The 230,686-nt window shown below is 57.5% G+C and carries 170 protein-coding genes, 15 pseudogenes and 1 riboswitch (2 of these 186 only partly in view); of the genes and pseudogenes, 81 read left to right on the top strand and 104 right to left on the bottom strand.

The annotated features are described in order from the left end of the window. The 5 genes from bcsN to EGT36_RS18480 all read left to right on the top strand — a co-directional run. On the top strand, window positions 1-576 hold the 3' portion of the coding sequence (bcsN, locus tag EGT36_RS18500; protein WP_172965669.1) for a cellulose biosynthesis protein BcsN. 414 nt of this gene lie to the left of the window's left edge; the window shows 576 of its 990 coding nt (coding positions 415-990); its start codon lies beyond the left edge, outside the window; its stop codon occupies window positions 574-576. Between the two features lie 67 nt (window positions 577-643). Beyond that, window positions 644-2,833, top strand: a complete 2,190-nt coding sequence (bcsA, locus tag EGT36_RS18495; protein WP_004438642.1) for a UDP-forming cellulose synthase catalytic subunit — start codon at window positions 644-646, stop codon at window positions 2,831-2,833. Further along, window positions 2,830-5,319, top strand: a complete 2,490-nt coding sequence (locus tag EGT36_RS18490; protein WP_125270813.1) for a cellulose biosynthesis cyclic di-GMP-binding regulatory protein BcsB — start codon at window positions 2,830-2,832, stop codon at window positions 5,317-5,319. The genes bcsA and EGT36_RS18490 overlap by 4 nt, the downstream gene beginning before the upstream one ends. After that, window positions 5,316-6,371 (top strand): family 8 glycosyl hydrolase, encoded by a 1,056-nt coding sequence (locus EGT36_RS18485; RefSeq protein WP_125270812.1) that lies wholly within the window; start codon window positions 5,316-5,318, stop codon window positions 6,369-6,371. Before EGT36_RS18490 ends, EGT36_RS18485 begins: the two co-directional genes overlap by 4 nt. Beyond that, entirely contained in the window at window positions 6,362-8,689 is a 2,328-nt protein-coding gene (locus tag EGT36_RS18480) for a tetratricopeptide repeat protein (protein WP_172965668.1), read from the top strand. Before EGT36_RS18485 ends, EGT36_RS18480 begins: the two co-directional genes overlap by 10 nt. Window positions 8,690-8,717: 28 nt before the next feature. Here EGT36_RS18480 and EGT36_RS18475 read toward each other — a convergent pair whose 3' ends face one another. Next, window positions 8,718-9,872 carry an amidohydrolase gene (locus tag EGT36_RS18475; RefSeq protein ID WP_125270811.1) on the bottom strand — a complete coding sequence of 385 codons (1,155 nt, stop codon included), beginning with the start codon at window positions 9,870-9,872 and terminating at the stop codon, window positions 8,718-8,720. 57 nt (window positions 9,873-9,929) lie between these two features. Further along, window positions 9,930-11,576, bottom strand: a complete 1,647-nt coding sequence (locus EGT36_RS18470; RefSeq protein ID WP_125270810.1) for a GNAT family N-acetyltransferase — start codon at window positions 11,574-11,576, stop codon at window positions 9,930-9,932. A 231-nt stretch (window positions 11,577-11,807) separates the two neighbouring features. Here EGT36_RS18470 and EGT36_RS18465 point away from each other — a divergent pair, with 231 nt between their 5' ends. Further along, complete coding sequence (locus EGT36_RS18465; protein ID WP_004438662.1) at window positions 11,808-12,542, top strand: SDR family NAD(P)-dependent oxidoreductase; 735 nt, start codon at window positions 11,808-11,810, stop codon at window positions 12,540-12,542. Between the two features lie 36 nt (window positions 12,543-12,578). Further along, window positions 12,579-13,931, top strand: a complete 1,353-nt coding sequence (locus EGT36_RS18460) for an aspartate aminotransferase family protein (RefSeq protein ID WP_035208105.1) — start codon at window positions 12,579-12,581, stop codon at window positions 13,929-13,931. 39 nt (window positions 13,932-13,970) lie between these two features. On the opposite strand, the gene EGT36_RS18455 is transcribed toward EGT36_RS18460, so the two are convergent. Together EGT36_RS18455 and EGT36_RS18450 are read right to left on the bottom strand one after the other, a co-directional pair. Beyond that, window positions 13,971-14,408, bottom strand: coding sequence for an EamA family transporter (locus EGT36_RS18455; RefSeq protein WP_004438669.1), 438 nt, complete (start codon window positions 14,406-14,408; stop codon window positions 13,971-13,973). Window positions 14,409-14,591: 183 nt separating this feature from the next. Further along, on the bottom strand, window positions 14,592-15,938 hold the full coding sequence (locus tag EGT36_RS18450) for a dicarboxylate/amino acid:cation symporter (protein WP_035208109.1): 1,347 nt from the start codon (window positions 15,936-15,938) through the stop codon (window positions 14,592-14,594). Window positions 15,939-16,174: 236 nt separating this feature from the next. Here EGT36_RS18450 and EGT36_RS18445 point away from each other — a divergent pair, with 236 nt between their 5' ends. Then, window positions 16,175-18,016: a sensor histidine kinase gene (locus EGT36_RS18445; protein ID WP_125270809.1), complete on the top strand. Its 1,842-nt coding sequence runs from the start codon at window positions 16,175-16,177 to the stop codon at window positions 18,014-18,016. Window position 18,017: 1 nt separating this feature from the next. After that, window positions 18,018-19,382: a sigma-54-dependent transcriptional regulator gene (locus EGT36_RS18440; protein WP_034498212.1), complete on the top strand. Its 1,365-nt coding sequence runs from the start codon at window positions 18,018-18,020 to the stop codon at window positions 19,380-19,382. Between the two features lie 126 nt (window positions 19,383-19,508). Here EGT36_RS18440 and EGT36_RS18435 read toward each other — a convergent pair whose 3' ends face one another. Beyond that, entirely contained in the window at window positions 19,509-20,012 is a 504-nt protein-coding gene (locus tag EGT36_RS18435; RefSeq protein WP_004438678.1) for a BA14K family protein, read from the bottom strand. Window positions 20,013-20,191: 179 nt separating this feature from the next. On the opposite strand from EGT36_RS18435, the gene EGT36_RS18430 reads away from it, so the two are divergent. After that, complete coding sequence (locus tag EGT36_RS18430; protein ID WP_004438680.1) at window positions 20,192-20,902, top strand: GntR family transcriptional regulator; 711 nt, start codon at window positions 20,192-20,194, stop codon at window positions 20,900-20,902. Window positions 20,903-20,968: 66 nt separating this feature from the next. Here EGT36_RS18430 and EGT36_RS18425 read toward each other — a convergent pair whose 3' ends face one another. Then, window positions 20,969-22,225: a D-amino acid dehydrogenase gene (locus EGT36_RS18425; RefSeq protein WP_125270808.1), complete on the bottom strand. Its 1,257-nt coding sequence runs from the start codon at window positions 22,223-22,225 to the stop codon at window positions 20,969-20,971. A gap of 7 nt (window positions 22,226-22,232) precedes the next feature. After that, complete coding sequence (gene alr, locus EGT36_RS18420) at window positions 22,233-23,399, bottom strand: alanine racemase (protein ID WP_125270807.1); 1,167 nt, start codon at window positions 23,397-23,399, stop codon at window positions 22,233-22,235. Window positions 23,400-23,526: 127 nt separating this feature from the next. Between alr and EGT36_RS18415 the strand changes: the two genes are divergently transcribed. Continuing rightward, the gene (locus EGT36_RS18415) at window positions 23,527-23,985 is read left to right on the top strand and encodes an Lrp/AsnC family transcriptional regulator (protein ID WP_035208116.1); all 459 of its coding nucleotides are present in this window, start codon (window positions 23,527-23,529) and stop codon (window positions 23,983-23,985) included. Window positions 23,986-24,001: 16 nt separating this feature from the next. On the opposite strand, the gene thiD is transcribed toward EGT36_RS18415, so the two are convergent. From thiD to EGT36_RS18360, 11 genes are all read right to left on the bottom strand, one after another. Further along, the gene (gene thiD / locus EGT36_RS18410) at window positions 24,002-24,799 is read right to left on the bottom strand and encodes a bifunctional hydroxymethylpyrimidine kinase/phosphomethylpyrimidine kinase (protein WP_125270806.1); all 798 of its coding nucleotides are present in this window, start codon (window positions 24,797-24,799) and stop codon (window positions 24,002-24,004) included. Next, window positions 24,796-25,458 (bottom strand): thiamine phosphate synthase, encoded by a 663-nt coding sequence (gene thiE / locus EGT36_RS18405; protein ID WP_125270805.1) that lies wholly within the window; start codon window positions 25,456-25,458, stop codon window positions 24,796-24,798. Before thiE ends, thiD begins: the two co-directional genes overlap by 4 nt. Beyond that, a complete protein-coding gene (locus EGT36_RS18400; protein ID WP_004438701.1) occupies window positions 25,445-26,185 on the bottom strand; it encodes a hydroxyethylthiazole kinase in 741 nt (246 codons plus the stop codon). Before EGT36_RS18400 ends, thiE begins: the two co-directional genes overlap by 14 nt. Then, window positions 26,182-27,132, bottom strand: coding sequence for an ABC transporter substrate-binding protein (locus EGT36_RS18395; RefSeq protein ID WP_125270804.1), 951 nt, complete (start codon window positions 27,130-27,132; stop codon window positions 26,182-26,184). The genes EGT36_RS18400 and EGT36_RS18395 overlap by 4 nt, the downstream gene beginning before the upstream one ends. After that, window positions 27,129-27,914 (bottom strand): ABC transporter permease, encoded by a 786-nt coding sequence (locus EGT36_RS18390; protein WP_125270803.1) that lies wholly within the window; start codon window positions 27,912-27,914, stop codon window positions 27,129-27,131. The genes EGT36_RS18395 and EGT36_RS18390 overlap by 4 nt, the downstream gene beginning before the upstream one ends. Window positions 27,915-28,042: 128 nt before the next feature. Then, window positions 28,043-28,145: riboswitch (TPP riboswitch) on the bottom strand. A 36-nt stretch (window positions 28,146-28,181) separates the two neighbouring features. Further along, window positions 28,182-30,173: an alpha-glucosidase gene (locus tag EGT36_RS18385; RefSeq protein WP_125270802.1), complete on the bottom strand. Its 1,992-nt coding sequence runs from the start codon at window positions 30,171-30,173 to the stop codon at window positions 28,182-28,184. 11 nt (window positions 30,174-30,184) lie between these two features. Further along, window positions 30,185-31,042: a carbohydrate ABC transporter permease gene (locus tag EGT36_RS18380; RefSeq protein ID WP_092771274.1), complete on the bottom strand. Its 858-nt coding sequence runs from the start codon at window positions 31,040-31,042 to the stop codon at window positions 30,185-30,187. Between the two features lie 4 nt (window positions 31,043-31,046). Next, a complete protein-coding gene (locus EGT36_RS18375) occupies window positions 31,047-31,958 on the bottom strand; it encodes a carbohydrate ABC transporter permease (protein WP_035208133.1) in 912 nt (303 codons plus the stop codon). Between the two features lie 172 nt (window positions 31,959-32,130). Continuing rightward, window positions 32,131-33,381, bottom strand: coding sequence for an ABC transporter substrate-binding protein (locus EGT36_RS18370; RefSeq protein WP_125270801.1), 1,251 nt, complete (start codon window positions 33,379-33,381; stop codon window positions 32,131-32,133). 47 nt (window positions 33,382-33,428) lie between these two features. Continuing rightward, window positions 33,429-34,505, bottom strand: coding sequence for an ABC transporter ATP-binding protein (locus EGT36_RS18365; protein ID WP_125270800.1), 1,077 nt, complete (start codon window positions 34,503-34,505; stop codon window positions 33,429-33,431). A gap of 334 nt (window positions 34,506-34,839) precedes the next feature. Then, window positions 34,840-35,544, bottom strand: a complete 705-nt coding sequence (locus tag EGT36_RS18360) for a GntR family transcriptional regulator (protein ID WP_125270799.1) — start codon at window positions 35,542-35,544, stop codon at window positions 34,840-34,842. 101 nt (window positions 35,545-35,645) lie between these two features. Here EGT36_RS18360 and EGT36_RS18355 point away from each other — a divergent pair, with 101 nt between their 5' ends. The 5 genes from EGT36_RS18355 to EGT36_RS18335 all read left to right on the top strand — a co-directional run bounded on the left by EGT36_RS18355 (window position 35,646) and on the right by EGT36_RS18335 (window position 42,979). Further along, the gene (locus EGT36_RS18355) at window positions 35,646-36,803 is read left to right on the top strand and encodes an LLM class flavin-dependent oxidoreductase (protein WP_044459865.1); all 1,158 of its coding nucleotides are present in this window, start codon (window positions 35,646-35,648) and stop codon (window positions 36,801-36,803) included. After that, a complete protein-coding gene (locus EGT36_RS18350; protein WP_125270798.1) occupies window positions 36,803-37,696 on the top strand; it encodes an aldo/keto reductase in 894 nt (297 codons plus the stop codon). Before EGT36_RS18355 ends, EGT36_RS18350 begins: the two co-directional genes overlap by 1 nt. Continuing rightward, window positions 37,696-38,220, top strand: coding sequence for an NADH-dependent FMN reductase SmoA (gene smoA, locus EGT36_RS18345; RefSeq protein ID WP_004438731.1), 525 nt, complete (start codon window positions 37,696-37,698; stop codon window positions 38,218-38,220). The genes EGT36_RS18350 and smoA overlap by 1 nt, the downstream gene beginning before the upstream one ends. Before the next feature lie 206 nt (window positions 38,221-38,426). Then, on the top strand, window positions 38,427-42,398 hold the full coding sequence (locus EGT36_RS18340) for an autotransporter domain-containing protein (protein WP_125270797.1): 3,972 nt from the start codon (window positions 38,427-38,429) through the stop codon (window positions 42,396-42,398). A gap of 32 nt (window positions 42,399-42,430) precedes the next feature. Further along, window positions 42,431-42,979, top strand: coding sequence for an invasion associated locus B family protein (locus tag EGT36_RS18335; RefSeq protein WP_125270796.1), 549 nt, complete (start codon window positions 42,431-42,433; stop codon window positions 42,977-42,979). On the opposite strand, the gene EGT36_RS18330 is transcribed toward EGT36_RS18335, so the two are convergent. The 5 genes and pseudogenes from EGT36_RS18330 to EGT36_RS18310 all read right to left on the bottom strand — a co-directional run bounded on the left by EGT36_RS18330 (window position 42,976) and on the right by EGT36_RS18310 (window position 51,476). Then, window positions 42,976-46,116, bottom strand: a complete 3,141-nt coding sequence (locus EGT36_RS18330; RefSeq protein WP_125270795.1) for an efflux RND transporter permease subunit — start codon at window positions 46,114-46,116, stop codon at window positions 42,976-42,978. The genes EGT36_RS18335 and EGT36_RS18330 overlap by 4 nt on opposite strands. After that, window positions 46,113-47,411, bottom strand: a complete 1,299-nt coding sequence (locus EGT36_RS18325) for an efflux RND transporter periplasmic adaptor subunit (protein WP_125270794.1) — start codon at window positions 47,409-47,411, stop codon at window positions 46,113-46,115. The genes EGT36_RS18330 and EGT36_RS18325 overlap by 4 nt, the downstream gene beginning before the upstream one ends. 283 nt (window positions 47,412-47,694) lie before the next feature. After that, window positions 47,695-48,891: a polysaccharide biosynthesis/export family protein gene (locus EGT36_RS18320; RefSeq protein WP_006698533.1), complete on the bottom strand. Its 1,197-nt coding sequence runs from the start codon at window positions 48,889-48,891 to the stop codon at window positions 47,695-47,697. 377 nt (window positions 48,892-49,268) lie between these two features. After that, entirely contained in the window at window positions 49,269-50,297 is a 1,029-nt protein-coding gene (locus EGT36_RS18315; RefSeq protein ID WP_125270793.1) for an acyltransferase family protein, read from the bottom strand. Between the two features lie 55 nt (window positions 50,298-50,352). Then, window positions 50,353-51,476, bottom strand: a pseudogene (locus tag EGT36_RS18310) (glycosyltransferase family 4 protein). Between the two features lie 427 nt (window positions 51,477-51,903). Between EGT36_RS18310 and EGT36_RS18305 the strand changes: the two are divergent. From EGT36_RS18305 to EGT36_RS18285, 5 genes and pseudogenes are all read left to right on the top strand, one after another. Beyond that, a complete protein-coding gene (locus tag EGT36_RS18305) occupies window positions 51,904-53,430 on the top strand; it encodes an ABC transporter substrate-binding protein (protein WP_006698532.1) in 1,527 nt (508 codons plus the stop codon). Window positions 53,431-53,536: 106 nt separating this feature from the next. Next, window positions 53,537-54,477 (top strand): annotated as a pseudogene (locus tag EGT36_RS18300) (ABC transporter permease). Further along, window positions 54,477-55,352 (top strand): ABC transporter permease, encoded by an 876-nt coding sequence (locus EGT36_RS18295; protein ID WP_004438752.1) that lies wholly within the window; start codon window positions 54,477-54,479, stop codon window positions 55,350-55,352. Before EGT36_RS18300 ends, EGT36_RS18295 begins: the two are co-directional and overlap by 1 nt. Window position 55,353: 1 nt before the next feature. Then, complete coding sequence (locus EGT36_RS18290; RefSeq protein WP_125270792.1) at window positions 55,354-56,577, top strand: amidohydrolase/deacetylase family metallohydrolase; 1,224 nt, start codon at window positions 55,354-55,356, stop codon at window positions 56,575-56,577. Window positions 56,578-56,659: 82 nt separating this feature from the next. Further along, on the top strand, window positions 56,660-57,154 hold the full coding sequence (locus EGT36_RS18285; protein WP_004438756.1) for a RidA family protein: 495 nt from the start codon (window positions 56,660-56,662) through the stop codon (window positions 57,152-57,154). A gap of 6 nt (window positions 57,155-57,160) precedes the next feature. Here the strand turns inward: EGT36_RS18285 and EGT36_RS18280 are convergent, their stop codons facing one another. Next, window positions 57,161-57,997: an IclR family transcriptional regulator gene (locus tag EGT36_RS18280; RefSeq protein WP_035208156.1), complete on the bottom strand. Its 837-nt coding sequence runs from the start codon at window positions 57,995-57,997 to the stop codon at window positions 57,161-57,163. A gap of 88 nt (window positions 57,998-58,085) precedes the next feature. Between EGT36_RS18280 and EGT36_RS18275 the strand changes: the two genes are divergently transcribed. Together EGT36_RS18275 and EGT36_RS18270 are read left to right on the top strand one after the other, a co-directional pair. Beyond that, entirely contained in the window at window positions 58,086-59,282 is a 1,197-nt protein-coding gene (locus EGT36_RS18275; protein ID WP_125270791.1) for an aminotransferase class V-fold PLP-dependent enzyme, read from the top strand. Between the two features lie 211 nt (window positions 59,283-59,493). Further along, window positions 59,494-61,328 (top strand): annotated as a pseudogene (locus EGT36_RS18270) (ABC transporter ATP-binding protein). Between the two features lie 4 nt (window positions 61,329-61,332). Here EGT36_RS18270 and EGT36_RS18265 read toward each other — a convergent pair. Continuing rightward, window positions 61,333-61,962 carry a glutathione S-transferase family protein gene (locus tag EGT36_RS18265; protein WP_125270790.1) on the bottom strand — a complete coding sequence of 210 codons (630 nt, stop codon included), beginning with the start codon at window positions 61,960-61,962 and terminating at the stop codon, window positions 61,333-61,335. 1 nt (window position 61,963) lies between these two features. Then, window positions 61,964-62,329 carry an ArsR/SmtB family transcription factor gene (locus EGT36_RS18260; protein WP_125270789.1) on the bottom strand — a complete coding sequence of 122 codons (366 nt, stop codon included), beginning with the start codon at window positions 62,327-62,329 and terminating at the stop codon, window positions 61,964-61,966. Between the two features lie 213 nt (window positions 62,330-62,542). Here EGT36_RS18260 and EGT36_RS18255 point away from each other — a divergent pair, with 213 nt between their 5' ends. Genes EGT36_RS18255 through EGT36_RS18240 form a run of 4 tightly spaced genes read left to right on the top strand, consistent with a single transcriptional unit; the run spans window position 62,543 to window position 67,409 of the window. Beyond that, window positions 62,543-63,409 carry an ABC transporter substrate-binding protein gene (locus tag EGT36_RS18255; protein ID WP_004438769.1) on the top strand — a complete coding sequence of 289 codons (867 nt, stop codon included), beginning with the start codon at window positions 62,543-62,545 and terminating at the stop codon, window positions 63,407-63,409. After that, a complete protein-coding gene (locus EGT36_RS18250) occupies window positions 63,406-64,533 on the top strand; it encodes an LLM class flavin-dependent oxidoreductase (RefSeq protein ID WP_006698527.1) in 1,128 nt (375 codons plus the stop codon). Before EGT36_RS18255 ends, EGT36_RS18250 begins: the two co-directional genes overlap by 4 nt. Window positions 64,534-64,562: 29 nt before the next feature. Next, window positions 64,563-66,395: a TRAP transporter large permease gene (locus tag EGT36_RS18245; RefSeq protein WP_172965667.1), complete on the top strand. Its 1,833-nt coding sequence runs from the start codon at window positions 64,563-64,565 to the stop codon at window positions 66,393-66,395. A gap of 15 nt (window positions 66,396-66,410) precedes the next feature. After that, a complete protein-coding gene (locus EGT36_RS18240) occupies window positions 66,411-67,409 on the top strand; it encodes a TRAP transporter substrate-binding protein (protein WP_125270788.1) in 999 nt (332 codons plus the stop codon). A gap of 54 nt (window positions 67,410-67,463) precedes the next feature. Here EGT36_RS18240 and EGT36_RS18235 read toward each other — a convergent pair whose 3' ends face one another. After that, on the bottom strand, window positions 67,464-68,975 hold the full coding sequence (locus EGT36_RS18235; RefSeq protein ID WP_125270787.1) for an aldehyde dehydrogenase (NADP(+)): 1,512 nt from the start codon (window positions 68,973-68,975) through the stop codon (window positions 67,464-67,466). A gap of 243 nt (window positions 68,976-69,218) precedes the next feature. Here EGT36_RS18235 and EGT36_RS18230 point away from each other — a divergent pair, with 243 nt between their 5' ends. Beyond that, window positions 69,219-69,572 (top strand): VanZ family protein, encoded by a 354-nt coding sequence (locus EGT36_RS18230; protein ID WP_004438780.1) that lies wholly within the window; start codon window positions 69,219-69,221, stop codon window positions 69,570-69,572. A 26-nt stretch (window positions 69,573-69,598) separates the two neighbouring features. Here the strand turns inward: EGT36_RS18230 and uxuA are convergent, their stop codons facing one another. The 9 genes and pseudogenes from uxuA to EGT36_RS18185 form a co-directional block, all read right to left on the bottom strand. Next, a complete protein-coding gene (gene uxuA / locus EGT36_RS18225) occupies window positions 69,599-70,807 on the bottom strand; it encodes a mannonate dehydratase (RefSeq protein ID WP_125270786.1) in 1,209 nt (402 codons plus the stop codon). Beyond that, window positions 70,804-71,871 carry an L-idonate 5-dehydrogenase gene (locus EGT36_RS18220; RefSeq protein WP_125270785.1) on the bottom strand — a complete coding sequence of 356 codons (1,068 nt, stop codon included), beginning with the start codon at window positions 71,869-71,871 and terminating at the stop codon, window positions 70,804-70,806. Before EGT36_RS18220 ends, uxuA begins: the two co-directional genes overlap by 4 nt. A 69-nt stretch (window positions 71,872-71,940) precedes the next feature. Continuing rightward, window positions 71,941-73,347, bottom strand: coding sequence for a TRAP transporter large permease (locus tag EGT36_RS18215; protein WP_125270784.1), 1,407 nt, complete (start codon window positions 73,345-73,347; stop codon window positions 71,941-71,943). 4 nt (window positions 73,348-73,351) lie between these two features. Continuing rightward, window positions 73,352-73,924 (bottom strand): TRAP transporter small permease, encoded by a 573-nt coding sequence (locus tag EGT36_RS18210; RefSeq protein ID WP_035208172.1) that lies wholly within the window; start codon window positions 73,922-73,924, stop codon window positions 73,352-73,354. A 60-nt stretch (window positions 73,925-73,984) separates the two neighbouring features. Further along, a pseudogene (gene dctP / locus EGT36_RS18205) lies at window positions 73,985-74,638 on the bottom strand (TRAP transporter substrate-binding protein DctP); the annotation flags it as partial. 31 nt (window positions 74,639-74,669) lie between these two features. Continuing rightward, window positions 74,670-75,497, bottom strand: coding sequence for an IS5 family transposase (locus tag EGT36_RS18200; RefSeq protein WP_067489441.1), 828 nt, complete (start codon window positions 75,495-75,497; stop codon window positions 74,670-74,672). 105 nt (window positions 75,498-75,602) lie between these two features. Continuing rightward, a pseudogene (locus EGT36_RS18195) lies at window positions 75,603-75,923 on the bottom strand (ABC transporter substrate-binding protein); the annotation flags it as partial. Window positions 75,924-75,985: 62 nt separating this feature from the next. Then, window positions 75,986-76,702 carry a FadR/GntR family transcriptional regulator gene (locus tag EGT36_RS18190; RefSeq protein WP_004438798.1) on the bottom strand — a complete coding sequence of 239 codons (717 nt, stop codon included), beginning with the start codon at window positions 76,700-76,702 and terminating at the stop codon, window positions 75,986-75,988. A 368-nt stretch (window positions 76,703-77,070) separates the two neighbouring features. Beyond that, window positions 77,071-77,757: an HAD family hydrolase gene (locus EGT36_RS18185; protein WP_125270783.1), complete on the bottom strand. Its 687-nt coding sequence runs from the start codon at window positions 77,755-77,757 to the stop codon at window positions 77,071-77,073. Window positions 77,758-78,162: 405 nt separating this feature from the next. On the opposite strand from EGT36_RS18185, the gene minC reads away from it, so the two are divergent. Genes minC through minE form a run of 3 tightly spaced genes read left to right on the top strand, consistent with a single transcriptional unit; the run spans window position 78,163 to window position 79,999 of the window. Next, complete coding sequence (gene minC, locus EGT36_RS18180) at window positions 78,163-78,891, top strand: septum site-determining protein MinC (protein WP_004438803.1); 729 nt, start codon at window positions 78,163-78,165, stop codon at window positions 78,889-78,891. A 35-nt stretch (window positions 78,892-78,926) separates the two neighbouring features. After that, window positions 78,927-79,742: a septum site-determining protein MinD gene (minD, locus tag EGT36_RS18175; RefSeq protein ID WP_004438810.1), complete on the top strand. Its 816-nt coding sequence runs from the start codon at window positions 78,927-78,929 to the stop codon at window positions 79,740-79,742. After that, entirely contained in the window at window positions 79,739-79,999 is a 261-nt protein-coding gene (gene minE, locus EGT36_RS18170; protein ID WP_125270782.1) for a cell division topological specificity factor MinE, read from the top strand. The genes minD and minE overlap by 4 nt, the downstream gene beginning before the upstream one ends. A 38-nt stretch (window positions 80,000-80,037) precedes the next feature. Here minE and EGT36_RS18165 read toward each other — a convergent pair whose 3' ends face one another. The 3 genes from EGT36_RS18165 to EGT36_RS18155 form a co-directional block, all read right to left on the bottom strand. Next, complete coding sequence (locus EGT36_RS18165; protein ID WP_125270781.1) at window positions 80,038-80,940, bottom strand: amino acid ABC transporter substrate-binding protein; 903 nt, start codon at window positions 80,938-80,940, stop codon at window positions 80,038-80,040. 69 nt (window positions 80,941-81,009) lie between these two features. Next, window positions 81,010-81,903 carry an amino acid ABC transporter substrate-binding protein gene (locus tag EGT36_RS18160; protein WP_125270780.1) on the bottom strand — a complete coding sequence of 298 codons (894 nt, stop codon included), beginning with the start codon at window positions 81,901-81,903 and terminating at the stop codon, window positions 81,010-81,012. Window positions 81,904-81,932: 29 nt separating this feature from the next. After that, complete coding sequence (locus EGT36_RS18155) at window positions 81,933-84,275, bottom strand: EAL domain-containing protein (RefSeq protein WP_125270779.1); 2,343 nt, start codon at window positions 84,273-84,275, stop codon at window positions 81,933-81,935. A gap of 301 nt (window positions 84,276-84,576) precedes the next feature. Between EGT36_RS18155 and EGT36_RS18150 the strand changes: the two genes are divergently transcribed. Then, window positions 84,577-85,935 (top strand): amidase, encoded by a 1,359-nt coding sequence (locus EGT36_RS18150; RefSeq protein WP_125270778.1) that lies wholly within the window; start codon window positions 84,577-84,579, stop codon window positions 85,933-85,935. 133 nt (window positions 85,936-86,068) lie between these two features. Here EGT36_RS18150 and EGT36_RS18145 read toward each other — a convergent pair whose 3' ends face one another. From EGT36_RS18145 to EGT36_RS18135, 3 genes are read right to left on the bottom strand one after another with little or no spacing between them, the layout of a single operon-like run. Continuing rightward, window positions 86,069-86,710 carry a ThuA domain-containing protein gene (locus EGT36_RS18145; protein ID WP_004438834.1) on the bottom strand — a complete coding sequence of 214 codons (642 nt, stop codon included), beginning with the start codon at window positions 86,708-86,710 and terminating at the stop codon, window positions 86,069-86,071. A 17-nt stretch (window positions 86,711-86,727) separates the two neighbouring features. Next, window positions 86,728-87,828, bottom strand: coding sequence for a Gfo/Idh/MocA family protein (locus EGT36_RS18140; protein WP_125270777.1), 1,101 nt, complete (start codon window positions 87,826-87,828; stop codon window positions 86,728-86,730). A 51-nt stretch (window positions 87,829-87,879) separates the two neighbouring features. Then, complete coding sequence (locus EGT36_RS18135; protein ID WP_004438840.1) at window positions 87,880-89,079, bottom strand: ROK family transcriptional regulator; 1,200 nt, start codon at window positions 89,077-89,079, stop codon at window positions 87,880-87,882. Between the two features lie 196 nt (window positions 89,080-89,275). On the opposite strand from EGT36_RS18135, the gene EGT36_RS18130 reads away from it, so the two are divergent. The 6 genes and pseudogenes from EGT36_RS18130 to EGT36_RS18105 all read left to right on the top strand — a co-directional run bounded on the left by EGT36_RS18130 (window position 89,276) and on the right by EGT36_RS18105 (window position 95,923). Beyond that, window positions 89,276-90,577 carry an extracellular solute-binding protein gene (locus EGT36_RS18130; protein WP_034498157.1) on the top strand — a complete coding sequence of 434 codons (1,302 nt, stop codon included), beginning with the start codon at window positions 89,276-89,278 and terminating at the stop codon, window positions 90,575-90,577. A gap of 69 nt (window positions 90,578-90,646) precedes the next feature. Further along, window positions 90,647-91,585 (top strand): carbohydrate ABC transporter permease, encoded by a 939-nt coding sequence (locus EGT36_RS18125; RefSeq protein WP_100911418.1) that lies wholly within the window; start codon window positions 90,647-90,649, stop codon window positions 91,583-91,585. After that, a pseudogene (locus EGT36_RS18120) lies at window positions 91,578-92,426 on the top strand (carbohydrate ABC transporter permease). Before EGT36_RS18125 ends, EGT36_RS18120 begins: the two are co-directional and overlap by 8 nt. 17 nt (window positions 92,427-92,443) lie before the next feature. Continuing rightward, on the top strand, window positions 92,444-93,517 hold the full coding sequence (locus EGT36_RS18115) for an ABC transporter ATP-binding protein (RefSeq protein ID WP_044459892.1): 1,074 nt from the start codon (window positions 92,444-92,446) through the stop codon (window positions 93,515-93,517). A 144-nt stretch (window positions 93,518-93,661) separates the two neighbouring features. Further along, window positions 93,662-94,714 carry a sugar phosphate isomerase/epimerase family protein gene (locus EGT36_RS18110; RefSeq protein ID WP_004438853.1) on the top strand — a complete coding sequence of 351 codons (1,053 nt, stop codon included), beginning with the start codon at window positions 93,662-93,664 and terminating at the stop codon, window positions 94,712-94,714. A 21-nt stretch (window positions 94,715-94,735) separates the two neighbouring features. Further along, window positions 94,736-95,923 (top strand): Gfo/Idh/MocA family protein, encoded by a 1,188-nt coding sequence (locus EGT36_RS18105; protein ID WP_004438856.1) that lies wholly within the window; start codon window positions 94,736-94,738, stop codon window positions 95,921-95,923. Between the two features lie 88 nt (window positions 95,924-96,011). Here the strand turns inward: EGT36_RS18105 and EGT36_RS18100 are convergent, their stop codons facing one another. The 3 genes from EGT36_RS18100 to EGT36_RS18090 form a co-directional block, all read right to left on the bottom strand. After that, complete coding sequence (locus EGT36_RS18100; RefSeq protein WP_125270776.1) at window positions 96,012-96,263, bottom strand: hypothetical protein; 252 nt, start codon at window positions 96,261-96,263, stop codon at window positions 96,012-96,014. A gap of 115 nt (window positions 96,264-96,378) precedes the next feature. Next, complete coding sequence (locus tag EGT36_RS18095; RefSeq protein ID WP_125270775.1) at window positions 96,379-97,650, bottom strand: glycerate kinase type-2 family protein; 1,272 nt, start codon at window positions 97,648-97,650, stop codon at window positions 96,379-96,381. Window positions 97,651-97,654: 4 nt separating this feature from the next. Then, window positions 97,655-98,008, bottom strand: coding sequence for a DUF1304 domain-containing protein (locus EGT36_RS18090; protein ID WP_037093304.1), 354 nt, complete (start codon window positions 98,006-98,008; stop codon window positions 97,655-97,657). Window positions 98,009-98,232: 224 nt separating this feature from the next. On the opposite strand from EGT36_RS18090, the gene EGT36_RS18085 reads away from it, so the two are divergent. The 3 genes from EGT36_RS18085 to EGT36_RS18075 are packed head-to-tail and all read left to right on the top strand — an operon-like array spanning window position 98,233 to window position 103,701. Next, on the top strand, window positions 98,233-98,997 hold the full coding sequence (locus EGT36_RS18085; RefSeq protein ID WP_125270774.1) for an ImuA family protein: 765 nt from the start codon (window positions 98,233-98,235) through the stop codon (window positions 98,995-98,997). Further along, the gene (locus EGT36_RS18080; RefSeq protein WP_172965666.1) at window positions 98,912-100,429 is read left to right on the top strand and encodes a Y-family DNA polymerase; all 1,518 of its coding nucleotides are present in this window, start codon (window positions 98,912-98,914) and stop codon (window positions 100,427-100,429) included. Before EGT36_RS18085 ends, EGT36_RS18080 begins: the two co-directional genes overlap by 86 nt. Continuing rightward, window positions 100,426-103,701, top strand: a complete 3,276-nt coding sequence (locus EGT36_RS18075) for an error-prone DNA polymerase (RefSeq protein WP_125270773.1) — start codon at window positions 100,426-100,428, stop codon at window positions 103,699-103,701. Before EGT36_RS18080 ends, EGT36_RS18075 begins: the two co-directional genes overlap by 4 nt. 29 nt (window positions 103,702-103,730) lie before the next feature. Here EGT36_RS18075 and EGT36_RS18070 read toward each other — a convergent pair whose 3' ends face one another. Further along, the gene (locus EGT36_RS18070) at window positions 103,731-104,669 is read right to left on the bottom strand and encodes an AraC family transcriptional regulator (RefSeq protein ID WP_035208187.1); all 939 of its coding nucleotides are present in this window, start codon (window positions 104,667-104,669) and stop codon (window positions 103,731-103,733) included. Between the two features lie 184 nt (window positions 104,670-104,853). On the opposite strand from EGT36_RS18070, the gene EGT36_RS18065 reads away from it, so the two are divergent. Next, entirely contained in the window at window positions 104,854-106,071 is a 1,218-nt protein-coding gene (locus EGT36_RS18065) for an MFS transporter (RefSeq protein WP_125270772.1), read from the top strand. A gap of 66 nt (window positions 106,072-106,137) precedes the next feature. Here EGT36_RS18065 and EGT36_RS18060 read toward each other — a convergent pair whose 3' ends face one another. The 5 genes from EGT36_RS18060 to ytfQ all read right to left on the bottom strand — a co-directional run bounded on the left by EGT36_RS18060 (window position 106,138) and on the right by ytfQ (window position 111,690). Continuing rightward, window positions 106,138-106,872 (bottom strand): FadR/GntR family transcriptional regulator, encoded by a 735-nt coding sequence (locus EGT36_RS18060; protein ID WP_004438874.1) that lies wholly within the window; start codon window positions 106,870-106,872, stop codon window positions 106,138-106,140. A gap of 17 nt (window positions 106,873-106,889) precedes the next feature. Further along, entirely contained in the window at window positions 106,890-107,870 is a 981-nt protein-coding gene (yjfF, locus tag EGT36_RS18055) for a galactofuranose ABC transporter, permease protein YjfF (RefSeq protein WP_006697252.1), read from the bottom strand. Beyond that, a complete protein-coding gene (locus EGT36_RS18050) occupies window positions 107,867-108,907 on the bottom strand; it encodes an ABC transporter permease (protein ID WP_172965721.1) in 1,041 nt (346 codons plus the stop codon). Before EGT36_RS18050 ends, yjfF begins: the two co-directional genes overlap by 4 nt. Next, entirely contained in the window at window positions 108,907-110,430 is a 1,524-nt protein-coding gene (locus EGT36_RS18045) for a sugar ABC transporter ATP-binding protein (RefSeq protein ID WP_125270770.1), read from the bottom strand. The genes EGT36_RS18050 and EGT36_RS18045 overlap by 1 nt, the downstream gene beginning before the upstream one ends. Window positions 110,431-110,730: 300 nt before the next feature. Then, window positions 110,731-111,690 carry a galactofuranose ABC transporter, galactofuranose-binding protein YtfQ gene (gene ytfQ, locus EGT36_RS18040; RefSeq protein ID WP_004438884.1) on the bottom strand — a complete coding sequence of 320 codons (960 nt, stop codon included), beginning with the start codon at window positions 111,688-111,690 and terminating at the stop codon, window positions 110,731-110,733. A gap of 526 nt (window positions 111,691-112,216) precedes the next feature. On the opposite strand from ytfQ, the gene EGT36_RS18035 reads away from it, so the two are divergent. Then, window positions 112,217-114,028, top strand: coding sequence for an IlvD/Edd family dehydratase (locus EGT36_RS18035; protein ID WP_125270769.1), 1,812 nt, complete (start codon window positions 112,217-112,219; stop codon window positions 114,026-114,028). 179 nt (window positions 114,029-114,207) lie between these two features. Here the strand turns inward: EGT36_RS18035 and EGT36_RS30555 are convergent, their stop codons facing one another. From EGT36_RS30555 to EGT36_RS18000, 7 genes are all read right to left on the bottom strand, one after another. Then, on the bottom strand, window positions 114,208-114,396 hold the full coding sequence (locus tag EGT36_RS30555; RefSeq protein ID WP_003506556.1) for a hypothetical protein: 189 nt from the start codon (window positions 114,394-114,396) through the stop codon (window positions 114,208-114,210). Window positions 114,397-114,560: 164 nt separating this feature from the next. After that, window positions 114,561-115,679, bottom strand: coding sequence for a pyridoxal-phosphate-dependent aminotransferase family protein (locus EGT36_RS18025; protein WP_125270767.1), 1,119 nt, complete (start codon window positions 115,677-115,679; stop codon window positions 114,561-114,563). Window positions 115,680-115,688: 9 nt separating this feature from the next. Beyond that, window positions 115,689-116,468: an ABC transporter ATP-binding protein gene (locus EGT36_RS18020; protein ID WP_125270766.1), complete on the bottom strand. Its 780-nt coding sequence runs from the start codon at window positions 116,466-116,468 to the stop codon at window positions 115,689-115,691. After that, window positions 116,465-117,265, bottom strand: coding sequence for an ABC transporter ATP-binding protein (locus EGT36_RS18015; RefSeq protein WP_022563725.1), 801 nt, complete (start codon window positions 117,263-117,265; stop codon window positions 116,465-116,467). Before EGT36_RS18015 ends, EGT36_RS18020 begins: the two co-directional genes overlap by 4 nt. Continuing rightward, the gene (locus tag EGT36_RS18010) at window positions 117,262-118,092 is read right to left on the bottom strand and encodes an ABC transporter permease (protein ID WP_006697257.1); all 831 of its coding nucleotides are present in this window, start codon (window positions 118,090-118,092) and stop codon (window positions 117,262-117,264) included. The genes EGT36_RS18015 and EGT36_RS18010 overlap by 4 nt, the downstream gene beginning before the upstream one ends. Beyond that, window positions 118,089-119,078, bottom strand: coding sequence for an ABC transporter permease (locus EGT36_RS18005; protein WP_125270765.1), 990 nt, complete (start codon window positions 119,076-119,078; stop codon window positions 118,089-118,091). Before EGT36_RS18005 ends, EGT36_RS18010 begins: the two co-directional genes overlap by 4 nt. Before the next feature lie 9 nt (window positions 119,079-119,087). Further along, entirely contained in the window at window positions 119,088-120,695 is a 1,608-nt protein-coding gene (locus EGT36_RS18000) for an ABC transporter substrate-binding protein (protein ID WP_125270764.1), read from the bottom strand. A 375-nt stretch (window positions 120,696-121,070) separates the two neighbouring features. Here EGT36_RS18000 and EGT36_RS17995 point away from each other — a divergent pair, with 375 nt between their 5' ends. Further along, window positions 121,071-123,770 (top strand): DNA translocase FtsK, encoded by a 2,700-nt coding sequence (locus EGT36_RS17995; protein WP_125270763.1) that lies wholly within the window; start codon window positions 121,071-121,073, stop codon window positions 123,768-123,770. A gap of 91 nt (window positions 123,771-123,861) precedes the next feature. On the opposite strand, the gene EGT36_RS17990 is transcribed toward EGT36_RS17995, so the two are convergent. The 5 genes and pseudogenes from EGT36_RS17990 to EGT36_RS17970 all read right to left on the bottom strand — a co-directional run. Further along, complete coding sequence (locus tag EGT36_RS17990; protein WP_035208204.1) at window positions 123,862-124,911, bottom strand: carbohydrate ABC transporter permease; 1,050 nt, start codon at window positions 124,909-124,911, stop codon at window positions 123,862-123,864. A 2-nt stretch (window positions 124,912-124,913) separates the two neighbouring features. Further along, window positions 124,914-125,909: a carbohydrate ABC transporter permease gene (locus tag EGT36_RS17985; protein ID WP_125270762.1), complete on the bottom strand. Its 996-nt coding sequence runs from the start codon at window positions 125,907-125,909 to the stop codon at window positions 124,914-124,916. A 1-nt stretch (window position 125,910) separates the two neighbouring features. After that, window positions 125,911-127,014 carry an ABC transporter ATP-binding protein gene (locus EGT36_RS17980; protein ID WP_125270761.1) on the bottom strand — a complete coding sequence of 368 codons (1,104 nt, stop codon included), beginning with the start codon at window positions 127,012-127,014 and terminating at the stop codon, window positions 125,911-125,913. Further along, on the bottom strand, window positions 127,014-128,366 hold the full coding sequence (pglB, locus tag EGT36_RS17975) for a polygalacturonase PglB (protein WP_172965665.1): 1,353 nt from the start codon (window positions 128,364-128,366) through the stop codon (window positions 127,014-127,016). Before pglB ends, EGT36_RS17980 begins: the two co-directional genes overlap by 1 nt. A gap of 5 nt (window positions 128,367-128,371) precedes the next feature. Continuing rightward, window positions 128,372-128,989, bottom strand: a pseudogene (locus tag EGT36_RS17970) (glycoside hydrolase family 88/105 protein); the annotation flags it as partial. Between EGT36_RS17970 and EGT36_RS17965 the strand changes: the two are divergent. Then, window positions 128,989-129,657 (top strand): annotated as a pseudogene (locus tag EGT36_RS17965) (bile acid:sodium symporter family protein); the annotation flags it as partial. The pseudogenes EGT36_RS17970 and EGT36_RS17965 overlap by 1 nt on opposite strands. Window positions 129,658-129,706: 49 nt before the next feature. Here EGT36_RS17965 and EGT36_RS17960 read toward each other — a convergent pair. Beyond that, window positions 129,707-130,762, bottom strand: coding sequence for an aldo/keto reductase (locus tag EGT36_RS17960; RefSeq protein WP_125270759.1), 1,056 nt, complete (start codon window positions 130,760-130,762; stop codon window positions 129,707-129,709). A gap of 184 nt (window positions 130,763-130,946) precedes the next feature. Between EGT36_RS17960 and EGT36_RS17955 the strand changes: the two genes are divergently transcribed. Further along, the gene (locus tag EGT36_RS17955; RefSeq protein ID WP_125270758.1) at window positions 130,947-131,852 is read left to right on the top strand and encodes a LysR family transcriptional regulator; all 906 of its coding nucleotides are present in this window, start codon (window positions 130,947-130,949) and stop codon (window positions 131,850-131,852) included. Between the two features lie 80 nt (window positions 131,853-131,932). On the opposite strand, the gene EGT36_RS17950 is transcribed toward EGT36_RS17955, so the two are convergent. Together EGT36_RS17950 and EGT36_RS17945 are read right to left on the bottom strand one after the other, a co-directional pair. Then, entirely contained in the window at window positions 131,933-132,718 is a 786-nt protein-coding gene (locus tag EGT36_RS17950) for a 2-keto-4-pentenoate hydratase (RefSeq protein ID WP_125270757.1), read from the bottom strand. Between the two features lie 331 nt (window positions 132,719-133,049). Then, the gene (locus tag EGT36_RS17945) at window positions 133,050-134,813 is read right to left on the bottom strand and encodes an ABC transporter ATP-binding protein (RefSeq protein ID WP_125270756.1); all 1,764 of its coding nucleotides are present in this window, start codon (window positions 134,811-134,813) and stop codon (window positions 133,050-133,052) included. Between the two features lie 569 nt (window positions 134,814-135,382). Between EGT36_RS17945 and EGT36_RS17940 the strand changes: the two genes are divergently transcribed. The 5 genes from EGT36_RS17940 (at window position 135,383) to EGT36_RS17920 (ending at window position 143,234) form a co-directional block, all read left to right on the top strand. Then, the gene (locus EGT36_RS17940; protein WP_125270755.1) at window positions 135,383-136,666 is read left to right on the top strand and encodes a glycosyltransferase family 4 protein; all 1,284 of its coding nucleotides are present in this window, start codon (window positions 135,383-135,385) and stop codon (window positions 136,664-136,666) included. Between the two features lie 173 nt (window positions 136,667-136,839). Next, on the top strand, window positions 136,840-138,300 hold the full coding sequence (gene rfaE1 / locus EGT36_RS17935) for a D-glycero-beta-D-manno-heptose-7-phosphate kinase (RefSeq protein ID WP_125270754.1): 1,461 nt from the start codon (window positions 136,840-136,842) through the stop codon (window positions 138,298-138,300). Further along, complete coding sequence (gene rfaD, locus EGT36_RS17930) at window positions 138,300-139,286, top strand: ADP-glyceromanno-heptose 6-epimerase (protein ID WP_125270753.1); 987 nt, start codon at window positions 138,300-138,302, stop codon at window positions 139,284-139,286. The genes rfaE1 and rfaD overlap by 1 nt, the downstream gene beginning before the upstream one ends. Window positions 139,287-139,418: 132 nt before the next feature. Next, window positions 139,419-141,110 carry an HAD-IIIA family hydrolase gene (locus EGT36_RS17925; RefSeq protein WP_125270752.1) on the top strand — a complete coding sequence of 564 codons (1,692 nt, stop codon included), beginning with the start codon at window positions 139,419-139,421 and terminating at the stop codon, window positions 141,108-141,110. 3 nt (window positions 141,111-141,113) lie between these two features. Then, window positions 141,114-143,234 (top strand): glycosyltransferase family 9 protein, encoded by a 2,121-nt coding sequence (locus tag EGT36_RS17920; protein ID WP_125270751.1) that lies wholly within the window; start codon window positions 141,114-141,116, stop codon window positions 143,232-143,234. A gap of 420 nt (window positions 143,235-143,654) precedes the next feature. On the opposite strand, the pseudogene EGT36_RS17915 reads toward EGT36_RS17920, so the two are convergent. Continuing rightward, window positions 143,655-144,064 (bottom strand): annotated as a pseudogene (locus tag EGT36_RS17915) (IS66 family transposase); the annotation flags it as partial. Between the two features lie 250 nt (window positions 144,065-144,314). Between EGT36_RS17915 and istA (EGT36_RS17910) the strand changes: the two are divergent. Further along, on the top strand, window positions 144,315-145,814 hold the full coding sequence (gene istA, locus EGT36_RS17910) for an IS21 family transposase (RefSeq protein WP_052821263.1): 1,500 nt from the start codon (window positions 144,315-144,317) through the stop codon (window positions 145,812-145,814). A gap of 1 nt (window position 145,815) precedes the next feature. Next, window positions 145,816-146,550: an IS21-like element helper ATPase IstB gene (gene istB, locus EGT36_RS17905; RefSeq protein WP_003501246.1), complete on the top strand. Its 735-nt coding sequence runs from the start codon at window positions 145,816-145,818 to the stop codon at window positions 146,548-146,550. A gap of 145 nt (window positions 146,551-146,695) precedes the next feature. On the opposite strand, the pseudogene EGT36_RS17900 reads toward istB (EGT36_RS17905), so the two are convergent. Next, window positions 146,696-146,959, bottom strand: a pseudogene (locus tag EGT36_RS17900) (flagellin N-terminal helical domain-containing protein); the annotation flags it as partial. 598 nt (window positions 146,960-147,557) lie between these two features. Next, window positions 147,558-148,736 (bottom strand): polysaccharide biosynthesis/export family protein, encoded by a 1,179-nt coding sequence (locus EGT36_RS17895; protein WP_125270749.1) that lies wholly within the window; start codon window positions 148,734-148,736, stop codon window positions 147,558-147,560. A 285-nt stretch (window positions 148,737-149,021) separates the two neighbouring features. On the opposite strand from EGT36_RS17895, the gene EGT36_RS17890 reads away from it, so the two are divergent. The 5 genes from EGT36_RS17890 to EGT36_RS17870 are packed head-to-tail and all read left to right on the top strand — an operon-like array spanning window position 149,022 to window position 161,542. Next, on the top strand, window positions 149,022-156,461 hold the full coding sequence (locus EGT36_RS17890; RefSeq protein WP_125270748.1) for a type I polyketide synthase: 7,440 nt from the start codon (window positions 149,022-149,024) through the stop codon (window positions 156,459-156,461). After that, a complete protein-coding gene (locus tag EGT36_RS17885) occupies window positions 156,454-157,839 on the top strand; it encodes an aminotransferase class I/II-fold pyridoxal phosphate-dependent enzyme (protein ID WP_286084156.1) in 1,386 nt (461 codons plus the stop codon). Before EGT36_RS17890 ends, EGT36_RS17885 begins: the two co-directional genes overlap by 8 nt. 31 nt (window positions 157,840-157,870) lie before the next feature. Then, on the top strand, window positions 157,871-158,683 hold the full coding sequence (locus EGT36_RS17880; RefSeq protein ID WP_172965664.1) for an SDR family oxidoreductase: 813 nt from the start codon (window positions 157,871-157,873) through the stop codon (window positions 158,681-158,683). Next, entirely contained in the window at window positions 158,676-160,262 is a 1,587-nt protein-coding gene (locus tag EGT36_RS17875) for an LTA synthase family protein (RefSeq protein WP_125270747.1), read from the top strand. Before EGT36_RS17880 ends, EGT36_RS17875 begins: the two co-directional genes overlap by 8 nt. 50 nt (window positions 160,263-160,312) lie before the next feature. Then, entirely contained in the window at window positions 160,313-161,542 is a 1,230-nt protein-coding gene (locus EGT36_RS17870; RefSeq protein WP_286084155.1) for a capsule polysaccharide biogenesis protein, read from the top strand. Between the two features lie 32 nt (window positions 161,543-161,574). Here EGT36_RS17870 and EGT36_RS17865 read toward each other — a convergent pair whose 3' ends face one another. From EGT36_RS17865 to EGT36_RS17830, 8 genes are read right to left on the bottom strand one after another with little or no spacing between them, the layout of a single operon-like run. After that, window positions 161,575-163,902, bottom strand: a complete 2,328-nt coding sequence (locus EGT36_RS17865; protein ID WP_125270745.1) for a glycosyltransferase family 2 protein — start codon at window positions 163,900-163,902, stop codon at window positions 161,575-161,577. A gap of 7 nt (window positions 163,903-163,909) precedes the next feature. Further along, complete coding sequence (locus EGT36_RS17860) at window positions 163,910-164,689, bottom strand: ABC transporter permease (protein ID WP_244455657.1); 780 nt, start codon at window positions 164,687-164,689, stop codon at window positions 163,910-163,912. A 37-nt stretch (window positions 164,690-164,726) separates the two neighbouring features. Further along, entirely contained in the window at window positions 164,727-165,827 is a 1,101-nt protein-coding gene (locus EGT36_RS17855) for a glycosyltransferase family protein (RefSeq protein ID WP_125270744.1), read from the bottom strand. Between the two features lie 7 nt (window positions 165,828-165,834). Beyond that, window positions 165,835-167,091 (bottom strand): KpsE/RkpR family capsule polysaccharide export protein, encoded by a 1,257-nt coding sequence (locus tag EGT36_RS17850; protein WP_125270743.1) that lies wholly within the window; start codon window positions 167,089-167,091, stop codon window positions 165,835-165,837. A 51-nt stretch (window positions 167,092-167,142) separates the two neighbouring features. Further along, window positions 167,143-167,796 carry an ABC transporter ATP-binding protein gene (locus EGT36_RS17845; RefSeq protein ID WP_125270742.1) on the bottom strand — a complete coding sequence of 218 codons (654 nt, stop codon included), beginning with the start codon at window positions 167,794-167,796 and terminating at the stop codon, window positions 167,143-167,145. Window positions 167,797-167,803: 7 nt separating this feature from the next. Continuing rightward, a complete protein-coding gene (locus EGT36_RS17840; RefSeq protein ID WP_125270741.1) occupies window positions 167,804-169,066 on the bottom strand; it encodes a KpsE/RkpR family capsule polysaccharide export protein in 1,263 nt (420 codons plus the stop codon). Between the two features lie 24 nt (window positions 169,067-169,090). Beyond that, window positions 169,091-170,122, bottom strand: a complete 1,032-nt coding sequence (locus EGT36_RS17835; RefSeq protein WP_107341540.1) for a hypothetical protein — start codon at window positions 170,120-170,122, stop codon at window positions 169,091-169,093. Between the two features lie 49 nt (window positions 170,123-170,171). After that, entirely contained in the window at window positions 170,172-171,059 is an 888-nt protein-coding gene (locus EGT36_RS17830; RefSeq protein ID WP_234823822.1) for a class I SAM-dependent methyltransferase, read from the bottom strand. Between the two features lie 702 nt (window positions 171,060-171,761). Here EGT36_RS17830 and EGT36_RS17825 point away from each other — a divergent pair. Continuing rightward, entirely contained in the window at window positions 171,762-173,159 is a 1,398-nt protein-coding gene (locus tag EGT36_RS17825) for a BNR repeat-containing protein (protein WP_125270740.1), read from the top strand. Window positions 173,160-173,187: 28 nt separating this feature from the next. Here EGT36_RS17825 and EGT36_RS17820 read toward each other — a convergent pair whose 3' ends face one another. The 4 genes from EGT36_RS17820 to EGT36_RS17805 are packed head-to-tail and all read right to left on the bottom strand — an operon-like array spanning window position 173,188 to window position 177,418. Continuing rightward, the gene (locus EGT36_RS17820; RefSeq protein WP_125270739.1) at window positions 173,188-174,273 is read right to left on the bottom strand and encodes a glycosyltransferase family 61 protein; all 1,086 of its coding nucleotides are present in this window, start codon (window positions 174,271-174,273) and stop codon (window positions 173,188-173,190) included. Window positions 174,274-174,316: 43 nt separating this feature from the next. Next, on the bottom strand, window positions 174,317-175,186 hold the full coding sequence (locus EGT36_RS17815) for a glycosyltransferase family 2 protein (RefSeq protein ID WP_107341857.1): 870 nt from the start codon (window positions 175,184-175,186) through the stop codon (window positions 174,317-174,319). 1 nt (window position 175,187) lies between these two features. Continuing rightward, a complete protein-coding gene (locus EGT36_RS17810) occupies window positions 175,188-177,071 on the bottom strand; it encodes a rhamnan synthesis F family protein (protein ID WP_125270738.1) in 1,884 nt (627 codons plus the stop codon). Continuing rightward, window positions 177,068-177,418: a hypothetical protein gene (locus EGT36_RS17805; protein ID WP_125270737.1), complete on the bottom strand. Its 351-nt coding sequence runs from the start codon at window positions 177,416-177,418 to the stop codon at window positions 177,068-177,070. The genes EGT36_RS17810 and EGT36_RS17805 overlap by 4 nt, the downstream gene beginning before the upstream one ends. A 712-nt stretch (window positions 177,419-178,130) precedes the next feature. On the opposite strand from EGT36_RS17805, the gene EGT36_RS17800 reads away from it, so the two are divergent. Next, on the top strand, window positions 178,131-180,311 hold the full coding sequence (locus tag EGT36_RS17800) for a class I SAM-dependent methyltransferase (RefSeq protein ID WP_125270736.1): 2,181 nt from the start codon (window positions 178,131-178,133) through the stop codon (window positions 180,309-180,311). Here EGT36_RS17800 and tnpB (EGT36_RS31330) read toward each other — a convergent pair. Beyond that, window positions 180,303-180,506 (bottom strand): IS66 family insertion sequence element accessory protein TnpB, encoded by a 204-nt coding sequence (tnpB, locus tag EGT36_RS31330; RefSeq protein ID WP_157951665.1) that lies wholly within the window; start codon window positions 180,504-180,506, stop codon window positions 180,303-180,305. The two genes, EGT36_RS17800 and tnpB (EGT36_RS31330), sit on opposite strands and share 9 nt — an antisense overlap. A 204-nt stretch (window positions 180,507-180,710) precedes the next feature. Here tnpB (EGT36_RS31330) and EGT36_RS17790 point away from each other — a divergent pair. Then, window positions 180,711-181,281 (top strand): annotated as a pseudogene (locus tag EGT36_RS17790) (transposase); the annotation flags it as partial. Window positions 181,282-181,309: 28 nt separating this feature from the next. Here EGT36_RS17790 and tnpC read toward each other — a convergent pair. Beyond that, a complete protein-coding gene (gene tnpC / locus EGT36_RS17785; RefSeq protein ID WP_502697445.1) occupies window positions 181,310-182,827 on the bottom strand; it encodes an IS66 family transposase in 1,518 nt (505 codons plus the stop codon). 74 nt (window positions 182,828-182,901) lie between these two features. Then, complete coding sequence (locus EGT36_RS17780) at window positions 182,902-184,410, bottom strand: integrase catalytic domain-containing protein (RefSeq protein ID WP_125269942.1); 1,509 nt, start codon at window positions 184,408-184,410, stop codon at window positions 182,902-182,904. A 245-nt stretch (window positions 184,411-184,655) separates the two neighbouring features. Between EGT36_RS17780 and istA (EGT36_RS17775) the strand changes: the two genes are divergently transcribed. Further along, the gene (istA, locus tag EGT36_RS17775) at window positions 184,656-186,161 is read left to right on the top strand and encodes an IS21 family transposase (RefSeq protein WP_125270226.1); all 1,506 of its coding nucleotides are present in this window, start codon (window positions 184,656-184,658) and stop codon (window positions 186,159-186,161) included. Then, window positions 186,158-187,051 (top strand): IS21-like element ISRel5 family helper ATPase IstB, encoded by an 894-nt coding sequence (gene istB, locus EGT36_RS17770; protein ID WP_037095010.1) that lies wholly within the window; start codon window positions 186,158-186,160, stop codon window positions 187,049-187,051. Before istA (EGT36_RS17775) ends, istB (EGT36_RS17770) begins: the two co-directional genes overlap by 4 nt. Window positions 187,052-187,267: 216 nt before the next feature. Here the strand turns inward: istB (EGT36_RS17770) and tnpB (EGT36_RS17765) are convergent, their stop codons facing one another. Beyond that, window positions 187,268-187,612, bottom strand: a complete 345-nt coding sequence (gene tnpB, locus EGT36_RS17765; RefSeq protein ID WP_125270734.1) for an IS66 family insertion sequence element accessory protein TnpB — start codon at window positions 187,610-187,612, stop codon at window positions 187,268-187,270. Beyond that, complete coding sequence (locus EGT36_RS17760; RefSeq protein WP_244455650.1) at window positions 187,609-187,968, bottom strand: transposase; 360 nt, start codon at window positions 187,966-187,968, stop codon at window positions 187,609-187,611. The genes tnpB (EGT36_RS17765) and EGT36_RS17760 overlap by 4 nt, the downstream gene beginning before the upstream one ends. A gap of 113 nt (window positions 187,969-188,081) precedes the next feature. On the opposite strand from EGT36_RS17760, the pseudogene EGT36_RS17755 reads away from it, so the two are divergent. Then, window positions 188,082-188,447, top strand: a pseudogene (locus tag EGT36_RS17755) (DDE-type integrase/transposase/recombinase); the annotation flags it as partial. A gap of 254 nt (window positions 188,448-188,701) precedes the next feature. Here EGT36_RS17755 and EGT36_RS17750 read toward each other — a convergent pair. Beyond that, window positions 188,702-189,850, bottom strand: coding sequence for an IS110 family RNA-guided transposase (locus tag EGT36_RS17750; protein ID WP_125270732.1), 1,149 nt, complete (start codon window positions 189,848-189,850; stop codon window positions 188,702-188,704). A 165-nt stretch (window positions 189,851-190,015) separates the two neighbouring features. Between EGT36_RS17750 and EGT36_RS17745 the strand changes: the two are divergent. Continuing rightward, window positions 190,016-190,210: pseudogene (locus EGT36_RS17745) on the top strand (ATP-binding protein); the annotation flags it as partial. Window positions 190,211-190,433: 223 nt separating this feature from the next. Here the strand turns inward: EGT36_RS17745 and EGT36_RS17740 are convergent. The 6 genes from EGT36_RS17740 to EGT36_RS17715 form a co-directional block, all read right to left on the bottom strand. Then, complete coding sequence (locus EGT36_RS17740; RefSeq protein WP_125271411.1) at window positions 190,434-191,756, bottom strand: UDP-glucose dehydrogenase family protein; 1,323 nt, start codon at window positions 191,754-191,756, stop codon at window positions 190,434-190,436. 261 nt (window positions 191,757-192,017) lie between these two features. After that, window positions 192,018-192,905, bottom strand: a complete 888-nt coding sequence (gene rfbA, locus EGT36_RS17735; protein WP_125270731.1) for a glucose-1-phosphate thymidylyltransferase RfbA — start codon at window positions 192,903-192,905, stop codon at window positions 192,018-192,020. A 19-nt stretch (window positions 192,906-192,924) separates the two neighbouring features. Continuing rightward, window positions 192,925-193,839 (bottom strand): dTDP-4-dehydrorhamnose reductase, encoded by a 915-nt coding sequence (rfbD, locus tag EGT36_RS17730; RefSeq protein ID WP_125270730.1) that lies wholly within the window; start codon window positions 193,837-193,839, stop codon window positions 192,925-192,927. Next, window positions 193,836-194,897, bottom strand: a complete 1,062-nt coding sequence (rfbB, locus tag EGT36_RS17725) for a dTDP-glucose 4,6-dehydratase (RefSeq protein WP_125270729.1) — start codon at window positions 194,895-194,897, stop codon at window positions 193,836-193,838. The genes rfbD and rfbB overlap by 4 nt, the downstream gene beginning before the upstream one ends. Before the next feature lie 10 nt (window positions 194,898-194,907). Then, window positions 194,908-195,471 carry a dTDP-4-dehydrorhamnose 3,5-epimerase gene (gene rfbC, locus EGT36_RS17720; RefSeq protein ID WP_125270728.1) on the bottom strand — a complete coding sequence of 188 codons (564 nt, stop codon included), beginning with the start codon at window positions 195,469-195,471 and terminating at the stop codon, window positions 194,908-194,910. 1,497 nt (window positions 195,472-196,968) lie between these two features. Further along, window positions 196,969-197,736: a DUF6030 family protein gene (locus EGT36_RS17715; RefSeq protein WP_210211234.1), complete on the bottom strand. Its 768-nt coding sequence runs from the start codon at window positions 197,734-197,736 to the stop codon at window positions 196,969-196,971. A gap of 730 nt (window positions 197,737-198,466) precedes the next feature. On the opposite strand from EGT36_RS17715, the pseudogene EGT36_RS17710 reads away from it, so the two are divergent. The 4 genes and pseudogenes from EGT36_RS17710 to EGT36_RS17695 form a co-directional block, all read left to right on the top strand. Next, window positions 198,467-198,699 (top strand): annotated as a pseudogene (locus tag EGT36_RS17710) (transposase); the annotation flags it as partial. Window positions 198,700-198,929: 230 nt separating this feature from the next. Beyond that, the gene (locus EGT36_RS17705) at window positions 198,930-200,291 is read left to right on the top strand and encodes an IS110 family RNA-guided transposase (protein ID WP_125270726.1); all 1,362 of its coding nucleotides are present in this window, start codon (window positions 198,930-198,932) and stop codon (window positions 200,289-200,291) included. A gap of 86 nt (window positions 200,292-200,377) precedes the next feature. Then, a pseudogene (locus EGT36_RS17700) lies at window positions 200,378-201,004 on the top strand (IS3 family transposase); the annotation flags it as partial. Window positions 201,005-201,235: 231 nt separating this feature from the next. Further along, complete coding sequence (locus tag EGT36_RS17695) at window positions 201,236-202,396, top strand: GNAT family N-acetyltransferase (RefSeq protein WP_286084154.1); 1,161 nt, start codon at window positions 201,236-201,238, stop codon at window positions 202,394-202,396. A 488-nt stretch (window positions 202,397-202,884) separates the two neighbouring features. On the opposite strand, the gene EGT36_RS31085 is transcribed toward EGT36_RS17695, so the two are convergent. Further along, complete coding sequence (locus EGT36_RS31085; protein WP_244456426.1) at window positions 202,885-203,367, bottom strand: peptidoglycan-binding protein; 483 nt, start codon at window positions 203,365-203,367, stop codon at window positions 202,885-202,887. A 952-nt stretch (window positions 203,368-204,319) separates the two neighbouring features. On the opposite strand from EGT36_RS31085, the gene EGT36_RS17685 reads away from it, so the two are divergent. Continuing rightward, on the top strand, window positions 204,320-204,640 hold the full coding sequence (locus EGT36_RS17685) for a hypothetical protein (RefSeq protein WP_125270725.1): 321 nt from the start codon (window positions 204,320-204,322) through the stop codon (window positions 204,638-204,640). 315 nt (window positions 204,641-204,955) lie between these two features. Here the strand turns inward: EGT36_RS17685 and EGT36_RS31530 are convergent, their stop codons facing one another. The 5 genes from EGT36_RS31530 to EGT36_RS17660 form a co-directional block, all read right to left on the bottom strand. Then, window positions 204,956-205,210, bottom strand: coding sequence for a transposase (locus tag EGT36_RS31530; protein ID WP_425117344.1), 255 nt, complete (start codon window positions 205,208-205,210; stop codon window positions 204,956-204,958). A 726-nt stretch (window positions 205,211-205,936) separates the two neighbouring features. Beyond that, complete coding sequence (locus EGT36_RS17675; RefSeq protein ID WP_125270724.1) at window positions 205,937-208,222, bottom strand: glycosyltransferase family protein; 2,286 nt, start codon at window positions 208,220-208,222, stop codon at window positions 205,937-205,939. Between the two features lie 169 nt (window positions 208,223-208,391). After that, on the bottom strand, window positions 208,392-209,480 hold the full coding sequence (locus EGT36_RS17670; protein WP_125271409.1) for a DegT/DnrJ/EryC1/StrS family aminotransferase: 1,089 nt from the start codon (window positions 209,478-209,480) through the stop codon (window positions 208,392-208,394). 23 nt (window positions 209,481-209,503) lie between these two features. Further along, window positions 209,504-210,577 carry a GDP-mannose 4,6-dehydratase gene (gene gmd, locus EGT36_RS17665; protein WP_112637202.1) on the bottom strand — a complete coding sequence of 358 codons (1,074 nt, stop codon included), beginning with the start codon at window positions 210,575-210,577 and terminating at the stop codon, window positions 209,504-209,506. 189 nt (window positions 210,578-210,766) lie between these two features. After that, window positions 210,767-211,438, bottom strand: coding sequence for an acetyltransferase (locus EGT36_RS17660; protein WP_125270723.1), 672 nt, complete (start codon window positions 211,436-211,438; stop codon window positions 210,767-210,769). Window positions 211,439-211,690: 252 nt separating this feature from the next. Between EGT36_RS17660 and EGT36_RS17655 the strand changes: the two genes are divergently transcribed. Beyond that, the gene (locus EGT36_RS17655; RefSeq protein WP_172965662.1) at window positions 211,691-212,797 is read left to right on the top strand and encodes an acyltransferase family protein; all 1,107 of its coding nucleotides are present in this window, start codon (window positions 211,691-211,693) and stop codon (window positions 212,795-212,797) included. 827 nt (window positions 212,798-213,624) lie between these two features. Here EGT36_RS17655 and EGT36_RS17645 read toward each other — a convergent pair. Beyond that, window positions 213,625-215,691, bottom strand: coding sequence for an ATP-dependent helicase (locus EGT36_RS17645; protein ID WP_125270721.1), 2,067 nt, complete (start codon window positions 215,689-215,691; stop codon window positions 213,625-213,627). 411 nt (window positions 215,692-216,102) lie between these two features. Here EGT36_RS17645 and EGT36_RS17640 point away from each other — a divergent pair, with 411 nt between their 5' ends. The 7 genes from EGT36_RS17640 (at window position 216,103) to EGT36_RS17610 (ending at window position 223,882) form a co-directional block, all read left to right on the top strand. After that, window positions 216,103-216,840: a carboxylesterase family protein gene (locus EGT36_RS17640; RefSeq protein WP_004444787.1), complete on the top strand. Its 738-nt coding sequence runs from the start codon at window positions 216,103-216,105 to the stop codon at window positions 216,838-216,840. 198 nt (window positions 216,841-217,038) lie between these two features. Next, on the top strand, window positions 217,039-218,109 hold the full coding sequence (locus tag EGT36_RS17635) for a LacI family DNA-binding transcriptional regulator (protein ID WP_125270720.1): 1,071 nt from the start codon (window positions 217,039-217,041) through the stop codon (window positions 218,107-218,109). A 5-nt stretch (window positions 218,110-218,114) separates the two neighbouring features. After that, complete coding sequence (locus EGT36_RS17630) at window positions 218,115-219,716, top strand: FAD-dependent oxidoreductase (protein ID WP_125271408.1); 1,602 nt, start codon at window positions 218,115-218,117, stop codon at window positions 219,714-219,716. 49 nt (window positions 219,717-219,765) lie between these two features. After that, on the top strand, window positions 219,766-221,037 hold the full coding sequence (locus EGT36_RS17625) for an ABC transporter substrate-binding protein (protein ID WP_125270719.1): 1,272 nt from the start codon (window positions 219,766-219,768) through the stop codon (window positions 221,035-221,037). 10 nt (window positions 221,038-221,047) lie between these two features. Continuing rightward, window positions 221,048-221,980, top strand: coding sequence for a carbohydrate ABC transporter permease (locus tag EGT36_RS17620; RefSeq protein WP_125270718.1), 933 nt, complete (start codon window positions 221,048-221,050; stop codon window positions 221,978-221,980). Next, on the top strand, window positions 221,970-222,812 hold the full coding sequence (locus EGT36_RS17615) for a carbohydrate ABC transporter permease (protein WP_125270717.1): 843 nt from the start codon (window positions 221,970-221,972) through the stop codon (window positions 222,810-222,812). Before EGT36_RS17620 ends, EGT36_RS17615 begins: the two co-directional genes overlap by 11 nt. Before the next feature lie 17 nt (window positions 222,813-222,829). Further along, window positions 222,830-223,882 carry an ABC transporter ATP-binding protein gene (locus tag EGT36_RS17610; RefSeq protein ID WP_125270716.1) on the top strand — a complete coding sequence of 351 codons (1,053 nt, stop codon included), beginning with the start codon at window positions 222,830-222,832 and terminating at the stop codon, window positions 223,880-223,882. 59 nt (window positions 223,883-223,941) lie between these two features. Here the strand turns inward: EGT36_RS17610 and EGT36_RS17605 are convergent, their stop codons facing one another. Genes EGT36_RS17605 through EGT36_RS17590 form a run of 4 tightly spaced genes read right to left on the bottom strand, consistent with a single transcriptional unit; the run spans window position 223,942 to window position 227,432 of the window. Beyond that, window positions 223,942-224,679 (bottom strand): ABC transporter ATP-binding protein, encoded by a 738-nt coding sequence (locus tag EGT36_RS17605; protein ID WP_034498002.1) that lies wholly within the window; start codon window positions 224,677-224,679, stop codon window positions 223,942-223,944. Further along, window positions 224,676-225,521 (bottom strand): ABC transporter ATP-binding protein, encoded by an 846-nt coding sequence (locus EGT36_RS17600; protein WP_107341516.1) that lies wholly within the window; start codon window positions 225,519-225,521, stop codon window positions 224,676-224,678. The genes EGT36_RS17605 and EGT36_RS17600 overlap by 4 nt, the downstream gene beginning before the upstream one ends. Then, window positions 225,508-226,407, bottom strand: coding sequence for an ABC transporter permease (locus EGT36_RS17595; protein WP_045533899.1), 900 nt, complete (start codon window positions 226,405-226,407; stop codon window positions 225,508-225,510). The genes EGT36_RS17600 and EGT36_RS17595 overlap by 14 nt, the downstream gene beginning before the upstream one ends. Next, window positions 226,404-227,432, bottom strand: a complete 1,029-nt coding sequence (locus EGT36_RS17590) for an ABC transporter permease (RefSeq protein WP_125270715.1) — start codon at window positions 227,430-227,432, stop codon at window positions 226,404-226,406. Before EGT36_RS17590 ends, EGT36_RS17595 begins: the two co-directional genes overlap by 4 nt. A 206-nt stretch (window positions 227,433-227,638) precedes the next feature. Here EGT36_RS17590 and EGT36_RS17585 point away from each other — a divergent pair, with 206 nt between their 5' ends. From EGT36_RS17585 to EGT36_RS17575, 3 genes are all read left to right on the top strand, one after another. Continuing rightward, window positions 227,639-228,352: a FadR/GntR family transcriptional regulator gene (locus tag EGT36_RS17585; protein WP_004444769.1), complete on the top strand. Its 714-nt coding sequence runs from the start codon at window positions 227,639-227,641 to the stop codon at window positions 228,350-228,352. A gap of 67 nt (window positions 228,353-228,419) precedes the next feature. Continuing rightward, window positions 228,420-229,400 (top strand): mannonate dehydratase, encoded by a 981-nt coding sequence (locus tag EGT36_RS17580; RefSeq protein ID WP_004444768.1) that lies wholly within the window; start codon window positions 228,420-228,422, stop codon window positions 229,398-229,400. Window positions 229,401-229,524: 124 nt separating this feature from the next. Further along, window positions 229,525-230,686: the 5' portion of an ABC transporter substrate-binding protein gene (locus EGT36_RS17575; RefSeq protein WP_286084342.1), read on the top strand. It continues 377 nt past the right edge of the window; 1,162 of the gene's 1,539 nt are visible here — the first part of the coding sequence; it begins with the start codon at window positions 229,525-229,527; its stop codon lies beyond the right edge, outside the window.

Raw genomic sequence — 230,686 nt, 5'->3', positions numbered from 1 at the left:
GCTGGCAAGGGACGTGGTGAGGATACCTGCCTTTATGGTTGGCAGGATATACGTTCCCCCGAAAGCATGCGGCAGGATTTCCGCAATCTGGGGCGCATCAAGGTGCGGCTACGCCTCTGTCAATCCGGCGCAAGCATCGAGCGGCTTCTGGCGGTGATGTATAATTATACCATCACCGGGACTTATGCCTCGCCAAGCTGGAACCCCTATGGCACGCCGCAGGCGGTGGACAAAAATCTCGGCCGTCCCGGCAATCCGGTCTATCCGATAAAGTCGGAAGAGGTGCCGATGCGACCCGGCGGCGAGGTGACCGCCAGCGTGCCGGTCCGGCCGGTTCGTCGTACGGCGGCCACTGCCCCGGTCCAGCCGGAACAACAGCCGCTGCCGCCCGTTGCAGCAGTTAACATTCCTTCGCCGGTATCGGCGGGTACGTCGGGTCAGCCTGCGGTGACGGCCCCGCGCGCCGCCGGCGGTGGGGCAGTCACAGGCCAACAGCAATCATCGCGCGTACCTGAGGTGTCCATTCCCTCGCCATCGTGCCTTTCCGGTTCGGGGGCGGGCCAGGGATGCAGATGATGGCGGGGACGAGAGCGGAGATTCCGGGCCGAAATTCCGGATGGGGACGAGAACGGAAAGTTTCTGGATGAACAAGGCCATCACAATCATTGTCTGGTTGCTTGTGTCGCTTTGCGTTCTGGCCATCATCACGATGCCGGTCAGCTTGCAGACCCACCTGGTCGCAACGGCAATCTCGCTTATTCTCCTCGCAACGATCAAGGGCTTCAACGGGCAGGGGGTCTGGCGGCTGGTGGCGCTCGGTTTCGGTACGGCCATCGTGCTTCGTTACGTCTACTGGCGCACGACAAGCACGTTGCCGCCCGTCAATCAGCTTGAGAACTTCATTCCCGGTTTTCTGCTCTATCTGGCGGAAATGTATAGCGTGGTGATGCTGGCGCTCAGCCTTGTCATCGTGTCCATGCCGCTGCCGTCTCGCAAGACCAGGCCCGGCTCGCCCACATACCGTCCGACAGTGGATGTCTTCGTGCCCAGTTACAACGAGGATGCGGAGCTTCTGGCCAATACGCTGGCGGCGGCCAAGAACATGGATTATCCGGCAGACCGCTTCACGGTCTGGCTGCTGGACGACGGGGGCTCGGTGCAGAAGCGCAATGCCGCCAATATTGTCGAAGCGCAGGCCGCGCAGCGCCGCCATGAAGAGCTGAAGAAGCTCTGCGAAGACCTCGACGTGCGTTATCTGACGCGCGAGCGCAATGTCCACGCCAAGGCCGGAAATCTCAATAACGGCCTTGCCCATTCGACTGGCGAACTCGTCACGGTCTTCGACGCCGACCACGCGCCCGCGCGCGACTTCCTGCTGGAAACCGTTGGTTATTTCGAAGAAGACCCGCGGCTGTTCCTAGTGCAGACGCCGCATTTCTTCGTCAATCCCGATCCGATCGAGCGCAATCTACGAACCTTCGAGACGATGCCGAGCGAAAATGAGATGTTTTACGGCATCATCCAGCGCGGTCTCGACAAGTGGAACGGCGCCTTCTTCTGCGGTTCCGCCGCCGTGCTGCGGCGCGAGGCCCTGCAGGATACCGAAGGTTTCAGCGGTGTCAGCATCACGGAAGATTGTGAAACGGCCCTCGCACTGCATTCCCGCGGCTGGAACAGCATCTATGTGGACAAGCCCCTGATTGCCGGGCTGCAGCCGGCCACTTTCGCAAGCTTCATCGGTCAGCGCAGCCGCTGGGCGCAGGGCATGATGCAGATCCTGATTTTCCGTCAGCCCCTGTTCAAGCGTGGCCTCACATTCACGCAGCGCCTCTGCTACATGTCCTCGACGCTGTTCTGGCTATTTCCGTTTCCGCGCACGATCTTCCTGTTTGCGCCGCTGTTCTATCTTTTCTTCGACCTGCAGATATTTGTGGCCTCGGGCGGCGAGTTTCTGGCCTATACGGCCGCCTACATGCTCGTGAACCTCATGATGCAGAACTATCTCTACGGCAGTTTCCGCTGGCCGTGGATATCGGAACTCTACGAATATGTGCAGACGGTTCACCTCCTGCCCGCCGTCGTTTCAGTGATCTTCAATCCGGGCAAGCCAACCTTCAAGGTCACGGCGAAGGATGAATCCATCGCTGAGGCGCGGCTCTCGGAAATCAGCCGGCCGTTCTTCGTGATTTTCGGATTGCTGGTGGTGGCGATGATCTTTGCCGTCTGGCGTATCTACAGCGAGCCCTACAAGGCGGATGTCACGCTCGTGGTCGGCGGCTGGAACCTGCTGAACCTCATCTTCGCCGGTTGCGCGCTGGGGGTCGTTTCTGAACGCGGCGACAAGTCCGCCTCGCGGCGCATCACCGTGAAGCGGCGCTGCGAGGTCAAGCTTGAGGGCAGCGACACCTGGGTGCCGGCCTCCATCGACAATGTTTCCGTCCACGGTCTGCTCATCAATCTATTCGATAACGCAACCACGGTCGAAAAAGGCGAGACTGCGATCGTCAGGGTCAAACCCCACAGCGAGGGCGTGCCGGAAACGATGCCTCTCAATATTGTGCGGACGGTGCGAGGCGAGGGGTTCATTTCGATCGGCTGCACCTTCTCCCCACAGCGGGCCGTCGATCACCGCCTTATCGCCGACCTGATTTTTGCCAATTCCGAGCAATGGAGCGAGTTTCAGCGTGTGCGACGCAGGAACCCCGGCCTCATTCGCGGTACGGCGACCTTCCTGGCAATATCGCTCTTCCAGACGCAGCGTGGTCTCTTTTATCTGGCGCGCGCGCTGCGGCCGGGTTCCAAGGCCGTCAAACCTGCTGGAGCCGTAAAATGACCGGGCGCGGACCTATCAGGCAGTCGCTGACAGTGATGATCTGGGGTGTAGTCGCGACGAGCGCCATTGCGCAGTCATCCCCCTTCGACATGTCCCCGGAAAGGCCGGCCCAGACCGCGCCAAAGCCCGCGGAGCCGCCCGCCATTTCTCCGGTGGAACCGCGTCGTGAGCAGGAGGTCCGGACGCCAGCGCAGCCACCTGTTCCGCCACCCTTCACGGCTCAGCCTGCGCCTTCCCCCGACGTGACGGCCCAACCGCCGCCGGTTCCACCGGTGACCGTGCCCGCGCGCCGGGAAAGCATCTCACCCGGTTCCATGCGCGCCTCGTCTTCTTCAGCGGATGGCCGTCGCCGCTATATCCTTCCCTATGAAAAGCTCAGCCTTTCGGGGGAAATGGACCGGCGGCAATGGAGTATCTATCTGACGCCAGAGCAGGTGAATGCAGCCGTATCGCTGAATGTCGGTTATCAGAACGCGATCGTTGTTGCTCCGGAAAGCTCGAACTTTCAGGTCAGCGTGAACAATGTCGGGCTTGGTGCAGCGCGTATCGAGGCGCCGGACAGTCAGGGGAATATTTCCCTTAAAATTCCGCCCGGTGTCCTTCAGGTCGGCGCGAATGTCGTGTCGCTCGGGGTGCAGCAGCGCCACAGAACAGATTGCACGATCCAGTCCACTTACGATCTATGGACCGATGTCGATCCGGCAAATACCTTCATAGGCTTTAACGCCGATGTTGCGGGCAGTTTCGCCAACATCGACGACATCCAGGCGACCGGACCGGATGGCAAGGCGACGACGTCGATCGAAATCGTGGCACCGGCGCTCGGCAATCCGGCATTTGCGGATTCTCTCCTGCGTCTTTCGCAGGCGCTGGCGCTCAGAACCCAGATGCCGAACCAGACGGTCCGTTTTGTGACGGCCCCTCCCGTCGAACGGAAAGCGGGAACGCTTTCGGTCCTCGTAGGCACCGCTCGAGAAATCGCCGGCATGGCCGGAACTTTGCCACCTGAAGCATCAGCGGGCGCTTTCGCAGGCTTCGGCAGCGCCGTCGCGGGCGGAGCGTCGCCGCTTCTCGTCACCGGTCCGACCCCCCAGGCGGTGCAAGCGGCGATAGAGACGCTGTTTTCCTCGATCTCGCGAACACCGGGCGCTCAGCGAGCCACTTTTTCGACGCGCAGCTGGCACGCACCCGATGTGCCACTGATCATGTCGGACCGTCGGATCGCGCTTTCGGAACTCGGTATCGAAAGCAGCGAGTTCAGCGGCCGGCGTTTCCGCAATGAATTTTACATCGGCATGCCCGCCGATTTTTATGCGTCGGCCTATGGCGAAGCGTCGCTTCTCCTGGATGCAGCCTATTCCTCGCAGGTGCTGCCCGGCAGCCATGTCGACATCTATGTCAATGACCAGATCGCCTCCACCGTGCCTATCTCCAATAATGGCGGGGGTATTTTCAGACATCTGCCGATCAATGTGACAATGCGGCACTTCAAGCCGGGTCCGAACAAGGTGACCATTGAAGCGGTGTTGATGACGGCGCAGGATCAGGCCTGCGCACCGGGTGCGCCAGCGAGCGCAACGCCCCGTTTTGCATTGTTCGACACATCGGAAATTCATATTCCGGACTATGCGCAGATTGGTCGCAAACCCGATCTCGCTGCTATGGCTGGCGCCGGGCAGCCCTACCGCACTGGGACTACTCCCGTCGCCCTGTCTCTTGATCGTTTTGACACGGACACGATGTCCGCGGCGGCTACGCTCATCAGCCGGCTGGCGAGCGTGGCGGGGCATCCGATCGACATTGAGACCGTCGCGTCGCCACTGGTAATCGGCGACCGGGACGCGTTGTTCGTTGGTACGATCTCACAATTTCCGCAGGCTTTGATCAGCCAGTTCAATCTCGTTCCCTCCAGCCAGATCTCCTGGAAAGTGGGAGCCGGTGTTCAGCAGCCTGCCCAAAACAGTGAAAACCTCTTTAATGACTGGCGTGAACGGGTCGACGGCGGCATCTGGGAAGGACAGGTTTCGTCCTTTGAGGAATGGATGAAGCGCAACTTCGACCTGAGTTCGGATACATTGCGCTTCCTGCCTGCAGCCGAGCAGCCCTATGCGCCGCCTGCCAATGTTTCCTTCATGCTGGCCCAGGGACTGAGCCCCTCAGGTGAAGGGGTTTGGACGCTCGCAACCGCGCCAAGTTCAGGAGAGCTTTTGGGGGGCATGGCGGCGATGACGCGTGAAAACCGGTGGGGTGGCGTCACGGGGCGTGTCGCCGCTTACGACGCAGGTGCTGAAAAAATCGAGACTGTCGAAGTGGAACGGCCATATCTTTATAGCACGCGGCCATTTTCCTTCTCGAACTTCAGGCTGATTGCGGCCAACTGGCTGTCTTCTAACGTTCTCTCCTATTCATTGGCCTTCATTGGGTTCGTGTCGCTCCTCGGTCTCGCGACATTTGCCATGCTGCGCATGATGGGGCGACATCGATGAAGAGCGGAATTTCGAAACTGGCCGGTGTTGTCGTCCTTTCCATCATGACGTTGCTGACAGCCGTTTCAGCGGGCCGCACCGCGTCGATCCCGCCGGAGGCATGGTCGGCCTATAAGAGTGCGTTTCTCGATCCCGGTGGCCGCATCATCGATACGGGCAACGGCAATATCAGCCACAGCGAGGGTCAGGGTTATGGCATGTGGCTTGCCGTGTTGTCCGACAGCCTCGCCGATTTCGAGCTGATCTGGAGTTTCACACGCACCGAACTGCTGGTGCGGGATGACGGACTATCCGCCTGGAAATGGGATCCGCGCACACGTCCGCATGTGACCGATATCAACAACGCTACGGATGGCGATATCCTGATCGCCTATGCGCTGGCGCTGGCTGCCGGGCAATGGAATCGGCAGGATTACGCCGAGGCATCCACAGCCATGGCATCCGCCATCCTCAAAAAAAACGTGGTTGAGCGCGCAGGGCGTACGTTGCTCCTGCCGGCTGCAACCGGTTTTGGCGAGGGAGACCGAGATGACGGTCCGGTGGTTAATCCGTCGTATCTGATATTCGAGGCCTTCCCGGTTCTCAATCTCGTCGCGCCGTCGCCGCTCTGGAAAGCGGTAGCCGATGACGGGGTGACGCAGATTGGTGCCTTTGCCTTTGGCGAGAGGAAACTACCGGCCGACTGGGTATCAGTGCGGACGCGAGCCCAGCCGGCATCGGGTTTCCCGCCGGAGTTCGGTTACAATGCGGTGCGCATTCCGCTTTATCTCTCTCGGGCGAATATGGGCTCGCCCGAGCTGCTCAACCGGCTGAAGAACGGCATGACGCTGGAAAGCGGTGCGGCCGGCACTTTCGATCTGAAGAGCGGAGCGGTCAAGGATGTGCTGTCGGATCCAGGCTATCGCATCATTCCGGCACTTGCGGCCTGTGTCGCAGGCGGGGCCGCCGTTCCGGAAGAACTGAAGAGCTTTCAGCCAACACTTTATTATCCTTCCACATTGCATCTTCTGGCATTGTCGTTTCTGGCAAGAAATAACGGGGAATGCCGATGAACAAGCCTCTATCGACTTCGGCCCTCATCCTGCTTCTAGTCGCGCTTGCCGCCTTCCACTGGCGTGACAGCATTCTCGGTCGCGTGTCGGACGTCCACACCTCCGCGGTGGGGGACAATCGCGCCGCGCAGCGGATATCTCCTGCGGCAAATCCGGCGCAAATCAACGCTTTCGTCAAGAATCGCGAGATGGCGCAGTTAGCGCAGTCCTCGACTCCGCCGGTAACGGTGCCGGCAACCGAGCCGCGACCGTTGCCACAGACCGGCGCCCAGACAATGCAAACACAGACGGCGCAGGCGCCTGCCGCGCGCGTGGCGGAGGCGGCGTCGGGTGATATGCCGGAAGTCGATCTCAGTGCATTGCGCTATTTCGCCGCGAGAGGCGATACGCAACGCCTTCAGGCCGAAATCGCGCGACTTCGCACGCTTTATCCAAACTGGACGCCACCGGCTGATCCGCTTGCTGTTCCGGAAAATGGCGATGCGAAGCTCGATGCCATGTGGCAGCTTTATACCGACGGCCGTTATGCCGAGGTCAGGAAAGCGATTGCCGACCGCCAGCAGACAGAGCCTGGCTGGCAGCCGCCGGACAACCTGACCGGCATGCTGTCTCTGGCCGAGGCGCGTCAGCGCCTCATCAACGCGTCTGACCTTAAGCAATATGCGACGGTGGTGGATACGGCCGCCAATAATTCCGGTCTGCTGACCTGCAGCGAGGTCGACGTTCTGTGGCGGGTTGCCGATGCCTTTGCCAATACGGACAGGATGGCACGGGCGCGCGACGCCTATCTCTACATTCTCAACAATTGCACTGTCGCAAGTGATAGGCTCGCCACCGTGCAAAAGGCATCCGCGCTGCTGCCGGCGGAAATGATGGGTGAGCTTCTGGCCAAGGAAAAGCCCGGCGCCGATGGACAGCTGGAATTCGAGCCGGTCAAGAACGATCTCGCGCGCCAGTTCGTGGCGAAGGCAGGAGAGAAAGAGGGGATCACCGTCCCTTCTGCCTATCTGATGCGGCTTGAACGGCTTGCCGAAACGGAAAAGCGCGCAAGCGACGCGCTGCTGCTCGGCTGGTACAATATTCGCCAGAAAAATATGGCGGAGGCCGAAAAGTGGTTCCGCAAGGCGCGAGAGGAAGAGGACAGCGCGTCGGCCTCGCAAGGGCTGGCGCTGGCGCTGATCGACCGCAACGAGCCGCGTGAAGCCGAGGACGTCATGTACAAATGGCGCGCGACATCCGACGATGCGCTCGCAACCTATCTTGCCGCAACCGCCAATCTTCTCGCGCTGGAGCCGCCCGTGGTGCTGCCGCCGGATGTACTGCAGCGCATTGCAGCGGAAACCGTTGCGCGCAAGGACGCGGCGACGGCACAACAGTTCGGCTGGTATTCGCTTGCGTTCCGTCAGAGCCAGCTCGCCTTGCAATGGTTCAGCACTGCGCTTGGCTGGAAAGCGGATGATGAGCCGTCTGCCTATGGCGTGGCACTGAGCTATCACGACCTGCGCAACCTCGCTGGCCTGCGGGGCATTCAGCAGCAATGGGCGGGTCGCTCGCAGCGTATTGCCGATGTGGGTACCGCACGCATGGTAGACCAGTCCAGCCAGCCGGCAGTGGCGGTAACCGCGCCGCCTCTCGCCACCGCCCCGCAGCAGACAGCGCCCGTGCCTCAGACGGCGCAGGGAGGGACGGTGACCTATGTTCAACCCGTCGTCCAGGCGCCTGAACCGTCACGCAAGCAGGCGAGACTGTCTTCGCCAGCGCAAAGAGCAAACAACACGGCTTCGCGTCCACGCTCTTGTGCCGCCTATCCTGATCCGCAGCGATTGACGCCGCAGCAGGCGCTCGATCTCGGCTGGTGCCTGATGGAGACGAATAGACCGGCCGAGGCGCTGAAAGCTTTTGAAGCCGCCATTGCCGGCGGCCAGTCGAGTGTCAAAAGCGATGCGGCCTATGGTCAGAGCCTCGCCTATCTGCGCATGGGGCTGACGGATCATGCTGCGGTCTCGGCGACGAAATCGCGCATGGATCGTCCGCGAGCCACGGAGCTGCAGGTTTCGATCCTTGCCGATCGCGCGGTTTCCGCCTTCCAGTCGAAACGTTACGCCGAAACGCTTCTGCTCCTCGACCAACGGGCCCGGCTGGCTGACGAGCGTGCTGATCTGATGGTGCTGCGCGGTTACTCCTATCTCGCCATGCGCCGTTATGGGGAAGCCGCCCAGATATTCGAAAGCCTCGCCTCCATCGGCAATCGCGATGGCATCAGGGGGCTCGCGGCAGTGCGCGCCGCCCGGCCGAGCAACGGTCCGCAAGGCGGTTGACAGCGGCCGGCGTGCAGCCAGCCACGGTTTATTTCCCGTCAGTGAGATTACGAATGAGGCGCATGAAGATGCGCGCACCGATACCGACCAGTGCGTCCGGAAAGTCGTAATCGGGGTCGTGCAGATTGGGATAGTCACGGCCTGCGCCGAGAAAGAACATCGCCGACGACGAGACGCCACGGAAACGGCCGAAATCCTCGGAAGCGCGCATGGGCAGACCTTCAGAACCGTGGGAGATTTTCTCGTCGTCCAGCGCCTGCCGGATATGATCGACGGCGTCCGGGGCGTTTTCGCAATGCAGGAAAATATCGTCATAGGTGATATTGAGCGCCAGCCACTCTTCGTCTGCCACCCTTTTTGCGAGCGTCTCCGCGGCGTTGCACAGGTTTTCCATCCGGTCGTCGGTCAGCGTTCTGAGTGTCGCCCAGATTTCCGCGTCAGCCGGGGAAATGCCGAAGGCCGCTTCCCCCATGATCGCGTGGGTGATCGTCACCATCGAAAAATCCGGTGCCGGCGGAAAACCGGAACCGAGATCGCTCAGGGACGGCATCAGCCTGGCAATCGCCCGCATGGGCGAAATGCCGTGTTCCGGTGAGGAGGCATGTGCCGTCTTGCCCGCTAACGTGATTTTGATGCCGCGCGATGCGCAATTGACCGGCCCTTCCACCACGCTGACATGGCCGAAGGGCAGGCCGGGGAGGTTGTGAAGTGAAAATGAATAGTCCGGTTTTATCTCCGCAAAGCGTGGATCGGCAATAACGGCGGCTGCGCCCGCACCGGTTTCCTCCGCCGGCTGAAAGAGAAGAATGACCCGTCCTGTCTCCGGCCGCTGGCGGGCAAGGCCAAGCGCCAGTGCCGTCAGAATGGTGGAGTGGCCGTCGTGACCGCACAGATGGCCTTTTCCATCGACGCTCGAACGATATTCAACTTCACCCTTTTCGTGGATAGGCAGCGCGTCGATTTCCGAGCGGATCAGAACCGAGGGGCCGCTTCTTCCGCTGTCATAGACGGCCGCCACGCCATGGCCGCCGAGGCCGGCAAGAAGCCGGTCAGGTGGTGCCTGCTCAAGAAAGGCACGGACGCGGCGGGCGGTTTCTTTCTCCTCTCCGGAAATTTCCGGATGGCGATGCAAATCGTGGCGAAGCTCGATGAGATCGAGCATGTCCTTATTTGTCAGAAACATCAAAATTCCCTGCAGGTCGGTCGGCTTTTTGCTGCCGCAACTTACAGATCATTGTCTTCAATGCAAAACCTTTGGCGGGTGCCAGCGCTTGCCCGCCGTTTTCGGTTTGACGGTGAGCGGGATGACATCGGCAGGGAGTGGGATCTTTGTTTTCGTCAGCTCCAGCCGCGCAAGCGCGGCCCGCGCCTTCTCCGCATATTCGAGATGTTGGGCCTCGTCCGAATGATAATGCTGCAATCTTTCAAGGATTTCGGCGCCTTCCATCTTTCTTTCGGCGGCGATGAGAGCAACGGCGCATTTGTAGAGCGCTTCGCGGTGGAACGGCGCGCGATTGGTGACCTGGCGGAAGGCCTCGGATGCCTCGTGATAATGCTGCTGCGCCAGCCGTGCCTCACCGATGCGAAGCCAAAGCAGAACCGGGTCCTGGCCGCTGGCGAGAAGCGCCAGGAAGGCGATCTCCGCCTCCCGGAACTCGCCCCGATCAAGAGACAGGTTGGCCAGCCCGAATTGGGCGCCGGAATGACCAGGCGCTGCGGCAAGCACCTGGCTGAAGGCGATGCTTGCGGCAGCCTTCCTGCCCGCCTTGTAAAATTTGAGTCCCTGTTCGTAGACAAATCGGATACTGCGCGGGTGAAGCGTGCCGCCCAGATTATCACCCGAGCGGGTGCGAAACAGCGTGCAGCTCAGCTTCTGCTCCTCCGGCCCGAAAAAATATTTATAGGGCTCGTTGCCACGCAGGAAGTCGTAGGTCTTGAAACCGTGCTCGATTGCCCTCCGGATGCAATGCCCGTGCAGCACGAGGCCGGGGGAAGGCGTCTTCCAGTTCTCGTCGCGGCCGGTGATGTAGAACATTACAGATTTTTTCCGGCGATCGATGATGTTGGCGAGTGCGCCAAGCGGCTGGTCGCCGAACCACAGCACAGGTACCTCTAGATCACCGCGAATATGGACATCCATCAGCATCTGGCGGGTCGCGCCGATCAGGAGCTCGGTGCGTTCCTTGCCCTTATGTGGCGCCCAGCGGATGCGCCAGAAATCGAAGAGGATGTCCATGTCCCGCTTGATGGTGTCTTTCGTCGCGAAGCTGATGCGATATTCGTCCCCGCCCTCGACCTTTCTCATGAAACGCCTGAGCTTTTGCCGGGTCTGGCTGCTCATGTGGCTTTCAAGATACCCCTCAAACGTGTCCGGCAGGGTCACGACCGGGCAGATGCAATTGTTGATGTTGTAGGGGTTGGTCGGCATATTGTCGCGGAACATGACGAGCGGGCCCTGAAGCGCCCTGATCATGGCATCGCGCCGTTCCGGCGGGCCTGAAAGATAATCGAGTTTCAGCTCGGTCCAGTTCTGTTGTCTTATATAGGCGCAGAAACCGGCGACTGCGTGATCTTCATAGTCCGGCAGGGTGATGAAACCAGTATAATCCGCGGCAGCATTGCCGGCCATGACGATGCTGTCGTGAAAGCGGCCGGTTTTCTTATCCGGTTCGGTGACGATGCGCAGCGGAAAAAACGCCACATAGGGCGAGCCTTCCGAACGTTCCCTCAGAGCCAGAACGAACCAGCGCCTGCGGCGCGGCATGTAATCGCGCAGCCAGCCCCAGGAGAGAAAATGCCGGGCATGGGGATCGGCCATGAACACCGATTCCCAGTTTTCCCGAACCGCCTCGAAGCCGGCGTCGGTGTCAATGATGTCGATGCGCATGTGTCCCCCTCCCAATACAGATCACACATTCGGGAGGTTTCATTTTATGGGCAAATGATCCGCTTCAAATATTCCCTTCGGGTGAAACCCCTGCATCAAATGGGATTAGCCCGCGAGCGGCCTTGCTTCGCCCACCGCGACAAAAAAGCCCTTGTCACCCGGCCGAAGCGCTCTAACATGCGTGTTGAATGCGAGGCCGGCTCAACGATCCGCATGGCACAGGAGTTCTCTATGGCTGTTCCTTACATGCTTCTGACCGGTGCCAGCCGGGGAATTGGGCATGCCACCGTCAAGCTGTTTCAGGAAAAGGGCTGGAGGATCCTGACCGTTTCGCGGCAACCCTTTTCCGAGGAATGCCGCTGGCCCTCCGCACGCGAGAGCCATATCCAGGCCGATCTGGAAGACCTGTCGCGCGTAGAAGACCTGGCAGATGAGGTGCGTTCACGCCTCCCGGAAGGAAAGCTTGCGGCACTTGTCAACAATGCCGGAATTTCGCCTAAGGGCGAAGGCGGAAGCCGCCTTGGTGTGATGGATACGACGGCGGATATCTGGACGCGGGTGCTCAATGTCAATCTCGTCTCGACAGCGCTGCTCGCCCGCGCGCTCCTGCCGGAGCTGGAGGCGGCGAAAGGCTCGATCGTCAATGTCACCTCCATCGTCGGTTCGCGGGTTCACCCCTTCGCCGGTGTTGCTTATGCCACGTCGAAGGCGGCACTAGCCGCACTGACGCGCGAACTGGCGCATGAATTCGGTCCGCGGGGCGTTCGCGCCAACGCGATTGCGCCGGGGGAAATCAATACTGCCATTCTGTCTCCGGGTACGGCCGAGCTGGTGGATGCCCAGGTTCCGCTCGGGCGGCTCGGCACCACGGCGGAGGTGGCGCAGACAATCCTTTTTCTCTGCTCGGAACAGTCCAGCTACATCAACGGCGCGGAAATCCACATCAATGGCGGACAGCACGTCTGACGCCTCAGTCAATCAACCGAAACGGAGCCATTATCGATGACCATCCTGCCGAATTCCGTCGAGGCACGCGATATCGCCTATCAGATGCATCCCAATGTCAATCTGCGCAAATTCGAAAAGACCGGTGGCCTGGTGATTGAAAGCGGCGAGGGCATCTATGTCACCGACAGCAGTGGCAAGCGATATATCGAGGCGATGGCGGGACTGTGGTCGGTGGCGCTCGGTTTTGGTGAACAGCGGCTGGTGGAAGCGGCGACAAAGCAGATGCAGAAGCTGCCCTATTACCACACCTTCTCCTACAAGACGCATAGCCCGTCCGTCGATCTCGCCGAACTGCTGATCGAGCTTTCGCCGGTGCCGATGTCGAAAGTTCATTTCACCTCCTCCGGCTCGGAAGCCAACGATCTGGTCGCCAAGATGGTCTGGTATCGTTCGAATGCGCTGGGCAAGAAGGAAAAGAAAAAGATCATAGGCCGCATCAAGGGTTATCATGGCGTGACCATTGCGTCGGCCTCGATCACCGGCTTGCCGCGCAACCATGAGAGTTTCGATCTGCCGCTGGACCGCATGCTGCATACGGCCTGCCCCTCCTATGTGCATTTCGGGAAGGAGGGCGAAAGTGAGGCGGATTTCACCGCGCGTATCCTCGGGGAGTTGGAGGATCTGATCCTTCGCGAAGGTCCCGAAACCATCGCCGCCTTCTGGGGCGAGCCGGTAATGGGCGCCGGTGGCGTTCTCCTGCCACCGGAGGGCTATTGGGAAGGCGTCCAGGCGATCCTGAAGAAATACGACATCCTGCTTGTGGTGGACGAGGTCATCTGCGGTTTTGGCCGCACGGGCAAGATGTTCGCCTGCGAGACCTACGGTATCAAGCCGGACGTGCTTGTGGTCTCAAAGCAGATTTCGTCGTCCTACATGCCGCTTTCGGCGATCATCATGAATGACAATTTCTACCAGCCTATCGCCGATGAGTCCGACCGTATCGGATCGTTCGGCCATGGCTACACCGCCTCCGGCCACCCGGTCGCAACGGCTGTAGGGCTGGAAAACCTGAAGATCATTCAGGAACGCGATCTGGTCGGCAATGTCGCGCGGCTCGAAGGCAGGTTCCTCGATCATCTGAAGGCACTTGCGGATCACCCGCTCATTCATTCCTCGCGCGGTATCGGCCTCATCGGCGCGCTGGAGGTGAAGCCATGGGAAGGCATGAAGCCGGGCGATACGACGTTTGCCCTTGCCGCCGCGATTGAGGAGGAGGGTGTCATAACCCGGCCAATCGGTGAATCCATCTGTTTCTGCCCGCCGCTGATTATTACCGCGGAGCAACTGGATGAGCTGTTTGCTGGCGTGAGGCGCGGTCTCGACAAGGTTGCGGCCGCCCGAGGCTGAAAATTTTGGCAATTGTGCCGGCCGGTTGATCCGGCCGACCTATCCCCGGTAGGCCACAAGCACCGCACCGCAGGCGATCAGCACGACGCCGAGCCAGTTAGGCAGCGAAAGCCTTTCGCCCAAAAACAGCACTGCAAAGACGGCGACAAAGACGACACTGAGCTTGTCGATGGGTGCGACTCGGGCGGCGTCGCCGATTTTCAGCGCCCGGAAATAGCATATCCAGGATGCGCCGGTTGCCAGACCGGAGAGCACGAGGAAGGCCCAGGTTTTCCCCGAGATGGTGGAAGGCTGCTGCCAGTTGCCGGTGATATAAACCATCAGGCCTGCGGCAGCGAGAATAACGATGGTTCGGATGAAAGTGGCGAAATCGGAATTGACGTTTTCGATGCCGATCTTGGCGAAAATGGCAGTCAGAGCCGCGAATGCCGCCGATAACAGGGCCCAGAACTGCCACGCCAGGAAAATGTTTCTCATATGGGCCACTCCATTCATCGCAACGGTTCTTGTTTGATCTGGCCTACAGCATCGCCGGTCCGATAAAAACTGTTTTCCGAGACCTGCTTGAACGACAAAGGCCGACACATCGAGATGACGCGCCGGCCTTCATGCGAGGCCTGTCCGGACGAGGCCGGGCAGGCAGGACCTTGGGAGGTCGTATTACTCTGCCGGCTGCACCGAGGCCGGAAGCTGATCCACATCGCCGATGCCGGTGAATTCTTCCTTGCCGCTGAGCACGCGGGCAAGCTGGTCCTGGTCCAGTTCGCCTTCCCAGCGGGCGACGACGATGGTGGCGACCGCATTGCCGACGAAGTTGGTGAGCGCGCGGCATTCCGACATGAAGCGGTCGATGCCGAGGATCAGCGCCATGCCGGCGACCGGAACCGAAGGCACGACGGAGAGCGTGGCCGCGAGCGTGATGAAGCCTGCACCGGTAATGCCGGCGGCACCCTTGGAGGAGAGCATGGCGACGAGCAGCAGCAGAATCTGTTCGCCGAAGGAGAGGTGAATGCCGGTCGCCTGCGCGATGAAGAGGGCTGCCAGCGTCATGTAGATGTTGGTGCCGTCAAGGTTGAAGGAGTAACCGGTCGGAATGACGAGGCCAACGACGGAGCGCTTGCAGCCGGCCTTTTCCATCTTGCTCATCAGGCCCGGCAGGGCAGCCTCGGAAGACGAGGTACCGAGAACCAGCAGCAGTTCTTCCTTGATATAGCGGATCAGCGCGACGATGGAGAAGCCGTTATAGCGGCAGACGGCGCCGAGGACCACGAACACGAACAGGAAGGACGTGACGTAGAAAGTGCCGATCAGCATCGCAAGATTGGTGACGGACGAGATGCCGTATTTGCCGATGGTGAAGGCCATGGCGCCGAAAGCACCAATCGGGGCGGCCTTCATCAGAATCGCGACCAGCTTGAAAATCGGATACATCAGGGCGTGCATGAAATCGGTGACCGGCTTGCCCTTTTCGCCGACGACGCCGAGCGCGATACCGAAGAGCACCGAGAAGAACAGCACCTGCAGGATATCGCCGCTGGCGAATGCGCCGACGATGGTCGTCGGGATGATGTTCATTAGGAAGCCGGTGATGGTCTGCTCATGGGCCTTGTCGGCGTAGGTCGCGACGGCCTTGGCATCCAGCGTTGCCGGATCGATGTTCATGCCCGCGCCGGGCTGCACGGTGTTGGCGACGATGAGGCCGACGATAAGCGCAAGGGTGGAGAATACGAGGAAGTAGATCATAGCCTTGCCAGCCACGCGGCCAACCTTCTTCATGTCGTTCATGCCGGCAATGCCGGTTGCGACAGTGAGGAAGATGACGGGCGCGATGATCATCTTGACGAGGCGGATGAAGCCGTCGCCGAGCGGCTTCAGTTCTTCACCGAAGGCCGGGTAGAAATGGCCGAGTGCGATACCGGCTATGATGGCCACCAGAACCTGAAAATACAGATGCTTGTAGAATGGCAATTTGGCGTGGCCCGCGGCCACGGCTGTCGTATCGATCATGTTTTTTCCTCCTCGGCCTCACCCTGCCTTGATTGGCCTCCCGGGATCGCCGTGTCGTTGACGGCTTCGCGCCGATTGCGGAGTCATGTGCAATACGCATGCCAGACTTGATTATTTGCCGTAACTGACTGATTCAAAAAGTTCTTTTTTGGAGGGATAGAAGGCACGGCAGTTGACTGTGCGGAATTCCGGACAAAAACTCTTGCGGTCTGTGCGTAAATCCGCACAATTGGCCCATGAACCAGATAGAGAATTCACTCCATTCTCAGGCGAAGCGACGGGCGCAATGGCTGGCGCTCGCGGGGCTTTGGCTGCTTATCGGTTTCGGCATGCTGCTTGTCGCCGATGAATTTGCCCGCCATCAGGCCCTGCGTGCGGCGGGTTCCGAGGCCTCCACCGATGCGGAACTGAAGATCGCCCTTTTGAATGTTGCGCTGGAGCGGCCGCGGGCCATTCCGCTGGTTCTTTCCGGCGATCCCGATCTTGCCGTCGCTCTCGATGGCGGTGGCTCTTCGGCTCTTGATCGGCTTAATCGAAAGCTTGAAGGGCTTATCGAAGGAACCCAGTCCTCTGTTATTTACGTGACCGGGCCGACCGGCCTGACCATCGCGTCGAGCAACTGGCGGCAGGCGGACAGCTTTGTGGGTTCCAACTATGCCTTCCGCGAGTATTTTCAGGCGGCGATGAAGACTGGTATGTCCGAACATTATGCGCTCGGCAATGTCAGTCGCCGGCCAGGTCTCTATATCTCCCGCCGGATCGATGCGGCTGATGGCCGGCCGCTTGGCGTCGTGATTGCCAAGGTCGAGTTCAACCGGCTGGAAGCGGACTGGAATATCGGAGGCAAGCCGGTCTATGTCGTCGACAGAAACGGTGTCGTGCTGATGACGAGCGTGCCGGAGTGGCGCTTCAAGACAGTCGCGGCCATCGACGAGGCGCGACGAAACACCATTTCCGAAAGCCTGCAATTCGGCAATGAGGCGCTGGCGACGCTGCCTTTCCGAACGGCTCGATCACTGGGCGACGGTGTTCCGCTCATCCACGTTGATGAGCCGGGGCGCGAACGCGGCGATTATCTTCGGCTGGAAATACCGGTGCCGACGACATCCTGGACCCTGCATTATCTTCAGCCCGTCGCACCCGCTTTGAATGCCGCCATCCGCGAGGGCAGGGCGGTGGCGCTGGCGACGCTCATGCCGCTGATTGCGCTTTCGGCGCTGTGGCTGTGGCGCAGGCACAAGGCTCTGAAAGAAAAGGAAGAAGAACAAAGGGCCCGCGCCGAGCTTGAACTGAAGGTACAGGAGAGAACCCGCGATCTGACGAAGACGCGCGATCATCTTCAGGCGGAAATCGCCCTGCACGAAAAGACCACCGGGGAGTTGCGCAATGTCCAGCATGAGCTGGTGCAGGCCAACCGCCTTTCCATTCTTGGGCAGGTGGCGGCTGGCGTGGCCCATGAGATAAACCAGCCTGTGGCGACAATCCGCGCCTTTGCCGATAATGCGCGCACTCTGCTGAAGCGTGAACGTCTGGCTGAAGCCAGTGAAAATCTTGAGGACATTGCCGCCCTTACCGAGCGTATCGGCACGATTACCAGCGATCTGAAGATACTCGCGCGCAAGGGCCGAACCGGCGCTGAACCTGTCAGTGTTCGAACCGTCATCGAAGGCGCGGTGATGCTGCTGCGCAGCCGTTTTTCCGGTCAGATGGACGCGCTCGATATTGTCTTGCCCGATCAGGATCTAAAAGTGCTCGGCAGCCGCATCCGGCTGGAGCAAATCCTCATCAATCTTCTGCAAAACGCGCTGGAAGCGACTGAAGCGATTGATACGGCCCGGGTGGAGGTACGTGTTCGCGAAGAGGGCGACGCGGTTGTAATCTCGGTTGGCGACAATGGCGGGGGCATTCCGGAAGACATACGTGCCCAGCTTTTTTCACCCTTCAATACCTCCAAGGAGGGCGGTCTCGGCCTTGGCCTTGTCATCTCAAACGATATCGCTTCGGACTATGGCGGGCGCATTGAGGTGACGAGTGGCGAGGCAGGCACGTGTTTTTCCGTATATCTGAAGCGAGCATGACATGACGGCGGATGGTACTATATTTCTGGTCGATGACGACTCGCAGCTGCGCAAGGCGATGGTGCAGACGCTGGAGCTAGACGGGCTGCCGGTCACTTCCTTTTCCCGAGCCGAGCAGGCGCTTGCAGCTTTGAGTGAAGATTTCGACGGCGTCGTTATCACTGATGTGCGCATGCCAGGCATGACCGGGCTGGAATTTTTCGACCATGTCCGCAAGATCGATGCGGACTTGCCTGTCATCCTCATTACCGGCCATGGCGATGTACCCATGGCCGTTGATGCGCTCCACAACGGCGCCTATGACTTCATAGCCAAGCCGTTTCCCGCCGAACGGATGGTGGAAAGCGCCCGCAGAGCCCTCGAAAAACGCCGCCTCGTGCTGGAAAATCGCGCGCTTCGCCGGGCAGCCGGGCAGGCGGAGGACGACCTGCCGCTGATCGGGCAGACACCCGCCATGGAGCGCTTGCGCATGACGCTCAGGCATATTGCCGATACGGATGTCGATGTGCTGGTGGCCGGCGAAACGGGCAGCGGCAAGGAAGTGGTGGCAACGGCCCTTCATCGCTGGAGCAAGAAGCGCGCCAAGGGCAATTTCGTCGCGCTGAATTGTGGTGCGCTACCGGAAACGGTGATCGAAAGCGAGCTTTTCGGCCATGAGCCGGGGGCATTTACCGGGGCACAGAAAAAACGTGTCGGCCGCATCGAACATTCAAGTGGTGGCACGTTGTTCCTGGACGAGATCGAAAGCATGCCGCTTGCCGTGCAGGTGAAAATGCTGCGTGTGCTGGAAATGCGCGAGGTTTCGCCGCTTGGTTCAAACGAGGAGCGACCTGTCGATATCCGCGTGGTTGCGGCGGCCAAGGTTGACCTTGGCGATCCGGCCGAACGCGGCGCGTTTCGTGAGGACCTTTATTACCGGCTGAATGTCGTCACATTGTCGATACCGCCGCTTCGTGAACGCAGGGCGGATATTCCACTCCTGTTTTCCCACTTCGTCACCAAGGCAGCCAACCGCTTCAACATGCCGGTGCCGCAGATCGGCGCCGGGGTTTCCCGTCGTCTCAACGATCATGATTGGCCTGGCAATGTCCGGGAACTCGGCCATTTTGCCGAGAGGGTGGTTCTGGGGCTTGAGACGGAATTGGCGGCCACATCTGTTCTGCAGTCAGAAATCCCGGCTTCCGGCACCTTGCCGGAGCGTATGGACGAGATCGAGGCGCGCATTATCCGCGAGACACTGGAGCAATCCAATGGCGACGTTGCGGAAACCATCGCCACGCTCGGTATCGCCCGCAAGACCTTTTACGACAAGCTGCAACGCCATGGTATCAACCGGGCGGACTATGTGAAGAACGGCGCGGCCTGAAACTGCGCAGAGGACGACTTATGGCGACAGAGCGAAGTCATCCTGCTCCGACCCCTACTGAAAAGCCGCAGACTTTTCCGTCTGCGGCCTGGCAATAATCGCAGCAATTGCGGCAACGGCCGTCGTTCAGCCTGCTACGCAGAAATGACGCTGACCGTCATAATCCGTGTAGGTGCCGGTGCGGGAATTGAAGCTGCGGTAACGCTGCGAGCAATAATCGTACCAGGCGTTGGTCCACGGCTCGATGGTGCGATAGGTCTGGCGCTGATTATAGACGGGGCGGCTGTCGTAAACCGGCTGGGCGCGATAGACCGGCGCAGGGCGATAAACCGGCTGCGGTGCTGGCCGGTAGTAACGATAGTCCGGCTCTTCATAGACATAGCTCGGCTCATAGGCCTGATAACGGCGCGGTGCCGGATCGATATAGACCCGTTCCTCCTCCACCGGTGCCGGGCGGGAAAGGGCGGAACCAACGGCAACACCGGCGGCAAGGCCAAGCACACCTCCCAGAAGCGCCGCGTCGCGGCGGTCGTGGCGGTCCCAGTCACCGGCGGATGCGCTGTTGAAGGGAGCGATGGTTGCGGCGGCGACGGCGATAGCCATAACGGTTTTAGCTGCAAAGGACGACATGGTGTTTTTCCATCCAGGTGGCAGGGTGCTGCCAGTTGCAAATTCGATGGTTAAGGAAATACAGCCCGCCTGCTGAACGGTCGCTGAATGAATTGTGGCAGACCGGCTGTCTCCCACAATTCCCGTTTGCCTGCGTCCCACGCTTCGCGCTAAAACTCGGGAGCAAACAGGACGCGCCCATGAGCCTTGCCCACATAACCGTATCTCCCGATTCATCGCATGAGGATCGTGCCCAGGCCATTCGAGACACTTTGCGCGACGCCATTGTCGATCGCCGGCTGGCGCCGGGAACGAAATTGTCGGAATCGGAAGTGGGAACGTTGTTCGATGTCAGCCGCACGGTGGTGCGCGCGGCGCTGCAGATGCTTGCCTATGAGGGCCTCGTGAAGGCCGAGCGCAATCGGGGCGCTTTCGTTTCCAATCCGACGCCCGACGAGGCGCGGCAGGTATTTGCGTCCCGCCGGCTGATCGAGCCCGGCGTCGTTGACGCGGCAATTGAAAAAATCACGCCTGCGGCGGTAAAAAAGCTGCGGGAACATCTGTTGGAGGAGAGCAGGCATCAGCAGGAACGCGGGCCGAGCGCACGGCGGGCCGAAATCAAGGCCTCGGGTGATTTTCACCTGATGCTGGCGTCAATTGCCGGCAATGCCATCCTGGAAAAATTCATGGATGAACTGGTTGCGCGCTCATCGCTGGTCATCGCGCTCTATGGGCGCTCCGGCGTATCGAGCTGCGGTCATAACGAACATGCCGATCTTCTGGATGCGCTGGAGGCGAAGGATGCGGCAAGGGCCCGGGCGCTGATGCTGCAACATCTCAATCATATAGAGGCCGATCTTGACCTTCGTACCAAGGAAGGTCTAGCCCTTAGGGACGCTCTTGCGCTTTAGGATATCGGTGTATCGGCCCTCACACGACGTGCGAGGGCGATATCAGCGGAAACCGCGGCGTGCCGGTCATGCCGCGTAGCGGCTGATTGCCAGATCGTGGGTGTCGATCTCGGGCGTCGCACCGCTGATCATGTCCGCAAGGACGCGCGCGGAGCCACAGGACATGGTCCAGCCGAGCGTGCCGTGGCCGGTGTTGAGGTAAAGGTTGCTGTAGCGGGTGGCACCGATGACAGGCGTACCATCCGGCGTCATCGGGCGCAGGCCACACCAGAATTTAGCCTGCGACTGATCGCCCGCGCCGCCGAACAGGTCTTCCACCGAATGGGCAAGCGTTGCCTGCCGCGCTGCGGGCAAGTCCTTGCTGAAGCCGGCGATTTCCGCCATTCCGCCAGCACGGATGCGCGAACCGAGCCGGGTGATCGCGACCTTGAACGTTTCATCCATCACCGTGGAGACGGGTGCCCGTTCCTCTTTCACAATCGGCACCGTGATGGAGTAACCCTTGACCGGGTAGACCGGCAGGGTCAGACCGAGCTGACGCAGGAACTGCGGAGAGTAGCTGCCAAGCGCGGCGACAAAAATATCCGCTTCCACAAGCCCGCGGGTGGTCTCCACCGCCTTGACGCGTCCTGCCTCAACGATGGGGCGCATGATCCCCGTGTCGTACAGGAAGGTAACGCCCGCTTCTTCCGCCATGCGGGCAAGCTCGGTGGTGAACATGTAGCAGTCACCGGTCTCGTCGCCAGGCAGGCGCAGCCCGCCGACGATCTTTTCCTTCGATGGCGAGAGGCCGGGTTCCACGGCGGCGCAGCCGTCGCGGTCGAGAATTTCGAAAGGCACGCCGCCCGCCGTCAGCACGTCCACGTCCTTGCCGATGGCGTCAAACTGCTTTTGTGTGCGGAATACCTCCAGCGTGCCCTGCATGCGCTGGTCATACTGGACGCCTGTCTCTTCCCGCAGTGCCATCAGGCAGTCGCGGCTATATTCCGCGACGCGCACCATGCGGCTCTTGTTGATGGCATAACGCGCCGAGGTGCAGTTGCGCAGCATCTGGCTCATCCAGCGCCAGGCCGCCGGATCGACCGTCGGGCGAATGATCAGCGGTGCATGTTTCATGAACAGCCATTTCATGGCCTTGACCGGAATGCCCGGCGCGGCCCAGGGCGAAGAATAGCCGGGGGAAACCTCACCCGCATTGGCAAAGCTGGTCTCGAGCGCTGCAGCCGGCTGCCGGTCGATCACCGTCACCTTGTGCCCGGCTTTGGCCAGATACCAGGCGGATGTCACGCCGACGACGCCGGCTCCGAGGATAGTGACGTTCATGATCGTCTCACTTGTGATTGACTGATGTTGAAGCAAAGGCCGGGGTTTCGTCCGGCTGAATATAGGTACGGCGATAACGACGGCCGAGGCCGGTCAGGATTTCGTAGGCGATCGTGCCTGCATCGTCCGCGATGTCTTCAAGCGTTTGCTCGGGGCCGATCATCTGCACGAAACTGCCTTGGGTCAATGTTCCCTCGGGCAGGGCGGATATGTCCAGAATGATGCTGTCCATCGAAACGCGCCCCGCAATCGGCAGGCGCACGCCATCATACCATGCCGCGCCGCGATTGCTGAGCGAGCGCGGCAGGCCGTCGGCATAACCGGCGGCGATGGTCGCAAGACGCGTGGAGCCGGACGCTTCGAAGGAACCGCCGTAACCAACCAGCGAACCGGCGGGAACGGTGCGGGTCTGGATCACGGCGAGATCGAGGCGAACGACCGGCTTCATCGGGTTCGGGCGGTCGGCAGAGGGTGCGCCGCCGTAAAGCGCGATGCCGGGGCGCAGCAGGTGGTTGTGGTACTCACGACCCAGAAAAATACCTCCGGAGTTGGAAAAACAGACCGGGACATCAGGAAACGCAATCGTGGCCTGCCGCATCGCCGACAGCTGTGCCGCATTGCATGCATGGCCCGGTTCGTCGGCGCAGGCGAGGTGGCTCATGACAAAGGCGATGTCGATACCATCGAGCAGTTGCGGCTGGGAAGTGAGGGTTTCCAGCTCTTTGGGGGGAAGGCCGAGGCGGCACATGCCGGTATCGATCTGTACGGCGGCTGCAAGTTTCCTGCCGAGCGTCTTGGCATGGGCCGCCCATTGGGCGATCTGCTCCAGCGAATTGAGAACCGGTGTGATCGCCATGGCGGCGCAGGAGGTCTCATTGCCGGGTTGAAGGCCGTTGAGGACGAAGATCCGCGCCTCGGCGGGAAGACGCAGCCGGAGCGCCAGCGCCTCGTCAATATGAGCGACGAAGAAATGGCGACACCCCGCATCGAACAGGGTTTGCGAGACCATATCGGCACCGAGGCCGTATGCATCGGCCTTGACGACCGCCGCCGTCTGGCATGCAGGCGCCATCGCCGCAAGTGCCAGATAATTGTCGCGCAATGCGCCGAGATCGATGGTCAGATGGCCGCTCGCACCACCGGCTGCCTGCTGGCGGCTGATCTGCATGTCCATAGTCGCTCACCCTCATTTTTATCTTATGAGAGTATTGCAACGATTATCGAATTTCTTGGCGATTATTCGAAGGAAATGCGATAGAATTGGCAATCGCGCAATTTTCTTTTGCTAGTTGGAATTTTCTATGTCGTCACTCGATGCAACCGACCGCCATATCATCCGGCTGCTTCGGCTCAACGCCCGCATCAGCAACACAAAGCTTGCTGCAGAGGTCGGGCTTTCGCCATCCGCGTGCTTGCGTCGCGTCGATATTCTCGAACGGGAAGGGATCATCCGCGGTTACACGGCGCTTACCAGCGGCCTCGCTGGCGGTGAGGTGATTTCAGTCATCGTGCAGATCACGCTCGACCGGCAGACGGAGGATTTTCTCAACCGTTTCGAGAATGCGGTGCGGCGATATCCGGAAATCCGCGAATGTTATCTCATGACCGGCGGTTCGGATTATTTCCTGCGTTGCGAGGCAGAAAGTGCGGGGGATTTCGAGCGCATCCATAAGGAGATACTCTCGAAGCTGCCGGGGGTCTCGCGTATTCATTCGAGTTTCGCGATCCGGAATGTGCTGGCGACGCCGAAGGCGAGGTAGTGTCGAGTGTGGGGCTTCATCCCCACCACCGATAAAAATGATGCACCGGCCCCCGCCCATGTCCAACGGCAAGGCTCCGCCCCGCATCGAGCGCCCCATTCAAATAATCCTTCGCCAGCTCCACAGCCTCCAGCAACTCGCTTCCCCTCGCAAGATGAGCCGTGATCGCCGCCGCCAGCGTGCAGCCGGTGCCGTGATCGTTCTTCGTCTCTACGCGTGCAGCGGAAAGCGCCTGCATGGTGCCATCTGCAAACAGATAGTCCGTGCTGTCAGGCCCCCCACCATGACCGCCCTTGATGAGCACCGCTTTCGCGCCCACTTTCAGGATCGCCTCGGCCTGATGATTGATGTCCGTTTTCGTATCCGCTATCGGCGTGCCGGTTAAAAGCGCCGCTTCCGGCAGGTTCGGCGTAACGATGGTCGCGATTGGCAGAAGCTCGCGCCGTAATGTCTCGATGGCGTCCTCTTGCAGCAAACGGTCGCCTGACGTCGCTACCATGACTGGATCCAGCACCACGGGCTGCGATTGCCGCCGGAGCCGCTCCGCTATGGCTGCAATGGTTTCGATACGGGAAACCATGCCGATCTTCACCGCATTGACGGTGAGATCGGAAAACACCGCATCCATCTGCGCGATGATGGTGGTCACCGAAATATCCTCGACCGCAGTTACGCCTCTGGTGTTCTGTGCGGTGATGGCGGTGATGACGCTGGCGCCATAGGCGCCGAGCGCGGAGAATGTCTTGAGGTCGGCCTGTATGCCTGCACCGCCGCCGCTGTCGGATCCGGCAATGGTCAACGCAATTGATGTCATGGCTGTCTCGCTTTCAGGGTGGCATCGATTGCGGAGCGGAACTCCTTGGTCGCGCCGGCAATATCCGCCGCGCGGAAGATGGCGGAAATCACCGCGACTCCATCCGCACCGGCGGCAATGACAGAGGGGACGCGGGAAAGATCGATGCCGGCGATGGCGCCCACCGGCATGTCCGGCCGCCATTCCCCCAGCAGGCCACGGAGTGTCGAAAATCCATCTATACCGACAGGCTTGTCCGGGTTGACCTTTGAAACCGTGTCGAACACACCGCCGATGCAGGCGTAATCGGCGGGCATGGAGGCTGCCCGCTCGGCGTCGGCGCGGTTCTTGACCGTGAGGCCGATGATCGCCTTTTCGCCAAGAATGCGCCGAGCGGTTCTGGCGTCCATATCGTCGGCGCCAAGATGCACTCCATCTGCGCCCGAGGCGAGCGCAACATCCACCCGGTCATTGATGACGAGCGGCACGCCGGTGCCGGCGATGGCCTCGTGGATGGCGCGGGCGTTTTCGATCATCTCCCGTGTCGAGCCGTGCTTGTCGCGATATTGCAGGATGGTCGCGCCATTAAGTGCAGCCGCCAGAGCAAGCTCGGAGAGAGGCGCGACATCACCGAGGCTCGCATCCACAAGCGCGTTGAGGCGGTAATCAACCTTGTTCATTCTCGATCCTCGCATGATTGATGATATCCTCGCCGGTAATCGCCGAAAGCGCGTCCAGGAATGCCGGTTCGAACGTGCCGGGACCTCTGGCACAGGACGCGGCCAGTTCGGCGGAGACGCCGGTGACGGCAAGGGCGGACGCCGCTGCTGCCAAAGCATCCTGTTCCACCGCCATGAAAGCAGCGATGACGCCCCCCGAGAGGCAGCCCGTACCCGTTACCTTAGCCATCCAGGGATGGCCGTTTACGATCCTGACGCGTCGCGTCGCGTCGCTCAGGTGATCTACCGGCCCGGTCTCGATCCTGATTGCATCTGGCACCTCGCCGATCAGGCTCATTTCGGCACGGTTGCCACGCACGATCGCGGGAGAGAGAGTGATGAGCTCACGCGCGAAGGCCAGCCGGGATGGAGAATAGTCACAATGCACGGGGTCGACGATCCAGGGCTTGCCTGAGGCGTTGGCGATCTCCACTGCCAGCAGGATAACCTTGCGCCGCTCCGCATCCAGCGTGCCGAGATTGATGGTCAGCGCATCCGCCTTGGCAACGAAGCTTTCGATTTCCTCCAGCGACGTGGTCATGGAGGGAATGCCGCCGACAACGGTAATCCCGTCGGCGGTGAATTTTTGCACCACGGTATTCATAAGGCAATGTACGCGCGGACGCGCCTGTCTGACTTTTTCAAGGATTTCGGCGGCCTGCGTGGTCGTGGGGAAAGGGATGGTCATGGCTGCTGTAGCTCCACGGCGATTTCGTCCGCCGCCGGCGCCTGCTTGATGAGCTGCATTTCCTGCATGAAGGCGCCAAAACGCGCATAGCGGGCGCGGTCGAGCGCGGCAGGGCGCTTGGCAAAACGCGGCAATGTGTCGAAGAAAGCCTGCTTGTTCAGTGCGTCATCGAGATTGGGATAGGCCTTGATGAAGAGCTGCCAGGATTCCTGCGGGTGATTGGTGATGAAAATAGCGGCCTGTTCCACGGCGGAGAGGAAACGCGGCAGGCGGCTGTCCGTTGCGAGATCGCGATGGGTGACGAAGATCAGTTCGTCATAGGCCGGAACACCATGTTCCTCCGGAAAGAAGGATCGGCCTTCGTGGCCCTCGAGCTTCATCTGCGTCAGTTCGAAATTGCGGAAACCGCCGAGCGTGGCGTCCACCTTGCCGGCGATGAGCGATGGCGACAGGGAGAAATTGACGTTGATGAGTTCCACATCGTCTTTCGTCAGACCGTCCTTTTCCAGCATGCGCTTCAGCATGGCATCCTCGAAGCCGGATACGGAAAAACCGACTTTCTTGCCCTTCAGGTCCTTCAGGCTTTTGATCGGTCCGTCAGCCAGCACGGTGACGGTGTTTAGCGGCGTTTCGACCAGTGTGCCGAAACGAACGAGCGGCAGGCCGGCATCGTGGTCGAGATAGAGGTTGGGCTGGTAGTGCACGCCGATATCGGCCTGTTTTGCCGAAACGAGGCGCGGCACGGCGGAAGGATCTGCCGGCGGAACAAGTTCAACTTCGAGCCCCGCATCCGCAAAAAGGCCCCGCTCTTTCGCTATGACCATCGGCGCATGGTCGGGGTTCACGAACCATTCCAGCAATACCGTAAGGCTGTCGGCCGCCTGTGACGGAACGGGGGCAAATATGCTTGCCGCCGCGACGACGAAAGAAAGAAGAGTTCGCTTCATGATGCTGAAAGTCTCCGTAAATACCCGAAAGGAATGGTGTGTTCTGTTTCCCTGGCCCAGGGCGCCAGATGGGCGGTGGCGCGATCCACCGCCAGTCGCAGCAGCACCGCCATGATGGCGAGTATCGCCATGGCGGCGAACATCGTGTCGGTCTGCATGCGGGCGTTTGACTGGATCATCACGAATCCAAGCCCTGCCGATGCGCCAACCCATTCGCCAATGACAGCGCCCAGCGGTGCGAGGGGTGCGGCCACCCGCAGGCCGGAGATAAGCGAAGGCAGCGCCAGTGGCACGCGCAACCGGGTGAGAACCTGCCAGTGGCTTGCCTGCGTCAGCGAGGCGGCATCGAGAATGGCGCGATCCGTCCTGTTGAGGCCATCGGTGAAGGAGGAGGCGACGGGAAAGAAGATGATGATCGCCGTCATCACCGCTTTCGAGGCCATGCCGAAGCCGAACCAGAGGACGAGGATGGGCGCCAGCACGAAGACCGGAAAGGCCTGCAAAACCAGAACCATCGGCCAGACGAGGCGACCGAGACGGGGGATTGCCGCGATGGTGAAAGCCACGAGAATACCGACCAGGACGCCGGCCGTCAGTCCAACGGCCATTTCGAGAAATGTAACCATGGCCTGCCCCAACATGAAACCGGGCCGGCGCAGGAAGGCCGCGGCGACATCGGCCGGCGCCGGCAGGATATAACGGGGTGGCGAGAACAGCCATGTGCCTGCCTGCCAGAGAGCAAGCAGGAGACCGACACCGTTCAACGCATGGGCGGCACGCATGAGCCGGACCTCAGACGCAGACGCACCGGGCGCGACGGACAAAAACTTTCAGCATCATCATTCGGTCTCCACACGTGACAATCGCGGAGATCAGGACAAAGCGGAGAAGAGAAAGGGCAGCGCCTCAAAGGCGCAACAGTTTCCGTTCCTACGCCGGCATGATCCGGATCAGGTTCAAGGGTCCGGCTCAACGCCATCTCAGCACCGTCTGGTGCTCCCCTCGGAATGGGTCGGAAACTGTCGTTTTTTTAGCTGGCTGTCAACGGCTCAGATGGTGCGGAGCTGTTCAAACAGGGTGACGTTGCCACTATCGGCGCGGTAGAAAACCGCGGGCCGGCCGAGTGGTGCTTCCACGGTAACCTCGTTTCCACCGCGATGATGCACACCGCTCCACAGATGTACCCACTGGCCATCGCCCGGAAGATAGAGAGTGCGTTGCGTTTCTCCCGCTTTCCAGACAGGAGCCACCAGCATGTCGGGGCCATAGAGATAGCTGTCCTGAATGGCGTAAGTCTGCCGGTCATTCTCGAAATGCAGGAAAAGCGGGCGTTGCACCGGAAGCCCCGTTCTGGCCGCTTCGGCGGAGAGCGATTTCAGATAGGGGGCAAGTGTGACATAAACTGTCGTCATACGGGCGAAATGGGCAAGAACCCCTTCATCCTGATCGATCTGCAGATTGTCACGCGGGCGGTTGCCCTCATGGGTGCGCATGACCGGCGTGAAGGCGGCCATCTCCGTCCAGCGCATGATAAGTTCCGCGGTGCGGACATTGCCGAACAGGCTGGTGTAACCGCCGATGTCGGAATGGTGATAGGCATTGCCCATGAGGCCGGAGGAGAGCGCACCGCAAATGACAGTGACAAGTCCATCATGACGGGAGAAGTCGACAGACTGGTCACCGCCCCAGATCAGCGGACAATGGGCCTGCACGCCGGTGAAACCGGCCCGCATGAAGAACAGTGCTTCGCCGGTCTTGTCGCGGCTTTCGACGGCTTTTGCATTGACCTCGGCCCACAGGGTGGGCCATGCATTGTGCATCAGCTTTGCGTCGACACCGTTGGAGAGCGTTATATCGATCGGCAGATATTCGCCGAAATCAGCCATCCACCCGGAAAGGCCGAAATCCAGCATGTTCTTGCCGATGATTTCTTCGGCAAACCAGTCGGCGGCAGCCGGATTGGTGAAATCGACGACGCCGCAATCGAACTCGCCGAAATCCACCAGGGCCGTTTTTCCTTCCGCATCCGTTGCGAAATAACCGGCCTGTTCGGCCACCGGGAAAAGCGGGCCGTCAACGCAGAGATAGGGGTTCACGTAACCCAGGAAGCGTATGCCTTGATCGGCAAGCTCGGCGATCTTCTGGCGCAGATGCGGATAACGGGTTTCGTTCGCCTGCCAGTCCCAGAACAGGCGTGCGCCAAAGGATGTCTGGCGAAGCCCCACCCAGTCCTCACACCACAGGCCCGACACGAGCGTTCCGGCTGCGCGGATTTTCTCCAGCCGCGCAAACGAATTGACGCCATCCTTTAATCCAATGATCGCGCCATTATAGATCCATTCCGGCAATTGCGGCTGCCGTCCAAACCGTAGGGACAGCGCGGAGACGATATCGGTGAAACTGTCGCCGGCGAAAAATTCGATCTTTTCAGGGATGGCCCAGATTTCGATCTCGTGGAAATCGCCATTGCGGAAATCGAAGACCGAATAGGCGCTCGTTTCCACATGCAGCGCGTATCTACGCGACGAGAGATAGGTCGGCTGCGGATAGTTGGTGTTGTAATAATCACCGCCTGCCTTGCCGTTGACGTCAGACTTGAAGGTGATTTCGGTGGTCTTGTCGCGGCCAACGCCGGGCTCGGAGGTCCAGAGCGGAAAGCGCCGTCCGCGCATGTCGAAATAGGACATCTGCTCGCCGCCGCCCCAGACATGCTCGTCCGTTTCCGCAAAGACGCGCAGCCAGAGACGGTTGATGGTCTTGTCCAGCGCCGTCAGCAGGATGGCATTGCTTTCGAGTGTCAGGCGAAGGCGAGGGGTCTGTCCCGGTGCGGAGGAAAGCGTGACGCTATCGCCGCTGATCTCGGCGTGGCGCAGGGCAGTTCGTTCGACGACGTAGTCTTCGATATCGAAATTGCCGCGATACATATCCATCCGTTCCTTGCCGAAACCGGCGAAGAAGGCCGGCTCGTCGGGCGAATGGGAAAGGATGGTGCGGTTGCCGATCGCAAGCGTAAATCCATCGTGGGTCTTTTCGAAATGCATGACTTAACCTTTTAGCCCTTGAGACCGCCGGCGGTGAGGCCAGAGACAACCCGTTCCTGGAAGATGACGATGAGGATCGCGACCGGCACGATGCCAACCACCAACGCTGCCGAAATAACCGGCCAGGGGAAAGCGAACTCCCCCTGATAAAGCTGGATGCCAACGGGCAGCGTGCGCAGCGCAGGGTTGGAATTGAAGGAGAGCGCCAGCAGGAACTCGTCCCAGGCATTCACGAAGGCAAGGATGCCTGCGGTGAAGACGCCCGGCGCGCAAAGCGGCACGACGACCTTGAACAGCGCGCCGATGCGGGTGCAGCCATCGATCATGGCAGCGTTTTCGAGATCGCGCGGAATACTTTCGAAGAAGGAAACCAGCATCAGCGTGCACACCGGCAGTGAAAGCACCGTGTAGGGCAGGATCAGCGCCGTCCAGCTGTTGAGCAGATTGAGCGCCCGCATGATTTCGAACAGCGGCACAAGCAGCGTCACCAGCGGAAAGGTGGAAACGGCGATGATGAGCGACAGGATAAGCGCCCGGTATTTAAGGTTCAGCCGCGCCAGCGCGTAAGCCGCCAACACCGAAATCAGGATGGTCAGTGCCGTGGAAAGCAGCGCCACCATGAAGCTGTTGAACAGGAAGAGGTGCAGCGGCTGATCCGAAAAGGCCTGCATGTAGTTGGCGAGCGTCGGCGCGTGTGGAAACCAGGTGATCGGCTTGACAGTCAGTTCCGCCTCGGTTTTCAGCGAGGTGAAGAGGATCCAGATAGCCGGGAAAAGGCCATTTACGAGAAGAATGGAGGCCGCGATGAAGCGCAGCGGCTTGCCAGAGAAGAAGGACGACAGACCGGAAGAGGTGGCGACGGTGCTCATGGGATCAGTCCTTCGTCCTGATGATACGGAGGTAAACGGCGGTGACGCACATGGAAAGCGCAAACATCATGACCGCTAAGGCCGAACCGTAACCGAGATCGAGGAAGGAGACGGTGTTCTGGTGGATATACATGGCAAGCGTCGTGGTGGATGTGCCGGGGCCGCCGCCGGTCATCATGTAAGGAATATCAAAGGTCTGTAGCGCCGTGATCGTGCGGAAGATGAGGGCGACGATAATCGATGGCTTCAGAAGCGGCAGGGTGATTTCGAAGAACTGCCTGATCTTGCCGGCGCCATCCACATCCGCTGCCTCGTAAAGCGAGCGCGGGATGGTCTGCAACCCGGCGAGGATCATGAGCGCCATGAAGGAGGAGGTCTTCCAGATGATCGTCAGGCAGATCGCGGCAAAGGCCCAGTTCGGTGAGTTGAACCAGATGATGCCTTCAAAGCCCAGCCGGTTCAGCACGTCGTTGACCACACCATATTCATAATGAAAGAACCACGCGAAGATGAGACCTGCAAAGGAGAGCGGCAGCGCCCAGGGGATGAGAAGGGAAAGCCGCATTGGCCACTGCATGGAGAAAGGCAGGTTGGCGAGCAATGCGAGGCCAAGGCCCATGAACAGTGCGCCGGGCACGGTGATCAGCGTAATCAGCACCGTATTCCAGGTCGTTTCCCAGAAAATCGGATCGTCGAACATCGCCGTGTAATTTTCAAAGCCGATGAATTCCGCCGGCAGGCCCGAGGTCAGCGACAGGCTGAAGAAGCTCGTATAGACGAGCCGCGCCACCGGATAAACGATGATGAGCGAAAGCAGGATCGCCGCCGGCGCGAGCAGCAGCACGGCCAGCGACCGGTCGCCGAGATCGAGCCACCGCGTCCAGCGCGGCTGCGGTTTCTCGTCCACCCGAACCATGGTTCTTTCCGGCATTGTCACGTCTGCCACTCCCGCAACTGGATTCACGTCATCGTCTCCCGGTCGGACCGGTTTATGTCCGGCCCGTTTCGCGCCCTTGAGGCGCCTTTCATCCTGTCAGTCGAAACGGCCGGAAGGGGCGCGGTGCACACGCCGCCTTCCGGCCCGAAGCTTATCGCAGAACGCGCCGCAGACGGCTTTCCATCTGCTTTGCGCCATCCTCCGGCGTCATGACACCGGCGAGCACACCGTTGACCGTGGTGCGGATGGTCTCGCTGACCTCGTTGTAACGCGGCGTCACCGGACGGGCCTTTGCTGTTTCGACGACCGGCAGGGCATCCGCGAACCACGGGATTGCCTTGGTCACGTCGGCATCCTTGTAGAGAGCGGCGTAGGTGGGCAGGAGCGCTGCATTGATGGCCATGAACTTCGATACATCCTGACTGGAGAGATATTCGACAAGCTTCTTGGCTTCATCCTGCTGTTTGGAATAGGCGGACACGCCGAATTCCCATCCGCCGAGGCAGGTCGTCTGCTCACCGCCTTTGACGGCGGGAAGGCGGGCGACGCCGACCTTGTCGCTCACCTGCGATTCCTTGCCCTGGAAATGGGTCCAGGCATAGGACCAGTTGACGGCAAAGAGAACCTTGCCGGCCTGGAACTCCTTGCGGGTGTCGTCGGTCGCCACCTCCGAAATGTTCTTCTTGGAAATGCCTTCGTCGACAAAACTCTTCCAGAGCTTCAGCGAATCCACCGCCGCCTTGTTGTCGAAGTTCAGCTTGCCGTTTTCAACCAGCGACTTGCCTTCGCTCCAGTAGGGCAAAAGGAAGGTGCAGACCGCGCCTTCGATCGCCTTGCCCTGGAAGGACAGGCCCTGAAGCTCCGGGTTCTTTTCGCCTTCCATGACCTTCTTGGACGCTTCCTTCAGCTCCTCCCAGGTGGTCGGCGGCTTGATGCCGTATTTATCCAGCAGGTCCTTGCGGTAATAGAGGAACATGGAGTCGGCGAAGGCTGGCAACGCCACGATCTTGCCGTCCACCGTGTTGGCTTCGGCATAGGTCGGCAGGTAGGCGGACATGTCCTTGCCGGCAAAATCGCTGGTCCAGCCGGCTGTTGCAAATTGCGCGGGACGGATGACGTCGAGCATCAATACGTCGAGGCTCGAATCCTTGGCCGACATCACAGTGTTGAGATATTGCGCCTGCATTTCCGAGGTGTTGCCGCCGGTCTCAATGACCACCTTCACGCCCGGCGTCTTCGCCTCATATTGATCGAGCGCCTTGCGCCAGACATCCGGCTGATGCTGGCTGGAAACGAAGATCTTCAGCTCGGCATCGGCAAAGGCCTGACCTGATAAAGCGAGCACCGTTGCGCAGAGCGCTGCGCCCATGAAGGCTTTTCCCCGGATAGTTTTGAATGTCATGTGTTCCTCCCGTTATTCATCCTTGGCCGTAGCATTTTGCCCGGCAATCAGTGGATCGAGCGCTCCGTTGTTGCGTCGAAAAGATGGACCTTGGACGGATCGACCCCGATCCGCAGTTCCTCGTTCGGTGTTGGCCGAAGCTGTGGCGGCATCCGTGCGGTCAGCGCCGCGTCGCCGAGGCTGAAATGGACGAGCGTGTCCGAGCCCAGTGGCTCCACCACCTGCACCTTTACGGCAAGCTGGCTGTCGAGGCTCTCGGCAGTACCAAAATGCTCCGGGCGAATGCCGACGATGACTTCACGACCTTCAAGACCCGTTTCGCGCGATGGCCGAATGGATGCCATCGGCAGGAAATTCCCGTCCGAGAATGTCAGCTGGTCGCCATTCACCTTGGCTCGCGCGAAATTCATGGCGGGCGCACCGACGAAACCGCCGACGAACACGCTTTCCGGGCGGTTATAAACCTCATCCGGCGTGCCGACCTGTTCGATATCACCTCCGCGCAGGATGACGATGCGGTCCGCCAGCGTCATCGCCTCCACCTGGTCATGGGTGACATAGATGATGGTGGTGCCCAGCTGCTGGTGCAGGCGCTTGATTTCCGTGCGTACCTGTCCGCGGAGTTTAGCGTCGAGGTTGGAGAGCGGCTCATCGAACAGGAAGACCTGCGGGCGGCGAACGATGGCGCGCCCCATGGCCACACGCTGACGCTGGCCGCCGGAAAGCTGTCCGGGCCGCCTGTCGAGAAGGTGCTCGATGCCGAGCATCTTTGCCGCCTCATCGATGCTGGCATTGGCCTGCGAAGCGCTGACACCGCGCACCTTAAGGCTGAAGCCCATGTTTTCGCGCACCGTCTTGTGCGGATAAAGCGCATAGTCCTGAAACACCATGGCAATGTCGCGCTCGCGCGGCGGCAGCCGGTTGACGACACGGTCGCCGATCTTCACCTCGCCACCAGTAATGCTCTCCAGCCCTGCGACCATGCGCAACGTCGTTGATTTGCCGCAGCCGGAAGGGCCGACAAATACGACGAATTCGCCATCGTTGATTTCAAGGTCGATGCCCTTGACGATGCGAAGCGCACCGTAACTCTTGTCCAGCTTGCGCAGGCTGACTGAAGCCATATTTTCCTCCTCACGACCGGCACGCCCGAAATTTCAATGGACGCAATAGCCGGTATCAACCTTCAAGTTCCCCGTACTGCATCTTCGAAAATCGAGCCCGATTGTCTGGCAATAACGTGGGGTGGCGAAGCGCCTGTCTCCCTGAGGTCGTGATATTACCTTTCACCAAAAGGAAATCAATAGTGTATCAATTTTATTTCTGACAGAAATCAAAAACTACTAAGTCATTGATTAAAAGAAATATATCCGCAAAATCGCCCGCTGGCGGGCAGTGGTTGGCTTGCCTGCCGTCAAATTCCGTCACTCTTGTAGATCACGCGAATTTTGCGCAGTCTCAACGTATGCGAGAAACGTAGCGCGCCACGGTATGGTCAAACCAGGTCCAGGAAACTTCTGCCACCGCACCATCCTGCGCCTGGCTGAGACGCAGGACGCGGGGCACGGATGCGCCTGCTTTCTGGCCGAACGCTTCGGGCGTCCATTCGGGCACTTCACCGAGATCGACGCGATCCTCCGCCTTCGATATCCAGAGGTTGAGGCGAGTGCGGTAATAGAGGTAGAGAGATTCCGACATGTTTTCGATGGAGATCGTGTCAACATAGGAACCATCAAGCCAGATTTCCTCGATGGCGGCCGGTTTGCCGGCGATGCGCCGCAGACGACGAATCCTGTGTCCTTCGGAGGAAGTGCCAAAAGAGGGCAGATCGGCGGGCTTCGCTAGCCGGGTCACATCCAGAACCTCCGCTGTCGGCAGGCCGCCCCCCTCGATCAGTTCAAGCCGGAAGAAAGCGTAGACGCTTTGCGGATCGCTGACCGCGCGGATGTAGTTGCCGGAACCCTGTACGCGCTCCAGAAGGCCGCGCTCCTGCAATTCGGCGAGCGCCTTGCGTAGCGTACCGACGGCGATGCCGAGATCGGCAGCCATATCGCGCTCCGGCGCAAGCTTCTCGCCGTCGATCAGCCGCCCTGCTGACACCTCGCGCACCAGCATTTCGGCGATCTGCAGATACATGGGCAAACTGCCACCAGTGTGTCTCATATGCCGTTTCCTCCACCCGAAACAAAAATTGATACATCATTGATTTACATATTTCTTGATGTTATGCAAGAACAACGAGAGCGGCCCTGAGGAGGAATTGCATGACCGTCGTACCCGTTACATCCGCTGATCTCGATGCTGCCGAGGTCTCCTGGTTTTCCGCTTTGTGTTCCGATGATTACGCCTATCTCGGCGTGCCGGATGGAAGCCTGCGTTCCAGCTTCGAACATTGCTCGGATATCGTCAAAAAAGCCGAGGAACTTGGTTTCCGCAACATTCTCTGCCCGTCGTCCTATCAGGTGGGGCAGGATACGCTGAGCTTTGTCGCCGGCTGTGCGACGATCAGCGACCGTATCAATTTCCTTGCCGCTATCCGCTGTGGCGAAATGCAGCCGATCATGCTGGCGCGTACGGTTGCCACGCTCGACCACATGCTGAAAGGCCGCCTGACCCTCAATGTCATCAGCTCGGACTTCCCGGGCGAAGTCGCCGACAGCGCCTTTCGTTACAAGCGCAGCCACGAGGTCGTCGAGATTTTGCGGCAGGCCTGGACCCGCGACACCATCGACCACGACGGCGAAATCTACCAGTTCAAGGGCGTATCGACCGAGCCGGCGAGACCCTACCAGCAGAATGGCGGCCCGCTTCTTTATTTCGGCGGTTATTCTCCAGATGCCCTTGAGCTCTGTGGCGCACAATGCGACGTCTATCTGATGTGGCCGGAGACGAAGGACCAGCTGGCGGACCGCATGCGCGCCGCCAACGAGCGCGCTTCCGCCCATGGCCGCACGCTGGATTATGGTCTGCGCGTCCATATGGTGGTGCGCGATACTGAAAAGGAAGCCCGAGAATATGCCGAACATCTGGTATCCAAGCTCGATGATGAATACGGCCAGCTGATCCGCAACCGCGCCCACGATAGCGGTTCACTCGGCGTGTCGCATCAGGCACGGGCCCGTGAACTCGCTGACAAGTTCGGTTATGTCGAACCCAATCTGTGGACCGGCATCGGCCGGGCGCGCTCCGGCTGCGGTGCAGCACTTGTCGGCTCGACGGATCAGGTTCTTTCGGCGCTGGAGGATTACCAGAAGATGGGTATCCGCGCCTTCATCCTGTCCGGTTATCCGCATCTCGACGAGGCGGAACATTTCGGCACCAAGGTGTTGCCGCAGATGAAAACCTGCTCCCTGCCGCATGCCTATGGCCGGGTGCCTTCTGAAACGCCAGCGACGCCGCTCGGCAACGGGGAACGCCACTGATGGAACGTATCGCTCTTTCTGACACACTCGAACTCAGCCGCATTGTTTACGGCAAGTGGCGCATTGGTGACGATGCAGACACCTCGCCGGCGCATGTACAGGCGAAGATCGAGGCCTGCCTCGCACAGGGCATCACAACCATGGATCAGGCCGATATCTATGGCGGATACACGGCAGAAGCCATTCTTGGCGCCGGATTGAAAGCCGCGCCAGGACTGCGCGACAAAATCGAAATCGTCACCAAATGCGGCATCGTCGCCCCGGCCGGCCGTCATGCTGCCGCCCGCGTCAAGCATTACGACACGACCGCGGTCCACATCAACGCGTCGGTGGAAGCGTCGCTGCGCGATATGGGAACGGATCACGTCGATCTGCTGCTCATTCACCGCCCCGACCCGCTGATCGACGCGGAAGAAACCGGCAAGGCACTTGATGCCTTGGTGGCGTCGGGCAAGGTCAAGGCGGTTGGCGTCTCCAATTTCCGCCCGTGGGATTTTTCGCTGCTGCAATCGGCCATGAGCAACCGGCTGGTGACGAACCAGATCGAAATGAGCCTGCTTGCCACCGATTCCTTCACGAATGGCGATCTCGCCTACCTGCAGAAAAAGCGCATTTCGCCCATGGCCTGGTCGCCGCTCGGTGGCGGTTCGCTGTTCTCCGGCGCGCATGGCGGCACCATGGCTGCCCTGCAGCGCGTCGGCAAGGAACAGGGCGTCGACGCGACGGCCGTCGCGATCGCATGGCTGCTGCGCCATCCGGCAAAGATCGTGCCCGTGCTTGGGACCAACAATCTCGAACGCATCAAAACCGCTGCCGATGCGCTTCGCGTAACGATGGACCGCCAGACATGGTTTGAACTCTACACCCTTGCGATTGGAAAAGAGGTGGCGTGATGACAGTTGCAGAGGCGATCAAGATGCCCAATGAACATGTATTCGTTCCCGGCGGCGAAAACAGCCGCAGCTTTCGCAACGCGCTCGGCGCTTTCACCACCGGTGTTACTGTGGTAACAGCCACGACTCCGGAAGGCCCGATTGGCATGACGGTCAACAGCTTCGCATCCGTCTCGCTCGATCCGCCGCTGGTGCTGTGGTCACCTGCGAAAAGCTCGTCGCGTTATCAGGCCTTCAGCGGCGCGACCCATTTCGCCATTCATGTGCTGAGCGCCGATCAGGACGTGCTGAGCGCCCGCTTCACCCGCAACGGCCGTGCTTTCGATGATCTTGACTGGGAATTGAACGATGAAGGTGTACCGGTCATCCCCGGAACGCTGGCCCGTTTTGAGTGCAGGCAGGCGGCGGCGCATGATGCGGGCGATCACACTATCATCGTCGGCGAGGTGTTGCGCGCTGCCCATCGGGATGGTGATCCGCTGTGCTTTTCGGGTGGAGCCTTCGGACGGTTCGCCCGGCAGTAATCCTGCGATGTCATAAGCGCTTAATGCAAGATATCAGCTGCAGCCGCCCACTTTTCACGGCACTCATCCAGCGTTCAAAGTAAACCCCTGTCCTCGTGACGTTATAGCTGGCGCTGACTTTCTAAAATGGCTTAATGCACTTGGTTGGGTGAAGAAATGATTCGCCGAATCATGGATATAGTGCGGCGCTCATTAGGGAAGTTTGAATGTCCGGTTGTTTCTGCCTCTTTTTGGATGGGGAAACCTCTCCGGAAAGTATTGCATGCAGGAAAGCTGCCGGGCGCCTTTCGGTGTTCGGCACAGGCTGGTTTTTGTCGATTCTTCTTTCCGTTAGCCTTGGTCAGAGTGCTTGTGCGGAAAACTTGAACTGGACCGGCGCTGGGGGCGGCAGTTGGTCTGCCTCGACGAACTGGGCGCCGTCAGCCCGCGTGCCCGATGCCGGCGATGACGTGTTGATCAACAGCGATGGCCCGGTTGTCGTGACCAACACATCTGCCACGGCCAATTCCGTCACGGTCGGGCAAGTTTCGTCCGGTACTTTGGTTATCAATGGGAGCCTGTTATCAAATTCGCTCAGCCTTGGCGTCGCCGCGGGAATCGGTGGTACCCTCACGTTCTCGGGCGCGACCCTGCAAAACCAGGGTCTCTTATCGGTCGGCGGTAACGGCATCGGTACCCTCTCCCTGTTACATGGCAGCGCGGTCTCGACCGGGACCGTCTACATCGGCGAAGGGGCAACAGGGAACGGTTTCCTGACACTCGACAATTCGTCCAGTCTCGTTACGGCAGGCACGATCTTTGTGGGATACGGCGGCGGGTCCGCGCCCTCCGGCGGCGGAAACGGCGAGCTTAAAATTCTTGCCGGAAGCACGGTAGACAGCCAAAGGGCCATTCTGGGCGAGGGGGCTGGAACCGAAGGTGCCACGCTTATATCGGGCGCCGGCAGCCGCTGGACGGTTGCAGCCGACACCGTCATCGGCAATGCCGGTGTCAGCACACTCACGGTGACGGGCGGCGGAAAACTCCTCAGCGGAACGACAACCGTCATTGCCAATCTTTATTCCGCATCGGGAAGCGAAGTCACTCTTACCCGGCTCGGCTCTTCACTGGAAACCGGTCAATTGATCGTTGGAAATGAGGGCAGTGCTCGCCTGACTGTCGAGGCGGCGGCATCAGCGACCAGCGACAGCGCCATCATCGGACGCCATTCCACCTCCGTTGCGACGGTGACCGGCGACGGGTCCACCTGGGTCGCGGGCGATCTTCAGATCGGTGGCGATGTCGCCGACCCCGGCGGGGCTTCCGGTAACGGAACCTTGAATGTGACCGCCGGTGGCAAGGTTAATAGCACCGCCGCCCGGCTCGGCACTGTTGCCGGTGCGACCGGGGCAGCCATTATCGATGGCGAGGGATCGGCCTGGACTGTCGGCAGTGGCGGCCTTGCGATCGGCGATGCCGGCACCGGATCGTTGGCCGTAACGGGTGGCGGCATCGTCGGCAGTCAAGCCGTCGTACTCGGCAACAGTGCCGCCAGTACCGGCTCCGCCCGGATTTCCGGCGTTGGCAGCACGTTGCGCAGCGAGGGTGACATCATCGTCGGTCGCGGTGGCAACGCCATGATGTCGGTTGAAGCAGGGGGGGCTGTCGAGAGTAGAAACGGTGTCGTCGCTGCGCTCGGCGGTTCGTCGTCATCGGTCACTGTTACCGGCGGTGGCTCCAGCTGGACGATGACCGGTACCTTGATCGCCGGTTATCAGGACACGGCTTCGGCCGAGGTTACAGCCAGCGCCGGCGGAAATATCCGGGCAGGGGAGGTGGTCCTGGGAGATCTCTCGCGCTCATCGGGAACGATGACCATCACGGGTGCCAGCTCGAATGTAACGGCTTACGTCGATAGCGGGCTTGGGGCTTCCGGCCGCATGACGGTCGGACAATCCGGTTCCGGCGGTTTGACTGTGACGAATGGTGCGTCGCTCAATGCCTATCTGTTTTCCGTGGGTTCTTCGGCGGGGTCTGATGGGGCCGTCCTCGTCAACGGCATCGGCTCCCGCGTCTCCGTTGGCGACACCTTGGTCATCGGCGCTGCGGGGAACGGCAGCGTTGAAGTAACCGGCGGCGCAGCGCTCGCGGCGCCTACCATCCTCATTGCGTCGTCTGCTGGTTCGGCTGGCGTCCTGAATGTCGGCGCAGCTTCCGGACAAACGGCCCGTTCGGCCGGCACCATTGACGCTCAGGCGATCAGCTTTGGAGCCGGCGCTGGCCGGATCGTTTTCAATCACTCGCAGACGGCGTACCTCGTCAAAGCCGATATTTCGGGAGCGGGCAGCGTTGTTGCTGAAAATGGCGTGACGACGCTTGCTGGAAACAACAGCTATTCCGGCGGCACCACGATATCTGGCGGTACGTTGAAGGGAATCGCGGGAAGTTTTGGCTCCGGCGAGATCGCCAATGACGCGGCGCTGGTCGTGGATGGCGCCGGCAGGCTTTCGAATGCGATTCACGGCACGGGCAGTTTCGAAAAGACTGGCGCAGGCAACCTCGAACTCTCGGCCGTCAGCACTTATCTGGGTCCGACGACAGTCTCAGGCGGAAAGCTGAGCGTCAATGGCTCGTTGGCGAGCGCGGTTTCAGTGGTCGACGGCGCGGCGCTCGGCGGTACGGGTACGGTTGCCGGCCTTTCCATCGGTCCGGGCGGGACGCTGGCTCCGGGTAACCCGCTTGGAACGTTGACATCGACAGGCGACGCTACATTCGCTGCGGGCGGCAAATATGCGGTTGATATAGATACCGCCGGGAATTCCGACAGGCTTGCTGTGAACGGTACCGTAACAATCGCCAATGATGTAACCCTCGTCGTCACGCCGCTGACGAACCGATCTGCTTTCAGTCTGAATACGCGCTACCAGATACTCACTGCGACGGGTGGCATAACCGGCGCTTTTTCCCGCATCGATGAGAGCTTTGCCTATCTGACCGCTACCATCGCAAAGAGCGACGACACTGGCACCGCTTATCTGTCGTTCAGCCCGGCATCGTCGGCCCCCGGATTTCTTGCCGCGCAAGCGACCACGGCCAATGCGCGAGCCGCGGCCAACGCCGTTGAGTCCCTCGGAGAAAATGCAGCCCTGTATCAGTCTGCCATTTTCCTTCAGGGCGGTGAAACGCAACTGGCATTTTCGCAGCTTGCCGGAGAAATCCACCCGTCTGTTGCCATGACCTTGATCAATCGCAGCAGCCAAACCCGGGACGTCATTCTAGAACGGCTGCGCCGCGCTTTCGACAGCATCGATGCGCGGCCAATCATGCCCGTCGCTTTTGTGAAGGACGACGGGGGCCTCTTGTTCGAGGAAGAAGGATCGCCGAGCTTCTGGACCAGCGGTTTGGGATCGCGTGGACGTGTTGATGGCGATGGCAATGGCTCATCGGTTGATAGCAAGGGCGGCGGCATTCTGTTCGGACTTGATGGTGAGCTAGGGAAAAGTTGGCGCGCTGGTGTGGCGGGCGGTTACAGTCACGAGAGGATCGAGCAGAAGACATTTGCTGCTTCAGCAGAGGTCGACAGTTATTTTGTGGCTGCTTATGCGGGCACGATGATCGGGCCTGCGTCTCTGCGGTTTGGGGCGATCCATGCTTTTCAGGATATGGATACGCGCCGCTCGGTCTCTTTCTCGACACTGAGCGAAAACCTCTCCGCCAGCTATGGTGGCTCGACGTCGCAGGTCTTTGCCGAAGCAGCCTGGCGTTTCGATTTTGATCTGACCCATGTCGAGCCCTATGCCAACATCGCCTACGTAAACAGCCGCACCGGAGATTTTGGCGAAAAAGGCGGGATCGCCGCAGTATCCTCAGCATCGGCACGCTACGATCAGCTTTACACGACGCTCGGCGCGCGCATCACGAGGGATGTCGCGCTGGAAGGCATGCTTGGCCGCGCAATGTTCGATCTCGCCTGGCGTCACAATTATGGCGACACTGACATGAACGGCAGCCTTTTCTACGAAGGCGGCGAGGCGTTTTCGGTCGTGAGCACGAGAGGTTCGCGAGACGCAGCAACACTTAATCTGGGGCTAAGCTACGATCTCACGCCATCGGCTACGTTGACATTCCGTTATGGTGCAGTTTTCGGCGCTGGGCTGCTAGATCAGTCCGCTGCCGCCGAACTTGGGGTTCGCTTTTGATGCAGTGTAAAAAGACGCGTTGCGCAAGTGCCATGGCTGCCACTCTGCTGTTCGTCGCAAGTTCTCTCGACAGCGCAGCTGCGCAGGAGACGTCGCAAGGCGCGGTATCCTTCCACGAGGCCCACGGAAGCTGGCAGCTTGCCTGCGCTGGACCCGAAAATAACGATGAGCCAGATAGAGCGTCTGGCGCGACGCAGGAAATCAAGCGGACATGCGCGATAGCTCAGGTCCAATTGGAGGAAAAGACCCACAAACTCGCCGTTTCCGTGGAGTTCCGGCTCGCCGGTGAAAAAGCACCGGGGAAACTTGCGGGCACGATGGTTCTGCCCTTCGGTCTAGCCGTGACCAAGCTCTTTTCCGTCAAATCGGGAAATATGCGCTTGCAGGAGGTGCAGGTCAGCACTTGCTTACCGGTTGGCTGCGTTGTTTCCTTCTCGCCCTTTGTCGAGCTGGTCTCGGCGCTGAAGGCGGAACAGACACTGACGATAGAGGCACCCGATCTGCAGGGTCGCATTGTCTCGTTCCAGCTGCAGGGCAAAGGGTTTCCGGAGGCGTTGAAACGCCTTGAGGAAGTGCGTTAGGCCGCTACGGAATCCGGCTCAGGTTTCGCGCCCTGTTCCTGCTTTTGCGCATGGGGCTCGACATTTTTCTTGCGGGAGAGAAGCCCTGTCAGGAAGCGGCCGAGGCGGTCCATTTCCACGAAGATGACAGGCGTGATGAACAATGTCAGCAATTGCGAGACGATGAGACCACCGACCACCGCGATGCCGAGCGGTTGGCGCAGTTCTGAACTGGCGCCCGAGCCGAGGGCGATGGGAAGGGCGCCAAGCAATGCGCAGAATGTTGTCATCATGATCGGGCGGAACCGGCGCACGCAGGCTTCGTGAATGGCGGTTGCGGGTGGTTCCGCTTTTTCGCGCATCAGTTCCACCGCCACGTCGATCATCATGATCGCGTTTTTCTTGACGATGCCGATAAGCATCAATAGCCCGATCAGGGCGATGATGGAGAAATCCATGCCCATAACCTTCAGCGCCACAAGGGCGCCGAAGGCCGCTGCCGGCAGACCGGAAAGAATGGTCAGCGGGTGGATGAAGCTCTCATAGAGAACGCCGAGAACGACATAGATGGTGAGCACCGCCGCCAGAATGAGGATTCCGGTGTTCCCCTGGCTCTGCTGGAAGATTGCCGCCGTGCCGCCATAGCTGGTGAAGACATCCTGCGGCAGGCCTATCGTGGTCTTGAGCTGGTCGATCCGACTTGTGGCGTCGGAGAGTGCCACACCATCCGGCAGGTTGAAGGAGATGGTGGTGGAGACGAGCTGGCCCGTCTGATTGATGGTAACAGGCGCCTGCGTCCGGGTGAGAGCAGCGAAGTTGGAAAGCGGCACCAGTACGCCCGTTTTGGCCGAAAGAATATTGATGTCACTCAGGAAATCGTCATTCCACGGCTTCGAGCTGTCGAACTCGACAATGACGTCGTAGCTGTCGCCGGTCGACTGTATCTGTGCGGCGGTGTAACCGCCGAAGGACATTTCCAGTGTCTTGCGCAGCTGATCATTGGTAATCCCGAAGGCAGCGGCTTTTTCCGAATCGACCGAAATCGTGGCGGCGATGGCGCCGTTTTGGGCATCCGAGGTGACTGACGTGAAGGTATGGTCGCGGCGCATCGCCTCCATCAGCTTATTCGACCATTCATTGGTGATATCAGCGTTCAAGCCCTGCACCACGAGCTGATATTGGCTGGCGGAGCTGCGCCCGCCGAAACGCAGGCTCTGCTGCGGGTTGATATAGGTGCGGATGCCCGCGACTTTCGAGCTGGCCTGGCCCAGTTCCGTCAGAACCTGGCTCAGAGGTGCACGCTCCTCCTTGAGCTTGAGTTCGACAAACATCGAGCCGTTGTTCAGCGGATTGCGCGAATTGCCGCCAACGATGGATGTAACGTGGACCACGGCCGGATTCTTGCGGATCTGATCGGCAACCTGCGCCTGGAGATCGCGCATCGCCGTGTAGGAAATATCCTCTCGCGCCTGCGTCGAAACCGAAAGACGGCCGATGTCTTCCTGGGGGAAGAAGCTGGAGGGCAGCACTTCGAATAGATAAAGAGATGCCGCGACCGAGGCGAGAAATGACGCCAAAACAATACGGCGATGGGAAAGGCACCAGCTCACGGCGTTTCCATAGGCGCGAAGCGTCCGCTCGAAGCCGGCATCGAACCAGCGGATGATCGCCGGTGGCCGGGAGGAGTGGCCGGAAAGGCGCGAGGCGAGCATTGGCGTGACCGTCAGCGATACCAGAGCCGAGGCCATGATGGCGAGCGTGACGACCATGCCGAATTCATTAAAGAGCCTGCCGATCACCCCGCCCATCAACAGAATGGGGATGAAGACGGCGACAAGCGAAATCGACATGGAGAGGATGGTGCTGCTGACTTCCGCTGCACCCTGCAGCGCGGCTTCCCGCATCGGCAGCCCCTCTTCGTGCAGGCGCAATATGTTTTCCAGCATGACGATGGCATCGTCCACCACAAGACCTACTGACAGGGTGAGCCCAAGCAGGGAGATATTGTCGATGCTGTAACCCAGCACATACATCGCGCCGAAAGCCGTGATCAGCGACAACGGCACGGCAAGACCCGGAATGACGGTTGCCGTCAGATGCCCGGTGAAGAGGTAGATTACTGCCACCACCAGCCCGATGGTCAGGAACAGGGTAAACTGAACGTCGGAAATCGCGTCCTTGATCGCGGTCGAGGCGTCGTTCATCACGTTGATGTTGACGGAAGGCGGCAATTGCTGGTGAAGCGCCGGCAGCTTGGCCTTGATGGCGTCCACGACATCGACGGTGTTGGCATCCGGCTGCCGCTGAACGGCGAGAACGATGGCCTGTTCGCCGTCGAACCAGCTGCCCGCATTGGTGTTGTCAATGCTGTCGGTGACGTTAGCGATATCACCGAGGTGAATGGGTGCACCGTTGTTCGTCGATACGACCAGCGAACGGAAGGCGGCTGCGTTCGTGCGCTGGGTATCGGCCTCGATCGTCAGGCGCTGATTATCGTTCTGCAGTGCGCCGACGGGAACCTGATTGTTCGCCTGGGCAATGGCGGTGGTGACCGTATCGACGCCGAGGCCTCTTGCCTGAAGCTGCGCCGGATCCAGCCCAATGCGCACGGCATAGGTCTGCGCACCGTAGATACTCACCTGCGCCACGCCGGAAATGGTGGAAAGGAGCGGTGAGATAATGTTCTCGGCGATTTCATCGACCTTACTGGTGGGCATTTCCTTGCTGTTGACCGCAAGCAAGAGTACCGGGGCGTCGGCCGGGTTCGTTTTGCGATAGCTGGGGGTCGTCGTCATATTGCTCGGCAACTGCCGTTGCGCGCGGGAAATTGCGGCCTGCACGTCGGCAGCGGCCGCGTCGATATCGCGGTTGAGATCGAACTGAAGCACGATCGAGCTGTTGCCAAGCGTATTGGTGGCGCTGATCTCGCTAACGCCGGGAATTGTCTCGAACTGCTTGACCAGTGGCGTGGTGACCGAGGTGGCCATGGTTTGCGGGGAGGCGCCGGAGAGTGATGACGACACGTTGATCGTCGGAAAATCCACCTTCGGCAAGGCCGCGACCGGGAGCAAACGGAAACCGGCAAGGCCTGCCAGAACGAGGCCGATGGCGAGAAGCGTGGTGGCGACGGGCCTGTTGATGCAAAAATTCGGGATCATTGGCGGTCAGCCTTTTCCTGCGGAATATTGGCGGCCAGATTGCCTGCCGCCCCGCCCTTGTCGGAAAATTGCTCGATCACGAGCTGGCCGTCGGCGAGTTCCGACTGGCCCTCGACGATGATATGCTCTCCGCCATTAAGGCCGCGCGCAATGGCGGTGAGGTCGCCGTTCGAACGCGCGACCTCAACTGGCGTCATATGAGCATGATGATCGCCGTCGACCGTGTAGACAAAATTGCCCTTCGGTCCGGGTCTCACAGCGACCGTCGGTACGACGACCATTTCGTCTTCGGAAACAAAATGCGCGGTGACGTTGACGGACTGACCGGGCCACAAAAGGCCGCGGTCGTTCTTGAACTCCGCCTTTGCCAGCACTGTGCCGGAGGTCTGGTCCACAGTGTTGTCGTAAAAACGCAGTATGCCGCGCATCGCCTCGCCGCCGGTCGCCGCAGGGTCGACATCAACTGCCGTGTCTTTCGCTACGCCTTCGCGCAATTGCGGCAGATAGCGTTGAGAGAGCCGGAAACTGACCGAGATGGGGTCGTATTTCGTGATCGTCACGATATTCACGCCGGCACTAAGGTAAGCCCCCGGGCTGACGCTGATATCACCCAGTCTCCCATCGAAGGGAGCACGGATTTCCATATGTTCCAATGCTACCTGATCGGACGCAAGCGTTGCGCGGTCGGCATCGATCTTGGCGCTGGCGCTGTCCCGCGCCGCTCTGGCCTGATCCAGCACCTGCTGTGACTCGGCGCTCTGCTTGACGAGGTTGGCGGCACGCTGAAAAGCGGCTTCAGTCTGTTCAAGTGTCGCCTGGTCGGCGGCGATATTCGCCTTGTCCTTGTCGACCGCCGCACGGGCAATTCGATCGTCCATCTTGAGGATCAGATCGCCCGCCTTGATGTGCTGGCCGTCCTTTGCCTCGATTTCGGTGACGAGGCCGGCCTGGAGCGGTGCGATATTGGTGATGTCGGCTGCTACCGCCCACCCTGTTGCCGCCGCGTCCATTGGCAGCGTCGCCTTACTGACCGAAATGGTGCTGATGGTCGGTGGTCCGCCATTGCGCCGCCCACCGCCCTGCCGTTGCCCCTGTTGTGCGCCTGGCTGGCCATTGCGGGAGGATTGCGGTTTTGCATTTGCAGTCGTCTCTGCGGTTGCGGTCTCTGCCTGCGGTGGAATGCTGGCAAATTGTTTCAGATAGGGAATTTGATCGAGCGGCAGGCGGTCCTTGAAATACCACGCGCCGGCGGCTGCGATGGCAAGAACGCTGAGGGCGGTCCAGAAACGTTTCATCTGACGGTTCCGCGTAATGAAGGCGATACATGTTTCCCGACATGTGCGGCAAGCCTTGGGAGCAGCTTTCCTCCACAAGACACCCAATACGCTGCGAAATCACCTTAAACTTTTGTAATGGCAGTAACCGTGTGCGGGGGGCGTTTGCTCTGCCGTACAGGGGCTGAAGCGGATCGCTCTCGCATGCAACCCCGCCATTGCGTATATTCTTCGCGCCGGTTGGCACGGGAAAAGACCGCCTCGTTTCCGGGGCGGCCTTTTGCGCGATGCGATACGCCGGAGGTCAGAAAGCCCGGATGGCGTTGCGGGTGGCCAGCACATCTTCAGCAACATTGCCTGTGGTGGCGGGCACGGAGCCGACGAGATCCAGGAATTTGTAGAGTTCGGTGGCCTGCGAGTTCGTGACATAGATGATGTCGCGATCCTGCATCGGGAATTTCGTGCTGGCAAAGAAGGTCGAGGGATCGCGCAGATTGGCACGGAAAATGACCGGAACGTCCTGGCCAGCGAATTTGGACGTGTTGATGCCGAGCTTCACGAGAAGATCGCGCTTGACGATGCGGTAGACGTAGACTTGGGCGGGATCTGCACGGGAGTCGAGCAATCCGCCCGCCTTGCCAAGGGCGTCCGAGAGCTTGAGATCGGCGTCCTCGAACTCGAAACGGCCGTTGAGGCCGGAAGCGCCGAAGGCGAGATAAGTGCGGCGCTCCCGCTCCACCATGATGGTGTCGCCCGGCACCACATAGATGTTTTCCGAAGGCGTGCTGACAAGGTGATTATAGTTGACGCGGGCCGTTTTCCCGCGCCGAATGAGCGTGACATAGGACTCTATGTTGGGAGCACTCAGGCCTTTCGCGTACGAGATGACGTCAAGAACGCGATCACCCGCTTCCGACAGCTGCACCTTTGTCGGCTCTTTGACGTCGCCCAGAACCGAGGCCTGTGCAGAGCGGCTGGAAATCTTGGTGATCAGAACCTGCGGCTCGATGGCGCGATTTGCCAGGCGCTCCTCGATTTCACTCTGCACATCCTCGACATTGCGGCCGGTTGCGCGGATCTTGCCGGCATAGGGAACGCTGATATTGCCTTCCCGGTCGACCGTCTGGTTGGGCAGGCTGATGAAGTTACCCGGGCGACTGCCTGCATCGTTTGGAATGAACAGGCCGCCCGCCTGGCTTTCGAAAATCGCAACCTGGACTACGTCGCCGACACCCATCGGCAATGCCGGAACGCCGCCCTTGCCACCACCGAAGCTGCCGAGCAAGGTGGTCGTGGTGGTATCACCGACATAGTTAAGGACGGAGCTGTTGATGTCGATAAGCGCATAATCCACGCCTGCGGTCTTTTTCTTGTCCTTTGATCCGAATTTTACGGAGGCGTTGGATTCGATTGTGGCTGCGTCGGGGCCAGATGCCGCTGTGACAGTGCAGCCTGCCAGAGCCGCAGAGGCGAGCAGAATCGAAACATTCAATAAACGCATTTGGTCCTCAAATGAATATCGTCCGAAAGCGGGAAAAACGGACACGTATAGGTTTTTAAAAAATGATCACTTCGTAAATAACGCCGGCACAGAAAATCTCATCCGGTTTGCATTACCTAAATTGATGTTTCCGTCTCGGACCGCGCCTATTTAGATAACGCGGCAATATTTGACTGGTCGGCATAATTACTTTGATCGCTGCATTCCGCTAGTGCAGTTTTGTCACTATATGTGATTTTTTGCAATTGATCAGGGATTATTACAAGCGGCTGTTTTTAAAGGGCGTTTTCATTTTTTTGATATAGTGTTTTCTCAAAGAAAAAATTTTAGCTGATTATGAAGTCACTTTCATCACCGGACTCGGGATTTTACTTTCATTATCGCGTGGACATCTGTTGCTCTGTAGAGCTGGTGGTACGTCGCTGATGTGCAGAGGCGGGCAGAGCCACCCATTCATGTATGCCGAAACGTATTGTGGCCATTTGAACGAGCGCAGGCAACGCAACGCCCACAATCGTTATGGTTGCTGTCAAGCTTGCCATGTCAGTTACGTGGAGTAACTTGGTCGCGACGGCCCGGCCGAAACCGATAGCAATAATATGCATTACGTAAATTCCGACGGATAATTGGCCGATTGTCTTGAGTGTTGATGCAATTGCGTTTTCGCGAATAACCAGCGCCTGCGAAATAGCAACAGTCATCACTATTCCGAGGATGGCCGACAGGAATGGAAGCCGTTCAGGAACCTCAATTTTCCAGGAGAAATAGGCGGCAATCAAAAAGGCTGCCAAGATCCCCATGAACGAGCGCGTCGTGTATCGCATCTGCTGGAAGTCGTATTGTTTAGCGGCGATGCCGAGTGTGAAATAGAGAAACCCGTAGGCAACGTCCAATTGGACCCACTGGTTCTGGATATAAAACAAACCGAACAGTATGAGTGCGAATGCCACCCGGAGGAAGACGGGTACCCAACTCAATGAATAGGAGGCAAGGTGGCAGAAAAAGAGCGAGTAGAGAAACCAGAAGGGACTTATTGGGCTCCACAGGATTTCCAGGACTCTGTTTAGATCGATGATCGTGTTTGTAAGGCCCAATCGCCCCATCATCACCATCAGACTTCCATGGAGAACTGACCAGAAGAAATAGGGGTAGACGATATTTTTTCCAAGCTTGCCAAAAAAGCGCCCTGGGGCGGTAGCCTGTCCGGAGAAGAATAATCCCGACAAGAAGAAAAAAAACGGCATATGGAAGGTGTAGATAGCATAGTCGCAAAAACCCATAAGGCTGAAGTGCGGCGGTGCTCCGGAGCCGTTAAGACCTCTCTCCGCGTGGCCAAAAACAACGAGAATTATACAGAGACCTTTGGCGACATCATAAATATTATCTCGCGGCTTTTGTGGTTTCATTTATGCGCTCGATAGAGGTTCCCGGGGGTGGATGTTGGTTGAGGGCGTGCCCTAGTCACGCCCGTTCAGCGAGCGCGAAATTGACGGTGTCGGCAAATTCTCTCAGGAAACGTTCGCGGGAGAAACGGGCGGCATTGTCGATGCAGGCGGTCTTGTCGAAGCGGTCGGAATTGTCGACGAACTCCTGCACAGCGCCGCAGATCGCTTCAGGCGTCTGTTCGCGGAAATAAAGGCCCGTGGGCTGGTTGGAGCCGCCGAGCGGTATGACGGTTTCCAGCACGCCGCCCTTGCCATAAGCGATCACTGGTGTGCCCAGAGCCTGGGATTCGACGGGCACGATGCCGAAGTCGTCTTCCGCCGCAAAGATGAATGCCTTGGCTTCCGCCATGTATCTGTGAAGCTCCTCATTGCCGACAAAACCCAGGATTTCGATATTGGGAGTTGCGATATCGCGAATGCGCTTCATGTCCGGGCCGTCTCCGATGACAACGAGGCGCCTGTCGGGCATTTTGGCGAAGGCTTCGACGATCAGATGCACTTTTTTGTAGGGCACCAGCCGTGATGCAGTGACGAAATAATCGCCCTTGCGGTCAGAGGGAGAGAGGTGGGAGGTATCCACCGGGGGATAGATCACCGTGGAATCCCGCCCATAACACTTGCGCACCCGGTTGCGGATGAATTTGGAATTGACGGTCATCAGGTCGACACCGTTGGCGGTGCGGATGTCCCACATGCGGATATAATGAAGGATGGCGCGGGCGATCCACGAGGCGAAGCCGTGCGTCAGCCGCGTTTCCTTGAGGTATTGATGCTGAAGATCCCACGCATAACGGATGGGGCTGTGGATATAGGAAACGTGAAACTGGCCCGGCCCGGTGATGACGCCTTTGGCGACCGCATAGCTTGAGGAAATGACGAGATCATAACCGCTCAGATCGAATTGCTCGATGGCGAGCGGCATCAGCGGCAGGTAAGAGCGATATTTCTTCCGGGCGAAGGGCAGCTTCTGGATGAAGGAGGTATTCACCGGGCGGCCGCCGAGAAAGCCGCGATCACGCTCGCTCATGAAATCGACGAGGCAAAAAAGATCTGCCTGAGGATAGATTTCGAGAAGGTTGTGAAGGACCTTTCAGCCCCACCCCTATCGGTGAGCCAGTCATGGACGATCGCCGTCTTCATAGTTTCCTCAATAATATCAACGTAATGAAAATTTGTAATCCGACCTGGAAATAAGCCGGCAGTAACGAATATCAATCTTGCCTTCACCCGCAAAAGCGCGGCTGCGAAGACGAAACAATGAGAAAATAATATGGACGCAGGGTTATGTCTGTCGGAATCCTGTCCTGCTCCGTCTCTTGAATAGCATCTTGTTCGCAGATGCGAAATATCCCGCTTCCTAATTTCCTGACATCTGCGCCGACCCGGCGTCTGGCTGTGGCTCCCGAAAGCGCCCCGGGCGGGCGGTGCGTGCCAAAATGCGTCCCCTTCGGTCTGGTAATCATTCCTCCTCGCTTCAAGGTTATTGACAAGGCGTCACAGCAAGATATTCTGTTATAAAGATGCATATAACATAATAATGGAACAAAGAAGAGCTGGGAGCTTGACCATGAGACGTAAAATTGCATTTCTCGCCACCGCCGCGTTGTTGCTTGCACCGGGTGTGATGATGGCCCAGGAAAAGGGCGGCGTGATCAATGTCGCCACCATCGGCGAGCCGCCGACATTGGACCCCATGGCGTCTACCGCCGATCTCGTCGGCATCGTCACACAGCATATTTTCGAAACGCTCTATACTTTCGACAAGGGCTGGAAGGTGACGCCGCTGCTGGCGGAAAGCCTGCCCGAGATCAGCGCAGATGGCAAAACCTACACGATCAAGCTCAGACAAGGCATCAAGTTCCATGACGGCAGCGACATGACGTCTGAAGATGTCGTCGCCTCGCTCGGACGCTGGATGAAGATCGCCTCGCGCGGCAAGCAGGCCGCCGGCTTTATCGAGAATATCTCTGCACCCGACGCCGGTACGGTGGCGATCACCCTCAAGCAGCCCTATGCCCCGCTCACCTCGCTGCTCGCGTTCAACAATTCCGCGGCGATCATCCTGCCGGCCGAAAAGCAGGCGGAGCCGATGGCCGAATTCATCGGCACCGGCCCCTATATGCTGAAGGAACGCAAGGCCGACCAGTATATCCAGCTCGTGCGCTTCGATGGCTACAAGTCCCGCGGCGGCGAAAGCGACGGTTACGGCGGTGCGCGCCATCAATATCTCGATGAAATCCGCTTCGTTCCGGTGCCTGATCCGAACACCCGCGTCGAAGCCGCCGTTTCCGGCCAATACGACTATGTCGATTCCATTCCTGTGGAATCCTTCGAGAAGGTGAAGTCGTCCTCCGCCTCGCAGCCGTTGATGCTGAAGCCCTTCGGCTATCCGGTCTTCGTTTTCAACACCAAGGAGGGACTGTCCTCAAAGCTTGAGGTTCGCAAGGCGGTGACGGAAGCGCTGAACATGGAAGACATGCTCGCGGCGGCTTTCGGCAGCACGGATTTCTACGCGCTCGACGGCGCTTATTATCCCGACAACTTCTCCTGGCATTCAGAAGAAGGTGTCGAGGGCAACTATAATGTCGGCAATCCGGAAGCCGCCGCCGAAAAGCTGAAGGCGGCCGGTTACAATGGTGAGCCGCTGCGCATCCTTACCAGCCGCCAGTATGAGTTCCATTACAAGATGGCGCAGGTTGCTGCAGAATATCTAAAACTGGCCGGTTTCAAGGTGGATATGCAGGTGGTGGATTGGGCGACGCTGACACAGCGCCGCGCTGACCCGAAGCTCTGGGATATTTATATCAGCCACAGCCCGTTCCTGCCGGAACCGGCGCTGATGGGCGCGCTTTCCACGAGCTCGCCGGGCTGGTGGGATACGCCGGCACGCAAGGCTGCGGTTGATGCCTTCACTGCCGAAGTCGATCCGGATAAACGCATCGCTCTCTGGGCCGACGTGCAGAAGACGATCTATGCCGAGCTGCCGCTTCTCAAGATCGGTGACTTCAATGCCGTGGCGGCGAAGTCCAACAAGCTGGAAGGCGTCGATCCTGCTCCGTGGCCGTATTTCTGGAATGCCTCGGTCACAAAATAAAGCCAGGACGGCAATCGGGTGCCGGGCTGCCGGCACCCTTCAGCAGCTTCGCTTCAACTATCGCGCATAAGTGGTCCGCCACTTTTGCGATCGGGAGCCCTTATTCGTGATACGGTATATCTTCCAGAGACTTGCGGGAATGATCGTGGTGATGTTCCTCGTCGTCACCATCGTTTTCGTCATCCTGCGCGTCACGCCCGGAGACCCGGCCGCCGTGATGCTGGGGCCGGATGCCTCGGCACAGGACATTGCGGAACTGCGCACCCGCCTCGGCCTCGATCAGTCGCTTGGGGTGCAATATGTCTACTATATCGGCCAATTGCTGAAGGGCGATCTCGGCCAGTCGATCTTTCTCATATGCCTGTCGGATCAGCCCTGCTGGATCGGGCCGAACCGACCTTTTTCCTGACAATCTTTTCACTGCTGATCGCCAGCGTCATCGCTCTCCCGATCGGCATCTATGCTGCCTACCGGCGCGGTTCGTTCGTGGACCAGGCCGCAACGACGGTCGCGATGCTGGCGGCGAGCATTCCGAGCTTCTGGCTCGGTCTCATCCTCATGCAGGTCTTCGCCGTCAGGCTCGATATGTTCCCCGTATCGGGTTATGGCGGGCCGGGGTCGAGTTTCGTCGAGCGCATGTATCATCTGACGTTGCCGGCTATCGCGCTCGGCCTCGTGTCCTCCGCCCTCATTCTGCGCTTCACCCGCGCCTCTATGCTGGATGTCCTCGGTGACGACTATGTCCGCACCGCGCGCGCCAAGGGCGTCAAGGAGCGTCGGGTGGTGATGAAACATGCGCTGAAGAATGCGCTTATACCCATCCTCACCGTGCTTGGCCTCACCGCCGCCGTGCTGATTTCGGGCGCGGTGGTAACGGAGACGGTCTTTGGCTTGCCGGGGGTCGGAAATCTCGTCGTCTCGGCGGTACTCCGGCGTGATTATCCGGTCATCCAAGGCGCGCTTCTCGTTATCGCCGGGCTCTACGTGCTCATCAATTTTGCAATCGACATGCTCTACCTGCTGGTCGATCCGAGGGTTCGCTACTGATGGCCGATATCGTTTCCACCGTTCCCCCGGCACGCAACCCGACCGTCCTGTTCATTCGGCGTCTCCTGAAGCGCAAGACAGTCGCCGCCGGCCTGCTCGTGCTGCTTGTCTTCGTGCTGCTTGCGGTTTTCGCGCCGATGATAGCGCCGTACTCGCCCTCAAAACTGTCGATCGTGAACCGCCTGAAGCCGCCGAGCGAACTCTATTGGTTCGGCACCGATGAGTTTGGTCGCGACGTCTTTTCCCGTACCATATACGCCGGAAGACTGTCTCTTCTGGTCGGGGCCGCCGTGGTGGCGCTTTCGGCGCTGATTGGCATAACGCTCGGCCTGCTTGCCGGTTTCTTCCAGAAACTGGATACGCCGATCGCGCGGCTGATCGATGCGATGATGGCGTTTCCTGATATTCTGCTGGCGATTGCGCTGGTGGCGGCTCTCGGCCCGTCGCTGACGACTGTCATCATCGCGCTCGCCGTCGTTTATTCGCCGCGCCTTGCCCGCATCGTGCGCGCCTCGACGCTGGTAATTCGCGAGTTGCCCTATGTGGAGGCGGCAAAGGCGCTCGGCATTTCCACTTTCCACATCATGACGCGGCATGTCCTGCGCAATCTCGTCTCGCCAATCCTCGTGCAATGCACCTTTCTTTTTGCCAGCGCCATGCTGGCGGAGGCCGGCCTGTCGTTTCTGGGACTTGGTGTCAGCCCCGAAATTCCAACGTGGGGAACCATGATTTCCGCCGGCCGCCAATATATCGGACAGGCCGACTGGATGACCTATTTCCCCGGCTTTGCCATCATTCTTTCCGTACTGTCGCTGCAAATGGTTGGCGATGGACTGCGGGACATGCTCGACCCAAGACTGCGAAGGGATTTGTAATATGACATCAGGTGAACAGGCAAAAACGCCTCTTCAAGCTCCCATTCTTCTCACCAATGTCAAACCTGTCGGTTTCGGAAAAGGTGCGTCTGAGGCTTCAACCGATATTCTGATCGGCGGCGACGGCAAGATTGCCGCGGTAGGCTCTGCCCTGCAGGTGCCTGCGGATGCGCAGCGTATCGACGCCAAGGGTGCCTTCATCTCGCCCGGCTGGGTCGATCTGCACGTGCATATCTGGCACGGCGGCACCGACATCTCTATCCGCCCCTCCGAATGCGGGGCCGAGCGCGGCGTAACCACACTGGTGGATGCCGGTTCGGCGGGCGAGGCGAATTTCCACGGTTTCAGGGAATATATTATCGAACCCTCAAGGGAGCGCATCAAGGCCTTCCTCAACCTCGGCTCCATCGGTCTCGTTGCCTGCAACCGGGTGCCTGAACTGCGCGACATCAAGGATATCGATCTCGACCGTATCCTCGAATGTTACGCGGAAAACAGCGAGCATATCGTCGGCCTGAAGGTGCGGGCGAGCCATGTCATCACCGGCTCCTGGGGTGTGACGCCTGTCAAGCTCGGCAAGAAGATCGCCAAGATCCTGAAAGTGCCGATGATGGTACATGTGGGCGAGCCACCGGCCCTTTACGACGAGGTTCTGGAAATTCTCGGCCCTGGCGATGTCGTGACCCATTGCTTCAACGGCAAATCTGGCTCCAGCATCATGGAAGACGAGGATCTGTTCAACCTTGCCGAACGCTGCGCGGGCGAAGGCATCCGGCTGGATATCGGCCATGGCGGCGCATCCTTTTCCTTCAAGGTTGCGGAAGCCGCGATTGAACGCGGGTTGCTTCCGTTCTCCATCTCTACGGATTTGCATGGCCATTCGATGAATTTCCCGGTCTGGGATCTGGCAACCACCATGTCGAAGCTGCTCTCCGTGAACATGCCCTTCGAAAACGTGGTTGAAGCCGTGACCCGTAACCCCGCCTCCATCATCCGCCTCGATATGGAAAACCGTCTCGGGGTCGGTCAGCGCGCAGATTTCACTGTTTTTGATCTTGTCGATGCCGATCTGGAAGCGACCGATTCCAACGGCGACGTGTCGCGCCTGAAGCGCCTGTTCGAGCCGCGTTACGCGGTTATCGGCGCGGAAGCCATCGCGGCCAGCCGTTATATTCCAAGGGCGCGCAAGCTGGTGCGCCACAGCCATGGTTATTCCTGGCGCTGACCCCGACCGATAGGGCGGAGGTCCTTCCTCCGCCTTTCGCAGCCATTACGGGAAACCGCTCCCGGCATTATGAGGAATTCGCGTGAAACAGTCTTCGCTCGACGCAGAAGGGCACGTCTCGCCCTATGACCGGCTCGCCGCGCTCGGCATCTCCCTGCCACCACCGCCGCCACCGATTGCCAATTTCGTCACGCATGTGGTGGAAGGCAACATGCTTTATCTTTCAGGCCAGGGGCCGCGGGAAGAAAATGGCCACCTCTATGCCGGCAAGGTGGGCGCGGAAATCGGGCTGGAAGAGGCCTATAACCATGCGCGTCTCACCGGCATCAACCTGCTTGCCGTCATGCACGAGGCGCTGGGCGATCTGTCGCGGGTGAAGAAGGTGGTGAAGCTGCTTGGCATGGTCAATGCCGTCAGCGATTTCCGCGATCACCCGAGCGTCATCAACGGCTGTTCCGATCTCTTCATCGATGTGTTCGGCGATGCGGGACAACATGCCCGCTCCGCCGTGGGCTTCGGCTCACTGCCGGGCAATATAACCGTCGAAATCGAAGCCATCGTCGCGCTCAAGGGGTGAGGCCGTTCAATGGTTGCGCCAGCCCATCAGCTTTTCGATCCGTTCCGCCGAGACCCTGACCTGTTCGGTGTAGTGGTTCTCGTCCGCCAGCACCTTCTGCTCGGGCAGCACGATGGAAATCGTCGCAACGCATTCGCCCCTGTTGTCGCAAATCGGCGAAGCGATGCACGCCACGGCGTAATCGGACTCGGCGACCTGGATCGACAGCCTGTCATGGAAGGCCGCCGCCGCAGACTGGGACAGCGTTTCCGGGTTGATTTCGGCGCGTCCGGTCGGCGAGGAACGGGCGCAGCGACGGAAAAGTTCGAGACGTTCCGCTTCCGGCAGATGCCCGACGAGCAGACGTCCGGACGCCGTCCAGTTCAAGGGAACGCGGGTGCCGACACGGGACGCGACCTGAAAATGGCTCGGTCCATCCGCCATGGCCAATACCAGCATATGGTCGCCATCGCGGCCGCAAAGCTGCACCGTCTCGCCCGCATGGCGGCAGAGATCGTGCATTTCGTGGGTGGCGACACCCATGAAATCGAGCGAGCGGGCATAGGCAAGACCGTAGTGGTAAAGCCGCGCGCCGAGCCAGATGTTGCCGTCGGCATTGCGCGCCAGCATGTTCTTTTCGATGAGATCATCGATGATCACATAGACGGTGGACAGCGGGGCCTTGATCGCCTTGGCGATGGCGTAAGCGCCGGCGGGGGATCCGGTTTCGTAAAGATAATCAATAACCTGAAGGGCGCGGTCGATGCCGCTGACGCGAGAGCGCTTGGCCGCCTTCGCGTCCGGGTTTTCCGCCGTATCAGGAAGGGCGGATAAAGGCGTTTCGTCCAGCTTATGGGCGTCCAATTTTGGCTCCTCATCAGTTTTGAGAAGCTATTACATTATTATGGCATATATGTCGATGCCCATCGCATCGCAAAGACAGGAGAAAGACATGACCGAGGATATCAGAAGCAGGATCGGCCTTCGCCCGGTCATCAACGTCTCGGGCACCATGACCTCGCTCGGCGCTTCCATCGTCGTTCCGGAAGCGGTTGAAGCCATGGCGGCCATCCTGCCGCAATTCGTCGAGATCAATGATCTGCAACGCAAGGCAAGCGCGATCATTGCAAGGCTGACGGGCGGCGAGGCCGGTTTCGTCACGGCGTCCTGCTCCTCCGGCATCAGCCTTGCGGTGGCGGGCGCCATTACCGGCAATAATCTGCTGGCCATCGAAAAGCTGCCCGATGTCGCGCCCGAGAAGAACGAAGTGCTGGTGCAGATGGGGCATGTGGTGAGTTATGGCGCGCCGGTGGATCAGGCCATCCGGCTCGGCGGCGGCAAGGTGGTGCTGATCGGGCAGGCAACATCGACCCATCGTTTCCATATGGAAAACGCCATCACCGAAAAGACGGCTGCCGCTGTCTATGTCGTCTCGCATCATGTGGTGGATTACGGTCTGCTGCATCTTTCCGAATTCGTCGAGATCGCCCACGCCAAGGGTGTCCCTGTCATTGTCGATGCCGCTTCCGAATACGACCTGAAGCTGTTTTTGGCCACGGGTGCGGATGTCGTGCTCTATTCCGGCCACAAGTTCCTCGGCGGCCCCACCTCGGGCATCGTCGCGGGTAAGAAGGAACTGGTGCGTCATGCTTTCCTTCAGAATATGGGCATCGGCCGCGGCATGAAAGTCGGCAAGGAAAGTATCTATGGTGTCATGGCGGCGCTTGAGGCCTGGGAAAAGCGGGACCATGCCGGAATTCGCGAACGGGAAACCGGTTATCTCAACCTCTGGAAAAGGACGCTGGATGGACGGCCGGGCGTGACGGCGTTGATCGAGCCCGACCCGACCAACAACCCGCTCGACCGGCTGCGCGTTATCATCAATGCCGAAGATGCGCATATCACGGCATGGGACCTGACGACGGCGCTGGCCAAGGGTAACCCGCCGATCATCACCCGCGATCACGAGGTGGAACATCGCTATTTCTATCTCGACCCCTGCAATCTGCATCCCGGCCAGGAGACTATCGTTGCGTCCCGTCTGGCGGAGGAACTGGACAAGGCACGCGCCTCCAACGAGGTAATTGCGACACCGTTCGAAGACCGCAGCCGCCACCGTTTCGACGGCATGCTGCACTGGCCGGACTAATAACGACTGCATATCGAACGAGCGGGTGCCGCGAGTTTCTTCTCCCCGCCGGGGAGAAGGTCGCGGCAGCGGGATGAGGGGCAGGGGTGCGATCTATCGTGAACGTCGCCCCCTCATCCGACCCTTCGGGCCACCTTCTCCCCGACGGGGAGAAGACACAGGCCGTGACGCCGTGCCTGAATTCAAACGAGAAGAAAAGAAGGGAACGATCATGACCATGCCGCAGGCAGTACCGCTTGGTGCAAAAGATGCCGTGCTTTCCGTCCGCAACCTCACCACGTCCTTTCACGTGGATGGCGGCTGGAAACCGGTGGTGCGCGATATTTCCTTTGATGTCGCGCCAGGCGAGACGGTTGCGATCGTTGGCGAAAGCGGCTCGGGCAAAAGCGTGACATCGCTTTCGATCATGCGGCTGCTGGACCGCGAAAGCAGCAGGGTTCAGGGCGAAATCCTGCTCGGCGGGCGCAACCTCCTGTCACTTTCAGAGGACGCCATGCGGCGGGTGCGGGGCAATGAGGTGGCCATGATCTTTCAGGAGCCTATGACAAGCCTCAACCCGCTCTTCACAATTGGTGACCAGATTTCCGAGGCTCTTCTGTGCCACCAGCCCATGTCGAAAGCGGAAGCGCGAGCGGAGACGATCCGCCTGCTCGAAAAAGTCCGCATACCCTCCGCCGCCTCGCGTTTCGATGAATATCCACATCGGTTTTCCGGCGGCATGCGCCAGCGCGTGATGATCGCGATGGCGCTTGCCTCCAAACCGAAGCTGCTGATCGCGGATGAGCCTACGACGGCGCTTGACGTCACCATTCAGGGCCAGATCCTCGATCTCATCAAGACACTTCAGGAAGAGGAAGGTACCTCCGTCCTGTTCATCACCCATGACATGGGCGTGGTGGCTGAGATCGCCGATCGCACGGTCGTCATGTATCGTGGCGAGCAGGTGGAAGTCGGCGCGACCGCGGATATTTTCCATCGCGGTAAACATCCCTACACGCGTGCACTGTTGTCCGCGGTTCCGGTTCTCGGTTCCATGACGGGCGAGGAAGGCCGCTGCGGTTTCCCATTGTCAACACCACCACGGGAGAAACGCAGGAACCGGCGCGTCCGGCCGATACCGTCAATGCCGCAGCCCAGCCGGTGCTGAAAGTTGAGGGGCTGACCAAGCGCTTCGATATCCACTCCGGTCTCTTGGGGCGGCTCAGCGGCCGCGTGCATGCGGTGGAAAACGTGTCCTTCGATCTGAGGGCCGGGGAGACGTTGTCACTGGTGGGCGAAAGCGGCTGCGGCAAGTCGACCACCGGTCGCGCCATCATGCGGCTCATTGAGCCGGATGCCGGTTCCGTGGTGGTGAACGGCGAGAATATTCTCGCCCTCGACAAGTCTGGCATGCGAGAGATGCGCAAGACGGTGCAGATGATCTTTCAGGATCCCTTTGCCTCACTCAACCCGCGCATGACGGTGGGCGCGGCGATCGCCGAACCTTTTCTGGAACACCGTATGGGCAGCGCCCGCGAGGCGAAGGATGTGGTGGCCGACATGTTGGAAAAGGTCGGGCTCTCGCCCGATATGGCGGCGCGTTACCCGCACGAGTTTTCCGGCGGTCAGCGACAGCGCATCTGCATCGCCCGCGCGCTGGCACTCCAGCCCAAGGTGATCGTCGCTGATGAGAGCGTTTCGGCGCTGGATGTCTCGATCAAGGCGCAGGTCATCAACCTGATGCTGGACTTGCAGCAGAGCCTCGATCTCGCCTTTCTTTTCATCAGCCATGACATGGCGGTGGTGGAGCGCGTCAGCCACCGGGTGGCGGTGATGTATCTCGGCGAGATCGTCGAAATCGGCCCGCGTGCGGCTGTCTTCGACAACCCGCAGCATGACTATACCCGCAAGCTGATGGCGGCCGTGCCGGTGCCGGACCCGGACCGCAGAAACACGCGTCGCGGTGCCGCCAATGACGAGTTGAAAAGTCCGATCCGCTCAGTCGATTATTCCGTGAAGCCGCGGGAATATCGCGAAGTCTCACCCGGCCATCTTGTCGCCAGCTGAGCGATCAAAGCCCCGGAACGTCAGATGTCACAAATGGCACGCGATAACCGCGCTGGAAGGTTTCGCGCTGTCCAAGCTGGCGATACCAGCGGTTTACTGCGGGAAAATCAGCGAGATCGATTTTATGACGGGCGAAACGCGAAACCCATGGCCAGATGGCGATATCGGCTATTGAAAAATCGCCGGCGACGAACCCGCGCTCTGCCAAGCGGTCGTCCAGCGTCCGGTAGAGGCGCTCGGCATCCGAGGCGAAACGGGTTTCGGCGAAGGGTGCCTTTCCTGTATTGTATGTCAGGAAATAATGGGCGTAACCGAGTGTCGGGCCGAAGTTGGCGGCCTGCCACATCAGCCACTCGGTGACTGTCAGGCGTGCCGCGGCAGAGACGGGAATGAGCCGTCCGGCTTTTTCCGCGAGATAGATCAGGATTGCGTTGGACTCTGTTAAAACGGTGCCATCGTCGTGATCGACGATTGCAGGGATTTTGGAGCCAGGGCTGATGCGACTGTACTCGGCCGAGAACTGCTCGCCCTTTTCGATGTCGATGGCATGGCTGCGATAGGGCAAGCCAAGTTCTTCCAGCGCAATCGAGATTTTGAGGCCGTTCGGCGTGATCCAGGTGTAAAGGTCGATCATGTTAGTCGAACATTGCCTCCTCCAGCGGCAAAGCGCGCCTGCCTTTCTTGCCGGTCACATCGGAAAGATCAGCATAGAGGCCGCGTAATGTCAGAACCAACTGGACAATACGCAGATCGGTAACACGATAGATCACCGCCTTGCACTCCCGCGTGCCCTCGATGACCCCCGCATCGCGCAGTTCGGCAAGCTGCTGTGAAAGCGTCGGCTGCTGGATGCCGAGTTCATATTCGAGTGCGGAAACGGAGGCTTCCGTTTCCATGAGGTAACAGACGATGGCCAGACGGTTGGCATTGGCCACAAGCTTCAGGAGCTCGCTTGCTTCAACGACGCTGCGGCAGATGAGATTGGAAACCGGTTTGGTCACGACTGAAGAGGCCCACTTTTCAAACTATAAAAAAGTAAATTGTGTGGCGATAAATTTCAATGGTTTGATAAATATCATGCCAGCTCAATCAGGCATTTTTTAAAATCTACAGGATTAGTAGATTTCTCTTTCGCTTTCCGCCCGGGGGTCGCCAAAACGTTTCTCGAAAACACTCTATAAAAAAGTAGATTGATCGTGAAATGAGGTGTCGACATGAAAATCGGGGTCCATCCCAACAATCTGCATTTGCGGCTCGCCCGGCTCTGGCCCGGTTCTTTTAAGGCATTCGAGCCTGAATTTGTGCTCTATAGAGAAGGGCGCGATACCGCGGCGCTTCTGGAAAAGGGCGAAATACACTTCGGCGGCACTGGGTCGACACCGCCCATCGAGGCGGATGCGCGCGGGCTCTCGGCGGTCTATATTGCCGCCTCCGCACCGCGGCCGGCCAATGGCGCGATCCTCGTGCGGCGCGACAGCCCGATCCGTTCCGCCGCCGATCTCTCGGGAAAACGCATATCCCTGATCGACGGATCGTTTCATACCTATCTTCTGGCGCGCAGCCTGGAAGGAGCGGGGCTTGGCCTCTCGGATGTCAGCCGGATAGAAAGCGGCGACAGTGACAGCCTGAGGGACCTCGTGGAAGGTCGCGTCGATGCCTGGGTGACGATGTCGCCGCGGCTGGAAAAGGCTCTGACCCATGAAGAAATCAGTCTTTTGGTTCGCTGCGGCTCCACCATTCCCAACCGTTCGCTATTCTGGACGCTGGATCGTCACGCTCTTGCGCCTGAAACGAGGCAAGCGATTGCGGCTGAACTGGACCGCGTCGGCCGCGCCGTTATGGCTAATGTAGAGCAGGCGGCTGCGCTGCTCGCCGCCGAACCTGGCAGCGAAGGCGACGCTTCGTCCTGGGCAAAGGTATTGCGCTCTCGCGATCTTTCAGTCGTGCCCGCCACTCAAAATATTCTTGCCGAACAGCAGGAGGAGGCCGATACGCTTTACAGGCACGGCCATTTCTCTTTACCGGTTCAGACCGGGCAAAGCCCGGCCCCGCAATCAGCCAGCGTCGGAGGTGACAGATGAATGTTTTCTGGTACATGTGCGCCCCCGACGGCGCCTATCCCTGGCAGCCGGAAGGCTCCCGCAGGGTCGATCTCGGTTATTACAAGCAACTGGCGCTCGCTTACGACCAGCTCGGTTATACCGGGGCGCTGTTTGCCACCGGGGCGCATGACGTCTGGGTTCTGGCGGGTGCGCTTCTTTCCTATACCGAGCGGCTGAAGCTGCTGGTCGCCATTCATCCGGGCCTGATCGCGCCAACGCTGCTTGGCAAGATGGCGGCAACGCTTCAGGAGTTTTCGCGCGGGCGCCTGCTTATCAATGTCGTCTCGGGCGATGCGAAGATGCTCGGCGCCTACGGCATGACCATGCCGCATGACGAGCGTTACGAGATGGCGGATGAATATCTGCAAATCTGGCACCGGCTTTTCGCCGGCGAGACGGTGGATTTCAACGGGCATTATTTCCAGACGCAGGGCGCAAAGCTCGCTCTGCCGGTGGGGCAGGGCATCGAGCCGCCGCCGCTGTGGTTTGGCGGCTCTTCGGACAAGGCCATCGACGTTGCGGCCAAACATGTCGAGACCTATCTCTCATGGGGCGAAACGCCTGATCAGATTGGCGCGAAGGTCGATCTCGTCAAGGCGCGGGCGGAAAAGCTCGGTCGAGAACTGGAATACGGTATTCGCCTTTATGTTATCGTGCGCGATACGGATGAAGAGGCCTGGGCCGCCGCCGCCGATCTCTACGGGCGCATGGATGAGGCAGCGATTGCCGCCAACCAGCGTTTCGTCGGCAAGACCGATTCCGTCGGCCAGCAGCGCATGACGGCGATGCATGGCGGCCAGAAGCCGGAGAACCTGCGCGATCTTGAAATAGCGCCAAATCTCTGGGCCGGCATCGGTCTCGTTCGTCCAGGTCCGGGAACAGCTATCGTCGGCTCGCCCGATACTGTCATCCGCACGCTGGAGGCCTATAAGAAGGCGGGCGTGAACACCTTTATCCTGTCCGGCATGCCATTGCTGGAAGAAGCCTTCCGTTTCGGGGAAAAGGTGCTTCCGCGTCTTGACGTATCGCGTGAGGTTTCGGCGGCAAAACAATTCACGTGGTCGACATTGTTCGACCGTGACCTCTCGGCCAAGGCCTCATGAGCATGGCTTCGGGAGTGGAGAAGAAAGACATGATGGCGAGTCCCGCAACGACATCGGTACAAGGGCGCATCGGCCCGCAGCGTGTGGCAGGGCGGCTGCTCGCCATTCTGGACAGGGTACTCGGTGCGGTCGCGGCAGCAATCCTTGCCACGCTGCTCGTGGTGGTTCTGGTCAATGTCACCCTGCGTTATCTGTTTCACACCGGCTTCATCGGCGCGGAAGATCTGGGCATCTGGCTTAATGTCGCGATGATCGCTGTCGGCGCGCCTCTCAGTCTCAAAAGCGCGCTTGCGATGCGGCTCGATGTTTTTGTGCGCTTCCTGCCGGAACGTTTCCATGCTGCCACGGAAGTCCTGGCCGATGCTTTCTCGTTCGTTGCCGCGCTCATACTCGCCTTCGGCGGGGTAGAAATTGCGGCAATGCTGGGCGGGACGTCCCCGACGCTTGGTCTGCCGGAATGGGTGCGTTTCGGTTTTCTTGGTGCGGGTGGCGCACTGATTTTTGTTTATCTCGCGCTTCAGCGCGTCAGTGAAGGCAAGGCGTTTGCTGTTCTGCTCTCCGTCGTCATTGCTGTTGTTTCCTATGTGAGCCTGCCGGAAATTTTCGTCGATACGACCCTGCCGCCTAGCCTGTTTCTGGCGCTGACGGCAGCCGTGGGGCTGGTTTTGGCCGCGCCGCTTGCCCACGCCTTCCTCGCCGCCGCCTATGTGGCGATTGCCTTCGGCAGTACTTTGCCGGAGCCGGCCATCGTTTCCTCCACGGTCACAGGCATGTCGAAATTCCTGCTGCTCGCCATCCCCTTCTTCCTGCTGGCGGGAAGTCTGCTGACGGAATCGGGCGTCGCAAACCAGCTCGTCCGTTTTGCCGCCTCCATGGTCGGCCACCGACGGGCGGGGCTGGCCCAGACGACGCTTCTGACGAGCGTGCTATTTTCTGGCGCCTCCGGTTCTTCAGTCGCCAATGCTGCCTTCGGCGCCTCCACCTTCCAGCCGGAACTCGTCAAGCATGGTTATCCACCCGCGCAGGCGGGTGCGATCATCGCCGCCACTTCCGTGCTGGACAACGTCATTCCGCCCTCCATCGCATTCCTCATCCTCGCAACGGCCACCAACCTTTCGGTCGGGTCGCTGCTGGTCGGCGGATTCTTTGCGGGCGGGTTGATGGCGGTCTGCCTGGCGGTGGCGATCCATTTCAGCGTGCGCAGCGTTGATACCCTGCCTCGCGCGACGGGCTCTGAGCGGTGGCGCTCGGCCGTGGCTGCGATACCTGCCTTCGGTCTTGGCGTCATCGTGGTGGTCGGCATCCGCATTGGCGTCGTCACGACCACGGAAGCCGCAGCGCTTGCAGCGCTTTACACGCTGCTTCTCGGCTTCGGATACCGGCTGGGCGCGGGCCGTATTTTTACAACCTTCCGCCAATCGGCGGGTGAAGCAGCTGCGATCGGCCTTCTGATCGGCACGGCTGGCCCCTTCGCCTTTCTCCTGGCGGTCGATAATGTCTCCGGTCTTGTCACCGACTTCGTGACATTGCTCGGTGGCAGCAAGATCGCGGTGCTTCTGCTGTCCAACCTCATTCTGCTCGTGGTCGGTCTTGTGCTTGATATCGGTGCTGCCATCCTGCTGTTCGGGCCGATCCTTCTGCCCGCTGCCGTGGCAGCCGGTATCGATCCCATCCATTTCGGTGTCATCCTCGTGGTCAATCTCATGATCCACGGCCTGACACCGCCGCTCGGCATGCTGATCTTTGTGGTGAGCGGCGTCACCCGCATTCCGGCGACAGCCCTTTTCCGGGCCGTCGTTCCCTATCTCCTCTCCCTTCTCGTTTCCCTCGCCATTCTGTGCGTCTGGGCCATTTTCTTCTAATCCGGGGCTTTATTCATGACTATTATCGACCGTCGTCATCTCCTCAAACTCTCCGCTCTCGGCGCGGCAACGCTCGCCGCACCGGCCTTCGTGCGTACGGCTAGTGCCAGAACCCGCAGCCTCACCGTTGCGTCGCTTTTCGCTGACGACAAGCCGGAGACGAAAATCTGGGTGAAGATCAGTGAGCTGGTGGAAGCGAAGCTGCCCGGTCGCTTCCGGTTCAATATCGTAAAGAGCGGTGCGCTGGGCGGCGAGAAGGAAGTGGCGGAGAATATTCGGCTGGGATCGGTTCAGGCCAGTCTTTCAACCGTTTCCTCGCTTTCAGGCTGGGTGCCGGAATTGCAGATCCTCGATCTGCCCTTCCTGTTCCGTGATGGGGAGCACGTGCGCAAGGTGGTAACCGGCGAGACTGGCAACGAGTTGAAGACGAAGCTCGCCGCCCAGCAATTCATCGCTGCCGATTTCATCAATTACGGCGCGCGCCATCTGCTGACTAAGGAACCGGTAACACGCCCCGAGCAGCTGGAAGGCAAGAAGATCCGCGTCATCCAGAGCCCGCTGCACACCAAGCTGTGGAGCGCCTTCGGCACCACGCCGGTCGGTATTCCGATCACCGAGACCTATAATGCGCTGGCGACAGGCGTGGCCGACGCCATGGACCTCACCAAATCCGCCTATGCCGGCTTCAAGCTTTACGAGGTCGTGCCCTATCTGACCGAAACCGGTCACATCTGGGCCTCAGGCGTCGTTTATTATGGCGCGACCTTCTGGAACCAGCTGGATGACGAAGAAAAGAAAGTGCTGTCGGAGGCCTCTAGCGAAGGCGCGAAGTACTTCAACCAGCTGATCGTTGAAGATGAAACGAAGTCCGTTGAGCTTGCGCTTTCCAAGGGGGGCAAGGTGCTGCAGCCGGAAGCGCTGGATGAATGGCGCAAGGGCGCCCAGGGCGTCTGGCAGGATTTCGCCGGCATCGTCGGGGGTATCGAGAAGATACAGGCCGTGCAGTCTGCCTGAGACTACGGGTTAGACGAAGAACAGGGGAGGCGTGTGAGCGCCTCCCCTTTTTTATTAGCGAATATCTTCCGGCAGAACGTCCGAGGGAATATTCTGATAGGAAACCGGGCGCATGAAGCGGCGGATCGACATGGTGCCGACAGAGGTTGCGCCGAAGTTCGTGGAGGCCGGGTAGGGGCCACCGTGAACCATGGCTTCGGAAACTTCCACGCCGGTCGGGAAACCGTTGGCGAGCACGCGGCCGGCCTTGCGTTCCAGGATCGGCAGCAGCTTGCGGGCGAGTTCGGCGTCGCCTGCATCGAGATGCATTGTCGCCGTCAGCTGGCCTTCGAAGCTCCTGGCAACCTCAAGCATTTCTTCGGTGCTATCAACAGTCACGATCAGGCCAAGGGGTCCGAAGACTTCTTCAGCAAGCGCATGGTTGGCAACCCAGTCCTTGCCTGCGACCTGATAGAGATACGGCGTTGCATTGCGCAGGTTGCAGGTGGTGGTCAGCACGTCGCGCACGCCGTTGCCGGCAGCGATACGATCACGGCCATCACGATAGGCGGCGGCGATGCCGTCGGTCAGCATGACCTGAGGGCCGACTTCCGACAGGGCCGCACGTGCGGTTTCAGCAACCGCATCCGCTTGCTCGGAGAGAATGACGGCAATGCCCGGGTTGGTGCAGAACTGGCCCGCACCCATGGTGAGCGAACCGGCCCAGCCCTTGGCAATGGCTTCGCCGCGGTTGGCAACGGCTTCCGGCAGCAGGAACATCGGGTTGACGGAACCCAGTTCGCCGAAGAAGGGGATCGGCTCGGGGCGCTGGGCGCAGAGATCGAACAGTGCGCGGCCGCCGGCGAGCGAACCGGTGAAGCCGACCGCCTTGATGCGCGGATGCTGCACGAGCGCGGAACCGACATCGCGGCGGCCGCCCTGGATCAGCGAGAAGACGCCGGGATGCAGATTGTGCTTCTTGACGGCGGCAAGAACCGCTTCGGCAACGATTTCACCGGTGCCGGGATGGGCGGAGTGACCCTTGACGACAACAGGGCAACCGGCAGCCAGAGCCGCAGCGGTGTCACCACCGGCCGTGGAGAAGGCGAGCGGGAAGTTCGACGCGCCGAAAACGGCGACAGGGCCGATCGGACGCTGCATCAGGCGGATATCCGGGCGCGGCAGCGGCTGGCGATCCGGCAGTGCTTCGTCGTGGCGACGATCGAGATAGTCGCCCTTGCGGATATGCGAGGCAAACAGGCGGAGCTGACCGACGGTGCGGCCGCGTTCGCCCTGCAGACGGGCAGCGGGCAGGCCGGTTTCGGAGGAACCGATTTCGGTGATGGCGTCGGCGCGGGCTTCGATCTCATCGGCAATGGTGTCGAGGAATGCGGCGCGCTCTTCGCGGGTGGTGTAACCGTAGCTCCAGAAGGCTTCTTCAGCTGCCTCACAGGCGGCATTCACCAGATCGACGGTGCCGACCGAAAAATCGAAAGCTTCGCCATGTGCAGGCTCGCTGCGGAATTTTGCTTCCGTTGCGACCCATTCTCCTGCAACCAGATGTTTGCCGTGCGGCTTGAAACTCATTGTGCTCTTCCCTGAAAACTGATCCTGTGTGGAAAACCCACCCGACACCGTGACGTTGCACCGAAAGGCGACAGCGCAAGCGCCATCAGCCGCGATCCTCGCCCGGTTGCCTTCTGCCTTAGCCCGTGTAGGGCCTGAGCGAAAGCCGGTTTTTCAACTATCTGACCAAAAAGTGTGATTAATTGGGCGAAGCGTGAAAAAGACCTGCTTCCGTTTACGCACGCGACGCTCTAATGTGACGCCATGATGACAAACAGATTTCCGAAATATGTTGCCTGGTCGCTTCTTCTGTTGATTGTAATCGTGACTGTCAGCCCCATTGGGCTGAGGCCCCACACATTGACGACGGTTGGCATCGACCGCGCGGGTGCCTTCGCCCTCTGTTCGGCCGCCTTCGTGCTCGCCTATCCGCGTTACTGGCTTGCCATCATCGTCGCGGGCATTGTTGCGGCTTTTGGCATTGAGGCGCTGCAATTCCTGTCGCCGACACGCCATCCGCATCTGACCGACGCAGCCGTGAAGGCCGCCGGGGCTGTTACCGGCGGATTGGCCGCCTATTCCTACCTCATGTTTCGGGCGAAGATGGCCGCAGGCTGACACATCCCCTGCGGTCAGATTTCCGATTAGCCATTCCCATTCGCGAGACCGAAGTGGCTGTGTGACAGCGTACGCTCGATGCCGCGCAGCTCAGCCAATCCCTTCAATCGCCCAATGGCGGGGTAACCGGGCTGGGCGCCGCGCGTGAGGTCGTCGAGAATTTCCTGCCCGTGATCCGGCCGCATCGGAATTGTGTGGTCTTCACGGCCCTCCGCTCGCCGGCGGGCTTCTTCGGTGATGAGGGCGGCAATGACGGCGACCATGTCGGTTCCGCCTTCCAGATGTTCGTCCTCGAAGAAGGAGCAGGGCACGGTGTCCGTGTCGCGCGTCACGTTGCGCAGATGCACGAAATGGATTCGATCTGCAAAACGGCTGGCAATGAAGGGCAGGTCGTTATCCGCGCGCGCACCGAGAGAGCCGGTGCAGAGCGTGACGCCGTTGGCGCGGCTGTCGACCTGCGAGAGCATATGGGCGTAATCCGCCTCCGTTGAGAGAATACGCGGCAGGCCGAGAAGCGGCCAGGGCGGATCATCGCCATGGGCGCAGATATTGATGCCCACTTCCTCAGCAACCGGCGTCACCTCGGAGAGAAAATCGATCAGGTTCTGCTGAAGCCTTTCGCGATTAACGCCATGGTAGGAACGCAGCTTTTCGATGAGTTCCGGCAGGGTATAGCCATCCGCCGAGCCGGGCAGGCCAGCACCGATATTGCGTGATAGCGCGACGATTTTTGTGTCGGGCATCCCGGTGAACCGCTTTGCCGCATCCTCCAGCAACCAGTCGGGATAATCCCGTGTCGCGTCCGGGCGCTTGAGAATGTGAATATCAAAGGCAGCGAAATCGGTCAGGTCGAAGCGCATCGCTTTCGCGCCGTGTTTCGTTTCCCAGCGCAGGTCGGTGCGGGTCCAGTCCAGCACGGGCATGAAGTTGTAACAGACGGTGCGGATGCCTGACGCCGAGAGGCGGCGCAGCGTTTCCTGCCAGTTGGCGATATGGGTTTTCCAGTCGCCCGTCTGGGTCTTGATGTCCTCGGAGACGGGCACACTTTCCACCACGTCCCAATAAAGCCCGCCGGCCTTGATGGCCTCATGCCGCCTGGTTATTTCGTCCACCGGCCAGACATCGCCGGTGGCGATGTGGTGCAACGCGCTGACAATGCCTTCTGCGCCCGCCTGAGCCGCATCCTGAACCGTGACCTTGTCGACCGGACCGAACCAGCGCCATGTATGTCTCATATTTCGTCCTCAAAAATTACGTCTGCGGAAAAAGTCAGTTGCACCTTGCAAGCGGTGGAGCGGTCTCCGGCCTGCTCGAATGCGGCCTTCGCCTCATCGAGCGGGAAGCTGTGGGAAATGATCGGCCGCACATCGATCTTGCGCGTTGAGATCAGCCCGGCGGCGATGGCGAATTCATCATGAAAGCGCTGCGAACCGCGCCAGAGAATTTCTTTGCCCACCAGCGTATTGAGCGGAATGGTGATGTCACCGGTTACGCCCACCTGTACGATGGTGCCGCGCGGGCGCACGCAGGCAAAGGCGGTGCGGAGCGCGGGGGCTGCCGCGGAGCAATCGAAAATGACGTCGAAATAGCCCTTGTCATCCTGGTACGGCAAAAGCGCCTCGGCGTCCTTTGCGACATTGATCGTGCGGTCCGCACCCATGGCTGGTGCGCGTTCCAGCGCCGCATCGGTCAGATCGGTTGCGACGATGATACTTGCGCCCGCATGGCGGGCGGCGGCGATGGTCAAGAGGCCGATTGGGCCGGCTCCCGTCACCAGCACCTTAGCGCCGGTGAGATCGCCAGCCTGGGCGACGGCATGCAGACAGACTGCAAGCGGCTCAGTGCAGGCCGCTTCAGCAGCTGAGGTATCGGCTGGAAATGGCGCGCATTGTTTGGCCGGAACCACCAGCCGGTCGCGGAACATGCCCTGTTCGTGCGGCAGGCGCATGGCGCTGCCCATGAAGCGCATGTCGAGGCAATGGATCGGCTGGCCCTTCAGGCAGAACTGGCAATGGCCGCAGGGTTGCGAGGGATTGACGGCGACGAGCTGGCCGATGGCGAGCCCGCTGACGCCTTCCCCCAGCGCCCGCACATGGCCGGATGCCTCATGCCCGGAGATGATCGGTTCGCGCACCCTGACCGGGCCAAAACCGCCATCCTGATAATAATGAAGATCAGAGCCGCAGATGCCGCCCGCTGCCATTGCGAGCAGCACCTCGCCGGGTCCCGGCTCAGCGAGATCCTCTGTTTCGACGCGAATGTCCTTTTCGCCGTATAGACGTGCCACGCGTGTCTGCATGACCATGCCCTTATGTCTTGATATGGAATGATGACCCCGCGCGGCGAACCGCGCGGGCAGGGTGCCTCGTCAGCGGATCAGGCCCATCTCGGTCGGCAGCCACAGGGTGATTGCCGGAATGAAGGTGATCAGCAACAGCGCGACGAACAGAGGCACCAGCCATGGCAGGATCGCGATGGTCGTGCGTTCGACGGAGAGTTTTGCCACGCGCGAGAGCACGAACAGCACCATGCCGAGCGGCGGATGCAGCAGACCGATCATCAGGTTGAGCGTGATGATGAGGCCGAAATGCACCGGATCGATATGAAACTGCAGCACCAGCGGCAGAAGGATCGGCACGAGGATGGTGATGGCCGCAATCGTATCGAGGAAGCAGCCCACGAACAGCATCAGGAGATTGACCAGCACCAGGAAAATCCATTTGCTGTCCGTGATCGTCAGGATCGCCGCCGACAGAAGCTGCGCTGCCTGGCTAACGGTCAGCAGCCATGCGAAGACCGAGGCCGCCGCAACGATGAAGAGCACGGATGCGGTGGTTTCGATCGTGTCGAAGGTCGATTTCGCCAGCGTCTTGAAGGTCATCGTGCGATAGCGGACGAGGCCCAGGAACAGCGACCAGAGAACGGCCGCGACGGCTGCCTCCGTCGGTGTGAACCAGCCCATGGTCATGCCGCCGATCAGGATCACGGGCGTCATCAACGCCATCACGGCTGAGAAGTCGAAATACCAGTCGCAGGCGAGCAGGATGACCAGCACGATCAGGATCGACAGGTTGAGGGAAAGACCAAGCGCCGTGAGGATATAGATGCCGAGCGGCACCATCATCACCACGAAGACTTCAATCGATGCGCCGAAGATCGTTCTGAGGCTGAACGGTGTATCGGAGCCCCAGCCCTTGATATAGGCGAAGACCGCAACCGTGATCATCATCAGAAGCGTCATGACGACGCCGGGAATGATGCCGGCCATGAACAATGCGCCGATCGAGACATTGGCCATCATGCCGTAGATGACGAAGGGCAGCGATGGCGGAAAGATCGGCCCGAGCGTTGCGGAGGCGGCGGTGACGCCGACGGCCGCTTCGACCGGATAACCGTGGTCTTTCATGGCCTTGATCTCGATGGTGCCGATACCGGCCGCATCGGCAAGCGCGGTCCCCGACATGCCGGAAAAGATCACCGAACCGATGATGTTGACCTGGGCGAGACCACCCTTCATCCAGCCGACGAGCGCGACGGCGAAGGAATAGATACGTCCCGTCACGCCGGCCGTGTTCATGAGATTACCGGCAAGGATGAAAAATGGCACGGCCAAAAGCGGGACGCTTTCCACACCCGCGATCAGGCGCTGCGCCGCTATGATATCGGGCGCGACATTATAAAACACGATGTAGAGCAGAGAAGCCGAGGCCATGGAAATGGCGACCGGCAGGCCGATCACCATCAGGAGAAGAAAGGAGCCGATGAGAAGCAGCATGTGATCAATCCCCCGCGCTCTGGAATTCTTCGGGCCGCTCCAGAACGGAATAACCGCGCTGCATATTGGCGATGAACACCTGTACCGACCGGAAGAACATCAGAACGAAAGCGGCCAGAACCGTATAAAAGACGATGCTGCGCGGCAGGGCGACGGTGACCATCTCCTCATCCGCGACGATTTCCATGTAGCGCCACATCAGCCAAGAGGTGTAGGCGAAGAACAGAATCCGCAGCACATCGACGAGGATCGACATGGCGCGGGCCACCTGCGGCGGCACATAGTGATAAAGCACATCAACCTGGATGTGGCGCGACATGCGCACGCACATGACCGAACCTAAAAAGACGACGCCGATCAGGCAGTTGACGGCGATTTCTTCCGTCCAGGCGTAGCTGTCGTTGAGCACGTAGCGGGTGAAGAATTGAAGGAACACGCAGCCCGTCATCAGCCAGAAGAGGCCAAGCGTAACCCAGTCTTCGAATGAATAGACCTTGAGATCGACCTCCGGCGGCGCCTCGTCGAACGTATGGGCGAGTTCCTCAGGCGTGACCTGAGTATGAATTTCCTGCGACATTGAGATATCCCGTCTGGAGAGAAAGGGCGGTGCGGCAAGGGAGCCGCACCGGATCTTGCTTCACTTGACGGCGCGAATGGCTTCCCAGTCGGCCTTGTCGTAACCGAAGTCCTCGAACTTCACTTTTTCGAGGACGTTCTTCTCGAAGTCGGCCTTGTCGACTTCGGCGACGGTCAGGCCGCGCTTCTTGAAGTCTTCGACGAGGCTTTTCTCGCGGCCTTCGATGGTCTTGGTGGTGCGCTCGGCAGCCTGTTGCATGACTTCGGTAAAGATTTTCTTGTCTTCATCTGACAGCTTGGACCACAGGTTCTTCGATATCACTGTATTGAGGTGGTCGACGATGTGGCCTGTCAGGACGATGTTCTTCTGCACTTCGAAGAACTTCTTCGCCTCGATGGTGGTGAGCGGGTTTTCTTGCGCATCGACGGTGCCGTTCTGCAGCGCCAGATAGACTTCCGCAAATGCAATCGGGGTCGTGTTGGCGCCGCAGGCGCGTGGCATGGCGAGGTATGCCGGAACATCAGGCACGCGCATTTTCAGCCCGCCCATGTCGGCGCAGGTGGCAATCGGCTTGTTCGATGTTGTGTGGCGTGTGCCGTAATAGCTGACGGCAGCGATATGGTTGCCGGTCTTGTCTTCGTAACCCTTGGCGAGCCGCTTGAAGATATCGCTTTTGGTATAGGCGATCAGATGGCTTGGATCGCGGAAGATGTAAGAGTCTGATTCAAAACTATCTCGTGTAATTTCATGCTCTTGCGATACGGCGTGTGAAGAGCTGGATTGATGCGATGAACAGCCAGGCGGTTGCTGAGGCGATGGTTTGTTCGAAGTCCTTGGCGAGACGTCGGTTGCGGCTGAGCCATGCGAAGGTTCGTTCCACCACCCAGCGGCGCGGCAGCACCTCGAAGCCTTTCGCGGCGTCGGACCGCTTGATGATTTCGATGGTCCATTTGCTCTTTCCGATCTTGCGCAGTGCCTCCCGGAGCTTGTCACCGGCATACCCACCATCGGCGAAGACGTGCCGCAGCCACGGGAAGCGGCGGATTATTTCGGCGAGGACGAACGGTGCCCCGTCGCGATCCTGGATGTCGGCGGTGTGGATCACAGCATGAACCAGGTTGCCGTCTGTGTCGGTCAGGATGTGGCGCTTGCGCCCCTTGATTTTCTTGCCCGCATCGTAGCCCCGAGGCCCGCCGCTCTCGGTGGTTTTGACACTCTGGCTGTCGATCACTCCTGCACTGGGCGACGCTTCGCGCCCTGCCGCTTCCCGGCCGATCAGAAGCAGAGCATGATTGAGCGAAAGCCACAGACCATTGTCGCGCCACAGGTAGAACCAGCGTCGTACCGTCGAGACCGGAGGAAAGCAGGGCGGCAACATCCGCCAAGGCAGCCCTCCGCGCAGCAGATACAGGATCGCCTCGACGATGCGCCGCAGCGGCCACTTCCGCGGACGCCCAACCTGTGAAGGCTGCGGAAGAAACGGCTCCAGCACGGCCCATTCCGCGTCAGTCAAATCGCTTGGCAAAGTCAGCTGTGCACGGGCATACTGCGCCCGAGTGGTGTCGGTCCACATCGTCGAACTCCGGAAGTTTGTTGCAAAACCCCGTGAATCAGCGACTTGGGATGGCGTCAAGCTAACCCGCTGACACCACTCAACTTAATTTCGGATCAGGCTCTAAGGGAAATAGGTGACGCCGATCGGCTTGAAGTCACGCGCGGCAAAGCTCGAGCCGGAAATGATGATATCAACGGTGCCGATCTTCAGGCCCTGATTGATATCGGCTTCCTTGCCGAGCTGCGAGGCCGGAAAGACATCGATCTTGTAGCGGCCATCGGTTCGCTTGGCGATCTCTTCCGCGGCCCAGACCGAATCCGTATGGAACGGCTCTGAGGTCTCGTAGACATGTGCCCATTTCAGTGCGGTCTGCGCCTGCGCCGCAAGCGCCGAGAGCAGGATGGCCGCTGTAGCGCCCATCAAAGTCGACAATCTGATTTTCATTCTTAACTCCTCCCGAATTAAAGCCAGATTTCCGTTTTTCCCGTCGCCGGTTGCGGCGGCGGTTATTCTTCTCCGAGCGTTTCCTCCCCGAAACTTTCGGAAAATCTCTTCTGCGACAGCGTCAGATGCTGCCGCATCGCCTCGCGGGCACCTTCCGGATCGTTCGCGGCAATGGCGTCGCGGATGACCCGGTGTTCCTGCACGGCGAGGTTCCAGGTGTGCGGACCTTCGAAATAGCTGGCGAGCTTTTCGAAAAAGGGTGACAGGCTGCGCTCGTCATAGATCAGGCCGGTAAAGCGGTTGAGCGCCGAGTTGCCGATGATGTCGGCGATGGCGGTGTGAAAGGCCCGGTCGAGATTGAGCGCCTGCGGTGAATTGTCGAGTGCGCCGGCCATGCGCTCGATGATGTCATCAAGTTTGACGATGCATTCCGGCGTGGCGAGCCGTGCGGCTTCCTCCGCGATAGCGCTTTCGATGATGCAACGCGCCTGCAGGATTTCGAAAGGCCCATGCGCATCCGGCACTGTTGGCTTTTCTTTCCCCTGTTTGCCGGTTGCGTTTACATAGACGCCCGAACCCATGCGAATATGGATGTGGCCTTCCACTTCAAGAACGATAAGCGCTTCCCGCACCGTGGGGCGTGATACGCCGAAGCGTTCCGCAAGGTCGCGTTCCGCCGGCAGGCGCTGACCGTCCGTCAGTTCCCCGCTTTCGATGAGCAAGCGAATTTGTTCCGCAACCAGCCGGTAAAGGCGGCGCGGCTCAAGAGCCACAAACATGATGTCCTCCCAGCGCGAAAGTCTCCCCCAATCGCGCAAGCGGTAAGATTGTCTTACCAATTTCATTAGGGCGCATTTGGATGACGCTGTCAATTAGACGTTAATGAAAAATATACGGAGGTCGTCAGGAGGCTCAGCGGGGCGGTATTGTCACGCTCCCCGGGGCTCTGGCTCCCGGGGGTTCTGCCATTTCCTCATTCTGGCCGCGAGCTGGCCGGGCAGCCGGATTCCCTGGGTGGAGAACGATGGCAAAGTCGCAAACTTTGCCTCTCTCAATATTTTGGATGATGTCGGGGCGCGATGGCTTGCCAGCAGTTCGCGACATCGGCTGGCAAGCGATCGCTTCTTTCCCTTTGAGGGCAGGCTTTTCAGCCCCTGCCCGTCGCCAGCTTCAGGCCGTCTTTACCGTCGATAATTACATTCACCTCACCATAGCCGCCAATGGAAAGGTGTGGCGTTTCGATAGGATGCGAATGGGTGGCGTTGATGACCACCACTGACGCCCCCATGTTTTCCCCCGCCTGGATGCCGGCGAGGGCGTCCTCGAAGACAATGCAGTCTTGCGGTGATACGCCGAGCTTTTCGGCCGCTTTTCGATAGCCTTCAGGATCGGGTTTGCCGTTCACCACGTCTTCCGCACAGATCATGACAGGCGGCGGTGCAATGCCCGCCGCAGCGAGCCGGCGTTCAGCCAGTTCGCGTACGGCCGACGTCACGATAGCCCACTTGCCCGCCGGCAGCGACTGCAGGAAAGCGCCGGCGCCCGGTATCTGAACAATGCCATCCACATCATCCATCTCTGCACGAAGGATCATTTCGGCCTGCTCATCCACGTCGAGACCCGGAATGGCCTCACGGCGGATAACCTCCGAGGCTCGCATGCCGTGAATGCGCTGCAGGAAGGCATTCGGCTCGATGCCATTCGCCACTGCCCACTCCCGCCATACGCGCTCGACGACGGCGATCGAATTGACGAGTGTGCCATCCATGTCGAACAGGAAGGCCGCAAACTGTTGCGAAAAAATCTGGTTTTGCGGCGGAACTTTGCTGTGCATCTCATTCTTCCGTTGAACTGTCGGCCTCGCCTGTCTCTACAGTATTGTCAGGCATAACGGAATCGTTTTTCAGCCGCCAAGGGCCGATAGTCATCTGCCGCGGGTGGGGGATGTTGTCCCGGAATCGGACGCGGTCAGACTCACGCGAGTCGAGGTCGTCGGCAGGCAGGGCGGCGGTGAACAGAGCCACACCGGGAGTCAGCCTGCAGCAAGGATGCGCTGTTATCCTTTGTCTTCATATGTCAGGGAATGGCCAGATTCAAAGGGATAACAGATGTTCTAGAAGGTTCTGCATGAGAGTTTCGAACGCGGAATTTTCTTAACGATTTCCCTCTCTTGAGGGTGGCGTTAACCATTTGTTAACCATATTCGAGGTACCTAATTGTCAACGATTTGTTTACCAAGATGACCAAAGTGCTAACAGACCAGCGTTCCATCCGCATCAAAGGCCGCTCCTTCCTCGCAGTCGTCCTGTCCCCCGAAGCTCCGGTCGATCAATGGCTGGAAAGGCTCGATGATCTCGCGGCGCGTTCGGCGGGCTTCTTCCTGTCGCGGCCGGTGGTCCTCGATGTTTCGGAACTGTCGCTCGACAAGGCGGGTCTGAAGGACCTGCTGGCGGCGCTCAGGGAGCGCAATGTCGGCATCATGGGCATCGAGGGCGTTCGTCCCTCGATGATCGAGCCGGGCATGCCCCCATCGCTGAAGGGCGGAAAGCCGGCTTCCGATGTCGAGGTCGAGCCGGTCGCCGTGGTTGCCGAATTGCCGGAGGAGAAGCCCCGTACATCGGGCGAGATCCGCGCCGTCGTGCAGTCGCTCGTCATCAACGAGCCCGTGCGCTCCGGCCAGTCGATCATGTTTCCCGAAGGTGACGTGACCGTCATCGGCTCGGTCGCCTCGGGGGCGGAGATCATCGCTGGCGGTTCGATCCATGTTTATGGCGCGCTGCGCGGGCGGGCCATGGCCGGTTCGCTCGGCAATGTCTCTGCGCGCATCTTCTGCCGCAAGCTGGAGGCCGAGCTTCTGGCAATCGACGGCGTCTACAAGGTGGCTGAGGACATTGACGACAAGCTGCGCGGGCAACCCGTTCAGCTCTGGCTGGAAGACGATACGATCAAGGCCGCAAAACTCGGCTGATAACAGATAAACACGCACGAACAGGAGAGAGCCATATGGGGAAGGTAGTCGTTGTAACTTCCGGCAAGGGCGGGGTCGGCAAGACCACCTCGACCGCAGCGCTTGGCGCCGCATTGGCGCAGAATAAAGAGAAGGTCGTAGTCGTCGATTTCGATGTCGGTCTGCGCAACCTCGATCTCGTCATGGGTGCTGAACGCCGCGTGGTCTACGATCTCGTCAACGTTATTCAGGGCGATGCCAAGCTGACGCAGGCGCTGATCCGCGACAAGCGCCTGGAGACGCTGTTCCTGCTGCCCGCCTCGCAGACGCGGGACAAGGACAATCTGACGCCGGAAGGTGTCGAATGGGTCATCAACGAGTTGAAGAAGCACTTCGACTGGGTGATCTGCGACAGTCCCGCCGGAATCGAACGCGGCGCGACGCTGGCCATGCGCCATGCGGATGTGGCTGTGGTCGTTACCAATCCTGAAGTCTCCTCGGTGCGCGACAGCGACCGCATCATCGGCCTGCTCGATTCAAAGACGCTGAAGGCCGAGCGCGGCGAGCGCATGGAAAAACACCTTCTCATTACCCGCTATGATTCTGCGCGTGCGGAGCGGGGTGATATGCTGAAGGTCGACGACGTTCTCGAAATCCTGTCGATCCCGTTGATTGGCATCATTCCCGAGAGTTCGGATGTGCTGCGCGCCTCCAACGTCGGTGCGCCGGTCACGCTCGCAGATGCCCGCTGCGCGCCGGCCATGGCCTATTTCGACGCTGCCCGCCGCCTATCGGGGGAAGATATTCCGGTGGTCATTCCGGGCGAAAAGCGTGGCATCTTCTCCAAGATCTTCGCAAGGAGGGCTGCATGAGTCTCTTCAATCTTTTTCGCAGACAGAAGTCGGCACCGCTTGCGCGTGAGCGCCTGCAAGTGCTGCTCGCCCATGAGCGGGCCTCATCGGGCTCTGATCTTGTTGCCATCCTGCGGGAAGAAATTCTCGGCGTCATTGCCAAGCATGTACAGATCGACGGCGACCGTGTGCACGTGAAGATGGATCGCGACGAACATTTCTCGATTCTCGAGATCGACGTCGAAATTCCGCTCGGCGCAGATCTCCGCGCCGCGTGACATAGGCATGAAAGACGCCGCCCCAACCGGGCGGCGTTTTATTGCGCGGTCGTATCCACGGGGTTTCGAAACGCGTCAGCGAGATCGTCCGGAAGCGGGCGCTGAAGGTTCATCCCGTTCGGCGGGATCGGAGCGTTGAACCATTTCTCGTAGATTTTGTCGATTTCACCGCTCGCATAGATTTCACCCAGGGCCTCGTTGACGGCATCTCTGAAACCGGTATCGCCGTGGCGAAGCATCAGGCCGTAGGGTTGGGGTGGCGCAAGATATTCATTTGAAATTGCGTAATCCTGAGGCCTGCCTGTTTCGGCGACGAAGGATCGCAGAAGAATATCGTCCATGACGAAAGCCGAAGCACGGTTTTCCGTCACCATCTCGAAACCGCCTTCGGTGCTGTCATTTTGCAGCACGGCGATGTTCAGCCCCAGCTTGCGATTGAGCACGTTCAACTGGCTGATATCAATGGTTCCCGTCGTTACCACCACGGTACGCCCGGCAAGATCCGCGACGGTATTCAGGCCGCTCGATTTCAGCGCCACGTATCGCGTACCGGTGATGAAGTGGCTGTAGGAGAACCATACGGCCTTGCGCCGTTCTTCCGTGTTCGTGCTCGCCACACATTCCATGTCGATCGTGCCGTCATTGAGAAGCGTGATCCGATTGCTGGGCGTGCGTTTGACGAAGTCGACCTTCAGTCCCGGCAGATCCAGTTTTTCCCTGATGGAATCCACCACCTTGAGGCAAAGCTCGATGCTGTAGCCGATCGGCTCCGGGCCGGTGCCGAGATACGAAAAGGGGATATTGCGATCGGCATAACCCAGCCGGATGATACCGGTTCTAGCAATGGTCTCGAGTGTCGGCGGCTGCACTTCCTGCCCGGCCGCATAAGTGGATAAAAGGCTAAAAATTCCTAATGCAAGCCATAATGTCGATCTCTGCATCGCGCATCTCCAGCTAAAGTATCTGTCGAAACGTGTTTTCATAAAAATTGAGGCGGGGGTGCGAGCACCTTAATCCCGATATTCTTTCGGTTGTTCGTAGGCCTGTCTCAGAGCTGCTGCCATCGGCAGGTTCAGATTCATGCCGTTTGGCGGAATGGGTCTGGTGAACCATTTTTCATAGAGATCATGAATGGCGGGGCCAGTGAAAATCCGTTTCAGACTGTCGTTGACGGCCGCCTTGAAGGCCGGGTCGTCGCGACGGAAGACCAGCCCATAGGGTTCGGGTGCGCTCAGCGTCTCCTCGGAAAGCGCATAAAGATCCGGATTTTCAGATGTCGCCGCCAGCGCCGCCAGCAGGATACCATCCATCACGAAAGCCGAAGCCTTGCCGGAAACGACGAGGGCGAAGGCTTCCTCGTTGGTTTTCGTCGGCATGACGGAGATATTGAGGTTCTTCTCACGGTTCACGGCATTGAGCTGCTCAATATTGACGGTTCCGGAGGCGGATGTGACTGACCTGCCTGCCAGATCGGCGAGGCTTTTCAGATTGTCCTGCTTGCGCGAGAGAAACTGTGTTGCCGTCATGAAATTCGGATAGGAAAAATCCACGATCCTGCGACGGTCGCTATTATTGGTGGTGGCTGCGCATTCGATATCGATCTGACCGCCGCGGACAAGGATGAAGCGGGTGGCGGGCGTGGCCTTGACATATTCGACGTCGAGCTTGTCGAGTTTCAGGGACTTGCGAATGTCCTCGCTGATCGTCCTGCAGAGATCGGTTGAGAAACCGGTCACCTCTCCGTTCGGCAGCTGATAGGAAAAGGGGGGTTCAGCCTCACGATAGCCGATGCGGATTTTTGCGGTCCTGGCGATCTGCTGAAGCGTGTCGCCTTCACCGGCAGCCTGCAGCGGGGTGAGGGGGGCAAAGCATGTGAGGAAAAGGCAATAGACTGCAATACGCATTTATGTCCTCTTGGCCGGCGGCCGGTTTCTCAAATCGCTTTTTGTGAAGGGCAATAGGTGTCCTGTGTCGGTCGTCCGGCATCGTGGCCCGTCTGCGCGGCTCGATCGGCGGTTTCGGTTTTTCCCACTTGGACGATGACCGCACGGTTTTTTAGAACCTGCGCAAGCGGTGCAGGCTCGGCGAAATAATAGCCCTGGGCCTCGTCGCATCCGGAAAGTTTGAGCACCTCGACCTGCTCCCCGTTTTCCACCCCCTCGGCGGTCACCTTCAGGCCGATCTGTTCGGCCATGTCGATAACGGTGTTGACGATAGCCGAACACATGGGATTGGCCGGAAGGCTGGAAACGAATTCGCGGTCGATCTTGATCTTGTCGAAGGCGACGTGGGTGAGCGTGCTGAGCCCCGCATAACCGGTGCCGAAATCATCAAGCGCCAGGCGGACGCCTCTTTCCTTCAGCATTTTTAGGACGCGGGTGCTGCTGTCGCGCTCAAGCATAGCCGTTTCCGTCACTTCCAGCTCAAGCCGTTCCGCCGGGAATCCGGATGCTTCAAGCGCCCGGTCCACAATGGGGACGATATCGTCATTGCAAAGTTGAACGGCGGATAGGTTGACGGCAAGTCTGATATCCTTCGGCCAGGTCATTGCATCCATGCAGGCCTGCGCCAAAACCCACTCGCCCAACGGCCTGATGAAGTTGTTTTCTTCCGCAAGCGCGATGAAGCGGTCCGGAGAGATCAGGCCAAGCTTGCTGTGGCGCCAGCGGGCAAGCGCTTCATAGGCGACGATGCGGCCGCTCTGCAGATTGACCACGGGTTGGTAATGCAGCTCGAACTCATGGTTTTCAAGGGCGGATTTCATGTCTATTTCCAGCGCGTGCTTGTGCTGCGCAGCCATGTCCATGCCTGGCTCATAGAAGACGAAATAGCCGCAACCCATGGATTTCGCCCGGTAAAGGCCGAGATCGGCATGTTGCAGCAGCTGTGTGGCCGATGTGCCGTGACCGGGCGCACAGGCGATGCCGATGCTGGTATCGATGCTGATGTCGCTGCCTTCGAGCGCGAAACTGCGCGACACGGCATGCACGACCCGCGCTGCCAGCATCGCCGCATCGCTCTCAAAGTCGCCGCTTGTCGACTGTATGATCGCGAATTCATCGCCGCCCAAGCGGCTCACCATATCGTTTTCTCCGAGGACGGAGGAGATCCGCGAAGCGACAGCCACCAGCAGGGCGTCGCCGGCCGCGTGCCCGAGCGTGTCGTTAACGGCCTTGAAACGGTCGAGGTCCAGCAGCATGACATTGAACAGCTGGCCGGACGCGGAGAGATGCTCAAGGCGGTTTTCCAGCGTTTTCATCAGCAGCACCCGGTTCGGAAGCCCGGTCAGTGCATCGTGATGGGCCATGTGCTCCATTTGCTGCGCCATGTCGCGTATCTGCCGCAGGCGTCCACGTTCCAGGACGGCTTCGCGCAGCGTCTCGATGGCGGTTGCCATGTCGCCGATTTCATCCCGCCGATCCTGAAAGGGGGTTGCGACATCAGTTTCCTCGCGGGCGATCCGCAGGGTCGCCTGCACCAGCGCCGGTACGGGTTTCAGGAAATGCCGCGCGATGACCGTTACCAGAACACCTGTCACGGTCAGCACCACGATCAGCGCGATGAGCGAATTGTAGATCAGTTTGCGCTGCGCGCCATAAAGCGCATCCGAACCACCGATGCTGACGGCGACCGCGCCGATCGGCTTTTTCGTCTCCGTACTGATGATCGGCAGCAGGCCGATATAGTGGCTGGAGTCGCCTATGGTTGCAAACCCCGTCGCGAAGCGCGCCGCCACGGCATCTCTGGCGAAGATCGGGTCGGTAGCGAGCGGTTTTTCATCATCGTCTGTGGCGTTGTCGAAAGCGGCTGCGATCTGCCTGAAACCGGAATCGGCGTTATCATAGCGGAATAGCCAGACGGCATTTTTCGTCTGGGCGCCTATGAGCGCGAGAACATCGCTTGGATTGAAGCCCGTAACGAGAATGGATTCATCGTCGCCGATAGGCTTGTCGGTCAAAATGCCGTTGACCTGGCCATCGGCATCCGCCGTGACGCTGACATAGGTGTAGATGCTTCGAAGGGTGGCGCTGGCAATCTGGGAGTTGACGCGGGCCTGATTGAGCCACTGTTCGCTGGCGGCGGCAACGAACATGTACCAGCCCACAAGCGCGCCGATGCTGTAGGCGAAGATCACCCCACCCAGGAAAATCAGGGTTATCTTGCTGGCGAGCGAGCGTCGCCGCGACGACCGGCCCTTTTCCGGCGGCGTCGTTGAGCGAAGCATGTGGCCGGGCTCTACCTGTCTATCCATCCCCCGATAGGCAGTCTCTTCCATTCGCGATAGTCCCCCGCGATGTCGCGTTATGATTGTTTTATGGAATTTTTATAGGGCATGCACTTCAATGGTGTCTGCTAAATAATTCAACAAAGTTTAGATGCGATTAAGAATTAATCCGTCTTTTTACAGTCGCTGCTTATATAAGCGGTCTGTCTTTGCACTTCAGGTTGAGAAATAGACCCTGGCAGCAAGTTCCAGTGACGGCAACGACCGTCCGGGAAAAACCCGCGACCGGCCTTGCCAAGCCTTGCATAAACGGCATGTTGGGCATGATACGCCGATTTTAGGGAATTTCGTCATGGCTCACAGGGGCAAGAACATCGCGCAGCTTTCCGCTCTCATCCAGGGTGGCCACCTTGATCCGCGCGCCCTGGTGGAAGAGACAGTCGATGCGATCCGTCAGGAGGCCGATCAGGCCATTTTCATAGGGCTGACGGCGGAGCGGGCCGCCGCCGAAGCGGAGGCCGCATCGACACGCATTCGCGAAGGCCGTTCCCGCGGGCTTCTCGACGGCATTCCCGTGGCCTGGAAGGATCTTTTTGATCTGGAGGGAACGGTGACCATGGCCGGATCGACCGTGCTTGCGGATGATGAGCCTGCGTCGCGGGACGCTGATGTGGTGACCGCGCTGAAACAGGCCGGCATGATCTGCATCGGCCGAACGAATATGAGCGAGTTTGCATTTTCCGGTCTTGGCATCAATCCGCATTACGGCACGCCGCGCAATCCCCTTTCCACGGATGGACACCGTCTGCCCGGCGGTTCCTCCTCCGGTGCGGGCGTGGCCGTGGCGGCCGGTCTGGTGCCGGTGGCGATCGGCACGGATACGGGCGGATCGGTCCGCATTCCCGCCGCTTTCAATGGCGTGGTAGGCTACAAGGCCAGTCGCGGCCGTTATTCGATGCGCGGCGTATATCCATTGGCGAAGAGTCTCGATTCGCTCGGGCCCCTCACCCGCACGGTTCAGGATGCGGTCTGGGTGGATGCCGCCATGCGGGGCAGGACTGCCGCCGATGTGCAGCGCGTGCCACTTTCCAGCCTCTCGCTTGTTGTGCCCGAGACCGTATTTTTCGACGGAATCGAGGACGAAGTCGCGGCCGCTTTTGAGCAGGCGGTGGACCGTCTTGTCCGCGCCGGTGCCTCGGTGCGACGACAGGCATTCCCGATTTTTTCGGAACTGTTCGAGCTTATCAAGGAAAAGGGTGCGCTGGTGACCGCGGAGGCCTTTGCCCTGCACAAAACCCGGCTGGAAGGTGCTGATGCCGCGCGCATGGACCCGCGCGTTGTCGCACGAACGAAGCTGGGGGCCAATATTTCAGTGCCGGATTACATAGCCATCATCGATGCGCGGGAACGCATGACTGCGGCGTTTTCGGGAATGATCGGGAAAGGCGAACTGCTGATGTCGCCGACATTGCCGCATGTTGCGGCCAGGGTCGCGCCGCTTCTCCAAAGTGACGATGCTTTTTTCGCCATGAATGCAAAAACCCTGCGCAACACGCAGATCGGTAACTTCTTCGATCTCTGCGGTGTTTCGATCCCCTGTGGAACGGGCGACGCAGGCATGCCGGTCGGTTTGCTGCTTTCAGGCCTGGACGGTACGGATGACTATGTGCTGGGGGCGGCGATGGCGACGGAAGAAATCGTTCGGGCTTGAGGTGTTCATCTTCTCGGCTTGTCGGGAACGTGGAACCTATCCCCCGATATCCTCTGGCCTGTCCCGAGGATTTGCTGCCGATCCTCGGCGCGAGGCCGAGGATGACGTTGCGAGGGAGAGGCTGCCGATAACCTCAACGCGCCGCCCAATTGGCGCCGCGGCGAAACATGGTCTTCATCTGCGGCACGGAAAATTCCTTGGCCTGATGTCCGAGCGCCGAATAAAAAACGCGGCCCTTGCCGTATTTGCGTTTCCACACCACCGGCATCACCACGCCGTCGATCCACCAAGCGTGATCGCCGGTGAACGTCGTTGTCGCCAGAACCTCGTTGGAGGGGTCAACATGCATGTAATATTGCTCTGACGTATAGGGAAAATCGGAAATCCCCTCCATCAGCGGATCGTCAGGGCGGGTGATGTTGACCGTGTAGTCAATGATATTTCCGGGATGGGCGACCCATTGCCCGCCGATCATGAACTGGTATTCCACGCATTCGCGAAAACTGTCGCCCGCGCCACCATGAAAGCCGGCGATGCCGACGCCGTTTTCAACAGCCGCCGTCAGGTTCTTGATTTCTTCCTTCTCGATCTTTGACATGGTGACAATAGGCACAACAAGGCTGAGATCATGCACCGACGGATCGGCGAAAGCCTCGGTGCTGTGCTCGACATAGACCTTGAAACCGTCCTCCTCCAGAATGTCCTTGACGATGGTGGCGCATTCCTGCGGCTCGTGGCCGCTCCAGCCGCCCCAGACGATGAGTGCTTCGCGCATTTATTTCCTCCTCGGGATTATTTGCCGAGCTGGCCGTCGACCAGCGATGTTTCGAGCGGGGCAGGGCGCTCCGCCTTGGTGGTTATGGAAACGGTGGTGCCGCTGTCTGACGCTGTCTGGAAGGCTTCCATGACTTCCAGTACATGCAGGGCAAGATCGCCATTGGCGCGGTGCGGGCGGTTTTCGCGGATCGCATGGGCCATGTCCGCCACGCCGATGGACCGGTAATTGCCGTCGGCATAGGGAGATGATAGCGCCTGCGTCTCGAACTGGCCGCCCTTTTTCAGCAATTGCACCTCGCCGCCGAAATGGTTGGGATCAGGTACGATCAGCGTGCCCTCGGTGCCGTAGAGTTCCAGCGGCACATGCTTGTGACCCGCCACATCGAAGCTCATGCCCACCTGCACCACGGCACCGTTCTCGAAGGCGAGAACCCCGGAGACATGGGTGGCAACATGAACGGGGATTTTTTCGCCGTTCTTCGGCTCGCTGGTGATGACTCGCTCATTGCGCGGCGCGATGGCGAAACCTGCCACCTTGGCCACCGGGCCGAACAGGTTGACGAGATCGGTGATGTAATAGGGACCCATATCCAGCATCGGCCCACCGCCAACCTCGTAATAAAAGGCGGGGTTGGGGTGCCAACGTTCGTGGCCGGGGCACATGAAGGTGGCGGTGCCGCCCACGGGCTGGCCAAGCACACCTTCGTCGATCAACCGGCGCGCGGTCTGGTGTCCGCCGCCGAGGAAGGTGTCCGGGGCCGAGCCGATGCGCAGGCCCTTGGCCTTTGCCGCATCCGCAAGGCGTTTGCCTTCCGCGAAATTGATACCGAGCGGTTTTTCCGAATAGGCGTGTTTGCCGGCCTCCAGCGCGCGCAGACCCACCTCCACATGCGCCTTGGGGATCGTCAGATTGACGATGATCTCCACCGAGGGAGCGGCGAGAAGTGCGTCGATGCTTTTCGCCTGCAGGCCGAATTCGTCCGCCCGCGCTTTTGCGGCTTCCTCGTTCATATCCGCAAGACCGCGGATGTCGAGAATGGGAAACGATGCCATAGCCTTGAGATAGGCGCTGGAAATGTTGCCGCAGCCGATGATGCCGATGCCGACTTTGTTCATAAATTCCTCCCGTAAATCAGAAATGCCTTGGCCTGTGCTCACCCCTGCAGGTTAGAGCGCTGGCCCGGTCGTGTTCCATGGCGATTCGTAAAGTTCGTAAAGCGCAACGGCCGCGGCCCCCTGCGCCCACAATTCGTCGCTCGCAACATCGAAAACCAGTTCCGCCACACCGGCCAGAGATGGCGGCACTGCGGCATTGTAGCTGTTGCGAATGCTGGCGATGAAAGGTTCGCCAAGTTCGAGACTGGAGCCGGTGATGATGACCCGCGGCGGTGCAAACAGCGTGACGATATTGGCTAGTGTCAGGCCGAGGGCGGCACCGGCTCGCAAGGCGGCCGTGATGAGGTCGTGATCTTCGGCCGCAATCAGCGCATGAGCATGTTGCATGCCGCGGCCGAGCCGGATCGCTTCGGCAAAACGCCCGTCCGCCGGGCGGGAGCCCAAAATTGCGTTTTCACCGGCCTGGCTCGCCAGCCGCACCGTGCCTTCATTGGCAAGGCCGATGACGAGGTCACCCAGATTGTGGCTGAGACCGCCCGCGCCACGGAAGAGCTGGTTCTGGTGCAGCACGCCAAGGCCGAGCGTCTGTTCCAGCGAAATCAGCACCATGTCTTCGAGATCGCGCGCATGGCCGAACCAGTGATGGGCAAGCGTGATCGCGTGGGCGTCACTTTCGATAATGGTCGGCGAATTCAGCCGTGCTGTCATTTCCTCAGCGAAATTAACATTCACTTCCCGCAAAATCGGGCTGCTTCGAATCTTGCCGGTGCGATGTTCGATGACGCCGGGCAGGCCGAGGCAGACCATGTCCACATCCTCAAGCGATAGACCGGCATCGACGACGCAACGTCTTACGCCGTCCTCCACCAGATCGGCGATGACGCCGATGGGCTGACGGTCTACCCGGATCGGCAAGGCAAGCGTGGAGAGTACATTGCCGCAAAAATCGGTGACGACAAAGACCATGCGGTTTGCGGCAATCTTGGCGCCCACAACGCGGGCGGCATCCGGGTTCAGCTCCAGCATCACACGCGGCCTGCCGCGCCCACCTTCGGTGCGGATATCGCCCAGGTGCCGGGTCAGGATGAGCCCGTCATCCAAAAGTGAGGCGGTAATGGCGGAAACGGTCGTGGTGGAAAGCTGGGTGCGTTCGCTGATCTCAACGCGGGAAATGGGCCCATGTCGGCGGATGCTGTCCAGCACGCTCAGCCTGTTGATCGCGCGCATTAGTTCGGGGTCTGCGGTCTTCATGGGGTCCTGCTGCGATAAATGCCGGTTCGAGAACCGATTTACGTCGGGTTGCGGATTAAATAACGGTGTAGGGGAGGGGTGTGTCAAGCTGTTCGCGCAAAAAATCGGCATAGTGCCTTGACATTGGGCGAGGGCTAATGTGAATTAATCCGCATTGGGGAATAAATGAGGAAATCCCCGAGGGAGGATCACCATCATGACGATTTGGCACGCAGGCGCAAGCCTGAGCGGCAGGCTGACAGGCTTTGCCGCAACGACAAGCATTGCTCTCATGCTCGGCGCAGCAAGCGCCTCGGCCGCGACGGTCGTTAAATGGATGCATGTTGAGCTGGACCCGAAATCCGTGGCTGTCTGGGAAGAAATTGCCAAGGAATACGAGGCCAAGCACCCCGATGTGGATGTTCAGCTGCAGTTCCTCGAAAACGAAGCCTTCAAGGCAAAATTGCCGACCTTGCTGCAATCGAACGATGTTCCGGACTTCTTCTATAGCTGGGGTGGTGGCGTTCTTGAGGAACAGTCCAAAACCGGTGCGCTGAAGGATCTGACCGAGGTTTTCGACGCTGATGGCGGCAAGCTGCGCCAGGCCTATAACGCTTCCGCAATTGACGGCCTGTCTTTCGACGGCAAGGTCTGGGCCGTACCTTATCGTGTCAGCCTCGTCAGCTTCTTCTATAACAAGGAGCTTTTCGCCAAGGCCGGTGTGAAGGCCGAAGACATCAAGACCTGGGCGGACTTCAGCGCGACGGTGAAGAAGATCAAAGACGCCGGCATCGTGCCGATTGCAGGTGGCGGCGGTGAGAAATGGCCGATCCACTTCTACTGGAGCTATCTCGTGATGCGCAATGGCGGCCAGGCCGTGTTTGACGCGGCCCGCAAGGGTGAAGGCGAAGGCTTTATGGATCCGGCGATTATCAAGGCGGGTGAGCAACTGGCCGAGTTCGGCAAGCTCGAACCCTTCCAGCCGGGGTATCTTGGTGCAACCTGGCCACAGGCACTGGGCGTCTTTGGCGATGGCAAGGCCGCAATTATTCTCGGCTTTGACAATACCGAAGCGAACCAGCGCAAGAATGCCGGCGACGGCAAGGGGTTGGCCCCTGAAAATATCGGTCGCTTCGCTTTCCCAGTTGTCGAAGGCGGCGCAGGCAAGGCTACCGACACTCTGGGCGGCCTGAACGGCTGGGCGCTCACCAAGAACGCCTCCAAGGAGGCTGTCGATTTCGCCACCTTCCTGACCAGCAAGGAAAGCGAAGAGAAAATGGCGACCGCCGGTATGATCCTGCCGGTTGCCACAGGGGCTGCCGGTGCGGTGAAGAACCCGCTGCTGGCGGATTCCGCCAAGCAGCTGGCTGCTTCCACCTGGCACCAGAACTTCTTCGACCAGACGCTCGGCGCTGCCGTCGGTCGTGTCGTCAACGATATCTCGGTTGAGATCGTTTCCGGCCAGATGACTGCCGAAGAGGGCGCCCAGCAGATTCAGGACGCATTCGAACTGCGCTGATCTGGTTTCCATGGCGGCGCCGCGAATGTGTGCGGCGCTGCTTATCTGCCTCCATGAAAGCGGATAGAGATGACGGATATTCCCATGACTTCTGCGTCCATACCGGCGCGCGGCGCGGCAAAGGCCAGGCGCAAGCAAAGTTCGGTCGCGCATGACCGGGCATTGACCCTTCTGGTCTTCCTGCCGCCCGCACTTTTGCTCTTTACCCTGTTTGTCATCCTGCCCATGGGCGAGGCGGCGTGGTACAGCCTTTACCGCTGGAACGGCTACGGCACGCCGACCGATTTTGTCGGCCTGAAGAATTTTCAGGTGCTTTTCGGCAATGCCGCATTCTCGCAGGCCCTGATCAATAACGGCCTCATCATCCTCATTTCGATCCTGATCCAGATTCCGCTGGCCATCTGGCTCGCCATGATGCTGGCGCACCGCATTCCCGGTGTCGTCGCCTTCCGGCTGGTATTCTTCCTGCCTTACGTTTTGGCTGACGTCGCGGCGGGTCTGATCTGGCGTTTCGTTTATGATGGCGATTATGGCCTGTTTGCCGCCATTTCCAATTTCTTCGGTTTCGCCAATCCCTATGTGCTGGCTGACAAGGATGTGGCGATCTATGCCGTGCTCGGCGTCATCGTCTGGAAATATTTCGGTTTCCACATGATGTTGTTCATCGCCGGCCTTCAATCCGTCGACAAGAACGTGTTGGAAGCGGCCGAAATCGACGGCGCGTCCGGCTGGCAGAAATTCCGTTACGTTACGCTGCCGATGCTGGGCTCCACGGTGCGCCTTTCCGTCTTCTTCGCTGTCATCGGCTCGCTGCAGCTGTTCGACATGATCATGCCGCTGACCGGCGGCGGTCCGTCCAACTCCACGCAGACCATGGTCACCTTCCTCTACACCTACGGCGTCATGCGCATGCAGGTCGGGCTTGGCAGTGCGGTTGGCGTCGTACTCTTCGTCATCTGCGTGACGCTCGCCTTCGGTTACAAAAGGATTTTCATGCGCCATGACTGACACATCCACTTCCGTCCGCATGCCGCTGCAAACCAAGCTTTATCTCTATATTTCATTGAGCCTGATTGCAGCCATCGTGCTCATCCCGCTTCTCACGACGGCGCTCGGTGGCTTCAAGACGCTGGGAGACCTGCGCGTTAACCCGTTCGGAATTCCGGCCGAATGGCAATGGGCCAATTACGGCGATATCCTGCTTGGCAAACGCTACTGGCTGCAGATTTTCAATTCGCTCGTCATCGCACTGCTCACGGTGTTCCTAACGCTGACAGTTTCGGCCATGGCGGCCTTCACTTTCGCGCATGTGAAGTTCTTTGGCTCGTCTTTCCTGCTCAATTATTTCTTGCTCGGGCTGATGTTCCCGGCGGCCACAGCCATTCTGCCGCTCTTCATCCGCATTCGCGATCTGGGCCTGCTCGATACCTATTGGGGCGTGGTGCTGCCGCAGGTGGCCTTTGGCCTCGGCATGAGCATTCTCCTGTTCCGCAATTACTTCCGTAATCTGCCCGACGAGCTGTTTCAGGCGGCCTTTGTGGATGGCTGCGGCTATCTGCGCTTCTTCTGGCATATTTCCGTGCCGCTCTCACGGCCGATCGTGGCGACCGTTGGCATCGTTTCCTTTGTCGGCAGCTGGAACAGCTACATCCTGCCGCTCATCATGCTGAATTCGGAATCGAAATATCCCTGGCCGCTCGGCATCATGGTCTATCGCGGTGAGTTCGGCACGGAATGACAGCTTGTTCTTGCTTTCATCACGCTGACGATCCTGCCGACCGTCATCGTCTTCTTCCTCGCACAGAAACACATCATCGCGGGCCTGACGGCCGGTGCCGTCAAATCGTGACGTGAAAGGAGCAAAATATGGCTTCCGTCGAACTTAGAGAGATCCGCAAGTCCTATGCCGCGCTCGATGTCATTCACGGCATATCGCTCGATATTGCTGATGGAGAATTCATCGCGCTGGTCGGCCCTTCCGGTTGCGGCAAATCCACCCTACTGCGCATGATCGCCGGGCTGGAAGAAATCACCGATGGCGATATTCTCATCGGCGACAAGGTGGTCAATGGCATGACCCCGCGTGAGCGCAACATCGCGATGGTGTTCCAGTCCTACGCGCTTTACCCGCATATGACGGTGGCTGAAAATATGGGCTTCAATCTGAAGCTTGCCGGCCAGCCGAAAAACGTCATTGAAGAGCGTGTTACGGAAGCTGCCCGTATGCTTGATCTCGGCAAGCTTCTGGACCGCAAACCCTCGCAGCTTTCCGGTGGCCAGCGCCAGCGTGTCGCCATGGGCCGCGCTGTCGTTCGCAACCCCGCTGTCTTCCTGTTCGATGAGCCACTGTCCAACCTGGATGCCAAGCTGCGCGTGCAGATGCGCAGCGAAATCAAGGCGCTGCACCAGAAGGTCGGCACGACATCCATCTATGTCACCCATGACCAGATCGAGGCTATGACTCTGGCCGACCGGGTCGTGGTGCTCAATCACGGCCGCATCGAGCAGCAGGGCACACCGCTTGAGCTTTACAAGACGCCGGCAAATCTCTTCGTCGCCGCCTTCATCGGTTCGCCCGCGATGAACCTCATAGAAGGCGTGGTGGATGGCGAGGGTGACCAGCCCGCCGCCCGGCTGAAGGACGGAACGGCGATCCGCATTGCCGCCTCCCGCAAGGTTAAGCGCGGCCAGCCCGTGACGATCGGGCTTCGCCCCGAACATATCGGTTCCGCGATTGGGGGAGATATCTCGCTTACCGGCAGAACGGTGCTGGTAGAGCCAACCGGCGCGCAGACCCATGTGGTCTTCGAATTGGCGGGCGATCAAGTCACGGCACTGGTGGATGGTGAGCAGCCGGTGAAGGTCAACACGCCCTTTGCCGCCACCGTGCACCATGAGCGCGTGCACGTCTTCGACAGGGCGAGCGGACTGGCGCTTTAAGTGCCCAGATGTTCTTGATGAAATGCTGAAATTCTCTTGCCCCTTCGCTTTTGGGGCTTGTCTGAAAATCACGAGCGGTTAGCTTGGCGATTGGGAACAAAGCGGGGTTACCGCGTAACTGTATCGATGCAGGAGGAGATTTTTATGAGAACGATCAAGGGACCGGGTCTTTTTCTCGGTCAGTTCGCCGGTGATGCGGCCCCCTTCAACAGCTGGGACAGCATTACCAAATGGGCGGCGGAAAAGGGCTATGCTGGCGTGCAGGTGCCGACCTGGGCCGGGCAGCTGATCGATCTCAAAAAAGCGGCGGAATCGAAGGACTATTGCGACGAATTCGCCGGTGTCGCGCGCCAGAACGGTGTGGAAGTGACCGAGCTTTCCACCCACTTGCAGGGCCAGCTTGTTGCGGTTCATCCAGCCTATGACGAGGCTTTTGACGGTTTTGCCGCACCGGAAGTGCGTGGCAACCCGAAAGCGCGTCAGCAATGGGCGGTGGAGCAGGTGAAGTTTGCGCTGAAAGCCTCCAGAAATCTCGGCATCAAGGCGCATGCGACCTTTTCCGGCGCGCTCGCTTGGCCTTTCGTCTACCCGTGGCCGCAACGCCCGGCCGGTCTTGTAGAAACAGCCTTTGACGAACTTGCCAAACGCTGGACGCCGATCCTCGATTATGCCGATGAGCAGGGTGTGGATGTCTGCTATGAAATCCACCCCGGTGAAGATCTGCATGATGGCGTCACATTCGAGATGTTCCTGGAACGGGTGAAGAACCACCCCCGTGCCAACATGCTCTACGACCCCTCGCATTACGTGCTGCAATGCCTCGATTATCTCGATAATATCGATATCTACAAAGACCGAATCAAGATGTTCCATGTCAAGGATGCGGAGTTCAACCCGACCGGACGGCAGGGCGTTTACGGCGGTTATCAGGGCTGGGTGGAACGGGCCGGCCGCTTCCGTTCGCTGGGCGACGGGCAGGTCGATTTCGGTGCGATTTTCTCGAAAATGGCCGCCAATGATTTCGATGGCTGGGCTGTGGTCGAGTGGGAATGTGCGTTGAAACATCCTGAAGATGGTGCCCGCGAAGGGGCTGAATTCGTCAAGGCGCATATCATCCGCGTCACGGAAAAAGCCTTTGACGATTTTGCATCTGGTGGCACCGACGATGCGGCCAACCGCCGTATGCTTGGGCTTTGAGAGCATTGCAGAGGAAACATTATGGCTATTGAAGGAAAGACAACCGACAAGGCGAACAAGCGGATTCGTCTTGGCATGGTGGGCGGCGGCTCGGGTGCCTTTATCGGTGGTGTTCACCGCATGGCTGCGCGGCTCGACAATCGTTTCGATCTCGTGGCAGGTGCGCTGTCTTCGACCCCGGAAAAATCCCTCGCCTCCGGCCGTGAACTGGGGCTCGATCCCGAGCGTTGCTACGGTTCGTTCGAGGAGATGGCCGAAAAGGAAGCGCTACGCGAGGATGGCATAGAGGCGGTGGCGATCGTCACGCCCAACCACGTGCATTATCCGGCGGCGAAGGCGTTTCTGGAGCGTGGCATCCATGTCATCTGCGACAAGCCGCTGACCTCCAATCTGGAGGACGCCAAAAAGCTGAAGGACGTCGCCGACAAGGCCGATGCGCTGTTCATCCTGACGCATAATTACACCGGCTATCCGATGGTGCGGCATGCACGGGAACTGGTGGAATCGGGCGCTCTCGGCACGATCCGTCTGGTGCAGATGGAATATCCGCAGGACTGGCTGGCGGAACCCATCGAGCAGACGGGTGCCAAACAGGCTGTCTGGCGCACCGACCCGGCTCAATCCGGTGCGGGTGGTTCCACAGGCGATATCGGCACGCATGCCTATAATCTCGGCTGCTTCATTTCCGGTCTGGAAGTCGACGAACTGGCGGCAGATGTGCATACCTTTGTCGAAGGCCGCCGGCTGGACGACAATGCGCATGTGATGCTGCGTTTCAAGCCGAAGGGTGGCAAGCAGGCGGCAAAGGGGCTGCTCTGGTGCAGCCAGGTTGCGGTCGGCCACGAAAACGGGCTGAAAGTTCGTGTGTATGGTGACAAGGCCGGCATCGAATGGACGCAGGCCGACCCGAACTATCTCTGGTTCACGAAGCTTGGCGAGCCGAAGCAGTTGATCACCCGCGGCGGTGCCGGGGCAGGGGCTGCCGCAGCACGCGTCACCCGCATCCCTTCCGGCCACCCGGAAGGTTATCTCGAAGCCTTTGCAACGATCTATACCGAGGCGGCGCATGCCATCGAAGCCCGCCGCACCGGATCGGCGCTCGACAAGGCCGTAATTTACCCGACCGTCGATGATGGCGTGAAGGGTGTCGCCTTTGTTACGGCCTGCATCGAGTCCGGCAAGAAGAACGGTGGCTGGGTGAAGCTCTGAGGCGAGGTTGCAGCGTATTTCTTCTCCCCGCCCCGGGGAGAAGAAAAAAGCTGATGCGCCAGCCCCTTCGTGGGCGGGGGCACAAGACTTAGTGATAAGCGCTGGACGACGTCGATTCCACGCGTTCCGTCACGGGGCAGCCGTCCTGGATCTTGGTCCAGGAGGAAACGTTGAGTTTCATCTCGCAGCGGGCCAGATAGGACCCGCCATCGACCCTGAGGCAGGATGTCTGGCCGAGCTGAAACATGACACCGCGATTTCGGCATTTGCAATTATGGGCATCCGCCAAAGTTGGTATAAGGGCGATGGCCAAGCCAAATATGAGCACTCCAGGACGCATGGCTGAGGCTCCAAAAGATATCCCGCCAGATTACTCCTGTCCGAGTGTATAGTCAAAACGTGCTCCTCTACGAGCACGTGCCGGAAGCTCAGTCGTCTCTGCCAATGCCCCGCTATCAGCCGATCAAAGTCGCCCTGATGTCATTGACATTCGTGAGCGTTGGACCGGTCACGACAAGATCTCCTGCCGCCCTGAAAGCCGTATAGCTGTCGTGGCTCACGAGTGACTGGCGCGGATCGACACCGGCTGCGCGCATACGGGCAAGTGTGTCCGGCGTCACCACGGCGCCCGCGGCATCCTCCACTCCGTCTATGCCGTCGCTATCGCCGGCAATGGCCCATATGCCATCAGCACCTTTGAGCGTCAGCGCAAGGCTCAGCAGGAATTCCGTGTTGCGGCCGCCCTTGCCGGCCGGCCCCTTACCGATCGTAACCGTGGTTTCGCCGCCGGAAAGCAAAACGGCCGGGCCTTTGAGTGGCAGGCCCTTGCGGCGAGCGGAAATCGCGATACCGGCCATGACCGCGCCGACATCCCTGGATTCACCCTCCAGCGAATCCCCGAGGATGAGCGGTGTTAAGCCAAGCTTAACCGCCTCATCCGCTGCCGCCTGCAAGGCGAGCGAGGGGGCGGCGATGAGCCGGATATCTTCCTCGATATCGCCGGCCTTCGGGGTTTCCTCGCCTTTTTCCAGCACCTTGCGCACATTTTCGGGAAGATCGAGCAGATAACGGGAAACGATTTCCCGCACGGTTTCAATATCGCTCGGATCGGCGACCGTCGGGCCCGAGGCGATTTCCGAGGGGTCGTCGCCCGGCACGTCGGAGATCAGCAGGGAAACGACCCTGGCCGGTTTGGCGGCCAGCGCCAGTCGCCCGCCCTTGATGCGGGAGAGGTGCTTGCGTACGGCGTTCATTTCGGAAATCGTGGCGCCGCTGGCAAGCAAAGCGCGGTTGACCGCCATCTTGTCCGCAAGCGTCATTCCCTCGGCGGGTGATACCATCAGCGCCGAACCACCGCCGGAAATCAGCGCGATGACCATGTCGTCTGCAGTCAACCCTTCAACGGCGGCGAGAATGCGTTTTGCGGCCTCGGCGCTCCTGTCGTCCGGCACCGGATGCGAGGCTTCGATGATTTCAATGCGTCCGGTCGGGACGGCATGGCCGTAACGCGTCACTACCACGCCGGAAAGATCGACATTTGGCCATGCCGCCTCAAGCGCTGCGGCCATCGCGGCGGAAGCCTTGCCTGCGCCAACCACCACACACCGCCCTCTAGGCGGGGAGGGCAGGTGTTGTTGCAACACCTTAGAGGGATCGGCGCTGGCGACTGCGGTCATGAAGATGCGGTTGAGAGCGTCTCTTGCGGACGTATCGTTCCATGCGGTCATTTGTTCATACTCCGATCCAGAGGAAGCCGAGCGCAAACAATGCCGGCAATGCCTGAATGAACAGGATTTTGATATTGGCTGTCACGGCGCCGAAAATACCGGCCACCAGCACACAGGTCAGGAAGAAGACTTTGAAGTTCAGCCCGTCGTCACCCTGCGTGAGCCCATAGATCAGCCCCGCTGCGAGAAAACCATTATAAAGCCCCTGATTGGCGGCCAGCACTTTCGTCTGCCGGGCAAAATCCGCGGAAAGACCGAAGGCCTTGCGACCGGCAGGCTTCTCCCAAAGCAGCATTTCCAGAATGACGATGTAAATATGGATTGCCGCGATCACGGCAATCAGAATGCTGGCAATCATCATCGGTTCCTCCAAACCCTGATGCCCGTCGCCAGGTCTGTCAGGGTAACAGGTGGCAAGCGGATAATTCCGTTTTAACGGCGCAACAGATAGCCGCAAGGCCAGAATCCTCTCTTCCCGTACAAACTGGTGAAGAGCGCCAACCTGTTGCTTGACTCTTTGCAGAAATAGGAACAAAACAAGAACGATAAAGATGAATAACCGGAATTGAAACCTGTCATGCCATGCAAAAGCGCGCGGATCAGTTGCTCGTTGTCGAAGAGCTGCGTGAAAGGCTGGAAAGGATCGGTGGCGGCCCTGAGCGGCTGCACGAGACCTTGCCTTTCGGCGTGGATGCCATCGACCATCACCTGCCGGGAGGCGGGCTGAAGCTCGGCTGCCTGCATGAGCTGAGCGGCGGCGGCAATGGCGCTGCCGATGGTGCGGCGGCCGCTCTCTTTGCGGCCGGGGTGGCAGCAAGGATTGCCGGCAAGGTTTTATGGTGCGTCACCCGGCAGGATCTGTTCATGCCGGGGCTGACACAGGCTGGCCTGTCGCAGAACCGACTCATCATCGTTGAATGCCGTGATGAGAAAGGCGTGCTTGACTGTTTCGAGGAGGGCTTGCGCTGCAATGGTTTCGGCGCGGTGATGGGCGAAGTGGCGAAACTGCCGATGAACGCTTCGCGGCGGCTGCAACTGGCGGCGGAAACTTCCGGCGTGACCGGCATTGCCATCCGCCGCTTCCGGCGTCCGGCCGATGCGGCGCTGTTCGGCGAACCGACGGCGGCCGTCACCCGCTGGCGTATTTCCGTGCGGCCCTCGTCACCCCTGCCGGTGCCGGGGGTGGGCAGGTCCCGCTGGTTTCTTGAGCTTTTGCGATGTCGCGGCGGCGAAAGCGCCGAATTTGAAGTGGAAGCCTGTGATGCAAAGGGTCGTCTCGCTGTACCTGCCGACATGGCCGACGGATCGTTTCCGGCGTCTGTCGGGACAGAACGCGCCGCCGGTTGAAAAGCCGCTGGTCATGATCGGCCGGCAGGGCAGCCGCCGGCTGGCGCTGGCGCTCGACAAGGCCGCGAAGGCGGCGGGCATCCGGCCTGGCACGCCGGTCAGCAAGGCGCAGGCGCTGGTGCCCGGCCTTCTCGTGGAAGATCTGGATGCGGTTGGAGATGCCCGCGCCCTTGAGCAGCTGGCCTTTCATTTCCTGCGCATTTATGCCCCCATCGTCTCCGCCGATGCGCCGGACGGGCTGGTGCTGGACACGGCGGGTGCAGATCATCTGCACGGCAATGAGATGCTGATGCTGAGCGGCATGGTCAACCGCCTGCATGCCGCAGGCTTCGCCGCCCGCGCCGCCATTGCCGATAGCTGGGGTGCGGCCCATGCACTGGCGCGTTTCGGCCGCGAGCAGATCAGCATCATACCGCCGGGTGGGCAACGGGCGGCGATCAGCAGCTTGCCGCTTGCCGCGCTGAGGCTGGAGGACCGCATCGTTTCCGGGTTGAAGGTGCTCGGCTTTCGCAGCATCGGTGAGCTTGCCGAAGCCCCGCGCGCGCCGCTCACCTTGCGCTTCGGCCCGGAAGTCGTCCGTCGTCTGGCGCAGGCTTTCGGAGAGATCGGCGAGCCCATAGAGCCGGTGCGCGTGGCCGAACTGGTGGAGGTGCGGCGCGCCTTTCCAGAGCCGATCGTAGCGGCGGAAACGATTGCCCGTTATACACAAAAGCTGGTCACGGGGCTTTGCGCCGCGCTGGAAAGGCGTGGTCTCGGCGCCCGCCGGGTCGATCTGGTGCTGCACCGTGTGGATAGCGGCCTGCAGGCGATCAGGGCGGGCACATCAAGACCGGTGCGCGATGTCAAGCAACTTGTCCGGCTTCTGACTGACCGTATCGACACCATCGATCCCGGCTTCGGCATAGAGATGATGGTGCTCACCGCCACCCATGCCGAACCGCTTGTCGCCGCGCAGGCCAGATCCTCGCTTCTGGAAGAAGGGCGTGCGGACATCGCCGATACGGTCGATGTCATCCTCAATCGCGGCCACAGGGTCTATCGTTATGCAGCGGTGGCGAGCGACGTGCCGGAACGCTCCGTTGCCCGTATTGCGGCACTTGCCACTGAGGATACGCTCGGCTGGCCCGGCCACTGGCCACGCCCGGTCAGACTGCTTGCAACACCTGAACCCGTTGAGACAATGGCGCTTCTCCCGGACCATCCGCCGCGTTATTTCATCTGGAAAGGCATACGCCACAATGTGCGCCGTGCCGACGGGCCGGAACGGGTGTTTGGTGAATGGTGGAAGCGTGACCGGGAAAAGGCCGCCGTGCGCGATTATTTCACCGTGGAAAATGAAAGCGGCGAACGTTTCTGGATTTTCCGCTCCGGTGACGGCGAACATGCCGAGACGGGATCGCAGGGCTGGTTCATCCACGGGGTCTTCGCATGAATACGCCGCGTTATGCCGAGCTTCAGGTAACCACGCATTTTTCCTTTCTGCGCGGAGCGAGCTCCTGCGACGAATTATTCGAACAGGCAAAAATTCTCGGCATCGAGGCGCTGGGCATTGTCGATCGCAACAGCCTTGCAGGCATTCCCCGCGCTTATGAAGCAGCCAATAATCATGGCATCCGCCTTGTCATCGGCTGCCGGCTCGATCTGGATGACGATCTATCCGTGCTCGCCTATCCCATGGATCGCCCCGCTTACGGCAGGCTTTGCCGGCTGCTTTCCGTGGGCAAAAAAAGGGGCGGCAAGGGCAAGTGCAGGCTGACATGGGACGATCTCGTCACCTATGGCGAAGGGCTGATCGTGGTGCTGCTCGCCGATCGGGCCGATGATCTCTGCGCGCTCCGCCTGCGGCGGCTGAAAGCCGCTTTTGCGGACAGGGCCTATATGGCGCTCAGTCTCAGGAGGCGTCCCAATGATCAGATGCGGCTTTTCGAACTCTCAGCTATGGCCGACGCGGCTGGTGTGCCGACCGTGGTAGCCAATGATGTGCTGTTTCATGTGCCCGAACGGCGCATGTTGCAGGATGTCGTCACCTGCATCCGTCACAATTGCACCATCGACGAGGCCGGTTTTCGCCGCGAGCGCCATGCCGATCGTTATATGAAGCCGCCGCAGGAGATGCACCGGCTGTTTGCCCGTTACCCCGAGGCGCTGGCACGCAGCCTCGAAATTACAAAGCGCTGCAAGTTTTCACTGAAGGAACTGGTCTATCAATATCCCGAGGAGCGTAGCCTGCCGGGGCTGACGGCGCAGCAGGCGCTGGAGAAGATGGTCTGGGAAGCGGTGCCGAAACGTTATCCGCATGGCGCCCCTGAAAAGGTGGAAAAGGCGCTGCACCACGAGCTTGGCCTAATCGGCAGGTTGGAATACGCCCCTTATTTCCTGACGGTGAATGCTATCGTCCAATTTGCCCGGGGGGAGGATATTCTCTGTCAGGGACGCGGCTCGGCGGCCAATTCGGTGGTGTGTTACGTGCTCGGCATCACCGCCATCGATCCTATGACGGTCGACCTTCTGTTCGAGCGTTTCGTTTCGGAAGAACGGCGCGAACCGCCTGATATCGACGTGGATTTCGAACATCAGCGGCGTGAGGAGGTCATTCAGTGGGTTTATAAAACCTATGGCCATGACAAGGCGGCGCTTTGTTCGGTCGTCACCCGTTATCGCGGGCGAGGGGCGTTACGCGACGTCGGCAAGGTTTTGGGCCTGCCGGAAGACTTGACGAAACTTCTTTCGTCGCAGGTCTGGCGCTGGAGCGAGGGGGTGGGTGAAAAGCAGGTGAAGGAACTGAACCTCAATATGGAGGATCGTCGCCTGAAGCTTGCCTTCGAATTGGCTAACCAGCTTGTGGGCACGCCGCGCCATCACAGCCAGCATCCGGGCGGTTTCGTCTTGACCCATGACCGGCTGGACGAGCTGGTACCAATCGAACCCGCCGCCATGGACAAACGGCAGATCATCGAATGGGATAAGGACGACATCGATATCATGAAGTTCATGAAGATGGATTGTCTGGCGCTCGGCATGCTCTCCTGCATGAAACGCGGTTTCGATATGCTGGAGGCACGGACAGGAGAGAAATACGATCTCGCCACCGTGCCACAGGGCGACGGTCCCACCTACGCCATGATCCAGAAGGCCGATACGCTGGGCACCTTCCAGATCGAAAGCCGGGCGCAGATGTCGATGCTGCCGCGCCTGAAACCGGTAAAATTCTACGATCTTGTCATTCAGGTCGCCATTGTTCGCCCCGGCCCCATTCAGGGAGATATGGTGCACCCATATTTGCGACGCCGTAACAAACAAGAGGATGAGCATTATCCGAAAGAGGAACTGAGGAGCGTACTGGGCAAAACGCTGGGCGTGCCGCTGTTTCAGGAACAGGCTATGCGTGTCGCCATCGAATGCGCCGGGTTTTCACCCGGTAAGGCGGATCAGCTGCGTCGCGCCATGGCAACCTTCAAGAATGTCGGCACCATCTCCAAATTCAGGCAGGATCTGATCGATGGCATGGTGGAGCGCGAGTATGACAAGGAATTCGCCGAACGAATCTTCAAGCAGCTGGAAGGTTTCGGCAGTTATGGTTTTCCCGAAAGCCACGCGGCTTCCTTCGCGTTGATTGCTTATGCCTCCTCATGGCTGAAATGCCATCATCCCGATATTTTCTGTACTGCCCTTCTCAACTCGCAGCCGATGGGATTTTACGCTCCGGCGCAGATCGTGCGTGATGCGCGTGATCATGGCGTGGAAGTACGCCCGGTCTGCGTCAATCACAGCCGCTTCGATTGCACGCTGGAACCTACGGGTGAGAAAGATGCGAGTGGCAAAGAGCGTTATGCCGTGCGGTTGGGTATGCGCATGGTGAAGGGGCTCTCCAATGATCATGCTGCCGTTATAGTCAATGTCAGGCAGGATAGGCCTTTTGTCTCCGTGGATGATCTGTGGCGAAGGGCGGGTGTTCCGGCCGCCGCCCTTGTCTGTCTCGCCGAAGCCGATGCCTTTCTGCCGTCGCTTCGCCTTGCCAGACGCGAGGCGCTCTGGGCCATCAAGGCCTTGCGGGATGAGCCTCTGCCGCTTTTTGCTGCCGCTGCCATCAGGGAAAATGCCGTTATCGAGGAGCTTCAGGAACCCTCCGTCATGCTCCGCCCCATGACTGACGGTGGCGAGGTTGTGCAGGATTACGGTCATGTGGGATTGACGCTGCGCGAACATCCCATGACCTTCCTGCGGCGCGATCTTTCCCGCCGCCGCATCGTCACCTGTGCGGAGGCGGTGCGCGTTCGGGACGGAACATGGCTGGAAACGGCCGGGCTGGTGCTGGTGCGCCAGCGTCCCGGCTCGGCAAAAGGCGTTATCTTCATGACGCTGGAGGACGAGACGGGTATCGCCAATGCGGTGCTGTGGGTCAAAACTTTCGAAAAATACCGCCGCGTGGTGCTGTCGGCCGGTATGGTCGGCATTTATGGCAAGATTCAAAGGGAAGGCGAAGTCGTGCATCTGGTCGCCCACCGGCTGACCGATCTGTCACAGGCGCTTGCTAGTGTGGGCGAGCGCAACCACGCGTTTCCGCTGCCGCACGGGCGTGGTGACGAGTTTCACCATGGCATGCCACAGGAGGATCACCGCGCCATCAGGAAAAGACCGCCGCCGGCCACCCATGATGAAGATGCGGTGGAGCGGATAAAGGTCATTTCCCGTAATTTCCACTGAGTCCGAGGTTTCCGCCGAGAGGGCGCGTCTTAAGCCGCATCCTCCAGCCCTGCCGCATCTTTCCTGCGGAACTGGCTGGGTGGTGCGCCGATTACCCGTTTGAAGGCGCGGCTGAAAGAGGCCTCGGAATCGTAACCGAGCTTTTCGGCCGCCAGCGTCACCCGCATGCCCTCTCGCAGCCACAGCCGCGCCTGATGCATGCGCACCCGCACCACATAACGCGCGGGGCTTTCTCCTACCACGCGGGTGAAACGTTCCGCGAAACTTGAGCGGGATGCGCCCATCAGTGAGGCAAGCTCTTCCACGCTCCAGTCCTTTTCGGGATTGAGGTGAATGGCGGCGAGCACGCGGCCGAGTTCGGGATTGCGCACGGCGGCAAGCCAGCCGCTGGAATCGCCGCAGCCATATTCCACCCACGTACGGATCAGCGTTGCAGTCAACACATCGGCAAGCCTTGCCAGAATGCCACCCGCGCCGACGCGGTTCAGCTCGACCTCCCGCGTCATGGCTTCCAGAAGATGCGGAATGGCCGGATCGCTTTTGGCCAGATCGCTGGTCAACATCACGTCAGGCATCAGCTGCAGCAGCGGATGCAGGTTATCCATGTTGAAACGCATCGAAGCGGTGAAAGCCACGGTATCGCCACCCGCACTCGCGCACTCCATGTCGAAAATGCCCTGGCACACTTCCTTCTTGCCGAACCGGTCGAAGGGGGAAGGGGCCACCTTTTCACCGCTCGCCAGCACATGTGCATGCCCGCGCGGCAGAAGCACGGCGTCGCCACATGTCAGGGTCAGCCATTCACCCGAGGGTTTTTGCAATTTCGCATGCCCCACGCCGATGAAATGAAACCGCGCCGCCTCCTGTTCGGGAAAAGCCGTCGCCCAGGGGGTGGCCATGCGGCACCGGCCATATTCCACACCGTCAAGCCTAAGGCCACGCAACATTTCCGTCAGGGCATCGTTCATGGCATCTCGCAAATTCGGACGATTGGTTAAGGAATACGGATTTTCTAGCATGGAAACGCCGGGTTGTCACGCATAGCCTGCTTGCATCGATTTGCAGTCGTCGAAGCGGGGCTCCCAACCGGCTTCCTCGCCTTGCCCTTTCCGTTTCACGACGCGTTCTGGGAATGCGCATCAGGAGATTTTCATGAATAGCCGGACCATAAACGAACTGGAATATACGCCGCGCAGACAGGAGCCGGATGCGAAATGGGCCGCTGTGGTTTCACTTTCGCTCGGCGTTTTCGGACTGGTAACGGCGGAATTCCTGCCCGTCAGCCTCCTGACGCCGCTATCGGCCGATCTCTCCATTAGCTCCGGCATTGCCGGGCAATCCATAACCGTCACGGCGCTGGTCGCGGCGGTTGCAGGTCCGGGTGTCGTCATCGGCACACGCGGCATTGACCGGCGCTGGACCCTGCTGGGGCTGACCACGCTGCTGATCATCTCCAGCACGCTGGCCGCCCTTGCCAATGGGCTTTTCATGCTCTTTGCCTCGCGTGTCCTGCTGGGCATCGGTCTTGGCGGCTTCTGGGCCATGTCGGCGGCGCTGGCGTTGCGGCTCGTGCCTATTGAAAAAATGCCACGCGCCATGGCCATCATCCTTACCGGGGTCTCCGTCGCAACCGTGTGTGCGGCACCGGTGGGCGCGTGGATTGGCGCGACGCTCGGCTGGCGATCGGCTTTCGTCGTTGCCGGCGTGCTCGGCGTCATTGCGCTCGCCGTGCAATTGCTCACCGTGCCTTCGCTGCCGCCGGCCGGTGCCCCCGGCCTTTCCACCATGTTCCGGCTGCTTCAGCGAACGCAGGTCCGGATCGGTCTTTTGACGACGCTATTTATCGTTGCGGGCCACTTTGCCGGCTTCACCTATGTCCGACCGTTCCTGGAAGACGTGCCGCAGCTTGGCGTGGAGGCGATTTCGCTTGTTCTGCTGATTTACGGTATCGGCGGTTTCTTCGGCAATCTTTTCGGCGGTTTCCTTGCCGAAAAGAACACGGCCTGGGCGGTGACCTTCGCCGCGACGCTGATCGCCGCATCGGCTTCCATCCTGGTGATTGCCGGCGCATCTCCCGTTGTTGCGGGCCTTGCCATCGCCTCCTGGGGTTTTGCTTTCGGCGCATTGCCCGTCAGCGTGCAGAGTTTCATCACGCGTGTTGCCTCGGATGAGGCCGAGAGTGCGGGTGCGCTGCTGCTTACGACATTCCAGATCGCTATTTCCAGCGGTGCGGTTCTTGGCGGCCTGCTGATCGATCTCCAGGGCGCAACCATGGTGTTCGTCTTCGTGGCCATCGCAGCCCTTCTCGGCGCCTCGCTGATGGCGTCGCGGCGCGGCGTGGTGCCGCAGGTAGAGGCATCGCAGGGCTGAGGACCTGGCGAGAGGAATGGGCCTGCATTCTTGTGGGCCCGCCTTCACTACGACCGGTTTCGGGTTTCAAACCGTCTTGATCGCCTTCTGCGTCCGGTCCTTGCCCACTTCGATCACATGCCGCATGGCCTTCACCGCCGCATCCGCGTCCCGCGCCGCGATGGCGTGGACAATGCGAAGGTGGTTGGATGCGATCTCGGCGATGGTGTCGGGCGAGGCGGCCGGTGACGAAAGCTGGAATGAGATGGCAAGCGCCGCCTCGATCAGCCCGCTTGCCGAACGCATGAAGGGATTGCCGGACATATGCGCGACGGCAAGATGGAACTCGAGATCCACCTTGGCGATGCTCTCCGGCGTATGCTGCGGATTGTCGAATTTTGCGGCGATGACGTAAAGCGAGACAATGTCTTCATTGGAGGCCTGGAGAGCTGCTGCCGCCGCCGCCGCCGGCTCCAGCGCCAGCCGAATTTCGGCCAGGTGCTTCACAAATTCCTGGTCGATGCCAGCTTCGCAGCGCCAGCCCAGCACATCCGGATCAAAGAAATTCCAGCTCGAACGGTCGAGCACCCGGGTACCCACCTTCGCCTTGGGTTCCACCAGCCGCTTGGCCGCCAGCGTCTTCATGGTTTCGCGCAGCACCGTGCGCGAGACGCCGAAACGCATGGAGAGCTCCGCATCGTTGGGCAGCAGAGAGCCTTCGGCGATCCTGCCCGAGACGATGGCGCTGCCGAGTTCGGAAACCACATGCGCGTGGCTGTTCCGGCGTTTTCGCCCGCTAATCGTCGTTTCGAGCAGCCCCAAGCAAGCCTCCGTTTGCGTTATGCCGGATGCGGTCCGGCCAGTCTCCTGTTTGAATACCAGATGATTGCGCGCTGCAACACGATGAACACGAAAAGCAGCACGCCGATGACGATTTTCGTCCACCAGGAGGACAGGGTTCCATCAAAAACGATGTAGGTCTGGATCAGGCCTTGGATCAAAAGCCCGACAAATGTTCCCGCAACCAATCCCGTGCCACCGGTCAGAAGTGTACCGCCGATGACGACGGCAGCGATCGCGTCCAGCTCCACGCCCACCGTCGCCAGCGAGTAACCTGACGAGGTGTAAAGCGTATAAACGATGCCAGCGAGGCCGGAGAGAAAGCCGGAAAGCGCATAGATGCCAATGGTGGTGGTCCCGATCGGCACGCCCATCAGCTCGGCAGATTGCGGATTGCCGCCCAGCGCATAGACATTGGCACCGAAGCGGGTGCGGCTTGCGATCAGCATGCCGGCGGCGAAGACGAGAAGCATGAGCATGGCGAGCGCCGTCAGCCGGCCGCCGCCTGGAAAGCGGAAATAAAAGCCCTGTATCGCATCGATGAAAGGATGTGAGATCGGCACCGACTGGGTGGAGATCAGATAGGCAGCCCCGCGCGCCAGGAACATGCCCGCGAGTGTCACCACAAAAGGCGGGATGGACAGAAAGCGGATCATCGCGCCCATCAGGCAGCCAAACAGCGTGGAAATCAAAAGCACGATGGCGAAGGCAAGCAGCGGATGGATGTTATAGGTGCCGACCAGGACGGCCACAAAGACGCTGGTGAAGGCAATGACGGAACCAATCGAGAGATCGATGCCGCCCGACAGGATGACGAAAGTCATGCCGACGGCGGCTATGCCAAGAAAGGCGTTGTCGGTAAGAAGATTTCCGATCACCCGCGTCGAGAAGATCGCCGGATATTGCATCACGCAAAGAAGATAGGCGACGACGAAAATCGTCAGCGTGGTGAGGAAGGGCAGGTTGCGGCTGTGGATCATCGCGCGGTTCCTTCCTTGGTCATACCGTTGGTGGCGGTTTTGGCGTGCTGCTTTGGCGCTTTCACGAAACCGAGGACGGCCATGATCGCCGGAGATTGCAGCGTCAGCACCACCATGATGATGCCGGCCTTTATGATGAGGTTGAATTCCGGCGGAAAGCCCGAGACGAGGATGCCGGTATTGATGGTCTGGATGATGAGCGCGCCGATCAGCGATGCGGTGATGGAGAAGCGGCCACCATTTAGTGAAGTGCCGCCGATGACCACCGCCAATATGGCGTCCAATTCCAGCCAGAGGCCGGCATTGTTGGCATCCGCACCACGAATATCCGCCGTCACGATCATGCCGGCGATCGCCGCGCAAAGACCGGAAACGGCATAGACGAAGAACAGCAGAAAACGCGCCCTTACACCGGCAAGAGCCGCTGCGCGGCGATTGATGCCGGTCGCTTCGATCAGGAAACCGAGTGCGCTCTTGCGAACGAGAAAGCCTATCAGGAGCGCGGCCGTTACCCAAATGATGACGGGCAGGGGCACACCGGCAAATGCGCCGGAGCCGATCGCGGAAAAGCTGTCATTGTTGAACGTGAGGATGACGCCCTCGGTGATGAGCTGCGCGATGCCGCGCCCTGCCACCATGAGGATCAGCGTGGCGATGATGGGCTGTATGTCGAGAAGGGCAACCAGCACGCCGTTCCAGAGGCCGCAGACAATTCCCACGCCAAGCGAAATGGCGATGACGGCGGGAATGGAATGTCCATTGCTGATGAGCGTGGCGGCGACGGCGCCGCAGATGGCGATGACAGCACCAATGGAAAGATCGATGCCCTTAGTCGCGATGACCAGCGTCATGCCGATGGTGAGCAGCGCCACGGGGGCGGCGCGCACGAGAATATCCACCAGACTGCCATAGAGCCTGCCATTTTGAAACGACACATTGAGGAAGCCGGGCGAAATGATTGTAATCGCTGCGAGAATGATGAAAAGCGCAGCAAGCTGCGGTGCAAGTCTTCTAAGACGCCGATTGACTGCCGTCATCATGCCGCCTCCGTTCTGGCCGCATCTGCGATCGCACGCATGATATTGTCGGCCGTCACTTCGCCGCCTTTCAGCTCGCTGACATGCCGGCGGTCGGAAAGCACGACGACACGATGCGCCACGGCGGTGAGTTCCTCCAGTTCGGAGGATATGACGACAAGCGACATGCCCTCGCTGCAGAGTTTTTCGATCATTTTGAGAATTTCCGCGTGGGCGCCGATATCGATGCCGCGTGTCGGCTCATCGAGGATCAGAAGCCGGGGATGGGTGGCCAGCCAGCGGGCCAGGATGGCCTTCTGCTGGTTGCCGCCGGACAGGAACTTGATCGGCCGGTCGGGGTCGGCCGGGCGGATATCAAGGGATTTGATGAAACCTTCCGCCAGCTCCGCCTTTTGCCGGCGCGACAGCGGCCGCGCCCATCCCTGCCGGGCCTGAAGGGCCAGCGCGATGTTGTCGGTCACGGAGAAATCACCAATGATGCCGTCCGTCTTGCGTTCTTCGGGACAGAAACCGAAACCGGCCGCAATCGCCGCCTCGGGAGAAGAGATCGTCACCGCCTGCCCGTCGATCGTGGCTTTACCCGTGTCGGGGCGGTCTATGCCGAAGAGCAGGAATGCCGTTTCGGTCCGGCCGGAGCCGAGAAGCCCTGCCACGCCGACGATTTCCCCGGGGCGTATCACGAGATCGAAGGGAGAGACGCTGCCGCGTTTGCCATAACCTTCGAAGCGAATGCTTGGCTCGCCTTCGGCGATTGTTTCTTCGGTCGCCTGATGGTCATGGGTAATCTGTTGAAGTTCCCGGCCGAGCATCATCGATATCAACTCGGAACGCGGCAGGCTGCCGATTTCGCGTGTGCCGACAAGCCGGCCGTTGCGCAGCACCGTCACCCGGTCGGCGATATCGTAGACCTGATTGAGGAAATGAGTGATGATTACGATACCGATACCGCGCGCCCGCAGCTTTTTCAGTACTCCGAACAGCATTTCAACCTCATGAGCGTCGAGGCTGGCGGTCGGTTCGTCCAGCACCAGCACCTTGCCGGAAAGATCGACGGCGCGGGCGATGGCGATGATCTGACGGATGGCGACGGAATAGCTGGAGAGAAGGGCGTTGACGTCAATGGAAAGGCCGTACTGGGCAAGCAGCGCCTGCGAATTCTTTTGCATCGTGCTGCGGTCGATCAGCCCGAAGCGCCGCGGCTGGCGGCCAAGGTAGAGGTTCTCCGCAACGGTGAGGTTTTCGAGAAGGTTGACCTCCTGGTAGACGGTGCCGATGCCAAGGGCCTGCGCCTCGCCCACATTGGCGGGCGAGATTTCGCTGCCTTCCAGAAAGACTGATCCGCTGCCGCGGCTGTAGACGCCCGTCAGGATTTTGATCAGCGTCGATTTTCCCGCGCCGTTTTCGCCGAGCAGGGCATGGATTTCACCGTGCCCAAGCGCAAAGTCGACGCCATCCAGCGCCGTGATCCCTAGAAAGGATTTGCCGATGGCGCGTGCTTCCAGAAGTGGTGCCGTTTCGGACATTGAGCAGTTTCCGTATTGCAATGGGTTTTGGTAGAGCACTCGGCAGGGAGCGGCGTATTTCTTCATCCCCGCCGGGGATAAGGTGGGCCGAAGGGTCGGATGAGGGGGCAAGCTCTCCTGACATCTCCAGGCTTGCCCCCCTCATCCCGCTGTCGCGGACTTCTCCCCGGACGGGGAGAAGAAACAAGTGGCATGCGCTCGCTCCATACGAGATCATTCTGCAGACTGGATCGGAGAGGTTTCGCTCTCCTCAACAGAAAGAGACGGCGCAATCCACGCGCCGTTTCTGCAAAGAATGGCTTAGTAACCCAGGCCCTTCTTCGCCTCGTAGACCTTCATCGGGTCGTCCGATGCCGTGTAGAGCTTGGATTCGGTCTGAATCCACTTCGCCGGAGCCTTCTTGTCTTTCAGATAGGCTTCGAGCGCGTCGAATGCCGGGCCGGCCATGTCGGGCGTCAGTTCCACGGTGGCGTTGGCTTCACCGGCTGCCATGGCCTTAAAGATGTCAGGCACGGCGTCGATCGACACGACCTTGATGTCGGTTCCGGGCTTGAGACCGGCTTCCTTGATCGCCTGGATCGCGCCAACGGCCATGTCGTCATTGTGGGCGTAGACGGCACAGATGTCCTTGCCGCCGCCTTCCGCCTTGATGAAGCTTTCCATCACTTCCTTACCCTTGGTGCGGGTAAAGTCACCCGTCTGCGAGCGGACGATCTTGATATTGGCGTGCGAAGCGATAGCTTGCTCGAAGCCCTTCTTGCGGTTAATGGCGGGCGAGGAGCCGGTCGTGCCCTGCAATTCCACCACCTTGCAATCCTTGGAGCCGACGTCCTTCACCAGCCAGTCACCGGCAACCTTGCCTTCGTGGACCTGGTCCGAGGTAACTGCGGTCAGGTAAAGATCATCGGGAGCCTCGATCTGGCGATCGAGCAGGATGACAGGGATTTTCTCTTCCTTGGCTTCCTTCAGGACAGCATCCCAGCCCGTTGCGACGACCGGTGCAATCAGGATTGCGTCGACGCCCTGCGCGATGAAGCCGCGAACGGCCTTGATCTGGTTTTCCTGCTTCTGTTGCGCGTCGGCGAACTTAAGTGTGACGCCGCGCTTCTCGGCCTGCTGTTTGGTAACGGTGGTTTCAGCCGCGCGCCAGCCGGATTCCGAACCGATCTGCGAGAAGCCGACGGTAAGCGATTTGGCGGAAACACTTGATGCAAGGCACAGCGAAACGGCGACAGTAACTGTCGCGAGAGCTTTTCTCATCTTAATCCTCCCAGAGATGATGTCAGCGTGACGCGATCACTATGAGCATATAGTAATACTCTTGAAAAGCGATTTTTTAGCCTTTCCGCAATTTGGCTTCGGTGAACTGCGGTGAATTTTTCGCCATAAAATAGGATGAATCAATGGGTTGAACGAAAGAAAGTCTCATTTTTCCGCTTGCGGAACTGGCTTGACGTGACCTCAGAGGCGACTTGACAGAAGGCGATCGTCTCCAATAGTAATACAAATAAAGAGACTTTATAAAAGGCGGAGCGGGGAGCCGAAGAGCTAGCCGCATTCCCGCAAGGCATGGGAGGGAGAGGCCGTTGCGCGACACCGGTATCACCATAAATACCGAAAAATATTCGGCTAAATCCGAAGAACGGCTTCAGGTCACTCGTCTGGCGCTGCTCTGTCGGTTATGCGTGTTCTCCGAAAGCTGATTCCATTTTCCTTGCGCACAACATAAGCTTGTCGCATTTCGTAATATTTTACCGTTGGCCACTTCCGGCTGGAGACCTGCATCATGACTACATCCGACAAACTGCCTGCAACACAAGGCAAGCTTCGCTCGCGCGCCTGGTTCGACAACCCCGCAAATGCGGATATGACCGCGCTTTATCTCGAGCGTTACATGAACTTTGGTCTGAGCCAGGCCGAGCTTCAGTCCGACCGCCCGATCATCGGCATCGCGCAGACGGGTTCGGACCTTTCTCCTTGCAACCGTCACCATCTGGAACTGGCAAACCGCCTGCGCGAAGGTATCCGTGAAGCTGGCGGCATCGCCATCGAATTTCCGGTTCACCCAATCCAGGAAACCGGCAAGCGGCCGACCGCAGGTCTCGACCGCAACCTCGCCTATCTCGGCCTCGTGGAAGTGCTTTATGGCTATCCGCTCGACGGCGTCGTTCTGACCATCGGCTGCGACAAGACCACGCCTGCCTGTCTCATGGCGGCGGCCACCGTCAACATTCCGGCCATCGCCCTTTCCGTCGGCCCGATGCTGAACGGCTGGTTCCGCGGTGAGCGCACCGGCTCCGGCACCATCGTCTGGAAGGCGCGCGAACTGCTGGCGAAGGGTGAGATCGATTATCAGGGCTTCGTCAAGCTTGTCGCTTCCTCGGCTCCGTCGACCGGCTATTGCAACACCATGGGCACGGCGACGACCATGAATTCGCTTGCCGAAGCGCTGGGCATGCAGCTTCCCGGCTCCGCTGCCATCCCGGCCCCTTACCGCGATCGTCAGGAAGTCTCCTACCTCACCGGCTTGCGTATCGTCGAAATGGTCAAGGAAGACCTGAAGCCATCGGACATCATGACAAAGGATGCGTTCATCAACGCCATCCGCGTCAACTCGGCGATTGGCGGCTCCACCAACGCACCGATCCACCTGAACGGCCTTGCACGTCACGTCGGCGTCGAGTTGACAGTGGATGACTGGCAGACCTATGGTGAAGACGTACCGTTGCTCGTTAACCTGCAGCCGGCCGGTGAGTATCTCGGCGAGGATTATTACCATGCCGGCGGCGTTCCTGCTGTCGTCAACCAGCTGATGACCCAGGGGCTGATCATGGAAGATGCCTTGACGGTCAATGGCAAGACCATCGGCGAAAACTGCCGTGGCGCGATCATTGAGGACGAAAAGGTCATTCGCCCCTATGAACAGCCGCTCAAGGAGCGCGCCGGCTTCCGCGTTCTGCGCGGCAACCTGTTCTCCTCCGCCATCATGAAGACGAGTGTGATTTCGGAAGAGTTCCGCAACCGTTACCTTTCCAACCCGAACGATCCCGAAGCTTTCGAAGGACGTGCCGTGGTGTTCGACGGTCCGGAAGACTACCATCACCGCATCGATGATCCGTCGCTGAAGATCGACGCCAACACCATCCTGTTCATGCGCGGTGCCGGCCCGATCGGTTATCCCGGCGCGGCAGAAGTCGTGAACATGCGCGCTCCGGATTATCTGCTGAAGGAAGGCGTCAACTCGCTGCCCTGCATCGGCGATGGCCGTCAGTCCGGCACTTCGGGCAGCCCGTCCATCCTCAATGCTTCCCCGGAAGCAGCAGCAGGTGGCGGCCTTGCCGTTCTGCAGACAGGCGACCGCGTCCGCATCGATGTAGGCCGCGGCAAGGCGGATATCCTGATTTCTGGTGAAGAACTGGCCAAGCGTTACGAGGCTCTGCATGCAGAGGGTGGCTACAAGTTCCCTGACCACCAGACGCCATGGCAGGAAATCCAGCGCGGCATCGTCAGCCAGATGGAAACCGGCGCGGTCCTGGAACCTGCCGTGAAGTATCAGCGCATCGCCCAGACCAAGGGCCTGCCGCGCGACAACCACTAACAGCCATCACAAGACTATGCGGCCCCGAGGACAACCTTGGGGCCGCTTTCGTTTCTTTTAACGGTAAACTAGAAATATTGAGGTCTATGGACCGACCAACGCTATCATGCGCCCCGCGCGCCCCATCATGAGGCCACGGAGGGTCAATGCGTCGATGGCTTGGAGCGTGCGGCAGACGCTCAGATCACCGGGTAAAGCGACCAGAAAAACAGTTCATATTCCTGATCGCGATCGTCATCATGCGATTCGTCGTCGGGTCTGCGCGGTGTTTTGTCCTGAAACTCGGTCTCCACCCGCTCATTGACGACGGGCATCCTTCGGCCGATGCCAAAGAGGTCAAAGGAGAGCATGTTGAACCCTGCTACCATGGCCGTTTCCCTTCTTCACGCGAGTTAACGTAGCGTTAAGTTTCGCGCGTTGCCATGATTTCGTCAAGATTGGCGGAGGAATTTGTCTACCATTTTTAACAACAATGTCGTGAGCGGCGTTCCATCGCGAGCGGATTTTGCGCAATGAATGTTCTTCGACACCGTTAAACGCCATCCGCAGGTGCGTCTAAATAGGTTTTTTCTGCGGCTTCCAGCGCGAAATCGGTATTTGCAGCGTGGCCGAGGCTTTTCAGGGCGCCGGAGAAGGCTAGGATATTGGCTTTCACGGCATCCCGATGCGCTCTCCGACCGGTGTGATTAAGCCTGATCAACCGTTCCGCGCCGGGGCCGACGCCACCGGAAATGTCCGCGCCTTGCTTCTGGGACACAGCCGCGAGGAATGCCCTGGCTTCGAGGATATCAGGCAGGATCGCCGTGGAAACGAGGGCGGAAGCGTGCGCCTCTTCCACCCAGGTTGGAATGCCAAGCGCCCTGAGGCCGTTTCGGGTGGCCGTCGCTGCCGTTTTGTGGCGTCGATTGGCGGATGCCAGCCCTTCTGACTCGATCCTGTCGAGGGCGGCCTCCAGCGCGTAAAACTCCAGCGGGGCGGGCGTTCCGGGCAGTGCGCCGCGACCGGCATCGAGCCAGAGTTTTTTCTGGTCCATAAGCGAGAGCATGGAGTTGTCAGGAGCGCCGTCATGCGAAAGAAGCGCCCAGGCCCTTTCGCTGACGGAAATGGCGGAAATGCCGGCCGGGCCGGCCAGCGCCTTTTGCGGGCCGATGACGGCGATATCGATACCTAAACGGTCGACGTCGAAAGCATGTCCGCCAATGGACGCGACGGCGTCCACAAGGGTCGCGATGCCCCGTTCCCGGGCGAGCGCGGCAATGGCGGGCAGGGGGTTGAGGATGCCGCTTGCCGATTCCGCGTGGACGATGGCGAGAAGGTCGAAATCCGGCCCTTCGTCCAGCGCCCGTTCCACTTCCTCCAGGGTGACCGGCCTTGCCGGGCTGGCGGTCAGATTGCGCACGGTCGCGCCGCCCTTTTCCAGCCAGCCGCCAAACCACGCACCATAAGGGCTGGTGACAATGTTGAGCGCTTTCAGGCCCGGTCGCGCAAGGCTGGTGGCTGCGGCTTCGAGCGCCAGCACGGCTTCCGCCTGTATCAGCAGCACGTCGTTGCTTGTGCTCATCAGCGCGGCCAGCCGGTCGGCAAGGGCAGCATAACGCTCGGCAGGAAAAGCGGGTGGGTCGAGCAGCAATGCATAATCCGGAGCGTGCATGTCTTTTCCTTACGTGGTGATGGTCAGGCGCGGTGCGGCGTCGATCAGGGTTCTGGCGGTCGAGGATTGCGGCGCCGAGACGATATTTCCTGTCCGGCCGATTTCAACGATTCTTCCTGCTTCCATGATGGCGACGCGGTGGCAGACGGCGCGAATGACCGCGAGATCATGGGAGACGAAAATACAGGAAACAGCCGTCTCTCGCTGTATTTCCACCAGCAGTTCAAGGATTTGCCTGCGAACCGAAACATCGAGCGCGGAGACGGCTTCGTCGAGGATGAGAAGCGACGGCTTGAGTCCAATCGCCCGTGCGATCGAGACGCGCTGCCTTTGGCCGCCGGAAAGCTCGAAGACCGAGCGGCCGGCATAGCTGGCGGGCAGGCCAACGCGGTCGAGAAGGCGGCGGACTTCCGCCGCACGCTCGCGTCTTGCGACCGTGCGATGAATGCGCAACGGTTCGCCGATGGCATCTTCGACGCTGGCGCGTGGATTGAAAGCGCCATGAGTGTCTTGAAACACCATCTGCATGTGCTGGCGGGCGGCGCGAAGCTTGCCGCCGTCCAGTGTCAGCCAATTGTGGCCCCTGAAAAGGATCGTGCCTTCGTCGGCCGGGATCAATCGCATGAGAATGCGCGCAAGCGTGGATTTTCCGCAGCCGGAGGGACCGGCAAGTCCCAGCGTCTCACCGGGCCGAAGCGAAAAAGAGATGTCGGAAAGCGCCGCCACCCTTCTTGCGCCGCTGCGGTAGGTTTTGGACAAGCCGTCGACGGTGAGCAGGGCATCGTTCATGACGCGGCCTCGCTGACCAGCGGCGGCGTGGACAGATCGAGGTAATCGGCAAGCAGCGCACGCGTATAGTCATGGACGGGTGCGGACAGCACCCGCCTCGTCGGGCCATGTTCCACCAGCAATCCCGCGCGCAGAACGGCAATCTCGTCGGCAAGGCTGGATGCAAGGCCGATATCATGGGTGATGAAGACCAGCGTCTTGTTTTCCTGCCGCACCAGATCGTCGAGCAGCGTGGCGATGGCGGCCTGGCTAACCGTATCGAGCGCGCTCGTGGCTTCATCGGCAATCAGGATTGAAGGACTGGCTGCAATGGCGGCGGCAATCGTCACGCGTTGCCTCTGGCCGCCGGAGAGCTGGTGCGGATAGGCCCGGATGAGGTGGGAAGGGTGCGGCAGCCGAACCCGCTCCAGAAGATCGCGGGCAAGATCGCGCGCTTGCCGCCATGAGAGGCCTAGATGCCGGACAGCCCCTTCCGCCACCTGTTCGCCGATGGCGAGAACCGGATTCAGCGTTGCGCCGGTGTCCTGAAAGATCGTGCCGATATCCCGCCCTGGCAGCGGCCTGCCGTGGAACAGGCTGTCGCGACTCCACGAAATATCACCGGAAACCTTCGCATGTCCGGGAAGAAGCCCCGCAATCGCCTTGCCGAGCGTCGATTTCCCCGAGCCGCTTTCGCCGATGATCGCCAGCCTCTGGCCTTGCCGGATCGTCAGCGAGACATTCTGCAACGCCGGCGCATCTCTTGCCGCATACCAAACGCTGAGGTCGTCGATCCGGCACAGTGCATTTCCGCTCATGGCGCTCGCCTCCCTGTCGCCATCGCCTTGTTGATGCCTTCACCAAGAAGATAAACGCCGAGAACCGTAACCAGAAGGCCGATGCCGGGAATGACCGACAGAAACGCGGCCGAGCGAAGGACATTGCGTCCTTCTGCGATCATCGAACCCCAGGTAACGATATTGGGATCGCCGAGCCCGAGGAAGGATAGGGCGGCTTCGGTCAAAATGGCCGCGGCGACGATGATGGCGGCAAGCGCCATGACCGGCGGCAGGGCATTTGGCAGGATCTGCCTGAATGCGATCTCAAGCGGGTGCATGCCGATGGCGCGGGCGGACTGAACATAATCGCGCTCGCGGATGCTCAAGACCTGCGCCCGCATCAACCGCGCCGGATCCGCCCATGCGCCAAGGGCAATGGCGAGTATGACAATCGGCATGGAGGGCCCGATTGTACTGACGAAGGCGAGCGCTAGCAGGAAGTTCGGGACGATCTGGAAGGCGTCGGTGACGCGCATCAATGCTTCGTCCACAACGCCGCCGGCAAATCCGGCAATGGTGCCGATGACGGTGCCGATAATCAGGGCGGCTGTGGCGGCGCCTATGCCGACGAGCAGGGAGGCCTGCGCACCATGGGCGAGCTCGGCCAGCACGTTGCGGCCCAGCCGATCGGTGCCGAGCGGTAGGGCCGCATCCGTAAAAGGTGTAATCAGCGGTTCGCCAACGATAGCCAGCGGGTCACCTGGAAAGACGGCGGGTGCGGCAAGCGCCGTCAGGGAAAGCAGCACCAGTATGACGGTTCCCGTCATGCCTTCGAAACTGCGCAGGAGCCGGAAAGCGAAACTCATGCGCCTTGTACCCCGCTGCCAATGCGCGGATCGAGCACGGAATGGACAATGTCGACGGAGAGGTTGACCAGGATGACAAAAACCGCGCTCGTCAGGATGATGCCCATCAACAACGGGGCGTCTCGGCCAGTGACGGCCTCCTGCGCCAGCCGACCAAAACCGGGAATGGCAAAAACGCTTTCGATGACCACGCTGCCGCCCAGCATGGTGGCCGCCTGCAGGCCAAGCACGGTGACAAGCGGCAGGGCGGCGTTGCGGGCGACGTGGCGCAGCACGATCCGTCGTTTTGAAAGCCCTTTGGACTGGGCAAAGAGCACGAAATCCAGCGGCCAGATCGCCGCCATGGCGGTGCGCATCACGCGCAGGAAAAGCGCAAGATAGATCAGCCCGAGACTGGCGACCGGCAGCACGAGATGGCGACCGATATCAACCGCCCTCGCCATGCCGTGCTTGCCCGAAGCGATGGTTTCGATGCCGGAGGTAGGCAGCCATCTGAATTTCACCGCAAAGACGATGGCGAGCACGAGCCCAAGCCAGAAGCCGGGCGTGGCGTAAAGCGCGAGTGAGAGTGTGGAAAGTGCGCGGTCTGTCGCCCCGCCCGGACGCGCGCCCGCCACGATGCCGAGTGCTGTGCCGAGGATGAAGGCGAGCGTTGTCGCACTGCCCATCAGAAGAAGCGTGTTCGGCAGCCTTTCCAGGATCAGCCCCAGCACAGGCCGGTCGAAGGCAAGCGACCAGCCGAGATCAAGCCGCAGCACCGAACTCGCATAGAGCCAGAAACGGGCCAGCACGGAGCCGTTCAGACCATATTGTTCACGCAGCGCATCGCGCAGCCCGGCATCGCCGCCGCCGATGGAAACGAGATAGGCGTCGACCGCGTCACCCGATGCGTTTTCAAGCAGCAGGAAGGTGAAGACGAGCACGATCAGCAGCACCGGAATGGCGGTGAATGCCCTTCGCCGCAGCAATTTCGCCGCACGTCTCACGGCGTTGCCTCAGGTATCCACCGCCGTATCCGCCCAGTTGGACACCGCCCACCGAGGATTACTGGCGACATGTTTGACCGTATCGCGCGCCACAGTGATGAAACCCCACTCGGCGACGTTGATCAGCGGCAGATCGGCCGCGACCTGTTTCTGGAAGTCCTTGTAAAGCGCCGTGCGCGCGGCGGCATCCACCGTTATCGCCGCCTTGTCGATCAATTCGTCCAGCGTCTTGTTCTCGTAGCCGCCCTGATTGGAGAAGCCGACGCCGGCCGGAATGCCGGAACGGACGAGAATCGTGGTCGATATTGCGGGATCACCGCGGAACACCGGCGGGGCGATGGCGAGATCGAAGGCGTGGTCGGTGTAAACGGCCTTCTGGTGCGCCGCGGCGTCATTGTTCACCAGTTCTGCATCAATCCCGATTTCCTGAAGCGCCTGCCGCAGATAAGAACCGAACTGGCGGGTCTCATTGAAGTAGGGCGCGGGAAGAAGCTTCAGCGAAAAACGTGTTCCATTCGCGCCACGCGGATAACCCGCCTCATCCAGGAGAGCGTTGGCCTTGGCGACGTCGAAATCATAGGTCTCAACGTCAGTCGTGTAAAATTCCGGCGCGTTCTTCGGTACGGGGCCGGTCGATGCAGTGGCGTAACCGAGAAAGACCTTGTCAATGACGAATTTCCTGTCGATGGCGTGCGCGATCGCCTTTCTGACCTTGAGATCCGCCAGTTCCTTGCGGCGATGGTTGATTTCCACCACCAGCTGATAGGTCAGTGCCTCATAGCCATCCGCAATAACCTTTATGCCGGGCTCCTTGGCGATGCGGGCAAGATCGGCGAGCGGCACGGCTGAAAACGCGGCAAGCTGGATTTCTTCGGCCTCCAGCGCAGAGGCCGCGCCGGCCCGGTCGGGAAGGACGCGATAGATGATTTCCTCGAGCTGCGGCTGACCCTTGCCCCAATAGTTCGGGTTCCGCGTCAGGCGGTAATATTCGCCGGGTTTATATTCGGAAAAGACAAAAGGCCCGGTGCCCACCGGTTTGGTATTGGCCGGATTTGTAGCGATGTCGGTACCCTCGTAGAGGTGTTTCGGCACGACGCTGGTAACCACCGGCAGCGCATTGCGGATGAGCTGGAACGGCGTGGGTTTGGAAAAGCGGAAAATCGCCGTGTGGTCATCAGGCGTTTCCACCGTCTGGAGATTGGCAAAGACCAGCCGCCCGAGATTTTGCAGCGGTTTCCAGACGGAAAGCGCCGAAAACGCAACGTCCGCCGAGGTGAATGGCTTGCCGTCATGCCATGTCACACCCTCGCGCAGCTTGAAGGTGGCGCTGAGCCCGTCATCGGCTCCCTGCCATTCCGTCGCAAGTCGCGGCTCCAGCCCGTCGGTGCCGTTAAAGGAGGCCTCGGCCAGGGGCTCGACGATCTTGCTGGCGATGTAAAACACGCCGTTGGAGGCAACGATGGCCGGATTGAGGTTTTTCGATTCCGAATCGGCGGCGACGATCAGTCGCCCGCCGGATTTTTCCTGTGCGACGGTAATTCCCGCCAATCCCGTGGTTGCGGCCAGCGCGAGCGAGGTCTTGAGAAGCGAGCGGCGGGAAAGCTGGACAGGCGACATGAATTTCACTCCGGAATGAGGGCGAGGCGGGCTTTTCCGCTTGGCCCGCGGCGCGCCGATCTTAAGGCTGCAACCTCGGCAGTGTCCACGTTAATTCGCGCCCTTTACAGCAATGATTTTACGTTGCGGAGAGCTTTGCGGAAACAATATGCCCCGTCTCGAAAAATTCGGTTCTCCAGTCCGCCATCAGCGGCGAATTCACGGCGGAAAACTCGACATAACCGAATGAAACCAAGCGTTTGATATGTGTTTTGCGAGGCAGCGGATGGGGCTGCGAACCTGTGGAGCGGTTGAAAATCCGTCGGTACGACCCCGTTTGGAAAGGGGTAATTAACCTTTATTTTTTATTTCAAGGAGACCGAAATATGTACGTTTATGATGAGTGTGCACGCTGCCATGAGCTTCTCCCGATCCAGATTTCAGAATTCGTCCAATAGCGTAGGGGAGGGGAGCGAAAATGCCCGTCATGCAGGTGTCCAGACGCCTGCGGGGCAGCGGACGATCTTGACGGCTGCAGGTGCAGCGCCGCGGCAGAATGCTGACGTGATCGCAGCCGATGCCATCGAAGGCCGCGCCGAGATGCCCGGCTGGCAGAATGCCTTCGTGCTTGGCCCGAATGTCCGCTTTACCCGCACGCCGGAGAGCGTCTTTAACCGGCGTATGCCGGTGGAGACGCCGAATATCCCGGACGAGGAGGCGCCCGCTGCCTCCGTACCGGCTGCCGCAGAGCCCGAGACGGCGGTTCGCCAGGATGCGCCGGCACCCCAGCCCGCCGAGAAGCCGGCCGAGCAACGCATGGCGCCGCCGCGCATGCCGTTTCTGCCGCAGCCGCCCGACGCCCGCGGTGCTCGCGCCTTGACTTACAAATTGCGGCTGGAGCTTGCCCGTAAACAGGCGGAAGAGGCAGCCGCAGCCGTGCGGGATCCATCTTCATCGACGTCTGCCGCGCCCGATGCGGAACCCGCAGCGCCGCAGACGTTTGAGCCGCAACCTGCCGCGCAGCCGGAAGCTGAGACGCAGACTTCCATTCCCGCCTTTGCCGCCCATCTGCCGGATGAGCTGTTCTGGGAAGTGATGACGCTTGATCTGCCCGGCGATGCGGCTGAAGCTCTTACCGCCCAGGTGCGGAGCGCATTTTCCGTTTCGGCGCCCGCAGCTCCGGCGCCTGTAAACACCGTTCTGACAGCGCCTTCATCCGCAGTGGCTGTCGCTCCCGTCTCGCCCGCAGCCGCCCCGGTTGTCCTTTCGGCCGAGCCACCTGTCGTCACCGTACCCGGCGGCTCCGCCATCCGGCTCTATCGGGAAATTGGCGTACGGCAGACATTCATTCCAGCCGCCGGCGTGGCTGCCGAACAGGAGTTCGCGTCGCAGCCGATAGCGGAAGCTGCCATGGTCGTTGCGCCGCAGCAGCTTGCAGAGCAGGTTCAGCCGCCGGAAAGGATCGTTGCCGAGCCGCGTTTTACGCCGCGAGCGCCTATCCAGTCTTCTCAGCCCATGTTCCGTGAAGCACCTGTCTTCGCCGATGGGGAATATGAGTATCCTTCGATTGAACTCCTGCAGGAAGCCCGCGTCCAGCAGACCACGACCATGACACCGGAAGCCCTGGAACAGAGCGCCGGTCTACTCGAAAGCGTGCTCGAGGATTTCGGCATCAAGGGTGAGATCATCGATGTCCGTCCTGGTCCTGTCGTCACGCTCTATGAATTCGAGCCCGCCCCTGGCGTCAAGTCCTCGCGTGTCATCGGTCTCTCTGACGATATCGCGCGCTCCATGTCGGCGCTCTCGGCTCGCGTTGCGGTCGTGCCCGGCCGCAATGTCATCGGCATCGAGCTGCCGAACCCGGTGCGCGAGACGGTTTACCTGCGTGAACTGATCGAGGCGCAGGATTACGCCGAGACACGCCAGAAGCTTGCCCTTTGCCTCGGCAAGACCATCGGCGGCGAACCGGTTATCGCCGAACTTGCGAAGATGCCGCACCTTCTGGTCGCCGGTACCACCGGTTCGGGCAAGTCCGTTGCCATCAACACCATGATCCTGTCGCTGCTCTACCGCCTGAAGCCGGAAGAATGCCGCCTGATCATGGTCGACCCGAAGATGCTCGAGCTCTCGGTCTATGACGGTATTCCGCATCTCCTGACGCCTGTCGTCACCGATCCGAAAAAGGCGGTGATGGCGTTGAAGTGGGCGGTGCGTGAAATGGAAGACCGCTACCGCAAGATGTCGCGTCTCGGCGTACGCAATATCGATGGCTACAATGCAAGGGCCGCTGCTGCCCGTGCCAAGGGCGAGACGGTGTTCTGCAATGTCCAGACCGGCTTCGATCGCGCCACTGGCGAAGCGGTCTATGAGCAGGAGGAAATGGACCTGACGGCGATGCCTTATATCGTTGTCATCGTCGATGAAATGGCCGACCTGATGATGGTCGCCGGCAAGGAGATCGAAGGTGCGATCCAGCGTCTGGCGCAGATGGCGCGCGCCGCCGGCATCCATCTCATCATGGCAACCCAGCGTCCCTCGGTCGATGTCATCACGGGCACGATCAAGGCCAACTTCCCGACCCGCATCTCCTTCCAGGTCACCTCGAAGATCGACAGCCGCACCATTCTTGGTGAGCAGGGGGCGGAGCATCTGCTCGGCCAGGGCGACATGCTGCACATGATGGGCGGTGGCCGCATCGCCCGTGTTCACGGCCCCTTCGTGTCCGACGAGGAAGTTGAAAAGGTCGTGGCGCATCTGAAGACGCAGGGTCGTCCGGAATATCTGGGCACGGTCACGGAAGATGCCGAGGAAGCGGAAGAAGAGGCGGAAGAGGATACGGCTGTCTTCGACAAGACCTCGATGGGCGACGACGACAGCGATGACCTCTATGAAAAGGCCGTCAAAATCGTGATGCGCGACAAGAAGTGCTCGACCTCCTATATCCAGCGCCGCCTTTCGGTGGGCTATAACCGCGCCGCCTCGCTGGTGGAGCGAATGGAGCAGGAAGGGATTGTCGGACCTGCCAACCATGTCGGCAAGCGCGCCATCATCGCCGGCGAGCGCGACTCTTACGATGCGATGGGCTCCGACGACTGATCATCGCGTCACCAAATGAACGAAGGGAGATGTTGCAACAACATCTCCCTTTTTCTTTCTGTGGCGTTCGTTGCGAATGTCTGCGAAGCCGCTATTTCATTCCCGTTCCGGCGATGCCTGTCGTGATGTAGCGCTGCAGGAACAGGAACACGACCGTGACGGGTGCCAGGCTGAGGAAGGTCATGGCGAGGATATAGTGCCATTGCACAGAGAACTCGCCCTGAAAGGCGTTCAACCCCACCTGCAGCGTGAAATTCTCACGGCTGCTGAGAACGATTAGCGGCCAGAGGAAGTCGTTCCAGCGCCACAAAACCGAGAATATGGCGAGAACCGCGAGCGCCGGGGCCGTCAGCGGCAGGATGATGCGCCAGAAGATGCGGAATTCGCTGGCGGCATCGACACGCGCCGCCTCGATCAGCTCATCGGGAATAGTCAGCATATATTGCCGGAGCAGAAAGACGCCTGTCGGCGTCGCGACGGTGGGAATGATGACGCCCCAGAGATTATCGACGAGACCGACCCCGACGATGACGAGATAGGCAGGCACCATGACGACCGTGAGCGGGATCATCAGCGTGGAAATGATCAGCACGAAGATCGCCTTCTCTCCACGGAAACGGTATTTGGAGAGCGCAAAGGCTGCCATGGCGTTGACGATCAGCGTCAGGACCGTTGCGACAACGGTGACGAAGACCGAGTTCTTGAGGAAGGTTAGGAAGCTGAACTGTGTCAGGGGATCGGTGAAGTTCTCCGTCGCGATGGTCAGCTTCTGAACCGGTGTTATTTCCCGTGTATCGACACTGATTGGCGGGCCCGGATTGGCTGGGTCCACCATCTGAGCTTTGAGGCCGATGCGGCGGACCATGGCCATCTCACGCTCTGCGCCGTCGATGGTGGCCTTCCACAGGCTGAGCGGCTTGTCGTAGCCTTGAACCTCCACCTGCACGGCAGCGCGCGGCAGGAGACTTGGCGGAAACCTCGTGATTTCGGCTTCCGGTTTCAGCGATGACATGGCGGCCCAGACAACCGGGATGAGGACGGCGAGTGTGCCGCCGATGAGCCAGACCCAGGAGAGGATATCGGTGAGGCCGATCCTGCCGGGACGGCGGGTGCGCGTGAGGAAAGAGACGGCATTGGACATGGTCAGGACTCCATCTTTTTGCCGAGGCGCAATTGCACGAGGGTGAGCGCAAGAAGCACAAGGCCCATCAGCACCGACGCGGCGGAGGCAAGGCCGAATAGCCTGAGATCGCTGCCGAAGGCCATCTGATAGATATATTGCACCACAAACGTATTGGCCGTACCTGGCCCGCCGCCATTCGTCAGAACCCAGGCTTCATCAAATATCTGCACCGAGCGGATCATCAACAGGATGAGCACGACGAGCAGGTTGGGGCCGAGAAGCGGCAGGGTGATGCGCAAAAGCCTGCGCCGGGGCGAGGCGGCATCGATGGCGGCGGCTTCGTAGAGATCCTTCGGGATGGCCTGAAGGCCGGCGAGCAGGATCAGCGTATAAAAGCCCATGTGGAACCAGACCGAAACGACCACCACGAAAAAGCGCGACCAGCCGACATCCAGCAGGAAGATTTCCGGCGGCACGCCCAGCATCTGGAAGAAGGCGTTGAGCAGGCCGTTGCGGTCCAGAAACCACTTCCAGATGAGGCCGATGACGACGGGCGACAGCAGGACGGGATAAAAGAACATGGCACGGAAGAAACCGCGCGCGGCAATCGCCCGGTTGAGGATGAGGGCGGTGATGAGCGCCACAAGCAAAGTGGCGATGACATTGAAGCCGACAAACCACAGCGTGTTCCAGATCGCCGTCCAGAACAGCGATTCTCGGCAGCTGCCGGGGTCCATATAGCTCTGGCAATCCAGCAGCTTGCCGAAATTTTCGAAACCGACGAAGGGGCGGTCGGTGATCAAAAGTTCGGTGCCGCCGGTAAAGGCATAGCCGACCGCAATCGCAATCGGCAGGAAGGTGAAGATGCCAAAAAGAATGAGGTTCGGCATCAGGAAGATATAGGGCATGCGCCTTTTGCCGATCAGCCGCTCGATGAAGTTGAGCGGCGCCTCGGCAATCGCCATCACGGCGTCGAGCGCGCGGTCGGACAGTCTCGCAAGGGTCGGATTGGCCATGCTACCCTCTCCCTTCGCCCGTTAGGCGCGGCAGCGCCAGTTCGGTGGCGGGATCGAAGACATGGACCTTCTCACGTGCCGGCATGATTTTGAGCACCGCGCCGGAGGCGGGCGCGAAATGGCCGGCCTGATGCACGATGATCTGGTCCTTCTCACCCTTGATATTACCGTAGAGATAGGTCTCGGTGCCGAGGCTTTCGTGGTATTGCACCTCGAAGGGCAGGCCGGCATCCGCGATGGTGAAATGCGAGGGTCGGATGCCCGCCAGAACGGCCTGCCCGGGACTGACGGTTGCCGGATCGACAAGGCAGGGGAGCGCCACGCCATGGCCGGCATCGATGGCAATGCTGCCGTCCTCGGCCTTGGTGATTGTGCCCTTTAGCATGTTCATGCGCGGCGAACCGAGGAAGCCGGCAACGAAGAGGTTGCGCGGATTGTCGAAAAGCTCGAGCGGGCTGCCCACCTGTTCGATGCGCCCGGCGCGCAGCACCACGATCTTGTCGGCCATGGTCATGGCTTCCACCTGATCATGGGTGACATAAATCATAGTTGTCTTGATATCGCGATGCAGGCGGGTGATTTCGGCGCGCGTCTGCACGCGTAGCGCCGCATCGAGGTTCGACAGCGGCTCATCGAACAGGAAGATGTCAGGTTCGCGCACGATGGCACGGCCGATGGCGACGCGCTGGCGCTGGCCGCCGGAAAGCTGTTTCGGCTTGCGGTCGAGATAGGGTTCGATGGCGAGCATACGCGCCGCCTCGTTGATGCGGTTTTCGATTTCCGACCGCTTGAAGCGCAGGTTTTCCAGGCCGAAGGCGAGGTTCTTGCGCACGCTCATATGCGGATAAAGCGCGTAGGACTGGAAGACCATGGCGATCTTGCGTTCTGCCGGCGACAGTGCGCTGACATCGCGATTTCCGATGGCGATGCTGCCTGACGTGACGTCCTCAAGACCGGCGATGATGCGCAGCAGCGTCGATTTTCCGCAGCCCGACGGGCCGACGAAAACGACGAATTCGCCGTTTTCGATCTGGAGATCGATATCATGCAGGACGTGAACGGCGCCGAACGCCTTGTTGAGGTTTTCGAGTTTCAGACTTCCCATCACCTGCTCCCTTCAACCGAGCTCGCCGTCGCGACGATCTCCTGGCTGTTCCAACCCTCGGGCAAGGGCATTGCTCTTTTGATGGCGACATCGTCAGCCGAAAAACCGTGAACGCCCTCGAGATAGATCGCGGGCATGCCGCCCGGATAATCCTCCATACCGACGATCCGGCCATGTGCGTCCTGGGTCCAGGCATTGGCGCGGCCGGCCGCATCGGCGCTTGGCGCAATATCGGCATTGGTGGGACGTAGGTCATATTGCAGGCCGGTGCCGAGCTTGCCGGGTTCCTGCGCCAACGTGATGCGCGCAAGCCTGACATTGTGAATGCCGGCTGCCGAGGTGGATACGAGGTTGATTGCACCCTCCATCGAACCGCTCAAATCTTGGATAACAAGATTGTCCACCCTGCCTGCCTGCCGTTCGGGGCGGCGGTCAACGACAGTGACGGTGACAGCTTCGCCAGAACCCCAGAAACCACCCGGCGTTTCATGGCACTCGGCCTCGATGCGTGAAAAGCGGATGTTGCGCATGGCGCCGCCATCACGGGAGAAAAGACCCATGCCGCGATTTGACTGCACCACCTTGCAGTCTTCGAACACCACATTAGTGAAATCGCCGAAGGATTCGGTGCCGAGCTTCAGCGCGCAGCTCATGCTGGAAACGGTGCAGCGGCGAACCGTGATATCGGCGCACACGCCCACCGCCTTGCCATCCGGCCCGGCACTGGTCTTGAGGCAGATGCCGTCATCGGCCGTCGAGATAAAGCAATCCTCGATCAGCGCGCGGCGGCAGGCATCCAGCACGATCCCGTCCGTATTTGGCAGGCGGCGGTCGTTTTCGATGCGCAGATTGCGGAAATGAAGGTCCTCGCAATTGACCATATGCAGCGTCCACATGGGGGAGCCACTGACGTGCAGGTTTTCAAGGCGCACGTTCCGGCAGGCTTCCAGCACCATCACGCGCGGGCGTTTTTTTGCCGGGATATAGGTGCCCATGGCTGTGTCGTCGCCAATGATGAAGTTTTCACCGCCTGCCTCGATACGGCCCGGACCCGTGACGGCGATGTCGTGCGCGCCCTTGGCGATAATCATGCCGCGATCGGAGTCTTCGGCAATCACCGAAACCCGGGTCAGCGCGTAAGCGTCGTAATCGGAAACGGGGGCGAGTACCGCGTCAGCGGCAAGGTGCAGTTCAACGCCGCTTTCGAGATGAAGGCCGGCGCTGACATGTCGTCCGGCCGAAAGAGATACGCGCCCGCCACCTGCTGATGAAACGGCGTCGATGGCCTGCTGGATGGTCGCCGTGGCATCGAGGCCACTGGGCGCAACTGTGATGTCCTGACTGATGTTCATGATGCTCACGATGCCTTTGGCCTTTTCGAGAAAACGTCGATCAAAAGCAGCATCGTCAGCGCCTGTCCGTAGGGTGTGGGCAGATTAGGAATGCGGCGATAAAAATCGAGATCGTGGCCCATCGGCGTGCCGTCGGAAACACCGTGAACAACGCCTTCGTCATCGATATTGCCGAGCACGGCTTTCAGCGCACGGTCCGCATGCGGACGGTTCTCTTCACCGAGAATGCCAGCCTCGATACCGCGCAAAATACCATAGGCGATGCCGGCCGTTGCCGAAGTCTCGACCGGCGAGGTCGGATCATCGAGCAGCGTATGAAACATGCCGTCTTCACGCTGGTATTTTCTCAGCGACCGCACCTGGCTTGAAAGCACGTTGGCGAGGAAACGTTTGTCCTTTCCAGAGAGTGTCGGCACCAGTTCAAAGAGTTCGGGGATGGCGACAGTGATCCATGAATTGCCGCGCGCCCAGAAGGCATCCGCAAAATTGTGGCGGCCGTTGAAGGTCCAGCCGTGATACCAGAGCCCGGTGACGGGGTCGGAGAGATAGCGCGCATGGATCATGAACTGGTAGACGGCCTCGTCGATCCAGTCCTGCCGTTTGCAGACAACGCCGGCGCGAGCCGCCGGAAGTCGCGGCTGGCGTCATTCTGGTCGGCTGCTGCCCGGGCGGCACGTCTTCCAACGTCATGACTTACCTCTCCAAGGGCGATGTCGCGCTGTCCGTTGCCTGCACTTCGGTCACCACGCTCGCGGCGCCGCTGGTGACGCCATTCCTAGTCTGGCTGTTCGCAAGCCAGTTCCTGCCCGTCGACGGTTGGGCCATGTTCCTCAGCATCGTCAAGGTCGTTCTGGTTCCGCTGGCGCTGGGTGCCGCCCTGCAAAAGCTGCTGCCCGGCCTTGTCAAAACCGCCGTACCGGCGTTGCCACTCGTCAGCGTCATTGGCATCGTCCTCATCGTCGCGGCGGTGGTGGGAGGATCGAAGGCGTCCATCGCGCAGTCCGGCCTGATGATTTTTGCCGTCGTCGTGCTGCACAACGGCCTTGGCTATCTCCTCGGTTACCTCGCGGCAAAGGCAACGGGCCTGTCGCTTGCCAAGCGCAAGGCCATTGCGATAGAGGTCGGCATGCAGAATTCGGGCCTTGGCGCGGCACTTGCAACGGCCTATTTTTCGCCTCTCGCCGCGGTTCCGAGCGCCATTTTCAGCGTCTGGCACAATATATCCGGTGCAATCCTGGCGAACTGGTTTTCGGGCCGGGTGGACGCAGGCTCCGCCAACAAAACCGTCTGAAGCTCCGCATTTGTCAGGCCGCCTGTAGTTCAGGCGGCCTGACCCTGCCTTAGAACGGCATAGTTCGACGTGCTACGGCCGGTGGATTAAGCCGGGCAAAGCCCTCTTGGCGCTGATACGGGAAATGCGGATAGGGAGCAGTCGTCCCGCTTGCCTCGTCCAGCTTCGCTACCTGTGCGGACGTCAGTTCCCATCCCACGGCATCGAGGTTCTGGCGAAGCTGCTCCTCATTGCGCGCGCCGATGATGACCGTGGAAACAGTCGGGCGTCGGAGCAGCCAGTTGAGGGCGACCTGCGGCACCGTCCTGCCGGTTTCTTCCGCAACAGCGTCGAGCGCATCGATCACGCGGTAGAGATGTTCATCGTCCACCGGCGGGCCGAAGCTGGCAGTCTCATGCAGGCGGCTACCTTCGGGCAGCGGCGCGGCGCGACGGATTTTTCCCGTCAACCGCCCCCAGCCAAGCGGGCTCCAGACCATTGCGCCAAGACCCTGATCCGCGCCGAGCGGCATCAGATCCCACTCGTAATCCCTGCCTATCAGGGAATAATAGACCTGATTAACCACATAACGCGGCCAGCCATATCGATCGGCGACCGCCAGCGATTTCATGATCTGCCAGCCGGAAAAATTCGAGACGCCGGTATATCGCACTTTGCCTGACCGGACGAGCGTATCGAGCGTCGAGAGCACCTCGTCAATCGGCGTGAAGGCGTCGTAGGCGTGGAGCTGAAGGATATCGATATAGTCGGTCTTTAGGCGGCGCAGGGCGTCATCCACCGCGCGCAGCAGCCGGAAACGGCACGAGCCGGCTTCGTTCGGCCCGTCACCCATCGGCAGGCTGGTCTTGGTTGAGATGAGAACGCTGTCGCGCCTTCCCTTCACCGCTTCGCCGAGCACTTCCTCAGACGCGCCATTGGAATAGACATCGGCGGTATCGAAGAGGTTGACGCCTGCCTCCAGACAGATATCGATCAGGCGTCGGGCTTCTGCCGCATCTGAATTGCCCCAGTTGCTGAAGAGCGGGCCGGAGCCGCCGAAGGTTCCGGTGCCGAAACTCACGACCGGCACTTTCAGACCGGATTTGCCAAGCTGGCGATATTCCATGAGACTTTCCTTTGTTGTTTCGAAATGGTCGTGGGCGGCGCGTCGCGGCGTGGCCTTCTGCCCGTCCATTCGTGATCTGACAGATGAAGACTGCGGTGTGTTACAATCGCTGTCGTAAGATAGACGCCTGCTCTTCAATGAAATAGAATGCCGAAACTATTATCACTTGTTAGATGAAGTCATAATGGCGCGATTGGAGACCAACCGGGCAGGGGAGATGGAGATCTTCGTACGGGTCATAGAGCTTGGTGGTTTTTCCCGCGCGGCGGCTGCGGCTAACATGACGCCTTCCGCCGTGAGCAAGCTGATCGCACGGCTGGAAAGCCGCCTTGGTGCGCGCCTGCTCAACCGTTCCACCCGTCAGCTTCAGATCACCCCCGAGGGCTGCGCCTTCTATGAGCGGGCCACCCGTATCCTCGCCGATCTTGAAGAGGCCGAACGCGCCGCCGGGGAAGGTGAACGGCCTCTCGGCCGCGTGCGGGTCAACACCAGCGCATCCTATGCAGCGCATATTCTTGCACCCATCCTGCCACGGTTTCTGGCGCTCCATCCAGGCATTACGCTTGATATCGTCCAGACGGATATGGTGGTCGACCTGCTTGCGGAACGTACGGATGTGGCGGTGCGCGCGGGACCGTTAAAAAGCTCAACGCTTGTCGCTCGCAAGCTCGGTGAGACGAGAATGATCATCGCCGCCTCCCCGGATTATCTGGAGCGTCATGGCACGCCGCAGACAATAACCGATCTCGAAGATCACAACCGCCTTGGATTCGGCTACGCCCGGTCGATCGACGGCTGGCCGTTGCGGGACGCCGGAAAGACCGTCGTTATTCCGGCCACCGGACGCGTGCAGGTGAGCGATGGCGAAGGGCTTCGCCGACTTGCCCTTGCCGGTGTCGGTCTGGTTCGCCTTGCGGCTTTTACCGTGCGGGAGGATATCGCCGCCGGCCGTCTGATACCGGTCCTCGATCATCTCGATACGGGTGAAACGGAGATGTTTCATGCCGTCTATGTCGGCCAACGGGGACCGCTTCCGGCACGTATTCGGGCGCTGCTCGATTTTCTCGGCGAGTATGGGCGGGTGAAGTGACGTTCCGCGTGCCACAAAAGGCGTGAGTGGAATTAAGGCCTCAGACTGCTGGAAAACGGTAGCAGCCTGAGGAGCGAAGGCTATCGTTTCGGCCCTGAGAGCGTGAAAGCACCAGCCGATTCCAGCCTTATACGCGTCTCGCCAGCAAGTGTGCTTGGTATCGCACCGCAAAGGCTACCCGTCGTCACGACATTGCCAGCCTTCAGCATGTCGCCGGTGTTGAATGCCGAATTGGCGAAGGCGACAAGCGGCGCAAGCGGATCGCCATTCGGATGCTTTCCCTTGGCGTCGAACATCGACACCGGTCCCTCGCTAACGGTTAGGTGCGGCAGGTTCTCGCCGTTCCCGGTAAAGACCTCCACGATGCCTTCGTCCAGTTCCGGGCCGATGACGAAGCCGTGGTTGGCGAGGCGATCCGCGAGAAAAAGCGGAAACGGCACCTGATTTTTCTCCACCAGCCTGTAGCGAAGGAGTTCGGCGCCAAGGTGAACCTTGTCGATAAATCCTGCTAGGTCGGTCCTTGTCATCCGCCCAGCGGTTGAAGCAGGGATGTCGGCGGAAAGCGTGAAGCAAATCTCGACTTCGACACCTTCGGTGCCATCTTCAGGAAAAGAAGCGAGATTGGCGTAGTCGACACTAACACAATCGAAAATCGGTGCCCCAACAGACCCGCCATCCGGCCGGATCGCCAGTTTCCAGCCGGCGACCGGCGTTGCCCAGTTTGCAGCAAAAGCCCGCTGAACCGCCATGGCCTCTGAAAGGGTGCCGGGAACGAGACCCTCGGCCTCAAGCTCTGCCAGAGGAATTCTCGCGCCCTCTCGACTTGCCTCTGCAAAATTCTCTGCCAGTTTTCCGATTGCCGTCATTCCGCTCATGTCTCCTGATGATCTCATGCGCGAGATGCTGTCACGAGTAGACGCAGTGCCAAGGCCATCAATGCCCAGTTGGTCTCCGATTTCGCGGAGGGCTATTCTTGAGCATCGCTGCGGATTAGTGACGACATTTTTCAACGACATGAGGCAGCCGGCCAATCATCATTCTTGCAGGCCTAAGGGCGGGCAGAACAACGGTGGATCGTGCCGTTTTGACGAGAGAAGCACGCAAACCACAAATCGCGTCGTGGCGAATGCGTTCCAATCATCTTTTCTTTAAGAGAAGTAAAGTCGAGCGGCATTGCCGCTCGATCTCCTTCTTTGATTACGCGACGTCCGCTTCAAACTGGATGCTGTGGAGGCGCTTGTAGAGACCGTCATTGGCCAACAATTCACGCCGGCTGCCCTGTTCGACCACTTCACCGTTGTCCATGACGACGATCTTGTCGGCGCGATTGATGGTGGAAAGACGGTGAGCGATGACGATAGAGGTTTTGTTAAACGTCAAGCGCTCCAAGGCGTCGCGGACAAGAGCTTCCGACTCAGAATCCAGCGCGCTCGTCGCTTCATCGAGAATCAGAATATCCGCGTCTCGCAGCATTGCACGAGCAATAGCCACACGCTGTCTCTGGCCACCGGACAGGCCGGAGCCGTTCTCTCCGAGCTTGGTGTCATAGCCGTCCTGCATCTTCATGATGAAATCATGCGCATTCGCCGCCTTGGCGGCAGCGATGATCTCTTCCTCCGTCGCATTGTCACGACCGACCGAGATGTTGTGCCTGATGGTACCAGAGAACAGGAAGGTTTCCTGGCCCACGTAAGAAACATGTTCGCGCAGGCTGGCAAAGGAAACATCACGCAGATCGGTGCCATTGATTTCAACGGAGCCGTTCTGCGGGTCGTAAAGGCGCATCATGAGGTTTATTATGGTAGATTTGCCGCTGCCGGAAGGGCCCACCAGCGCAGTCATTTTGCCTCCTTCGAAAAGGACGCTTACATCCCTGAGAACCGGTTGGCCGGGAACGTACTCGAAGCTGACGTTCTTGAGTTCGACATCGCCACTTGCCTTAGGAAGCGCGACTGCTTCTTTTTTCTCGGTCAACGTCAGAGGGGCATCAAGGACCTCGAACATCATACGGACGCCGATCATGCCACTTTCGATCTGGACTCGCATTCGTGCCAATCGCTTGGCAGGTTCATAGGCTAAGAGAAGTGCTGTAATAAATGCCATCAGATCACCGGGGGAGCCCCCTTTTTCCAACACAGTGTAACCGGAAACGGCAATGACTACAGCTATCGCCAGGCCCGACAAAGTCTCCATAATCGGACTAGTCGCGGCTTCGAGTTTCGCGATTCCGTTCGCACGCTGCTCAACGTCGCTAACCGCTCTATTCATGCGTTGACGCATCAATTTCTCGAGCGAGAACGCCTTGATGACGCGTACACCGATGCTGGTCTCCTGGACGACGTTGACGATTTCGCCGAGAGACGCGAGTTCGGCTTCCATGATTTTTCGGACGCGACGGAGCACAAGCCGGACGCTGAAAATTGCTAAGGGACCAATAATCATGGAAATTGCGCTCAGAAGAAAGTTCTGGGCAAACATCACGATAATCAGGCCAAGCAGAGAAAACAGGTCCCTTATGAAAGATGTAACAATAGTATCTATAACGTTCCGCGCAGCCTGGGCGTTATAAGTCACTCGTATAAGAAGCTCTGAAGAGGGCAAATTCTGAAAAAAAGAGACGCCTTGCTTTAAAAGCCGATCGTAAATTTTGCGCTGCTGCTCCGCCACTATACTGTTGCCCGCCTTGCTCAGATAATAGCTCTGAACAAAAGTAGCGAGGCCCTTTACAATAAATATTGCCGCCACGGCAAACGCTATTTGTAGAACTACATCGAAGCCCTTTTTCATGTAAACACTGTTAACAATGTCGCGCATGATCCAAGCGCTTAAAGAAGTCATCGCGGCAACAACCACCATCGCAGCTATGGCAGATGAGTACCAACCGACATGCTTTTTAAAGTTTTCTCTAAAAAGTCGCGTCAGCAACTTCTTGTCGTTTGCCGACAAAAACGATCCGATCACAGAAACATCCTTATTTAACGTCGACGCTCACATATTCCCAATAACCAACGGCAGCAATGTGAACCAAAGGGACACAATTTCTCAGTATCCATTCCTTGCCGCGATAACTCAATGATCTCTACCACAAGCGTTGGTAAAATGGGCGGGAGCTTGCCCGTCGCTTTCCGACTGAATGAGAAGATGCCAATAAGCCCAGGCATCCAAAGTGTCAATAATAGGCTTCGTCTGGGCCAATCGAGCGATTGATTTCAATGAGAAATCAATCGTTATTGATCAATTAAGTTCCAGAAGTGCCGCTGGGGTGGGACAAAACCTGGTTAAATCCCCTTGGAGGGCAGACCGAGAATTTCGCTTGTTAAAGCTGCCTCGATGTATCAGTGCTAAAAGTTAGGGTAGCAGCGTCAATTGACAACCGCGTGGCCTGAAATCTATACAGGCGCACTATCTGCGGTCGCTTGAGGCGTTTAGATTGACGATCAGTACCGTGAGCTGAGTCGCTGACTGTGGAGATTTTGCAGTTTTTATCCCCGATGTGATCGTCGGGCTACTTCAAGGCAGGCCGGTCAACGATGAGCGACGTTTTTTTTGATTTATCGGAGCTTTACCTCAACTCTGGAGTCAAATTCAAGTATTACGGTATCGCGAGGACCGTGATGGAAGTCGCTTACGAATTGACAAAAATTGACAGTTCAATTCGTTACGTGATTTATTCACCTTTCCACGAACGCTTTTTTGAAGTCTTCCCCCGAACGGGCGATTTGTCACCCACAGGTGTGCTTGACCCAAATATTCCATCCTCTGCTACCCCGCTACGTTTGCGTCAAAATCTCTACGATAAGAATTTAATTAAGAGTGCGTTTTATACGGTGGCGCGTAGTATAGTGCAGTATCGTAATAAAAAGAGATGGGCGACGGTGCCGCTTGGGGCGGCAGTTGACGTTGATCTGAACGGACAGCTATTGGTTGCGCTTGGTCGACCCAAAATCATGTCTGATTACTTAATGGCTCTTGAAAAAAGCGGAACGCGTCCTGTCTTCGTCCCGCTTCTTCACGATATGATCCCTTTGCATGATTTTACGCACCGCAACCAGTTTTCTTTTCCGAGAAATTTCATTCACGACAACAAAGTCACCATAAGCGCTTCCTCATTGGTGCTAACGAACTCGGTGTTTACCGCTAACGAGGTGAAGCATTTCTCTGAGGTAGGAACCTTGCCTGCCGTTTCAGAAGTTGTTCCAATTCCTCTATGCAACGAGCTGCGCGCTACTAACGAAGCTATAGTAAAGCGAGGACCGCCGACCCCGTTTCTCCTTTGCGTTGGAATCTATAATGGGAGAAAAAATCTAGAATGCGTTGTCGAGGCAATGCTTGCGTTACACGAGAAGGGCGTCTATGTCCCCGATTTGGTTTTAGCTGGCGCTCGGCGCAAGCGAGTTGAGAAGTTTCTGAAGAAAGAGCGGTTTAAGCCGCTCCGCGGAAAATTCCACTTCGTTTACAACCCTAATCAATCTGAATTGCGAGAACTCTACGAGCGTGCGTATGCTCTCGTTCTTCCAAGTCGGATGGAGGGTTGGGGATTGCCTGTCAGTGAAGCTCTTTGGTGCGGAACGCCTGCTCTGGCCGCAGACGTCCCAGCATTAAGAGAGGCTGGCGGCGAATTAGCGCGGTATTTCGATCCTGAAAAGCCAGAAGAGCTTGCAGCCCAAATTCAGATTCTGCAGGCTGATCCTCAGCAATACGATGATTTGAAACGATCAATTCAGCGTTCGCGTCCTGCGATGCGAACATGGAAGGACGTTGCAAGCGATATTCTAAGCGCGATATCGACGGTCCGCGAGGTCGGAAGAACTTGATGTTAGGTGTTTAATAGCGCTGTTGAGGAAGCCGATGAGTGATCAAATATAGGCTGCCAAGCCGAGGTCCTGCTAGCTAACGCCCGAGTGAACAAATTTCGATTGACTTCTTAGCGTTGGCTTTTGCTTTCCTAGTGAGTCATATCATGTCAGCGAGAGACGAGTGACAATTGATGATGGACTATTTGCGATTTTCTGAGGTGAATGTTCTATGCATCGGTGACGTGATGCTGGATTGCTTTGTCTCGGGTGATGTCGGTCGGATTTCCCCGGAAGGTCCTGTTCCTGTGATGCGCGCGCGTTCTGAGGAATATTTTGCTGGCGGCGCCGCGAACGTCGCGCGCAACATCTCCTCGCTTGGGGCAAACTGCACACTGATAGGAGTTGTGGGAAACGACAGCAACGGAGCGAAACTCCATGGTTTGTTGGATAAGGTCGAAGGTATTTCTGCCGAGTTTGTGCTGCTGGAGAAACGACCAACGACAATAAAAACCCGTTTCTTGGGGCACGGTCAGCAAATGCTACGCGTTGACTTCGAGGACGCGTCAACCATTTCAACGGTTGAAGAAGACAAAGTAATAGCGAGTGCGGCTTCGATGATACCGGCGCATGACGTCGTCATTCTTTCCGACTATGCAAAAGGCTTACTTACCGAACGAGTTGTGAAAGCTGTAATTGCTGCCTGTCGTTCTCAGGGAAAACCGGTTATCGTTGACCCGAAGACGTCCGACTTGTCCCGCTATGCTGGCTCTGCGGTCGTGACCCCTAATCAAAAGGAAACACAAGCAGTTACCGGGATTTGGCCTGAGACCGACCAAGAAGCGGAATTGGCGGGCGAACTGATTTTATCGCGTTTCGATATCGAGGCGGTTCTCATCACACGCGCCGAAAAGGGCATGACTCTCGTTGAACAAGGCCATCCACCGTTCCATATCCGTACTGAGGCAAAAGAAGTTTTTGATGTGGTCGGTGCTGGAGATACAGTAATAGCAACGCTTGCTGTGGGCGTCGGCTCACACGCTTCTCGCGTCGATGCTGCGCGCATCGCAAATGCTGCTGCTGGTATTGTCGTTGGCAAAAAAGGCACAGCTACCGTTTCCGCGGCGGAGCTCAGAAGTGCGCTGTCACACGATACGTCGTCCGGGGAAGTGAGCCCCTCCGACAAATTGTTTGAAAGAGAATACCTCCAGTCGTTGACGGAGGAGTGGCGCGCCGATGATCTTAAGATTGGTTTCACGAACGGATGTTTCGATCTATTGCACGTAGGACACATCAGGTTACTACAGTTCGCACGAGAGAATTGCGATCGCCTTATTGTCGGTGTAAACGCTGACAGTTCCGTGAAGCGGTTGAAGGGCCCTTCGCGACCGATCAATACTGAGAAAGACCGAGCAGAGCTTTTAGGTGCGCTTGCTTTTGTCGATGCAGTCGTGATTTTCGACGAAGACACACCGCTCGAAGTCATTCAGGAAGTGCGTCCCGACGTGCTGATCAAAGGTGCCGATTACTCGATTGATAAGATCGTAGGCGCGGATATCGTAATGGCCGATGGTGGTCGCGTTATCACTTTCGAAATAGTCGCTGGAAAAAGCACAACAGCGACGATCGCACGTAGTAAGGAAAATACGGACTAATGTATATTGTGACAGGCGCTGCCGGATTTATTGGGTCCAATATCGTCGCTGATTTGGAAGAAGCAGGACTTGGACCTATAGTCGTCGTCGACTGGTTCGGTACTGGTGACAAGTGGCGCAATCTTGCCAAAAGGAACATCGCTGGTTACGTTTCTCCGGACGGTTTGGATGGTTACCTCGGTCGTTTAAAAGCTGAGGTAAAAGCTGTCATTCACATGGGCGCTATTTCCGCGACCACGGAAGTCAATGTAGATCGGCTGATCGAGCTTAACATAAACTATTCGGTGATGTTGTGGGACTGGTGCGCAGAGCATGGCGTCCCGTTTATATATGCTTCGTCCGCCGCGACTTATGGCGGCATCGAAAGTGGATTCATTGATGACGAGTCTTCTTCAGCTCGCGCGGCGCTATCGCCTCTAAACGCTTACGGCTGGAGTAAAAAGACCACCGACGATATTTTCGTCGAGCGCGTTGCCAGAGGTGAGAAAGCGCCGCCGCAATGGGTAGGGTTGAAGTTCTTTAATGTCTACGGCCCAAACGAATACCATAAAGACGACATGCGCAGTGTGGCTTGCAAGCTTTTTGACGCCGTCCAGACGACGACCGAGGTTTCTCTATTCAAGTCCTACAGGAGCGACATCGGCGATGGGGAGCAGCGGCGCGATTTTGTCTATGTCAAAGACTGCACAGCACTGATCCTTTGGCTCCTAAATAATCCGCAGCACAGTGGTATCTTTAATTGTGGTTCTGGCAAAGCTCGTTCTTTTGCCGATATCGTGCACGTGATGGCATGGTTGATGGGCAAGAAACTGAGGATTAAATTTATCGACATGCCCCAGTCTATACGCGATAAGTATCAATATTTTACTGAGGCAGACATGTCGAAGGTTGCTTCGGCGGGATATAACGGTCCACAGTCCACTCTCGAAGAGGGGCTGAATGACTACATTAACTCTTACTTGCGCCATGACGACAAGTACCGGTGATGGTGACTCAAGGTCGGGAAGCCAATAAAGAATGGTCCGGTCGAATCGTATTTGCAGTTTGACCGCAGTTAGCTGCAAAAAGGGTCCGATTACTTATCGATCGTTGCCCTCACTATTTCAGGAAGAACCGTAATGAGGCAGCCGGGTTTTGAGTCCGCGCAGAACGAATATCTCAATCTTAAACGTTGGTTGTTCGACTCGGCATTCCCCCTCTGGTCCTCTGTCGGCCGAGACGACGTAAATGGAGGTTTTTTTGAGAAAATCTCAAAAGACGGACTGCCGATTGAGGAGGCACGCAGAACCAGAGTTGTTTGCCGCCAGATTTATAGCTTCTCAGTGGCGAAAAAGATGGGCTGGGCTGGGGATGCAGAGGCGGTGGTTCGTCACGGCTGGGAGTTCCTCAAACAAAATTGCTTCAATCCAGATGGATCTCTCGTAACCAAAGTCGACATCAAGTCTGGTGCCGTTAACGCATCGTTTGATTTATATGATCACGCGTTTGCCCTGTTTGGGTTAAGTTCAGCAGCGACTGTCCTCGAGAACAGTGATGAGATTTCAAGTGCCGCCTTGCAATGCCTGGAAGCTATGATTGCCGGCTGGAAACATCCAGAAGCTGGATTTCAGGAGGCGGCCCCACCGACAGAACCTCTGAGATCTAATCCACATATGCACCTATTTGAAGCCTTTCTGGCGTGGGTAGAAAACCAAGTAGCGAAGAATAATAACTTATGGTTCTCAATGCTTAACGAAACAGGCCAGCTTTGTCTCGATAAGTTTATTTGCGGAGCAAACGGTGCGGTACGCGAATATTTCGATCGCGACTGGTCGGTCATGGTGGATATGCAAGCGGCACCGGTCGAACCGGGACATCAGTTCGAGTGGGCTTGGCTTCTTACCAAGTGGGGCAGAATGGTCGGCCGTAAGGATGCATTGTTGGCCGCGCGTCGCCTGGTCGAGGTCGGCGAGCAAGGTGTCAGCGAAACCTTCAAGTTGGCTCAAAACGGGCTGGGATTTGAACTTGAAACAGTCGAGGAAGGATACCGACTTTGGCCTCAGACCGAGCGGATAAAAGCTTGGCTCGCTATGGCGGAAACAGCCATTACACCAGAACAGCGAGACCGTGCGTTCGCCAAAGTGGCTGAGGCAGCTCGCGGTCTCCAAAGTTTTTTCCTAGCGAAACCCAAAGGGATCTGGATCGATCGGTTCGATAGATACGGGCATCCGATCGATGACCATTCTCCCGCATCGTCTTTGTACCACATAGTTTGTGCTATTGAAGAAATGGACAGGTTGCTGCATCCCAGTACAGAGCAAACGCCGGCTCTCTTCTTGGATCGCGATGGCGTAGTGATTGAGGATACAGGCTATCCAAATAAAATTGAAAACATCCGGTTAATCCCGGGTGCGGCTGAGACGATACGCATTTTCAGGGAAAAGGGTTATAAGGTTTTTGTCGTCACCAATCAATCTGGGATCGGGAGGGGATATTATGACGATCTCGACTATATTCTGTTGAAAGAACATCTGTCTAAACTTTTACGGAAGGACGGAGCGATCATTGATGATGAGCGCGCTTGTCCTTACCACATAAATGCGACTGTTGAAGAGTACCGTGGAGACCATTACTGGCGTAAACCCTCACCGGGCATGATTGATGATCTCGTGCGTCGATGGAGTGTGGATCGAACGCGAAGTTTACTGATAGGGGATAAAGATACTGACCTGCAAGCGGCATTGGCCGCTGGAATTCGTGGGGAATTGTTCACTGGAAGAAATCTCCTTGATTTTATCTCGGATAAACTAATCGAGTTTGGAGAGCGCTAGATTATGAAAGAAAAGATTTTGCAAAACAGCAAAAGTGAAAAATCGACTTCTTACTCTAGTGATTACGAAAAATGGAAAAATAATCAGTCGCTGGCTGGTTATATTTACCTGCCGATCCTGAAAAACCTGGAAAAACGAGGTGATTCCGGATTAGTGTTAAGCTGGCATGGTGCGGAAAACGACGATTTCGCGCTTTTGGACAGTGAAAGATGGACTGCTTTCGAAGCCAACGTTGGTGACAATGGGCTGGAAATTGATAGTCAATGCGTCGACGTCGCATTTCGAAGGTTTCCACCTAACGAAGACTCTGATGCTATCCACACTGCCATAGAAGCAATCGCCGGCTCTCTACGCACAGGAGGCGCCGTCATAGTCGAGCAAAAACTATCAAACGGTTGCTCAGAAGAGGTGGATGAGGCATTTCGGCGCCACAGATACTCATTCCATTGCGCAGGCTTGCATGTCTTGGCGACATCAACGATCGTCCCCGCGAACAATTCCGACCTTGGTGCCCCGTCTGAGCGGATTGTTACAGTCATAGGTTGCTCAAAATCGGATTATGACGCTCATAAAACAGCCGATTTAGAGAGAGCTGTAAATGAAATCGTTATTCCTAACCGGTTCGCTTCTTTGACTGGACTTGAGGCGCGCTCGACGCAGCCAGTAAAACAAAACGCCGCTTTCGGTGCCGAAGAGATGATGCAAATGCATTATGCTCTACAAGCTCAAACCGAAAGTGCTGAAGCAATGATCGCATCATTGTCCGAGACCGCTTTATCGGCCAAAGATGCATCTCGCCGTCTCTTGAAAGTTGAACGCCGCGTTTTAGCTTTGCGAAAGCAAACGTCGCTATTCTTGCCCATAACGTTTCCCTGGTCCCTTTTCGCCGGTTTTGTTGTTTCTTTAGTCAGGAAAAGAAAGGAAAAAAGAAAAAAAAAAGGTTCGACGATAGCAGGGGTTAAAGAGTCGTCTTACCGGCAGATCTCTGCAGATAAAGACATCGTAGTCGAGAACAGAAAAGCGCTGGGCGAGGGCGAATTTCCCGACGCACCAAAGATCCTCATCTTAAAGCTCGATCACATCGGTGATTTTTTCCTCTGTCTGCCGGCAGTGGATCTGTTGAAAAAGGCTTGGCCCAATGCAGAAATAACCTTGGTCTGTTCCCCTACTAACGGCGATCTAGGTAGATCATGTGGATATTTTCATGAGGTGATTGAGTTCAAATTTTCAGCGGAGCTGTCTCAGGAAGTACAAAAGGCACAGCTTGAGAACTACGCTCGCATAAAAACGCTGGTTACGGGTTATTATGACTTGGCTATTGATTTGAGGCATGATCCTGACACTAGGCCGCTCCTAATGTTTGTCCGCGCGAGAATTAAGGCTGGATTCCAGGGCACCAGTCGTTTTTTTACACCGCTTACTATTTCGCTTCCCGAAATGGAGGTGCCGCGCGGAGCGTACAAAAATGCGCATAATGTCCACCGATTGATGCTTTTAAGCAGTCACGTAGTGAACTCGCTAAAGGGCTTTGACTCGGGGCAGATTATGTCCGGCCTAGTTCAAAGTGGGGATTCAAACGAATTTTCCGATTTCGAGCAATATGTCGTAATCGCACCCGGCGGAGGGACACTCGCAAAAAAATGGGCTCCCGCGAAATTCGCGCGACTTGCGCAAAAGCTAGTCCAGGACCATGGATACAAGATAGTTGTTGTTGGAGGAAACGCCGAAGCCGAGTATCGCGACGCGATATTCAGCGCTATCCCTGAACGATCTGGAAAGGACTTGATTGGAAAGTTGCCATTAAAAAGTTTGGCTTCAGTAATAGCTAAAGCCGCGTTTTTCATTGGTACCGACACGGGCGCGACGCACCTTTCGGCTTTGATTGGGGTCCCAACGATCGTGATCTTTAGTGGAGTGGCTGATCACCACATCTGGGAGCCGATGGGTCAGTACGTGTGCGTAGTAAGGCGGCCAATTGCTTGCGCTCCATGTCATATTGCGCGGATTGAGGAGTGCGTAGCCGAACATAAATGCATGGTTGATATCGAGGTAGACGATGTCTATCGGACTTTTAAGGAGTTGGAGTCCTCGCGTTTGGGGAAAACTGGATTTTTAAAACACTGACGCGGCGGAGCAACTGCGGCTGACGGATAAGATGTTCTTCCAGCTTCCAGCGGCTTCAGGTAAAGCAAAGCGAGAATGGTCCGGTAGGGTTCAGGTCAGGGTACCGTAGAGGCTCGGCGAGCTTGGATTGCCTGAAACTCGCGGCGAGGTCATCTGCCAGAGAGTGAAGAAGTTACAGACTAAGCCGCAGAGCGTTGTTGTCAAACAGCGACACACGCAGTAGCGCTAAAGCCGCGGGCTGTATCTTCTATCTCGTAAGCGGTGTGCCGCTCACACGTTGACGTATGTAGTCGGATCAGAGGCCATCACGTGAAGCGACATGACAATCGCGCGCCAAGAGCGACCATTGCGCTGGCCTATGACCCAAGCTACGAGGAGAGCGGCCGTCTCCCTGGAGAAGCCTCCGGTGAAGGCCACAGGTTAGGCAGCTTGAGCGTTGACGGTCGGCGGCGTCCAATTCCACGGTAGCGACTGCTCCAGCCTGATAATCGGCGTGTCAGCGATGCGGGCAAGAACGTCGCCAGCCACGCCTGCGGATCGATGTCGTTGAGCTTTGCCGTCATGATCAACGTGGCCATGAAGGCTGCACGATCCGCGCCGCGGTCTGATCCGGGGAAGAGCTAGGACTTCCTACCGAGTGCGAAGCCTCGCAGGGCTCGCTCCGCGGCGTTGTTCGTGAGGCAAATCCGGCCATCCTCCAGGAATGACGTGAAGCCATCCCAACGCTTGAGCATGTAATCGATCGCCTCTGCGATCGGAGAACTGCGGGACAGTTTTGCACGCTCGGTTTGAAGCCAGGCCTGCAGACTGTCGACGGTAAGCGGCAAGCTGACCCCATCTGGCGTAGTTAGAGCGTTCGCCTGTAATTCAGATATACGATTCACAAACTGTGAGCTTCTATGTCTGCGCCTAGCTCTGGAACCAGAAACTTCCATATGATCGAAGCCGTCACGGAACGGCTTGAATGTGATTAGGCATGGAATAAGGACCCCGCACATGGGGTGATCGGCGTCCAAACGGGACCCCCATTTGCAATGGGGTTACAACAGCCTCCGGTTTCATCGGAGGCTTTTTGTTCGGATGCTTATTGTGGAAACAATTCTGAAGATACGGCGGCTAGCCCATGTTCAGGGCAAGTCGATCAAGGCGATCTGCCGGGAGTTGGGCATATCGCGGAAAGTGGTGCGGAAGGTTTTGCGCACCGATGAGACGGAGTTCAAATACGAACGGACCCGTCAACCTCAGCCGAAGCTCGGCCCCTGGCGCGGTCAGCTCGATGGAATGCTCCTCGCCAATGAGGCCAAATCTTCTCGCGAACGGCTGACACTGATCCGGATATTCGAGGACTTGCGCGACCTCGGCTACGAGGGCGGTTACGACACAGTCCGGCGTTACGCCCGAACATGGGCGAAGGAGCGCGGGTCCGTGACGGCGCAAGCCTATGTGCCGCTCTATTACGCGCCGGGCGAGGCCTACCAGTTCGACTGGAGCCACGAGATTGTCGTGCTGAACGGCGTGACGACGACGGTGAAGGTTGCGCATATCCGGCTCTGCCACAGCCGGATGATGTATGTGAGAGCCTATCCGCGCGAGACGCAAGAGATGGTCTTCGACGCCCATGACAGGGCGTTCGCTTTCTTCGGCGGGGCCTGCACGCGCGGCATCTATGATAATATGAAGACCGCGGTGGAGACGGTCTTCGTCGGCAAGGAACGGCAATACAATCGCCGCTTCCTACAGATGTGCAGCCATTACCTGATCGAACCGGTGGCCTGCACGCCGGCGTCGGGGTGGGAGAAAGGCCAGGTCGAGAACCAGGTCAATCTGGTGCGCGAACGCTTCTTCACGCCGCGACTGCGCTTCAAATCCTACGATGAACTGAATGGCTGGTTGCTGGACAAGTGCATCAGTTACGCCCGCGCTCATAAGCACGTCGATCAGACGGAGCGCACGATCTGGGAGGTGTTCGATGCGGAGCGGCCGCACCTGGTCGGCTATCCCGGCAAATTCGACGGCTTCCACGCTGTGCAGGCCTCGATCGGCAAGACCTGCCTCGTGCGTTTCGACAACAACAAATACTCGGTACTGTCTACGGCAGTCGGCCGCCCTGCCGAGATACATGCCTATGCAGATCGCATCGTCATCCGGCAGGATGGCGTGGAAATCGGCCAACACGATCGCTGCTTCGGCCGTGGCGAGACGATCTATAATCCCTGGCATTACGTGCCGGTCCTGACCCGCAAACCGGGAGCACTGCGCAACGGTGCGCCGTTCCACGACTGGGTTTTGCCCGCCGCCATGGAGAAGGTGCGCCGCCGGCTGAAGGCAATGCATGACGGCGACCGGCAGATGGTGTCGATCCTCGAATGCGTGGGCCTGGACGGGCTCCCCGCCGTCGAAGCGGCCTGCCAGGAGGCGATCGATCAGGGCGTGTTCTCGGCCGCCGTCATCATCAACATTCTGGCCCGCAAGCGTGATCCGCAGCCGGCCGCCATCCTTTCCATCCCCGATGCGCTTCGCCTGACCCATGAGCCTCTGGCCGACTGCGCCCGTTACGACAGCCTGAGGAGGGCAAGCTGATATGGAACGATCCCAAATCCTCGACATGATGGGCACGCTGAAGCTGTTCGGCATGCGTAGCGCCTATGACGAGATCATGGCCTCCGGCATCAAGCGACAGCACGAACCGCCGCGCATCGTCGGTGACCTGCTTCAGTCGGAGATCGCCGAGAAGCAAGCGCGCTCCATCAAATACCAGATCACCGTCGCCAAGCTGCCGCTGGCCAAGGACATCGACGACTTCGACTTCACCGACACGCCGGTCAACGAAGGCCTGGTGCGCCAACTCGCAACCGGGGCCTTCCTCGCCGAGCAGCACAATATCGTTCTGGTCGGCGGAACCGGCACGGGAAAGTCTCACCTGTCCATCGCCCTTGCTCGTGCTCTGATCCGCAATGGCGCACGCGGCCGCTTCTTCAACGTCGTCGACCTCGTCAATCGGCTCGAGACGGAGGCACGTAGCGGCAAACAGGGACGGCTGGCCGACTTCATCACCAGGCTCGACTTCGTCATCATGGACGAACTGGGCTATCTCCCATTTGCCCAGGCGGGCGGCCAGCTCCTCTTCCACCTCATCAGCAGGCTCTACGAGCGGACGTCCATCATCGTCACGACGAACCTGGCCTTCGGCGAGTGGCCGGCCGTATTCGGCGACGCCAAGATGACCGCCGCTCTGCTCGACAGGCTCACCCACCATTGCGAGATCGTGGAAACCGGGAACGAATCCTGGCGCTTTAAAAACCGCTCTCAAAGCTAAAGCCGAAAAGACAAACAACCCGCGCCCGCAGGCCCTTGCGCTAAATGGAGAGCCCCGGGCCTACGCGCGCTGACCCGATGCAACTAGAGGCAGGGGTCCCTTTTGGGAGCCGATAAGGGGTCCCGTTACGACGCCGATTGACACTAAGAACATCAATCGTGCTGTCCATTCCCGCGTAGGCGACGTCGACTTTTGCAGCACCAAGGCCCAGCGCATCGTACACAGCGGAAAGAGCACCATGGTCGGAGCGCATAGTTGTGGAGATGGTCCAGTAGGCTGCGTTGTCAGACGATGAAGTAATGCGAAGTCCGGTGGAAACGGCTCTTTGAGCATTTTCCATCCCCGATGAGATGGAGCGGAGAGTTTGCAGCGCCGAAATGGCCGCGCTATTTGTCAAAATAGATGTCATGAGGAACCCGCAGAAAAATGAAAACTTGCTCCTCATGAGCAATCAGTGATTGCATCGATATAAATACTTTGTTGGTTAATCAATTATTAACTGCAGATTACCGAAACTAGCATTTCTCCGCAGATTCCACTGACGGCTGCGTTCACGAACATGTCTTGGAAATTCGCTGTGGAGCGATTATTGGCCGCCGGTTTGCGTCGCGTTTCCTCTTGCGTCTTCCATGGGATAAATATTACACATTCTCACCTCCGCATCTTGGAATCCTGGCTCGTCTGCAGGATCAGGGCCCCCTCAGGAGATTGACGTTCAGTCCAGCGAGAGAGATCATAGCGGAATGAAAGGCGCGTTCACCGAATAAAGCGAGAGCAAAAAACATGCGTGGAGCTGGCTCGAAACCGGCTCGCCTCCACGTTGAAAGGAACAACCAATCAGTTGTCTCGCGCTTTTAAGATCTCGGGCTTCTTTTCGCGGACATCCCGTAGCGATAGTTAAAAATTAAGCCTTTTCGCAGCAATAATGTCAGTCGGCATTGTGCCTGTGGATAATAACACGACGGCACATGCATACGCCGCATTTCTCGAAAGTCTATACAGTCCAGTTAATCCGTCACGTCACTATAAATGCTAAGGCCCGACGCGACGATCCCTACCGGCTTTGCGAGGATGTTAAGAAATTTCGTAAAGTCCACTGACGGGTGGCGTGATGCGTATATGACATCGCGATTCTTGATTGGAAAGGTCTGGCCGACAAGAAGGCTGCCCGCCTTGGTCATGTCAAAGCGGTATACAATCGGATACCTGCCGAATCTGTCGGGTGCCATTCCTTTTCTCTGCAAATTGTCGAAGCGGGTTTTTCCAAGCAAGGCGACGACAATATCAGGTTCTTCGTAGCGGAAGACAAAATAGCCGCGCATATCGCTTGTGTTGGCTTCGCCACCACCCACCATTGCTACGCCTTCGAGCAGGTTAAGGTCATTCGAGCCAAATTCCACCCGATTATTTGATTTTACAGCACCGAGAACTGTAAACGTCCGAGGCTCACGGGTCAGGAATATCTGGTCTCCCGGCTGAACGAAGATGTTCTCACGTGGATTTTCAATAATTGTTTTGAGAAGGACAGTCCCCGTCTTTCCGCTGCGCGTCAGCGTTACATAACTTTCGTAGGGCTGGGCTGTCGGACCACCTGCCTTGGCGATTGACTCCATAATTGTTTCGGGCACGAGGTTAAGAGGCACAACAGCGGCTGACTTGACGGCGCCGGAGACGGTAACATTTCGCGACGCGGTGGTAACCGTATTGATGATCACATCTGGCTCAACCGCTTTGCTGGTGAGCGCCGTCAGAATATTTTGTCGCACAGTCTCGAGCGTTCTCCCCGAGAAATCAACAAGGCCGATATAGGGAATGGGAGCCTTACCGTCTGGTTGTACAATGACGTCTATGGCTGTTTGCTTGCTCTCGGCAGTAGAAAAGAGGCCGTTTTCACCGGCTTCGAAAATGATGACCTTGAGATGGTCGCCCACACCAATGACAGGCCTTTTCGCGTTGCCGCCCATTCCGAATCGACGCTGGAGCAATCGATTATCGTAGCTTGCGATAAGACGCGATGAATTCGTATCTATGTCTACAATATCAAAAACGACATCCGGTGCGACTTTCGCCTGGCCTGTGGACTGCCGCGACTGCTCTGAAATGTCCGAGGATAAAGGCCCATTGCCCGGAAGGCTGTTACAGGATCCAAGCGCGACACAGACGGTCAAAGCAAAATAATTTCTCACGAATACACCAAAAGATTCAATACCTGAACATTTCTTGCCATTTTAGCAACGATCAGTTTACGAATGCCTACACCGGCGTTTTTGACGCTTATCGAATTTCATGCACCCTGTCACGATGCAACCGCAGAATGGAAACATTTTCTTTCGCGGTTGCAGACGTGATTATTATTGCTTTAGAGAGAAAGAAAGGTTCGGGGCGATGTCCGGTCGTGGGTGGACGCGTATCGGGAATAGGTGCATGCCTGGACGGAAGCGCTAACATCGTATTTTTATAAGTTGGATTTAATGGCAATCGAGATACTGGGATACGCATGCCGCGTTCCGTCCGCTGAAAATCCTCAGCAATTGTTTGAATTGCTGAAAAATGACCGCTGTGTCGTGAGCTCTATTCCCTCTTCGCGGTGGGACAAGGCTCGTTTCTGGCATCCAACTCCTGGCACGCCCGGCAAGGCATATTCCTTCGCCGCTGGTGTGCTTGACAATATATATGACTTCGATCCCGCCGTTTTCGGGCTTTCGGTGCGTGAGGCGTCCTTTATGGACCCGCAGCAACGGATATTGTTGCAGGTCACATGGCGGGCGCTGGAGGACGCGGGACTTGGGCAAGAGGAGCTGCAGCGTGAACGTGTCGGCGTTTATATTGGGTCTTCCGCTCTCGACCATGGCAACCTGCTTGTTGAGGACCCCGCGTCGGGAAGTCCTCATTTTATGACGGGGAACACCCTGTCCATTATTGCCAACCGCGTGTCTCATGTGCTGGGCCTCAGTGGTCCCAGCATGACAATTGACACGGCGTGTTCGTCGTCCCTCGTTGCTCTGGCTGAAGCCGAGCGCGCACTGCTTGGCGGGGAGATCGATACTGCGATCGTCGGGGGCGTCAATTTGCTTCTGCACCCCTTGTCTTTTGTCGGCTTCTCTCAAGCCCGGATGCTTTCGCCGGAGGGATTGTGTCGTGCCTACGGGCAAAACGGGAAAGGGTACGTGCGCGCCGAAGGAGCCGGCGTGATCGTCTTGCGGCATTCGCGACGTGTCGCTGAAGAAGGCGGGCGCAGTCGCGCCACGATTGTCGCAACCGGAATGAACTCTTCGGGGCGCACCAATGGTATCTCACTGCCGTCTTCCGAGGCGCAAGCGGCACTGCTTCGTTCCGTATATGAGGGACATGACATTCGTCCGGCCGATCTCGTTTTCATCGAAGGGCACGGCACTGGCACCAAGGTGGGTGATCCGGCTGAAGTTCGCGCGCTGGGGCAGGTCCTGGGGAGCGCGCGTTCGGCGCCACTTCCAATAGGCTCGATTAAGTCCAATATCGGCCATGCGGAGCCTGCGTCGGGGATTCTGGGTCTGATCAAGGCCGTCCTCGCGTTGGAAAACGACTATCTGCCCGCGTCACTTCATGCAGAAGTTCCCAACGAAGAGATCGATTTCGCGGCATTGAATATCGAGATCAATTTCCGCGGACGGCGGCTGACACGGGACGGTCGCCAGCGTTTGGCCGGCGTGAATTCCTTTGGCTTTGGCGGCACGAACGCTCACGTTGTCCTTGCTGATCCGCCTAACGTTTCGTCATGTCAGGTTACCGACGAAGCCGGCGTCTTCATGATAAGCGCCCACACACAAAATGCGCTCCAACAGCTGATCGTCGATTACGCCAAACGGTTTGCCGTGGCCTCACCGCAGGAGGCAGCCCAGCTCGTCGCGGCTACTCGCAACCGCAGCGTTATGAAGCATCGTTTTGTCGTTAGCAGCCAGAGTTCCGCAGGGATCGCAGAGTCCGTAATCAAGCATGTCGACGCCACGGCAGACAGCCCCGCGGAGTTCGGAGAGGCGCCCGGAAAGACGATAAAAACAGCTTTTGTCTTCGCTGGCAATGGCTCTCAATGGGCAGGCATGGGACGTGACGCCTACCGCGAGAATGCGGTTTTCCGTAACCGTTTTCATGATCATGCGGCACTTTTTGCAAGTCGTGGTGATCAAGATCTGGTTGGCATCCTGCATGAGCCGGATCTCACAAACAGTTTGAAAGACACACGTATCGCACAGCCGCTTCTTTTCGCAATTCAGGCGGCTTTGGTCGATAGCCTGTCGGAGCGAGGTGTGCGGCCTGATGTAGTCTTCGGTCATTCAGTCGGAGAGATTGCCGCAGCCTATGCTGCGGGCATTCTGTCGGCGGATGACGCGGCCACGGTAACGGCCGTACGCTCTCGCCGTCAGCACGCCCTGGCGGGGACAGGCACTATGGCGGCGGTTGCCCTTTCTGCGCAGTCGGCGGCGGCTTTTGCTGCATCGAACGGACTAGGCGGTATCTGCGTTGCGGCCGTAAACAGCCCCAATTCGGTGACCGTTTCGGGTACGGTTGGAGAAATCGTGGAGTTCAAACGGGCGGCGCAAAATGCCCGTATCCCGACGCGGATTCTGGATATCGACTATCCGTTCCACCACCCGGCGATCGACAGGGAACGCGATGCATTTCTCGCCGAGATTCCGGCCATTGCTCCGGCGAGAGGCCATACATGCTATATTTCGACGGTTTCGGGCGGGGTATTGGACGGGGCATCATTAGATGCACATTATTGGTGGCGTAACGTGCGTGAGCCCGTGGCATTCGAGGCGGCGGCTTCGACCGCTCTCGACGCGGGCTGCAACCTTTTTGTCGAAATATCGCCACGCCCGATCCTGTCGGCCTACATCCAGGAGACTGCCAAACAAGCTGCCGCTGCCGTCGCCGTCATTCCAACCCTGGCACGCCCTGGTCAGGCAGAGGGAATCGATCCGGTCGAACGGTCGGTGATGCGCGCAGTAGCACATGGCTTTGTCGCGCCGCAATTCGCATCCCCACGCACCTATGGCGTGAAACTGCCGCCCTTGCCCTTCGAAAACAGGGAATGCCGGGTTCAACCGACGTCGGACAGTGTCAATCTGTTCGGGCGACATTTTCAAGAGGAACCCTATACACTCTTGGGATGGCGCACTGATCCGCGTTCCTCCGTCTGGAAGAACCATTTGGATTCGTCGCTTTTGCCGGATTTGGCCGGCCATATTGTCGATGGCAAACCCATTATGCCGGGCGCAGCTTATATCGAGATCGCGGTGCAAGCGGCGCGGCAGTATTTTGGTGTTGATGATGTCGAAATCACCAATCTCGAAATCTCTCGCCCGTTGGATTTGCGTGCTTCCCGGCTTACGGAGCTTTCTACCCGCATTTCGCCTGAAACCGGGACGATAGAGATCGCGTCACGCGAATATTTGAGTGAAGACGGCTGGACGGTTCATGCGACCGCCCGCAGCCGCAAATCTGCCGGTATGGCACGCGCGTCGAGAATTGAGCTCTTGTCTTCTGACAAGACATTTAAAATTCAGACAAAGGATGCATATGAAACCGCTCGCCGCTTCGGCCTGGACTACGCGCCAAGCTTCCAGCTTCTGGCGCAGGCCGAGCTCTTCGGTGACAAATATCTCCTGGTGGATTTGCTCCCGCCGGAAAAGCCGGCACACCCTTGGCTTTCTTATGACTTGAACCCCATTTCTATCGACGCAGCCTTTCACGGATTGGTCGCTTTCTTTGGCCGCCTTACGGGTGACGCCAATGGCGCGCCATATATTCCCGTCCGCTTCGGGTCGGTGCGCTGTGCGGAAAAGGGCAGGGAGATCGCCCGCGCCGCTGTCGAAATCCAGAGAGTAGGTGCAAATACGCTGAGAGCATGCTTCGAGTTATTCGCAGAAGACGGAACGCTTGTCGCGACGCTGGATGACTGCCGTTTCCGTCGTACATGGTTGCGCCAACACAAGTCCCTCGAAGACGTTTCATTTCATTATCAGACCATTCCCGTCCAAGGCCGTGCGGCCGCCGCAACGATCATTGATAAAGCCGGTTTTGATCATAGAACTGAAGAACCAGGCGAAGCGACCCTGCTTATCGAGGCTGCGGTGCTTCGAGCAAGCTATGACATTGCTTCGAAAATTGCAGAGAGCGGGCGGGTTACCTTTACACAGTTGAGCGATGACCGATCTTTCAATTGTTTCGTTGCCAGCTGTATGTATTCTCTGGAAGATGCCGGGCTTGCTTTCTTTGAAGGTGACGGCTGGTCGGTGCCATCCGAATGTGATTTGCCCGACTTTGAAGCGCTGTTCAGGGCGGCCTGCCAGCGCTTCCCCGAACGGGTCGTCGAGATTGTGCTCGTTGGCAATGTCTATCAGGAAGCTCTGGAGCGCCTGGCAAACGGTTTCAGTGGTGTCAGCGCCGGAAACAGGCCGCGTTTCTTGAGCGAGGCGACGCTTGATCATGTGCGTCACGACATGCCGGTGGGTCGATTGCAGCGGCGCTTGCTCATCGACGGGCTCGTGCAGATGCTGAGAGATATCAAACCGGGCTCCGGTTGCACGATCCTGGAGGCGGGCGCGGTCTCGGTTGCATTCAGCACGATGCTGGCCGACATTGCGGTGCAAAAGGGGGGGCGGCTTGTTATCGTTGAACCATCCGACCCACTACGAAAAACATTGCAATTGGCGTTTGAAGGCAATCCTGCGGTCTCGGTTTGCGCAAGTGATACCGAGACGAGGGAGGCGCCTGCGGATATTGCCGTTACCGCTGGAGGCGCGCTTTTTGCAAACCTGCAGGGCAGCAGCCCGCTGAAGGACACATTGAGGAAGATTGGCAATGCCGGTGGTTTTCTGGCGGCGGTTGAACCGGCTCCATCGACCGTCGCCGATTTCATTTTTGGGCTTACCGACAACTGGTTTGCACAAAGTGCCTCGCCGGAATTCCCGTTGGGCCGTTATGCTTCGCCCTCGCAATGGAAGGACCTCTTGGAGGAACTTGGTTTTTCGGATGGCAAAGCAGAAATTGAAAGTACCAGTGAGGGGAGTCTGATTTCGATACAGGCTCGAGGACAAGCGGTCGAAACAGAAAGCGCGCCGAGCGCTCCCGTCTCTCGTCCGGTGTTACAGATCCTGGATACCGACGACGGAGAGCTTGCTGTAGAGGGAGCGACTATGCTCCGTGTCTCGTATCTTCCGGACGGGGGGGCAGCGCCTTTCACCGAAGCCTTTGCCGAGCTGGAACGGGAAGCGGCAGCTGCGATCTTCGTATTGCCCCCAACCAGGGCGCAATCCGGCTCAAAGGCGCTCCAGAACCACATTCTCGTGCTGAGTGGCCTGGCACAAGCCGCGCGCGAGAGACTTCGCAAGGAAGCAGGACTAAAGCCGGTACGTCTGGTCATAGTGGCGCCTGGAGGTGCACCTGCCGACGCGCCTGGCGCCGACCCGGTGGCAAGTGGCGTATGGACTTTCGCGCATGTCCTTCAAAACGAATATGAAGAGATCGAAATATTCCTCCTCGATGCAGATCCGGCAGATCCGGAGACGAAAAAAGCTGTCGCAAACCTGATTTCGTATCACGGGGGCGAGCGTGAATGGCTCCTCGACAGGGAGACAGGCTTGCTGTCCGTCATTCGAGTCGTGACCGGCCCCGCGCCGGTAATCGCACGCTCAACCACGAAGTTCGAAATGGCTGCCATCCGCCAGCAGATGAGTGGGCGGATCGATAGTCTCGTCTGGGAAAAACGAACCATGCCGAAACCCGAACCGGGTGACGTGGTCGTTCAGGTCGCCGCAACGGGTCTTAATTTTCGTGATGTCATGTGGTCCATGGGCCTGCTCCCGGAAGAAGCTCTGGAGGACGGCTTCGCGGGCGCGACCCTCGGGATGGAAATTGCCGGAGTGGTAGTGGCAGTTGGCAAAGGCGTTCAGGGCTTTGCACCGGGCGACCGCGTCATGGGTATCGGTCCGGCTGCTTTCTCTACGCATGTCAAGGTCAATTACGAAGGGCTGATTTCTGTACCCGAGGGCATAAGTCTTGAGTCCGCGGCGACGGTGCCTGTGGCATTCCTCACGGCTTGGTACGCCATGGTGGAGCTGGGGCGGATCAGGGCAGGTGAAACCATTCTCATCCATGGCGCAGCAGGCGGGGTCGGTCTTGCCGCATTGCAGGTTGCACGGCTAAAGGGAGCAAGGGTGATCGCAACGGCGGGAACGGTGGAGAAACGCCGTTTCCTGTCAATGCTGGGCGCCGAGCACGTCTTTGATTCAAGGTCACTGGATTTTGTCACCGATGTTCTGAATGTTACTGACGGACAAGGGGTCGATCTTGTCCTGAATTCTCTTTTTGCCGAGGCCATGGAGCGCAGTTTCGAGCTGGTGAAGCCATTCGGGCGTTTCCTCGAGCTTGGCAAGCGGGACTATTATTCCGACCGCAAACTCGCATTGCGGCCTTTCCGTCGCAACATCTCCTATTTCGGCATCGACGCGGATCAGTTGCTTGTCAAAGCGCCTGAACTCACGAGGCGCGTGTTTGGAGAACTTGCAGCGCTGTTTGCCCAAGGCAAACTGACGCCTCTTCCTTTCCGCGCCTTTCGCTACGATGAAACAGCCTCGGCTTTCCGTCTCATGCAGAATGCCGGACACATTGGCAAGATCGTGGTTCTGGCGCCAGCGCCCGGGCAGGACGGTGTTCGCCTGACCACAGAAGAAAAGCTGGCCCTTCCAGAAGGCGTTTATCTCGTGTTTGGAGGCATCGGCGGTTTCGGGCTTTCCGCTGCCAAGTGGCTTGTTGAACGAGGTGCTACCCATGTGGCGCTTGCTACACGAAAGGGTGTAGCAGACAGTGAGACACTTGCTGCCATCGCCGGATGGAAGCGTTTAGGCATTTCCTCCAGCATTCACGCGTGCGACGTAACGGATGAAAGTGCGGTCAGGGCATTGTTGGCGGACCTGCGGAGCATCGGGCCGCTAAAAGGTGTCCTGCATGCAGCGATGGTCCTCGACGATGCGCTCATCGCGAACCTGGACCGCGATCGTAATCGGCCAGTAATTGATGTCAAAGCGGAAGGCGCCTCGACGCTCGACAGACTAACGCGCGAAGATGATTTGACCCTTTTCCTGCTATTCTCATCAGCGACAACAATGATCGGCAATCCGGGTCAGGGTAATTACGTAGCAGCAAACGGTTATCTGGAAGGTTTGGCACGCGCGCGACGCGCAGCAGGACTTCCAGCGCTTTCCATCGGCTTTGGCGCAATCGCAGATACCGGATTTCTGGCTCGCAATTCCGATATAAACGATATTCTTTCCAAGCGGCTCGGAAGATCCAGTCTCAATGCGCGCGACGCACTGAGCTTTGTCGAACGTTGTATTGTTACGGATCCTGGTAGCGTTGGCGCGGCAGTGACGATTGTGGCAGACCTTGACTGGACGATCGTCTCAGGCCTTCCGATCGCAAACCAGCCGCTCTTTTCGGCGGTTCCGCGCAATACGGTGATTTCTCAGGGAGATGATGGAGAGCAGTGGGATCTTCCAATGATGATTTCGGGCAAGCCGGCGGAAGAGGCGTATTCTATTCTTCATCGCCTTCTCGCGGGCGAGATCGCCGGTCTTCTCAAGGTTGCAGAGGATAGCATAACACCGGAAAAGGCTTTAAAGGATATTGGTCTCGACAGTTTGATGGCTATGGAACTTGGTACAGGTTTCCAACAAAAAACAGGTGTTGACATTCCTCTCGCTGGTATGGGTGAGAATGCAACGGTAGGCGATATTGTACGCAAGCTGTATGAGAAAGTGCTGGCTCGTAGAAACACTGAGGAAACCACGAGCGAAGCCGGTCTTGTGGAGCAACTGGCCAGCAAGCACATGAGCGTCGAAACCGAACAGGAATCAGAGCACTTTGGTTGACGAAAAAGATAAAGAAGATCGCTCTGACGACTATCTCGGTGCGTGGCGGACTCGACGTGATCAGGCGGGACGTAACCGGATGGACCGTATGAGCCGCAAGATGTCAGAGGCGGGCGTAACGCCAACGCGTTTTGAGAACCTTCCGGAGTATCGCAGGCTGATGACCCACAAGGCCATCAGCGCGATGGCAGGCGTGGAAAATCCTTTTTATCGCTCGCACGAGCAGGCGGCGGGCGCAACAACGGTGATTGACGGGCGGCAACTGATCAATTTTGCATCCTACGACTATGTTGGGGCGAATACGCATTCAAAGGTCAAAGAGGCGGCTAGGGCAGCTATCGACCGTTTCGGTATATCTTCATCAGCAAGTCGTCTGGTGGCGGGGGAACGGCCGCTGCATGCGGCTCTGGAAGAACGTCTGGCGCAGATATACGGTACTGAAGCCTCCGTCTGCTTTGTATCCGGGTATCTGACGAATCTGGCGCTCGTCTCCACCCTGATCGGTCCCAGGGACCTTGTGATACATGACGAGCTGATCCACAACAGCGTATTGGCCGGTATCAAGCTGTCCGGGGCAACCCGACGTTTCTTCCGTCACAACGATCCTTCTGACCTTGAGAAAGTGCTGAGCACCATTGCGGGTGATTGCGGACGCATTCTTGTGGTTGTGGAAGGTATCTACTCCATGGATGGCGACATCGCCTGTTTACCAGAGCTGGTGAAACTACGCTCGCGCTACGGATTCTGGTTGATGGTGGACGAAGCCCACTCGTTCGGTGTACTGGGTGCTACCGGTCGTGGGACATTCGAGCATTTCGGTATCGATCCGCTGTCAGTTGATATTTGGATGGGTACACTTTCGAAAACCGCTGCGAGTTGTGGTGGTTATATCGCGGGCAGCCGGGCTCTGATCGAGATATTGAAGGCTGAGGCCGGGGGATTCGTCTATTCGGTTGGGCTTGCGCCTGTACTGGCAGCGGCAGCTCTTTCCAGTATAACGGTCCTCCAGGAGAATGTTGAGCGGGTAGCATCGCTGCGTCGCAATGGTCATCTGTTTATTGAACTCGCCCGGCAAGCGGGCTTGAATGTCGGTACCAGTGTCGGTTACTCCGTCGTGCCGGTCATAATCGGGGACTCGCTGCGGGCCGTGCAACTTTCCAATGACCTCTTCGCGGCGGGCATCAACGTATTGCCCATCATTCATCCTGCGGTCCAGGAGGGGCAAGCGAGACTCCGCTTCTTCCTGACAGCTGAACACACGGAAGAACAGATCGCCAGAACGGTTCGTCTCACCGCGGAAATTCTCGGGGAGCTCGTACGCCGCAACGTTGGGCTCACCGCAATAGACATCCAGCAGGTTGCAGGTCTTATTTCGTAGTGGAAGCGGGATTTTATCGACGGGCGCCGATATGTTGCATGCGATAATCACCGGAGGATCGAGCGGTATAGGTCTTGAAGTCGCACGCAAATTCGTCAATCGGGGTTGTTCCGTTTCACTTATAGCGCGCCGTCGCGCACTGCTGGAAAAGGCTCGGTCGAATCTGGTAGAAGGATATCCTGAAAGACACGATCTTATTCGTATCGCATGCGCCGATGTGACTGACCGGGCTGCTCTTTCGACGGCGGTCACCGAAGCGGAAGCAGCCTTCGGACCCTGTGATATCCTGGTTGTCAGCGCTGGTCGTGTGGATCCCGCCTTTTTTGAAATGCAGTCCCCTGAAGTCTTCGATGCACAGATCAGTATCAACCTTGTTGGCGCAGCCAATGCCGCTCGTGCCGTATATGCTGGCATGAAAGCAAGACGACGTGGGAAAATCGTTTTTATCTCATCAGGTGCAGCAGCTATAGGTCTTCCCGGTTATTCGGCCTATTGTGCGTCGAAGACGGCACTGAAGGGGTTCGCCGAAGCCCTGCAGGCCGAAGCGCAGCCTTTCGGGGTGAGAATAACGATCGCCTACCCACCGGACACCGACACGCCGCAATACGAAGAAGAAATGCTTCACCGCCCTGCCGAAGCAAAAAAAATCACGGGCATTCTGAAACCCTGGCCAGCTCCCAAAGTCGCAGAGAAAATCATAAACGCGGTTGATCGCGGTGTGACAGATGTGCATTTTGGCTTTGCGCTGAGCATGCTCGCCCTGTTCGGCGCATTTATAAAACCCGTACTTTATTGGCGAGCCCTCCGGACAGGCGACAGGCGAGAAGCGAAACGGCATGAATGATATTTTATCCTTGCACCCTGTTCGATTGACGTTTCTGTGTTTCGCTCTAGCAGCGTTTGCCGTCTATCTTACCGATCCTTTTGCCATGCCCGCCGCAGTGCGGCGTGAAAGCCGCACCGAGAGGACGTGGGCTCGCACAGCAATCGAATTGGCCGCAAGACTTCCAATCATCCTGTTTGTTTTCACTATCTTTTTCGCGATCTCATGGAGACCCATCTACTCCATGGCGGGAACGATTAGTTTTTTTATTATATTCACTGGTATTTCCCGTGCAAAATTCATATTTATCCGGGAGCCTCTGGTCTTTTCTGACATAGCCCTTGTCGTCGATGTTTTTAAGTACAAGACAATATTTTACGCGACGCGATTAAATACTTTATTTTGGCTGGCGTCGTTTTCTTACGTATTTGGTGTTTCGACATTGTTCATGCTTTTTGAGCCGCATTTACTACCAGAGCGGAATCACCTTTTATGGATCGCGGTTGGGGTATGTGTGCCTGTTTTGCCGGTGATACTGCTTTTCATTCCTCCAACGGGCGAGGCTGCGGCCCGGGTCGCCGAGAGTTTTCTCAGGACGTTGGACGCGCGACTGAATACGGCGCGTTACGGGACGTTTGCGTCCGTTGCCTATCACTTCATGATCTGGCTTGGCAGACGGCGCGATTCTATCGTCGCGGACTTAACGCATGGCATTCATCATGTCTGGCAGGAACTGGTCGGTCATCCATCGGACAAGGCTCCGCTGATCGTGTTCTGGCAGTCTGAATCTTTTCTTGATCTTCGTAATCTTGGCGACACCGGTCTGGAACTCCCCGCTATTGATTGGCTTAAACAGCGCGCGGTACAATGGGGACGTATGACGAGCGTCTTTGAAGGCGGCTACACCCTTCGCACAGAATTCTCCGTACTGAGCGGTCTGGAGCCGGACAACATCCATGCAGATGCGAGCTATCCCTATCTGCGCGCCTCTTTTTACTCGGATGTTGTTTGGCCCTCGAAATTGCGCAAGGCTGGTTGGCATACCCACTTTATTCATCCCTATGACAGCACCTTTTTCAATCGCAAGAAAGCCATGCCGCTATTAGGCTTCAACGAAATGACGATGCTGGAGGCTTTCGACCACGTAGCCGCGCGCGATGGCCCTTATGTTTCCGATGCTCGCCTGACCGAAAAAGTTCTGGACATAGCAACGCGGATCGATGCCGATCAGCCGACGTTGCTTTTTATCGCCTCGATGGGCAATCACGGGCCGTGGGAAGCGGGCCGGTGCGAAGGGCTTACCGATTCCGTCGAGATTTACAGAAAGCTGTTGCAGGACGCCGATGCGGCGCTTGGGAAATTTGTATCTGCAGTTGACCGTTTTGACCGCCCGGTGTGGCTTGTTTTTTATGGTGACCATGCCCCTTTGCTGAAACGCTACGCCGACCCATTTCCGGATCCACGCACGGATTACTTTATCGCTCCCCTTGGGAGTGCGGCAGGAAACGGGGCGCCTTCGGAAGAAAAGGAAGAGGCCCCATGGAATTTATTCAAGGCACTTATTTATCACTCAGGACTTTTTAGAGTAAACCAACGATGACTGCGCGAGACGCGTTTCTCTTCCTGCAAGGGCCGGCCTCGCCCCTCTTCATGAAGATTGCCGAACATCTGGAGGCGGCCGGACGCGCCTGCTTTAGAATAAATCTCCATGCCGGTGACAGCCTTTTCTGGCGTCGGCGCGGCGGTATTGCTTACCGCGGGCGTCCCGAGGATTGGGGGCAGTTTGTAGAGAGCTTTATTGGTACCCACGGCATCTGCGCGATGATTTTGCTGGGTGAGGAGAGGCCCTATCACGCTGAAGCCATTCGTATCGCACACGCGACGGGTATAGATGTTTACGTGATCGAAATGGGTTATCTGAGACCGGACTGGGTCACCATCGAGCGCGATGGCATGTCGTCTAACTCTCGATTTCCAAATGACCCGGCAACGATTCTGGCTGAGGCCCGGCAGTTGCCCGGGCTCGATCGTGTGCGTCGCTATCACCAGACCTTTCTGGCTGAAGCGCTCTATGATCTCGCTTATAATCTTCCATCGGTGTTCTTCCGCTTTCTTTATCCGCACTATCGGCGCCACTCACTGTTTCATCCCTTGGCGGAATATGCGGGATGGATCGTTCAGCTGACCACACAGAAGATTCGGAACTCTCGCGCTCAGGCGATGATTACCGCGTTGAAGCGAGAGAAGAACCCCTGGTTCGTCTATCCGTTGCAACTTGAAACCGATTTCCAGTTGCGGGCACATTCGCCCTATCATAGTCAGAAACAGGCGATTGCTCACATACTGACGTCTTTTGCGGAACATGCACCGACAGATGCCCGATTGGTCGTGAAGGTCCATCCGCTCGACAATGGACTGATTTCATGGCGTCGTGCAGTAAAAAGCCAGGCAGGGAAGCTGGGTATTACCAGCCGCATTCTCTATTTTGGCGGGGGTGACCTGGCAGCGTTGATTTGCGGAGCGTCGGGGATTGTTACTGTGAATTCCACGGCGGCACTCCATGGATTGTCAGACGGGATCCCGGCCAAGGTGCTTGGCACCGCGATTTACGACATAGCAGGCATGACCGATCAGAGACCGCTTGATCTGTTCTGGCAGGCGCCGCATCAACCTGATCCCGAACTGACGGGCGCTTTTTATCGTCTGCTGGCCGCGTCTATTCAGGTACGGGGCAATTTCAGTTCGCGAGCTGGCACGTCAGCTGCAGCTCAGGCAATTGCAGCACGAATCCTGAGCGGGAGGGTAAACCTCCCCGGTGGCGACAGCGGCCATGTCCCACGCCAGAAGCCAATAAAATATCCGCCAGGCCTATTTTTATAGGCTCAAGCACGGTTGTGATGATTTGAGAAGGACTACGGTTGGATAGTCCGCCGCAGTTCGACCGGGGATGCCGTATCGGCATTCGAGCCGCTTCCAGCACCCTGGTCGTTTTCAGGAGGCTCCCCGTTTTGATATGAAAGTGGTGCGATCACGGTCCCTGAATTTGCCCGGAGGCCCGCGCGAGCAGGTGCGAGTTTCGCTGGAATTTCGATGTCAGGCGTGGAGTGGCGCTTTTCGTAGCCTGGGTTAATGGAAGGATCCACGAATGTGTCTGTACCGTGCAACAGGCGAAGGTTTTCCTTTTCCTGTTCAAAACGGCGTTTCCTTTGACCGACGAGGTCAGACCCCCGAGAGGCGGATTCATGATGATACAGGCAGGCGAATGGTGTCCATATGATGCGGAACCCGGCCTTGTGAGCCCTGATGCAATAATCGACATCATTGTAGGCGACCGCGAAATTTGCTTCATCCCAGTCTCCGATTGCCTGCCGGCAGTTCCCTGATATCAGCATTGCAGCACCGGTTACGCAAGTCACCGAGTTTCGCAGATGCAGCCGATTCATGGGCCCACCGTAATTGGCCGGCTTGTTGAGATACCAATGGCCGGCGAGGCCGCCGAATCCGACGATGACGCCGGCATGTTGTATCTTGTTGTTTGGGTAAAGCAGTTTGGCGCCGACGATGCCTGTGGCATCGAATTTCAGGCAGGAGACCATCTCCTTTAACCATCCGGCGTCGATAACTTCAATATCATTGTTGAGAATCAGGAAATGTTCGCCGGAAGCTTTTTTCATTCCGCGATTGATGGCTTTGGCGAAGTTGAAACTCTCCTCGGTTATGATGGCAGAAAAACCCGGTCGTGTGTCCCGGTAATGCTGATACAGTTCGAGAACCCGACTGTCGGTGGTTCCGTTGTCGATTATGATGACCTCGAGATTTGGATAGTCGGTTCCTTCGAAAAGCCCCTTGAGGACAGTGCCGATAAGAGCGTGGCTGTCCCTGCTTGGAATGATTACCGAGATTTTCGGCCAGTCATGTTCAGCGGCGACAGGAAACTCGACGCGATGAAGTGTCTGGGTCAGCGCAGGTACGACGGTTACGCTTTGCCCCTGTCGCTCAAATTTTTCGACCAGTGCAACGCGTGCGGCCTCGGTCGCCCTATCGATAAAACGGCGAGAGTATGTTTGACCGGTTCTGCGCCACCAGTAGGCCGCATAAGGGACATGGAGCACGTGGTGTTCCGGGACACCTTCAAGATAGCGGAGCAGGAGGTCATAATCCTGCGAGCCGTCAAATCCCGTTCTGAGATAACCGATCTTTCGAAGTCGGTCGTGTCGATAAACAGAGAAATGGTTGATATAATTAACGCCTGTCAGCAGCACTGGATCGAAGGCCGGCTTCAACATCAGACCGCTTGGAATAAGGCGGTCATTGACGACCAATTCATCCGTGTAAAGGAACTGGGTTTGAGGGTTGTCGATGATCGCCTTTGCGATGATTTTCAACGCGTGGGGCGCAATGACGTCATCATGATCGAGTAGGGTGATCCACGTTCCCCGAGCTTCCATCAGCCCGGAGTTCGTAGCCACGGCTATGCCACCGTTAACCGAGCCACGGATAATTTTGATGCCTTTGCGACCAGCGAATGCCTTGTAGCATCGCAATGTTTCTTCGCAAGATGATGCATCGTCACTCAGAATCAGCTCAGCGCCTTCCGCGCGCTGCATCTCGAACGATCTGACAAGATCATCCAGGTAGCGCTTCGGAGCGTTATATACGGGAACCACAATGCTCAGCCATACCGGGTCCGTGGCTTCGGGGCGAGCATTTGGCAGGCTCCGTGCCAAGCTTTGCTGCATCTCGACAAATTTCGCCAGTTCAGTTTTTCGGCGTCGCAGTCGAGGTGAGGGCAAACGTAGCCGAAATCGCGGCAAGTTGCCGATATCCCACCGTATTGCATCGCACATGTCGTGGTTCATGCGCATCCCGATCATCCGTTCCGCACTTTCTCGATTGGGAAAAGACGTCACTGAAAATGAGAATTCCCCCGGCTGAGCGGCGGGGTCAATCCGCATCGAGCAAATCAGCCCCGAACGGCCGACATCTACGGTAATAATGAAACAAAGGCCCGGGTCATGTTCAATCGTGTCCCGCTCTCGATAGCCGTGTCCCTTGTTGATGTACACTTTTGGCTGGAGCATCTCGCCGTCCGTCGACTTGAGAAGGATGACGAGGACCGGTCGCCGAATAGCGCTGAACCGAATATCGAAAAACGGGTCATCTCCGCTACTGGTCCACAAATTATCTCCGTGAAGTTGCACGGGTGCCAAATCCTTGCTGGCGCTGATTCGCAGTGTCATTGCAGGCTCATCCTTCCAGCATTTTCATTCTCAATACGCGTTCGAGAAAAAGTCCCAGGCAAAGGGATAGTGCACCAAAACTGATAATATAGGTTCGGTCGAGCCATTTGTCGCTGTAGCCCGGGAAATAGGCCAAGCGCATCCATTCTACGGCATGAAAGACCGGATTCCAGGACAGGATATAGGCGATACTCTCTGGGAGTGCGGCGGAGACAAAAAGTGTTCCGGACGAAATATAAACGACGATCATCGTCAGCGCATAGATCGTTGCAAAGAAGGGCATGAACATGACCATGACGCAAGCCAGGGAGCCGGCACCAACGGCCAGAAGGATCGTCGCAAGATAGGCATAAACCGCTTCGAATGGATCTGCGGGATAGGGGTTGTCTCCAAGTGCGAGCAGGATCATGAACATGAAAAACAGAGTAAGAGCGGCAGCCACGACTTCAAGAAATGCACGTGCCATCATAATGTCCACGACTGTTACGACCGGGAATGCCAACATAGAGCGGTTCAGGATGAGTGATAACGACATGAACCGAGACACATACATGAATGCCAGCGTTGGAATTAGTCCGGTCGCAAAAAAAACGTTCAGGCTTTCACCGTACGGTGTCTTGCGACCCATGACCGTATATATTCCAAGCAGAATAATCATGTGCGCCAAAGGCCAGAGAGAAACGAGAAGAAACCCCAGTCCGTGGTTGAAGAAGCGAGTGCGCATGTCACGCAGGACCACGGCCGTCATGACATTTTTTTTCTCAGCCAACGCGTGAAGAATGGTCATGCGTCGGTTCATGTTGGGCCCCGTCATCTGCAATATCCTAGAATTTCTGTTTGTCCGCCCCTAAGGGAAGGATATTCGGGGTGTTTGCAAGATAAGTTTTTACCGCAGCCTGGGTCGCGTTTTTCGTTCGATGACGTAACTCGGCACTCGCCGCGAGATTAAGAATAGCCTCTGTCCAGGCTTGACGGTTATTATCAACCAGTATCTCGCCGTCGTTTGCGTGTTGCTCATACACATGGCCTCGCGAAAAGATCGCTGCGGCACCCATGCGCGCGACGTCGAAGCGTTTTGTGCTTGATCGGGCATCGTTCATTTTATTCTGGACGAGAGGAACGAGCATGATGTCAACGTGTCTCCGTTTGGTTTCATAAAGATATTGTCTCCAGTCCTGGTGAGGTTTCAGGCGAAAGCGGTCCGGAGGAAGCCCGGCCTTCATCCACAGGAGCTTGAGCCTGCTTCCAGATGCCGTAACCTCGAAATGTAAGTTGGGGCATTTGGCCAGCGCGTCCCTGACGATGGGCATCAAAAACTTGTGCTCGCTGTCATGGTTACCTGTGGCGTGAAACGCCATGACCAACACGGTTCCGGCCGTGGAGGAGAAAGCAGGTGTATAGGTATCTTCGGGCGGGAAAGGCGGGACAACGACCGGTGAGTTCGGTCGGCCGCGGCTAATTGTTTCAGCGAGGGCTGGCGTCGAGACCCATATGTCGGAAAGAAGACGATTCAGGATAGGAAGAGGCGCGAGGCCCAACGCGGTTAAATACATCTTGTAAGCCAGAGTTCCACCGCTGTCTGTGACGGTGGCCGCGATATCGTCGTCGATCAAAAGGCTGCTTCCTGCAAGCCTTTTGCGATGCTTATAAAGCCAGAAAAGCTGGCGCAGTCGCATGTAGCGGCAGACAATTACAAAAAGTCCTTCAGGATCAATATCGGAAAGCCTGTCGTTGAGGTTGCGAACGCGTGTGGCAAAGGGCGCGGTCGCCAGCCGTTCTTCCAGATAGTAGGTAAAGGTGGGATTGTGACCATTGGTGAGCACAAGCAAGCGCTGGATTGGTGATCCTTGTTTTTTTTGCCAACTGCCCGCCGATGGTTTGGGCAAAATTGCATAAAATATGTGCCGGAGCGAGGTGCCGGGCATTTTTCACTCACTGCAGGCTGCGGCCGAGGTAAAGGAGGCTTACTGCAATTGCCCAGGCGACCAAGCTCGCGATAAATGTCAGGCTTATCCAGAGAAACCGCTTCGGGTAATTTGCCTCGTCCGGTACGCGGGGCGTAAGAAAGCTATCGAGGTAAAGAAGCTGCTGCTGGCTGACAAAGCGGACCTGCTCCACTGTTTTGGCGCTTGACGAGAACTGCTGTTCCGCCAGCGATTGCGCCAATTCGAGCTGAGAAAGGTCTTGTGACACATCGGCGAGATTGCGCTCCTTGCCTGTACCCGCCAACTGCGCCTTGAGGTTGGCGATCTGTTCTTCCTTGCTGCGGATTTCTCGTTGAAGAACGCGCATCTGCGGTGAGTTGGACGATACGACAGCAGCCTGCGAACTGTATTGTTGTTGCAGTTTCAGACGTTCTTCCTCAATGGTTCCTATTAATGTGGCAATAATCTGCGAACTGCTGCCGACACTCAGGACGCCTTCACGATTGCGAGCCGCAGCAACCGTTTCGCGGGCTTGTAGAAGCTGTTGCTTCGCGTTTTCCAGGTTTGTCTCTGCCGTGGCTATGATATCCTTCCACATGCGGCTGTTGACTTGATTCACGACAATTTCCGACGCTTTGACGATCTCCTCGACCAGCAGAGCCGTATCCTCCGGAGAGAAGGCCTTGACCTTGACGGTCACGATCCCGCTTGATGCGCTCACGGATGTTGTGACCATGTCTTCCCAGTATTTCTTCATTTCTTCCGCCGTCGCATCTTGGCTGAGGCGCGCCCACCAGTCGATGCTGTTTCTGCCGAAAAGCTGCTTCAAATCGATGCCGCGGTTACGCAGCATGTCCAACATTTCGTGGCTCTTGATGAGGTTCGTTACAATTTGCGTGTCTTGCACGATTTTCGCGGAAGGTACGCCCGTGACCCTGGCGATTTGATCCTTGCCAAGGGCTGGCGTTGAAGAACGGACAGTGAAGCGCGTTTCCGACTCATATTGATCTGAAGCAAGAAAGCCATAATATAATATGACGGTTATGTTAGGGGCGGCAAAAAAAATAAAAGTAACGAGAAATACTGCCGCTGTAAAAAGGCGGTCGGTCATTCTGGGTCGAAGGCCAACAACCTTGTAAAGACTGCTTCGTGATGAGGTTGAAAAACGCAGTTTGCGCGCCGACGAAGCTAGCCGCTGGGAAATCTTGCGGCTGGCTTCGAGTCCGACCAGAGGCCCACCACTGCTGTCTTCCTGTCGCGCCAAAGGGACCCTCCATAGCATATCGCGTTCCGACCGGCGTCCGGCTGTAAGCAATCACCGGTTCAGTCGGTAATAGGCCTCGATCGCCCGTTCCACGTCATCGTAATACATCATTCGGCCATCAACGAGTAACACGGCTCTCTCGCAATAGTCCTTTATTGTCTCCATAGCATGGGAAACCATGATGATGTCAGAATTTTTGCGTCTGCTGTTGAAGGCCTCCTTGCATCGCTGCTGGAACCGCGCATCGCCAACGGCGGTAACCTCATCAACAAGATAACATTCGAATTCGATTGCCATGGACAGACCGAACGCCAGTCGCGCGGACATGCCTGAGGAATAGGTTCGAACGGGTGCGTTGATGTAATCGCCGAGTTCGGAGAATTCCTCGACGAAACGGGACACGCGTTGCTCATTTTCGCCATAGGCTCTAGCAACAAAATTGAGATTTTCTTTACCGGTCATCTGCGCATTGAAACCGCCAGCGAAGCCGAGTGGCCAGGACACCCGGACATTCTTGCTGATTCTCCCCGAATTTGGCAGGACTGTTCCCGCTATCATGCGCATCGTCGTCGATTTACCGGCGCCGTTCACACCAAGGATGCCGTATGAATAACCTCGCTCGAACTCAACGCTCACACGGTCAAGAATGATCTTCTTGTGACTTTGGGTTTTGAAGTGCTTTGAGACGTTTTGGAAACGGATCATCTCTGTCCTATAACCGGTGGTCTTCAACGGATGCCCAGGCGAGCGAGAGGATTGTCCAAGCCGTGAGCAGGCCAAGAAAAATCAGGACAGGGGAAAGGAAACGCCGCGGGTAAAGTGCTTCTTCGGGCATGGCTGGGTTAACAAAGACCGTCAGGTAGAGCGCTTTCCGGACTGCGGCAGCGAAGGCCTGATCGTAGTTGCGCCGCGCAGCTTCATAGAGTTTCTCCGCGACGATCCGGTCGGTTTCGACTGCGGAAAAACTTGTGATGACATTGGCGAGGGAAGCGTCGGCGCCGCCGGTGATTTGCGCACGCATGTCATCGACCTGTTGACGGACGCTTTCAAGGGCGAGAACCAACTGACGGTAGCGTGGAGACTCCGTCTTGTTCGACTGGCGCAGAACAAAGAGCTGGCTTTCCATCTCAAGTTTTCTCCCCAGTAGCCCAGTAAGAAGAGTGCCTTTCTGCTGTGCCTGTTCTGTCGGGTTCAATAGCCCAGCGCCTTGCTGAAAACGGTTTAGCTTCTCAAGCGCCGCCTGATAGAGCCGATCTGTCCGTTCGACTTCCTGCCGAAAACCGGACATCATGTCTTCCCGTGCGCGAACCGTCAGTTCGTTGACCAGTTTTTCACTTTCATCAAGGATAGCCTTGGCGAGATTGACCGAATCCTCTGGCCTGAAAGTCTGAACTTTTAATATCACGATGCCGGAAGGACCATCGATATAAACGACGACGTGCTTCATCCAGTACTTAAGGAACTCTTCATGCGAATTCTCCGGGTTGAACCGGGCCGCGAAGTCCGCATCGGCGCGCTGGAAAATGGCGCGATAGTCAATCTTGCCCTCCAGGCGGCGCAGAATCTCCGCTGAATGAATGAAACTAGTGACGACGTAGGCGTCCTGCGAGGACGATTGCATGCCCATAATACCGGCATCAAGCCGGTCGTCCGCTCCGTCGTCCGTCAACGATCGCACGGCGAAACGTGCTTCCGATGTATATTGGTCAGATGCGATGAATATGAAGTAAACCAGCGAAGCGATGAAAGGGATCAAAACGAGCAGCATAAAAGAAATGAAAGACCATGGCAGTTTACCTCCAGGCTGGACTGCCGGCTCTTCGTTCCCTTCGACATCGATCTGCGGTGATGTCTTGGCCAGCAGACGTCGTTTCCCGGAGTCAAAGAGGCGAAGCCACCCTGTTCGCTGCGGCGTCTCATGGAGCTCTAACGGGGTTTGCTCTGCTTTTTCCTGCTGTTCGACTTTTCTCATCATGTCAATCATCCCTGCAACCCGACGTCAGCCGTGAACCGCTTTGCGTACATAGTGGTCGAAGATGAGATCTTCCTCCAGCATCACTTCTGCAATAGGCATTTGCCGAAGCCGCAAGGCGATATCCGTGAGGACAGAATGCTTGCTCGTAACGGGAACATCCATTGGCGGCACGGAAAATAGCTCGCCAACGGCATGTTGGAAGTGTGCATCGGCATCTCCGTGGCCAATAACAGTGAATCGGGCAAGTGCGCCTATCGCCGGGGCCACGTCACGACGTGTTATGCGTTGCTCAGGATGTGTACAGACGAATTGATGTGTGATTGGGGAGATAAGTACCCGACGAACCTTGTCAGGTGCTTTTTGAAGGGCGCGTTTGATGGCTCTATCATCTTCCAGATTCAAGTTCGCAAAATGTTCGACTGCGGGCGAGAGGATGAGGCGGTCGCGATCACCGAGGAAGTTCACAGGACCTTTGGCTAGTCTATTGAGTATAAAAAGCCGGCATGCCATCTCGTAATAGGGGTCGGGAATGTCAGCGATCGCTTGGAAGCCCTTGTCGAGGAAATCTTCGTAGTTGCGCAACAACAGCCTGCCACTGATATAAACGGACGAAGCAGCATTCAGATGAAAGGCTTGCATGGTCGTTTCGTGTCCGAAGCGCTCGACGCTGGATATAGCATACTGGAAATGTTGGCCGCAGTAGGCGTCAAACTTCATCATCGGCAATATACTGAGTTCCAGCCGCAGAAGCTTATGTTGTACCGGATTATCAACTGGTGGGCGGCGATAAATCAATAGGCCAGTTTTTTCATCCCGAATGGACAGTCGACGTTGCGACACAAGATCTGGTATCCGGGTCTTGTCTATCCGGAAACCAACCACACCCGTTGCGTGTCGTCCAGCATGAACAACGCCCGGTTTGGGTTGGTCGCAGGGAATTAGGACGTTCGTGTTGTCGTCTTTTGTAACGACAATTGTTGCTTCATCAGAGAAGCCATCGGGGATCAGATATCCCTCGATGACGGTGCCATGATCATATTCTACGTTGAAAAGCAATCGACCAAGTCCGCATCTTCACCACTCGAGCAAGCCGTCTCCCCGGACTTTATCGTCTGGCAAAAACTGAAAAACAAGGACCACCAGCATGCTCATTGTCTATCGCCTGAATTTCAATTGTTGAATAGCCCAAACGTTCCAAAAGCGCTAGAATCTCGTTTTTTTCAAGCCAGAAATGGCGATCTTTCATGCCGCCACAAAAAGAAGCATTCTGGTCCGCGTTCTGATAACTTCTCTCGTGATAATGAAGATCAATCCCGGCCACCGAACGACGTTCTACGCGACCGCTGAAAGGGCGACGCCGAACGTCAGAAGATGGCATCGCATCATCATCGAAAAAGTGTGTCCAGATGAAAACCGCTTTTGCGCGCTGGGAGAGCAGGTGAAGGAACTCTCCAGGGTCCGGCATATGGTAAAGGACACCAGAGGCAAGGGCGAAATCGTAGGTTTTTTCTGTTTCCTGAAGCCACTTTTGGATGTCGCCCAAGTAAAAAGAGGCCCTGTCAAGTTTCAGGATTTCTTTCGTTACGAGGCACCGCAGAAAGCAGGACTGGTTGGCTTCTATAGCATCGATGTTGGCCGGGCGTCGGCCATTCAGGATGAAGGTGTGCATTGCCTCAAGTGGGCCGACTTCAAGGACTTCAGCCCCTTCGACCGACCCGTAGGCTTTCAGAGCCGACAATATCCTCCCGTCCTGAAAAAGTGGAATGGTCCCAGCTTCTAGACCGGGGACCGGAAAGGACGAACTCCACCCAGGTAACGCGTCAATCGCATTTTGGTGATGGGGATGCCGCATTTCAAATTGCGTGAAAACGTCAGCGTTCGTTTTCTTCTGGTTGAGGTCCGCAAGCTCTTGCACCGTTCTATCGGATTTGTAGGAGGAAAGCCGCTTCAAAACTGATGCAGACTTGGGTAGCGTCCAAGGAAAGATTTTCATCGAGTTCCCGTCTGTTATATTGAAACCCGCCTAGTGATAAGTTGCGTGATCGGGCAACGAATTCAAAGCGAATACATTTGCTGGATAGCAGTGGATACCACCTTGGAACGGCCACAATCAATTGTCTTTCTGAAGACGCAGCGTAGTTGCTAAAAAAACGGACATGCTCAGGTTGTTTAACCGGTGATATTCTGATCGGCAACGAATTTGCCGGAGACCTCAATTCGTGAGAGTGGGATCTATGACAAGCAGAACGCCGAACAAGTTTAGCTTGAAGTCCGTGAGCGTGCGATACGAGTGGTTTTGGATCACGATGCAGAACATCTGCTCCAGACACGATTCTGCTCCCTGCCGTGGTGCGTGAATAAGTGAAGAAGACGGGGGCATTAGCGACATCCGAGCAGGTTTGTCGGTTAACACGGCCGAGAAGATGAGATCCTTCAGCGGAATAACCGCGAGCTTCGTCAGGCTAACCAGATTTGCGCAAGGCTTCGGCCTATTGACTTACCCCCGATAAATTAGGCCATTTGGAACTGGAATTTTCCACTTATTGACGTGTTCTCCGAAGGGCGAGCCATCCCAAATTGAACACGCTGGGCTCTCTTCGTTTTCTTTTGATGCATTTATCCATCTTTGCTAACTTGAAGCCATCAAGCCTCCATAAACAAGTCCCGATCAATCGAATATTCTAAGGATTAACAGTTGGCCAAAGCATTTCTCGTTAAGCGCTGGTTTCTGGTTGGATCTGTGATGTTACTTGCAACAGGGAACGTCGAGGCCGATACATCCGTGTGTGGACCCAGTATTAGCATCCCCGTCGGCGACGGGCTAAACGGCGTTGAAATCGACAAGGTGTGGTCAGGGGCAACGGTAACTTTTGATGCTGTCGCTCGGAACGGAAAAACCTATTTTGGTTACTACGATGCAGACAGGTGGCTCGCTGTGGCGCAATTCGATTCCGCCTCCGGAATTGTGTGTCGCACCCGACTAACATCACAGTACGCGGGGTGGGACAGTCACAACATTATTGCACTTGCATTTGATGGCGACGGGCAACTCCACGTTGCTGGCAACATGCACTCCAGCCCTCTCGTTTACGGAGCCGCAGCCAGTTCGGACAGTATCAAAGACATCACCCTTGCTCCGATGATTGGACGCGACGAAAAAAAGGTCACTTATCCTAACTTCATCAATAGCTCTGACGGCAAGCTTTATTTTGCCTATAGGAGCGGTGACAGCGGAAACGGGGAGTGGGTTGTTAATGTCCGCGATGACCAAAAATGGAAAAGAACGCTGGATGGCCCGATATTTTCTTCAGTGTGGGATAGTTCGCCCACAAGCGCCTATCCGACTCCGTTTCGCGTATACCAAGACGGTTTTATTCACATCGCCGCCGTCTGGCGCCGCACGTCTGATGTTGCCAGCAACTATGCCATCACCTATGCCCGAACGCGGGATTTTATTCATTGGGAAGATCATAATGGGCAGCCAATCACACCACCGATGAATCCGGGCAACAGCGACATGATCGATGCTCCAGGGGAAGGCAAGGGGTTGGTCAACGCAGCTCGAGTAGGCATCACGACTGGCGGGAAGCCGATTGTTGCTTACACAAAATACGGTCCAGATGGAAAAAACAGCATTGTTCTGGCATCTCCGTCTCGGGACGGGTGGCACCAATCAATCATCGCGACCGCAGAGCAACGAAATGTTATCGCCGGTGGCGGGTCAGTTCCGAATTTGCCAACAATAGGGGATCTATATGTCTACCGTGGAGAATTAGGACGCATAACCGTTGCTTTCCCCGGAGAAAAACAGAAGCTTATCTCGTTCGAAACAGATACCCTCAGAGTTGTCGACGCGCCCAAGTCCGACACTAAACCTGCTGTAGGCCGTAATCTCCATATTTCACCACCTCAAGGCCTCGCCGATATTCGCAGAAACTCGCGCAGCGTCCGAGTTGATGGATCAGCGGAAAAAACGGCAGGCTCAATAATCTACTTCTCCCAAGGGGTTAATCGCGACAGTCCGCGAAAATGTACATTGAAGCAACCGACCGCATGCGCCCCACCCCCGTCACCCCTCATATTCATACCGTAGTATGGAGGAGAAGCGTCTCTGGGCCGGACTAAGATTCAAACATATCTTTTGCGGCTCGCTCTACGGCTGAAATGTCAAGCTTCCAGTCGTCAAGCATCGGACCTCGTTCTGCCCGAATGGTCGTTCCTGTCACGACCCTTAGCTTGCTGTGCGTCGCATGTGCAATTAAAGGGTCGTTCAGAAGAACGAATTTTTCTGGAGAAACAAACAATCTCCTGCCTTGGTGTTGCGAGTAAATAGCTCCATAGACGTTGGAGCCGGATGGACCGGCAATGCATTTGGCTCCCGCAAAAATTTCTATTTGCTCCTTAACACTAAGTGTTTCCGGAGAAACTATAGAAAAACCTAGCCGCTGGAATACATCAGAAGTTTCATTCTCATTAAGCAAATTCCTCTGCTTGTGAAACCTCATGCGGCTCGCATAAAGCCTCTCGGGTGTGCCAATCTTTATAAATTTAGACCCTATTTCGCGCCAAAGATTGTAAACTTCTTCCGAGGCTGCTCGATCGAGAACGTAGCCTTGGCTGGCGATATAAATCTCTCGGCATCGAACCGGTTTGCTGAAATAAACTATATTTTGTTCAGGGACGCCAAGTGACATCAGAACCGTTTTTACGTGCTCTACAAGTTTGGAAGACGTAATAAACTTAAGTTTCGTAAGTGATCGATCATGCAATAAAGGCCACAGCCTACTAAGGACCTCAAGGGTCCAGTGGCCGAAGTGCGAAGCCTGCTCGCCGTCCAAGTAATAAACTGGCTCTTGCATATCAACTGCGTCGTTGACGTGTCGAGTAGGGAGAAAGCCATCTCCTTGTAATTTTGAGTGCGGGTGAGGAGAAGTCGTATCGCTTCTACGAAAACTATCCGGCAATATCCTACCGTCCTCGGCAAGCAAGACCTGCCCAGCGATGCAGACGACATTTCGCAACTTCACCAAGTATGTCACTGGAGGGTCAATGCGTTTGAGGGGAGCTCCCTCCGTGCCTATATCTAATTCAAAAGACGGCCCGCGACGCCAATGAAGGATCTCCGCATTTGTGTTCGTGTACTGGGCAACAGTGCGAGCCACCCCAATGTCAGCGACGCCTTCCGTCGGTGCTGCTGGAACTTGCATCAAATCCCCCCCCTATACAAATAGAACCCCATTGTAGATTGCGTCATACCTCCAGGCTTCCGTAATGCTTAGGCCATTTGGCTAAAACTGCATTTCGCATCGCTTGAAGATGAGGGTTTCCTTCCATGTACTGAATCGCCTGCCGAATTCTCTCCGTACCGTGCTTTTTTGCGAACATTTTCGATCCAGCATTCATAAACGCCACTCGGTCTTGTGAAGAGTAGCTCTTTGATTTCACATGGTACACGAAGGTGTCGAGAGCTACAGCAAGAATGAACCCCGCATCATCCGCTCTGAAACAATAATCATTTTCTTCGCCATAACCACGCGGAAAACCCTCTTCGTCGAAATATCCGATAGCCTCGATTACCTTTCTACTAATCGAAAGGCAAAAGCCATGGACTAGCGGTACAAAAGGAAAAGTCAGACCGGCGGCCTCCTTACGAACGAAAGAGGCAAATTCATCAATCGTAACACTCGGTGGGAGCGTATTAATTGCAGTCTGATTTGCGGAACTCTTTACGAACGGTAAAGATTGTGTACTCGCGGCATTAGAAAGTGGGCCGACTATTCCAACTTGTGGAAAAGCTTTAAACGTGGCTTTTATCCGCTGGTCCCATCCCTCTGTAACGATAGTATCACTATTCAGAAGAGTACAAATATCCGCCGAGCTTTCCGCCAGTCCTTTATTCGCGGCTTTTGTGTAATAATGCTGCTCGTCTAGCCGAATTATAGTTACAAAGTCGCGTTCCGCAGCGAACTTTTGAAGCATTGAGACCATTGCTTGATCAGACTTGTCGTCCACGATTATTAGACGTTGGAGGCCGGCACTCCAATGCTTGATGAGGCTTTCCAAGCAGTTTGCTACGTCGTCATGTCCGTTATGAACACAAACAATAACATCGTGCACCATATTAGAATCCTCGGAATATGTTAATCATGCGCTGACGAGCATGATGCCTATGACTAAAAAGCATGAAATCTGGATGTTCGCGCACTGATCGCCCGGATGGAAGTAATTCAATCCATCTTAGGCCAGAATTTTCGATTGCATAGTTCACGCTGAGCTGGTCTCGGTGCGTGAAACGATTAATTTCCCTCCACCACAGCGACATAAATTTTGCCACCCTCGGTGATTTAGGGCGGCAAATGAAGAAATTTGTTTCAATCAAACGTGACTTAGCGACCCGAATGTCCTTGGAATACCGACTGGTTTGGCGCTCCACTGCTTCACTAGGGACGACACCCTTTTCCACAAGAGTTTTCGCTTCTTCCAGGTAAGTCTCGCGAACTGGGTGAGGGATGAACGCGCAATCGGCCTCCGCGTCTTCGAGCCGATCAATGTATTCAGAGAGATCACCGAAAAAGTGCACATTCGAGTCGGACCACACCGCATAATCGTAATCCGAGAACCACACATGAGGATGCGTTTTCACAAAACGCGCTGTCCTAACGGGTATATGGCTAACGTAATTACTTATTCTGTTAACGTACCCAGAAGGAACCTCAGCAGGAGCGTCCGTAAAAATAACCCGATCAACTTTTCCAGGGTTAGTAATTAAGGGAATTATGGTTTCATACGCGCCAGAAACGCACGAATATAACGCCACTTTATCTTCGCGCAGCCGTGCATTTTTCTTCGGCGCACGTATGGAAGGGGCGACTTTGGTACGATAACTCTCAAAGTGGCGCACGAGATCATATGCAACGTCGACCGTCACGAGGTGCAATTCAGTATCGGTCAGAGCTGGCAATAAGCCTATAACTCGTTCAATACCGTGCGCCACAGTGCCGTCCTTTTGCCCCTCTTCCTCAGCGAAATCTTCAAGTTTTAGACCTAGATCAAGAAGCGGCTTCAGCGCAGACGTTCTCGCCCAAAAGAATGATCCGGCCGGATAGTCGGGGCACTGGTCCGGAAGAGGATCGGAAGTTAAGCGCCTATAAAGCTTCTCAACTATCTCCTTGTTTTTTCCATAGTTCGGCTGATCGGCCAATGTCCAGAAATAGCATGGTGCAACAAAACCTACTCGCTCATCGGCTGTGAAAATATTAAGTATGCCATCGACAACGCCAACAGAACCAAGAACAGTATGGCATAAGTACCTAAACCAACCATTATGCGACCGATTGTGCGTGGATCGTTTCGTATGGACATGGCAAAACAAAGTTGCATCGTTCAAGGCGTCCGAAAAGCCGACTATCCAAGAAGCGACATCGCGTCCCCTATTTGGAAAGTTTCGAACAATCACGTTAGTAACGGATGGTAACCTGCTCAGGAAAAAGGTCGTCCAAGCCTCTGAATCTTCGTCCTCTTGGACTGATACTAAAAGCGTGAATGGATGCCGAATATTCATTAGATACTGAGTAATCTCTTCGGCCATTTCGGAAAAATACAGGTGCACGTGAAGCGCGATTTTCTCGCGATCAATTCCCGGCACGGGGGAGGCTGGCGCGTCAAATTCAAGAATGGTTTTAGGCGTTCCCGCTTCAGCTGGAGAGTAACGAAGTAGCCCCAGGTTATTTTGGCGAGCAGTTGGTTTGGGTGAACGGCCTTCAATAGCACCGTGCTGGATATAGTGTAAAAGAGGATTCCTCCTCGCCGCTCTAACGTCGCGGTAAATCTCCAAGTATAAACTGGATGAAAAGGCGGGACTTGGGTCAAATCCGAGTGTTGCCCCAATACGCAAGTAATGAAGAATCGGATCCTCATCTCCTACATCTTTACTATATTGGGAAAGATACCATGCCTCGTCAAACAGCCCGGAAGCACTTATAAGGGTGGAATCGGGTCCCCTCACAGTAATTTTGGGTTGAATGGGAGGGGGGGCGCAGCTGGTGCCTGTCGTATATTAGCCTTTACAGACTTAATTGCTACTGTTTCTCTCTCTTCTATACGCCCATATTTAACATAATGAAGGAAGGCTGGATACCCAGTCGCCAGAACATCCTGGTTCATTGAGAGATATGACTCGGGGGAAAACTCGGCGTTAGGCTTTCGTCCTAATCGCTCACCTATCCAGAGGTAATGCTCAATCGGGTCCATCCCCAAGGTATTTACATCTGGGTATTGCTCACGATACCATTTCTCATCAAACATCCCAGATGATCTGATGATTGCGACATCGTCTTTACTGATCAAACTCATCAAACGTCCCCGCTGCTACCTATGCCCTCAGCCACAACTATTGCCCCAACCTCCCGACAGGACAGCTAATGGCACGCAATGGTAGAGTCAAGTTACAATCCGCCTCGACTCGTGGGGTGCTGAGGTTGTATAATCGCAGATGAGATGTCGATACTTATTCTCTAATCATCGCCTCCCCAATGGTTGCTTTCGCGGTCTACATCAGGATCCACTAAGTTCGAACCTTCAATTTGAACGACGCATTCAGCGCTAAGACAGCAATCGGCCCCATCAACGGAATTTCTCGACTCGCCCTTACCTTGCTGACAAGGTAGCGAGCCAATTTGTTCGTCAGCCGCATGATCTCCTCTGCCTCGTCGTTACGCTTGCTGTTGAACGCAGCAAACTTCCTTTTCCACTCGTAAGGCGTGTGCTGATTGACGCCCCAGCCCTGGTGAAGCCTCCCAACCCCGGATAGCCTTGCTCAGCGATTTGATGTATAGCGTCGCGCTTGAATTCTTCGTTAAAACTCGATTTGCGGATGATGCTCTTTGTGCGTCAAAATTATGAAGAAGGTGTCCGTAACCCTTCGGGCAGAGAATTGCGGATAATATCTGAATTTGATATCTAGCTTTAGCGGTAAACCTAATATCGAATTACGAGCCTTTTCCCAATTTGTCTTCATCGAAAAGTGCAGGGTAATTTGTTTTGATATGAGAGCGGACAGCCTAGTATGAGCAGTGTAGTGAACCAACATACATCTCCCAATCCCTCAGAAGGTGCAGAGCTTGTTCCCCTTGGAAGCTACGCTTACATGCGTCCCAAGTACCTTTACCAGTCGGCGTGGATAGAACACATTCCCTTCGCCTTTTGGCTGACAGAAGCTTTGAGGCCCGCTTTGGTCGTTGAACTAGGCACGCACTGGGGTGCGTCCTATTTTGCGTTCTGCCAAGCGCTAGACAAGCTCGACTTAGGCGCACAAGCATTCGCGATTGATCGGTGGACTGGTGATGAGCACGCTGGGACCTACGGCGTAGACGTTTACCAACGGGTTAAAGAGTACAATGAAAGTAATTACGGCGCATTCTCGACGCTGCTCAAGCAAGAGTTTGATGAGGCTAATAATTACTTCAGTGACGGGAGTATTGATCTTCTTCACATTGATGGTTCCCACGAATACGATGCGGTAAAAAATGATTTTGAGAAGTGGCTTCCTAAGATGTCCAATAGAGGCATCATTCTGCTTCACGACACTAATGTGAGGGAGCGCAACTTTGGTGTGTTTCGCCTTTTTCAGGAGTTAAGGGGACAATATCCTGCTTTCGAATTTTTTCACGGACACGGATTAGGTGTTGTCTCAATGGGTGAAAACGTCCCGGAGAAGCTTCAGTGGCTTTTCGAAGCCGAGCGTCACGGCAGGCGGCGAAGGGATATTCATCTTTTGTTCGCAAGCTTAGGAAAGGCGTGCTTGGATTCGCATCGTAACAACGAGCTTCACCCGAAAATAGCACGGATCAAAGAATTAGAGGATGCGGTCGAAGAGCGCGAAAAAGCACTGCGTGATGCTAACCAGAAGAACGCTGCGCTGGCGGCTGACGTACAAAAGCTCGTCGGAGAAGCGCAAGACGCTAACATTATCAAAAAACAGCTGGACGCAAATTTAGCCGATCTAAGCCGGAGAGAGGATGACTATCAAGCGCTTGTGCAAATTTTAGAGACAGAGCGTTCTGGTGCCGAGCGGAACATGCGGGAATTGGAAACCAATATAGCAGAATTGCAGCAGGAAAATACCAGCCGTCAGGAGGTTGTACGGGAGCTTGAGGACGAGCTTTCGCGTGTTAGACAACGATCAAATGAGGTCGAGCAAGATGCCGATCGTCTGCGTGAGGAAATTCGCCAAAAAAACGAAACACTGAAGGAGATTGAGAAGGCGCGTTCTGATACAGAATGGCGACGCGGTGAGTTGGCGGCGATAGCCGATGAACGTGAGGTGATGATCCGTGGCTTGGAAGAACAATTATCAGTAGTGAGTCACGATTTGTCGACCTTGCAACAAGAACTGCATGATTATCGGGCTCGTTACGCGGCTGCAACGGAGGCGAAAGAACAGGCTTGGGCAGAGAACCAAAAACTCGGGCATCGGCTGGCTGAAATCACGAGTGCTTTAGAGCAGCGTCAACATGAGACGGAGCAAAACGCTCTCGAGCTCATGGATTTACGCCGCCAGTTGAAAGTTGCTGCACAAAACCAAGCGCAGCATGAAAAAATTGCCGACTCTCTTAGGGATCATGTCAACCTTCTACTCGAGGATGCGAAGCGCGTTCAAGCTGCTCACTTGGAGAACATAGAGCAAAATCAAGTACATCTAACTACAATTGAGGAGTTGAACGCGGCGAATTCGAAATATATGACTGAACTGAAAGAGAGCAAAACGATAATCTCCGAGTTGGAAGCGGAGAGAAAAAAAGAAAGCGAGAGGCGCGAAGAACTTCAGAGGGCTAAAGCTAAAAGTGACGCGCAGGCTCAAGAGCGTTCTGTCGAGGTGTCGACGCTGACACAGTTGTTGCTCGAGAAAGAGGAACAAGTAACATCACTGCCGCAGTTCAGTACAGAGGTCGGACGGGAGATAGGGCGCACAATACTGGAAACCTTAAAGTTGCCAGCGTTTTGGGAATTCCTCCCAAAGGAACGGCGTCTTAAGCGTAAAATCAGCTTACTACGGGGCTCCGGTCTGTTCGATTCTGAGTGGTATCGTAACTATTACGTGGACATTTATAAGGCAGGTATAGATCCCATTCGCCACTATATTGAACATGGTGCCGGAGAAGGCCGCTATCCGAACGGCAGATTGATAAGTGTAGAGGATCATATCTTGAGAAATAAAACGCGTCCGATGAACTCGAACTTAGAGTGAGGTGATCTTAGCCCTTCCAGCTGGTAACCGTGCGCGCCTTGTGACGCTCGTCGATGGCATGGACTTGAGTCGGTTCGCTTGGGGTCGGAACAGGTAGATTGTTCCGGAGAATGGATCGGCTCCCATCTCAGCCTTTAGCAGCGCAGCCAATGCCTCCGCATCCTTGCGGAAGTCGACCGTCTTGGTGGCGATCATGACTTTAACAGCGTCGAATGGACCAATCACGATGATGCCTTCATGGCCGCAATGACGATGATCTGAACCTTCAAACTGGACCGTTTGTGGTTAGAGTTTTTCGGTGCATTTTCCTGGCCGGGAAAGGAACGTGAACTGCCCTCCATTTCGACCGGACAGTCGGCATAAGCAGAAAGGCTCAGGCACAGGCTTGGGTATAGGCTTATGTCTAACGACTATCGACACGTTGAATTGCTGACGGGAGATGTTCGCCGCAGGCGGTGTGCAACCGAGCAAAAGCTGGCAATCATTGAGCAGAGTTTCGAACCCGGCGAGACGGTATCTTCGACCGCTCGCCGTCATGGCGTCGCGCCCAATTTGCTTTATCGGTGGCGCAGGCTCTTGAGCGAAGGAGGTGCTGCAGCCGTGGATTCTGACGAGCCGGTTGTCGGAAATTCGGAAGTGAAGAAACTGGAGGACCGCGTCCGGGAGTTGGAGCGCATGCTCGGTCGCAAGACGATGGAGGTCGAAATCCTCCGCGAGCCCTTTCCAAAGCGGACTCATAAAAACGGATATCGCGGCCGATCTTATTGCCGAAGGACGGTTCGCGATGAAGGCCGTCGCAGATACGCTGGGCGTCTCCCGTTCCAACCTCATCGAACGGTTGAAAGGCAGATCAAAGCCGCGTGGCCCATACAATAAGGCCGAGGATGCAGAGCTTCTGCCCGCCATCCGCAGGCTGGTGGATCAAAGGCCAACCTATGGCTATCGGCGGATCGCCGCGCTCCTCAATCGCGAAAGGGTAAGCGACAAGCTGGGACCGTTCAGGGGGCGTAGTTCCACGGCATGAGCGCGTCAATATCGCTGCTGGGCCCTCCATTTGCGAGGCGTTCAAGTGTCTGGGTAAGCCAGGCTTGCGGATCGACGGCATTCATCTTTGCTGTCTGCAGGAGCGTCGTGATCGTCGCCCAGGTCCTGCCGCCGCCGTCGTTGCCAGCGAAGAGGCTATTTTTCCTGGTGATGGCCTGGGGTCTGATAGCTCGCTCGACAATGTTGGAGTCGAGCTCGACGCGGCCGTCGGTCAGGAAGCGCTCGAAAATGTCGCGACGCGATATGGTATACCGGAGAGCTTCGGCGAGTTTGGATTTACCCGACACCCGCGGCAGGGTCGCCTGCCAGAGTGTGAAGAGGTCACGGACGATCGCCGCCGAACTTTCCTGACGCGCTGCGACACGAGCTTCGGGACTTTGGCCGCGGATGGTTTCCTCGATTTCCCAGAGCCTCGCCATACGCTCGACCGTCTCTGTGGCCACCTTCGAGCTCTTCGCCGCGTGCAATTCGTAGAACTTCCGCCGGCTATGTGACCAGCAGCCAGCCAGGACAACGCCGTCGTTGCCTACATCCTTGCGGACAAGCTTGCTGTAAGCACCATACCCGTCAACCTGCAGGATGCCGCGATAGCCGCTCAGATGTCGTGCGACGCACTCCGTCGCTCGACTGTCTTCAAAGCGATAGGCCACCAACGGCGGACCGCTGCCTCCGAAGGTGCGGTCATCCCTGGCGTAAGCCCATAACCATGCTGTCTTTGCCGACCCGGACCCAGGCGCAAGTGTCGGCAAGGTCGTTTCATCGGCAAAGATCCGCTCCGCCTTCTTGATCTCGTTCAGGATGTAATCGGCAAGGATGTCGAGTTCGAACCCCAACTTGCCCATCCATTGGGCCGTGAGCTTGCGGTCAAGTTCGACCTTGTCACGCGCGTAGATCGCTTCCTGGCGATAGAGCGGAAGGCCATCGGCATATTTGGAGACCGCGATCTGGGCCAGAAGTGCTTCTGTTGGAATGCCGCCTTCGATGATGTGTGCGGGAGCCGCGGCCTGGATGACGCCGTCCTCGTTCCTAAAAGCGTACTTGGGACGACGCGTGACGATAACACGGAACCTGGCTGCGACGACATCGAGCCGTTCGGAGACGTCTTCGCCGATCAGGATCTTCTGCTTGCCCGCATGCTCTGGCAACTCTTCCGGCTCGATCACGATCTCGACGCGCTCAAGATGCGGCGCGAAGCCCTTGCGTGGCCGTGGTGCACGCTTGCCGTCCGCATTCCCGCGGCCCTTCGTGACCTGGGCTTTTATCGCCGCAATGCCGGTCTCGATCTCCTCGAAGACAAAGGCATGCTGCTCGTCGTCAACCGGGGGTTTCAGCTTTTCCGAACGCCGTCCAAAGCGGGCCCGATCAAAAGCCTTCAGGATTTGCGTCAGCCGCTCGATGCGTTCGTCGGCGTCAGCGTTCCGGGCCTCGAGGTCATCAACCTGCTTTTCCAAAGCTTCGATGCATAGCGGCAATCAAGGTGAGATTCGTATTGCCTCATCGAAGAATGCTCCCGAACGGATAGCATATTGCCTCACCAGAATGCTCCCTATGCCCTGCTGAGCTCTGGTTGTTGTTCATCTTCGCCAGGCTCGTTTCCGAATATCATTCTATGCGCGCGATCGCGACGCCAACCTTTCACCCGTCGTTGCACCGTACGGATTAGTCCATTAGGATACTCGCCGGGATAGATGCTTTGAAGTCGCTCTAGTAGCTCGCGGCCGGTTCTCCATGGCTCTGCTTCAAACCAACTGTAAAGATCATTCGTGACGTTAACCAGCGGGTCAGGCCGCCGTCGCTCGCGTTTTAGTTTTGGCTTTGCTTTCGCGGTCGGACGAACTTCGCCCTCCGTCCACGCGATACGCAGGCTTCGTAAAAAGCTCTCGATATCAGGAACTTCGCTTAAGGGTGTTCCCTGATGCACAATGTCGGCAAGCCGCTGTTGTCCTGCACGAATGTTTCGGAGAAGCGTTACAGGATCGAGTTGTTCGCTCATGCGCACCAAGCGGTCGCGTACCTCCAGTCCCGTCCTTGCATCCGACAAAATCCGTTGATGTGGCGTCGCGGGAGAAGAGTAGAGCTTCTTGACCATCGCTCCGTTTCGCTGCTTTTCGAGCAACTTAAACGACGGCTGAAAGAAGTTCACGAACAAGCGCACCGAACGATAAAGCTCTGCAAGTGTTGCCGCAGCTTCAACTCCCTCATACCGATGATAGCCAACAATGCGGCGGACGACCGATCCGTTTTTCTGCTCCACATAAGCCTGATCATTTTTACGATATGGCCTACAGCGAGTGAATTCTATATCTGAATCAATACAGTAGTCCCTGATTGTCTCGTTGATGAATACGCTATCATTGTCCGTATCAAAGCCAAGCAACGGGAAGGGCATTACGCGGCGAAGCTCGGTCAAAACTTCCGTCAAAAGCTTCTGTTCGCGAACAAGCAGAGGGGCGCATTCGGTCCAACCGGTCGCAATATCTGTAAGGACAAGAGTTTGAATAAAGCTGCCGCGTGCGTTGGGACCGGAGTGCGACACCAGATCGGCCTCGATGAAGCCAGGTGGGGGATCACCCCAGTCGGAGAATTTTCGAATTGGGATACTCCGCTTCAATGCTGATGAAGCAACGGAACGTCGGCGTCGACGGCCGCCTGCTGTTTCTCGCACGCTTTTCAATGCACGGTCGATGGTAGCCGCACTCATCTGTAGCAGAAGTGTGCGGACCTGATCGTCTAACCTCAAATGGCTATGTTGTTCCATCGATGAGATCAAAATTGGCAGCAAGGGCTTCAATCGCTTGCCACAGATGCGGTCGGAGGCTTCCCACAAAACAATAAGAGCCTGTCGGGTCGCCTCGTCATAAATCTGCGCCCGCGTTCGCGATTGCGGTTGCTTATCCGCCCCCCGCAATAAACGCATCGCGTGTTTGCGATGCATCCCACTAATCGAAACGAACTGATCGAGGATCCGCGATTTTTCCTCCCGCTTTCCGGCCGCATAGCGCTTTGCCAGAGCAGCAACCAATTCCTTCTTCGTCGTCACGCTGATCAGCCTCATCTGATTTGCTCCGCACCCACAAATGCTGGGAGCAAATCAGATGAGGCAACGGCCAACAATCAGGGAACATTTCTAGTGAGGCAATGCGGATTCAGCGTCAATCAGGATGAGACTTGCGCCGGGGTGTGACGAAGTGAGGGCGTAGCCCGATCGTAGTCATACCCCGGCGTGGCGCAGATTTTCGGCGTCTCAAGATCGCGGTCGGTCCGGTACATTTGCGGTTTTCTGGATTGGAGAACCAGTTTGTGCCGGGTCGCCATTTAACCGATCATCAGATGAGACTCTTTATGAAGTACCGACAAACGCATTCCGTAGAGATCGCCGCGGCAAAAGCGTCGATCAGCCGAGCCACGGCATACCGCCTCGACAAGAAGGTACACCTACCATCTCAGAGCAAAGCGCCGCGTGGACGTCGCCGCCCTGATCCCCTCGAGCCGATTTTCGAGACTGAAGTCGTCCCGCTGCTGAAGGCCGCCCCTGGCATCCGTGCCGTCGCCGTCTACAACGAGATGCTGCGCCGACATCCAGAACTATCTGAAGGTATCCGCCGTACGCTTGAACGACGCATCCGGTCGTGGCGTGCTGTCAATGGCGAAGCGCAGGAGGTCATCTTCCGCCAGACGCACGAGCCAGGCCGACTGGGCCTTTCGGATTTTACCGACGCCAGCGGCCTTGGTGTAACGATCGCCGGCCAGCCGCTTGATCATCTGTTCTATCACTTTCGGCTCGTCTGGTCGGGCTTCGAACACGCCCATGTCATTCTCGGCGGGGAAAGCTTCGTCGCGCTGGCCGAAGGACTTCAAAATGCCCTGTGGTCCGTGGGTGGTACGCCGCTTTATCATCGCAGCGACAGCCTGTCGGCGGCATTCCGCAACCTCGATGCCGACGCCAGGGTCGATCTCACACACCGTTACGATCAGCTTTGCTCCCATTATCGGATGACCCCGACGCGCAACAACAAAGGTGTCGCGCATGAGAACGGCTCGATCGAAAGCTCGCATGGTCATCTCAAAAACGCTGTTCACGATGCCCTGCTGATGCGGGGCACCAAGGAATTCGACGATCTCGGTTCTTACCGCGCTTTTGTCGACGAGATCGTCAGCCGTCGCAACGCTGCCCATGGCAGGCGTATCGATGCAGAGCGGTCCCATCTGCAGTCGCTGCCTGAGCGCCGGACCACGGACTTCGAGGAGATTGTTGTCACTGTGTCCCGGACGGGCGGCTTCACCCTGCGCAAGGTCTTCTACACCGTGCCGTCCCGCCTGATCGGCCACAGGTTACGAGTTCGCCTGTTCGACGATCGGCTGGATGTCTTCGTTGGCGGTACGCATCTGATGACGTTGCGCCGGGGACGTGGCCACGCTGACGGGCGACACGACCAGGTCGTCAACTACCACCACGTCATCCATTCCCTGCGTAAAAAGCCGATGGCGCTCCGTGGCCTCGTTTATCGCGACAAGCTCTTCCCGCGAGAAGAATATCGCAAGGCCTTCGAGGCCCTGACCGAACATCTTCCCGATAAGCAGGCTTGCAAGATCACCGTTGAGCTTCTGGCACTGGCGCATGACCGCGGCTGCGAACGCGAACTTGCCGAAGAATTGGCCAGGACACTCGATGCTGGTGAGTTACCCAACCTGGCTGCCATGCGAGCGCTCTTCGGTCCGGACCCGGCCAAGCTGCCGACCGTTCATGTGCAACTCGCATCGCTTAACGGTTATGAGGCCCTGATCGGGACGGGAGAAGCCGCATGAAGAACGCACACGCCATCGATGAAGCACGGCTCGGTATCATGCTCAACGAACTTCGGTTGCCGACAATTAAAACGCTTTGGCCGCAATTTGCCGAGCAGGCGGACCGGGAAGGATGGCCAGCAGCTCGATTCCTGTCGGCTATTGCCGAGCACGAGCTGGCAGAACGTGCAAATCGCAGGATTGAACGGCATCTCGCCGAAGCGCACCTGCCGCCTGGAAAGACCTTGGACAGCTTCGCCTTTGACGCTGTACCTATGATCTCGAAGGCCCAGGTCATGGCAATTACCGCCGGCGACAGTTGGCTCGCCAAGGGAGCGAACATCCTCATGTTCGGTCCGCCCGGCGGAGGAAAGAGCCATCTTGCTGCTGCCATCGGTCTCGCGCTGATTGAGAACGGATGGCGGGTCCTGTTCACCCGAACCACCGATCTTGTGCAGAAGCTTCAGGTTGCCCGTCGAGAACTCCAGCTTGAATCAGCCATCGACAAACTCAACAAATACGACCTGCTCATCCTCGATGACCTCGCCTACGTCACCAAGGACCAGGCGGAAACAAGTGTGCTCTTCGAACTGATCTCGGCCCGATACGAGCACAGGTCGATCCTGATCACCGCCAATCAGCCGTTCGGAGAGTGGAACAGGGTCTTTCCCGATCCTGCCATGACACTCGCCGCAGTCGACCGGCTCGTGCACCATGCCACGATCTTCGAGATGAATGTCGAAAGCTATCGCCGCAGAGCAGCACTTGAGGAAAAGCGCCAGCGAGGCCGACCCGCTTCGTTTGCGACAATCAGGACCTCAACGCTGTCTGTCGCGGAGCGGCAATCAGAAAATGACGAAGAACTTGTCAGCGACAATCAGCATGATAATCTGACCCCGACCGCGACCTAAGAATCTCATCCAGATTGTCGCCCGCGTCTCATCCTAATCGCCGCGCTATAGCTTCGACGCGGGCTGCCTTTTCGGCCATGGCGAGAACCATAGCTTTTAAGGCCTCTACATCATCCGGGAGCTCGATCTCTGGTCGCATCATGGGTCAGATCAGAGCATATTTTGCCGTGATCCGCCCGCGGTTTTAGGTACCTGATTCACTTCGCCGCAGTGGTTTTACCCAACAATCTCGGGAGGCTTGGCGGGCGCCGATCGCACCCGCTTCCAGTCCATACCATCCACCAAAGCCAGAAGCTGGGCATGATTCAGCTGGACGCGGCTGTGGCCGATACGTGGCCAGCAGAACTGAGCTTTCTCTAGCCGTTTGGCATAAAGGCAGACGCCCGAGCCATCCCACCATACGATCTTGATCCGGTCCGCTCGTTTCGCCCGAAAGACATAGAGCGCTCCGTTGAACGGATCACTGCCAGCGTCCCGCACCAGCGAAAGCAGGCTGTCCGGCCCCTTGCGGAAGTCGATCGGATGGCTCGCAAGGAAGACCTTCACGCCTGACGGGATCATGCCGAGCGTACCGCTCGGGTAACGCGCTGCAAATGCGCTTCGTCGATATCAGCAGCGGCCCGGATTACAACGTCGCCGATGACCACCTCGACGACAGAGCTGACCCCGATGATCGATCTCTGTCCACTTTCAGCCGACGCCACATGGTCCGGCTCGCTCTCGTTCAGAAGGTCTCGCCGCCACCGGTAGAGTTGAGAGGGCGTAATGCCGATCCGTCGTGCGATCGCCGAGATATTCACTCCAGGCCGGCAAGCTTCCCCAACGGCCTCGACCTTAAATTCGTCAAACCAGAAACGCCGCAACTGGCGGGGAGAACCCTCAAGTCGATCCGTTACCGCCTCAATCATATGGATCATTCTAGGGCTAGCCGTAGGCGTAGACATAGATCCTCACAGTCAGAGAAATCAGATGCCTGCCATAGCGTGATCTCCATCAGCACTGCCAGATGGGGTCTGCTTGTCGCTTACAGGTCATTCGTCTCGCCTTTATCATCGACGCCTTCGACCGGGAGATCATCGCTTGGACAGCGCTCGCCAACCCCGGAATATCCGGCTCGGACGTCCGCGACATGATGCTGGAGGCGGTCGAGAAACGCTTCCATGCAACCCGAGCCCCGAATGCTATCGAGCATCTGTCTGACAATGGTTCAGCCTATACGGCGCGGGACACGAGGCTGTTTGCGCAAGCACTCAATCTAACGCCCTGCTTCGCCAGCCCGCAGTCGAACGGCATGTCGAAAGCCTTCGTCAAAACGTTGAAGCGGGACTATATTCGGATATCAGGTCTACCGGACGCCCAAACAGCGCTCCGGCTCATCGACGGATGGATCGAGGACTTGTATGAAGGTGGTTCTGTCAAGCATTCATTGGCGTATCCTTTGAACTTGTGACTGGGCTGCATTGGCTTACTGGCGCACTCGGCGCATCGACTTGTATTCGGCGAGGGTCCGACCTCAACCACGATCCCATTCATGGGGGCCAAGCAGTACTGAAGAGCGGTGTCACACTACAACACGGCGGACGTTATCCGGACCAACTTCAATCTCAACAGCCGCTCTTCTTTCCAGTCGCTCGTCGGCGCTTGGAACTGTTATGAGGCGTCCGCTTTCAGCGACGCCCCCTGTGGGACAAGGCCGTCTTCAGCAAAATGCCAGATGGCGACCGCGAGCTTTCGAGCGAGAGCGATGATGCCAATCTTGCGAGATCGGCCCGAACCCGCCCCGAAAGAGCTACGGTACCACTGGGATAATGCGCTTGCCGGCTGATACCTCAGCCAACACCACGCGAGTTCAACGAGCAGCCGTCTGGCGAAGCGGTTACCGGCTTTGCTGATCCCCTGATCATGCTTCACAGCACCACTCGCATACGGACTCGGTGCCAAACCAAGAAAGCTCGCCAAACACTTTCGATTGGCAAATTGGCGGTGGAACACCTTAGACACCAGCAGTACGGCGCTCAGCCTGCCGATACCCTTAAGCGTGGCGATGCGGTAAACCTTGTCGACGTTGGGAATGCCGAGAGTACAGTCCTTCAAACCGTCTTCGAGATCGCGGTCGAGATCGCGAATATGGGCGTGGACCAATTCCAGGCGTTCGAACTCCCTCGTTAGTTCTGCTGCAAGGAATTTGCCGAGTGGTTGGTCATCGGCTGTTCTGACCACTTGTAGCCACTTGCGCCAGTCGCCTCCCCAGAGAGCCTTGACCTCGCGGATACCGTGAAGATTGAGCAGGGCACGAATACGGTTCACGTGGCGGGTCCTTTCGGCTGAAAGCTGCAGACGTTCTCTGTCGAGGCGTTTGGCATCTTCTTCCTCCGGCGTGGGAACACGAACTTCGCGGCACACTGTTCTGTCGCCCTGGTCGAAAGATCGGAACATTCGGACCATGGACTCTGCATCTAGCCGGTCTGTTTTGGCACGGCGGCTTCGCCTGTTGACCAAGAAGCTGGTGGAGTCAAGCACAGACGTACGAATGCCTCGCTTCCGCAAGAACCTCGCTAGCCAGAAGCCGTCATATCCGGCCTCAAAGCAAACGACGATCTCTGCAGGGCGACCATCTATCTGCGCTGCGTCCGCTTGCGTGCGGTTTAACATCGCGACAAGCGCTTCGGTATCGCCACCACGAACCTGGCGAAGCTTCACGCGATCTGAGCTTGGGGAAAGCACCGCAACTAGCCATGTTGATTTGCTCAGCTCAATGGCTGCATATACTGACACACTGGACTTGGCGTTCTCGTTCATCGGAGGCCTCCTCGTTGTCGATGAAGCGGATGAGCCGGGCGGCTCCTCCATAGCATCTACAACGAAATCCATCCCCATTCCGCGCTCAAGATGGCTTCCCCTCGGCAGTTCATCAGGGCTAAATCAATCTAGCCGACTTGTCCGGTGAAATGGGGTGCACTCCACACCAGCGTCATCATCACCACCAACCTCAGCTTCAGGGAATGGGCCACCGTCTTTGGCGATGCCAAGATGACGACCGCTCTGCTCGACCGTTTGACCCATCGTTGTCACATCCTCGAAACCGGAAACGACTGCTTTCGATTCAAAACCAGCTCGGCTGCAGCCGCACAGAAGAGAGGAGAAAAGCCAATCCCTTGACCAAAGCCTGATCAGAAAACCATACTCAGAGGTGGCTCACTTCTCGGTGGAAAAACCGGCTCAGTTCCGCGTGAAAACCAACACGTCATCCTTGCTTTTATGCGTGAGGCCTGAAATCGGCCTATGCCTAGGCCCTCAATTCAGGTTCAACATCGTCAATCACAAGATGATCCGGAAGGTGGGTTAAAACGACGCTTACCATACCCTCCATCTATTCGGAGCCTCAAGTTACCTTGGCTTTGACAGGGCGCCCGATACTTTCATATTGGAAACGTTGTTCCTCTATTTCATCAAGGCGGTAAATATTGCGCAAATCCACCAGCACGGGGCTTTTCATGATCGCCTTGAGGCGCGGCAGGTCGAGGGCGCGGAACTGGTTCCACTCCGTCACGATGACCACCGCGTCAGCGCCTTCCGCAGCCTCATAAGGCCCGGTTGCGTAATCGATGTCCTCGATCAGATGGCGGGCATTCGCCATGCCTTCCGGGTCGTAACCCACCACCTTCGCGCCCCCGTCCTGCAGGGTCTGGATGATGGCGATTGCCGGGCTGTCGCGCATGTCGTCGGTATTCGGCTTGAAGGTGAGGCCTAGCACGGCGATCTTCTTGCCGCGCACGTCGCCGCCCACCGCGTTGATGACCTTGCGGCCCATGGCGCGCTTGCGGTTGTCGTTGATGGCGATGGTGGTTTCGATCAGCCGCACCGGCGCATCATAGTCCTGCGCGGTCTTGGCGAGCGCCAGCGTATCCTTCGGAAAACAGGAGCCGCCATAACCGGGGCCGGCATGCAGGAATTTCGGGCCGATTCGGCCATCGAGGCCAATGCCGCGCGAGACATCCTGCACATTGGCGCCAACCTTTTCGCACAGATCGGCCATTTCGTTGATGAAGGTGATCTTCATCGCCAGAAAGGCGTTGGCGGCGTATTTGATGAGTTCGGAAGCGCGTCTTGTGGTGAAGAGCAGCGGCGACTGGTTGAGATAGAGCGGACGGTAAACCTCGGTCATGACCGGCCGGGCACGTTCATCCGACAGGCCGACGACGATACGGTCCGGCCGCTTGAAATCCTCTATCGCCGCACCTTCACGCAGAAATTCCGGGTTGGAAACCACGGCGAAATCGGCCGAGGGGTTTTCCTCATGGATAATTCGTTCCACTTCGTCGCCGGTGCCGACGGGAACGGTGGATTTGGTGACGATTACGGTAAAACCATCCAGCGCATGGGCAATTTCCTTTGCCGCTGCATAGACATAACCGAGATCGGCATGGCCGTCCCCGCGCCGCGAAGGCGTGCCGACCGCGATGAAGACCACGTCGGCCTTGGCAACGGCGGCGGAAAGATCGGTGGTGAAGCTCAACCGCCCGGCTTTGGCATTGTTGGCGACGATGGTCTCCAGACCCGGCTCGAAGATCGGGATATGGCCATTTTTCAAGGCTTCGATCTTTTCCGGCATCTTGTCGACGCAAACCACGTCATGGCCGAAATCTGCAAAACACGCGCCCGACACAAGGCCGACATAACCCGAACCGATCATCACAATCTTCATCATTCAAACCACGTTATAATTCTACTTTAAAGGCGCACGACTGCCATGATTTCCGATGCGGAAATGCTTCCTTCTGAGAGGAAAGCAATACGCAAAACATTGTGACGTTTCCGTCCATTATATTTGCGCATTCCTAATCAGGCAGCATTCAGCGTACGACACCGATGCACTTTGCTGTTAGTCAACGATCGGACGGGATGGCAATATCTTCATCGAAGCTCCAAATTTGGTTGTATGGAGGTCAACCCAAGGCATGCCGAGTCATAGTGAGCTTGTCGATTTGGATTCCTCAAGGATTCTAAAGAGGTATTGCCCGTACGAACTTTTTCGATAGGAATCAGCGAGGCGAATTAATTGCTCCGCGCTAATAAAATCAAGTCGAAAGGCAATCTCTTCGGGACAAGATATTTTGAAGCCCTGACGTCGCTCGAGGGTTGCGACATACTCGGAGGCATCAAGGAGGCTGTCGGGTGTGCCGGTGTCAAGCCAGGCAAAACCGCGTCCGAGCTTTTGTACGGACAATTTTCCGCGTTCGAGATAAATTCGATTGACATCGGTTATCTCAAGCTCGCCGCGTGCGGAAGGTTTGAGGTTGGCGGCGATATCGACCACGTCCTTGTCATAAAAATAAAGACCGGTCACAGCCCAGTTCGATTTAGGCTCGGACGGTTTTTCTTCTATCGAGAGTGCTCTCATCTTTTTGTCGAATTCAACGACACCATAACGTTCCGGGTCGCTGACATGGTAGGCAAAAACAGTAGCGCCATCGTTTCGCTCAATGGCGGTCTTGAAAAGCTCGTTGACTCCATGACCGTAGAAGATGTTGTCACCTAGAATGAGGCAGGATGGGCTGTCGCCGATGAAATCAGCGCCGATAATATAAGCCTGCGCCAGACCATCTGGTGAGGGCTGTTCAGCATAGGAGAGGGAAATTCCCCATTTCGAGCCGTCGCCCAGAAGCGCTTGAAACTTCGGCAAATCGTTGGGGGTGGATATGATCAGGATATCGCGAATCCCAGCCAGCATCAGCGTAGACAGGGGATAATAGATCATCGGTTTGTCATACACCGGCATCAGTTGTTTTGACGTTACCAGTGTCATCGGATGAAGCCGCGTGCCGCTTCCGCCGGCGAGGATAATGCCCTTCATTCGTTTTCCTTGTATGTCTTCAAAGATAGGTTCTGGATTTCACCAGTTGCGTGACGACATTTCTCGTGGAGATTTGCCACTCTGGCAATTTTACTCCATGGGTTGAGTGCAGTTTATTATTGTTAAGTCGGGAATTGGCAGGCCGTCTTGCAGGGGTCGGATAATCTGCCGTTACAATCCGCTGGACCGTGGCCACGGGCCCCCCGGCTTTTCTCGAAGCGTCGAAAATCTCTTCAGCGAAATCGGCCCAACTTGCGTCACCGCTTCCTGTCATATGGAAAACGCCCCGCAGTCTTTGGTCCGGACTGGATAATAAGTTGGCGGCGACAGAAAGAATGCCATCGGCAATGTCGAGAGCCGACGTCGGATTGCCGATTTGGTCGTCAACCACGTTCAGTGTGTCCCGCGTCTCTGCTACGCGAAGCATCGTCTTGACGAAATTCTTGCCGTACGGACTGTACACCCAGGCGGTGCGCAATATCGCAACATCCTGCCAAGCCTTAAGGATATATTCCTCACCTTCCAGCTTGCTGCATCCATAAACACCCAATGGCGCAACAGGATCGGCCTCGGTGTAAGGAGCCGTCTTTGTGCCGTCAAACACGTAATCTGTGGAAAGATGGATGATCGGAATACCGTGGACACTGGCCGCTTGGGCGAGCGCGCGAGGCCCTGCCGCATTAACATGCCTTGCTGTTGCTTCATCGGCCTCAGCCTGATCAACGGCGGTGTAAGCCGCTGCGGAAATGATTATGTCAGGTTTGATTTCATCAATCGCGGATTTGATAGTCTCCGTTCTCGCCAGGTCAAATGCCGGGCGACCGACAGCTATTAGATCGATATCGCCGGCTTTTTTCAGTTGGTACCGCTCGAGCAGTGATTGTACGACCTGTCCCTCGCGGCCTGTCACCAGATATCGAAAACGACGCCTCATTGCGCGCTTCCTGCATCGAGAAGCCCCAGCCTCTGTCCGGCATAGCCTTGGCGCAAAGGAGCCCACCACCATTGATTATCGAGATACCAACGAACGGTTTTTTCAATTCCGGTGTCGAAGTTCTCCCGGGCTTTCCAGCCGAGGTCGGTTTCCAGCTTGCTTGCATCTATTGCATAACGCGCATCATGGCCAGGACGGTCATCAACGTATCGGATCAGCTCTTCATGTGGCCGCCCAGCCGGATGCAGCTCATTCATCAAAGCACAAATCCGCTTTACGACATCGATATTGCGACGCTCATTGCGCCCACCGACATTGTAGGTTTCTCCAACTCGGCCTCGCTCGGCAATGACATCAAGCGCACGGGCATGGTCTTCCACATATAGCCAGTCACGAATATTTGCCCCGGTGCCGTAGACGGGAAGCGGTATTCCCTCGAGCGCATTGAGGATCACCAGCGGAATGAGTTTTTCCGGGAAATGATATGGACCGTAGTTGTTGGAGCAGTTGGACACGACGATAGGCATCTTGTAGGTGCATGCCCACGCCTTGGCGAGATGATCGGACGCAGCCTTTGATGCGGAATAAGGCGAGCTCGGATCATAGGGCGTGGTTTCGGTAAAGAGCCCATCCTCTCCAAGCGACCCGTAGACCTCATCGGTCGAGACATGCAGGAAGCGAAAAGCTTCTTTGTCTTCCCGGTCCAGCTTTTGCCAATAGGCACGAGCACATTCCAGCATGGTGAAGGTGCCGAGAACATTGGTTTCCACAAAGTCTTTTGCTCCGGTGATAGAGCGATCGACATGACTTTCCGCGGCGAGATGCATCACCCGGTTTGGCTGGAAGCTTTCAAAGGCCTCGGTGATTGCCTTACCATCGCAAATGTCAGCTTTCAGGAACCGGTAATGGTTGTTTCCTTCAACGCTGGTCAGTGATGTAAGTGTCCCCGCATAGGTCAGCTTATCGATGTTCAAGACATCATAACCCTTGTCGAGAACGAGATGCCTTACCAAAGCCGAGCCAATAAATCCGGCACCGCCCGTTACTATAATTCGCATAATTCCTCGCTTATTGACCGAACACGAACGAAACCGGGAGACCAGAAAGAAGCGGCAGTCTCTTGTCCTTCTCGGAAAGAACAGCTTCTTTCGGCTTCACGGGCCAGTCGATTCCAATTGCGGGATCATCCCAGAACAGGCCACGATCATGTTCCGGACTATAATAATCTGTCACTTTATAACTGATGATAGTTTCCGGCCGCAAAGTGCAGAAGCCGTGTGCAAAGCCTGGCGGCACCCAGAGTTGCTCGCCATTGTCGGCGGTCAACTCGGCCGCCACGTATTGTCCATAAGTCGCTGAGCCTTGCCGAATATCTACTGCCACATCCAGAAGCGCACCTGCCGTACATGAAACCAGCTTTCCCTGTGCTTTCGGAGGGAGCTGGAAGTGCAGGCCGCGTACGGTACCAGCTTCCGCAGAAAAGGAACGGTTTTCTTGAACAAAGCGAAACGCGCCGACGTGAGCATGAAACGTATCCTCTCGGAACGCCTCCATGAAATAGCCGCGATTATCTCCAATTTTTTTTGGAGTTATCAGAATGATATCTTGAATTTTAAGCTTGTCTAGCCGCACGGTGACCTCATGTCAGTACTGTCGCTCAAGTTCTCATGGCGATGCAGCATTGCCATACAACTTATCCCTGTGCAAGATTGAACTTGGCGCGAAAATACACGGGCCAGTCTAAAACACGGCGATCGAGCCTTTTGAACGGCATGGGCGCGGTTGGCACAGCCGGTTTGTGTGATCGCGCATATCACGTCAATCGAGGAGATCTTGTGAAGCGACCATCATCGTGTCGCGGAATTCCCAAGAAACTTAGCGTTTTTAATTCATTGAGGGCAATCGTATTGCTGCCCTTCCTGTTGTTCGATAAGAAACATGAGATCATCCGCCCCTGAAAGTTAGGATGATCTGGAAGCCCGGTTGTGCTGGCAGTGCCCGGGCTTCCGCCCTATTTCTCGGTTGGACGACTTGTCGCAGCATTCCATGAACTGATGCCGCTTGTTACCGCGAAACTCGGTTCAGCAAAAATAGTTTGCCCGGAGCGACGAAGGGAATTGCCCGGAGCGGACATCGCTGTGCAATTCTGTGGCTGTCGAAAATGCAATCGGAACAGCACGGGTAGCTCGATCAGGTCCACTCAATGAGTTAACTCATCAATTTCGATCACAATGCGGCTGGTTGAAGCGAGAAAGATTTCGTCGCGGTCGCTACGGTTCGCATCGACCTGGGTTAAGACGTCCGAAGCTACAAATCTTCCACGACCATAACGCTAACGCGTCTGAAACGTAAGGTATTTTAGCGTCGCCCCGATTCGCAGGAAAATCATAGCCAAGGGCATCTACGGACCTCGGGGCTGTCGCGTCGAACCGCACGTGGAATTGAACAATTCTACCGTTTGGCTGGACGGCAAGGCTGTAAAGCACTGCAGGCTTTGCAACCGTGATGCTTTCGATCTACCTTCTTTTTCAGAGCTAACCATACGACTGTTGTCTTGCATGAAGCTTGCAGGCTTGACAGCGCACTGAGATCCCGCACGTCGACGCACGTCCGAATTTTGTTCGCCAAGCTGGAGTATCGCTGCCTTGGACTCGGCGCCGCCCGGAGTAGAGGCCCGAACTCCCCAATGCGCAGCCTTAATCGCACGCTATCTCCGAGTTCGCAAAGTCCCGTACTGCTGTCCCCGCATCAGGAGGATCTTGGGCATTGTCTTGCACACCGACGGCAGGATTGTAGAAACCGACCGCAACGATTGAGTGCTGTGACATACTCTGGAAGAAGATATTCCTGCGCGTGGCGATCGTGCGCGCGCGACAGCCGCTGTGGTAACCTATGGCTTGCTGTTCTCTACGTCAGCATGACCAACCTCGCTTCGACGAGGAAGTCATTCTTAACGTTGCGGCAAATGCCAACCCGACGAAACAACGTGTGCCGAGAATTATCTCTCTGTCTGGCATGTCTTCAGCGGCCTGCAGGCCACCCGCAAACTGATCACGTTGAAACCGCAGTCCTTCAACTTCGCGGTTCGTGAGAGGTTCAACGGGTAATGAGGTTCAGACATAACGCAGATCAACGTCGGTGGTTGATGAAACGGTTTGTCAGCCACACTTCCGGCATTGGACTGGTCGCAAACAAGATTACGTTCAGGCGATGTGGCTCTCCTTGTTCAGGCTTGATAGATACCGAAATCCCGAAATGCTGTGCCTGATAGGCCCGCATCCGACGCGCGGGTTCCCGCATGGCGGCGAGGTCTGACCAACGGGTCCGTTCGATAATGATGTCCAGCGCGGCATCAAGCTTCGTGGTAATGAGAGCTCCCTCAGGAGTTGGAGGCGCCACGGCTTTTATCCGAACCGATTTAATCTTGCCGGAGGCCTCTCCTCTGATATCGAGGAATAGAGACGACTGCCTCGCAGGATCCGCTAGGTTCCCTCCAGCAAATTCGCCCATGCATTCGAAACGCTGAGGGTCCATTGGGCTTGCGAGCCAATCTTGCGCCTTAAAAGAGATTTCCGAGGTGAGTCGCTGGCACAGGTCCTTGCCCGAAACAACGAAATCGCGGATGAACTTTGTTCTCGCGCCTGACTGCTCGACGTTTAACAGATGACGCGGGATGTGCACGCTCATGTCGGCGATCTGTTTCCGTTCGACTGCTCTTGTTTCTGGTTGGGTGCTGGCGAAGCGCTTACTCGATACGAGGTTGAAGTGGATCAGTAGGTTCTTCAGGTGCGTGTTGTCATTAGCGAGCAGAACCGTGGCAAGGACGGTAAAACAAACCGCTAGAACTGCAAGTAGCAGCGCGCGACGGCTTGGTTTCTTCTCCGGGGGTGCATCCATCTGGGGATCCTAGACAATCTGTTGACGATTATGCGCCACCACCAGCCTCTGATAATCGATAGCGTTTCAGAAGGGGCGATTTGTTTCGAGTCCCTTGACCATATTTAGTTGCTCGGCACGAAAGTATCAACATCGGCCATCCGAGCCAGGAGTGCACTTCAAGAATGCTATTTGCTTGGCTCACGCGACTGGGACGACGTGAGCCACGCCGGGCAAATTCACTCGCGCCAATAAGTTGATGATAGAGAGCGTGCCGGCCAAAGTTGAATGGGAATTTTCGGCGAAACCCATTACGTGGACGAAAAATGTGAACGTCGAGACAATGGAAATCGGTGCCAGTAATGGCCACCGCGCGACCAACAGCCTTTCGCTACAGAGCGACGGTGAAATGCTTCGCGTGACCGCGCCGGTGACGCCATAATGCGGGATGCGTGGATCGAATTGACTATCTGGGACGGAGACTATGCAATCCCTCTTGGATGGAGAGAGATCGCATAGCTTCAAGAAAAAATGTGATGCAGGCCCGCCCATCGTATTGCATCGCCGTGAAAATAAACTGTGGCGATCGGAAGAGAATGAAGCCACACTCCTCCTGCGGCTTATTGGCGCCGGCCGCAAGCAGAGGAGGCTACGAAACTGATCAAGTATCACGTCAAAGTAAATCTAATGACTGAATAGCCCCGAGATTTGTAGACGCCTTCTTTCCTAATTTTGAGGCAAGAAGAGCATCGTGGGCAAATCGAATTTCAGCGAAGAGTTTAAGCGTGACGCGGTGCGGCAGATCACGGAGCGGGGCTATCCGGTGGCTGAGGTTTCGCAGCGTCTCGGCGTCAGCCAGCATTCGCTGTATGAATGGAAGAAGAAGTTTGCTGGGTCGGACTCCAAGGGCAACGACGAGGCCGAGGAGATCAGGCGGCTGAAGAAGGAACTGGCTCGCGTCACTGAGAACGCGATATCCTAAAAAACGATCACGGGCTTTGGTCCGCCTGTGCGCGGTAGAAACAGGCTGTGCTACGCTGCACACCGGAGGGGAGTTGCCGACTACTTATTGGAGGCGTTCGACCCCGGTAAAAAACGTGGCACATGGGCTGTTGCGAACTTGAGAGCGGTGACGCGGCTTCAGCAGCGATCCCTATTAGGAAAATGACGAACTTGTGCGGCCCAGCGCCTCCCGAACCGAAGGAGGAGAAGCCATGCCCAAGACAAGATTATCTGCCCCGCAGAACCTCACCCGCCTGAACCCGAGCGCAGCCGCGATCGACATCGGGTCCACAATGCATATGGCGGCGGTCAATCCGGACAGCGATGACATGCCAATCCGCGCTTTCGGCACCTTCACCCATGATCTGCATGATCTCGCTGACTGGTTCCGATCTTGCGGCGTCACGAGCGTGGCTATGGAGTCGACCGGCGTCTACTGGATACCGGCTTTCGAGATTCTGGAGGAGCATGGCTTTGAGGTAATCCTGGTCAATGCGCGTTACGCGAAGAACGTCCCATGGCGGAAGACAGACGTCAATGATGCGGCATGGCTTCGCCAGTTGCATTCCTATGGTCTGTTACGCGGCAGCTTTCGTCCCAATGCGCAGGTTGCCACTTTGCGTGCTTATCTGCGCCAGCGAGAACGTCTGGTCGAGTATGCGGCAGCTCATATCCAGCACATGCAGAAGGCTCTGATGGAAATGAACCTGCAGCTCCATCATGTTGTCTCCGACATCACCGGCGTGACCGGTATGAAGATTATCCGGGCAATCGTTTCCGGCGAGCGCGATCCTGACGCCCTGGCCTCTTTGCGTGACGTTCGCTGCCACTCTTCTATCGAAACGATCAAAGCATCGCTGGTCGGCAACGATCGTGATGAACACGTGTTTGCTCTTTCCCAATCACTGGAGCTTTACGACTTCTATCAATTGAAGATGCTCGAATGCGACCGCAAGCTGGAAACGGCGATCGCCATGATGACTGTGGAAGTCGAAGTGCCGCTCGCGCCGCTGCCAAAAATCCGGACAAAGACCAAGCAGACGAATGCACCGTCCTTTGATGTCCGGGCCGCTCTATACGGCCTTACGGGCACCGACTTAACACAGATTCACGGCCTCGGCTCCTCGCTCGCCCTCAAGCTCATCGGCGAATGCGAAACTGATCTACGAGCATGGCCCACCGCCAAGCACTTCACATCATGGCTATGCCTGGCTCCCGGCAACAAAATATCTGGCGGAAGACTTCTCTCCTCGAGAACGCGCCGATCATCGAACCGGGCAGCCGCACTCTTGCGGTTGGCAGCCACCACGGTTGGCCGAAGCGACACGGCACTTGGTGCATTTTATCGACGTTTGGCAAGGCGCATCGGAAAGCAGAAAGCCGTGACGGCGACCGCGCGTAAGATCGCGGTTCTCTTCTTCAATGCCCTTCGGTTCGGCATGGCTTATCGTGATCCCGGTGCGGCGGCATATGACGAGCGCCATCGCGGTCGAGTCTTGGCAAACCTGCAGCGCCGTGCTCGCTCTTTGGGATATCAACTTGATCCCATTCCCGATGCGGAGAGTGTTTCTTAGGAAGCGGCCGCGTATTTCGCCAGGGATGCAAAGTGAAGTACGCGTTAATTGCTTTGCATCGCTTCCAGTTTTCGGTGCGGACGATGTGCTGCCCGAACCGGGTCGCGCGCCTGGCGCGTCGCGCCGGAATAAAGACGCAGATCGGCTACAAACGCTGTCCCGGCATCTATGGCGGCAGACCGTCTGTCGTCGATAATAAGCTCGACCGGCAATTCGACGCAGCAGCTCCGGACAAGGCCTGGGTCACGGACATCACTTACATTCGAACCTGCGAAGGTTTCGCTTACCTTGCGGTTGTCATCGACCTCTATTCTCGCCGGGTCATCGGCTGGGCGGTGCAGAGCCGACAGACCACGGGCGTCGTATTGCAGGCTCTGCTCATGGCGGTGTGGCGACGCAAACCGAAAGACAAGGTGCTGATCCACTCGGATCAGGGCTCGCAGTTTACCAGCATGGACTGGGCCTCGTTCCTCAGGCACCACAATCTGGTTCACTCGATGAGCCGACGCGGCAACTGCCATGACAATGCGGTGGCCGAGAGCTTCTTCAATCTTCTGAAACGAGAGAGGATACGTCGCAGGGTCTACCGTTCACGCGATGAAGCACGCCAGGACGTGTTCGACTACATCGAAATGTTCTACAACCCGAAACGCAAACACGTCAGGAACGGGATGCTGTCGCCCGTCGAGTTCGAGAAGCAGCAGAAAATCTAACCCGAGGGTGTCTACGAAAGTCGGGGCTATTCATATTGTGATGGTGAGTAATCTTCTTTGATGAAGATATTGGTCCGATAAAAATAATAGACATTTGTGTAAGCTGCACTCAAAGTACTGCACATGCGGTACTAGGTGTCGACATACCTCATGTTAAATTGAATTAAATGCTGTGAAGCATTTTCTTATATTCCGTTTTTCGAACCTCTGCGTGAAAGGTACAACAACGTAATGGACGCCTATACGCCCTCAACAGAGAACGGAGCCGCCACGAGTGTCCGCGAAACGGATTACACCTATCGCGCACCCGGCATTCGCCCGATGGAAAAATGCGACGTCCAAGCGGTGGAAAAGCTCATCAACTCCGCCTTTGGAAAAACACGCAAAAACTTAAAGTTCAATCTACGCACTTACATATTGGAAGTATTTTTTGAGAGCCCAATTTATGACCCGGCGCATGGTAGCGTTGTATACGATGCCGGCGACAACCGGATAACCAGCGTCGTTCTCGCGCTGCCAATGAGATTTATTGCCGATCGTGAGCGAATCGTTGCACGTCTTCTGTGCGCCTTCGCTTCGGATGCCAAAAACGGCGCTGCTGGAGCTGCCCGTCTATCGCGCACGATGCGAGCATCTCAACAGGATCTTTGCTTTACGGACACCTCCTCGCCCGTTAGTGCGGACCATTGCACAGCGATTGGAGGTACAATCCTAGCGGTGAAAAGCCTTCAGTGGCATAAAGCTCTAAAGCCGTTCTCCAGCGTCGTGCTGCGGCTATCGCGCCGCGTACCGTTCCTTGGCTCTCGTCTGGTTCTCTCCATCGTCGGTCTTTGCGATGATCTGGTCGGAAAACGCAACCCTGACCTAGCTCTGGAAAGGGCCGGCGGTTTGACAATAAAACCTGTCGACTTCGAAACCTTCCGCCAGTACGCACTGTCCATGACAGAACGATTTTTCGTTAGGCCGGAATGGTCGGCAAGCGAGTTCGACTGGCTCATCGCAATGGCACAAAAAAACGAAAGGATGGGCAGGCTTGCCTGCCTGACGGTTTTTGACGGCCTGGGCAAGGCGATCGGCGCAGCACTCTTCTACGGCAAACTTGGGAGGACCATTTATGTTCTTAACATCGTTACAGCCGAAGGTCGCGACCGTGAGGTGCTTAATCAGCTATTCTGTCATTTTGCTGATGAGGGTTACGCCCACGTCACTGGGATGTCCCACACTTTCCTGATGAACGCTTTGTGCCGCCAACAACGTATGACTTTCCGTTTTCGGGGTTACTTCTGCATCACAACTCGAAGCGAAGAATTGAGGAGCCGCGCACTGCGCGGCGAAATTTATATCGGCGGGCTGGCTTCTGAGAGCTGGAGCAAACTGATGACCGAATACTGAATACTGAGGATTGCGCAACCCACAAGCGTTCGCGTTTTGCATTAGCAACTTCGACGTCTGGGAGGCTGCAATCTCGATGCCTAAGGGGCCTATTTCGGAATTAGAAATGGCGGCGCAAAGGGTGACTTTCAGGCAACGGAGCTCAGCCTGCTTTTGGATAGGGCAACAGACATGACGCAGCTGTTGCTGCGGGAAAACCACGTCGACCGGCTTGTGCAAGGCAAGGTTTACCTAAGCATCGTGTCTCCTCGGGTAAGTCGACTAAACTGGTATCCGGATCCGTTAGTCGCAGGCACTATCTGGCAGGCTGCTATCGAAAACAAGACAACGATGACGATCCGACATGTTGCAAAATGACACATTGTTCTAATTCAGATTATTAATACGGTTGACCGCTTATTTTGCCGCCTCGACATGCGCGGCAGACTTCCCCTCGCGCTTGCCGACCTGAAACGGGGCGATCGATAGAAACGCAGCGGCGCAGAGCTTCATTCAACCGGGAATGATCTTACGACTAAGGCCATCCCCGTGACTTGGTCGGACACGGCCTTTACGTCAGCCTTCTTGCGCCAGAGGAGGAAGGCGCCGGCGATACCGAACGCCAGGCGAACCAACGCAAGGTTCTGCCAGGGCATCGTACCGACAGCAGCCAGACCGGTTGAAAGGCCGCCGCCAGTTACTATGGGCACGATAGCACCCTTAGATTTCCACCAGAGCGCATCGAGGCTGGGCGGAGTGATAGCCACGGTCTCTTCAGTGACAGGCGCAGCCTCGATCCGCACCTGAGCGACCTGCGCTTTAGGTGCGAGATCGACAAGCATCAGATGGATGGCAGCTCGCCTTTGCTGACCATCCAGTCCATCCAGATTGCCTTTGTAATACCCCCGCCCGTTTCGCGGCGGCCTGGAAGCCACGAACGTCTTTGACATCGTGCCCGCGCACCACGAGGCCGAGGCGGTGTAATATTCCATCCGGTCAGCGTATCCGTTCAGGCCGAGTGATCATCTCGGCGTCGTTGCGATCGGAATAACAATTGAGGCTTTTCCGGTCCGGGTTGCCCTCGTCCCAGAACCAGATCGCGGAAAGACCCTCCAACGGATCTATATTGATCCGGCCCGGATTGGCGACGAAGTCCGGCGGATTAATCGTTGCGCTTGCACCACTCATAGAAGGCCAGTATGTTATAGCCGCCAGTCATCTGAATAGGGCCGCGTCCCGTTTCTTGTAGCCGTCACCATTCTTGGTCGGCGTGTTGCCGGAATCGGCACGGGTGTCGGACCGCTCCTGCGCTGGGGGCGGCCCCTAGATCTCGCGATCGTATCGGAATGAGCTAATCTCGTGAAGCAGCTGCGCGAGAAAGGCGACGGCGCGATGAGGCAGATCGAGGCGGCACTCGGCGCCGTACTTGTTCAGCGCCATCATTACAGAGTTGAAGTTGCTTTCATTCACGCGCGTTTCGCAGCATCGCGCACATGCGCGGCGGTTACGAGGACCGATGGGCCTCTTCTTTTAGACCCGACTTCGAGGCGTTAGACCACTGATATTGCTGGGCCTCGTCATTAACGTTTAACTTGACCGCGAAAAAAGTAAATGTAGTGTCGTCCCATTGTAAAAGGGGACACGCATGCATTCGCTTGATCGCGGAATCGCTGTTTTCGTGGTTCTTGCCGCAGCCGGATGCGCTGGAACAAACTACGCCACGAACGATTTTAACGGTATCGATCCTGTCATGTGGCAGAGTGTCACGACTGGATCAACATTTCGGATAGTTGATAAGCCACGTGAGAACCGCCTCCTGGTTGCCAGCGACCGAGGAATGAACCTGCAAAACGGCATCGCAAGTCCCGCACCGATCGCAACGGATACATCCCCCGCGTCGTATGAGAGTGCCACAATCGAGTGGCTAAAGACGACTGGACGTACATGCACGACAAGATCAACCCACTTGATTGCCGAGTCTCAGTACGAGGTCCGATACACGTGCGAAGGCCCTTTCCCGGCGGCGCCAGCAAAACCAGCGCCCTGGTGATCCAATTGTTACAAATTCGATGGAGGGTTACTTTAGTAAGCTTTAGGCAAGCTTATGATGGCAATCTTTCTTCCAACGACACGAATGCCAAAGAACAGGCATCAGAGAATGCAGCGGCGTTGCGAATAACGCTCAAGCGTGAGCCCGCCACCCCGCCAGGTGACGGGTTTTTTCTTTCACCTGCGCAAGGAACATTTGTTTTATTAGCGTATTGAAATATTGCCGCCGGTGTTCCAATTCCGCAGCGGCATGAGGCCCAGCCGGTTAATCTCCAACGAGATCGGCGGGCCTCTTTCTTGACAGTTTAGGGCGATGGGAAGCGTTTCCCGAGCCATAATGTTCTCCTGCTTGTAATTTTCGGATTGTCGCCCATGAATCCACCCACCAAGGGAGCGACGGCGGCGCTCTGGGCCCGACAACACTTCTATCTTAGGGATGTGACTAGTCATAATGGGCACATTACTCCTCACACTTAACAAGTGGGAGATCGCGTCCAGATATTTATGGGGCCACTACAATAACAACCTCGATCACCGCCCGCGCGCAAACCGGTCCAGAATGCGCCTCGACAGACACAGGCTCCGAAGCCTCCCTTGTCGGGCGCGTGCATCACGACGCCAGCCGAACCATTGTGATGGGTGTATGCCGATGCGACGCGCAATCGCCGAGACACTCGCTTCAGGCTCCATCGCCTCAGCCACCGCTCGCTCTTTGAAATCATAGGACCAACGCCGCCGAAATTGCCGCGGCACGCCCTCGAAACGTTCCGGAACGGCCTCGATCATAGGAAAGTTTCTAGTTCCAAAGATAGGCGCAGACATAGAAGCTCACAGTTTGTGAGTCGTCTATCTGGAATATAGGCGAACGCTCAAAGTACGCCAGATGCGGTCAGCTCGTCGCCTACATGGACTACTGAGGCCAGTCAGCTTAACTGTATAAGCGTTGATCGCAACGTTCGGTGAAATAAATCCCAAGCGCGGCGTCTTTCTCAGCGACAGCGGCCAGGGAACACCGTATAGAGACCGGAAACGCTATTCCACCTCTGGAAATCCACTTACCGGATGCTTTACGGACAAGAATAACGGTCGAAGAGGATCGTCGGGGCCTTACGCTGAATCCTGCAAGTCGGGCCTCAGCCGGTCCAGAAACTTGTGCGGTGCAAAACCGTCGACGCTCTAATCGCAGTCGGGCGAAGATTCAGTGGCAGGTCAGCGCTCGGGGGCCCAGCGCGGACATCACAAGAATTATCACCGCGAGTTCAACTGCGTCCTCCGGCTAACTGAAAACCAGATTTCCCCGACGGGCCGGCACAAGTCAAGATGAAGGATAACTAGCTTCCAGTCCTTGGACGTTGAGCGACCTCGTTCTCCTACACGCCCGAACCCAAGCTCTCCATAGACGAAGATCGGTGGTCGAAAGTTACCGTTCTGACTGGTGCCTACCGGAGGTCGCCTCAATCCGACCAGAGCTTTGACCAATTCTCAAGAAAACTGTCGAAACTCAGGCAATCTCTACACGGAAATAAACCCGAATTTTAACGCCTTCCACGCGATCAGGCGCTGATCGGGCGATGTTGCTCCGCCGGCCTTATATTCATAATTTGTCTCAAAATTCAGGGTATTGAGTGACGCCTTCAGACGATGCCGGCTTTCTAGCTCTAGTCGAAACCAATTACGGCCGGCCGCAAGCTTGCGCGCGCCACAACTCTCTCCATTTACGGAACAAACGAGGAAGAGATCTTTACACGCATTCTGATCAGCGAATGCGAGATCTTCGATCTCGAGCTCGATAAATAAATAGTCGCGCTTAAATTTTTTGGCGAGATTTTTCGGCAAGAATTCGGTTACTCTTCGCCACAGTTTACGAAGGCTAGGCCCTCCAGACAGACGGGCGGATGCCGATTTTTGTACCCAGCAGAACCCTGGCTCTGCATCATAAAAGCCCTTAACAAATACGATCTTCTCCGTTTTCTGACTGAAGTCAACTTCCGAGGGAGGATATTGAATTGGTGGAATTGTTAGCTCGGAAACGGCAATGATCTTGGCGCTGTCACTTCGACATCCGATAGGAGGAGGAAAATTCAGCAAATCGTGTGCGAGATTAACATTGGGCAGGTTTTGGAGGACGCTACATGTAATTTCGGCGATCGTTTGACATTCGTCCAAATCAATTTTTTTCTTTTCTGCACTTTGAAAATATTTTGAAGTACTGAAGACGACATCTGCCAGCTGGTGAGCCGTCGATCTGTCGATACTATTATCGATCAGTCCTGCGTAGAAGAAATCGAAAACTAATACTCGTTCAGTTAAAATGCTCTTCACGTACTGTTGAAAACCAGCGTCGTCGCGAACAAGAATGAGAAGCTTAAAGTTCCTATAATGCTCACGCAACGCCGACTCGAAAGCTGAGATTATTTCCGCACATCGTTTGTTAGTTACTGTTTCGAGTTCGAGACAAACGACTGGAATATCAGTCCACGGGAGGTCGCGGATGTAACTTCCTAGTGGACGCCAAATTTTTGATGCGCAACTTGCTAGTGTCGCCGCACCTTCAGACGTATTAAACTCCAAATCTTTCCGGTTTCCTTCAGCAATCTCGTTCGGCTTGAAGGCGCGAGTTGCACCCAGCAGGTTTCTGATCCACTCATGAAATCTACGGTTCTCATCACTGTAGTCAATCGAAACCCGGCGATTGCGATTTTCGGCCGCAAGTCTCGTCATCTCTTCAAGTGCCTTTGCTCCGCTTTCGATGTCATAGGCAGAGAAGAACACGGCGCCCGTATTATATTTTTCGTCAAAAAAGCGCATCTGCGGGTAATCTGAGACGAGACTTGGAACGCCGTATTCTGCAGCCTCGAAAACCGAGGCAGTTCCGTTGTCGTATAAAACATTGTGCCATAGGAATGTTGCGTCGCGCAGTGTTCTAATGAAATCGGGGCGACTTAATGTCTCTGGAAAGAAGATGTTTCGCAATACATGAGGCTTGCTCTGAAGTAGTTCGCGGACTTCGATGTGATAATCGTGGGTAGACGATGTATTGTCAGGGTTGAACCAGCGAGTTCCGACGCCTGTTATTACTAATGGAAGAGCGGTTGTTGGGTTGTCATTGTAGTAACGGTCGAGAACATTAATTGCCCTTATATGGTTTTTGTGTGCTGTATCGTTGGAAGTCCAGAGAAAATACTTATCGAACGGCACGACACGTTTGCCGTCGCTCGTTGGTTCGTTGGGGAGGGGAGCGAATTGAGGCGCCAGCCAAACCCGGGTGCGGGGCACCCCGGCAAAAGCGACCACATCCTCGAGTGTACGAGGCGTGGTACAGTAAACCAAGGCCGCATAACGGTAAGATAGCAAAGTGTTGAGCAACCCTTGCCACACTTCCCCTTCGCCGACCGGCCGCGACGAATATGCAGACGGAACGATCCTCACGAGAAGGTCCGCGCAGAATATTACATAGGGGCGTAGAGGCGAAACGATACCCTCGGTTGGGAGGTTCCATAAAAACCAAAGATTACAGTCTAGGTAGTCTTCTCCAGCCAGGGTTTGAGGTTGCACCCAAGTTGTGCCGTGCGAATCTTGTTTCTGTGCCCAGGTTAGATCGCGAAATTCAATGCGAGAGTGAAATATAGGTTCGAGGAGCAACAAGGCGTCAGATGGGTTAAGGTTAGAGCCTAAAACGACGGTCAGGTTGGGATCTGCCTGAAGCAGGGCGTTACAGAACATTAAGGTGGTCCGGCCCATTCCTGAACTCGTGCCATACGCGCCGCAAAGCAGCACCGCAGCTTTGTTCTTTTTCAACTCTACTATCCTTTTGAATTCGCCACCAATTCCAAGCGGCGGCGGATGGTCGTGCTCAAAAATTCGCGCCGTCTCCCACCCGCCACACCCTTTTGCGGCACCATCCGGCAGAGTCAGGAGTTGGTCAGCGTTGGAAACTTATTGCATCTCGAATCCCGCATTGCCAATGTCATAGACGATCAAAGTAAGTCCTCATGCTGTCAGTAACAGCTTCAATCTGTGCTGGCGTTAAGTCCGGGAAACTTGGCAAATTCAGGCCGCGGCTGGAAATATCTTCGGCGTTTGGCAACGAAAGTTCTTGGCGAAGATGAGGCAAAAAATGAGATGGATAAAACACGGGTCGAGTTTCAATTCCAAGATTTGCCATGTGCTCGCGCATAGGCTCACGATCTGCGGCATTTCTAACCGCCACAGAACACATCCAGAAAGAATGGACCGTGCCTGCAACCTCGTCATGAAAATCTAGAGGCAGATCCCGTAAAGCCTTGCGATAGCGGTCTGCGACGTCGCGTTTGCAGCGTATGATCTCATCCGCCTGCTCTAGTTGTGCAAGCCCGATTGCGGCGCAAATGTTGGTCATCCGGTAGTTGAACGCTAGCATGTCGTGCCAATATTCCCGCGTGGGTGAAACCCCTTGGCTTTTTAGTCTCCTGCTCCGTGCAGCAATCTCTCGATCTTTAATGACCACCATACCACCCTCGCCGGTGGTGATCGTTTTGTTCCCGAAAAAGCTGAATGTCGCAGCGTCGCCAAATGTGCCTACATGTTGTTCACGGTAGTGACTTCCAAAAGCCTCAGCGCAATCTTCGATGAGTAGAAGACCGTGTTTTCGGCAGATTTTAACGAGTGTTTCCATGTCGCAAGGCAGCCCGTACAGATGAACTGCCATTATCGCTTTAGTGCGCGGCGTTATTTTTGACTCGATGTCGTCGACGTCGATTTGCCACGTCGCGGCGCACGAATCGACGTATACAGGTAACGCGCCGCACTGCAGTATGCAGTTCACAGAAGCAACATAGGTTAGAGAGGGAACAATTACTTCGTCGCCTGGGCCGATACCAAGGGCAACGAGAGCGAGGTGGATTGCCACTGTTCCATTGCTGACGCTGATCGCGTGGGCTGCTCCCGTGTAATCTTCGAACGCAGCTTCAAATCTCTCGATGAACTGTCCTCGAGACGAAATCCATGTCGAGTCAAGGCATTCGTTGACGTAGAGCTTTTCATTGCCCGCGAGGCGTGGCCTATAAACCGGTATCATCTTTTCCATTTTTTCTCTGGACGTCAGCTTTCGTGATTTTTGAGCAACGCCTCATTTCTCGCGCGTCTCAGATCTTCTTTGGCCATTTCATGGACAAGTTCCGTGAAGCCGATCTTCGGTGACCAGCCTAGCATGCTTTTCGCTTTCGAGGGGTCACCGAGAAGCGTCTCGACTTCCGCTGGTCTAAAATAAGCTGGATCGACTTCGATCACGCACTGGCCGTTTTTCGCATCGAAAGCTTTTTCTTCTAGGCCCTCTCCGCGCCATATAAGATCAATCTCCATAATTTTTGCGCAGAGCTTCACAAATTCTCTTACGGAGTGCTGCTCGCCCGTTGCAATAACAAAGTCCCGGGGTTGGTCCTGCTGCAGCATCAGCCATTGCATTTCAACATAGTCACGCGCATGGCCCCAATCACGAAGCGCATCCATGTTCCCTAGATAAAGCCGATCCTGCAAGCCAAATTTAATCCGTGATAGAGCGCGCGTAATTTTTCTTGTGACAAATGTCTCGCCGCGGACCGGGGACTCGTGATTGAAAAGGATGCCATTACACGCATATATTCCGTACGCCTCCCTGTAATTTACCGTGATCCAATATGCGTAAAGTTTCGCGACGGCATAAGGTGAGCGGGGATAAAATGGAGTTGTCTCGCGTTGAGGCGTCTCTTGAACCAAGCCATACAGTTCGGACGTAGACGCTTGGTAGAAGCGCGTCGTTTTCTCCAACCCTGCAATGCGTATTGCTTCAAGGATACGAAGAGTTCCTAGCGCGTCGGAATTTGCGGTGTACTCGGGCTCCACGAATGAAACAGCGACGTGGCTTTGAGCGGCCAAATTGTAAATCTCATCTGGCTTAGTCTTCTGCACTATTTGCGCAACGGCTGAAGAATCTGTTAGGTCACCATAGTGAAGGATCAACCGAGCGTCGGCGTTGTGTGGATCTCTGTAGAGATGGTCTATCCTTTCAGTATTGAAGCTAGACGATCGGCGGCGCATGCCGTGTACTTCGTACCCTTTTTGGATAAGAAATTCAGCGAGATAGGATCCATCCTGGCCTGTAACGCCAGTTATCAGCGCTCTTTTTCGACTTGTCATGACTGCTCCCGGAAACGTATAATTCACTGAGCCGCATAAGGCACTAGAGATAGCTTATGGCTGTCCATCCGAACGCCTTCACATGGAATTCAGGCTTTAAAGAGGAGCCACTAATTTTATGGTGCGGCTCGATTGTCAAGCGAATACCGAGCGGCGAGGCGCTTTGCACCGCGTGTAAGAATTTTCACGTTAAAGCCTTATCTTCTTGCTGATGGGTCTCGCGGGATTTCCCACGACCGTCTCAAAAGCTGGAACGCTTTTAGTCACGACGGCACCCATGCCTACGATGGCGCCGTCACCAATCGTAAGTGGGCTTGATGGAGAACCATCTCGTATAACCGCCCCAGCCCCAATATACGCGCCGTTACCAATCCCCACATTTCCGTTGCATCTCACGCCGGCCGCAAACGTTACGAAATCTCCAATTTTGCAGTCATGTGCTACATAACAAAAGGAATTCGCATAAAAAAATGACCCAATTACAGTATTTGTTGTAATGACCGTGTATTCAGCGATGACAGCGCCTGCGCCAATAGAGCTGTGTTCCGAAAATTTCGTCGATTCCGTTATAATTTCGAGCGGCGTAACATTCCGATCTATACACCTCTCTGCTATCCGTTTCCTAACGGTTGGGTCACCAACTGCTGCAACGAAATACTTGTCGGCACTCTCGCTTAGAAAAAAATCCTGTTCGAACACGAGACGCGCACCGTTTATTTCGTCGTGTTTGGGGTCGACCTCGACGAAGCAGACATCGAAACCTTGTAGGAATTGCCTACGGCACTGGGTTTTTGCGAGTGGCATGAGTTCTCTACCAAGTCCTCCTGCGCCAAAAATTCCTACCAATGGCCGCGTATTCATCTCTTCCTCCCGAGAATTCCGGTGTTGTCCCATAAGATGGACCCATGCCCCGCGACTCTTAGCGCAAAGGCAGGAACGCTTCGTTACAATTTTTCTTTGAGGAAACTCTATGTTTTTTGCTGCCGCAGCCAACTTTGTCGGCCTACGACCTAATCGCTCCTAAAAATAGTACCGTCATCGTTCTCCCTTGCGCACTCGTCGGAGGTGTTCTATTAGCCCGTTTTTATGAGCGGACATAGGACGGATTTTGGGTTGAGTACAGCATCTTGGAGCGATTCTGGGCGATACCGATTTATCGACGCGCTTCGCGGTGTGGCTGTCTTATTAGTTTTAATTATCCACATTTCCGAAATATATGTACAAATATCGTCGAATGGTCGCCACAGCGGTAGATGGATCGCTGACATCTCGCACGAATTTGATTTCGGGCGTATGGGCGTTACGATTTTTTTTCTGATCAGCGGCTTTGTAATACCAAGCAGTTTCGTGGGCGACCGAATAAATGGCACGCTGAAATTTCTCATTTCGCGATTTTTTAGACTCTTCCCGCTGTTTTGGCTTTGTGTTTTTCTGTCACTTGTAACACAGGAATGGACAGCGGGGAGGTTTCCCAACTGGAGCGCCATTTTCTTAAATCTAACCATGCTCCCGCAATTTTTCGGCGTTTCCCCAGTCAACGGCGCTTACTGGACTCTTGCGGTTGAGTTGGTGTTTTATGGCTTATGCGTTCTTTTGGCGATTACCGTTGGGATAAAAAATCTAAATATCATCGGGATTTTGTCCATTGCTTTAATCGCGACTTTCTTCGATCGAGAGTATGGTTATCGAATTCAGTTCCTTCAAGGACCTTTCGGGGACTATCCAATGCTCCTAGGAATGATGTTTTGGGGAGCGTTAGCCCGTGCCAGGTTTGAAGATAGCCGACTCCCGCTCATCGCCGAAGTCGCATACTGGCTGGCAGCACTCTGGTGGCTGATCGGTTTTCCAATGGCCGGCTTCCACGAGGCGTTTGCACGCACGCACGCGGAAGTAGATTTGGTGCCGCGAATGTACGGATCATACTTTTGCGCATTCGCTATATTTTTCTATTCGGTCCATTTCTTTCGATTTAAAGCAACGGCTCTCGAGTTCGTAGGGAAAATTAGCTACTCGGTGTACTTAATACATGGTCCTGTAATGTATTCCATTCTATTCATACTTGATAATTATCTTGGATATTTCAAATTTCGCTTCTCGCTTTACGCTTGGCTGGCGATTGTGACAGCACTTACGATCGTCATATCAAGTCTGACGTACCGATTCGTGGAGCGCCCCTTTCAAAGAATGGGAAAAAAACTGGCTTCGGCGTTTAAACCGTAAATTCATAAATCGAGTAACATAGGCGATGCAAGTTGGCATCGTAGTGCATGTTAAACATCGCCAAATTGCAACTCGGTCAGGGTTGGTGGCCGATTCAAATTCCCCAGAGCCGTAGGTTTCAGGTGAGGCCTCCTCGGTCAAGGTCCGCTCCGTTGTTACAAAGTCGAGGACAACAAAAAGCCAACGGGCATTCTCAGGGCGTGGGGTGGATTTTCGAAGCGCAGTTTCAAATTTGAAGAGACATGGGCACTTTGAGATTTGGTGGTTGCTGCCGCTGGCGCTGGGCCGGCGCTAATCATCATGAATGGTTTAAGGTAGACGGCAATGGCGGCTACAGCGGCGTTGCTCCTCGTTGGGGCAAGTTCTATGAGTTAATCGGTACTGCCCGCAATCGCCATGCGGTGCCTCGGGAAACGATCGGAGCATACACAACCAATTCTCAGCATATTCTAGATATTCCCGCGATGAAATGCCCGAATTCATAGGCGAGGATTGGTCGTTTTCTCCAAGTTGACGGACTAGATCGCGCTCCCAGTCCAGTTTTGGGACTTTCCTATCGCCGCATCACTGCTTCAGATTCTGGGATGAGGTGCTATGATCTGGCCGACTTGAATGGCAAACAGGCGTGCGTTCGTCTTACTGTCAACCATAATAAGTCCAACGGACTGCGATCCAACAAAATTGCGCATTAAATGCGCTAAGTGGCGAGTAGTTCACTCAAACTTTCCTACGAGGATAACCGCGAGATTGACACCTCGGTGAACCAGATATTCGAGCGTGAGCTAAAAAATTTGCGGTGAAGTCTGTGCGAAAGAATTTCTATCTTCTTACTTCCACATGGCCCTCATCCGCGCACCCACATCGATCCGGATCTGCTGCGCGCTGCGTTCCGAAGCGGCGGCCGAAACCAGTGGCCAGGTCATCGTCTCAAAAAACTGCAGCAATGTCGCCGGTATGAAGCGGGTTCTGGCGGCGTAAACATGCCGGTCACCCTGCTGACTCTGCCCGCCTGTGAAGAAGCGTTGCGGCGTGATCAGCGACAGGCTGTCCTTGGCGCGGGTCATGGCGACATAGAGGAGCCGGCGTTCCTCCTCCAGTTCCTGGGTGGTGCCGACGCCGAGGTCGGAGGGGATGCAGCCATCGACCACGTTCAGGATGAAGACGGAGCGCCATTCCTGGCCTTTGGCGGAATGGATGGTGGAGAGGCTGAGATAATCCTCGTCGAGCAGCGGGACGCCGGCCTGATCGCTGGTGGCGTCCGGCGGATCGAGCGTCAGTTCAGTCAGAAAGCGCTCGCGCGATGGGTAGCCGCCGGCGATCTGCTCGAGCTGCAGCAGATCGGCCTTGCGGGTGTCCGCATCCTCATGCAGGCGTTCGAGATGCGGTTCGTACCACAGCCGAGCCTGCCCGATCTGGCCCGGCCAGTCATTCGGCGCCTGCCGCAGGCCCACAAGCATTTGTGTAAAGGCTGCCCAGTCATCGCCGGTCTTCGGCGGCGGCGGAATTTCGGCGAGGGCAAGTAGCGGCTCGGGGTCTGTCGCAATCGCATCGAGAATGTTGCCAGCCTTCTTCGGTCCGATGCCTGGCAGCATCTGCAGCAGCCGGAAACCGGCGACGCGGTCGCGCGGGTTCTGTGCGAAACGCAGCACGGCCAGCATGTCCTTCACATGGGCGGTGTCCAGGAATTTCAGGCCGCCGAATTTGACGAAGGGGATGTTGCGGCGGGTCAGTTCCACCTCGAGCGGGCCACTATGGCTAGAGGTGCGGAACAGCACGGCCTGCTGTTTCAGCGTCATGCCGCTCTCGCGATTGGCGAGGATCTGGTCGATTATGAAATTCGCCTGCTCGGTTTCATCCTTGACCGTTACGAGCCTTGGGCGCTCGAGCGATACCCGTTCGGTCCAGAGGTTCTTGGTGAAGCGCTCGCGCGCGAGATCGATGACCCCGTTGGCGGCTGCAAGGATCGGCTGCGTCGAGCGATAGTTGCGATCCAGCGTGATGATATCGGCCGCCGGGCTGAAGGAAGCCGGGAAATCGAGGATGTTGCGAACGGTCGCTGCGCGGAAAGAATAAATCGACTGCGCGTCGTCGCCCACCACGGTCAAGCCGCGGCCACCAGGCTTCAGCGCCATCAGCACCGATGCCTGCAACCGGTTGGTATCCTGATATTCATCGACCATCACATGGTCGAAGCGGTTGCCTATATCATCAGCCAGAACGGGGTCGCTGACCATCTGGGCCCAGTAGAGCAGAAGATCGTCGTAATCGAGCACGTTCTGGATCTGTTTGGCCTCGACATAGGCCGCGAACAGTTCCTTGAGTTCGCTTTCCCAGTTGGCAACCCAGGGATAGTGCTGGCGCAAGATGTCCTTGAGTGGTGTCTGGGAATTCACGACACGCGAATAGATCGCAAGACAGGTGCCCTTTGTCGGAAAGCGGCTTTCAGTTTTGGAAAAACCCAGCTCGTGCCGGGAAAGATTCATCAGGTCGGCGCTGTCTTCGCGGTCGTGGATGGTGAAATCGATGTTGAGGCCGATCTGCTCAGCGTAGATGCGCAACAGCCGTGCACCAATGCCGTGAAACGTGCCGGACCAGGCCAATGCATCTGTCATGATTGCCGAATTTGCCCCGAGGACCTGCTTGCATATCCGTTCGACACGGCGCGCCATCTCAGAAGCTGCGCGCCGTGAGAATGTCATCAGCAGGATGCGGCGGGGATCGGCGCCATTCACGATTAGATGCGCAACACGGTGAGCCAGCGTATTGGTCTTTCCCGAGCCGGCGCCGGCGATGATCAGAAGCGGACCGGCGACATGTCCATCCACCAGTCCAACACCATGTTCCACGGCCTTGCGCTGCTGCTCGTTCAGTTTTTCCAGATAGGCAACCGCCATCCTGCACTAATCCTCGATATTTGCCCCAGGCGAAGTTGCCTGCCCGAAAACGGCGGGCGACTGAGCCTGCGCCGCCATGTCGCCTTCGTGCCGCAATGATTAGCAAAGACTCAAACAGCAAGCCAGAACAAATGCTGAACGCAAAAGCCTTGCTGCGCAAGTCCGGTTGGCGCCATCACCTGACAGCTCGATTTCCGAAGTCTCTTCCGCGAATGTTGCCTCAGGAGCGGAAGCGGATATGCTGTCGTCGCATCGCCGGAAATCGGATGAGGCAGTTGTCTCATTGGTCTGAAATGATGAGATATTTCATGTTTTCCGAGGCGCTTTTCCTGCTTTTTCCGGGAGCGTTTAACCCGATCGGATTTAACGGTCATTACCCCGAAGAGGCTTATTCACTGGGAGGAAAAAATCATGAGACGACTTAAATTCTGCCTGATCGCTCTGGCCGCAATCGCTGCCTCGACATTTGCTCAGGCCGAGCAGAAAGCGATGAAATCCGATGTCACCATCGCTTCTGACATCAACTACCTGATTTACTCGCCCAAGGATTACGCCGGCTCGAACAAGACCTATCCTCTTGTCGTCTGGCTGCATGGCGGCGATCAGGGCGGCAGCGACGTCGAAAAGTTGCGGTCGAGCGGCTTGCCGAAAATGATAGAGGAGGGACGTGAGTTTCCCTTCCTGGTGTTTTCACCCCAAAATCCGAGTGAGGAACTACTTTATCCGATCGAGCGTGTCGCAAGCGTTCTTGAGGCGATGGTGGCCAACCATCGGGTCGACCGGGAGCGCATCTATCTGATCGGCTATAGCCGGGGAGGGTTCGGCGCATGGTCCATGGCAGAACAGTTTCCTCAAACTTTCGCCGCGGTGGTTCCGATTGCCGGCGGCGGCATTCGGCACTACCTCAATCGAACGAACGAGAAGGCGGCTTTCTGGGCCTTTCATGGCGCAGATGACGAGGTGATCCCGCTGTCCGATACAGTGGTGCTCGTGCAACGTCTTAAGGAGCTGAAGCGCAATGTTCGGCTCACCGTGCTTGAGGACACTGACCATCAGGCGGTCGAGGGAAAAGTGCTGAACGACGAGGCGATGTGGACTTGGTTGCTTGAGCAGAAGCTTGCGGGCGAAAAAGCACCCTCGAATCCGTAAATCCGGGCCGACCGCTGTTTTTTACAGCTGATATTGCCGTTTCTGCCGCGTTTTGCCATTGCAGCGCAGGCTTGCGATAATATGCGACCCTTTCAGCGAATGCACTTTATCGCTTGACTCCCTACGCGGAGATGGTGCTAATACGCATTAGCTGCTAATGCGTATTAGCAGGGAGCGAATGCCGGAGGAGGGCATGGCGTGTCCAGTCACAGACGTCTCACGCAGAACGATATCGCCAAGCTTGCCGGTGTCAGCCAGGCAACGGTGTCGCTTGTTCTGAACGGCGCGCCGGCAGCGGTCGCGCGCATCCCGGACGAAACCCGGGAAAGGGTGCAGGCCGTCATTCGCCAGACTGGTTATGTTGCCGATCCGATTGCGCGGCGCATGGCCAAGGGGCTGAACCGGATCCTCGGCGTTTTCACCTATGAGCCAGCATTCCCGAGCGCCCAGGCTGACTTCTTCACGCCCTTCCTGCTGGGTATCGAAGAAGAGGCGCAGCAGCAGGCTTATGATCTTCTGCTGCTGACGAGCGCCGGCGTCGGCGATAACCGCAAGATTTTCTCGGAAGGCAACAGGCTTCGGATTGCGGACGGCTGTCTGGTTCTCGGCCGCGAGTTCGATCGCAAGGAACTCGCCCGGCTGGTTTCGGAAGACTATCCCTTCGTCGCGATCGGCCGGCGTGAAGATGCCGGTGGTCCGGTTCCCTATGTCGGCGGTGACTACGCCGCGGGAACGCGTCAGCTCGTCGAAGACGCCATCGCGCTGGGACACACCAAGCTTGCCTATATCGGCCCGCATGGTCCGGCAGAATCGATTGCCGATCGCTGGCAAGGTTTCAGCGCGGCGCTCGCAGATGCGGCCACGATTGCCCTGCATATCAAGGCGGTCAACCGGCCGGCCGAGAAAATACTCGATGCCATCATTGAGAGCGGGGCAACAGTCGCCTTCTTCATAGAATTGGCCGATGCCGTGCGCGTGGAAGCGCTGGCGCGGGCGAGGGGGCTTGTCGTGCCGGACGCATTTTCGATGATCGTGCTTGGCAGCCATATCAGGGCCGCTCGCAGCCCCGTGCGCTTCACCTCCTATGAAATTCCGCGCGAGGAGATGGGGCGGCAGGCAACCGCCATGCTGGTCAACCGCATCGAGACCGGCAGCGCCGGTGGGCAGATCCTTCTCAAATGTGAACCCGTCAAGGGAGAGACGTTGGGGCGGGCCCCGACCGGCTCGGCAAACAAGTCCTCAGTCAACAAAACGGATGTGACGTCGTGAAAGACATGAAAGCAGATATTCTCGTGGTCGGTGGCGGCCTTGGCGGCGTAGCGGCGGCACTGGCGGCCGCACGAGCGGGCAAACGCGTGATCATGACCGAAGAATTCGACTGGATCGGCGGCCAATTGACCAGTCAGGCCGTTCCCTCGGACGAGCATACATGGGTCGAACAATTCGGCATCACCCGTTCCTACCGGGCGCTGCGTAACGGTGTGCGGCAGTATTATCGAGACCATTATCCGCTGACGGAAGGCGCGCGCGCGTGGGGCGATCTTAATCCGGGCGGCGGATGGGTGAGCCGCATCTGCGCCGAGCCGCGTGTCAGCCTCGCGGTCATGGAAAGCATGCTGATGCCCTATATTGGCGCAGGTCGCCTGACGATACTCAAGCCCTGGCGTCCCGTCGCGGCCGATGTGGACGGCGACCGGGTTCGCTCCGTGACCCTCCGCCATCGCGACAGCGGCGCTGAAATCGTCATATCGGCCGATTACGTACTCGACGCCACCGAACTTGGCGATCTGCTGCCGATGACCGGCACGGAATATGCCAAGGGTTTTGAGGCGCAGTCGGACACGGGGGAACCGAGCGCGCCAGAGCACGCTCAACCGGACAATGTGCAGGCTGTCTCAATCTGCTTTGCCATTGACCATGTCGATGGCGACCAGACGATCGACAAGCCTGAGAACTACGACTATTGGCGCTCTTACCAGCCGCATTTCTGGGGCGGGCCGCTCCTCGGCTTCACTGCGCCGCATCCGCGCACGCTGGAGCATACCACCCGCTCCTTCACGCCAAATCCCGATGATAATCCGCTGCTGGTCGATGCCGACCAGCGCAAGGGCGGCGGTGATGAGAATCTCTGGATTTTCCGGCGCATCGCGGCACGGAAAAACTTTGCGCCCGGCTTTTACCAATCGGATATCTGCCTCGTGAATTGGCCGATGATCGATTACATGGATGGCACGATCATCGATGTGACAGAGGAAGAAAAGGCGCGCCACCTGAAGGCGGCGGCAGATCTTTCCTATTCGGTCTTTTACTGGCTGCAGACGGAAGCGCCGCGCCTTGATGGCGGGCAGGGGTTCCGCGGGCTTCGGCTGCGTGGCGATATCACCGGCACCGACCATGGGCTTGCCATGGCTCCCTACATTCGCGAAAGCCGCCGTATCAAGCCGGTAACGCGCATTGTCGAGCAGGATCTTTCCTATACGGTTCGCGGCGAAAGAGGCGCAGTCCGCTATCGCGACAGCATCGGTATCGGCATGTACCGCATCGACCTGCATCCATCCACCGGCGGCGACAACTATATCGACGTGCCATCCTGTCCGTTTGAAATTCCGCTCGGTGCGCTGATCCCGCAGCGGGTGAGAAACCTGATCCCGGCCGGCAAGAACATCGGCACGACGCATATTACCAATGGTTGCTACCGCCTGCATCCGGTCGAATGGAACATCGGCGAAGTGGCCGGGATGCTTGCGGCGCACTGCCTGGAAAATGGCCTCACGCCACATCAGGTGCAGGAAGACGATGACCGCCTGGAAGCCTTCCAGACGCAGCTGACCCGTGAGGGCATCGAAATACGCTGGCCTGATATCGCGGCCTATTAGGACGGCGGTTTGCCGTCTGATCGAACCCATCTTTGGAGGAGGACCGGGAATGAACAATCATTTTAAACTGAAATCCACGGCCCGTGCGCTTGCCCTGGTCGGCTCGCTTGCGCTTGCGGGCGGAGCGGTTGCGCAGGATGCGGTTAATTTGCGCATGACGATCTGGAGCGCCAACGAGGCGCATCTCAAGCTCTTCAACGAGATCGCAGCCGGTTTCAAGAAGGATCATCCAAATGTCAGCGTGACTTATGAGTCGCTGCCTTTCGATACCTACACGACTGCACTCACCACACAGATCGCGGGCGGCAACGCACCTGACATGGCCTGGATTTTCGAGACGTCGGCTTATGATTTCGTCAAGTCCGGGGCGCTCTACCCGCTGACGGACACACTGAAGGCTGCGCCGGGATATAATCTTGAGGAGGTGGGTGCCGGCGCCACGGAACGCTGGTCGCAGGACGGTACGCTTTACGCCTATCCGTTTTCGACCTCGCCCTTCGCCGTCTTCGTCAATAACGATCTCATCAAGGCTGCCGGTGCCAAAACCCCTGCCGACATGATCGCTGCCGGCGAATGGACGTGGGACGACGCCATCGCAACCGCGTCGGCTGTCGCCAAGACCGGAAAGGGCGGGCTTGTCGTCCGCGATTTCAATTACCAGAGCTGGCAATATCTCACTTCCGTCTGGAATGGCTGGGGGGCTTCACCCTGGAGTGCTGACGGCGCCACCTGCACCATGGCGGAAAAGCCGATGGCGGACGCCATTTCGTTCATCCACGACGCCATCTTCGACAAGAAGGCCATTCCGGGCCCCGGCGAGACGGTCGATTTCTTCGCTGGCAATGCGGCGATGACGATTACGCAGATCAGCCGTGCCTCGCTTCTGCCGAAGGAAAAGCCATTTGGCTGGGACCTCGTGCCTCTTCCGAAGGGCCCTGCGGGCGATTATGCGCTGATCGGCCAGGCGGGTATCGGCGTCATGCAATCAGGCAAGAATGCCGAGACCGCGGCGCAATTCGTGGCTTATATGACCAATCCGGAAAATTCCGCCAAACTCAGCCAGTTCTTCCCTTCAGCGCGCAAGTCTTTGCTAAATGCGCAGGTGCTGAAAAAGACGAACCCGCTGCTCAGCGAGGAGCAGATCGAAAAGGTTGTCATCTCCGGCATCTCGACCGGCAAGGTCATGCCCGGCCATACCGGGTTTGCCCAGATCCAGCAGATCGTGCGTTCGAACCTCGACGCCGTCTGGCGGCCGCAGGCCGATGTGGCCGGCGCGCTTCAAAAAATCTGCGGCCAGATCGGGCCGCTCTTGAAGCGCTGAGGAGAAAACCATGGCTGTCGCGCAGGATATTGCCCGTACTCAGGATCGTCCGGCCCCGGCGTTCTGGACCATCGCGCGGCGCGACAGCCTTGCGGGATTCCTGTTCATCGCCCCGCAGCTGATCGGCATCGTCATCTTCGTTCTGATCCCGCTCGGGCTGGTGTTCTGGTATTCGCTGCATGAATGGAATGTGCTCGCCAACACCTTCACCTATACGGGTGCGCAGAACTACCGGATGTTGGTCGAGGACAGCAATCTTCGCGAAGTCCTTGGCGCGACGGCGATTTTTTCGGCCGGGCTCGTCGTGTTCAACCTTTCACTGGCGCTGCTTCTGGCCGTATTACTGAACCAGAAACTGGCTGGCATCGCGATATTCAGGACGCTGTTCTTCTCGCCGGTCGTCGTCTCGCTGGTTGCTTGGACGATCGTCTGGGGGTTCCTGTTGCAGAAAAATGGCGGCATCAACGGCATGTTGCTGATGGCCGGCATCGAAGGCCCCAACTGGCTGCGCGAGGAAACGACCGCGATGATTTCAGTCATCGTCGTGCAGGTCTTCAAGAATGTCGGGCTTAACATGATCCTGTTTCTGGCGGCACTTCAGGGTGTGCCGAAAGAACTCTACGAGGCGGCCCGCATCGATGGCGCGCCCGCCTTCAAGCAGTTTCGTCGCATTACCCTGCCGCTGATCAGCCCGACGATCCTGTTGACCTCGATCATAACCATTGTCGGATCGCTGCAGGTATTTGCGCAGATTGCCGTTCTGACCCAGGGGGGGCCGGGTCTCTCGACCACGGTGCTGGTCTATTACCTCTATCAGCAGGCCTTCCAGTTTCATTTCTTTGGCTACGGCTCGACGCTGTCCATCCTGCTGTTTGTGATCGTCGCCGTACTGACCTTCGCCCAGTGGCAGATGCGCAAGAGGATCGTCTTTTATGAAAGCTGACCTTTCCCCCCGCATGCAGGTCGCTCTTTACGGGGTGTTGTGCGTGCTCCTGATCCCGTTCGTCTTTCCGACATGGTGGATGGTGACGTCATCGATCAAGCCGATCAGCGATATCTTCGCCTTCCCGCCGCAATTCTTGCCGCAAAACCAGGACTGGACGAGCTATTCCAAGGTCTTCGAGTTGCAGCCTTTCGTGCGGCAATACTGGAACTCCGCCTATATTGCCGCTGTGGTGACGGCAGGAACGATGATCATATCGTCCATGGCAGGCTATGCTTTTGCGCGGATCCGGTTTCCGGGCGCAAATCTCATTTTCATGGTCGTGCTGCTTGGCCTGCTCATTCCGTCGGAAGTCACGATCGTGCCGCTGTTTCAGATGTTTCTGAAGGCGGGCATGGTCAACACACACTGGCCGCTCATTCTTGTGCCGATCTTCGGTGCGCCCAGTGTTTTTGCCACTTTCGTCATGCGGCAGTTCTTCGTGACGCTGCCCGCCGAGCTCGAAGAGGCGGCGCGTGTCGATGGTCTCGGGCGCTTCAAGATATTCCGCAGGATCGCGCTGCCGCTGGCAAAACCGGCGCTGGCCTCGGTTGCGATCTTCACCTTCCTGCACTCCTGGAACCTGTTCCTTGAGCCTATCGTCTTTCTCTCCAGCGCAGAGATGTTCACGCTGCCGCAGGCGCTGACCCAATATACCGACGCCTATGGCGGACCGATGTGGAATATCCAGCTTGCCGCAGCGACGCTGACGGCGCTGCCCGTGCTCATCGTCTTCGTGATTGCCCAGAAGCAGTTCGTCGAAGGCCTCGCCCATACCGGCCTCAAGGGCTGAAGAACCGGATTTAATCGATGGCTAATGTAACCCTGTCCGACATCCGCAAAAGCTATGGCGCGGTAAAAACCATTCACGGCGTCGATCTCGATATCAGGGATGGCGAATTTGTCGTCCTCGTCGGACCCTCCGGCTGCGGCAAGTCGACCCTGCTGCGGATGGTCGCCGGTCTCGAAACGATCACGGGTGGCGAACTCAAGATCGGCGAGCGGATCGTCAACGATCTCGATCCCAAGGACCGCGACATCGCCATGGTATTCCAGTCATACGCACTTTATCCGCATATGACGGTCGCAACCAATATGGGCTTTTCGCTGGAGCATCGCGGCTCAAGCAAACAGGAAATTGCCGAGAAGGTGAACTGGGCCGCGAAGATCCTCGGCCTTACCGCATTGCTCGACCGTTATCCCCGCCAGCTCTCCGGCGGTCAGCGCCAGCGTGTTGCAATGGGTCGCGCAATCGTTCGCAATCCGCAGGTGTTCCTGTTCGACGAACCCCTCTCAAACCTTGATGCCAAACTGCGCGTCGTGATGCGTGGCGAGATCAAGGCTTTGCATCAGAAACTCAGGACCACCACGATCTATGTGACGCATGACCAGGTGGAGGCGATGACGATGGCTGACAGGGTCGTTGTGCTGAACGGCGGCCGTGTCGAGCAGGTCGGCACGCCGCTCGAACTTTACGACCGTCCGGCAAACCAGTTCGTTGCCGGCTTCATAGGCTCACCTTCCATGAATTTTCTGCCCGGCGTGATATCGCAAGCCGGTTTTGAAACCGGCGGTGTGGTCTTGCCATTGCCGGCAGCTGCCGCCGCTCTTGCGGGAAACGGGGCGACTTATGGCATCCGGCCCGAGCACCTCGCCCTTGATCCCTCGGGCGTACCGGCCGAGATCCTGCTCGTCGAACCGCTGGGATCGGAAACGCAGGTCACCATGACACTGGGTGGTTCGCGGGTGCTCGGCGTTTTTCGCGAACGCATAGGCCAGGCGGTCGGCGAGGAGATAAGGATATCCCCGGCTTTGGACGGCATTCATCTGTTTTCGGACGAAAACGGCAATCGGCTGAACTGAGCCCCGGCGCGCGTCCAAAAGGTCCGGCCGCGCTTCAGCCATCTCCGCGACCGATCATCTCAAAGAAAGCTGCTTTCGAACAGCTCGCCTGAATAGGCGGCATGGGTAACGCCTGCTTCAAGGTCGGCCTTGGTTAGCTCATCCACAAAAACGCCGTTCTGCATCACCAGCACGCGGTCGCACATATGGGCGATGACAGCTAGATCGTGACTGACGAGAACAAAGGTCAGATCGCGTTCTTCGCGCTGGTCGGCAAGAAGGTTGAGGATTTCGGCCTGGATGGAAACGTCGAGCGCGGATGTCGGCTCGTCGAGCAGCAGGATCGGTGGTTCGAGGATAAGCGCGCGGGCGATTGCCACGCGCTGGCGCTGACCGCCGGAAAGTTCATGCGGGAACCGCTCGGCAAAATGCGCGGGCAGGCCAACCTGTTGCAGGGCGGCGGGAACCTTCGACCAGCCGTCGCCAAGCCCCATGGCGCGGATGGGCTCGGCCAGAGCCCGACCGATGCGGTGGCGAGGATGCAGTGAACCGTAGGGATCCTGAAACACCATCTGGGCCAGTTTCAGTTCGTCGCGGCTGCGGGTCTTGCCGACCGGTTTTCCATTAAAGCTTATCGAGCCGGTCCAGCCACCCTCCAGACCTGCCAGCGAGCGCAGCAAGGTCGATTTGCCGCAGCCGCTTTCGCCGACGATCCCGAGGGTTTCGCCTTTGTTGACCGTAAGGCTGACGCCGCGTACGACGTGGTTACGTTTTTCCTTGGCGCCGTAGACGACGTCGAGCTTGTCTACCGTGATCATCGCATCACCTCCGCATCGATTGCCTGACGATCCAGCACCTTGAGACGCCTGACCGGATTGCGGGGATCGGGCATGGCCGCGATCAGGCCGCGCGTATAGGGATGCCGCGCATCTTCAAGCTTCGTCAGCGTTTCCACCACGCGCCCGCCATACATGACCAGCACGCGTTCGCAGAAGGCCGCCACCATGCGGATGTCGTGGCTGATGAGGATCAGGCCGGAATTGTTCTCGCGCACCATCTCGTCCAGAAGCAGAAGTACATCCTTGCGCACGCTGACATCGAGGGCCGAGGTCGGTTCGTCGGCGATGACAAGCTTCGGCTTGGCGAGCAGCATCATGGCGATCATCACCCGTTGCCCCATGCCACCCGATATCTGGTGTGGATAAAGCGCCATGACGCGGTCGGGATCGTTGATACGTACGCGCAGCAGCATGTCGCGCGCAGCAGCCCTTGCCGCCTGGCCGGTAAGCGCCAGATGCAGTTCGGCGGCTTCCGCCACCTGTTTGCCGATGGGCAGCACCGGGTTCAGCGAATAGCGCGGGTCCTGCATGATCAGCGCCATCTCGCTGCCGCGGATCGCGCCCATCTGCCGTTCGGTTTTTGTGAGCAGCGGTTCGCCGAGAAAATCCATTTTCTCCGCCGTCACGGTCGCGCTCTTCGGCAAAAGGCGCATGGCGGCGCGGCCGGTGGTGGATTTGCCGGAACCGGACTCACCGACGATACCGACCCTTTCGCGGCCGACATCGAAATTGACGTTGGAAACGGCGGAAATGGCATTGCGCCCAAAACGGACATTGAGGTCGCGTACCGAGAGTATGGGAGTGCTGTCAGGAACGGGCATGACGCGGATCCAGAAGGTCGCGCAGCGTATCGCCGGCGATGTTGAAGGCAAGGCTCGTCAGCAGGATGGCGATGCCGGGCATGACGGCGACCCACCAGTAATCGAGCATGAATTTGCGGCCGCTGGAGATCATCGCACCCCATTCAGGCAGCGGCGGCTGCGCCCCGAGGCCGAGAAAACCGAGCGAAGCAGCCGTCAGGATGATGCCCGCCATGTTCAGCGTGAGGCGAACGATGACCGAGGGAATGCACATCGGCGCGATATAGAGAAACAGGATGCGCAGCGGCGAGGCACCGTAGAGGCGGGCGGCGGCCACATAATCGGTGTTTCGCACCACCAGTGCTTCCGCGCGGGCGAGACGCGCAATCGGTGGCCACGCCGTCAGCGAGATCGCGATGATCGCTGTTCCGAGACCGGCTCCCATCGCTGCCGCAAAGGCAAGTGCGAGCACGAGCGAGGGGAACGAGAGGACGATATCGGTCGCGCGCATTAAGATGGCATCGGTGCGCCCGCCGAAGAAACCCGCCATGACGCCAATCGCAAGGCCGATCGGACCGACGATGACCGAGACCGACAGGACGGTCTGGATGGTGATGCGGGTGCCGTAAACGAGCCGGCTGAAAATATCGCGGCCAAATTCGTCGGTTCCGGCCAGATGCGCCCAGCTTGGCGGCTGAAGCGCGTTTTCGAGCGCCTGGCGGGCAGGATCGTAAGGCGCAATGAGCGGAGCGAAAATGGCGACCAGAACCAGAACCGCCAGAATGGCGAAGCCGAACATCCCAAGTGGCTCGTCTGCGAGCTTCCTAAGTGTCCGCACGGTTGTGGTCGACAGGCGCGACAGGGCGCCGGGGCGATCGACGGTATTGTTTTGCGCGATATCGGTCATCGTGCGGCCTCCCGTGTACGGGGATCAAGCGTGGTGTAGGCCAGATCGGCGAGGAAGTTGAGCAACATGAATATGAAGCCGATGACGATCGTGGCGGCGAGGATTGCATTCATGTCGCCGATGAGCAGCGCATTGGTCATATATTGGCCGATTCCCGGCCAGGAAAAGACGATCTCGGTCACCACGGCGCCTTCCAGCAGATTGCCGTAGGAAATTGCCAGAACGGTGATGAGCTGCACGGCGATGTTGGGCAGTACATGGCGTGTTATGGTGCGTGCGGGACTGACACCTTTTGCCCGCGCCGCGACGACGTAGTCCTGGCTCAGCTGTTCGAGGGTGAAGGCCCTCGTCATGCGGGTGATATAGGCCATGGCCATATAGGCAAGGATTACGGCCGGCAGGATGATGTGTCCGAGCGCGTTCCAGAAGATTTCCGTCTCGCCCGCAAGCAGGCTGTCGACCAGCATCAGGCCGGTTCTGGGTTCCACAAGACCCTCGTAGAACACGTCCACCCGGCCGGGCCCTCCGACAAGATTGAGACTGGCATAAAAAATGACGAGCCCGACAATGCCGAACCAGAAAACAGGTATCGAATGTCCAACCAGCGCAAAGACGCGCGCGAACTTGTCGATGAACGTATCGCGAAACAGGGCTGCTGCAAGACCGAGGGGAACGCCGATGATCGTCGAGATGATGATCGCCAGGGTCGCGAGTTCGAAGGTTGCGGGGAAGGCCTGCGCCAGATCGCGCGTCACGGGATTGCCCGTCAGGATCGCGATGCCGAAATCCCCATGCAGCAGGCCACGCAAGTAAATGAAGAACTGCTGATAAAGTGGCAGATCAAGGCCAAGCCGCGCCCTCATGGCCTCATAGGCTTTTGGATCGGCAAGCTCGCCGACGATTGCTCCGACCGGATCGGTCGGCATCACACGGCCTGTGATGAAGGTGATGCAGAGCAGGATGAAGAGGCTGACGATCAGTTGCAGAAAACGATGCCCAAGCCCGCGCAGTGAAATCTCCGTCATTGCTGGCCGCGCTTCCTTGAGAGAAATCCGTCAGGGGCCGGCCCTTTGCCCGCTGCTCGCCGCAGACGCGCAATTCTCTTTTGTAAAAACTCTTGATGGTACTTCATCCCAACCCCTCCCTGAGTTAACATGAAAACATATGACGTGCCGCCACGTCATCATATGAGTAACGAAGGGATTCGTATTCTGCAAGAGGGAAGACTGGCATGATTGGCGACAAAGCGAGGCCGCGGGAGAGGCGGGCGCAACAGATCATCGATAATCTCAGCGCAGAAATTCGCAGTGGAAAACTGAAAAATGGCGACCAGCTTCCCACGGAGCCGCAATTGGAACGCGCTTATGGCGTGAGCCGGACGGTGGTCCGCGAAGCGATTGCCGATTTGCGTTCTGCCGGTTACGTCGTCCCTATCCAGGGCAAGGGGGTTTTTGTCAGTAGCGACAGTGAATGGGCCGGCGTGAAACTGACGCAGTCTGAAGTTGGCACCATTGCCGAGACGCTGGAAATGCTGGAGTTCCGCCTGGCAACGGAAGGGGAGGCGGCGGCGATCGCAGCCTATCGCCGGACGGCCCAGCAGGAAGCGGCAATCTCGGCGGCGCACCGGAAAATGGCCCGTGCCATCGACGCTGGCGAATCAACCGTCGATGCGGATTACGAATTCCATTCGGCCATCGCGACCGCAACCAATAACCGCTTCTATCTGGAGGCATTGCGCCAGTTCGGTTCACGCTCGATACCGCGTGGGCAGTTCCCAACGCTGCCTGAAACCGGCGACGCGAATTATCTTCGCAAAGTCCAGGCCGAGCACGAGGCAATCCTGCGCGCCATCGTCGAGCAGGATCCCGATGCGGCCCGAAAAGCCATGCGTGAACACATGCTGGCAAGCCAGCGGCGATACAGGCTGCTCTCGGAGGCGCAATAGCATCTCGACACTCATCTTATTTCATGCGATGTCATATGATGACTTGCATGGAGAGAGGAGAGAATCGATGTATGTCGGCACCCAGGTTGCTGCGCGCGATGACGAGGATTACAAGGTCTGGGCGCAGCTCGGCGTCAAAAACATCAGCGCGGATCCGCCCGGAGCACCCGCGAGCTGGACTTTCGAGGATTTCGAGCGCCACCGTGACAAGGTCGAAAGCTTTGGCCTCGTCCTCGATATGGTGCAACTGCCGTTGCCGTCCCGGCCGATCGAGCAGGCGTCATATCCCGATATCCTGCTTGCCGGCCCGGACCGCGACCGGCAGATCGATGCCGTCTGCGCGATGATCGAAAACATCGCGAGGGCCGGAATTCCTGCCGCGAAATACAATCTCAACCTCATTGGCATTCCGCGCACGGAGATGGAGCGCGGCCGTGGCGGTTCGCTCAACGAGGCATGGCGCTGGGACAAGGCGGACCATGATGCCGCACCGGGCCTCGCCGGCGTTCTGTCCGAAGACGAGAACTGGGAACGCATCGACTACTTCCTCGAACGCGTCGTGCCGGTTGCTGAAAGCAACAGGGTGCGTCTCGCCTGCCACCCCCATGATCCCTATACACCGCCAGGCTACAGGGGCGTCACCCGTGTGCTCGGCACAGTCGATGGGCTGAAGAAGTTCGTGCAGATGCGCGAGAGCCCCTATCACGGCCTGAATTTCTGCCAGGGGTCAATCGGCGAGATGCTTGATGATCCGCGCGAGGAGATCGACGACATCATCCGCTGGTTCGGCAGCCGCGACAAGATTTTCAACGTCCACTTCCGCAACATCAGCGGCGGGAAATTGTCCTTCATGGAGACTTTCCCCGATGAGGGGGACATGGACATGGTGCGCTCGCTGAAACTCTATCACGAACTCGGTTATCGCTACATGATCATGCCGGACCATGTGCCGACGATCGCCGGACGCGATCCCGTCGGCGTCGCTTTCGCCTTCTGCTACGGCTACATCGCAGCCTTGATCGAAGCACTTGATAACAAACATCTTTGACCGTTTTGGCCCGCGACGCCCCGCTGCGTCGCGGCTTTTCCCGAACATCAATTACCGATCTGTAGGAGGAGCAGGTATGAAAAAAACAATGATCCGTCTCGCATTCACCACCGTTCTTGGCGCTATGCTCGTGCAGGGATCGCCCGTCGCGGCCAAAACCCCCAACGACCAGCTGGTTATCGGCACGTCGCTGGCCCAGGTGCTGTCACTCGACCCCCATCAGGCCACCGAGGCAAAAGCCAACGAAATCATGGCCAATCTTTATGATCGCCTGATCTCGGTGGACGGTTCCGGCAAGGTTTCGCCGCAGCTCGCCGAGCGCTGGGAAACGGATGAGAAAGGCATCACCTTTCATCTTCGCGAGGCGAATTTCGCCTCCGGTAACCCGGTGACCTCGGCCGATGTGGTTTATTCGCTCAGCCGCCTTCTGAAGATGAACCAGGCAGCCGCAGCGAACCTCAAGCGCGTGGGCTACAATGCCGACAACATCGACAAGCTGGTAAGTGCTCCGGATGAAAAAACGGTTCGCGTCGATCTTTCGGGTGAAACGACTTCGGAATTGCTGCTCTATCGCCTCGCCATGGTCATTGCCAGCGTGGTCGACAGCAAGGAACTGAAGTCCCACGAGGTCAATGGTGACTGGGGGAATGCCTGGCTGAGAACAAATTCGGCCGGCTCCGGCCCGTTCACCCTCAACCGCTGGTCGCCGAATGAGATCATCATTCTGGAGGCGAATAAGGACTATGTGGCCGGCAGCCCCAAAATGCGCCGCGTCATCGTGCGGCATGTGCCGGAAAGCCAGGTTGAACGCCTGATGCTGGAGCGCGGTGATATCGACATCGCCAGCGCGCTGACGGCTGCGGATCTTGCGACCTTCAACAACAAGGACGGTTTCCAGATCCAGCGTGTGCCGACGGGCGGTTTTTACGTCCTGTCCATGAATGCCGGCAAGGAGCCCCTGTCCAACCCCAAGGTCCGCGAAGCGATCGCCTACGGCATCGACTACAAGGGCATGGAAAAAACCATCATGGGTCCCTACGGGCGGGCGCGCACGGTGCCGGTACCAGAGAATTTCGAATATGCCATTCCGAGCCCGGATTGGAAGCTCGACGTGGAGAAGGGAAAAGCGCTCCTCAAGGAGGCCGGCTACGAGAACGGTTTCACGCTCAATCTGAAGACGATCGCGCAGACGCCGCGCATCGACCTCGCCACCGCGATCCAGGCCACGCTCAGCCAGATTGGTATCAAGGTCAATATCCAGCAGGGTAACGGCTCGGACGTGATTG

Origin of the sequence: Agrobacterium sp. FDAARGOS_525 (genome assembly GCF_003938925.1) — a bacterium.
Lineage (GTDB): Bacteria > Pseudomonadota > Alphaproteobacteria > Rhizobiales > Rhizobiaceae > Agrobacterium > Agrobacterium pusense.
Note: the sequence above shows the minus strand (reverse complement) of the source record. Positions and strands in the feature narration are given on the sequence as shown.

Coding starts and splice junctions, on each gene's coding strand:
- EGT36_RS18150 (WP_125270778.1), top strand. CDS start 84,577: ATGGCTCACAGGGGCAAGAACATCGCGCAGCTTTCCGCTCTCATCCAG.
- EGT36_RS17625 (WP_125270719.1), top strand. CDS start 219,766: ATGAACAATCATTTTAAACTGAAATCCACGGCCCGTGCGCTTGCCCTG.
- EGT36_RS31085 (WP_244456426.1), bottom strand. CDS start 203,367: ATGGAATATTACACCGCCTCGGCCTCGTGGTGCGCGGGCACGATGTCA.
- EGT36_RS17855 (WP_125270744.1), bottom strand. CDS start 165,827: ATGCCCGGCACCTCGCTCCGGCACATATTTTATGCAATTTTGCCCAAA.
- EGT36_RS18490 (WP_125270813.1), top strand. CDS start 2,830: ATGACCGGGCGCGGACCTATCAGGCAGTCGCTGACAGTGATGATCTGG.
- EGT36_RS18010 (WP_006697257.1), bottom strand. CDS start 118,092: ATGAGTTTCGCTTTCCGGCTCCTGCGCAGTTTCGAAGGCATGACGGGA.
- istA (WP_052821263.1), top strand. CDS start 144,315: ATGCTTATTGTGGAAACAATTCTGAAGATACGGCGGCTAGCCCATGTT.
- EGT36_RS18145 (WP_004438834.1), bottom strand. CDS start 86,710: ATGCGCGAAGCACTCATCGTCTGGGGCGGCTGGAGCGGCCACGAGCCG.
- EGT36_RS17695 (WP_286084154.1), top strand. CDS start 201,236: ATGGACGCCTATACGCCCTCAACAGAGAACGGAGCCGCCACGAGTGTC.
- EGT36_RS17950 (WP_125270757.1), bottom strand. CDS start 132,718: ATGACGGCAATCGGAAAACTGGCAGAGAATTTTGCAGAGGCAAGTCGA.
- pglB (WP_172965665.1), bottom strand. CDS start 128,366: ATGAACATCAGTCAGGACATCACAGTTGCGCCCAGTGGCCTCGATGCC.
- minE (WP_125270782.1), top strand. CDS start 79,739: ATGAGTCTCTTCAATCTTTTTCGCAGACAGAAGTCGGCACCGCTTGCG.
- EGT36_RS18240 (WP_125270788.1), top strand. CDS start 66,411: ATGACTATTATCGACCGTCGTCATCTCCTCAAACTCTCCGCTCTCGGC.
- EGT36_RS17820 (WP_125270739.1), bottom strand. CDS start 174,273: ATGCAAGTTCCAGCAGCACCGACGGAAGGCGTCGCTGACATTGGGGTG.
- EGT36_RS17630 (WP_125271408.1), top strand. CDS start 218,115: ATGAAAGCAGATATTCTCGTGGTCGGTGGCGGCCTTGGCGGCGTAGCG.
- EGT36_RS18110 (WP_004438853.1), top strand. CDS start 93,662: ATGAGAACGATCAAGGGACCGGGTCTTTTTCTCGGTCAGTTCGCCGGT.
- EGT36_RS17805 (WP_125270737.1), bottom strand. CDS start 177,418: ATGAGTTTGATCAGTAAAGACGATGTCGCAATCATCAGATCATCTGGG.
- EGT36_RS18135 (WP_004438840.1), bottom strand. CDS start 89,079: ATGAAGACCGCAGACCCCGAACTAATGCGCGCGATCAACAGGCTGAGC.
- EGT36_RS18450 (WP_035208109.1), bottom strand. CDS start 15,938: ATGATCGATACGACAGCCGTGGCCGCGGGCCACGCCAAATTGCCATTC.
- EGT36_RS18130 (WP_034498157.1), top strand. CDS start 89,276: ATGACGATTTGGCACGCAGGCGCAAGCCTGAGCGGCAGGCTGACAGGC.
- EGT36_RS18035 (WP_125270769.1), top strand. CDS start 112,217: ATGACTACATCCGACAAACTGCCTGCAACACAAGGCAAGCTTCGCTCG.
- EGT36_RS18080 (WP_172965666.1), top strand. CDS start 98,912: ATGCAAAGGGTCGTCTCGCTGTACCTGCCGACATGGCCGACGGATCGT.
- EGT36_RS17830 (WP_234823822.1), bottom strand. CDS start 171,059: ATGAAAATCTTTCCTTGGACGCTACCCAAGTCTGCATCAGTTTTGAAG.
- tnpB (WP_125270734.1), bottom strand. CDS start 187,612: ATGATCCCGTCAGGCGTGAAGGTCTTCCTTGCGAGCCATCCGATCGAC.
- EGT36_RS17610 (WP_125270716.1), top strand. CDS start 222,830: ATGGCTAATGTAACCCTGTCCGACATCCGCAAAAGCTATGGCGCGGTA.
- EGT36_RS17925 (WP_125270752.1), top strand. CDS start 139,419: ATGAGGCAGCCGGGTTTTGAGTCCGCGCAGAACGAATATCTCAATCTT.
- EGT36_RS18435 (WP_004438678.1), bottom strand. CDS start 20,012: ATGTCGTCCTTTGCAGCTAAAACCGTTATGGCTATCGCCGTCGCCGCC.
- EGT36_RS18275 (WP_125270791.1), top strand. CDS start 58,086: ATGACCGAGGATATCAGAAGCAGGATCGGCCTTCGCCCGGTCATCAAC.
- EGT36_RS17865 (WP_125270745.1), bottom strand. CDS start 163,902: ATGACACTGCGAATCAGCGCCAGCAAGGATTTGGCACCCGTGCAACTT.
- EGT36_RS31530 (WP_425117344.1), bottom strand. CDS start 205,210: ATGATCGAGGCCGTTCCGGAACGTTTCGAGGGCGTGCCGCGGCAATTT.
- EGT36_RS17995 (WP_125270763.1), top strand. CDS start 121,071: ATGATGAGTGTGCACGCTGCCATGAGCTTCTCCCGATCCAGATTTCAG.
- EGT36_RS18050 (WP_172965721.1), bottom strand. CDS start 108,907: ATGACGGCAGTCAATCGGCGTCTTAGAAGACTTGCACCGCAGCTTGCT.
- EGT36_RS17660 (WP_125270723.1), bottom strand. CDS start 211,438: ATGAATACGCGGCCATTGGTAGGAATTTTTGGCGCAGGAGGACTTGGT.
- EGT36_RS18320 (WP_006698533.1), bottom strand. CDS start 48,891: ATGCGTTTATTGAATGTTTCGATTCTGCTCGCCTCTGCGGCTCTGGCA.
- EGT36_RS18415 (WP_035208116.1), top strand. CDS start 23,527: ATGTCGTCACTCGATGCAACCGACCGCCATATCATCCGGCTGCTTCGG.
- tnpB (WP_157951665.1), bottom strand. CDS start 180,506: ATGATCGCCACCAAGACGGTCGACTTCCGCAAGGATGCGGAGGCATTG.
- EGT36_RS18000 (WP_125270764.1), bottom strand. CDS start 120,695: ATGTCGCCTGTCCAGCTTTCCCGCCGCTCGCTTCTCAAGACCTCGCTC.
- EGT36_RS18215 (WP_125270784.1), bottom strand. CDS start 73,347: ATGCTGCTTCTCATCGGCTCCTTTCTTCTCCTGATGGTGATCGGCCTG.
- minC (WP_004438803.1), top strand. CDS start 78,163: ATGACCAAAGTGCTAACAGACCAGCGTTCCATCCGCATCAAAGGCCGC.
- thiD (WP_125270806.1), bottom strand. CDS start 24,799: ATGACATCAATTGCGTTGACCATTGCCGGATCCGACAGCGGCGGCGGT.
- EGT36_RS17875 (WP_125270747.1), top strand. CDS start 158,676: ATGAATGATATTTTATCCTTGCACCCTGTTCGATTGACGTTTCTGTGT.
- EGT36_RS18085 (WP_125270774.1), top strand. CDS start 98,233: ATGCAAAAGCGCGCGGATCAGTTGCTCGTTGTCGAAGAGCTGCGTGAA.
- EGT36_RS18355 (WP_044459865.1), top strand. CDS start 35,646: ATGACCGTCGTACCCGTTACATCCGCTGATCTCGATGCTGCCGAGGTC.
- EGT36_RS18200 (WP_067489441.1), bottom strand. CDS start 75,497: ATGTGGACCGACACCACTCGGGCGCAGTATGCCCGTGCACAGCTGACT.
- EGT36_RS18385 (WP_125270802.1), bottom strand. CDS start 30,173: ATGCATTTCGAAAAGACCCACGATGGATTTACGCTTGCGATCGGCAAC.
- minD (WP_004438810.1), top strand. CDS start 78,927: ATGGGGAAGGTAGTCGTTGTAACTTCCGGCAAGGGCGGGGTCGGCAAG.
- EGT36_RS18235 (WP_125270787.1), bottom strand. CDS start 68,975: ATGAGTTTCAAGCCGCACGGCAAACATCTGGTTGCAGGAGAATGGGTC.
- EGT36_RS17920 (WP_125270751.1), top strand. CDS start 141,114: ATGAAAGAAAAGATTTTGCAAAACAGCAAAAGTGAAAAATCGACTTCT.
- EGT36_RS18255 (WP_004438769.1), top strand. CDS start 62,543: ATGAAAATCGGGGTCCATCCCAACAATCTGCATTTGCGGCTCGCCCGG.
- EGT36_RS18330 (WP_125270795.1), bottom strand. CDS start 46,116: ATGATCCCGAATTTTTGCATCAACAGGCCCGTCGCCACCACGCTTCTC.
- bcsA (WP_004438642.1), top strand. CDS start 644: ATGAACAAGGCCATCACAATCATTGTCTGGTTGCTTGTGTCGCTTTGC.
- EGT36_RS17585 (WP_004444769.1), top strand. CDS start 227,639: ATGATTGGCGACAAAGCGAGGCCGCGGGAGAGGCGGGCGCAACAGATC.
- EGT36_RS17670 (WP_125271409.1), bottom strand. CDS start 209,480: ATGATACCGGTTTATAGGCCACGCCTCGCGGGCAATGAAAAGCTCTAC.
- EGT36_RS18100 (WP_125270776.1), bottom strand. CDS start 96,263: ATGCGTCCTGGAGTGCTCATATTTGGCTTGGCCATCGCCCTTATACCA.
- EGT36_RS18070 (WP_035208187.1), bottom strand. CDS start 104,669: ATGAACGATGCCCTGACGGAAATGTTGCGTGGCCTTAGGCTTGACGGT.
- EGT36_RS17840 (WP_125270741.1), bottom strand. CDS start 169,066: ATGATGAGAAAAGTCGAACAGCAGGAAAAAGCAGAGCAAACCCCGTTA.
- EGT36_RS18440 (WP_034498212.1), top strand. CDS start 18,018: ATGACGGCGGATGGTACTATATTTCTGGTCGATGACGACTCGCAGCTG.
- EGT36_RS18185 (WP_125270783.1), bottom strand. CDS start 77,757: ATGCACAGCAAAGTTCCGCCGCAAAACCAGATTTTTTCGCAACAGTTT.
- EGT36_RS30555 (WP_003506556.1), bottom strand. CDS start 114,396: ATGGTAGCAGGGTTCAACATGCTCTCCTTTGACCTCTTTGGCATCGGC.
- EGT36_RS18245 (WP_172965667.1), top strand. CDS start 64,563: ATGATGGCGAGTCCCGCAACGACATCGGTACAAGGGCGCATCGGCCCG.
- EGT36_RS18370 (WP_125270801.1), bottom strand. CDS start 33,381: ATGACATTCAAAACTATCCGGGGAAAAGCCTTCATGGGCGCAGCGCTC.
- EGT36_RS17685 (WP_125270725.1), top strand. CDS start 204,320: ATGCACGACAAGATCAACCCACTTGATTGCCGAGTCTCAGTACGAGGT.
- EGT36_RS18460 (WP_035208105.1), top strand. CDS start 12,579: ATGACCATCCTGCCGAATTCCGTCGAGGCACGCGATATCGCCTATCAG.
- EGT36_RS18470 (WP_125270810.1), bottom strand. CDS start 11,576: ATGCGCATCGACATCATTGACACCGACGCCGGCTTCGAGGCGGTTCGG.
- EGT36_RS18265 (WP_125270790.1), bottom strand. CDS start 61,962: ATGATCGACCTTTACACCTGGATCACGCCGAACGGCCTCAAAATCTCG.
- EGT36_RS18115 (WP_044459892.1), top strand. CDS start 92,444: ATGGCTTCCGTCGAACTTAGAGAGATCCGCAAGTCCTATGCCGCGCTC.
- EGT36_RS17605 (WP_034498002.1), bottom strand. CDS start 224,679: ATGATCACGGTAGACAAGCTCGACGTCGTCTACGGCGCCAAGGAAAAA.
- EGT36_RS18365 (WP_125270800.1), bottom strand. CDS start 34,505: ATGGCTTCAGTCAGCCTGCGCAAGCTGGACAAGAGTTACGGTGCGCTT.
- EGT36_RS18485 (WP_125270812.1), top strand. CDS start 5,316: ATGAAGAGCGGAATTTCGAAACTGGCCGGTGTTGTCGTCCTTTCCATC.
- EGT36_RS17620 (WP_125270718.1), top strand. CDS start 221,048: ATGGCTGTCGCGCAGGATATTGCCCGTACTCAGGATCGTCCGGCCCCG.
- uxuA (WP_125270786.1), bottom strand. CDS start 70,807: ATGAGACATACATGGCGCTGGTTCGGTCCGGTCGACAAGGTCACGGTT.
- EGT36_RS18075 (WP_125270773.1), top strand. CDS start 100,426: ATGAATACGCCGCGTTATGCCGAGCTTCAGGTAACCACGCATTTTTCC.
- EGT36_RS18295 (WP_004438752.1), top strand. CDS start 54,477: ATGGCCGATATCGTTTCCACCGTTCCCCCGGCACGCAACCCGACCGTC.
- EGT36_RS18015 (WP_022563725.1), bottom strand. CDS start 117,265: ATGAGCGGAAATGCACTGTGCCGGATCGACGACCTCAGCGTTTGGTAT.
- EGT36_RS18360 (WP_125270799.1), bottom strand. CDS start 35,544: ATGAGACACACTGGTGGCAGTTTGCCCATGTATCTGCAGATCGCCGAA.
- EGT36_RS18425 (WP_125270808.1), bottom strand. CDS start 22,225: ATGAACGTCACTATCCTCGGAGCCGGCGTCGTCGGCGTGACATCCGCC.
- EGT36_RS17815 (WP_107341857.1), bottom strand. CDS start 175,186: ATGGTGCACGATGTTATTGTTTGTGTTCATAACGGACATGACGACGTA.
- EGT36_RS18445 (WP_125270809.1), top strand. CDS start 16,175: ATGAACCAGATAGAGAATTCACTCCATTCTCAGGCGAAGCGACGGGCG.
- EGT36_RS18290 (WP_125270792.1), top strand. CDS start 55,354: ATGACATCAGGTGAACAGGCAAAAACGCCTCTTCAAGCTCCCATTCTT.
- EGT36_RS17800 (WP_125270736.1), top strand. CDS start 178,131: ATGAGCAGTGTAGTGAACCAACATACATCTCCCAATCCCTCAGAAGGT.
- EGT36_RS18480 (WP_172965668.1), top strand. CDS start 6,362: ATGCCGATGAACAAGCCTCTATCGACTTCGGCCCTCATCCTGCTTCTA.
- EGT36_RS18105 (WP_004438856.1), top strand. CDS start 94,736: ATGGCTATTGAAGGAAAGACAACCGACAAGGCGAACAAGCGGATTCGT.
- EGT36_RS18065 (WP_125270772.1), top strand. CDS start 104,854: ATGAATAGCCGGACCATAAACGAACTGGAATATACGCCGCGCAGACAG.
- EGT36_RS17705 (WP_125270726.1), top strand. CDS start 198,930: ATGCCCAAGACAAGATTATCTGCCCCGCAGAACCTCACCCGCCTGAAC.
- istB (WP_003501246.1), top strand. CDS start 145,816: ATGGAACGATCCCAAATCCTCGACATGATGGGCACGCTGAAGCTGTTC.
- rfbA (WP_125270731.1), bottom strand. CDS start 192,905: ATGAAGGGCATTATCCTCGCCGGCGGAAGCGGCACGCGGCTTCATCCG.
- EGT36_RS17845 (WP_125270742.1), bottom strand. CDS start 167,796: ATGATCCGTTTCCAAAACGTCTCAAAGCACTTCAAAACCCAAAGTCAC.
- EGT36_RS17890 (WP_125270748.1), top strand. CDS start 149,022: ATGGCAATCGAGATACTGGGATACGCATGCCGCGTTCCGTCCGCTGAA.
- EGT36_RS17645 (WP_125270721.1), bottom strand. CDS start 215,691: ATGGCGGTTGCCTATCTGGAAAAACTGAACGAGCAGCAGCGCAAGGCC.
- EGT36_RS17780 (WP_125269942.1), bottom strand. CDS start 184,410: ATGAGGCTGATCAGCGTGACGACGAAGAAGGAATTGGTTGCTGCTCTG.
- EGT36_RS18095 (WP_125270775.1), bottom strand. CDS start 97,650: ATGACCGCATGGAACGATACGTCCGCAAGAGACGCTCTCAACCGCATC.
- EGT36_RS17740 (WP_125271411.1), bottom strand. CDS start 191,756: ATGAAGATTGTGATGATCGGTTCGGGTTATGTCGGCCTTGTGTCGGGC.
- EGT36_RS17990 (WP_035208204.1), bottom strand. CDS start 124,911: ATGTCCAATGCCGTCTCTTTCCTCACGCGCACCCGCCGTCCCGGCAGG.
- EGT36_RS18395 (WP_125270804.1), bottom strand. CDS start 27,132: ATGAAGCGAACTCTTCTTTCTTTCGTCGTCGCGGCGGCAAGCATATTT.
- rfbD (WP_125270730.1), bottom strand. CDS start 193,839: ATGAGGCGTCGTTTTCGATATCTGGTGACAGGCCGCGAGGGACAGGTC.
- EGT36_RS17940 (WP_125270755.1), top strand. CDS start 135,383: ATGAGCGACGTTTTTTTTGATTTATCGGAGCTTTACCTCAACTCTGGA.
- EGT36_RS17750 (WP_125270732.1), bottom strand. CDS start 189,850: ATGAACGAGAACGCCAAGTCCAGTGTGTCAGTATATGCAGCCATTGAG.
- EGT36_RS17960 (WP_125270759.1), bottom strand. CDS start 130,762: ATGGAATATCGCCAGCTTGGCAAATCCGGTCTGAAAGTGCCGGTCGTG.
- rfaE1 (WP_125270754.1), top strand. CDS start 136,840: ATGATGGACTATTTGCGATTTTCTGAGGTGAATGTTCTATGCATCGGT.
- EGT36_RS18350 (WP_125270798.1), top strand. CDS start 36,803: ATGGAACGTATCGCTCTTTCTGACACACTCGAACTCAGCCGCATTGTT.
- EGT36_RS17590 (WP_125270715.1), bottom strand. CDS start 227,432: ATGACGGAGATTTCACTGCGCGGGCTTGGGCATCGTTTTCTGCAACTG.
- EGT36_RS18230 (WP_004438780.1), top strand. CDS start 69,219: ATGATGACAAACAGATTTCCGAAATATGTTGCCTGGTCGCTTCTTCTG.
- ytfQ (WP_004438884.1), bottom strand. CDS start 111,690: ATGAGAAAAGCTCTCGCGACAGTTACTGTCGCCGTTTCGCTGTGCCTT.
- yjfF (WP_006697252.1), bottom strand. CDS start 107,870: ATGATCCACAGCCGCAACCTGCCCTTCCTCACCACGCTGACGATTTTC.
- EGT36_RS17580 (WP_004444768.1), top strand. CDS start 228,420: ATGTATGTCGGCACCCAGGTTGCTGCGCGCGATGACGAGGATTACAAG.
- EGT36_RS18325 (WP_125270794.1), bottom strand. CDS start 47,411: ATGAAACGTTTCTGGACCGCCCTCAGCGTTCTTGCCATCGCAGCCGCC.
- EGT36_RS17980 (WP_125270761.1), bottom strand. CDS start 127,014: ATGGGAAGTCTGAAACTCGAAAACCTCAACAAGGCGTTCGGCGCCGTT.
- istB (WP_037095010.1), top strand. CDS start 186,158: ATGAAGAACGCACACGCCATCGATGAAGCACGGCTCGGTATCATGCTC.
- EGT36_RS18465 (WP_004438662.1), top strand. CDS start 11,808: ATGGCTGTTCCTTACATGCTTCTGACCGGTGCCAGCCGGGGAATTGGG.
- EGT36_RS17860 (WP_244455657.1), bottom strand. CDS start 164,689: ATGACCATTCTTCACGCGTTGGCTGAGAAAAAAAATGTCATGACGGCC.
- EGT36_RS18025 (WP_125270767.1), bottom strand. CDS start 115,679: ATGCACGCTCCGGATTATGCATTGCTGCTCGACCCACCCGCTTTTCCT.
- EGT36_RS18375 (WP_035208133.1), bottom strand. CDS start 31,958: ATGGTTCGGGTGGACGAGAAACCGCAGCCGCGCTGGACGCGGTGGCTC.
- thiE (WP_125270805.1), bottom strand. CDS start 25,458: ATGAACAAGGTTGATTACCGCCTCAACGCGCTTGTGGATGCGAGCCTC.
- EGT36_RS18140 (WP_125270777.1), bottom strand. CDS start 87,828: ATGAACAAAGTCGGCATCGGCATCATCGGCTGCGGCAACATTTCCAGC.
- EGT36_RS18305 (WP_006698532.1), top strand. CDS start 51,904: ATGAGACGTAAAATTGCATTTCTCGCCACCGCCGCGTTGTTGCTTGCA.
- EGT36_RS18380 (WP_092771274.1), bottom strand. CDS start 31,042: ATGAGCACCGTCGCCACCTCTTCCGGTCTGTCGTCCTTCTTCTCTGGC.
- EGT36_RS17985 (WP_125270762.1), bottom strand. CDS start 125,909: ATGGCCAATCCGACCCTTGCGAGACTGTCCGACCGCGCGCTCGACGCC.
- EGT36_RS18045 (WP_125270770.1), bottom strand. CDS start 110,430: ATGTCCGAAACGGCACCACTTCTGGAAGCACGCGCCATCGGCAAATCC.
- EGT36_RS18430 (WP_004438680.1), top strand. CDS start 20,192: ATGAGCCTTGCCCACATAACCGTATCTCCCGATTCATCGCATGAGGAT.
- EGT36_RS18390 (WP_125270803.1), bottom strand. CDS start 27,914: ATGCGTGCCGCCCATGCGTTGAACGGTGTCGGTCTCCTGCTTGCTCTC.
- EGT36_RS18400 (WP_004438701.1), bottom strand. CDS start 26,185: ATGACCATCCCTTTCCCCACGACCACGCAGGCCGCCGAAATCCTTGAA.
- EGT36_RS17880 (WP_172965664.1), top strand. CDS start 157,871: ATGTTGCATGCGATAATCACCGGAGGATCGAGCGGTATAGGTCTTGAA.
- EGT36_RS18190 (WP_004438798.1), bottom strand. CDS start 76,702: ATGTTTGTGGCTCTTGAGCCGCGCCGCCTTTACCGGCTGGTTGCGGAA.
- EGT36_RS17760 (WP_244455650.1), bottom strand. CDS start 187,968: ATGATCCATATGATTGAGGCGGTAACGGATCGACTTGAGGGTTCTCCC.
- EGT36_RS17615 (WP_125270717.1), top strand. CDS start 221,970: ATGAAAGCTGACCTTTCCCCCCGCATGCAGGTCGCTCTTTACGGGGTG.
- alr (WP_125270807.1), bottom strand. CDS start 23,399: ATGGACATGCAGATCAGCCGCCAGCAGGCAGCCGGTGGTGCGAGCGGC.
- EGT36_RS18250 (WP_006698527.1), top strand. CDS start 63,406: ATGAATGTTTTCTGGTACATGTGCGCCCCCGACGGCGCCTATCCCTGG.
- rfaD (WP_125270753.1), top strand. CDS start 138,300: ATGTATATTGTGACAGGCGCTGCCGGATTTATTGGGTCCAATATCGTC.
- EGT36_RS18020 (WP_125270766.1), bottom strand. CDS start 116,468: ATGAACGATGCCCTGCTCACCGTCGACGGCTTGTCCAAAACCTACCGC.
- EGT36_RS18475 (WP_125270811.1), bottom strand. CDS start 9,872: ATGTTTCTGACAAATAAGGACATGCTCGATCTCATCGAGCTTCGCCAC.
- gmd (WP_112637202.1), bottom strand. CDS start 210,577: ATGACAAGTCGAAAAAGAGCGCTGATAACTGGCGTTACAGGCCAGGAT.
- EGT36_RS18165 (WP_125270781.1), bottom strand. CDS start 80,940: ATGCAGAGATCGACATTATGGCTTGCATTAGGAATTTTTAGCCTTTTA.
- EGT36_RS17955 (WP_125270758.1), top strand. CDS start 130,947: ATGGCGCGATTGGAGACCAACCGGGCAGGGGAGATGGAGATCTTCGTA.
- smoA (WP_004438731.1), top strand. CDS start 37,696: ATGACAGTTGCAGAGGCGATCAAGATGCCCAATGAACATGTATTCGTT.
- EGT36_RS17870 (WP_286084155.1), top strand. CDS start 160,313: ATGAAGATTGCCGAACATCTGGAGGCGGCCGGACGCGCCTGCTTTAGA.
- EGT36_RS17595 (WP_045533899.1), bottom strand. CDS start 226,407: ATGACCGATATCGCGCAAAACAATACCGTCGATCGCCCCGGCGCCCTG.
- EGT36_RS18315 (WP_125270793.1), bottom strand. CDS start 50,297: ATGAAACCACAAAAGCCGCGAGATAATATTTATGATGTCGCCAAAGGT.
- EGT36_RS18155 (WP_125270779.1), bottom strand. CDS start 84,275: ATGGAAGAGACTGCCTATCGGGGGATGGATAGACAGGTAGAGCCCGGC.
- EGT36_RS18210 (WP_035208172.1), bottom strand. CDS start 73,924: ATGTCGCAGGAAATTCATACTCAGGTCACGCCTGAGGAACTCGCCCAT.
- EGT36_RS17715 (WP_210211234.1), bottom strand. CDS start 197,736: ATGGATGCACCCCCGGAGAAGAAACCAAGCCGTCGCGCGCTGCTACTT.
- EGT36_RS18335 (WP_125270796.1), top strand. CDS start 42,431: ATGGCTGCCACTCTGCTGTTCGTCGCAAGTTCTCTCGACAGCGCAGCT.
- EGT36_RS18125 (WP_100911418.1), top strand. CDS start 90,647: ATGACGGATATTCCCATGACTTCTGCGTCCATACCGGCGCGCGGCGCG.
- EGT36_RS18220 (WP_125270785.1), bottom strand. CDS start 71,871: ATGCAGACACGCGTGGCACGTCTATACGGCGAAAAGGACATTCGCGTC.
- rfbB (WP_125270729.1), bottom strand. CDS start 194,897: ATGCGAATTATAGTAACGGGCGGTGCCGGATTTATTGGCTCGGCTTTG.
- EGT36_RS18090 (WP_037093304.1), bottom strand. CDS start 98,008: ATGATTGCCAGCATTCTGATTGCCGTGATCGCGGCAATCCATATTTAC.
- EGT36_RS18340 (WP_125270797.1), top strand. CDS start 38,427: ATGTCCGGTTGTTTCTGCCTCTTTTTGGATGGGGAAACCTCTCCGGAA.
- EGT36_RS17600 (WP_107341516.1), bottom strand. CDS start 225,521: ATGCCCGTTCCTGACAGCACTCCCATACTCTCGGTACGCGACCTCAAT.
- EGT36_RS18160 (WP_125270780.1), bottom strand. CDS start 81,903: ATGCGTATTGCAGTCTATTGCCTTTTCCTCACATGCTTTGCCCCCCTC.
- EGT36_RS17640 (WP_004444787.1), top strand. CDS start 216,103: ATGAGACGACTTAAATTCTGCCTGATCGCTCTGGCCGCAATCGCTGCC.
- EGT36_RS18455 (WP_004438669.1), bottom strand. CDS start 14,408: ATGAGAAACATTTTCCTGGCGTGGCAGTTCTGGGCCCTGTTATCGGCG.